This window comes from Pseudonocardia sp. P1, assembly GCF_000178675.2.
In the GTDB taxonomy this organism is placed as follows: domain Bacteria; phylum Actinomycetota; class Actinomycetes; order Mycobacteriales; family Pseudonocardiaceae; genus Pseudonocardia.
Genome location: NZ_ADUJ02000001.1, coordinates 3,165,001 through 3,389,241 on the forward strand (window position 1 = coordinate 3,165,001; position 224,241 = coordinate 3,389,241).

General features: G+C 74.0%; 231 protein-coding genes, 4 tRNA genes, 1 other RNA gene, 1 pseudogene and 1 riboswitch (1 of these 238 only partly in view). Of the genes and pseudogenes, 115 read left to right on the top strand and 122 right to left on the bottom strand.

Annotated features, from left to right (window positions below):
• Window positions 1-331: 331 nt before the first annotated feature.
• Entirely contained in the window at window positions 332-850 is a 519-nt protein-coding gene (locus tag PP1_RS14265) for a CvpA family protein (protein ID WP_010241821.1), read from the bottom strand.
• Window positions 851-1,007: 157 nt separating this feature from the next.
• On the opposite strand from PP1_RS14265, the gene PP1_RS14270 reads away from it, so the two are divergent.
• The 4 genes from PP1_RS14270 (at window position 1,008) to PP1_RS14285 (ending at window position 4,910) form a co-directional block, all read left to right on the top strand.
• Window positions 1,008-1,673, top strand: coding sequence for a DUF4383 domain-containing protein (locus PP1_RS14270; protein WP_010241820.1), 666 nt, complete (start codon window positions 1,008-1,010; stop codon window positions 1,671-1,673).
• Window positions 1,674-1,768: 95 nt separating this feature from the next.
• A complete protein-coding gene (locus PP1_RS14275; protein ID WP_010241819.1) occupies window positions 1,769-3,415 on the top strand; it encodes a PP2C family protein-serine/threonine phosphatase in 1,647 nt (548 codons plus the stop codon).
• Window positions 3,412-4,554 (top strand): cobalamin B12-binding domain-containing protein, encoded by a 1,143-nt coding sequence (locus PP1_RS14280; RefSeq protein WP_010241818.1) that lies wholly within the window; start codon window positions 3,412-3,414, stop codon window positions 4,552-4,554. Before PP1_RS14275 ends, PP1_RS14280 begins: the two co-directional genes overlap by 4 nt.
• Window positions 4,551-4,910 carry an STAS domain-containing protein gene (locus PP1_RS14285; protein ID WP_010241816.1) on the top strand — a complete coding sequence of 120 codons (360 nt, stop codon included), beginning with the start codon at window positions 4,551-4,553 and terminating at the stop codon, window positions 4,908-4,910. The genes PP1_RS14280 and PP1_RS14285 overlap by 4 nt, the downstream gene beginning before the upstream one ends.
• A gap of 15 nt (window positions 4,911-4,925) precedes the next feature.
• On the opposite strand, the gene PP1_RS14290 is transcribed toward PP1_RS14285, so the two are convergent.
• A complete protein-coding gene (locus PP1_RS14290) occupies window positions 4,926-5,867 on the bottom strand; it encodes a ring-cleaving dioxygenase (protein WP_033200580.1) in 942 nt (313 codons plus the stop codon).
• Window positions 5,868-5,957: 90 nt separating this feature from the next.
• Between PP1_RS14290 and PP1_RS14295 the strand changes: the two genes are divergently transcribed.
• Both PP1_RS14295 and PP1_RS14300 read left to right on the top strand, forming a co-directional pair.
• Complete coding sequence (locus tag PP1_RS14295) at window positions 5,958-6,107, top strand: hypothetical protein (RefSeq protein WP_157179035.1); 150 nt, start codon at window positions 5,958-5,960, stop codon at window positions 6,105-6,107.
• Window positions 6,108-6,141: 34 nt separating this feature from the next.
• Complete coding sequence (locus PP1_RS14300) at window positions 6,142-6,687, top strand: Dps family protein (protein ID WP_010241811.1); 546 nt, start codon at window positions 6,142-6,144, stop codon at window positions 6,685-6,687.
• 58 nt (window positions 6,688-6,745) lie between these two features.
• Here the strand turns inward: PP1_RS14300 and PP1_RS14305 are convergent, their stop codons facing one another.
• Entirely contained in the window at window positions 6,746-7,069 is a 324-nt protein-coding gene (locus tag PP1_RS14305; protein ID WP_010241808.1) for a DUF3040 domain-containing protein, read from the bottom strand.
• A gap of 295 nt (window positions 7,070-7,364) precedes the next feature.
• On the opposite strand from PP1_RS14305, the gene PP1_RS14310 reads away from it, so the two are divergent.
• Complete coding sequence (locus PP1_RS14310) at window positions 7,365-9,134, top strand: BCCT family transporter (RefSeq protein ID WP_010241806.1); 1,770 nt, start codon at window positions 7,365-7,367, stop codon at window positions 9,132-9,134.
• Window positions 9,135-9,175: 41 nt separating this feature from the next.
• Here the strand turns inward: PP1_RS14310 and PP1_RS14315 are convergent, their stop codons facing one another.
• The 3 genes from PP1_RS14315 to PP1_RS14325 all read right to left on the bottom strand — a co-directional run bounded on the left by PP1_RS14315 (window position 9,176) and on the right by PP1_RS14325 (window position 10,825).
• Window positions 9,176-9,883, bottom strand: a complete 708-nt coding sequence (locus PP1_RS14315) for a metal-dependent transcriptional regulator (RefSeq protein ID WP_029240003.1) — start codon at window positions 9,881-9,883, stop codon at window positions 9,176-9,178.
• Between the two features lie 95 nt (window positions 9,884-9,978).
• Window positions 9,979-10,503 carry a TetR/AcrR family transcriptional regulator gene (locus PP1_RS14320; RefSeq protein ID WP_010241803.1) on the bottom strand — a complete coding sequence of 175 codons (525 nt, stop codon included), beginning with the start codon at window positions 10,501-10,503 and terminating at the stop codon, window positions 9,979-9,981.
• The gene (locus PP1_RS14325) at window positions 10,496-10,825 is read right to left on the bottom strand and encodes a DMT family transporter (protein WP_010241802.1); all 330 of its coding nucleotides are present in this window, start codon (window positions 10,823-10,825) and stop codon (window positions 10,496-10,498) included. The genes PP1_RS14320 and PP1_RS14325 overlap by 8 nt, the downstream gene beginning before the upstream one ends.
• A 126-nt stretch (window positions 10,826-10,951) precedes the next feature.
• Between PP1_RS14325 and PP1_RS14330 the strand changes: the two genes are divergently transcribed.
• The 4 genes from PP1_RS14330 (at window position 10,952) to PP1_RS14345 (ending at window position 14,308) form a co-directional block, all read left to right on the top strand.
• Window positions 10,952-11,833, top strand: a complete 882-nt coding sequence (locus PP1_RS14330; protein ID WP_010241801.1) for a nicotianamine synthase family protein — start codon at window positions 10,952-10,954, stop codon at window positions 11,831-11,833.
• 55 nt (window positions 11,834-11,888) lie between these two features.
• Window positions 11,889-12,062 (top strand): hypothetical protein, encoded by a 174-nt coding sequence (locus PP1_RS14335; protein WP_010241800.1) that lies wholly within the window; start codon window positions 11,889-11,891, stop codon window positions 12,060-12,062.
• Window positions 12,063-12,155: 93 nt separating this feature from the next.
• Window positions 12,156-12,884 (top strand): response regulator transcription factor, encoded by a 729-nt coding sequence (locus tag PP1_RS14340; RefSeq protein ID WP_010241799.1) that lies wholly within the window; start codon window positions 12,156-12,158, stop codon window positions 12,882-12,884.
• 14 nt (window positions 12,885-12,898) lie between these two features.
• On the top strand, window positions 12,899-14,308 hold the full coding sequence (locus PP1_RS14345) for a sensor histidine kinase (RefSeq protein WP_033200578.1): 1,410 nt from the start codon (window positions 12,899-12,901) through the stop codon (window positions 14,306-14,308).
• Here PP1_RS14345 and PP1_RS14350 read toward each other — a convergent pair.
• Complete coding sequence (locus PP1_RS14350; RefSeq protein WP_010241797.1) at window positions 14,284-14,643, bottom strand: TraR/DksA family transcriptional regulator; 360 nt, start codon at window positions 14,641-14,643, stop codon at window positions 14,284-14,286. The genes PP1_RS14345 and PP1_RS14350 overlap by 25 nt on opposite strands.
• A 76-nt stretch (window positions 14,644-14,719) precedes the next feature.
• Between PP1_RS14350 and PP1_RS14355 the strand changes: the two genes are divergently transcribed.
• Window positions 14,720-15,181: an NUDIX domain-containing protein gene (locus tag PP1_RS14355; protein WP_010241796.1), complete on the top strand. Its 462-nt coding sequence runs from the start codon at window positions 14,720-14,722 to the stop codon at window positions 15,179-15,181.
• Window positions 15,178-15,495 (top strand): putative quinol monooxygenase, encoded by a 318-nt coding sequence (locus PP1_RS14360; RefSeq protein ID WP_010241793.1) that lies wholly within the window; start codon window positions 15,178-15,180, stop codon window positions 15,493-15,495. Before PP1_RS14355 ends, PP1_RS14360 begins: the two co-directional genes overlap by 4 nt.
• Before the next feature lie 3 nt (window positions 15,496-15,498).
• On the opposite strand, the gene PP1_RS14365 is transcribed toward PP1_RS14360, so the two are convergent.
• Entirely contained in the window at window positions 15,499-15,837 is a 339-nt protein-coding gene (locus PP1_RS14365; protein WP_212592131.1) for a YnfA family protein, read from the bottom strand.
• The gene (locus PP1_RS14370; protein WP_010241791.1) at window positions 15,834-16,565 is read right to left on the bottom strand and encodes a MerR family transcriptional regulator; all 732 of its coding nucleotides are present in this window, start codon (window positions 16,563-16,565) and stop codon (window positions 15,834-15,836) included. The genes PP1_RS14365 and PP1_RS14370 overlap by 4 nt, the downstream gene beginning before the upstream one ends.
• A gap of 704 nt (window positions 16,566-17,269) precedes the next feature.
• On the opposite strand from PP1_RS14370, the gene PP1_RS14375 reads away from it, so the two are divergent.
• From PP1_RS14375 to PP1_RS14385, 3 genes are all read left to right on the top strand, one after another.
• Entirely contained in the window at window positions 17,270-17,461 is a 192-nt protein-coding gene (locus tag PP1_RS14375; protein WP_139323751.1) for a hypothetical protein, read from the top strand.
• Entirely contained in the window at window positions 17,458-17,757 is a 300-nt protein-coding gene (locus tag PP1_RS14380; RefSeq protein WP_010241789.1) for an Lsr2 dimerization domain-containing protein, read from the top strand. The genes PP1_RS14375 and PP1_RS14380 overlap by 4 nt, the downstream gene beginning before the upstream one ends.
• Window positions 17,758-17,991: 234 nt before the next feature.
• A complete protein-coding gene (locus tag PP1_RS14385; protein ID WP_168170519.1) occupies window positions 17,992-18,642 on the top strand; it encodes an LmbU family transcriptional regulator in 651 nt (216 codons plus the stop codon).
• 8 nt (window positions 18,643-18,650) lie between these two features.
• On the opposite strand, the gene PP1_RS14390 is transcribed toward PP1_RS14385, so the two are convergent.
• The 5 genes from PP1_RS14390 to PP1_RS14410 form a co-directional block, all read right to left on the bottom strand.
• Complete coding sequence (locus PP1_RS14390; RefSeq protein WP_075313932.1) at window positions 18,651-19,595, bottom strand: TAXI family TRAP transporter solute-binding subunit; 945 nt, start codon at window positions 19,593-19,595, stop codon at window positions 18,651-18,653.
• Between the two features lie 2 nt (window positions 19,596-19,597).
• Complete coding sequence (locus tag PP1_RS14395; RefSeq protein ID WP_075313931.1) at window positions 19,598-21,010, bottom strand: sensor histidine kinase; 1,413 nt, start codon at window positions 21,008-21,010, stop codon at window positions 19,598-19,600.
• A gap of 5 nt (window positions 21,011-21,015) precedes the next feature.
• On the bottom strand, window positions 21,016-21,699 hold the full coding sequence (locus tag PP1_RS14400; RefSeq protein ID WP_029240001.1) for a response regulator transcription factor: 684 nt from the start codon (window positions 21,697-21,699) through the stop codon (window positions 21,016-21,018).
• Between the two features lie 148 nt (window positions 21,700-21,847).
• Complete coding sequence (locus PP1_RS14405; RefSeq protein ID WP_010241782.1) at window positions 21,848-22,618, bottom strand: YoaK family protein; 771 nt, start codon at window positions 22,616-22,618, stop codon at window positions 21,848-21,850.
• 124 nt (window positions 22,619-22,742) lie between these two features.
• Window positions 22,743-23,432, bottom strand: a complete 690-nt coding sequence (locus tag PP1_RS14410; RefSeq protein WP_010241780.1) for an alpha/beta fold hydrolase — start codon at window positions 23,430-23,432, stop codon at window positions 22,743-22,745.
• Window positions 23,433-23,945: 513 nt separating this feature from the next.
• Here PP1_RS14410 and PP1_RS14415 point away from each other — a divergent pair.
• From PP1_RS14415 to PP1_RS14425, 3 genes are all read left to right on the top strand, one after another.
• Complete coding sequence (locus tag PP1_RS14415; RefSeq protein WP_010241778.1) at window positions 23,946-24,578, top strand: helix-turn-helix transcriptional regulator; 633 nt, start codon at window positions 23,946-23,948, stop codon at window positions 24,576-24,578.
• A gap of 103 nt (window positions 24,579-24,681) precedes the next feature.
• Window positions 24,682-25,014, top strand: a complete 333-nt coding sequence (locus PP1_RS14420; RefSeq protein ID WP_029240000.1) for an antibiotic biosynthesis monooxygenase family protein — start codon at window positions 24,682-24,684, stop codon at window positions 25,012-25,014.
• Between the two features lie 45 nt (window positions 25,015-25,059).
• Window positions 25,060-26,193, top strand: a complete 1,134-nt coding sequence (locus PP1_RS14425) for a serine hydrolase (protein WP_029239999.1) — start codon at window positions 25,060-25,062, stop codon at window positions 26,191-26,193.
• Between the two features lie 41 nt (window positions 26,194-26,234).
• Here the strand turns inward: PP1_RS14425 and PP1_RS14430 are convergent, their stop codons facing one another.
• The gene (locus PP1_RS14430) at window positions 26,235-26,726 is read right to left on the bottom strand and encodes an SRPBCC family protein (protein ID WP_010241775.1); all 492 of its coding nucleotides are present in this window, start codon (window positions 26,724-26,726) and stop codon (window positions 26,235-26,237) included.
• A gap of 221 nt (window positions 26,727-26,947) precedes the next feature.
• Here PP1_RS14430 and PP1_RS14435 point away from each other — a divergent pair, with 221 nt between their 5' ends.
• Window positions 26,948-27,880 carry a GNAT family N-acetyltransferase gene (locus PP1_RS14435; RefSeq protein ID WP_010241773.1) on the top strand — a complete coding sequence of 311 codons (933 nt, stop codon included), beginning with the start codon at window positions 26,948-26,950 and terminating at the stop codon, window positions 27,878-27,880.
• Between the two features lie 52 nt (window positions 27,881-27,932).
• Here the strand turns inward: PP1_RS14435 and PP1_RS14440 are convergent, their stop codons facing one another.
• Together PP1_RS14440 and PP1_RS14445 are read right to left on the bottom strand one after the other, a co-directional pair.
• Window positions 27,933-28,232 (bottom strand): transcriptional regulator, encoded by a 300-nt coding sequence (locus PP1_RS14440; protein WP_249265925.1) that lies wholly within the window; start codon window positions 28,230-28,232, stop codon window positions 27,933-27,935.
• A gap of 41 nt (window positions 28,233-28,273) precedes the next feature.
• Window positions 28,274-28,738 (bottom strand): hypothetical protein, encoded by a 465-nt coding sequence (locus tag PP1_RS14445; protein ID WP_010241772.1) that lies wholly within the window; start codon window positions 28,736-28,738, stop codon window positions 28,274-28,276.
• 500 nt (window positions 28,739-29,238) lie between these two features.
• Between PP1_RS14445 and PP1_RS14450 the strand changes: the two genes are divergently transcribed.
• The 3 genes from PP1_RS14450 to PP1_RS14460 all read left to right on the top strand — a co-directional run bounded on the left by PP1_RS14450 (window position 29,239) and on the right by PP1_RS14460 (window position 31,490).
• Window positions 29,239-29,505: a helix-turn-helix domain-containing protein gene (locus PP1_RS14450; protein WP_010241770.1), complete on the top strand. Its 267-nt coding sequence runs from the start codon at window positions 29,239-29,241 to the stop codon at window positions 29,503-29,505.
• Between the two features lie 383 nt (window positions 29,506-29,888).
• Window positions 29,889-30,272, top strand: a complete 384-nt coding sequence (locus PP1_RS14455) for a hypothetical protein (RefSeq protein WP_010241768.1) — start codon at window positions 29,889-29,891, stop codon at window positions 30,270-30,272.
• 672 nt (window positions 30,273-30,944) lie between these two features.
• Window positions 30,945-31,490 (top strand): integrase, encoded by a 546-nt coding sequence (locus PP1_RS14460; RefSeq protein WP_010241767.1) that lies wholly within the window; start codon window positions 30,945-30,947, stop codon window positions 31,488-31,490.
• Window positions 31,491-31,502: 12 nt separating this feature from the next.
• On the opposite strand, the gene PP1_RS14465 is transcribed toward PP1_RS14460, so the two are convergent.
• Window positions 31,503-31,575, bottom strand: a tRNA-Lys gene (locus PP1_RS14465).
• A gap of 121 nt (window positions 31,576-31,696) precedes the next feature.
• Complete coding sequence (locus PP1_RS14470; protein ID WP_139316965.1) at window positions 31,697-31,894, bottom strand: hypothetical protein; 198 nt, start codon at window positions 31,892-31,894, stop codon at window positions 31,697-31,699.
• 95 nt (window positions 31,895-31,989) lie between these two features.
• On the opposite strand from PP1_RS14470, the gene PP1_RS14475 reads away from it, so the two are divergent.
• The 7 genes from PP1_RS14475 to phoU (PP1_RS14505) all read left to right on the top strand — a co-directional run bounded on the left by PP1_RS14475 (window position 31,990) and on the right by phoU (PP1_RS14505) (window position 39,222).
• Entirely contained in the window at window positions 31,990-32,580 is a 591-nt protein-coding gene (locus PP1_RS14475; RefSeq protein WP_010241765.1) for a superoxide dismutase family protein, read from the top strand.
• A 116-nt stretch (window positions 32,581-32,696) separates the two neighbouring features.
• A complete protein-coding gene (gene dusB / locus PP1_RS14480; protein ID WP_029239998.1) occupies window positions 32,697-33,815 on the top strand; it encodes a tRNA dihydrouridine synthase DusB in 1,119 nt (372 codons plus the stop codon).
• A 142-nt stretch (window positions 33,816-33,957) separates the two neighbouring features.
• Entirely contained in the window at window positions 33,958-34,845 is an 888-nt protein-coding gene (locus PP1_RS14485) for a GGDEF domain-containing protein (protein WP_010241763.1), read from the top strand.
• 840 nt (window positions 34,846-35,685) lie between these two features.
• On the top strand, window positions 35,686-37,422 hold the full coding sequence (locus PP1_RS14490) for an LCP family protein (RefSeq protein WP_075313930.1): 1,737 nt from the start codon (window positions 35,686-35,688) through the stop codon (window positions 37,420-37,422).
• Window positions 37,423-37,524: 102 nt separating this feature from the next.
• Window positions 37,525-38,181 carry a phosphate signaling complex protein PhoU gene (gene phoU, locus PP1_RS14495; RefSeq protein WP_010228002.1) on the top strand — a complete coding sequence of 219 codons (657 nt, stop codon included), beginning with the start codon at window positions 37,525-37,527 and terminating at the stop codon, window positions 38,179-38,181.
• A 133-nt stretch (window positions 38,182-38,314) separates the two neighbouring features.
• A complete protein-coding gene (locus PP1_RS14500) occupies window positions 38,315-38,479 on the top strand; it encodes a dodecin domain-containing protein (protein WP_249265924.1) in 165 nt (54 codons plus the stop codon).
• Between the two features lie 83 nt (window positions 38,480-38,562).
• Entirely contained in the window at window positions 38,563-39,222 is a 660-nt protein-coding gene (gene phoU, locus PP1_RS14505; protein WP_010227997.1) for a phosphate signaling complex protein PhoU, read from the top strand.
• Between the two features lie 19 nt (window positions 39,223-39,241).
• Here the strand turns inward: phoU (PP1_RS14505) and ppk2 are convergent, their stop codons facing one another.
• The 8 genes from ppk2 to PP1_RS14545 all read right to left on the bottom strand — a co-directional run bounded on the left by ppk2 (window position 39,242) and on the right by PP1_RS14545 (window position 49,163).
• A complete protein-coding gene (gene ppk2, locus PP1_RS14510; protein ID WP_010227995.1) occupies window positions 39,242-40,111 on the bottom strand; it encodes a polyphosphate kinase 2 in 870 nt (289 codons plus the stop codon).
• 21 nt (window positions 40,112-40,132) lie between these two features.
• Window positions 40,133-42,868 (bottom strand): cation-translocating P-type ATPase, encoded by a 2,736-nt coding sequence (locus PP1_RS14515; RefSeq protein WP_050802325.1) that lies wholly within the window; start codon window positions 42,866-42,868, stop codon window positions 40,133-40,135.
• A 273-nt stretch (window positions 42,869-43,141) separates the two neighbouring features.
• A complete protein-coding gene (gene pstB, locus PP1_RS14520; protein WP_010227991.1) occupies window positions 43,142-43,921 on the bottom strand; it encodes a phosphate ABC transporter ATP-binding protein PstB in 780 nt (259 codons plus the stop codon).
• Between the two features lie 12 nt (window positions 43,922-43,933).
• Complete coding sequence (gene pstA / locus PP1_RS14525; protein ID WP_010227989.1) at window positions 43,934-45,049, bottom strand: phosphate ABC transporter permease PstA; 1,116 nt, start codon at window positions 45,047-45,049, stop codon at window positions 43,934-43,936.
• A gap of 1 nt (window position 45,050) precedes the next feature.
• Window positions 45,051-45,995 (bottom strand): phosphate ABC transporter permease subunit PstC, encoded by a 945-nt coding sequence (gene pstC / locus PP1_RS14530; protein WP_010227987.1) that lies wholly within the window; start codon window positions 45,993-45,995, stop codon window positions 45,051-45,053.
• A 115-nt stretch (window positions 45,996-46,110) separates the two neighbouring features.
• On the bottom strand, window positions 46,111-47,217 hold the full coding sequence (gene pstS / locus PP1_RS14535; RefSeq protein WP_010227984.1) for a phosphate ABC transporter substrate-binding protein PstS: 1,107 nt from the start codon (window positions 47,215-47,217) through the stop codon (window positions 46,111-46,113).
• A gap of 196 nt (window positions 47,218-47,413) precedes the next feature.
• Window positions 47,414-48,295 carry a mycothiol synthase gene (gene mshD, locus PP1_RS14540; protein ID WP_010227982.1) on the bottom strand — a complete coding sequence of 294 codons (882 nt, stop codon included), beginning with the start codon at window positions 48,293-48,295 and terminating at the stop codon, window positions 47,414-47,416.
• A gap of 67 nt (window positions 48,296-48,362) precedes the next feature.
• Window positions 48,363-49,163: a winged helix-turn-helix transcriptional regulator gene (locus tag PP1_RS14545; RefSeq protein WP_010227980.1), complete on the bottom strand. Its 801-nt coding sequence runs from the start codon at window positions 49,161-49,163 to the stop codon at window positions 48,363-48,365.
• A gap of 221 nt (window positions 49,164-49,384) precedes the next feature.
• Between PP1_RS14545 and PP1_RS14550 the strand changes: the two genes are divergently transcribed.
• The 9 genes from PP1_RS14550 to PP1_RS14590 all read left to right on the top strand — a co-directional run bounded on the left by PP1_RS14550 (window position 49,385) and on the right by PP1_RS14590 (window position 54,957).
• On the top strand, window positions 49,385-50,281 hold the full coding sequence (locus PP1_RS14550) for an LmeA family phospholipid-binding protein (protein ID WP_010227978.1): 897 nt from the start codon (window positions 49,385-49,387) through the stop codon (window positions 50,279-50,281).
• 7 nt (window positions 50,282-50,288) lie between these two features.
• Window positions 50,289-50,738: a thioredoxin family protein gene (locus tag PP1_RS14555; RefSeq protein ID WP_010227976.1), complete on the top strand. Its 450-nt coding sequence runs from the start codon at window positions 50,289-50,291 to the stop codon at window positions 50,736-50,738.
• A gap of 204 nt (window positions 50,739-50,942) precedes the next feature.
• A complete protein-coding gene (locus PP1_RS14560) occupies window positions 50,943-51,407 on the top strand; it encodes a DUF4395 domain-containing protein (protein ID WP_010227974.1) in 465 nt (154 codons plus the stop codon).
• A 38-nt stretch (window positions 51,408-51,445) separates the two neighbouring features.
• Window positions 51,446-52,282 carry a sulfurtransferase gene (locus PP1_RS14565; protein ID WP_010227973.1) on the top strand — a complete coding sequence of 279 codons (837 nt, stop codon included), beginning with the start codon at window positions 51,446-51,448 and terminating at the stop codon, window positions 52,280-52,282.
• Between the two features lie 2 nt (window positions 52,283-52,284).
• Entirely contained in the window at window positions 52,285-52,584 is a 300-nt protein-coding gene (locus PP1_RS14570) for a DUF1416 domain-containing protein (protein ID WP_010227972.1), read from the top strand.
• An 84-nt stretch (window positions 52,585-52,668) separates the two neighbouring features.
• Window positions 52,669-52,839, top strand: coding sequence for a hypothetical protein (locus tag PP1_RS14575; RefSeq protein WP_010227971.1), 171 nt, complete (start codon window positions 52,669-52,671; stop codon window positions 52,837-52,839).
• Window positions 52,836-53,474 carry an FABP family protein gene (locus tag PP1_RS14580; RefSeq protein WP_010227970.1) on the top strand — a complete coding sequence of 213 codons (639 nt, stop codon included), beginning with the start codon at window positions 52,836-52,838 and terminating at the stop codon, window positions 53,472-53,474. The genes PP1_RS14575 and PP1_RS14580 overlap by 4 nt, the downstream gene beginning before the upstream one ends.
• Before the next feature lie 8 nt (window positions 53,475-53,482).
• A complete protein-coding gene (locus PP1_RS14585; protein WP_010227969.1) occupies window positions 53,483-54,097 on the top strand; it encodes a 5-oxoprolinase subunit B family protein in 615 nt (204 codons plus the stop codon).
• Window positions 54,094-54,957 carry a biotin-dependent carboxyltransferase family protein gene (locus PP1_RS14590; protein ID WP_075313929.1) on the top strand — a complete coding sequence of 288 codons (864 nt, stop codon included), beginning with the start codon at window positions 54,094-54,096 and terminating at the stop codon, window positions 54,955-54,957. Before PP1_RS14585 ends, PP1_RS14590 begins: the two co-directional genes overlap by 4 nt.
• Here PP1_RS14590 and PP1_RS14595 read toward each other — a convergent pair whose 3' ends face one another.
• On the bottom strand, window positions 54,958-56,526 hold the full coding sequence (locus tag PP1_RS14595; RefSeq protein ID WP_075313928.1) for a hypothetical protein: 1,569 nt from the start codon (window positions 56,524-56,526) through the stop codon (window positions 54,958-54,960).
• A 43-nt stretch (window positions 56,527-56,569) separates the two neighbouring features.
• The gene (locus PP1_RS14600; protein ID WP_075313927.1) at window positions 56,570-58,609 is read right to left on the bottom strand and encodes a V-type ATP synthase subunit E; all 2,040 of its coding nucleotides are present in this window, start codon (window positions 58,607-58,609) and stop codon (window positions 56,570-56,572) included.
• A 232-nt stretch (window positions 58,610-58,841) separates the two neighbouring features.
• Here PP1_RS14600 and PP1_RS14605 point away from each other — a divergent pair, with 232 nt between their 5' ends.
• The 4 genes from PP1_RS14605 (at window position 58,842) to PP1_RS14620 (ending at window position 61,794) form a co-directional block, all read left to right on the top strand.
• The gene (locus PP1_RS14605) at window positions 58,842-59,306 is read left to right on the top strand and encodes a Fur family transcriptional regulator (RefSeq protein ID WP_010240233.1); all 465 of its coding nucleotides are present in this window, start codon (window positions 58,842-58,844) and stop codon (window positions 59,304-59,306) included.
• Window positions 59,303-60,424 carry a CAF17-like 4Fe-4S cluster assembly/insertion protein YgfZ gene (gene ygfZ / locus PP1_RS14610; RefSeq protein WP_010240232.1) on the top strand — a complete coding sequence of 374 codons (1,122 nt, stop codon included), beginning with the start codon at window positions 59,303-59,305 and terminating at the stop codon, window positions 60,422-60,424. The genes PP1_RS14605 and ygfZ overlap by 4 nt, the downstream gene beginning before the upstream one ends.
• 221 nt (window positions 60,425-60,645) lie before the next feature.
• On the top strand, window positions 60,646-60,849 hold the full coding sequence (locus PP1_RS14615) for a DUF3073 domain-containing protein (RefSeq protein WP_010240231.1): 204 nt from the start codon (window positions 60,646-60,648) through the stop codon (window positions 60,847-60,849).
• 210 nt (window positions 60,850-61,059) lie between these two features.
• Window positions 61,060-61,794: an NUDIX hydrolase gene (locus PP1_RS14620; protein WP_010240230.1), complete on the top strand. Its 735-nt coding sequence runs from the start codon at window positions 61,060-61,062 to the stop codon at window positions 61,792-61,794.
• Window positions 61,795-62,039: 245 nt separating this feature from the next.
• Here the strand turns inward: PP1_RS14620 and purM are convergent, their stop codons facing one another.
• The 6 genes from purM to purS all read right to left on the bottom strand — a co-directional run bounded on the left by purM (window position 62,040) and on the right by purS (window position 68,523).
• Window positions 62,040-63,137: a phosphoribosylformylglycinamidine cyclo-ligase gene (purM, locus tag PP1_RS14625; RefSeq protein ID WP_010240228.1), complete on the bottom strand. Its 1,098-nt coding sequence runs from the start codon at window positions 63,135-63,137 to the stop codon at window positions 62,040-62,042.
• A 50-nt stretch (window positions 63,138-63,187) separates the two neighbouring features.
• Window positions 63,188-64,762 (bottom strand): amidophosphoribosyltransferase, encoded by a 1,575-nt coding sequence (purF, locus tag PP1_RS14630; RefSeq protein WP_010240227.1) that lies wholly within the window; start codon window positions 64,760-64,762, stop codon window positions 63,188-63,190.
• Window positions 64,763-64,896: 134 nt separating this feature from the next.
• Window positions 64,897-65,229 (bottom strand): sterol carrier family protein, encoded by a 333-nt coding sequence (locus PP1_RS14635; protein WP_010240226.1) that lies wholly within the window; start codon window positions 65,227-65,229, stop codon window positions 64,897-64,899.
• Between the two features lie 7 nt (window positions 65,230-65,236).
• Entirely contained in the window at window positions 65,237-67,537 is a 2,301-nt protein-coding gene (gene purL, locus PP1_RS14640) for a phosphoribosylformylglycinamidine synthase subunit PurL (RefSeq protein ID WP_010240224.1), read from the bottom strand.
• Window positions 67,538-67,621: 84 nt separating this feature from the next.
• The gene (gene purQ / locus PP1_RS14645; protein ID WP_010240222.1) at window positions 67,622-68,293 is read right to left on the bottom strand and encodes a phosphoribosylformylglycinamidine synthase subunit PurQ; all 672 of its coding nucleotides are present in this window, start codon (window positions 68,291-68,293) and stop codon (window positions 67,622-67,624) included.
• On the bottom strand, window positions 68,290-68,523 hold the full coding sequence (gene purS, locus PP1_RS14650) for a phosphoribosylformylglycinamidine synthase subunit PurS (RefSeq protein WP_029239885.1): 234 nt from the start codon (window positions 68,521-68,523) through the stop codon (window positions 68,290-68,292). The genes purQ and purS overlap by 4 nt, the downstream gene beginning before the upstream one ends.
• A gap of 62 nt (window positions 68,524-68,585) precedes the next feature.
• Between purS and PP1_RS14655 the strand changes: the two genes are divergently transcribed.
• From PP1_RS14655 to PP1_RS14665, 3 genes are all read left to right on the top strand, one after another.
• Window positions 68,586-69,596 (top strand): NAD-dependent epimerase/dehydratase family protein, encoded by a 1,011-nt coding sequence (locus tag PP1_RS14655; protein WP_010240219.1) that lies wholly within the window; start codon window positions 68,586-68,588, stop codon window positions 69,594-69,596.
• Window positions 69,597-69,677: 81 nt separating this feature from the next.
• Window positions 69,678-70,319: an MBL fold metallo-hydrolase gene (locus PP1_RS14660; RefSeq protein WP_010240218.1), complete on the top strand. Its 642-nt coding sequence runs from the start codon at window positions 69,678-69,680 to the stop codon at window positions 70,317-70,319.
• The gene (locus tag PP1_RS14665) at window positions 70,319-70,699 is read left to right on the top strand and encodes a VOC family protein (protein WP_010240216.1); all 381 of its coding nucleotides are present in this window, start codon (window positions 70,319-70,321) and stop codon (window positions 70,697-70,699) included. The genes PP1_RS14660 and PP1_RS14665 overlap by 1 nt, the downstream gene beginning before the upstream one ends.
• A gap of 88 nt (window positions 70,700-70,787) precedes the next feature.
• Here PP1_RS14665 and PP1_RS14670 read toward each other — a convergent pair whose 3' ends face one another.
• The 6 genes from PP1_RS14670 to PP1_RS14695 all read right to left on the bottom strand — a co-directional run bounded on the left by PP1_RS14670 (window position 70,788) and on the right by PP1_RS14695 (window position 77,049).
• A complete protein-coding gene (locus PP1_RS14670) occupies window positions 70,788-71,546 on the bottom strand; it encodes a DUF2334 domain-containing protein (protein ID WP_083696996.1) in 759 nt (252 codons plus the stop codon).
• A gap of 88 nt (window positions 71,547-71,634) precedes the next feature.
• On the bottom strand, window positions 71,635-72,354 hold the full coding sequence (locus tag PP1_RS14675; protein WP_010240210.1) for a GolD/DthD family dehydrogenase: 720 nt from the start codon (window positions 72,352-72,354) through the stop codon (window positions 71,635-71,637).
• On the bottom strand, window positions 72,354-72,860 hold the full coding sequence (locus PP1_RS14680; RefSeq protein ID WP_010240207.1) for a ribose-5-phosphate isomerase: 507 nt from the start codon (window positions 72,858-72,860) through the stop codon (window positions 72,354-72,356). The genes PP1_RS14675 and PP1_RS14680 overlap by 1 nt, the downstream gene beginning before the upstream one ends.
• The gene (locus tag PP1_RS14685; RefSeq protein ID WP_010240205.1) at window positions 72,857-74,581 is read right to left on the bottom strand and encodes a dihydroxyacetone kinase family protein; all 1,725 of its coding nucleotides are present in this window, start codon (window positions 74,579-74,581) and stop codon (window positions 72,857-72,859) included. The genes PP1_RS14680 and PP1_RS14685 overlap by 4 nt, the downstream gene beginning before the upstream one ends.
• Window positions 74,582-74,623: 42 nt before the next feature.
• On the bottom strand, window positions 74,624-75,940 hold the full coding sequence (locus PP1_RS14690; protein WP_010240203.1) for an RbtT/DalT/CsbX family MFS transporter: 1,317 nt from the start codon (window positions 75,938-75,940) through the stop codon (window positions 74,624-74,626).
• Between the two features lie 11 nt (window positions 75,941-75,951).
• Window positions 75,952-77,049 (bottom strand): alcohol dehydrogenase catalytic domain-containing protein, encoded by a 1,098-nt coding sequence (locus PP1_RS14695; protein ID WP_010240201.1) that lies wholly within the window; start codon window positions 77,047-77,049, stop codon window positions 75,952-75,954.
• A gap of 157 nt (window positions 77,050-77,206) precedes the next feature.
• Here PP1_RS14695 and PP1_RS14700 point away from each other — a divergent pair, with 157 nt between their 5' ends.
• Window positions 77,207-78,157, top strand: a complete 951-nt coding sequence (locus PP1_RS14700) for a sugar-binding transcriptional regulator (protein WP_010240199.1) — start codon at window positions 77,207-77,209, stop codon at window positions 78,155-78,157.
• A gap of 137 nt (window positions 78,158-78,294) precedes the next feature.
• Here PP1_RS14700 and PP1_RS14705 read toward each other — a convergent pair whose 3' ends face one another.
• Window positions 78,295-78,438, bottom strand: coding sequence for a DUF6879 family protein (locus PP1_RS14705; protein WP_010240197.1), 144 nt, complete (start codon window positions 78,436-78,438; stop codon window positions 78,295-78,297).
• 3 nt (window positions 78,439-78,441) lie between these two features.
• On the opposite strand from PP1_RS14705, the gene PP1_RS14710 reads away from it, so the two are divergent.
• Window positions 78,442-78,753, top strand: coding sequence for a flavoprotein (locus tag PP1_RS14710; RefSeq protein WP_010240195.1), 312 nt, complete (start codon window positions 78,442-78,444; stop codon window positions 78,751-78,753).
• A 15-nt stretch (window positions 78,754-78,768) separates the two neighbouring features.
• Here PP1_RS14710 and PP1_RS14715 read toward each other — a convergent pair whose 3' ends face one another.
• The 4 genes from PP1_RS14715 to PP1_RS14730 all read right to left on the bottom strand — a co-directional run bounded on the left by PP1_RS14715 (window position 78,769) and on the right by PP1_RS14730 (window position 82,156).
• Window positions 78,769-79,182 (bottom strand): hypothetical protein, encoded by a 414-nt coding sequence (locus PP1_RS14715; RefSeq protein ID WP_010240192.1) that lies wholly within the window; start codon window positions 79,180-79,182, stop codon window positions 78,769-78,771.
• 82 nt (window positions 79,183-79,264) lie between these two features.
• Window positions 79,265-80,110, bottom strand: a complete 846-nt coding sequence (locus PP1_RS14720; RefSeq protein ID WP_010240189.1) for a phosphoribosylaminoimidazolesuccinocarboxamide synthase — start codon at window positions 80,108-80,110, stop codon at window positions 79,265-79,267.
• Complete coding sequence (purB, locus tag PP1_RS14725; RefSeq protein ID WP_010240187.1) at window positions 80,107-81,525, bottom strand: adenylosuccinate lyase; 1,419 nt, start codon at window positions 81,523-81,525, stop codon at window positions 80,107-80,109. The genes PP1_RS14720 and purB overlap by 4 nt, the downstream gene beginning before the upstream one ends.
• Before the next feature lie 52 nt (window positions 81,526-81,577).
• Window positions 81,578-82,156, bottom strand: a complete 579-nt coding sequence (locus PP1_RS14730; RefSeq protein ID WP_010240185.1) for a TetR/AcrR family transcriptional regulator — start codon at window positions 82,154-82,156, stop codon at window positions 81,578-81,580.
• Between the two features lie 160 nt (window positions 82,157-82,316).
• Here PP1_RS14730 and PP1_RS14735 point away from each other — a divergent pair, with 160 nt between their 5' ends.
• The 3 genes from PP1_RS14735 to PP1_RS14745 all read left to right on the top strand — a co-directional run bounded on the left by PP1_RS14735 (window position 82,317) and on the right by PP1_RS14745 (window position 86,671).
• A complete protein-coding gene (locus tag PP1_RS14735; RefSeq protein WP_010240183.1) occupies window positions 82,317-83,465 on the top strand; it encodes a threonine aldolase family protein in 1,149 nt (382 codons plus the stop codon).
• Window positions 83,466-83,756: 291 nt separating this feature from the next.
• Entirely contained in the window at window positions 83,757-84,524 is a 768-nt protein-coding gene (locus PP1_RS14740) for a hypothetical protein (RefSeq protein ID WP_193384257.1), read from the top strand.
• Entirely contained in the window at window positions 84,521-86,671 is a 2,151-nt protein-coding gene (locus PP1_RS14745) for a YhgE/Pip domain-containing protein (protein ID WP_075313926.1), read from the top strand. The genes PP1_RS14740 and PP1_RS14745 overlap by 4 nt, the downstream gene beginning before the upstream one ends.
• Before the next feature lie 7 nt (window positions 86,672-86,678).
• Here the strand turns inward: PP1_RS14745 and PP1_RS14750 are convergent, their stop codons facing one another.
• From PP1_RS14750 to purD, 3 genes are all read right to left on the bottom strand, one after another.
• Entirely contained in the window at window positions 86,679-87,863 is a 1,185-nt protein-coding gene (locus PP1_RS14750; protein WP_010224447.1) for a pyridoxal phosphate-dependent aminotransferase, read from the bottom strand.
• A 182-nt stretch (window positions 87,864-88,045) separates the two neighbouring features.
• Window positions 88,046-88,255: a hypothetical protein gene (locus tag PP1_RS14755; RefSeq protein WP_029239161.1), complete on the bottom strand. Its 210-nt coding sequence runs from the start codon at window positions 88,253-88,255 to the stop codon at window positions 88,046-88,048.
• A gap of 233 nt (window positions 88,256-88,488) precedes the next feature.
• Window positions 88,489-89,757, bottom strand: coding sequence for a phosphoribosylamine--glycine ligase (gene purD, locus PP1_RS14760; protein WP_029239162.1), 1,269 nt, complete (start codon window positions 89,755-89,757; stop codon window positions 88,489-88,491).
• A 93-nt stretch (window positions 89,758-89,850) separates the two neighbouring features.
• Here purD and PP1_RS14765 point away from each other — a divergent pair, with 93 nt between their 5' ends.
• A complete protein-coding gene (locus tag PP1_RS14765; protein WP_249265923.1) occupies window positions 89,851-90,933 on the top strand; it encodes a glycerophosphodiester phosphodiesterase in 1,083 nt (360 codons plus the stop codon).
• On the opposite strand, the gene PP1_RS14770 is transcribed toward PP1_RS14765, so the two are convergent.
• The 4 genes from PP1_RS14770 to acs form a co-directional block, all read right to left on the bottom strand.
• The gene (locus PP1_RS14770) at window positions 90,878-91,822 is read right to left on the bottom strand and encodes an alpha/beta fold hydrolase (protein ID WP_010224451.1); all 945 of its coding nucleotides are present in this window, start codon (window positions 91,820-91,822) and stop codon (window positions 90,878-90,880) included. The genes PP1_RS14765 and PP1_RS14770 overlap by 56 nt on opposite strands.
• Window positions 91,823-91,831: 9 nt before the next feature.
• On the bottom strand, window positions 91,832-92,350 hold the full coding sequence (locus tag PP1_RS14775; protein ID WP_010224452.1) for a phage holin family protein: 519 nt from the start codon (window positions 92,348-92,350) through the stop codon (window positions 91,832-91,834).
• 130 nt (window positions 92,351-92,480) lie between these two features.
• Window positions 92,481-92,909 (bottom strand): alternative ribosome rescue aminoacyl-tRNA hydrolase ArfB, encoded by a 429-nt coding sequence (gene arfB, locus PP1_RS14780; protein ID WP_010224453.1) that lies wholly within the window; start codon window positions 92,907-92,909, stop codon window positions 92,481-92,483.
• Window positions 92,910-92,988: 79 nt separating this feature from the next.
• Window positions 92,989-94,959, bottom strand: coding sequence for an acetate--CoA ligase (acs, locus tag PP1_RS14785; RefSeq protein WP_010224454.1), 1,971 nt, complete (start codon window positions 94,957-94,959; stop codon window positions 92,989-92,991).
• 350 nt (window positions 94,960-95,309) lie between these two features.
• On the opposite strand from acs, the gene PP1_RS14790 reads away from it, so the two are divergent.
• Window positions 95,310-96,062, top strand: coding sequence for a hypothetical protein (locus tag PP1_RS14790; RefSeq protein ID WP_060574210.1), 753 nt, complete (start codon window positions 95,310-95,312; stop codon window positions 96,060-96,062).
• Window positions 96,063-96,500: 438 nt separating this feature from the next.
• Here the strand turns inward: PP1_RS14790 and PP1_RS14795 are convergent, their stop codons facing one another.
• On the bottom strand, window positions 96,501-97,391 hold the full coding sequence (locus PP1_RS14795; RefSeq protein WP_010242355.1) for an HAD family hydrolase: 891 nt from the start codon (window positions 97,389-97,391) through the stop codon (window positions 96,501-96,503).
• Window positions 97,392-97,947: 556 nt separating this feature from the next.
• Here PP1_RS14795 and ssd point away from each other — a divergent pair.
• From ssd to PP1_RS14825, 6 genes are all read left to right on the top strand, one after another.
• Window positions 97,948-99,039, top strand: coding sequence for a septum site-determining protein Ssd (ssd, locus tag PP1_RS14800; protein ID WP_060574212.1), 1,092 nt, complete (start codon window positions 97,948-97,950; stop codon window positions 99,037-99,039).
• Complete coding sequence (locus PP1_RS14805; RefSeq protein ID WP_075313925.1) at window positions 99,036-100,193, top strand: TadA family conjugal transfer-associated ATPase; 1,158 nt, start codon at window positions 99,036-99,038, stop codon at window positions 100,191-100,193. Before ssd ends, PP1_RS14805 begins: the two co-directional genes overlap by 4 nt.
• On the top strand, window positions 100,187-101,032 hold the full coding sequence (locus tag PP1_RS14810; RefSeq protein WP_083696994.1) for a type II secretion system F family protein: 846 nt from the start codon (window positions 100,187-100,189) through the stop codon (window positions 101,030-101,032). Before PP1_RS14805 ends, PP1_RS14810 begins: the two co-directional genes overlap by 7 nt.
• Window positions 101,029-101,739 carry a type II secretion system F family protein gene (locus PP1_RS14815; RefSeq protein WP_075313924.1) on the top strand — a complete coding sequence of 237 codons (711 nt, stop codon included), beginning with the start codon at window positions 101,029-101,031 and terminating at the stop codon, window positions 101,737-101,739. Before PP1_RS14810 ends, PP1_RS14815 begins: the two co-directional genes overlap by 4 nt.
• A gap of 56 nt (window positions 101,740-101,795) precedes the next feature.
• Window positions 101,796-101,990: a DUF4244 domain-containing protein gene (locus PP1_RS14820; protein ID WP_010240906.1), complete on the top strand. Its 195-nt coding sequence runs from the start codon at window positions 101,796-101,798 to the stop codon at window positions 101,988-101,990.
• Between the two features lie 82 nt (window positions 101,991-102,072).
• Entirely contained in the window at window positions 102,073-103,113 is a 1,041-nt protein-coding gene (locus tag PP1_RS14825) for an Rv3654c family TadE-like protein (protein ID WP_075313923.1), read from the top strand.
• Between the two features lie 343 nt (window positions 103,114-103,456).
• On the opposite strand, the gene PP1_RS14830 is transcribed toward PP1_RS14825, so the two are convergent.
• Window positions 103,457-105,934, bottom strand: coding sequence for a DEAD/DEAH box helicase (locus PP1_RS14830; protein WP_010240908.1), 2,478 nt, complete (start codon window positions 105,932-105,934; stop codon window positions 103,457-103,459).
• A gap of 359 nt (window positions 105,935-106,293) precedes the next feature.
• Between PP1_RS14830 and PP1_RS14835 the strand changes: the two genes are divergently transcribed.
• The 5 genes from PP1_RS14835 to topA all read left to right on the top strand — a co-directional run bounded on the left by PP1_RS14835 (window position 106,294) and on the right by topA (window position 113,820).
• On the top strand, window positions 106,294-108,594 hold the full coding sequence (locus PP1_RS14835; protein ID WP_010240910.1) for a sodium-translocating pyrophosphatase: 2,301 nt from the start codon (window positions 106,294-106,296) through the stop codon (window positions 108,592-108,594).
• A 140-nt stretch (window positions 108,595-108,734) separates the two neighbouring features.
• Complete coding sequence (locus PP1_RS14840) at window positions 108,735-109,337, top strand: hypothetical protein (RefSeq protein ID WP_010240913.1); 603 nt, start codon at window positions 108,735-108,737, stop codon at window positions 109,335-109,337.
• 81 nt (window positions 109,338-109,418) lie between these two features.
• Window positions 109,419-110,021: a hypothetical protein gene (locus tag PP1_RS14845; protein WP_010240915.1), complete on the top strand. Its 603-nt coding sequence runs from the start codon at window positions 109,419-109,421 to the stop codon at window positions 110,019-110,021.
• 75 nt (window positions 110,022-110,096) lie between these two features.
• A complete protein-coding gene (locus PP1_RS14850; protein WP_170918923.1) occupies window positions 110,097-110,687 on the top strand; it encodes a hypothetical protein in 591 nt (196 codons plus the stop codon).
• A 229-nt stretch (window positions 110,688-110,916) separates the two neighbouring features.
• A complete protein-coding gene (topA, locus tag PP1_RS14855) occupies window positions 110,917-113,820 on the top strand; it encodes a type I DNA topoisomerase (RefSeq protein ID WP_050802524.1) in 2,904 nt (967 codons plus the stop codon).
• Between the two features lie 93 nt (window positions 113,821-113,913).
• Here topA and PP1_RS14860 read toward each other — a convergent pair whose 3' ends face one another.
• On the bottom strand, window positions 113,914-114,387 hold the full coding sequence (locus tag PP1_RS14860) for a GatB/YqeY domain-containing protein (RefSeq protein ID WP_010240921.1): 474 nt from the start codon (window positions 114,385-114,387) through the stop codon (window positions 113,914-113,916).
• A gap of 38 nt (window positions 114,388-114,425) precedes the next feature.
• Between PP1_RS14860 and PP1_RS14865 the strand changes: the two genes are divergently transcribed.
• Together PP1_RS14865 and PP1_RS14870 are read left to right on the top strand one after the other, a co-directional pair.
• Window positions 114,426-115,376 carry a metallophosphoesterase gene (locus PP1_RS14865; protein ID WP_010240923.1) on the top strand — a complete coding sequence of 317 codons (951 nt, stop codon included), beginning with the start codon at window positions 114,426-114,428 and terminating at the stop codon, window positions 115,374-115,376.
• Between the two features lie 47 nt (window positions 115,377-115,423).
• Window positions 115,424-115,500, top strand: a tRNA-Pro gene (locus PP1_RS14870).
• Between the two features lie 83 nt (window positions 115,501-115,583).
• On the opposite strand, the gene PP1_RS14875 is transcribed toward PP1_RS14870, so the two are convergent.
• On the bottom strand, window positions 115,584-116,318 hold the full coding sequence (locus tag PP1_RS14875) for an SDR family NAD(P)-dependent oxidoreductase (RefSeq protein ID WP_010240925.1): 735 nt from the start codon (window positions 116,316-116,318) through the stop codon (window positions 115,584-115,586).
• 105 nt (window positions 116,319-116,423) lie between these two features.
• Window positions 116,424-117,014, bottom strand: coding sequence for a TetR/AcrR family transcriptional regulator (locus PP1_RS14880; protein ID WP_010240927.1), 591 nt, complete (start codon window positions 117,012-117,014; stop codon window positions 116,424-116,426).
• A gap of 175 nt (window positions 117,015-117,189) precedes the next feature.
• Between PP1_RS14880 and PP1_RS14885 the strand changes: the two genes are divergently transcribed.
• Window positions 117,190-118,107: a TIGR03564 family F420-dependent LLM class oxidoreductase gene (locus PP1_RS14885; protein WP_010240929.1), complete on the top strand. Its 918-nt coding sequence runs from the start codon at window positions 117,190-117,192 to the stop codon at window positions 118,105-118,107.
• Window positions 118,108-118,111: 4 nt separating this feature from the next.
• Here PP1_RS14885 and PP1_RS14890 read toward each other — a convergent pair whose 3' ends face one another.
• The 4 genes from PP1_RS14890 to PP1_RS14905 all read right to left on the bottom strand — a co-directional run bounded on the left by PP1_RS14890 (window position 118,112) and on the right by PP1_RS14905 (window position 122,368).
• Window positions 118,112-120,016 carry a S9 family peptidase gene (locus PP1_RS14890; RefSeq protein WP_010240931.1) on the bottom strand — a complete coding sequence of 635 codons (1,905 nt, stop codon included), beginning with the start codon at window positions 120,014-120,016 and terminating at the stop codon, window positions 118,112-118,114.
• Between the two features lie 110 nt (window positions 120,017-120,126).
• A complete protein-coding gene (locus PP1_RS14895; RefSeq protein WP_010240932.1) occupies window positions 120,127-120,858 on the bottom strand; it encodes a MerR family transcriptional regulator in 732 nt (243 codons plus the stop codon).
• Window positions 120,859-120,932: 74 nt separating this feature from the next.
• Entirely contained in the window at window positions 120,933-121,190 is a 258-nt protein-coding gene (locus PP1_RS14900; RefSeq protein WP_010240934.1) for a DUF4287 domain-containing protein, read from the bottom strand.
• Between the two features lie 53 nt (window positions 121,191-121,243).
• Window positions 121,244-122,368, bottom strand: coding sequence for a DUF418 domain-containing protein (locus PP1_RS14905; RefSeq protein WP_010240936.1), 1,125 nt, complete (start codon window positions 122,366-122,368; stop codon window positions 121,244-121,246).
• 154 nt (window positions 122,369-122,522) lie between these two features.
• Between PP1_RS14905 and PP1_RS14910 the strand changes: the two genes are divergently transcribed.
• Window positions 122,523-123,353, top strand: a complete 831-nt coding sequence (locus PP1_RS14910) for a phosphotransferase family protein (RefSeq protein WP_010240938.1) — start codon at window positions 122,523-122,525, stop codon at window positions 123,351-123,353.
• A 19-nt stretch (window positions 123,354-123,372) separates the two neighbouring features.
• Here PP1_RS14910 and PP1_RS14915 read toward each other — a convergent pair whose 3' ends face one another.
• From PP1_RS14915 to PP1_RS14940, 6 genes are all read right to left on the bottom strand, one after another.
• Window positions 123,373-125,397 carry a hypothetical protein gene (locus PP1_RS14915; RefSeq protein WP_010240939.1) on the bottom strand — a complete coding sequence of 675 codons (2,025 nt, stop codon included), beginning with the start codon at window positions 125,395-125,397 and terminating at the stop codon, window positions 123,373-123,375.
• Between the two features lie 52 nt (window positions 125,398-125,449).
• Entirely contained in the window at window positions 125,450-126,691 is a 1,242-nt protein-coding gene (locus PP1_RS14920; protein ID WP_010240941.1) for an ATP-grasp domain-containing protein, read from the bottom strand.
• A 97-nt stretch (window positions 126,692-126,788) separates the two neighbouring features.
• A complete protein-coding gene (gene whiA, locus PP1_RS14925) occupies window positions 126,789-127,730 on the bottom strand; it encodes a DNA-binding protein WhiA (RefSeq protein ID WP_075313922.1) in 942 nt (313 codons plus the stop codon).
• A 110-nt stretch (window positions 127,731-127,840) separates the two neighbouring features.
• Window positions 127,841-128,044, bottom strand: a complete 204-nt coding sequence (locus PP1_RS14930) for a hypothetical protein (RefSeq protein ID WP_010225175.1) — start codon at window positions 128,042-128,044, stop codon at window positions 127,841-127,843.
• 129 nt (window positions 128,045-128,173) lie between these two features.
• A complete protein-coding gene (locus PP1_RS14935) occupies window positions 128,174-128,881 on the bottom strand; it encodes a TetR/AcrR family transcriptional regulator (protein WP_010225170.1) in 708 nt (235 codons plus the stop codon).
• A 124-nt stretch (window positions 128,882-129,005) separates the two neighbouring features.
• Window positions 129,006-129,611, bottom strand: a complete 606-nt coding sequence (locus PP1_RS14940) for a TetR/AcrR family transcriptional regulator (RefSeq protein ID WP_033198788.1) — start codon at window positions 129,609-129,611, stop codon at window positions 129,006-129,008.
• Between the two features lie 87 nt (window positions 129,612-129,698).
• On the opposite strand from PP1_RS14940, the gene PP1_RS14945 reads away from it, so the two are divergent.
• The 4 genes from PP1_RS14945 to PP1_RS14960 all read left to right on the top strand — a co-directional run bounded on the left by PP1_RS14945 (window position 129,699) and on the right by PP1_RS14960 (window position 132,890).
• Window positions 129,699-130,139: a nuclear transport factor 2 family protein gene (locus tag PP1_RS14945; RefSeq protein ID WP_010225160.1), complete on the top strand. Its 441-nt coding sequence runs from the start codon at window positions 129,699-129,701 to the stop codon at window positions 130,137-130,139.
• Complete coding sequence (locus tag PP1_RS14950) at window positions 130,136-130,951, top strand: oxidoreductase (RefSeq protein WP_010225158.1); 816 nt, start codon at window positions 130,136-130,138, stop codon at window positions 130,949-130,951. Before PP1_RS14945 ends, PP1_RS14950 begins: the two co-directional genes overlap by 4 nt.
• A 21-nt stretch (window positions 130,952-130,972) precedes the next feature.
• Window positions 130,973-131,935 carry an NADPH:quinone oxidoreductase family protein gene (locus PP1_RS14955; RefSeq protein ID WP_029239229.1) on the top strand — a complete coding sequence of 321 codons (963 nt, stop codon included), beginning with the start codon at window positions 130,973-130,975 and terminating at the stop codon, window positions 131,933-131,935.
• A 106-nt stretch (window positions 131,936-132,041) separates the two neighbouring features.
• Complete coding sequence (locus PP1_RS14960; RefSeq protein ID WP_060574235.1) at window positions 132,042-132,890, top strand: excalibur calcium-binding domain-containing protein; 849 nt, start codon at window positions 132,042-132,044, stop codon at window positions 132,888-132,890.
• A 13-nt stretch (window positions 132,891-132,903) separates the two neighbouring features.
• Here PP1_RS14960 and PP1_RS14965 read toward each other — a convergent pair whose 3' ends face one another.
• Entirely contained in the window at window positions 132,904-133,392 is a 489-nt protein-coding gene (locus tag PP1_RS14965; protein ID WP_083696992.1) for a class I SAM-dependent methyltransferase, read from the bottom strand.
• Window positions 133,393-133,439: 47 nt separating this feature from the next.
• Between PP1_RS14965 and PP1_RS14970 the strand changes: the two genes are divergently transcribed.
• The gene (locus PP1_RS14970; RefSeq protein WP_157178924.1) at window positions 133,440-133,871 is read left to right on the top strand and encodes a DUF1707 SHOCT-like domain-containing protein; all 432 of its coding nucleotides are present in this window, start codon (window positions 133,440-133,442) and stop codon (window positions 133,869-133,871) included.
• A 24-nt stretch (window positions 133,872-133,895) separates the two neighbouring features.
• On the opposite strand, the gene PP1_RS14975 is transcribed toward PP1_RS14970, so the two are convergent.
• Complete coding sequence (locus tag PP1_RS14975; RefSeq protein ID WP_010225697.1) at window positions 133,896-135,062, bottom strand: LLM class flavin-dependent oxidoreductase; 1,167 nt, start codon at window positions 135,060-135,062, stop codon at window positions 133,896-133,898.
• Window positions 135,063-135,226: 164 nt separating this feature from the next.
• Between PP1_RS14975 and PP1_RS14980 the strand changes: the two genes are divergently transcribed.
• Window positions 135,227-135,823 carry a TetR/AcrR family transcriptional regulator gene (locus PP1_RS14980; RefSeq protein ID WP_010225699.1) on the top strand — a complete coding sequence of 199 codons (597 nt, stop codon included), beginning with the start codon at window positions 135,227-135,229 and terminating at the stop codon, window positions 135,821-135,823.
• An 8-nt stretch (window positions 135,824-135,831) separates the two neighbouring features.
• Here PP1_RS14980 and PP1_RS14985 read toward each other — a convergent pair whose 3' ends face one another.
• Window positions 135,832-136,233, bottom strand: coding sequence for a hypothetical protein (locus tag PP1_RS14985; protein WP_139316960.1), 402 nt, complete (start codon window positions 136,231-136,233; stop codon window positions 135,832-135,834).
• A gap of 77 nt (window positions 136,234-136,310) precedes the next feature.
• On the opposite strand from PP1_RS14985, the gene PP1_RS14990 reads away from it, so the two are divergent.
• Both PP1_RS14990 and PP1_RS14995 read left to right on the top strand, forming a co-directional pair.
• Window positions 136,311-138,152: a prolyl oligopeptidase family serine peptidase gene (locus PP1_RS14990; protein WP_010225703.1), complete on the top strand. Its 1,842-nt coding sequence runs from the start codon at window positions 136,311-136,313 to the stop codon at window positions 138,150-138,152.
• 106 nt (window positions 138,153-138,258) lie between these two features.
• The gene (locus tag PP1_RS14995; protein WP_010225705.1) at window positions 138,259-139,554 is read left to right on the top strand and encodes a Fic family protein; all 1,296 of its coding nucleotides are present in this window, start codon (window positions 138,259-138,261) and stop codon (window positions 139,552-139,554) included.
• A 24-nt stretch (window positions 139,555-139,578) separates the two neighbouring features.
• Here the strand turns inward: PP1_RS14995 and arsC are convergent, their stop codons facing one another.
• A complete protein-coding gene (gene arsC / locus PP1_RS15000) occupies window positions 139,579-139,923 on the bottom strand; it encodes an arsenate reductase (glutaredoxin) (RefSeq protein WP_010225707.1) in 345 nt (114 codons plus the stop codon).
• 152 nt (window positions 139,924-140,075) lie between these two features.
• Between arsC and PP1_RS15005 the strand changes: the two genes are divergently transcribed.
• Complete coding sequence (locus PP1_RS15005) at window positions 140,076-141,338, top strand: DDE-type integrase/transposase/recombinase (protein WP_249265922.1); 1,263 nt, start codon at window positions 140,076-140,078, stop codon at window positions 141,336-141,338.
• Window positions 141,339-141,408: 70 nt separating this feature from the next.
• On the opposite strand, the gene PP1_RS15010 is transcribed toward PP1_RS15005, so the two are convergent.
• On the bottom strand, window positions 141,409-142,860 hold the full coding sequence (locus tag PP1_RS15010) for a catalase (protein ID WP_010243952.1): 1,452 nt from the start codon (window positions 142,858-142,860) through the stop codon (window positions 141,409-141,411).
• Window positions 142,861-142,993: 133 nt separating this feature from the next.
• On the opposite strand from PP1_RS15010, the gene PP1_RS15015 reads away from it, so the two are divergent.
• Window positions 142,994-144,187: an MFS transporter gene (locus tag PP1_RS15015; protein WP_010243954.1), complete on the top strand. Its 1,194-nt coding sequence runs from the start codon at window positions 142,994-142,996 to the stop codon at window positions 144,185-144,187.
• Between the two features lie 184 nt (window positions 144,188-144,371).
• Window positions 144,372-145,394, top strand: a complete 1,023-nt coding sequence (locus PP1_RS15020) for an endonuclease/exonuclease/phosphatase family protein (RefSeq protein ID WP_010243955.1) — start codon at window positions 144,372-144,374, stop codon at window positions 145,392-145,394.
• 75 nt (window positions 145,395-145,469) lie between these two features.
• Here the strand turns inward: PP1_RS15020 and PP1_RS15025 are convergent, their stop codons facing one another.
• The 3 genes from PP1_RS15025 to PP1_RS15035 all read right to left on the bottom strand — a co-directional run bounded on the left by PP1_RS15025 (window position 145,470) and on the right by PP1_RS15035 (window position 148,537).
• Window positions 145,470-146,549 (bottom strand): aspartate-semialdehyde dehydrogenase, encoded by a 1,080-nt coding sequence (locus PP1_RS15025; RefSeq protein ID WP_010243957.1) that lies wholly within the window; start codon window positions 146,547-146,549, stop codon window positions 145,470-145,472.
• A 6-nt stretch (window positions 146,550-146,555) separates the two neighbouring features.
• A complete protein-coding gene (locus PP1_RS15030; protein WP_010243960.1) occupies window positions 146,556-147,821 on the bottom strand; it encodes an aspartate kinase in 1,266 nt (421 codons plus the stop codon).
• Window positions 147,822-148,048: 227 nt separating this feature from the next.
• Window positions 148,049-148,537 (bottom strand): CGNR zinc finger domain-containing protein, encoded by a 489-nt coding sequence (locus PP1_RS15035; protein WP_010243961.1) that lies wholly within the window; start codon window positions 148,535-148,537, stop codon window positions 148,049-148,051.
• 56 nt (window positions 148,538-148,593) lie between these two features.
• Between PP1_RS15035 and PP1_RS15040 the strand changes: the two genes are divergently transcribed.
• A complete protein-coding gene (locus PP1_RS15040; protein ID WP_010243963.1) occupies window positions 148,594-148,776 on the top strand; it encodes a hypothetical protein in 183 nt (60 codons plus the stop codon).
• A 15-nt stretch (window positions 148,777-148,791) separates the two neighbouring features.
• Here the strand turns inward: PP1_RS15040 and PP1_RS15045 are convergent, their stop codons facing one another.
• Window positions 148,792-149,097 (bottom strand): hypothetical protein, encoded by a 306-nt coding sequence (locus PP1_RS15045; RefSeq protein ID WP_075298992.1) that lies wholly within the window; start codon window positions 149,095-149,097, stop codon window positions 148,792-148,794.
• A gap of 285 nt (window positions 149,098-149,382) precedes the next feature.
• On the opposite strand from PP1_RS15045, the gene leuA reads away from it, so the two are divergent.
• Window positions 149,383-151,179: a 2-isopropylmalate synthase gene (gene leuA, locus PP1_RS15050; RefSeq protein ID WP_010243967.1), complete on the top strand. Its 1,797-nt coding sequence runs from the start codon at window positions 149,383-149,385 to the stop codon at window positions 151,177-151,179.
• 54 nt (window positions 151,180-151,233) lie between these two features.
• Here the strand turns inward: leuA and PP1_RS15055 are convergent, their stop codons facing one another.
• The 6 genes from PP1_RS15055 to PP1_RS15080 all read right to left on the bottom strand — a co-directional run bounded on the left by PP1_RS15055 (window position 151,234) and on the right by PP1_RS15080 (window position 158,009).
• Complete coding sequence (locus tag PP1_RS15055; RefSeq protein ID WP_010243969.1) at window positions 151,234-152,322, bottom strand: ABC transporter ATP-binding protein; 1,089 nt, start codon at window positions 152,320-152,322, stop codon at window positions 151,234-151,236.
• Window positions 152,319-153,305, bottom strand: a complete 987-nt coding sequence (locus PP1_RS15060) for an ABC transporter ATP-binding protein (RefSeq protein ID WP_010243971.1) — start codon at window positions 153,303-153,305, stop codon at window positions 152,319-152,321. The genes PP1_RS15055 and PP1_RS15060 overlap by 4 nt, the downstream gene beginning before the upstream one ends.
• A complete protein-coding gene (locus tag PP1_RS15065; protein ID WP_010243973.1) occupies window positions 153,302-154,231 on the bottom strand; it encodes an ABC transporter permease in 930 nt (309 codons plus the stop codon). Before PP1_RS15065 ends, PP1_RS15060 begins: the two co-directional genes overlap by 4 nt.
• Window positions 154,228-155,232: an ABC transporter permease gene (locus tag PP1_RS15070; RefSeq protein WP_010243975.1), complete on the bottom strand. Its 1,005-nt coding sequence runs from the start codon at window positions 155,230-155,232 to the stop codon at window positions 154,228-154,230. The genes PP1_RS15065 and PP1_RS15070 overlap by 4 nt, the downstream gene beginning before the upstream one ends.
• Window positions 155,233-155,307: 75 nt before the next feature.
• Window positions 155,308-156,945 (bottom strand): ABC transporter substrate-binding protein, encoded by a 1,638-nt coding sequence (locus tag PP1_RS15075; RefSeq protein ID WP_010243977.1) that lies wholly within the window; start codon window positions 156,943-156,945, stop codon window positions 155,308-155,310.
• Between the two features lie 167 nt (window positions 156,946-157,112).
• Window positions 157,113-158,009: a helix-turn-helix domain-containing protein gene (locus PP1_RS15080; RefSeq protein ID WP_010243979.1), complete on the bottom strand. Its 897-nt coding sequence runs from the start codon at window positions 158,007-158,009 to the stop codon at window positions 157,113-157,115.
• A 287-nt stretch (window positions 158,010-158,296) separates the two neighbouring features.
• Between PP1_RS15080 and PP1_RS15085 the strand changes: the two genes are divergently transcribed.
• Window positions 158,297-158,500: a hypothetical protein gene (locus PP1_RS15085; protein WP_029240143.1), complete on the top strand. Its 204-nt coding sequence runs from the start codon at window positions 158,297-158,299 to the stop codon at window positions 158,498-158,500.
• A gap of 135 nt (window positions 158,501-158,635) precedes the next feature.
• Here the strand turns inward: PP1_RS15085 and recR are convergent, their stop codons facing one another.
• A complete protein-coding gene (gene recR / locus PP1_RS15090; protein ID WP_010243983.1) occupies window positions 158,636-159,253 on the bottom strand; it encodes a recombination mediator RecR in 618 nt (205 codons plus the stop codon).
• Window position 159,254: 1 nt separating this feature from the next.
• Window positions 159,255-159,569 carry a YbaB/EbfC family nucleoid-associated protein gene (locus PP1_RS15095; protein ID WP_010243985.1) on the bottom strand — a complete coding sequence of 105 codons (315 nt, stop codon included), beginning with the start codon at window positions 159,567-159,569 and terminating at the stop codon, window positions 159,255-159,257.
• Window positions 159,570-159,699: 130 nt separating this feature from the next.
• Here PP1_RS15095 and PP1_RS15100 point away from each other — a divergent pair, with 130 nt between their 5' ends.
• The gene (locus PP1_RS15100) at window positions 159,700-160,491 is read left to right on the top strand and encodes an N-acetylmuramoyl-L-alanine amidase (RefSeq protein ID WP_139323745.1); all 792 of its coding nucleotides are present in this window, start codon (window positions 159,700-159,702) and stop codon (window positions 160,489-160,491) included.
• Window positions 160,492-160,507: 16 nt separating this feature from the next.
• On the opposite strand, the gene PP1_RS15105 is transcribed toward PP1_RS15100, so the two are convergent.
• Entirely contained in the window at window positions 160,508-163,036 is a 2,529-nt protein-coding gene (locus PP1_RS15105; protein WP_075313919.1) for a DNA polymerase III subunit gamma and tau, read from the bottom strand.
• Between the two features lie 63 nt (window positions 163,037-163,099).
• Window positions 163,100-163,194, bottom strand: an RNA gene (ffs, locus tag PP1_RS15110) — signal recognition particle sRNA small type.
• Between the two features lie 80 nt (window positions 163,195-163,274).
• Between ffs and PP1_RS15115 the strand changes: the two genes are divergently transcribed.
• Window positions 163,275-163,362 (top strand) — tRNA-Ser (locus PP1_RS15115).
• A gap of 99 nt (window positions 163,363-163,461) precedes the next feature.
• Here PP1_RS15115 and PP1_RS15120 read toward each other — a convergent pair.
• Window positions 163,462-163,596 carry a hypothetical protein gene (locus PP1_RS15120; RefSeq protein WP_255356987.1) on the bottom strand — a complete coding sequence of 45 codons (135 nt, stop codon included), beginning with the start codon at window positions 163,594-163,596 and terminating at the stop codon, window positions 163,462-163,464.
• A gap of 339 nt (window positions 163,597-163,935) precedes the next feature.
• Between PP1_RS15120 and PP1_RS15125 the strand changes: the two genes are divergently transcribed.
• Window positions 163,936-164,325 (top strand): nuclear transport factor 2 family protein, encoded by a 390-nt coding sequence (locus PP1_RS15125; RefSeq protein WP_010227885.1) that lies wholly within the window; start codon window positions 163,936-163,938, stop codon window positions 164,323-164,325.
• 19 nt (window positions 164,326-164,344) lie between these two features.
• On the opposite strand, the gene PP1_RS15130 is transcribed toward PP1_RS15125, so the two are convergent.
• From PP1_RS15130 to PP1_RS15145, 4 genes are all read right to left on the bottom strand, one after another.
• Window positions 164,345-164,710, bottom strand: coding sequence for a nuclear transport factor 2 family protein (locus PP1_RS15130; protein ID WP_010227883.1), 366 nt, complete (start codon window positions 164,708-164,710; stop codon window positions 164,345-164,347).
• A gap of 101 nt (window positions 164,711-164,811) precedes the next feature.
• Entirely contained in the window at window positions 164,812-165,687 is an 876-nt protein-coding gene (locus tag PP1_RS15135; protein WP_010227881.1) for a metal ABC transporter permease, read from the bottom strand.
• Window positions 165,687-166,412, bottom strand: a complete 726-nt coding sequence (locus PP1_RS15140) for a metal ABC transporter ATP-binding protein (RefSeq protein WP_010227879.1) — start codon at window positions 166,410-166,412, stop codon at window positions 165,687-165,689. The genes PP1_RS15135 and PP1_RS15140 overlap by 1 nt, the downstream gene beginning before the upstream one ends.
• Window positions 166,409-167,323 carry a metal ABC transporter substrate-binding protein gene (locus PP1_RS15145; RefSeq protein ID WP_249265921.1) on the bottom strand — a complete coding sequence of 305 codons (915 nt, stop codon included), beginning with the start codon at window positions 167,321-167,323 and terminating at the stop codon, window positions 166,409-166,411. The genes PP1_RS15140 and PP1_RS15145 overlap by 4 nt, the downstream gene beginning before the upstream one ends.
• A 115-nt stretch (window positions 167,324-167,438) precedes the next feature.
• Window positions 167,439-167,505, top strand: a riboswitch (guanidine-III (ykkC-III) riboswitch).
• A gap of 20 nt (window positions 167,506-167,525) precedes the next feature.
• Between PP1_RS15145 and PP1_RS15150 the strand changes: the two genes are divergently transcribed.
• Entirely contained in the window at window positions 167,526-167,840 is a 315-nt protein-coding gene (locus PP1_RS15150) for a DMT family transporter (RefSeq protein ID WP_010227875.1), read from the top strand.
• Between the two features lie 64 nt (window positions 167,841-167,904).
• On the opposite strand, the gene PP1_RS15155 is transcribed toward PP1_RS15150, so the two are convergent.
• The 4 genes from PP1_RS15155 to PP1_RS15170 all read right to left on the bottom strand — a co-directional run bounded on the left by PP1_RS15155 (window position 167,905) and on the right by PP1_RS15170 (window position 172,012).
• Window positions 167,905-168,225, bottom strand: a complete 321-nt coding sequence (locus PP1_RS15155) for a hypothetical protein (RefSeq protein ID WP_010227874.1) — start codon at window positions 168,223-168,225, stop codon at window positions 167,905-167,907.
• Between the two features lie 137 nt (window positions 168,226-168,362).
• A complete protein-coding gene (locus PP1_RS15160) occupies window positions 168,363-168,833 on the bottom strand; it encodes a (2Fe-2S)-binding protein (RefSeq protein WP_010227871.1) in 471 nt (156 codons plus the stop codon).
• 34 nt (window positions 168,834-168,867) lie between these two features.
• Window positions 168,868-171,219, bottom strand: coding sequence for a molybdopterin cofactor-binding domain-containing protein (locus PP1_RS15165; protein WP_010227869.1), 2,352 nt, complete (start codon window positions 171,217-171,219; stop codon window positions 168,868-168,870).
• A 418-nt stretch (window positions 171,220-171,637) separates the two neighbouring features.
• Window positions 171,638-172,012, bottom strand: a complete 375-nt coding sequence (locus tag PP1_RS15170) for a hypothetical protein (RefSeq protein ID WP_010227867.1) — start codon at window positions 172,010-172,012, stop codon at window positions 171,638-171,640.
• Between the two features lie 755 nt (window positions 172,013-172,767).
• On the opposite strand from PP1_RS15170, the gene PP1_RS15175 reads away from it, so the two are divergent.
• Window positions 172,768-172,977 (top strand): hypothetical protein, encoded by a 210-nt coding sequence (locus PP1_RS15175; protein ID WP_010227865.1) that lies wholly within the window; start codon window positions 172,768-172,770, stop codon window positions 172,975-172,977.
• 219 nt (window positions 172,978-173,196) lie between these two features.
• Here PP1_RS15175 and PP1_RS15180 read toward each other — a convergent pair.
• The 3 genes from PP1_RS15180 to PP1_RS15190 all read right to left on the bottom strand — a co-directional run bounded on the left by PP1_RS15180 (window position 173,197) and on the right by PP1_RS15190 (window position 174,297).
• Window positions 173,197-173,285: transfer RNA gene (locus PP1_RS15180), tRNA-Ser, on the bottom strand.
• 21 nt (window positions 173,286-173,306) lie between these two features.
• Entirely contained in the window at window positions 173,307-173,780 is a 474-nt protein-coding gene (locus PP1_RS15185) for a nucleoside deaminase (RefSeq protein ID WP_010227863.1), read from the bottom strand.
• 1 nt (window position 173,781) lies between these two features.
• Window positions 173,782-174,297, bottom strand: coding sequence for a tRNA adenosine deaminase-associated protein (locus PP1_RS15190; RefSeq protein ID WP_010227860.1), 516 nt, complete (start codon window positions 174,295-174,297; stop codon window positions 173,782-173,784).
• 110 nt (window positions 174,298-174,407) lie between these two features.
• On the opposite strand from PP1_RS15190, the gene PP1_RS15195 reads away from it, so the two are divergent.
• Window positions 174,408-175,631, top strand: coding sequence for a M20 metallopeptidase family protein (locus PP1_RS15195; protein ID WP_249265920.1), 1,224 nt, complete (start codon window positions 174,408-174,410; stop codon window positions 175,629-175,631).
• A gap of 58 nt (window positions 175,632-175,689) precedes the next feature.
• Here PP1_RS15195 and PP1_RS15200 read toward each other — a convergent pair whose 3' ends face one another.
• On the bottom strand, window positions 175,690-175,821 hold the full coding sequence (locus PP1_RS15200; protein ID WP_010227856.1) for a hypothetical protein: 132 nt from the start codon (window positions 175,819-175,821) through the stop codon (window positions 175,690-175,692).
• A 315-nt stretch (window positions 175,822-176,136) separates the two neighbouring features.
• Between PP1_RS15200 and PP1_RS15205 the strand changes: the two genes are divergently transcribed.
• From PP1_RS15205 to PP1_RS15220, 4 genes are read left to right on the top strand one after another with little or no spacing between them, the layout of a single operon-like run.
• Window positions 176,137-177,540, top strand: coding sequence for an MFS transporter (locus PP1_RS15205; RefSeq protein WP_050802322.1), 1,404 nt, complete (start codon window positions 176,137-176,139; stop codon window positions 177,538-177,540).
• 39 nt (window positions 177,541-177,579) lie between these two features.
• Window positions 177,580-178,872 (top strand): amidase, encoded by a 1,293-nt coding sequence (locus PP1_RS15210; protein WP_139323744.1) that lies wholly within the window; start codon window positions 177,580-177,582, stop codon window positions 178,870-178,872.
• Entirely contained in the window at window positions 178,869-179,501 is a 633-nt protein-coding gene (locus tag PP1_RS15215; RefSeq protein WP_075313918.1) for a hypothetical protein, read from the top strand. The genes PP1_RS15210 and PP1_RS15215 overlap by 4 nt, the downstream gene beginning before the upstream one ends.
• A gap of 38 nt (window positions 179,502-179,539) precedes the next feature.
• Window positions 179,540-180,484: a prephenate dehydrogenase gene (locus PP1_RS15220; RefSeq protein ID WP_029239840.1), complete on the top strand. Its 945-nt coding sequence runs from the start codon at window positions 179,540-179,542 to the stop codon at window positions 180,482-180,484.
• On the opposite strand, the gene PP1_RS15225 is transcribed toward PP1_RS15220, so the two are convergent.
• Both PP1_RS15225 and ligD read right to left on the bottom strand, forming a co-directional pair.
• Entirely contained in the window at window positions 180,481-181,071 is a 591-nt protein-coding gene (locus PP1_RS15225) for a putative glycolipid-binding domain-containing protein (RefSeq protein WP_010239407.1), read from the bottom strand. The two genes, PP1_RS15220 and PP1_RS15225, sit on opposite strands and share 4 nt — an antisense overlap.
• Before the next feature lie 82 nt (window positions 181,072-181,153).
• Complete coding sequence (gene ligD / locus PP1_RS15230; protein WP_010239409.1) at window positions 181,154-182,083, bottom strand: non-homologous end-joining DNA ligase; 930 nt, start codon at window positions 182,081-182,083, stop codon at window positions 181,154-181,156.
• Between the two features lie 15 nt (window positions 182,084-182,098).
• Between ligD and ku the strand changes: the two genes are divergently transcribed.
• Entirely contained in the window at window positions 182,099-183,178 is a 1,080-nt protein-coding gene (gene ku / locus PP1_RS15235) for a non-homologous end joining protein Ku (protein WP_249265919.1), read from the top strand.
• 5 nt (window positions 183,179-183,183) lie between these two features.
• On the opposite strand, the gene PP1_RS15240 is transcribed toward ku, so the two are convergent.
• Window positions 183,184-184,512, bottom strand: coding sequence for an LCP family protein (locus PP1_RS15240; protein WP_083680335.1), 1,329 nt, complete (start codon window positions 184,510-184,512; stop codon window positions 183,184-183,186).
• A 116-nt stretch (window positions 184,513-184,628) separates the two neighbouring features.
• On the opposite strand from PP1_RS15240, the gene PP1_RS15245 reads away from it, so the two are divergent.
• From PP1_RS15245 to PP1_RS15300, 12 genes are all read left to right on the top strand, one after another.
• On the top strand, window positions 184,629-185,471 hold the full coding sequence (locus tag PP1_RS15245) for a nucleoside phosphorylase (RefSeq protein ID WP_010233047.1): 843 nt from the start codon (window positions 184,629-184,631) through the stop codon (window positions 185,469-185,471).
• Between the two features lie 10 nt (window positions 185,472-185,481).
• Complete coding sequence (locus PP1_RS15250; RefSeq protein WP_010233050.1) at window positions 185,482-186,543, top strand: NAD-dependent epimerase/dehydratase family protein; 1,062 nt, start codon at window positions 185,482-185,484, stop codon at window positions 186,541-186,543.
• An 87-nt stretch (window positions 186,544-186,630) separates the two neighbouring features.
• Window positions 186,631-187,278 (top strand): glycosyltransferase family 2 protein, encoded by a 648-nt coding sequence (locus tag PP1_RS15255; RefSeq protein WP_010233054.1) that lies wholly within the window; start codon window positions 186,631-186,633, stop codon window positions 187,276-187,278.
• On the top strand, window positions 187,275-187,976 hold the full coding sequence (locus tag PP1_RS15260; protein ID WP_075313917.1) for a TIGR04282 family arsenosugar biosynthesis glycosyltransferase: 702 nt from the start codon (window positions 187,275-187,277) through the stop codon (window positions 187,974-187,976). Before PP1_RS15255 ends, PP1_RS15260 begins: the two co-directional genes overlap by 4 nt.
• Window positions 187,973-188,611, top strand: a complete 639-nt coding sequence (locus PP1_RS15265; RefSeq protein WP_249265918.1) for a methyltransferase domain-containing protein — start codon at window positions 187,973-187,975, stop codon at window positions 188,609-188,611. The genes PP1_RS15260 and PP1_RS15265 overlap by 4 nt, the downstream gene beginning before the upstream one ends.
• Window positions 188,608-189,861 carry a molybdopterin-dependent oxidoreductase gene (locus tag PP1_RS15270; RefSeq protein ID WP_033200250.1) on the top strand — a complete coding sequence of 418 codons (1,254 nt, stop codon included), beginning with the start codon at window positions 188,608-188,610 and terminating at the stop codon, window positions 189,859-189,861. The genes PP1_RS15265 and PP1_RS15270 overlap by 4 nt, the downstream gene beginning before the upstream one ends.
• Window positions 189,854-190,399, top strand: coding sequence for a hypothetical protein (locus tag PP1_RS15275; protein WP_010237494.1), 546 nt, complete (start codon window positions 189,854-189,856; stop codon window positions 190,397-190,399). Before PP1_RS15270 ends, PP1_RS15275 begins: the two co-directional genes overlap by 8 nt.
• Window positions 190,396-190,764 (top strand): PH domain-containing protein, encoded by a 369-nt coding sequence (locus tag PP1_RS15280; protein WP_010237492.1) that lies wholly within the window; start codon window positions 190,396-190,398, stop codon window positions 190,762-190,764. Before PP1_RS15275 ends, PP1_RS15280 begins: the two co-directional genes overlap by 4 nt.
• A 52-nt stretch (window positions 190,765-190,816) precedes the next feature.
• Window positions 190,817-192,121, top strand: coding sequence for a geranylgeranyl reductase family protein (locus tag PP1_RS15285; protein WP_075313916.1), 1,305 nt, complete (start codon window positions 190,817-190,819; stop codon window positions 192,119-192,121).
• Between the two features lie 26 nt (window positions 192,122-192,147).
• On the top strand, window positions 192,148-193,014 hold the full coding sequence (locus PP1_RS15290) for an alpha/beta fold hydrolase (RefSeq protein ID WP_010237489.1): 867 nt from the start codon (window positions 192,148-192,150) through the stop codon (window positions 193,012-193,014).
• A 127-nt stretch (window positions 193,015-193,141) separates the two neighbouring features.
• Window positions 193,142-194,833, top strand: coding sequence for a serine/threonine-protein kinase (locus PP1_RS15295; protein WP_075313915.1), 1,692 nt, complete (start codon window positions 193,142-193,144; stop codon window positions 194,831-194,833).
• 124 nt (window positions 194,834-194,957) lie between these two features.
• The gene (locus tag PP1_RS15300) at window positions 194,958-197,012 is read left to right on the top strand and encodes a cytochrome c oxidase assembly protein (RefSeq protein WP_083696989.1); all 2,055 of its coding nucleotides are present in this window, start codon (window positions 194,958-194,960) and stop codon (window positions 197,010-197,012) included.
• Between the two features lie 9 nt (window positions 197,013-197,021).
• Here the strand turns inward: PP1_RS15300 and PP1_RS15305 are convergent, their stop codons facing one another.
• Both PP1_RS15305 and PP1_RS15310 read right to left on the bottom strand, forming a co-directional pair.
• Window positions 197,022-197,489, bottom strand: coding sequence for an SRPBCC family protein (locus PP1_RS15305; RefSeq protein WP_010225747.1), 468 nt, complete (start codon window positions 197,487-197,489; stop codon window positions 197,022-197,024).
• Window positions 197,490-197,544: 55 nt separating this feature from the next.
• A complete protein-coding gene (locus PP1_RS15310) occupies window positions 197,545-199,848 on the bottom strand; it encodes a heavy metal translocating P-type ATPase (protein ID WP_075313914.1) in 2,304 nt (767 codons plus the stop codon).
• Window positions 199,849-199,975: 127 nt separating this feature from the next.
• On the opposite strand from PP1_RS15310, the gene PP1_RS15315 reads away from it, so the two are divergent.
• Entirely contained in the window at window positions 199,976-200,662 is a 687-nt protein-coding gene (locus tag PP1_RS15315) for a DsbA family protein (protein WP_170918870.1), read from the top strand.
• Between the two features lie 10 nt (window positions 200,663-200,672).
• Here the strand turns inward: PP1_RS15315 and PP1_RS15320 are convergent, their stop codons facing one another.
• Window positions 200,673-200,936 (bottom strand): HPr family phosphocarrier protein, encoded by a 264-nt coding sequence (locus PP1_RS15320; protein ID WP_010226564.1) that lies wholly within the window; start codon window positions 200,934-200,936, stop codon window positions 200,673-200,675.
• Window positions 200,933-202,177, bottom strand: a complete 1,245-nt coding sequence (locus PP1_RS15325; RefSeq protein ID WP_010226562.1) for a PTS transporter subunit EIIC — start codon at window positions 202,175-202,177, stop codon at window positions 200,933-200,935. The genes PP1_RS15320 and PP1_RS15325 overlap by 4 nt, the downstream gene beginning before the upstream one ends.
• A gap of 92 nt (window positions 202,178-202,269) precedes the next feature.
• On the opposite strand from PP1_RS15325, the gene PP1_RS15330 reads away from it, so the two are divergent.
• Genes PP1_RS15330 through PP1_RS15340 form a run of 3 tightly spaced genes read left to right on the top strand, consistent with a single transcriptional unit; the run spans window position 202,270 to window position 203,863 of the window.
• Window positions 202,270-202,503: a glucose PTS transporter subunit EIIB gene (locus PP1_RS15330; RefSeq protein ID WP_029239312.1), complete on the top strand. Its 234-nt coding sequence runs from the start codon at window positions 202,270-202,272 to the stop codon at window positions 202,501-202,503.
• Complete coding sequence (locus PP1_RS15335; RefSeq protein ID WP_010226558.1) at window positions 202,500-202,952, top strand: PTS sugar transporter subunit IIA; 453 nt, start codon at window positions 202,500-202,502, stop codon at window positions 202,950-202,952. Before PP1_RS15330 ends, PP1_RS15335 begins: the two co-directional genes overlap by 4 nt.
• A gap of 56 nt (window positions 202,953-203,008) precedes the next feature.
• Window positions 203,009-203,863, top strand: coding sequence for a helix-turn-helix domain-containing protein (locus PP1_RS15340; protein WP_010226556.1), 855 nt, complete (start codon window positions 203,009-203,011; stop codon window positions 203,861-203,863).
• 9 nt (window positions 203,864-203,872) lie between these two features.
• On the opposite strand, the gene PP1_RS15345 is transcribed toward PP1_RS15340, so the two are convergent.
• On the bottom strand, window positions 203,873-204,070 hold the full coding sequence (locus PP1_RS15345; protein ID WP_033198995.1) for a DUF397 domain-containing protein: 198 nt from the start codon (window positions 204,068-204,070) through the stop codon (window positions 203,873-203,875).
• 90 nt (window positions 204,071-204,160) lie between these two features.
• The gene (locus PP1_RS15350; RefSeq protein ID WP_157178931.1) at window positions 204,161-205,105 is read right to left on the bottom strand and encodes an EamA family transporter; all 945 of its coding nucleotides are present in this window, start codon (window positions 205,103-205,105) and stop codon (window positions 204,161-204,163) included.
• A gap of 55 nt (window positions 205,106-205,160) precedes the next feature.
• Between PP1_RS15350 and PP1_RS15355 the strand changes: the two genes are divergently transcribed.
• Entirely contained in the window at window positions 205,161-205,730 is a 570-nt protein-coding gene (locus PP1_RS15355; protein WP_010226550.1) for a CGNR zinc finger domain-containing protein, read from the top strand.
• A 27-nt stretch (window positions 205,731-205,757) separates the two neighbouring features.
• Here the strand turns inward: PP1_RS15355 and pcaD are convergent, their stop codons facing one another.
• Window positions 205,758-206,528, bottom strand: coding sequence for a 3-oxoadipate enol-lactonase (gene pcaD, locus PP1_RS15360; RefSeq protein WP_010226548.1), 771 nt, complete (start codon window positions 206,526-206,528; stop codon window positions 205,758-205,760).
• Between the two features lie 108 nt (window positions 206,529-206,636).
• On the opposite strand from pcaD, the gene PP1_RS15365 reads away from it, so the two are divergent.
• A complete protein-coding gene (locus PP1_RS15365) occupies window positions 206,637-208,112 on the top strand; it encodes an aldehyde dehydrogenase (protein WP_010226546.1) in 1,476 nt (491 codons plus the stop codon).
• 545 nt (window positions 208,113-208,657) lie between these two features.
• On the opposite strand, the gene PP1_RS15370 is transcribed toward PP1_RS15365, so the two are convergent.
• From PP1_RS15370 to PP1_RS15395, 6 genes are read right to left on the bottom strand one after another with little or no spacing between them, the layout of a single operon-like run.
• Window positions 208,658-209,110 carry a Rieske (2Fe-2S) protein gene (locus tag PP1_RS15370; protein WP_060722331.1) on the bottom strand — a complete coding sequence of 151 codons (453 nt, stop codon included), beginning with the start codon at window positions 209,108-209,110 and terminating at the stop codon, window positions 208,658-208,660.
• A 16-nt stretch (window positions 209,111-209,126) separates the two neighbouring features.
• Window positions 209,127-210,530 (bottom strand): DUF6529 family protein, encoded by a 1,404-nt coding sequence (locus PP1_RS15375; RefSeq protein WP_249265917.1) that lies wholly within the window; start codon window positions 210,528-210,530, stop codon window positions 209,127-209,129.
• Window positions 210,530-210,730 carry a hypothetical protein gene (locus PP1_RS15380; protein ID WP_010238783.1) on the bottom strand — a complete coding sequence of 67 codons (201 nt, stop codon included), beginning with the start codon at window positions 210,728-210,730 and terminating at the stop codon, window positions 210,530-210,532. Before PP1_RS15380 ends, PP1_RS15375 begins: the two co-directional genes overlap by 1 nt.
• A gap of 1 nt (window position 210,731) precedes the next feature.
• Window positions 210,732-211,700 carry a Pecanex-like protein 1 gene (locus tag PP1_RS15385; RefSeq protein ID WP_139323743.1) on the bottom strand — a complete coding sequence of 323 codons (969 nt, stop codon included), beginning with the start codon at window positions 211,698-211,700 and terminating at the stop codon, window positions 210,732-210,734.
• Window positions 211,697-212,848: a DUF4142 domain-containing protein gene (locus tag PP1_RS15390; RefSeq protein WP_010233217.1), complete on the bottom strand. Its 1,152-nt coding sequence runs from the start codon at window positions 212,846-212,848 to the stop codon at window positions 211,697-211,699. Before PP1_RS15390 ends, PP1_RS15385 begins: the two co-directional genes overlap by 4 nt.
• 28 nt (window positions 212,849-212,876) lie before the next feature.
• The gene (locus PP1_RS15395) at window positions 212,877-214,253 is read right to left on the bottom strand and encodes a ferredoxin reductase family protein (RefSeq protein WP_010233214.1); all 1,377 of its coding nucleotides are present in this window, start codon (window positions 214,251-214,253) and stop codon (window positions 212,877-212,879) included.
• Between the two features lie 775 nt (window positions 214,254-215,028).
• On the opposite strand from PP1_RS15395, the gene PP1_RS15400 reads away from it, so the two are divergent.
• Both PP1_RS15400 and PP1_RS15405 read left to right on the top strand, forming a co-directional pair.
• The gene (locus tag PP1_RS15400) at window positions 215,029-215,808 is read left to right on the top strand and encodes an FkbM family methyltransferase (protein WP_010233213.1); all 780 of its coding nucleotides are present in this window, start codon (window positions 215,029-215,031) and stop codon (window positions 215,806-215,808) included.
• The gene (locus tag PP1_RS15405; protein WP_083696988.1) at window positions 215,805-218,141 is read left to right on the top strand and encodes a CDP-alcohol phosphatidyltransferase family protein; all 2,337 of its coding nucleotides are present in this window, start codon (window positions 215,805-215,807) and stop codon (window positions 218,139-218,141) included. The genes PP1_RS15400 and PP1_RS15405 overlap by 4 nt, the downstream gene beginning before the upstream one ends.
• Here the strand turns inward: PP1_RS15405 and PP1_RS15410 are convergent.
• Complete coding sequence (locus PP1_RS15410) at window positions 218,131-218,829, bottom strand: RibD family protein (RefSeq protein ID WP_139323741.1); 699 nt, start codon at window positions 218,827-218,829, stop codon at window positions 218,131-218,133. The two genes, PP1_RS15405 and PP1_RS15410, sit on opposite strands and share 11 nt — an antisense overlap.
• 41 nt (window positions 218,830-218,870) lie before the next feature.
• Between PP1_RS15410 and PP1_RS15415 the strand changes: the two genes are divergently transcribed.
• Window positions 218,871-219,848: a zinc-dependent alcohol dehydrogenase gene (locus PP1_RS15415; protein WP_010234916.1), complete on the top strand. Its 978-nt coding sequence runs from the start codon at window positions 218,871-218,873 to the stop codon at window positions 219,846-219,848.
• Window positions 219,849-219,852: 4 nt separating this feature from the next.
• On the opposite strand, the gene PP1_RS15420 is transcribed toward PP1_RS15415, so the two are convergent.
• The gene (locus PP1_RS15420; RefSeq protein WP_082399574.1) at window positions 219,853-220,536 is read right to left on the bottom strand and encodes a GTP cyclohydrolase II; all 684 of its coding nucleotides are present in this window, start codon (window positions 220,534-220,536) and stop codon (window positions 219,853-219,855) included.
• On the opposite strand from PP1_RS15420, the gene PP1_RS15425 reads away from it, so the two are divergent.
• The gene (locus PP1_RS15425) at window positions 220,531-221,241 is read left to right on the top strand and encodes a creatininase family protein (RefSeq protein WP_029239742.1); all 711 of its coding nucleotides are present in this window, start codon (window positions 220,531-220,533) and stop codon (window positions 221,239-221,241) included. The two genes, PP1_RS15420 and PP1_RS15425, sit on opposite strands and share 6 nt — an antisense overlap.
• A gap of 75 nt (window positions 221,242-221,316) precedes the next feature.
• Here PP1_RS15425 and PP1_RS15430 read toward each other — a convergent pair.
• The 4 genes and pseudogenes from PP1_RS15430 to PP1_RS15445 form a co-directional block, all read right to left on the bottom strand.
• Window positions 221,317-222,150 (bottom strand): annotated as a pseudogene (locus tag PP1_RS15430) (lysylphosphatidylglycerol synthase domain-containing protein); the annotation flags it as partial.
• Window positions 222,147-223,007 carry a class I SAM-dependent methyltransferase gene (locus tag PP1_RS15435; RefSeq protein WP_139323740.1) on the bottom strand — a complete coding sequence of 287 codons (861 nt, stop codon included), beginning with the start codon at window positions 223,005-223,007 and terminating at the stop codon, window positions 222,147-222,149. The gene PP1_RS15435 and the pseudogene PP1_RS15430, both read right to left, overlap by 4 nt.
• The gene (locus tag PP1_RS15440; RefSeq protein ID WP_249265916.1) at window positions 223,004-224,077 is read right to left on the bottom strand and encodes a glycosyltransferase family 4 protein; all 1,074 of its coding nucleotides are present in this window, start codon (window positions 224,075-224,077) and stop codon (window positions 223,004-223,006) included. The genes PP1_RS15435 and PP1_RS15440 overlap by 4 nt, the downstream gene beginning before the upstream one ends.
• Window positions 224,074-224,241, bottom strand: partial view of a 6-pyruvoyl trahydropterin synthase family protein gene (locus PP1_RS15445; protein ID WP_010241071.1) — the end only. It continues 231 nt past the right edge of the window; 168 of the gene's 399 nt are visible here — the last part of the coding sequence; its start codon lies beyond the right edge, outside the window; it ends in the stop codon at window positions 224,074-224,076. Before PP1_RS15445 ends, PP1_RS15440 begins: the two co-directional genes overlap by 4 nt.

Genomic DNA, 224,241 nt, shown 5'->3' on the forward strand with positions numbered 1-224,241 from the left:
CCGGCTCCTGCACTCGCGGACACCCGGGACGGGTGATCCGTGAGAGCAATGTGCTGCCGCGCGGCTGTCATCCCGCACCACCTGCACGAACGTCCGCGCCCTCCGTCGACGTCGGGCGGGATCACCGCCGCGGTGGGGAGCGGTCGGTGCACCTGTCGTCGCACCGCGTCGTCCCGTTCCGTGTCCTGTCACCGCATCAGGGGGGTATCCGTCCCGCTTCTGACGCGTTGACCCGACGAGTGCTCCTCGTCGGGTCCTGCAGCGCGTCGGGGGCGAATGCGCGTCGCGATCGGACGAGGAGCACTCCCTTTCCCCGGCTACGCGGGGATGCTCAGGCGGGTGGTCGTGCGGCGTCGACGACGTCGTGCGCCGCGGACGTCGTCGCGGGGAACAGGCCGCCCACCGAGGCGAGCACGTGGCTCTCCCCGCCGAGCGCCTCGACCACCGAGGTCACCGGGGTGAGCGCCGCCGGCCCCACCATCGCCGGGACGACCCAGGACACCAGCCACATCACGAGCAGGGCGGTGACCCCACCCGTCACGGCGCCGACCAGGCGGTCCAGGAACGTCAGCTTCGCCCTGGCGAGCACCCGGCTGACCAGCCCGCCGAGGAACCCGCCGACGACCGAGCCCAGGAGCAGCCCGGCGCCGATCCCCAGCAGTCCCCACAGCCATGCCGAGTCCGGGGTGTCGCCGTAGCCCGCCAGGTTGGAACCCCAGGCGGCGCCGATCCCGGCCCCCACCACGAGCCCGAGCAGCCCGCCGGCCCTGGCGACGCCGTCCACCCTGCGGAGCCCGCCCACCGCAGCGGCCAGCACCACGATCACGACCAGCACGTCCAGCCAGGTCATGGCTCCCCCTTCCCGGGACGTCGTCCCCAGAGTGCCCACCGAACCTGAGACGCGGCTGAGGCACGGCCCCGGACCGGCCCCGCGGCCGTCCCGGTGTGCGCCGACGGCCGGGCGGGTATCCCCTGGGTCGCCCCGCGCCACGGAACGGAGGGACGACATGACTTCACCCGGGTCCGACCCGCGCCTGCTCGACCTGCTGCACCGGATCAGCTCCGCGCTGGTGGGCACGGTGCTCTGGGTCTTCGGATCGCTCGGCTTCGCGGACACCCTGGGTGTCCTCACGACCGACGGTCCCCCGCTGCTCGGGATGAGCACCAACACCCTGCTCTCCACGATCTCGCTGGTCGTCGGCACCGTCCTGATCGCGGCGGCGATCCGTGGCGGTCGGCTCGCCTCGACCGTGGCGGTCACCGTCGGCGCCCTGTTCCTGCTGTCGGGCGTCGTGAACGTCGTACTGATCGGCACGTCCTTCAACCCGCTGGCGTTCCGGATGCCCAACGTCGTGTTCAGCCTCGTCGTCGGGCTGGTCCTGCTGTCCCTCGGCGCCTACGGCCGGTTCAGCGGCCGGCTGCCCGACGACAACCCGTACGCCGCCGAGCAGCGTCACCACGTCGACGCGGAGGACGGTGCCGACCGGGACCAGCTGCTGCCCCGCGACGAGGCCGGGATCGAGGCCGCCCGTTCGCTCGCCGAGACCGAGCGGACCGTCGCCGCCGGCGGCGGCACGGAGCGGGAGCGCCGTCTCCTCACCGAGGTCGACGCCCTCCGCGATCCGGCCGATCGCCGAGCCGCCTGGCAGGAGAGGACCGGATCGGGGAGCTGAGTGGTGATCGTCCGCGTACGCGGTACCGTGGGCCATTCCGTCCCGGGAGGGACCCGGGGCGCCGACGACCGGCCGGACGGGAGCCAGGAATCGACGTGACCGAGACGGGACCGACCGTCGGCGAGCCGACCACCACGGTCGACGCGCGCTGGGCGGACGCCCCCTGCGCCGCCGTGACCGTCGGCGCCGACGGCATCGTGCTGGAGGCGAACGACGCCGCGTACGGCGTCCTTCCCCAGGTCCGCACGGGCGAGCCGCTCGACCGCGTGGTGCCGTGGCTCGCCACGGCCCATGCCGCGACGTCCGAGCAGACCGGTACGCCGTCCGCGTTCTCGGATGTCATCGAGGGGCGCGCCGTGGAGGCGCAGCCGGTCCGGCACGACGACGGCTCCGTCACCTGGTGGCTGATCGACGTCACCGACGTCCGCTCCATCCGCGACGAGCTGCAGCTCGAGCAGGCCCGTGCCGCGTTCCTCTCCGAGGCCTCCGCCGCCCTGCTGGGATCGCTGAACCTCTCGCGGTGCATGGAGGTCACGGCCGAGCTCGCGGCCGGACGGCTGGCCGACGGGGCGCTGGTGATCACTCCGGCGACCCGCGGGCAGTTCCAGGTCGTGTCCGCGACCTCGGGCGACACCGGCACGCCGCGCAGCGCGCTGCTGCGGTTCGACCCCGACGAGGTGCCCGGGCTCGCCGAGGCGCTGCGGGGTTTCCCGCCGGTGCCGTCGCGCTGGATCGACCCGGCCACGGCGCCCGCCTGGGTGGCCCCGGGCGGTCTCGGCGAGGTCGGCTCGATCGTCGTCACACCGCTGCCCGGGCACGGGATCCCGGCCGGAGCGCTGGTGCTGCTGCGCCGGGCCGGTTCCGGGCCCTTCAGCGAGGGTGAGGAGGCGACCGCGCGCGAGTTCGCCGCGCGCGCCGGCCTCGCGATGTCGGCCGCCCGGATGTTCGCGCAGCAGGCGTCGATCACCGAGACGCTGATGCGGGAGCTGCTCCCGCCGACGCTCCAGCACGTGTCCGGCGTCGACTTCGCCGGTGGCTACCGGCCCTCGCAGGACCACGAGCGGGTCGGCGGCGACTTCTACGACGTCCACGCCGCGGCCGAGGAGTCCGGCGAGACCCTCGCCGTGCTCGGCGACGTGTGCGGCAAGGGGCTCGAGGCCGCCGTGCTGACCGGCAAGATCCGCAGCGCGGTGCACGCCCTGCGCCCCATGTCGGGCGACCACCTCCGCCTGCTGCGCCTGCTCAACGACGCGCTGCTCAGCGACGACCACGCCCGCTTCGTGACCCTCGTCCTGGCGTCGGTGACCCGCCGCGGTTCGGACGTCGACGTGCGGCTGACGTGTGCGGGTCACCCGCCGCCGTTGATCATCCGGGCGGACGGCCGGGTCGAGGAGGCGGCCACGCTCGGCACCCTGGTCGGCGCGCTCCCGACGGTCGAGGCCACCACCTACGAGACCCGCCTCGCCCCCGGTGAGACGTGCCTGCTCTACACCGACGGGATCACCGAGGCGCAGGGCGGGCCGCTGGGCCGCGACCAGTTCGGCGAGGACCGGCTGCAGCGGGTCGCCGCCGAGTGCACGGGGCTGCCGGCCGAGGCCGTCGTGGAGCGGGTCCAGATGCTCGCGTCCGAGTGGGTCGGCCGCAACACCCACGACGACATGGCGCTCCTCGCCATCACCGCCCCGCGCGGTAGCCACCTGACCGCCGTCGGCGGGCACGGCCGGGGCCGGTACACCGCATGACCGGCGGGCCCGAGACCACCGGACAGGTCGCCCGGTACGCCGACCTCCTGTGGGACGCCGTGCTCCGCGGCGACGAGTACACCGCCGTCGACGTCGTGGTCGACGCGCTGCGTGACGGCGTCGACGCCGAGTCGGTACTGCTCGAGATCATCGGGGCCGTGCAGGGCCGGGTCGGCGAGGAATGGGCGGCGAACCGGATCTCGGTCGCCCAGGAACACGCCGCGACCGCCATCAACGATCGCGTCATCGGCACCATCGCGCTCACGAGCGGGCGTGGCTCCGGCGAGCGCGGGCGGATCACCGTCGCGTGCGTCGACGGTGAGTGGCACGCGCTCCCCGCCCGCCTGCTGGCCGAGGTCCTCCGGCTGCGCGGGTTCACCGTCGACTATCTCGGGGCCCAGGTCCCGTCCCCGCACCTGATCACCCACCTGCACCGCACCGGTCCGGACGCGGTGGCCCTGTCGTCGTCGATCGCGACCCGGCTCCCCACCGCGCACGCGACGATCTCGGCCTGTCAGGCCGCCGGGGTACCGGTGATCGTCGGCGGGCCCGCGTTCGGGCGGGACGGACGGCACGCCCGGCAGCTCGGCGCGGACGCCTGGGCTCCTGACGCGCGGGCCGCCGCCGACACGCTGACGGCGGGCCTGCCGGCCCCGGCACACCCGCACGCGCAGCCGATGGACGACCTCCCCCATCTGTCCGACCAGGAGTTCACCCTGGTCAGCAGGAACACCACGCAGCTCGTCGCGGCCGTCGTCGACCGGCTGCCCGAGCGGGTGCCGTCGATGTCGGGCTACGACGAGGCGCAGCGGATGCACACCGCCGAGGACGTCCGGCACATCGTCGACTTCCTCGGCGTCGCGCTCTACACCGGGGACTCGCGGGTGTTCACCGAGTTCCTCGACTGGACTGCCGCAGTGCTCTCCGCCCGCTCCGTCCCGGCAGGCGTGCTCGTCCCGGTGCTGGACCTGCTCGCCGACGAGCTGCGCGACTTCGTCCGGGCCGCGGAGCTGCTCCGCTCGGCGTCCGCCGGGCGGGCCGCGATCGACGCGGCCGGTGCCGCCGCCGAGGGACCCGGCGCCCCGCCGGGACCGGTTCCCGGCGATGCTCCCCTGCACCGGACCGGGGGGACCACGTGAACGCCCCGCGCGAGCTGTCGCTGACCTGGACGACCCCGCAGCCGGGGGTCGCGTCCGTGCACGTCGCCGGCGATCTCGACTACGACAGCGCCGACGCGCTGACGTCCGCTGTCGACGACCGGCTGCGCACCGCTGACCTGCGCGAGCTCCGGGTGGACTGCTCGGACCTGGCGTACTGCGACTCCTACGGTCTGTCCTCGCTGCTCATGGTCCGTCGCCGCACGGCGTCGGCCGGGGTGCCGATGCACCTCGACAACCGTGGCCCGGGGCTGGAGCGGCTGCTGCGGGTCACGAAGACGCTCGATCACCTCACCGGCGGGACGGCCGGTGTCCGCGAGGAGCAGTTCGACTCCTGATCCGGCCCGGCGGGCTCAGCCCCCGACGGTCACCGGCGGAAGGTTCGCCTCGATCGTGGCGCGGTCGGGCTCCAGCCACGGCGGCAGCCTCAACGTCCTTCCGAGCTCGAGCAGCGGCTCGTCGACGTCGAAACCGGGCCCGTCGGTGGCGATCTCGAAGAGCACCCCGCCCGGCTCCCGGAAGTAGATCGAGGTGAAGTACTGCCGGTCGAGGACGGCGGTGACGTCGAGGCCGCGCTCGACCAGCTCCGCCCGCCACCGCTCCTGGGCGGCGCGGTCGGCGACCCGGAACGCGATGTGGTGCACCGTGCCACCGGCCTGCAGTCCCTGACCGGACACCCCGCCGACGACGTCGACGGTCGTCGCGGCCGGGCCGGGCGCGGTGAACCGGGAGCGGGCGCCGTCGTCGCCGGCGTGACTCAGGCCGAGTTCGGTCAGCATCCGCTGGGTCGGCTCGGCCTGCTCCTCGGAGAGCGTGACGGCGTGCAGGCCACGGACCGCGTGCTCGGCGGGCACGCTCCCGGAGCCGTCCCAGCCCGAGCGGTGGTCGCCGGGCGCCGCGACCAGCTCGACGACCAGACCGTCGGGGTCGCGCAGGGTCAGGGACTCCTCGCCGTCGCGGGTGACCGGGGCGTCGGCGTCGACGCCCAGCCCCGCCAGCCGGGTCCGCCACCAGCCCAGCGACTCGGGTGGGATCCCGAACGCGGTCGAGGTGGTCAGTCCCGCGCCCTGCCGCCCCGGCCGGACGCCCGGCCACGGGAAGAAGGTGAGCAGCGTGGACGGGCGGCCGGCGCCGTCGCCGTAGTAGAGGTGGTGGACCTGCGGCGCGTCGAAGTTGACGGTGCGCTTGACCAGGCGCAGGCCGAGCACCGAGGTGTAGAAGTCGGCGTTCCGCTGCGGATCCCCGGCGATGGCGGTCACGTGGTGCAGGCCGTGCGGGATGTCGTCGGTCGTCATGTCCACCTCCGGGACGTTGCCGTCACAACTATCACGATCCGGCCCGGCCGTGCGGACATGAACCCGTCCGGGGCCGGGTACGCCCCTGTCATGACGACGCCGCACGAGCCCCACACCGAGGGTCGGCCGGTCCCCACCGAGCAGAGCGACACACCCGTGGACGAGAGCCCCGACGGGGACGGCGTCCACCTCGGTGAGCAGCCGGTCGAACGGGACGACGACCGTCCCGCGGCGTCCTGAACGACGACACGACCCTTCCGAGAGGAGCACCTTCATGGCCACCGTCCGTTACACGGTTCCCGGACTGGAGCGCGCCGAGGCCGAGCAGATCGTCGGCCTGCTCCAGAACCGCCTGCACGCTCTCAACGACCTCCAGCTCACGCTCAAGCACGTGCACTGGAACGTCATCGGCCCGAACTTCATCGCGGTGCACGAGATGCTCGACCCGCAGGTCGACTCCGTACGCGGCTTCGTCGACGACGTCGCCGAGCGCATCGCCACCCTGGGCGGCTCGCCGGACGGCACCCCGGGTTCCCTGGTGCGGGAGCGCACCTGGGGTGACTACTCGATCGGCCGGGACGACGCGATCGCCCACCTCGGGGCGCTCGACCTCGTCTACAGCGGAGTGATCTCCGACCACCGCACGCAGATCGAGAAGCTCGAGACCCTCGACCAGGTCACCCAGGACATGCTGATCGCGCAGGCCGGTCAGCTCGAGCAGTATCAGTGGTTCGTCCGGGCGCACCTGGAGAACTCCGACGGCTCGCTGAACACCGCGGGCAACGCGACGGAGTCCGGCGCGGCCGACGCCGCCCGCTGACCCCTCGGCACACCCGTACCGGGCCCGGTCCCACCCAGGGGCCGGGCCCGCGGTGTGTCTACAGCTCCCCGTGCCGCCGCGCCCAGACGAGGCACCCCACCGGCACGACGACGAGCAGCACACCCAGGACGACGCCCGGGGCCACCGCCGCCGGCAGCGCCAGCACCACCAGTCCGAACACGACCGCGACCGCCATCACCGCGCCGACGACCCACCAGCGCAGCGGGGTCCCGGTGCGATGCACGGGCGGGTGTTCGTTGCCCTCGACGCCGGCGAGCCGGTGGGCGAGGCCGGGGTCGTCCCGCTGGGTCGACGCCGAGATCTGCTCCAGCACCCGTCTCTCGTCGTCGTCGAGCGGGCGCTCAGGCCGGTCGTCGCGCACCGACGGCCCCCTCGTCGTGGGCGGAAAGCGTGTCAGGAGCACGCTAGTCCCGCCCGGTGACCGTCGCCACCCGACGGCGTCGTGACCGAATCGTGTCACCGCCGTACGCCGGCGCCTCCTCGTCGCGGTTCTCCTGGTCAACCGGACACCACACCCGTTCCCGCGGCTCGGCCCGCTCTGCGGGGCGTCCCGTCACGGGCTGCCACGGCTCCGCTCGGGCCTTACAGTCGTCGATCGACCCATCGGGGGGTTTCGTCCCGTACGACCTGTTTCACGGCTAGCGGAAGGTCCGGAATTGATCACGCGATATCTCAAGGAGCACACGAGCCCACCGGTCTTCATCACCTCGGCCGTCCTGGCTCTCGCGTTCGTGCTCTGGGGGGTCCTCTCCCCGTCGACGCTCGGGGCCGCGGCCGACACGGCCAACGGCTTCGTCACCGGCAACCTCGGCTGGCTCTACATCTTCTCGGCGAGCGGCTTTCTCGTCTTCGTCATCGTCCTGATGTGCTCGCGCTACGGACGAGTGCGGCTCGGGCCGTCGGACTCGACGCCGGAGTACAAGACGATCTCCTGGTTCGCGATGCTGTTCACCGCGGGCATGGGTATCGGGCTGGTGTTCTACGCGGTCGCGGAGCCGGTCACCCACTTCACCGCGCCGCCGACGGGCGAGGGCGCGACGCCCGAGGCCGCGCAGGACGCGATGCTCTACACCTTCTACCACTGGGGCCTGCACCCCTGGGCGATCTACATCGTCCTCGGGCTCTCGCTGGGCTACTTCTCCTTCCGCAAGGGGCTGCCGCTGCGTCCCGCCGCGGCGCTGTACCCGCTGATCGGGAACCGGATCAACTCCTGGCCCGGGTACCTGGTCGACGTGCTCGCGGTGTTCGGCACCCTGTTCGGCCTCGCGACCTCGCTGGGCATCGGGGGCCAGCAGGTGGGCGCCGGCCTGGAGACCCTGTTCGGCATCGAGAACACGACCACGCTCCAGGTGGTCCTCATCCTGCTGATCACCGCGGTCGCGGTGGTGTCGGTGATGCTCGGCATCGACAAGGGCATCCGGAACCTGTCGCTGATCAACCTGTGGCTCGCGCTGGCGCTGATGCTGTTCGTGTTCTTCTTCGGCCCGACCCGCGACCTGCTGAACTCGACCGCCTCGAATGTCGGGACGTACATCCAGCAGTTGCCCGGCCTCAGCTTCGAGACCTTCCCCGGTGACGCCGACGCGCAGAGCTGGCAGTCGAGCTGGACGCTGTTCTACTGGGGCTGGTGGATCTCCTGGTCGCCGTTCGTCGGCATGTTCCTCGCCCGGATCTCCTACGGACGCACGATCCGGTCCTTCATCGGTGGTGCACTGTTCGCCCCGGTCGGCGCCTCGATGGTGTGGCTGAGCATCTTCGGTGACAGTGCACTGGACCTGCTCCAGGGGGATCCGGCGAACCCGCTCGCCGGCGCACCGGACTCACCCGAGACGTCGATGTTCACCCTGCTCCAGCAGCTGCCGGTGTCGGCGGTGCTGGCGACCATGGCCTCGGTGCTCTCCATCGTGGTCGTCGTGCTGTTCTTCGCCACGTCGTCGGACTCCGGCTCGCTCGTGGTCGACATCCTCACCAACGGCGGCGACCCGAACCCGGCGTGGCAGCAGCGGCTGTTCTGGGCCGTCCTGGAGGGCGTCATCGCCGCGGTCCTGCTGGGCGCGGGCGCCGCGGCCGGCGAGGACGCGTTGTCCGCCCTCCAGACCGCATCCATCCTGGCCGGCCTGCCGCTGTGCATCGTGCTGATCCTCATGGCGGTCGGGCTCACCCGTGGTCTGCGGAGCGAACGGTTCGTGGTCGCGATACCGGTCGAACCGTCGCCGGCGGTCTCGCTGCGGACCAGCACGCAACGGACCGGTCCCGGAACCACGGGGACGGACGGCGGACCCGAGTTCGCGGACGGCCCGCTGCACACCGAGACGGCGGTCGCGACCGTCGCGACGTCACAGGCGCTCGAACCCGACGACGGCACCGCACCGGACGGCACGACGGACTCCGCGACGGAGACGCCCGGCGGTACCGGACCGCGCTGACCCCCGCGGCGGGGCCGGCCTTCCCGGTCCCGCCGCGGTCGTCAGGCGGGTTCGTCCGCCCCGACCCAGAGCGCACGGGCCAGCGACGGCCCCCACTCCTCCTCGGCGTCGGCCGCGGTCCGGTCCTCCGCGTCGCCGCGGCGCAGCCGCACCACGAACGGGCCGTCGAACGGCTTGCGGGTGAGCAGGTCGACGCGGTCGCCGAGCCGGACGTCGTGGGCGTCGAGGTAGCGCAGCACCTCCGGGTCGGTGTCGTCGACCCGGACCAGCTCGCCGCCCTCGCCGAACTTCAGCTCGGGCAGCCGCCGCGCCCGGACCTCGGGCATCCGGCCGTCCCGGCCCGGGATCGGGTCCCCGTGCGGGTCGTACCGCGGGTGGCCGAGCCGGTCGTCGATCCGGTCCAGCAGCCGGTCGGACACCGCGTGCTCGAGCGCCTCGGCCTCCTCGTGCACCTCGTCCCAGGCCAGGTCGAGCTCGGTGACCAGGAACATCTCGATCAGCCGGTGCCGGCGCACGACGGCCAGCGCGGACTCCCGTCCGGACGGCGTGAGTGTGATGCCCGCGTACCGGGCGTGATCGACCAGACCCGCCTCGACGAGCTTGCGCACCATCCCCGACGCCGACGGCGACGACACCCCCAGCCGCTCGGCCAGTGCGGAGACACCCACCGACCCCTCCCAGCGCTCCGCCAGCAGGAAGATCGTCTTCAGGTAGTTCTCCACGGACTCCGAGTGGCGATCCGGGCTCATGCGGCCCACGGTATCCCGCGCGCGTCCCGGCCCCGACCGGCCGTCGGGCGCGGCCGTCCGGGAACCCACCCGTCCGGGGTACCGGGCCCGGACGCTCAGCCGGCCACGAGCCGGGTCAGCGGCCCGGTGTCGTACGGGGAGCCGAGCGCGGCGCCCAGGCAGAGCCCGTTCACCGCGGCGACCAGGAGCGCCCGGCGTCCGTCGTCGCCGGGGAGCAGGCGGGCGGCCGCTCCGGCGAGCGCCGTGTCCCAGCGGTGCAGCTCGCCCCGCAGGTCGTCGCGGCGGGCGGCGTGCAGGAGGAGCTCGTACTCGGCGACGGTCAGCAACCGGTCCTGGCGGGCACAGTCGTCGACCAGTGCGACCAGCTCACCGACCGAGCCGAGAGCCTCCAGGCGGGCCACCCAGCGGTCGTTCACGTCGGTGAGGGCCGCGATCAGCAGGCCGTCGACCGAGTCGAAGTAGTAGAGGACGGCGCTCGGCGGCACCCCGGCCTCCGTCGCGACCGCCCGCTGGGTCACGGCGGCGGTGCCGGACCGCCCGACGAGCCGCATCGTCGCGTCCAGGAGGGCGCGACGGCGCCGCTCCCCCTTGCGGAGCCGCCCGTCGGACGTCTCAGGCATGCGAGGACGACCCACCCATCTCGAGCGCGAGCACACCGCCGATGACCATCGCGATCCCACCGACCTGCACCCAGGTCAGGGACTCCCCCAGGAACGCCGCGCCGATCAGTGCGACGAGTGCGACGCCGACGGCCGCCCAGACGCCGTAGGCGATCCCCAGCGGCATCCCCCGGGTCAGTGCCTGGGACAGCGCCCAGAACGCGGTCCCGTAGCCGAGCACCGTGACCAGCGACGGCACCAGCCTGCTGAAGCCCTCCGAGAAGCGCAGCGAGACGGTGGCCGTCACCTCCGCGAGCACCGCCAGCGCCAGCCATCCCCACATGCCGTTCCTCCTCGGTCGCGTCCGGCGTCCGCCACGCTACCGAGAATGTGGAGCAAACGCTCTGTTTTCTACGCCACCCGGTCGACCGACATGCGTAACGGTTTTCATTGGATACGGTGGATCATCGTGACCACGCAGAGCAGCCGTCCGATCACCACATCCGGCTTCCCCGGACCCCGCCGTCACCACGACGGGGACGACGTCACGCTGACGGTCGCGCGACTGGTCGCGCTGTGCGACGAGCTGGAGCAGACGGACCTGCGCCCCGCCCCGGAGGTCGACGCGGCGTTCGGTGAGCTCGTCGGGCTGTGTTGTCATCCACCCACCGGCGACACCGCCCGCGTCCTCGAGCAGATCGCGCCGCACGCGGACCGCCTGCGCGAGCTGTCGTCCACCGGTGAGGGCCGGATGGAACAGCACTGGGCGGCGCGGATCGCCGCAGCCGCCGACCCGGTCGCCGAACTCGATCTCTTCCCCTACCTGGGCAACTACCACGATCTCGTCCGGCTGGAGCTCGCTTCCCTCGACGCGGTCGGGGTCCCCGCACCGCGCCGGGCCGTCGTGCTGGGCTCGGGCCCCCTGCCGCTCACCGGGCTGGTGCTGGCCGCCCGGCACGGCGCCGAGGTGGTGCACGTCGACCGTGACGCCGACGCGGCCCGTGCGGGTGACGCCGTCGCCACGGCGCTGGGGATCCCCGCCCGCACCCTGGTCGCCGACGTGACCGCGGCCGTCCCGGACCCCGGTCTGGACGCCGAGCTGGCGCAGGCCGACGTCGTGCTCGTCGGCGCGCTGGTCGGGGCGGACGCCCCGGAGAAGCGGGCGTTGACCACCCGGCTGGCGGAGGCCGCGCCCGGGGCGACGCTGCTGGTGCGCACCGCGGCCGGGCTGCGCACCCTGCTCTACCCGGAGGTGACGGCCGCGGACCTCCCGGACCTGGACGTCCTGCTGGAGGTCCATCCGTGGACCGACGTCGTCAACTCGGTCCTGGTGGCGCGCGGCGGGCGGTGAGACGCGGGGAGGGCCGTCCTGGACGGCGCACCGCCCCCGGTGGTCCGATGGCGGCGTGCCCGACACACCGCCCGCCGGAACCCCGGGCACCGGCGACACCGACGACGTCGGTGACCCGGTGTGCTGGCTGGACCGGCTGTGCCCGGACTGCGGGGCGATGCCCTCCCCCGGTGACGACGGCGCCCCGCCACGGACCTGCTGGCGCTGCGGCGCCGCACTCGCACCCTGACGACCCCGTGTACTTGCGATCTCCTGACGATCGCCCGGCGGGCGCCACGGTCGCACCGCGGTGGCGCGGCCCGCAGGGCACCCTGGGACCACCATGGCTGAACGCGGCGTGACACGGACCCGGGTCCTGCTGGTGGACGACGACGTCCGCATCGGGCGCGCGCTCGGGCTGGCGCTGGACGACGAGGGTTTCGACGTCGACGCCGTCCACACCGGCGAGGAGGCCCTCGAGCGCGCGGGCGACCCGGGCATCGACCTCGTCCTCCTCGACCTGATGCTGCCCGGCATCGACGGGTTCACCGTCTGCCGGCGACTCCGCGACGCCGGCGACCTGCCGATCATCATGGTGACCGCACGGTCGGACTCGGCGGACGTCATCACCGGGCTCGAGGCGGGTGCCGACGACTACGTGACGAAACCGCTGGTCGCCGGCGAACTCGCGGCCCGGATCCGGGCGTTGCTGCGGCGGCGCCGCCCGGCACCCGCCGCGCCGCGCCGGCTGGTGCTCGGCGACGTCGAGCTGCGGCCCGACGAGGGCGTCGTGCTGCGGGCGGGCGCGCCGGTGCACCTCACCCGCACCGAGTTCCGGCTCCTCGCCGAGCTGGCCGCGGCCGCCGGGCGGATCGTCACCCGGGACGAGCTGCTGTCGCGGGTGTGGGGCTACGAGTACCACGGCGACACCCGGCTCCTCGACGTCCACGTGCGACGGCTGCGGCGCAAGGTCGAGACCGACCCGGACCGGCCGTCGGTCGTCCTGACGGTCCGGGGCGCCGGGTACAAGGTCGGGCAGGCCGAGGAACCGGTGCCCGGCCGGCCGGCGTGACCCGGCACGGCAGGATGCCGTCCGTGCTCGACCGCCTGCCACTGCGCCACCTCCCGCTGCGCCACCGCGTCGGCGTCGCGTTCGCGCTGGTCTCGCTGGTCGTGACCGGGCTGTTCGCCACCGTCACCTGGAACCTCGCCTCCTACCACCTGGAGGAGCAGCGGATCGAGGGCGCGGTCCGGCAGGCCGACGTCAACCTGCGGCTCGTCGAGCAGGCCGTCACCACCCGGCCCGACGGGGACGGTCTGGGCGAGCTGCTCACCGGCCTCGCCGGCACGCCGGACACCACCGTGGCGCTGCGCCGCGACGGCCGCTGGACGACCAGCGGTCGTGCGGTCGACCCGGAGCTGCTCCCCCGCTCGCTGCTCGACGCGGCACGGCCGGGTGTCCCGGCCCGCGAGCAGCTGGTCGTCGGTGGGATGCCGGCACTCGTCGTCGCCCATCCGATGCCCGGCGGGGACCTCCTCGTGGAGGTCTTCCCGATCCAGCGGCCCGACGGCACCCTGCGGTTCCTGGGGCTGGTCCTGTTCGCCGGGGTCGCCGTCAGCACGGTGCTCGGGCTCGCGCTCGGCCACTGGGCCGGACGGCGGGCGCTGCTGCCGCTCACCGAGCTCACCCGGGCCGCCGGACGGGTCGCCGGCGGCGACCTGGCCGCCCGCCTCCCGGACAGCGCCGACGCCGAGCTCGCGCCGCTGGTCGCCACGTTCAACCGGACCGCCGACGACCTGGAGCACCGGGTGCAGCGCGACGCCCGGTTCGCCGCCGACGTCAGCCACGAGCTGCGGTCGCCGCTGACCACGCTGGTGAACGCGGTGGCGGTGCTGCGCAGGCGGCGTGCGGAGCTGCCGCCGACGGCGCAGCAGGCCGTGGACCTGCTCGACGGCGACGTCCAGCGGTTCCGCCGGATGGTGGTGGACCTGCTGGAGATCTCCCGCAGCGACGATCTCGAGCGGGAGCCGTGGGAGCTCGGGGAGCTCGTCCGTGGCCTGGTGGCGGCCCGGGGCTGCGGCACGCCGCCGGAGATCGACGCCCCCGCCGCGGTGACCGTCCACGCCGACCGGCGGCGGCTCGACCAGGTGCTCGGCAACCTGCTCGACAACGCCGACGCGCACGGCGGCGGCGCGCTGCGGGTGGGCGTCTCGGCCCGCGACGGCCGCGCCCGCATCGAGGTCGACGACGACGGTCCCGGCGTCCCGGCCGGGCGCCGGACCGAGGTCTTCGAGCGGTTCTCCCGCGGGACCCTCGCCGGGAGCCGTGGCGACGGCGGCGGCACCGGGCTGGGTCTGTCGCTGGTCGCCGTGCACGTCCGGCGGCACGACGGCAGCGTGTGGATCGAGGACCGGCCCGGCGGTGGTGCCCGGGTGGTCGTGGAGCTGCCCGGTGGGGGCGGCGCGCCGGATCAGCGGGGCCCGGGGCCCGGCTGACGGCCGCGGCGCGGCCGGGACGCGCAGGTGATGCAGGTCGTCGTTGCGGGCAGCGCCTCGAGGCGTTCCGTCCCGATCGGCCGTCCGCAGAGCACGCAGACGCCGTAGCTGCCGTCCGCGACCCGCTCCGCGGCCCTGCCGAGATCGGCGTGCTCCCGCTCGGCCACGTCGAGCAGCCCCTGCAGCTGCGCCCGCTGGACGGCGATCGTGACGCCCTCGGGATCGTGCTCGTCGTCGTGGCTGGTGAAGGCCTGCTCCTCGGCCAGCGCCTCGATCTCCCGCCGCAGCGACGCGATCCGGCCGGCCACACGGGCGCGCTCGGCGGCGAGGTCCATGCCCGAAGGATGACCGACGCGGGCCCTCCGGGGGAACTCGCGCGCACCCGGCGGCCGCGGGTGCGAGGGTGCACCCGTGGATCACCTCGCGCGTCCGGTCTCCGGTGTCGGTGTCGTCCTCCGGCGCGACGACGGCCGGGTCGCGATCGGCCATCGCGTCACCGCCGGCGAGACGCCGAGCTGGTCGTTCCCCGGCGGGCACCTCGAGGGCGCCGAGGCCCCGGTGCGGACCGCGCTGCGCGAGCTCGCCGAGGAGACCGGGGTGGTGGCCACGACCGGCACGCTGTTCGCGGTGTGCGTGCGGACCGCCGGCAGCGGCGTCACGTTCGCGGTGCACGTGCCCGCCCCGGCCGGGGCCGAGCTCGCCGTCACCGAGCCGCACGCCGTCGACGCCTGGACCTGGGCCGATCCGGACGACCTGCCGGAACCGCTGTTCGCGCACACCGCCGCGGTGCGGCACGCGTGGCGGTCACCGGGCGTCCAGCTGGCGGGGTGGGACCTGCACGCGGTGGCGGGCGGGGTCGCCCTCGACCGATGAGTACGGCCGGCGGGCGCGGTCACCAGGACATGCTCATCGTCGCCGGACACCTGCTCGTCGACGCCGCGGACCGCGACCGCTACGTCGCCGACTGCGCGACGGTCGTCGCGCTCGCCCGCGGTGCCGCCGGATGCCTCGACTTCACGATCACCGCCGATCCGCTCGACCCGCAGCGGGTGAACGTCTACGAGCGCTGGGCGGGCGAGGACGAGCTGCTGGCCTTCCGCGGCTCCGGCACGGACGACGGCACCGCCGCGCGGATCCTCACCGCCGACGTGCACCGGTACTCGATCTCGGCCGTCGGGGAGCCCTGACCCTCAGAGCGCGCCGGACCTCGGCGCATACATGATCACGGCGACGCCGGCGAGGCAGATCAGCGCGCCGGTGACGTCGTAGCGGTCCGGCCGGAACCCGTCGGCGACGACACCCCAGGCCAGGGACCCCGCCACGAACACCCCGCCGTAGGCCGCGAGGATCCGCCCGAAGTTCGCGTCCGGCTGCAGGGCCGCGACGAACCCGTAGATCCCCAGCGCGACCACGCCCGCCCCGATCCAGATCCAGCCACGATGCTCGCGGACCCCCTGCCAGACCAGCCACGCGCCGCCGATCTCGAACAGGGCGGCGAGCAGGAACAGCAGCACGGACTTGAGGATCAGCACGGGAGGACTCCGGTCGGGGCCGTGAACAGGTCGTCGAGCAGGTGCCGGGCGTCGGGAGGAGCGGACGCGTCGAGCCGGGCGCCGTCGTGGGTGACGGTGAGGGTGAAGGTGAGGAACGGGCAGCACCGCACCTCGTCGGCGATCAGCGCGGCGATCCCGGCGGTGCGGTCGTGGTCGATCTCCGTCCGGACGCTCCCGTCGCCGAGACGCCGGGGCGCCGTCCCGGTCAGGACCGTCCGCCAGCGGTCGAGCCGGGCGGCGTGGTCAGCGGGATCCAGCGCGCAGGCGACCGGGGGTGGCGCGTCCGCGGCCGGGCCACCACCGGTGAGGAAGGCGCAGTCCGGGTCGCACGGTGCGTCGCGGTCGGGCAGGGCGCGCAGCCGGTCCCGGGCCGCGACGAGCCGCCCGCGGAACGCACGGAGGTCCCGGACGCGGTCGTCGGCCGCGTCGATCTGGCCCGTGACCAGCGGGAGGAGCCGGCTGCGGACGTCGCGGCACATGCCGTCCCGCCAGACTCCGAGCAGGTCGCGGATCCGGTCGAGCGGGAGCCCGAGATCCTTGGCGGTGACGATGAACCGGACCCGCTCGACGTCGCGCTCGTCGTAGCTCCGGTAGCCGCCGGGGGTCCGCCGGGCGGGGAGCAGGCCCCGGGACTCGTAGTAGCGCAACGTCGTCGACGGGACGCCGACCCGTTCGGCGAGCTGCGAGATGCGGTAGCGGACCACGGCGCGACGGTAGACCTTCGAGCCGGGTCGAAGGTCAAGCGTGCGCGGGGCGGCACGCGTGGCCGTTCCGCACGCCGGAACCCGGCCCCTGATGGTGCAGCCGACCGCGGGCGGTGAGCCGTTGCCGCTCTCCACGCACGGAGAACCGGATGGGCGACGCGGCGGAATTGTTCGGAGTTCTCGCGGGGCGACCGGCCAGACACCAGGATCGGATGCCCGCAACCGTAGTGACCGGACACGCTCCATTCACTCCGCTCACTCTGTTCTTCGAGTCGAAGTTGCATCGGGTCGCAGTTTCGGTAATCATGTCCATCGGTGTCGCCGACGTTGTGCCCCCTCCGACGTCCGGCGTCGGCGACACCGACCCAGCGGATGTATTCCACAGACCGTGCATTGTCACCGCATGGCCCGGCCCACCGGCGACAGTGACGATCGCGCCTGGTCACGGCGCCTCCTGAACGGACAGTCGAAGATTCTCGTCCTGCGCCCTTCACCGAGGCGTCCTGCCGACCGGACATCTCCTCCACGGCGAGGAATCACCCCCCCCAGAACGCCGGCCGAACAGTCTCCCGCGACGGGGTCGACATATCGGCATCAGCGGCGACCACGCCACACGGGCGCCGAGGACCCCGACGACGAGAAATTCGAGAATGGGAACGATGCACACCCCGAAGTGTCGTTGCAGAGTATTCATGGTCCGGCGCGTGCTCTTCGCCTCTGTCCTGGGGATCGTGATGGCCGGCCTCCTGGTCGTGGCGGGGGGCTCCCTGGCCGCACACGTCGTGGCGTGGCTGTTGCTGACCGCCGGCGCGGTACTGCTGTCGGTGGGAGCGGTCGTCGCCGTCCGCGACGACAGAGGCCATGGTCGTCCGGTGCTGCCGGGCAGCCGACGGTGAGCGGCTGGGTCGCGAGCTCCGAGATCATCGCGTTCGCGCTCGACGGGCAGCAGTACGAGGTCGAGTTGACGCCGGCGGAGGCACGCGCCCTGCGCGCCGCGCTCCATCCGTTCGTCGTGGCCGGGCGCCGCGTACCCGCACCCGTCCGGCATCCGCGCCGGAGACGCCGACCACGGGGCCGGAACCAGGTCATCCGCGACTGGGCGCGCGCCAACGGCTACTTCGTGGCGGACCGGGGCCGCATTCCCGACGCCATCGCGGACGCCTACCGGGAGCACGAGCGGGGAGAGCCATGATTGCACCGCACTCCGCGACGCCCTGAGCACGAGCCGTGGCGGGCACGCGTCCGCCGCGACGGCACGTCCCGTCGACCGGACACGCCACGCCGCGCCGCCCGCCGTCATCGCCTCGCCGGGCACGACCGACAACGTTAAGAACGCCTGAGGAATGGGCGACGGTGCGGAACTCTTCGCGTACACGGCGTTAATCTCGGAGTACGTCTGCTGGCGGTCACCGAGGACGAAGGTTTGATGACGAAGAACGATACCCCGGGGGCGGCTCTGGACGCCCTCGCCCGCTGTAGTTCCCAGCCCAACAAGGTGTTGCTCACCCGAGTGGGCCTGACGCTCCCCGATGATCTGGATCTGGCCGAGTGGGAACGGGCCGGGATGCAGATCCAGCGCATCATCGATTCGTCGACATGGTGCCTCGGCGACTGGCTGATCTTCGGCCGGGAACATTTCCCGGGCCGCTACCGCCACGCGATCGATGCCGTCGGGCTGAAGTACCAGACGCTGCGCAACTACGCATGGGTGGCGCAGCGCTATACCGTGGAGCGACGTCATGCGGCGCTCACCTTCCAGCACCACGCCGAGGTGGCCTCGCTCCGCGACCCCGAGCAGGACCACTGGCTGCGCGAGGCGGCGAGGAACGGCTGGTCCACGAAGCAACTCCGTGCCGCGCTCCGCAACGCGATCGAGAACGATCCGTCCGGCCGGAATCCGTCCGGTGTCGTGCTCCCACGGTTCCGGATCGACGAAGGCCGGCTGACGCAGTGGCGCTCGGCGGCCGAGCAGGCCGACATGTCGTTCGACGCCTGGGTCATCGCTGCGCTCGACGTGGCGGCCGACCAGCCGCGGGCGGACCAGCCGGTGTCGGACCCGCTGTCGCTGCCCGGCTGACCGGAGTCCTACGACATGTTCTTGAGCGCTCGATACGCGCGCTCCGCGCCCCGGTGCAGGGGAACGGGCAGCGTCATGATCGCGATCATGGGGTCGATCGCACGGGCGACGGGTGCTGCCCGTACCAGATCGGCCCGCCGGTTCATGGTCGTCAAGGTCAGCGCGTACGCCAGCTCCTCAGGCAAGTCCTCCCGCACGAGCAGCAGGTTCCGCACCGCCACCGTGTCGATGGGGCCGGTGGTTCCGGTATAGATCCCGCGCGGGACCACGGTGGCCGAGTACAGCGGGAAGTGCTGCCGGAAGATCGGCACCAGACGCTCCAGATCGAGCAGCCTGACCGGGTACCGGCGGGATGCCTCGACGATGGGGAAGGTCGGGACCGCTCCCGCCCACAGGAACGCGTCGATCTCCCGGCGCTCCAGCGAGACGATCGATCGCTGGAGTCCCTCCTCGCGCGCCGGCTCCTCCGCGGGATCGATGCCGGCGAACTCCAGGATGCGCGGTGCGAGCGCCCGTATCCCGGACGACGTGTCCTCGACGGAGATGCGGCGGCCGCCCAGGTCCGCGATCTCCCGCAGGGCCGACTCCGCCGGCACGACGGCGTGGACGACGTCGTCGTGAAGACGCGCCAGCGCCCGCAACGCGAATCCGGGCGATCGCTCCAGCTCGGCCATGGCGCTGTCCACCGTCGCGATCGCGACGTCGGCGGTGCCACTGCGCAGGTGGTTCATCGTGCTCGCCGAACCCGGTCCACGGACCACGTCGACCTCGACGCCACTGCCGATCCTCCATTCGCGGGCCAGTGCATCGCCGAGCCGATACTGCGGTGCTTCTCCCGCGATCGTGGCGAAACGGATCCTTCCGGTCGCCTCTGCCGCATGACAGGAACTCACCAGCCCGGACGCGAGCAGGAAAAGGACGCTGCGCCGCGTCAGGGGCCGGCCACTCGCCATGGTCATCCTCGGGTGGAATGTGATGTGCGCAGAAGAGTCAGCACGGCTTCCACACCGTTTCCCTCGCGCGGGGACCGAAGGGTCAGTCGCCCATTGTTCCGATGGGCGAGGCTGGCGGCAATGGGAAGGCCGAGGCCGGTTCCGGAGAGCGGATCCTGGCCGGGTCCGCGCCAGAATCGTTGGACCGCCTTGCCGTGGTCGTCGGCCGGGAGCCCGGGCCCGTGGTCGCGGACGCGCACCTCGAGGGTGTCGGGGTCGGCGGCGACGACCGACAGCTCGATGTCCGTCGTCGGGGGCGCGAAGCGGAGCGCGTTGTCGATGACGACGTCCAGCACGGTCTCGACGTCGTCGGGACTGGCGAGCGCGTAGCCGTCGACCGTGTCGTGGACGACCAGGCGGACGGACTCCAGCTCGGCGAGCGGGCTCCACGCCTCGGTCCGGCTGTCGATCACCGCGCGGAGACGGCAGTGCCGGGTCCGCGCCGGCCGGTTCTCCGCCTTCGCCAGCGCGAGCATGCCGTCGACGAGCTCGGAGAGGCGGTGCACCTCCCGCAGCGCGGAACCGAGCTCCTCCTGGAGCCCCCGATCCACCTTCACGGTCACCGCCAGGAGCCGGATCCGCAGCGCGGTGAGCGGGTTCCGCAGCTGGTGGCTCGCATCCGTGGCGAAGGCGCTCTGACGCTCCAGGAGGCACGCCAGCCGCTTCTGGAGGTGGTCGAAGGATCTCTCCAGCCCGACGAGTTCCGGCGGACCCTCCGGAGAACCGAGCGGTACCGCCGTGCGCCCGATCTCGATGTCCCTCGTCGCGTCGGCCATGCGCGCTTCGAGACGCCTGACGGGCTGCAGGATCCACGTCCCGAGCCGGACGGCCGTCAGCAACGCGAGGCCGGCCAGGACGACGGCCCCCAGACCGAACAGTGCCCACCGGGTGGCGACGAGCACGCGCATGGGGCGGGTGGGCGAGATCGTGACGGCCGCGCCGAGGATGCGCCCCTCGGCGATGACGGGAACCGCGACGATGAGCGGGCGTGACGTCCACGGCCACGTGATGTCCTTCGACTGCGCGGGCCGCCCGGCGAGCGCGGCAGAGGTGATCGACTCGTTCCTCAGGAGCTCCGAACGATCCGCGTCGCTCAGCCGGTCCGGCGCCATCAGGATCTCCTGTGACGTGTCGACGAGGAGCACGGTGATCCCGTACAGGTGGTGGTACTGCGCCGCGTGAGCCCGGAGATCGGTGTACGCCGTCTCCACGAGAGGGCGTTCCGCGAGGGCGGCGAACCAGCTCGTGTCCGACAGCCGGTCGTTCCGCAGCTGCTGTTCCGCCCAGAAGTTCGACAAAAGCGCGAGCGGCCCTCCCAGCGCGACGATGGCGATCACGACGGCGGCCATGAGCGCCGTCACCATGCGTACCCGCATCCCGGCTACTCCGGTCGCCGCGATCGATCGGTCGTCACCGCGAGGCGGTACCCGACCCCGCGGATCGTCTCGATCACGCAGGTCCGTCCCAGCTTGCGGCGCAACGTCGCGATGTTGGTGTCCAGCGTCCTGTCGGCGCCGGACCACCAGCGGCCCCAGATCTGGGCGATGAGGCGGCGACGGGTGCACACCGACCCGTCCGCCTCGGCGATCGCGACGAGCAGCTGCAGCTCCTTGGTGCCCAGGAGGACCTCGTCACCGCCGACGAACACCCGGTACGACGCCAGGTCGATCTCGACGTCGCCCGCGACGACGACCGACGACCGGGACCGCAGGGCCGGCCGGGGACGGAGCGTCGCGCGCAGCCGCGCGAGCAGCTCGTCCACGTGGAACGGCTTCACGATGTAGTCGACGGCCCCGGAGTCCAGACCCAGGATCCGGTCCTCCACGTCTCCCCTGGCCGTCGTGATGACGACCGGGACCAGCCGGCACTGACGCAACTGCCGGCAGAGTTCGATCCCGTCCACATCGGGCAGTCCCAGGTCGAGCACCACCACGTCACAGAATGCGACGAATGCGAATGCATCGGAACCCCGTGACACACGGTCGTAGAGGATCGCGTGCGCGTCGAAAGCAGCGCCCACGGCGGAAGCAACTCCGTCGTCGTCCTCCACCAGCAGCACGCGCATGTTCGAGAGTGTTACACCTGTCTGCGGCCAGGATGTCGATGACACTCCTCAGGGCAGAAATCGGCCGTGCCGCCCCATGCGTCACTTCGGATATCCGGCTCGCTCACCGGACAATTGATGAGGACGCGACCGACCGTTACCCCGCCCCTCACACAGGGAGCGGGGCGACCCCGGCTGCCGCCCGGCACGCCGGGTGCCGGGCGTCCGATCCGTCGCCGGTACGGCTCCGGTGGTCGGTGTGGGCCACGCCGGCCATGGCCAGGACCGCCGCCGCCACCATCACGACGGGGAGGAGGTAGGCCAGCGCCGGAGCGACACCGTGGACGAGCGCACCGACCGCGGCCCCGGCCACGACGGTGAGGATGCGCAGCCCGGCGTTGCCGTCCCAGCGAGGCCGGTCGACGTCCACCATCGAGGACACCCAGTTCGTCACCACCCCGGTCATGTAGTTGGTGGGGGTCCCGATCGGACCGACGTGACGGAACGCCGCGGCCTGCAGGCCCATCGCGAGCGCGCCCCCGGACACGAGCACGGCGACGTGGAGGGGCTGGTGTCCGAGGGACGACAGCGTCCACCATCCGAGTCCGACCAGGACCAGGGCCAGGAGCTCTCCCGCCAGGGCGACGCACACCGCGTGACGCCACGGCAGCCTGCGCAGAGCGAGGCCCACGACGACGGTCCCCAGGCCGAGCCCGATGACGTAACCGCCGAGCGCACACATCGGCGACGACACGGCCGCCCAGTTCCCGTGCCCCAGGACGAGACCGAGATGGACGAAGTTCCCCGTCATCGCACCGGCGAACACGCCGTCGAAGGCGAAGAACGTGACGGCGTCCAGTGATCCTGCCGTCGCTGCCAGCAGGATCGTGACGACACCGAGAAATCGAGGGGCGCGTTCCGGGAGGTCGAAACCGTTCATGCCGACATCCTGATCATCGCCGTGCAACGATTTCAAACAGCGCGCCCACACTGTGGGATTTCATTAAAGAAACCCTATGGGGCGGCTATTTCTCAGCTATTTTCGCCCGGAACGGGCACCTTTCTCAGTGCACCCGGCCGAGGATCACCGCCAGCTGGTCGGGCATCGAGGCCGTCGGGTGGTGGGAGGACGGCAGCCGTTCGACGTGGTCGGCCGCGGCCGCCATCTCCTCCTGCTGCTCCGGCGGCAACGCCTCGTCCTGCTCGGTGACGACGTACGTGGTCGGGTGCGTGCGCTCCGGCGCGGAGCTGACCGACACGGCACTGGAGATCGACTGCGGCATCATCCGGCGCAGGCCCGCCTCGGCCTGGACCTTCTCGACGTCGGCGCACAGCACCTGACGGAGGAGCTCGAGGTCGTCCGTCGCACGGAGGGTCCCGTCCTCGTACGGGGCGACCCAGCCCGGCGGCGGGCCCCCACGGGTGAGCAGGTCCATCATCGACTGGTCGCGTGCGGGCCACGCGGCGCAGACGTAGACGGAGTGGACGACGCGCGGATGGTCGGCCAGCTCGGTGACGACCATCCCGCCGTAGGAGTGCCCGACGAGGACGACATCGTCGCCGGTGCGCTCGACCAGCTCGGTGACGACCTCCACGTCGTCGGCCAGGTCACCGAGGGCGGCCGGATCGGGCCCGGCGCTGGGGAGCTGCTCGACCACCTCGACGCGGTGCCCCGACTTCTCCAGCCGCAGGGCGACGTCGTCCCAGAACCATCCACCGACGAATCCACCGTGCACCAGGACGAAGGTGGTCATCGCGGAAGCCTCCGTGCTCCGTACGCCGGACCGCTGGGTGCAGCAGTGTGTCCGACCGGCGCCGGGAGCTCATCGGCTCGATTGACGAGGCGCCGACCGGACGTCTTCGATCGTCGCCATCGGTGCACCCCCACCGGTCGCGGCAGGGCCGGCCGAGCGACGGAACGGACTCATCGGTCGTCCAGCCGGATACCCACCGCTGTTCGGGACAGGGAGACGCCGGACGGCTGGCATGTGCGCCGAGTCACCCCCGGACAGCACCGCCGCGGGCGGTGACGGGTGAGCAGTCCGCCGCATCGGGCCGGAGCGCGCCCGCTCGTGCGGACGGCGAGGGGCGAGTCATGGCGGAGAGCGGTCCGGCCGTACGTCGGCTCCGGCTGGAGACCCGCGACGTCGAGACGGGCCACGACCTCCTTCGACAGCTCCAGCTCGGGCGGCGCCACCGAACAGGTGGGCACCGGGGACCTGCTCCTGATGGCGCCGTAACGTCCGATCAGCTACGTCCTGGACAACATGGACGTCCTCCCGGTCCGGCTCGACCGGGCCGACACCTGTGCCGTCGCCGAGGACCTCACCGGCGTCGAGGCCACCCGCGTCCGCTTCGCCATGTCCCGTCCGCTCGGCCCGGCCCAGGTCCGCTACTGGAAGCGCGCCGTCGCCCACGTCACCCGGAACGTCCTGGCCCACGACGAGCTCGCCCGCCGGCCGCTGATCCGTGCCGAGGCGTTCCGGCTCCTGGCGAGCGCGCTGATCACGACCTTCCCGAACAACGCGCTCGGCGCGCTCGGCGAGCGGGCGGCGCCGGGAACGTTCACCGCGACACCGGCCGTCCTGCGCAGGGCCGTGGAGTTCATCGATGCCAACGCCCACCGCGACATCGGACTCGCCGAGGTCGCGCGGGCGGCGCGCATCGGTCCGCGCGGGCTCCAGCACCTCTTCCGCCGCCACCGCGACCAGACGCCGCCGGAGTACCTGCGCCGGGTCCGTCTGGAGGGGGCGCACGGCGACCTGGTCCTCGCCGTCCCCGGCGACGGCGACACGGTCGCCGCGATCGCGGCCCGCTGGGGCTTCGCCCACGCCGGGCGGTTCGCCGTCGAGTACCGGCGGGTCTACGGGCGCTCACCCGGTCAGACGCTGCGCTCCTGACCCGCGCGGGGCACCGGTGGGCCTGCACGGCGATCGGGGCGGGTAGGACACAGGGGTCGGAATGGCAGTGGCGGGGCGGACCGCTGCCTGCGACGGTGCCGGGGTGAGTGCCCCGCACCGCCTGCTGGCGTCGACACCCGAGCCGCCGTACGTCGCCGTCATCTTCTCGTCCGTCCGGACGGAGGGGGACAACGGCTACGAGGCCATGGCCCGGTCCATGCTGGCCCTCGCGTCGGAGCAGCCGGGCTTCCTCGGAGCCGAGGACGCCCGCGAGGACGTCGGCATCACGGTCTCCTACTGGCAGGACGAGGCGGCTGCCCGGGCGTGGAAGCAGGTCGCCGCCCACCTCGTCGCACAGCGGCGTGGCCGCGACGTCTGGTACTCCGACTACCGCGTGCGGGTCGCGCAGGTCGTCCGCGAGTACGGGCCGGAGTAGCCGCGGACGCTCATCCCCGCGTCGAGGTCCTGTCACAATTCCGTCGTGGCATCGACGCGCGGGCCCCGGGCCGGATCGGTGTCCGTCCTGCTCCCGGTCGTGTGCGCGCTGCTCGCCGCAGGATGCAGCGGCGCCCCGGCCCGGCCCTCCGACGGACCGTGTCCGCCGGTCGAGTCGGATGTCGGGACGGTGGACGGCTGGCTGGGGTACGTCGCCACCCATCCCGAGGACGTCGCCCTGGTCGCCGACGACGGCCGCGGCACGAGCCTGGCGCACCGGTCCGACGCGGTGCACCCCATGGCCTCGGCGAGCAAGGCGCTGAACATGGTGGCCTACGCCCGTGCCGTCGCCCGGGGCGCCGTGTCCCCGGACGAGCCCGTCCGCGTCGGGGACTGGGAACGCTGGGCCGTCCCGGGAAGCGGGGAGGACGCCCACGCGAAGGCGCTCGACCACGTGGGAATCCCCAGGCAGGGGTTCCGGGCACGCGATCCGGACCAGACCGTCACCCTCGATCAGGTGGTCGCCCAGATGATGATCTGGAGCGACAACGCCGCCCCCGACTTCCTGCGGGACCGGCTCGGTGACCGGGCCCTGACCGACGCCGCGGAGGCGGTCGGCTGGCGCGACGGCGAGCTCCCGAGCACGACCGGCCTCACCGTGTTGTTCTTCGCCCCGGAGCTGATGCCCTCCTCGACCGACCGGGCCGCGCGACGCGCCGTCGAATGGCAGCTCGCCCGTCGCTACGCCTCCGAACCCGCGTTCCGCGCCGATGTGGACTCCCGGCCGGTACCCGCCGGCGTCGACGAACCCGCGTTCGTCGACGGAGGACCGGGTGGGACCGCCGGGCAGCTCGCTGCGCTCTGGAGCGCCGTCGGCCACGGGACGTTCGAGGGCGCCGACATCGCCCGGCGGCTGACCGAGCAGGACCCGGACCCCGGTCCCGGCTTGATCGGCGTCGGGGTGAAGGGCGGGAGCACGCCGGGCGTTCTCGCTCGCGGGACCGAGGTCCGTCGCGACGACGGCACGGTAGGGGTCGCCGTGCTCCTGGTGCGGCGGATGAGCCCCGAGGACACCGCCGCGGTCGCCCGGTCCAGCCAGGCGTTCGGGGACGTCGTGCAGGCCATGGCCCAGGATCCGGCGCTGCTCGAGCAGCTGCGCTGCCGGCTGCCTCAGACCTAGAAGGCCGTCCCGGGATCTGCCCCTCAGCGGCTCCTCGTCCGTCAGGCCTCCGCTTCGCGGACGTCCGTCCCCTGCTCGGCGAACGCCTTGAAGTCGAGCATGTGCTGCCGGGACTGCTTGCGGAAGACACCGCCCATGAACGGCCCCGCCAGTCGCATCAGCACGCTGCTGAACCGGTACTCGTTCTCGCTCTCCCAGAGCGTGGTGCCCGGACCGGCCTCGGTCAGGCGTTCACGCGCGGCGTTCCACATGCCGTCGGCGACGATCTCGCGGTCGAAGCGGACGACGCTGCCGCTGGGGATCGCGTCCAGGTTCGTCGGTTCTCGGCGGGTGATGGTCTCGGTGCACTCCATCGTCTGCTGCCCCATCTGCATGACGACGCGCGACTCGGTGCCGACCTGCCCGTGCATCCCGTTCAGCGGCTCGTGCAGCACCACTCCGCGCAGCCACTTCGGTATGTGGGCCGGGTCGGCGAGCAGCTGGGCGACCTTCTCCCGCGGCAGGGCGATCTCGATCGAGACGGTGTACTTCATCGCGGAGTGCTCCAGGGTTCTCGTAGCGAGCGGGCCACACCAGGGACCGTTTATATCAGCTCACAGTTATGTTCTGTCGAGCTGCGCTCGACTCGGCCGCTCAGTCCGACCGAGTCGAGCGCAGGTGGTGGAGGGGCGGGCGATCTCCCGGCCGACCGGCTACTGTCGACGCGTACCGCACGGGCAGCGGATCTCCGACACCATGTCGACCAGGGAGACCCATGTCTGCAATCACCGTGCGACCGTTCCGGCGAAGCGACCGCGACCAGCTCACGGACCTGATCCACAGCCACGCCCACGCCGCGATACCCGGGACGCCCGTCACCGTCAACGCCGTACTGAGCCAGCTCGAGCACGAGCCGGACGAGTTCATCGTGGACACCTGGGTCCGTGAACGTGCCACCGTGGTCGGCGAGCAGCGTGGCCGGATCACTGCCGCGGCCCACGTGGTCCGCTACGGCGGCACCACCGACGTCGCCGCGGACCTACGCGATTCCGGTGAGCTGCGCTGGCTGCTCCAATGGCCCGACGCGTCCTACTGGCCTGACGCCCACCTGGCCGGCCGCGCCGTGGCCGATGCAGCAGTAGCTGTCCTCCGCTCCTGGAACGTCCGCTCGGTGCTCGCCGACTTCGCACTCCCGGCTCCCGGGCTGACCGGCGTGCCCGAACAGTGGCCCCACGTCGTCCGGCTGCTCGACGAGCTCGGGTTCGAGAGCCGTCGAAGCGAACAGGTGCTCCTCGCCGACGTCGCAACACTTCCCGACAGCACCCGGGACGACCTCACGATCCGGCGGACCCTCGGCGAGTGCGGTACCCGATTCACCGCTCTCACCGCAGAGCAGGAGCTGGGATACGTCGAGGTCGACACGACGATCGCCGGCCCGGGCCGGGTGGCAGCACCCGTCGGATGGGCCGATGTCGGGAACCTCCGTGTCGCCGAGGACAGCCGCTGGCAGGGCGTCGGGACCACGCTCGTCGCGGCTGCTGCGCACTGGCTCCGGCTCGCTCGTGTCGATCGACTGCTTGCGTACGCGGAGCCTGACGAGTCCGAACTCGTCGCGTTCCTCCGGCGGTGCGGATTCCAGGTCGTGACGACCTGCCACCGGGGATGGGTACAAACCGGTGATGTTCGCCGAAGGACTCGTGATCAGTAGCTGCCCGGTCGGCGCGGGGCCGGACAGCGGCTGTCCCGATCCATCGGTGCGGTCAGCTCGCGGACGTGGACTGCGAGGGGGGCCCGGGGGCGCCGCGGCGCACGATGGCCTGCAGCGCGGCGACGTGGTCGTCGAAGGTTCGCCGACCGCTGTCGGTCATGCGCACACGCACCCGCTTCCCGCGCCCCACACCGTCGCGCTCCAGCGCGACCAGCCCGGCCTCCTCCAGGATGCCCAGCTGCTTGGACAAGGCCGAGTCCGACAGCGCCAGGCCGTCGCGAAGCAGCCCGAACTCGATCCGGTCGGTGGCCGAGAGCAGCGACAGCAGCGACAGCCGGGTCGGGGCGTGCACCAACTCGCTGAACCCGGGTGGCTGGACGGGTGGCACCGCGCTCAGCCCCGACGGTCGCGTCGGCGCGACCACAAGAACCCGCCGAGCACCATCAGCAGCATCGCTCCGGTCCCGGACACGGTCTGGTCGAACGGGACGTCGAAGAAGCGCATCGGTATGCCGATCCCCATCAGGAGCCCGTAGAACACCACGAAGCAGACGGCGACGATGGACAGCTGCTCGCCGAGCGTGCTCCGGTGTGCGGTCACGCGCGCGCGCCGGTGGGCAACCCATCCCGCCACAGCGAGCACCACGAGCACCGACAACGGCACCCCCCATCGCAGGAACCAACCAGCCGGCGCCGGATCCAGGGCGCGCAGGTCGGTCACCAGCATCTGACCGAACAGAACCACGGCCGCAAGCACGAAGAACCAGCGTGGCGTCCCCGACCACAGCGCGATCCGGGTCCCCTGTCCCCGCCGCCGGCTCACCTCGGTCAAGGCCGCGCGGGCCTCGTCACCGTCCATTGTCCTCGCCCCCCGATCGATCACTTTCCGACCCGGCAAGTTTCTCAGATGGTGTCCCACTCGGCAACCTTCTTGGTGCGAGGCGCGAGCCGGCCGGGATTGCGGGTCCAACGCGCTCGGCGGGCCCGGTCGCTCGGAGAGCATCCGAGTACGGCGACCCGCTGCAACAGCATCAACCGGCGGGCAGACGCCTCGGGGCAGCTGAACCCCGCCCACGGACGAGCGGCAGGACGATCTCGACCAGGACCTCGTCCGGCACGGCCGGAACACCGCACAGGGCGTACCCGCCACGCAACACCGTCAGGGAGAGCGCCGCCACCCGCGGATGCACGGCCTCGGAGCTTCGCCGCGTGCCACCGCCTGGTCCACGATCGCGGCCCAGGCTGCGTCCGACGCGGCCCCTCCGGCCCTCTCGCGCAGCAGCTCCAGCAGGGCCGGCTCGTCGGCAGCCGCGGCCAGGAGATCACGCAGGATCTCCCCACGGGGCGAGGGCCAGGTCGATGACCGTGGTCGAGCAGCGCTACCGCGCCGTGCTGGCCGTCGAGCAAGGCGAACCGCGCTATCAGGTCGCAGCCCAGTTCGGCGTCTCGCGCCAGACCACCACACCTGGATCACCGGCGACCGCGTGGACGAGTTGGCCGCGTGCCCACACCGCGAACGCTCGGAGCGAGTCGCGAAGCGCGCAGCCGTTCGTGCTCCGCCATCAGGTCCCGATCGACTCCCGGTCGGGGGACACGACGTCGGCTGTGGCCTGCACCGCCGTCTAGACCACCGGACAAGCAGCCTGACCCCACGGTGGCGAACCAGGCGCTATGCCTCTATTGGGGCGCATCCTGAACTGACCGAAGTTCGAAGTCGCGATTGTTCGAACTCGACGAGAGCATAGGTTTTCACTCGATCCAGTGAAAGTCGGCTATTTATCGATGCAACGTCTAGCGTTGATTCGATACGCTGTCATCTGGCCTGAGAACATGCTGGTCAGAGGCACCTCGAAGAGGGTGCTACGCATACAGACAATCAGCGGTTCACCGAAATGACGAGACGCTGCACACTCTCCCCGACTCCTGTCTGGAAATCGCTGCCGGATAGCGTCGCTGTCAGCGCACCGGTGATCTCCGGATGTGCATCACACCCCAGGAGAGGATGAATCATGCGCAAGTCCGTGCGTACTCTGCTCGTGTCCGCGATGGCTGTGCCGATGTCCCTCGGTGTCGCCGGGATGGCCTTCGCCGACGAGGGCGACTTCACGCAGGAGCAGGGCCAGACCACCGAGGGTGCCGTGTCCGGCGAGCAGGGCGCCAGCACCGACCAGGACAACGGGAGCTTCGCCCCCGTCACCCAGCTCAACCCGGCGCTCAACGTCTCCGACGTTCTGGGCATCAGCGACTTCGCCAACGAGGACTCCGAGGGCGGCGAGGGGCAGTCGATCGTCCAGGACAACTCGATCGACTCGACCAACGAGCAGGGCACCAGCTCCTCCACCGACCAGGCCCAGAAGAGCCTTCTGAGCCAGATCAGCGACTTCGAGGGCTGATCTACACGTCGCGTTTCTCGCGACGCCGACGGGCCGGTCCACACTCCCGGGTGGACCGGCCCGTTGCCATTTCAGGGCACGGTCAGCGCGGCTGTCGTTCATAGACTTGGCACTGACAGCCACCACCGGCCCGCGGTCTCTTCCGACGCGTGATCAGAAAGACCTCGCAGTTGCTCCGGGGCGCCGTCGAGCAGCTCCAGCACCGCGGCGGGCCGCTGCCTGCTCCTTCGGGAACAAGAGCCGATACCGCTCGAACGCGCATACCTGCATTACGTCCCCACAGAGCGGAACCCCGGACGACGGCTCGGGAAGGTGCGAGTGGTTAGCAAGTATCCGGCGTCCAGGTCGTGATGGTCTTGTCGTCGTGGCGCTCGGCTGGCGGCAGCTGGCAACCGTTGGGCTTGCTCGACTTCTCAGCGGTGTTGCTGCTGCAGAAGTACGTGTGGCCCGGGGTGGTCCTGGGCAACCACGTCGCTCCAGGGCATGCCCAAGTGATCGATGGTGCGTTGCGCCCCGGTCGGTGGCGAGCACTGCCCATCTAAGGTCTGCGATGTCGAACCGGCCGACGGTGGCATGGTGGCCGGCCTCGCCGGTGGCCTCTGCGACCCGATAGCCGTCATCGCGGTTGCGGGCGCGTAGCTCGCCGCGCTGGAGGTCGGCGAGGAGCTGCCGGTGGGCGTCGTCGTAGCCGCTGCCCTGCTGAAGCCGGTCGCGGTAGCTCTGCCGCTGGTCGGGCGCGACGGACTCAAGCCGGTCGTCGCAGAGTCGGATCTGCTGACCGTCGCGTGTGCCGAGCACGATGCTGCTGTCGCCGAGCACCGCTACGTCCACGGTCTCGCTGGCGATCACGAGGTCGTCGCGGTTGAGCAGCCGCCGGCCGGGAAGAGCGATGTCGAGCGGGCCGCCACCGAAGAACGCGCAATGTGCCGGCGGGGCGCTGCTGCGGATCTGGGTGATGCGGCCCTTGGTCAGGCCGATAGCTGCCACCGAGCTGGTCCCGTGCCTCCCAAGACCGTGGCCACCCTCATGGACGCGGCGGGTCTGAGCTCGCGCCGGGTGGCCGATCAGCTCGGCCACGCGGAGGTGTCGATGACCCGGGACAACTACTCCGGCCGGAAGGTCGCCCGGACCGGCGCCGCGGGCGTACTGGAGCTTTTCAGCACTACCGGGGGTCAATCGGGGGTGGATCTTGACGAGGATGCGGCATCAGGTGCTTGACCTGGGAGAATGTGGGCCCCCGGGGGATCGAACCCCGAACCCGCGGATTAAAAGTCCGCTGCTCTGCCGATTGAGCTAGAGGCCCCTGACCGACCCCGGCTGCACCGGGCCCGGCCCGCCACCGGATCCCCCCGGACGGTCACGACGAGCCAGGTCCCACCCTACAGCGGCCCCCCACCGATCTCGTCACTGCGACACCAGGGCCGTCAGTCGGAGCGACCCTCGATCGTCTCGGTGAGCTCCCGTTTCCAGGCCTCGCGCTCGTCCGGGAAGTTCCGACCCATGTCGGAGATGCAGTCCGCGCACCGTCCGACGATCGTCAGCAGCGCGCCGTTCGAACACCGGACGCACGGGACCGGCTGCGCGAGGGCGTCCGGCGACGCCTCGGCCACATCGGCTGTCACCCGGCCACGGTAGCGGACACCCGAAGCGGTGGATCGCCACCACCACGGCGTGCCGGTACCCGACCGAAACATCCCTTTCACCCACACTGCCGGGTATGAACGTCCGTACCTCTGCCAGGGTCGCGCTGCTCGGCGCGACCGCGCTCCTCGTCGTCGCCTGTGGCGGGGGTGGGCAGACCGGCCAGGGCGACGCCGCCACCGTCGAGCAGAACGTCCAGGTGTCCGCGACCACCGCCGAGGGCGGCGACGGCCCGGCCTACACCTACGACACCGCGCTCGTCCCGGCCGGCGCGACCCTCGAGGTCACCAGCGGCAACGACGGCGGTTCCACCACGACGACGCTGCGGGTGAGCGGGCTCGTCCCGAACCGTGCCTACGGCTCGCACGCGCACACGATGCCGTGCGGACCCGACGCCGGCGACGCCGCCGGGCCGCACTACCAGCTCTCCCAGGACCCGGTGACCCCGAGCGTCGACCCGGCCTACGCGAACCCGCAGAACGAGATCTGGCTGGACTTCACGACCGACGCCGAGGGCAACGCCGAGGCGACCAGCACCGTCCCGTGGACGTTCCCGGACGACCGGCGGGCGGCGTCCGTCGTCGTCCACGAGGAGCCCACCGCGACGCACGCCGGGCACGCCGGTACCGCGGGTGGCCGTCCGGCCTGTGTGACCGTCGAGTTCTGAGCCGTCCGGGCGGGGGCGCCCGCGCGACCGGTGCCTGGGACAATGGTCCCGTGACGATCGTGCAGGACCGCCCCCGCGACGGGCGGACGGACACCCCCGCCCACCGCGAGCGGGTGCTGCCGCCGCTGCGCATCGGCCCGTTCGAGGTCGAGACGCCCGTGGTGCTGGCACCCATGGCGGGCATCACCAACCCCGGTTTCCGGCGCCTGTGCCGCGAGCAGGGCGCGGGCTACTACGTCTGCGAGATGATCACCGCCCGCGGGCTGGTGGAGAAGAACCCGCTGACGTTCCGCATGATCGCGTTCGACGCCGACGAGCACCCCCGCTCGATGCAGCTCTACGGCGTCGATCCCGACTCGATGCGGCGGGCCGCGCAGATGATCGTCGAGCGGGATCTCGCCGACCACATCGACATGAACTTCGGCTGCCCGGTCCCCAAGGTCACCCGCCGGGGTGGCGGGGCGGCGCTGCCGTTCAAGCGGAAGCTGTTCGAGCGGATCGTGAGCGCCGCCGTCGAGGGCGCCGGGGACCGGCCGGTGACCGTCAAGATGCGGATCGGCATCGACGACGACCACCACACGTACCTGGACGCGGCCCGGATCGCCGTCGACTCGGGTGCCGTCGCCGTCGCGCTGCACGCCCGCACCGCCTCCCAGCGCTACTCCGGCCAGGCCGACTGGGACGCGATCTCCCGGCTCCGTGAGCACGTGCCCGCCCACGTCCCGGTGCTGGGCAACGGCGACATCTTCTCCGCGCAGGACGCGCTGGACATGGTCGCCCGGACCGGGTGCGACGGCGTCGTCGTCGGCCGGGGCTGCCTGGGCAGGCCGTGGCTGTTCGGCGACCTCGAGGCGGCGTTCGCGGGCCGCGAGCTGCCCGCCCCGCCGGACCTGGGTCAGGTGGCGGCGACGCTGCGCCGGCACGCCGTCCTGCTGTGCGAGCACATGGGTGACCACAAGGGGATCCGGGACGTGCGCAAGCACATCGCCTGGTACCTGAAGGGCTTCCCGGTCGGGCCCGAGCTGCGGCGCAGCCTCGGGATGGTCGAGTCCATCGACCACCTCGACGAGCTGCTCACCGGGCTGGACCCGCACGAGCCGTTCCCGGCCGAGGCGGACGGCCCGCGCGGGCGGCAGGGTTCGCCGGGCCGCGTCGTCCTCCCCGAGCACTGGCTCGACGACCCGGACGACGTGTCCGTCCCCTTCGGAGCGGACGTCGAGCACTCCGGCGGCTGATCCCGCCACCACGGGGCGATCATGGTTCCCCGAGCCGGGGGAACCGGGCACGCCGAACGGGTGCCACGCCGGCTCACGCCTCAAGCGGGACCGGTGTCGTACCGATGACCCTCGTGACGACAGGTGAGACGGGAGGTGGAGGGTGACCGACACGGCCTGGTCGGTGCGCAACCTCGTGCGTTCGGCACGTCGCACCGCGCCGCCCGCCGACGGCGTCGCGCTCGACGACACCGCGCTCGACGGCGTCGCACCGTCCGATCCCGCCGCGCGCGCCGCGCTGCACACCGCCGCCGCCGAGCGGCTGGCCGGTCACGACCGCTACGAGCAGGCCTACCTGCACCTGCGCGAGGCCGTCCGGCTGCTGAACGGCCCCACCGGCGCCACGGTGGAGGACGAGCTGGACCGGCTGCGCCGCGAGCACGCCGAGGCGCGCGAGCAGAGCCGACGGGACAGCCTGACCGCGTCGTACAACCGTCGCTACCTCGACGAACGTCTCGTCGACCTGCTCGGCGACGGGACCGGCCGGGTCTGCCTGGCACTCGCCGACATCGACCACTTCAAGCAGGTCAACGACACCCACGGGCATCCGTTCGGGGACCGCGTCCTGCAGCGGATGGTGCACGAGCTGGGCCGGGAGCTGCCGCGCGGCGCCTTCTGCGCGCGCTACGGGGGCGAGGAGTTCGCACTCGTCCTGCCCGACGTCTCCGCCGACGAGGGGATCGCCGCCTGCGAGGCGGCCCGGGAGCGGGTGGCCGCCCACGACTGGTCAGCGCTCCACCCGGAGCTCCGGATGACGATCAGCATCGGTGTCGCGCACGCCGTCCCCGGCACCTCCGGGACCGAGGCGCTGGTCGACGAGGCCGACCTGCTGCTGTACACGGCCAAGCAGGCCGGCCGGAACGCGGTCGCCCACCGGTCCGGCGACGGCAGGGTGACGCTCGCCGGAGCCGCGTCCGGACGTAGGTCGATCCCCCAACCGGACGCCGGTCGGAGCCGCCCCGGACCCGCGACACCGCCCCCTCCCGAATAGAATCGGCGCCGGACGCCCGGCCGGCGTCCGTGGCCCGCGCCCCCCGAACGGCGCACGGCCACCGCGCGTCCCGGAGCGGACACGCGACGAGGAGGCCCGGTGCAGGACGACGACGACGCGCGCCGGTCCCGGCGTACCCGTCGCCGGGCCGAGGGCGAGGGCGCACGCCGCGCCGCGCAGGAGCGCGGGCCCGCCGACCGTCCCGCGCCCGTGGAACCCGACCGTCCCGCGCCCGTGGAACCCGACCGTCCCGCGCCCGTGGAACCCGACCGTCCCGCGCCCGTGGAACCCGACCGTCCCGCGCCCGTGGACCCCGACCGGCCCGGCACCGGTGCCCGCCCACCGGCGGGGCAGTCCGGCACCGGTCCGACGCCCCGGCCCGGCGGCGCCCCTGGCCCCGGCACGGCCTCCCCAAGCGGCGTCATGCGTGTGCGGGGCGGACGGGTGCCCCGCAGCCCCGGCGGCCCGGCACCGGCCGGCCCGTCGTCCGGGCCCGGCACCGTCCCGCCCGGTCCCCCACGAACCGGCCCCCCACCCTCCGGGCCGGCACCCTCCGGTCCGGCACCGTCCGGTCCAGCACAGTCCGGTTCCCATCCGTCCGGTTCCCATCCGTCGGGCCCGACGCCGCGCGGTCCGGTGCCCCCGGGCCGCGGACCGGCCGGCCACTCCGGCGCCGCCCCCTCTGGGCCCGTCCCGCCGGGTCCGGTCCCGCCGGGTCCCGTCCCGCCCGACGCGCGTCCCGCGTCCGAGGCACCGCAGCGCGGCCCCGTCACGGGCCAGGGCGGCCCGGGCGGCCCCGGCACGTCGCAGCCGAACCGCGTCCCGCCGTCCGGACCGGGTGTGCCGCCGCCCGACCGGCCCGACCGACGACCGCACGCGTCCGGCCCGGGGAGCACGCCTCCGCAGCCGGACCGGGCGCCCGCGAACGGCCCGGACCCCACCCGGTCCCGCCCGCAACCGGCGCACGGCACCCCGCCGCCCGCACCGGGCGCCACGGCGGAACCGGCCCGCGGCACCGGCCGGGGCCGCGGCGCCACGGACTCCCGCCGCACCGAGGCGTTCGACGCCCTGGTCCCGCGCCGGCTCCGCCGCCGCTACGCCGACGACGACGCTGCGGCCGACGGCCGGAAGGGCCACGACGACGTGGCCGACGACGACCACGGGGCCGGCGCCACTGCCGTCGACGACCGCGACACCACCGAGGACGAGCCCGGCACCGCGACCCCGGCGCCCGCAGGACCGGCCCGTCGGCGCGGCCCGCTGCGGATCGCCGCGGCGGCGGCCGCCGTCGTCGTCCTGGCGGCGACGGCGTTCGGGTTCGCCGGCCGCGGCGAGGTCTACGACGGCGTCCGCTCCGTCGCCGCACTCGCCCCGGACTCCGACGCGGTCCTCGACGCCGAGCTGCAGGCCGGCGACCGGAACGTGCTGGTGCTGGGCGTGCAGGCGGACCGGGCCGGAGCGCCCGAGGCCGCCCGCACGGACACCGCCGTCCTCGTCCACCGGCCGGCCGGTGGCGCCCCGGCCGTGACCCTGTCGGTCCCCGCGACGCTCGAGGTCCCCCGGCCCCCGTGCCGGCGCTGGGACGCCGCGACCGGCTCCTACGGCGAGACCGTGCCCGCCGAGTCCCGCACGGCGTTCGCCACCGCCTACGACATCGGCGGCCCGGCCTGCACGGTCGGCGTCGTCCAGCAGCTCACCGGGATCCCGGTGAGCGGGTTCGTCGCGTTCGACCTCGCCGGCGCCCCCGACCTGGTCGGTGCGGTCGGCGGCATCGAGGTGTGCACCGAACGGCCGGTCGTCGACCCGGTGCTCGGCCCGGTCGTCGAGGGCGCCGGTCGGGTCCCGCTGGACGGCGAGGCAGCCGTCCGCTTCGCCACGGCCTCCGGTGCGGGCGACAGCTCCCCCGCCAACCGGGTCCAGCGCCAGCAGCGCGTGCTCGCCGCGGCTCTGGGAGACGCGCTGTCGACGTCGTCGCTGCTCACCCCCGGTGCGCCGGGGCGCTCCGCCGAGGGCGTGGTCGGCGCGCTCACCGCGGACGGCGTCGACGCCGGCGAGATCCTCTCCCTCGCGCAGGGGCTCGGTCGCGCCGGTACCGCGGGCGACGGCAGCACCCCGGTCTTCCTGCCCCTGCCGGTCTCCGAGGCCCCCAACACCCGCGGCCACCTGGAGCTGCAGCGCAGCGACGCCCGTGAGCTCTTCGCCGCGCTGCGCGAGCACGAGCCGCTGCCCGAGTCGGCGACCGCGCCGGCGGCCCGGGCCGCCGACGCGCCCGCGGCCGGCACCACCGTCGACCTGGTGGACGCGACCGGGCGCCCGGGCGCCGTGGACCAGGTCGCCGAGGACCTGCGGGCCCGCGGCTACGAGATCGGGGTGGTCACCACCGGCCCGGCCACCGACCGCGCCGAGGTCCGCTACTCCCCCGACAACACCGACGCGGCCGGTGCGCTCGTCGGGACGCTGCCCGGTACCCGGCCCGCCCCGGACCCGACGGGCAGCGGGGTGCTGCGGCTCGTGGTCGGCGCCGGTGACCGGGAACCCGCCCAGGCCGTCCCCGCCACCGACGCCGACTGTTCGTGAGCCGACGTCCCACCTGCCCGAACGGGCGAACGTCGCCCACCGTTCACGGTGGGTTCACTCACTGAGGCTGCCCTACGGAAGAGGTCGCTCTAGGCTCGTGGCATGCGCGACGAGTACCAGGTGCAGCTGGACGAGCTGGCCTCCGGCCTTGCGGGGATGTGCGACGACGTCGCTCGCGCGATGGAGAACGCCACCCGCGCGCTGCTGGAGTCGGATCTCCAGCTGGCCGAGCAGATCATCTCCGAGGACGTCCGGATCGACGACGTCCGCGCCGACGCCGAGCACCGCGCCTTCGGGCTGCTCGCGCTGCAGGCCCCGGTCGCGACGGACCTGCGGGTCGTCGTCGCCGCCATCCACGGCGCCGGTGACCTCGAGCGGATGGGCGACCTGGCCCTGCACGTCGCCCAGGCCGCACGGCGCAGGCACCCCCAGTCGGTCGTCCCGGACGAGATCAAGCCCTACTTCGCCGAGATGGGCCGGGTGGGCGTCCAGCTCGCGGAGAAGGCCGGCCAGGTGATCCGCAGCCGTGACCTCGAGGCCGCCACCGAGCTCGAGGCCGACGACGACGCGATGGACGACCTGCACGAGCACATGTTCACCGTGCTGATGGACCGCAACTGGACGCACGGGGTGTCCGCGGCCGTCGACGTCGCCCTGCTGGCCCGGTTCTACGAGCGCTATGCCGACCACGCCGTCGCCGTCGCACGCCGGATCGTCTACGTCGTGACCGGCCAGATGCCGGGTCCGCTCGCCGTCTGACCGTCCGCCGGTCACCAACCGCACACCCGGTCGACCGGCCCGTCGCCGACCGGTCGCCGGATCGGGTTTGGTCCGTGGGCCGTGGGGGCACCCCGCGTCCATGGAGCATGCGGGCTGCGTCGTCACAGAGGTGGTGGGCACCTCCGACGAGAGCGTCGAGGAGGCGATCCGGAACGGCATGGTCCGGGTCGGGCAGTCGCTCGAGTGGTTCGAGGTCACCGGCGTCCGGTCGACCGTGCTCGGATCCGCCGAGCGCTTCCAGGTGGACCTGAGGCTCGGCGTACGCCGGGCCGCATGACCCACCACACCGTCGCGGGCGTTCACCAACCGTTCACCGGCACCGGGCCGAGCCGGTCCGTGGACCCGAACTAAGGTCGTCACATGCGCAGGGAGACGCTCGACGACAATCTCGAGCAGCTCCAGCTGATGCTCGACGAGATGAGCCCGCTGGTCGCCGCAGCCTTCCACCGCGCCTCCGACGCACTGCTCCACGACCGTCTGCGCCTCGCCGAGCAGGTCGTCGCCCGTGACTCCATCATCGACGGGCACCGGGCCGCGATCGAGCTGCTCGCCGTCGAGACCATGGCGCTGCACCAGCCGATGGCCACACCGCTCCGGGCCGTCGTCACCGCGCTGCGCTGCTCCCAGCAGCTGGAGCGCATGGGGGACCTCGCCCGGCACGTCGCCGAGGTGGTCGCCCGCTCCGGCGACCGGCCGGCCCTGCCCGAGCAGGCCCGCCCGCTGTTCACCGACTACGGCGCCCGCGTCGCGGCGATGGGTGACAAGGCCGTCGAGGTGCTCCGCACCCGCAACGTCGTCCTGGCCTGCGAGCTGGAGTCCGACGACGACGCCGTCGACGCCGCGCACCGTTCCGTCTTCGAGATGATGTTCGGCTCCGACTGGGACGCCGGGGTGCCCGCCGCCGTCGACGTCGCCCTGCTGGCCCGTTTCCACGAGCGCTACGCCGACCACTGCGTCCACCTGGCCGAGCACGTCGTCTACGCCGTCACCGGCACCACCCCGGACCAGGTCTCGCTCTGACCCCGGGCGGCCGCTCGGGTCAGAACGGTGCCGGGATCCAGCGCAGCGGGACGACGGGGGTGGCCGTGTCCGGCGGTGCGTCCCGGTCGGGCAGGTGGACCTTCTTCCGGGGGACGTGCTCGTACGGCACCCGGTCGAGCAGGTGCGTGATGACGTTCAGCCGGGCCCGGCGCTTGTCGTCGGAGTGCGCCACGTACCAGGGCGCCCAGGCGGTGTCGGTCGCGGCGAACATGGCGTCGCGGGCGCGCGAGTAGTCCGCCCACCGCGTGTAGGACTCCAGGTCGATCCCGGACAGCTTCCAGACCTTGCGGGGATCGTCGATCCGGCTCTCCAGCCGCCGCGTCTGCTCGTCCGCGCTCACCTCGAGCCAGTACTTGACCAGGACGATCCCCGAGTCGATCATCGCGCGTTCGACCCCGGGCGTCATCGCGAGGAAGCGGGTGGACTGTTCCTCGGTGCAGAAGCCCAGGACCCGCTCGACGCCGGCGCGGTTGTACCAGCTCCGGTCGAAGATCACGACCTCACCGGCGGCCGGGAAGTGGGAGACGTAGCGCTGCAGGTACATCTCGGACTTCTCGCGCTCCGTCGGCGCCGGGAGCGCCACGACGCGGAACACCCGCGGGCTGACCCGCTCGGTGATGGCCTTGATGGTGCCGCCCTTGCCCGCCGTGTCGCGGCCCTCGAACACGATGCAGATCTTGGCCCCCGTCGCCTTGACCCACTCCTGGAGCGCGACCAGCTCCCCGTGCAGCCGGCGCAGCTCCCGCAGGTACTCCTTGCGCTTCATCCTCGGCCGCTCGGCGGCCCCCGTGGCCGGGGCCGGACGGACGTGGCCGTCGTGGACCGCCGTGTGCTCGTGGTGCTTGTGGTGTTTGTGGTGCTTGGACATCGCGGCTCCCCACGGCGTGGACTACCCGGACCTGGACGGGACCCGATCGGCCTGCCGCCGTCCGACGGCCTTGCCCCCCTCCCAGAGCAGGAGCAGGCCCACGGCGGGCACGATCGCCCAGAGGAACTGCACGGCGCTGATGTCGACGGTGCCCAGCAGCCGGTGGAAGACGTCCGACTGCCCGACGAGGACGGCGAGGGCGATCTCGACGACCGCGGCCCGGTTCATCTGCTTGCTGTCGAAGGTGTCGAGCGTGAACACGGTCGCGGTCGCGCTCCGGCACTCGAAGGCCGCGACGACGAGGCACAGGGCGAAGGCCGTGAAGGCGATCGTCTGCCCGACGGCGGGATCCGCGAACGTCCGCTGGGCCAGTGCGATCAGGATCAGCAGCGCGGCGCTGACCGCGAGCCCGGCGAGGCCGACGGTGACCATCAGCCCGGGCGTCATCACGGACTCGTCGCGGGGGCGCGGGCGGAGCCGCATGAGGCCGGGTGTCTCGCGGTCGAACCCGAGGGCGAACCCGAAGGCCGCGTTGACGACGAAGTGGATCCACAGCACCTGGGCGGGTGTGAACGGTTCGCCCGCGGCGATGTCGAACAGGGTCGCCCCGAGGAAGGTGAGGACGAAGACGACCAGCAGCAACAGGACGAAGCGGATGTACTTGGTCAGGTTGTCGTAGATCTTCCGGCCCTGCTCGACGGCGAAGACGATCGTCGAGAAGTTGTCGTCGGAGAGGATCATCCGACCGGCGTTCCGGGCGACGTCGGTGCCGGACCCCATGGCGATCCCGATGTCGGCGGCCTTGATGGCCGGGGCGTCGTTCACGCCGTCACCGGTCATCGCGACGACGTCGCCCTTCTTCTTCAACGTGTCCACCAGGAGCACCTTGTGCTCCGGGGCGACCCGGCCGATCACGCCGATCTCGTCGATCCGGGCCAGCCGCACGTCCTCGGGGAGGGCGGCGAAGTCCGCGCCGAGCACAGCGGTGCCCCGGATGCCGAGCTGCTCGGCGATGGCGGCACCGGTGGTCACATCGTCGCCCGTCACCATGCGGACCCGGATGTTCGCCGCCTGGGCCTCGGCCACGGCCTGCTGGGACTCCGCGCGGGGCGGGTCCACCATCCCGACGAGGCTCGTCAGCTCGAGGTCCGTGACGAGGGCGAGCAGGTCGCCGTCGGCGTCGAACGCACCGGGATCGACATCGCGCACCGCGGCGGCCATCACCCGCATCCCGGCCTGCTCCATGCGCACCATGTGCCCGGTCGCCCGCTCCGCGAGCCCGGCGTCCCACCGTGCCGGGCCGTCCGCCGAGAGCGCCGACGACGCCCGGTCCATCACCGCGGGCGCCGCGCCCTTCACGAAGCAGCGCACCACCGGCCGCCCCGCCGCGTCGGCCGCGGTGTGGAAGGTGGCCATCAGCTTGTAGCCGGGGTCGAAGGGCAGCGTGGCCAGGCGCGGCAGCCGCGCGCGGGTCGCCTCCACGTCCAGTCCCGCCTTGTGCGCCAGCACCAGCAGCGCCCCCTCGGTCGGGTCCCCGACGACCCGGCCGTCGACGAGCTGCGCATCGCTCGCGAGCACGTACGGCAGGATCGCGGGCTCGATCGACGCCGCGCGGCCGGCCGCGTGGTGGACCGCCCCCGCGAGCTCGTAGCCGCTGCCCGAGACGGTCCAGCGGTCACCGACGTCGACGACCTCGACCGCCGTCATCTCGTTCCTCGTCAACGTGCCGGTCTTGTCGGAGTTGATCGCGGAGGTGAAGGCGAGCGTCTCGACCGACGGCAGCTCCTTCACGATCGCGTTGCGCGCGGCGAGATCGACACCACCGACGGAGAGGATCCACTGCGTGACCGTCGGCAGCGCCTCCGGGACGGCCGCGATCGCCAGCGCGACCGCACTGACGAACAGCACGTCCCAGGCCTCGCCCCGGCCGCGGCCGAGCACGAACATCACCAGCATCGTCAGCCCCGCCGCGGCGGCGATCCACAGCGTCAGCCGGTCGAGCTCCCGGGTGAGCGGTGACTTCTCCCGCTCCGTCCCGGCGAGCATCGAGGAGATCCGCCCGAGCTCCGTCCGTGCTCCGGTGCCGGTGACGATCACCGTCCCGCTCCCGTGCGTGACCGGGGTGTTCGTGAAGGCCATGTTCGTCCGGTCGCCCGGCCCCGGGGCACCGCCGGCGTCGAGGGTGGCGACGTCCTTCGACGCCGGCGTGCTCTCGCCGGTCAGTGCCGACTCGTCGATCTGCAGCGCGCTCGCGACGACGATGCGGCCGTCGGCGGGGACCTGGTCGCCCGCGGAGATCAGCACGACGTCGCCGGCGACCACCTGCTCGGCCGGGATCTCGGCCGAGGTGCCGTCGCGACGGACCCGCGCGGTCGCCTTCATCATCGACTTGAGCGCGTTCATCGCGCTCTCGGCCTTGCCCTTCTGCCGCAGCCCGATCACGGCGTTGAGCACCGTCAGGGCGAGGAGCAGCACCGCGGTGCCCCACTCCTGCACGAACAGCGAGACGACGGCCGCGGCGAGCAGGATGAGCTGCATGTAGCTGCGGTACTCGTCGAGGAACCGGACCCAGCCGGGTTTCGGCTTCTCCTCGGGCAGCGCGTTCGGCCCGTGGATCCGCAGCCGGTCCTCGGCCACGGCCGTCGAGAGCCCCTGGCCGGGATCGACGCCGAGGGCCTCCGCGACCGCGGCCGGTGTCCGCGCGAACCAGTCGTCACCCGTGGCGGCCTCCCGGCCGGCCGGAACGTCGGTCCTCATGGCCGGGCCTCCGATCCGCTCGCGCCGCGCCGCGGAGTCCCGCGGCGTCACGCCGGCCGGGCGGGCCCGGACCGGCAGGACGTCGTCCGGACCGATGGAAGACCGCCGGTCCGGCCGCGGCCACACCCGCTACGGGTGAACGGAGGGGCGTCCCTCGGTTGCGGGGCCGCGGGGCCGACGGTCCCGGCCGTACGGGCGCACCGGGGGGCACGACGCACGACGGCCCCGGTACCCGTCGAGCGGGTGCCGGGGCCGTCGTGTGCCGGGGGCGGCTCAGCCGAAGCGGCCGGACACGTAGTCCTCGGTCGCCTTCTGCCTGGGCTGCGAGAAGATCGTCTTGGTCTCGTCGAGCTCCACCAGCTTGCCGGGCTTGCCGGTGCCCTCGATGTTGAAGAAGCCGGTGAAGTCGCTGACCCGCGCCGCCTGCTGCATGTTGTGGGTCACGATGACGATCGTGTAGTCGTTCTTCAGCTCGTTGATCAGATCCTCGATCGCGAGCGTGGAGATCGGGTCCAGCGCGGAGCAGGGCTCGTCCATCAGCAGCACGTCGGGACGCACCGCGATCGCGCGGGCGATGCACAGCCGCTGCTGCTGTCCACCGGAGAGGCCCGAGCCCGGCTTGTCCAGCCGGTCCTTGACCTCGTTCCACAGGTTGGCGCCACGGAGGGAGCGCTCGACGGTGTCGTCGAACTCGCCCTTCGACGCCTTCCTGTTGTTCAGCTTCATGCCCGCGATCACGTTGTCGTAGATCGACATCGTGGGGAACGGGTTCGGCCGCTGGAACACCATCCCGATCTGGCGCCGGACGCCGACCGGGTCGACGTTGGTCCCGTAGAGGTCCTGGCCGTCGAGCTCGAGCTTCCCCTCGACGCGGGCGCCGGGGATGTTCTCGTGCATCCGGTTGATCGACCTCAGGAAGGTCGACTTGCCGCAGCCGGACGGGCCGATCAGCGCCGTGACCGTCTTCGGCTTGATCACCATGTTGACGCCCTCGACGGCGAGGAACGACCCGTAGTAGATGTTCAGGTCCTTGGCTTCGACACTCTTGCCCATGTCCGGGGTTCCTTATCGGGTCTTCGGGGCGAAAATGCGGGAGATGAGGCGGGCCACGATGTTCAGGATCATCACGATCAGCATCAGCACCAGGGCCGCGGTCCAGGCGCGGTCGATGAACGCCTCGCGCGGGATGCCGGGCGTCGCGTACGAGTAGTACGAGAAGACCGGCAGGGTCGACATCGGGCCGGAGAACGGGTTGAGGTTCACACCCAGCGCCGCCCCGACCGTGACCAGCAGCGGAGCCGTCTCACCGATGACCCGGGCGATCGCCAGGGTGACGCCGGTGGCGATGCCGCCCGCGGTGGTCGGGATGACGACCTTGAGGATCGTCCGCCACTTCGGCACGCCCAGCGCGAAGGACGCCTCCCGCAGCTCGTTCGGGACGATCTTGAGCATCTCCTCGGTCGACCGCACCACGATCGGGATCATCAGCACCGTGAGCGCCACCGCCCCGACGAAGCCGAACCGGACGCCCGGACCGAAGAGGAGGGCGAACAGCGCGTACGCGAACAGACCGGCGACGATCGACGGGATGCCCGTCATGACGTCGACGAAGAACGTGATCGCACGCGCGAGCTTCGAGTTGTTGCCGTACTCGACCAGGTAGATGGCCGTGAGCACGCCGACCGGGATCGACATCAGCGCGGCCAGCCCGGTGATGATCAGGGTGCCCTGGACGGCGTGCAGCGCACCGCCGCCCACCCCGACGATGCCGCGCATCGACTGGGTGAAGAACGCCGTGTCGAACCGGGCCCAGCCCTCGGTCACGACCGTCCACAGGACGGAGACCAGGGGCAGCATCGCCAGAGCGAAGGCCGTCGACACGACGACGGTGACCAGGCGGTCCATCGCACGGCGGCCGCCCTCGACGCTCCGCGAGACGACGTAGGTGACGAGCGCGAAGCTCACGGCGGTGAGGAAGGCCCACAGGCCGACGCCCGAGCCGAGCAGCGCGGTGACGCCGGCCATGACGACGGCGGCGGCCGCGAGCAGGCCCCACGGGGCCCACTTCGGCAGTGTGCTCGTGCGGCGCAGCACCGTCGGTGTGGCCGCGGGTGCCTCCAGGCCGGTTCCGGTCACGGTGACCTCTGCGTCGGTGCGGTTGCGTTCGGTTCCGGTGGACATCTCAGTTCGCTCCGGAGAAGTCGCGGCGGCGCTCGACGATGTAGCGGGCGAGCATGTTGACCAGCAGGGTGATCACGAAGAGCACCAGGCCGGAGGCGATCAGCACGTTCACGTCGATGCCGGAGGCCTCGGGGAACTGCAGGGCGATGTTCGCCGCGATCGTGGACGGGTTCTCACTGCTGATGAGGTTGAAGGTGACGGCGCCGGAGACCGAGAGGATCGTCGCGACCGCCATCGTCTCGCCCAGCGCGCGGCCGAGACCCAGCATCGCACCGGAGATCACGCCCGAGCGGCCGAACGGCAGCACCGCCAGCCGGATCATCTCCCAGCGGGTCGCACCCAGTGCGAGCGCCGCCTCCTCGTGGAGCTTCGGCGCCTGCAGGAACACCTCCCGGGCGACGGCCGTGATGATCGGCAGGATCATCACGGCGAGCACCACGCTGACGACCAGCATGGTCCGGCCGGTCACCGACGGCGGGCCCGCGAACAGCGGGATCCAGCCGAGGTAGTCGTTGAGCCACACGCTCAGGGCGACCGACGCGGGGGCGAGGGTGAACGCGCCCCAGAAGCCGTAGACGATCGACGGCACCGCGGCGAGCAGGTCGACGACGTAGCTCAGGGTCTGGGCGAGCCGCCGCGGCGCGTAGTGGCTGATGAACAGCGCCACCGCCACGGCCAGCGGGGTCGCGATGACCAACGCGATGACCGCACCGAGGACGGTGCCGAACACCAGCGGTGCGATGTAGCCGAACAGCCCGCCGTGGACCTCCTCGGCCGGCGCGACGAACGCGGGCGCGGCCTCGGTGATCAGGAACGCGGCGACGCCGGCGAGGACGACGAGGATCAGGATCCCGGCGCCCTTCGCGGAGCCGGCGAAGATGCGGTCCCCGAGCTGGCTGACCGGCGTGGTTGCCCGGGTCCCGGGCTTCGATTCCGTGGTGGTCACAGTGATCCCTGAAGGTGCGGACGTGCGCTGGGCAGGGGGTGGCGCCGGGAACCCCGGTCGGCGTTCATGATGAACACCGACCGGGGTCCCTGGCTAGATGACATCCGACTCAGGCTCAGCCCGCGGCCTTGATCTGGTCGATCACCGGGGTGATCTGGCCCCGGAGGGCGTCCGAGATCGGGGCGGAACCCGCGTTCTGCGCCGCGGTCTGCTGGCCCTCGGGGCTGACCACGTAGTTCAGGAACGACTTGGTGACGTCGGCCTGCGCCTGGTCCGGGTACTGCGGGCAGGCCAGCAGGTACGAGACCAGCACGACCGGGTAGGCGCCGCCGGTGGCGGTGCGGTTGAGCTCGTAGGCGAACGAGGTGTCGCCCTGGCCCTCGACCCGCTGCGACTCCTCGAGGATCTTCGCGGCGGCCTCGGCGGTCGGCGCGACGTTCTGGTCGCCCAGCTTCACGTTGGCCTTGCCCAGCTCACCGGCCTGCGAGGCGTCGGCGTAGCCGATCGTCCCGTTGCCGGCCCCGACCGCGCCCACGACGCCCGAGGTGCCCTGGGCGGCCTCGCCGCCCTGGACCGGCCAGTTGCCGTCGCCCTCGTCGGTCCACACGTCCGCCGCGGCCTTGTTCAGGAAGTCGGTGAAGTTCTCGGTGGTGCCCGACTCGTCGGAGCGGTGCACCGGAGTGACCGGGGTGGCCGGCAGCTGCGCGCCCGGGTTGTCGGCCGCGATCTTCGGGTCGTTCCAGGTCGTGATCTCGCCCTTGAAGATGCCGGCGATGGTCGCCGGGGCGAGGTTCAGCTCCGGGACGCCGTCGAGCTTGTAGACGACCGCGATCGGCGAGACGTAGTTCGGGATCTCGATGACCGAGCCGCCGCAGCGCTGGCGCGCCTGGTTCAGCTGGTCGTCCTTCAGGTAGGCGTCGGAACCCGCGAACTGGACGCCGCCCTCGACGAACTGGGTGCGGCCGCCGCCCGAGCCGACCGGCTGGTAGTTGACCGTGGCACCGGGGTTGGCCTCGGCGAACCCGGCGTTCCACGCCTGCATGGCCGCCTGCTGCGAGCTGGCGCCCGCGCCGGAGATGCTGCCGGTCACGCCGGAGCCCTCGGCGGCACCGCCGCCACCGCCCTCGTTCGCGGCGCCGCAACCGGCGACGAACAGCGCACAGGTCGTCGCGACACCGACGGCCGCCAGGCGCGCCCGGGGCGCACGCCGCTTGGTCTTCACTGCAGGTTCCTCCGTGATCGGCTCGTGCCGTTCGGGACGGCGGCCGGAGTGACCGCCGGGCGGAACGCTAGAAGCCGACATTGGACGGGGGGCCCACGGAAGATGAACGTGGAATGAACAGGCCCACCGGGTGGGTGGATCCACATCACACGTTCGATGGATCGTGATCGCAGCGCAGCCGGTTCGTGACCACCTGTCAGCGGGCGTAGTTGACGTCCGCGGCGTGCACGACGAACCCGAGCCGCTGGTAGACGCGCACGGCCGGGCCGTTGTCCGCCTCCACGTAGAGCAGGACCGTGTCCAGCCCGCGGTCGTGCAGGTGGTGCAGCCCGGCCAGGGTCAGGACCCGGCCCAGCCCGCGCCCGTGCGCCGCCGGATCGACACCGAGGACGTAGACCTCGCCCATCGCGGGCTCGTCGCCGGTGGCGGGGTGGACCTTCGTCCAGTGGTAGCCCAGCAGGGTGCCGTCGGGGGCCGTGGCCAGCAGGAACCCGTCGGCGTCGAACCAGTCCTCGGCCTGGCGGGCGGCGAGCTCGGCGCCCGTCCACCCGCCCTGCTCGGGGTGCCAGTCGAAGGCGGCGTTGTTGACCCGGAGGAACTCGTCGTCGTCGCGGTCGGGGACGAACGACCGCAGCGTGACCCCGTCAGGGAGGCTCACCTCGGGCAACGGCTCGCCGGCGGTGCGGCGCATCTGCCACAGCACCCGGTCGCGCCGGTAGCCGTGCCGCTCGGCGAGACCCTTCGCGGCGTCGAGATCGCCGTGCGCCCAGAGGTGCGGATCCGCGGTGAGCCCCTCCAGGGCCGTGACCAGAGCGGACCCGACGCCACGGCGACGCTCCGCCGGGTGCACGGCGAGTTCGGCGTACTCCCCGTCGAGCTGGGCGTACCCCGCGACGACGCGGTCCGCGCCGGGCACCACGACGTGGTGCACCCCGGCGCGTTCCTCCCCCGCCCGGAGGGTGAGGAGGAACTGCTCGGAGAACGGGTCGGCGCCGTCGTGCGCGGCGGCCGTCGCCAGCAGGTCGTGCACCGCCGTGGCGGTGTCGGCGTCGAGTCGGGTCAGCACCTGCGGGTCCACCCGCCGGACCCTAGAACACGACCCGCGGACCGGGCGGGTCCGCGGGTCGTGTCCGTGCACTGTGTCGTCAGCGTGGGGAGAGCGCGCCCGGGGTGGTCCGTCCCGGTCCGGTGGGACGGCCGGCGCCCGGCAGGCGACGGTCGGACGGCTCGGAGTCGGCATCGGAGTCGGCATCGCTGTCCGGCGGGGCGGTCAGCCCGCCCCGTGACGGCCGGACGAACTTGTAGCCGACGTTGCGCACCGTGCCGATCATCTGCTCGTGCTCGCCGCCGAGCTTGGCGCGCAGCCGCCGCACGTGGACGTCGACGGTGCGGGTGCCACCGAAGAAGTCGTAGCCCCAGACCTCCTGCAGCAGCTGGGCCCGGGTGAACACCCGGCCTGCGTGCTGCGCGAGGTACTTGAGCAGCTCGAACTCCTTGTAGGTGAGCTCCAGCAACCGGCCCTTGAGCCGGGCCGAGTACGTCGCCTCGTCGATCACCAGCTCACCGAGCACCAGCGCCCCGCCCCCCGACGCCGACTCGGCGCCGGGCCGGGCACGGAGCAACCGGAGCCGCGCGTCCACCTCCGCCGGGCCGGTGTCCGGCAACAGGATCTCGTCCACCACCCACTCACCGGAGACGGCCACCAGGCCGCCCTCGTTGAGCACGGCGATGACCGGGACGTCGGTACCCGTACTGCCGAGCAGCCGGCACAGGCTCCGGGCCGCCACCAGGTCGCTGCGCGCGTCGACCAGGACCGCGTCGTGCGGGCCCGCGTCGAGCAGTGCGGCCACCTCGGGGGCCGCGGTCCGCACGTTGTGCGGCAGCAGGGACAGGGCAGGCAGCACGGCGGCCGCATCCGGAGCCGTGGTCAGCAGGAGCAGTTCCATGGACTCCTCCTCTCGCGATACGCGGACGATACCGCCCCGTCATCCGGTGGTCAGCACGATCGCGATCCGCCTCACGCTCCCGATCTGGATCGGTCACGCGAACGATCGGGCCGGAACCCGTCCGTCGGAGCAGGTCCGGGGCCGCCGGACCGGGATCCCGGCGGGCTCACTACCGTCAGGGAGTTACGTCCGCAGCACCGGGATCTCCGGGAGGACCATCCGTGCAGTCGCCCACCCTCCCGGCGCCCGGCCGGGGCGCCGACCGCAGTACCGGCCGGGGGCCGGACCGGGGCACCGACCGGCGCACCACCGTGCACCGCGTGGTCGCCGCCGTCCTGGCCGTCGTCGCCGTGCTCGTGCTGGCCGATCTCGGCACCGCCGCCGCGGCCGAGTCCGGGATCTCCCGCCAGATGCGCGACCGGCTCGGCCTCCCCGAGGACCCGGCGGTGCAGGTGCAGGGGATCTCGTTCCTCGCGCAGGCCGTGACCGGCCGCTACGACCGGATCGACGTCTCCATGCAGCGGGTGCCGATCGGCCCGCTGCAGACCCCCGAGGTGGAGGTGCAGATGCACGGCGTGCGGGCGCCCCTGTCCGACCTGATCGGCTCGGGGCCGTCCCGGTTCCGTGCGGCGGCCGCCGAGGGGATCGTCCGGATCGGCCCGATGGACGTGCGCCGGCTGGTCGTCGCCGCCGGGGGTCCCGCCGCCGGTGTGGAGCGCCTGACCGCCGAGGAGGTCGAGGCGAACGACATCGACACGGTGATCCGCGAGGGTGCGGACCCCACCCTGCGCGGGCTCGACCCGCGGAACGCGGCTCGGTTCGTGGCCGAGATGCCGGTCGACGGCGAGGACGCGAAGGTCGCGGTGCTGAGCGCGCTCGTCGTCTCGGACGGGAAGCTGCGGATCGTGCCTCGCGACGTCCGCGAGTACGAGACGCACGAGCCCGTCCCGGCCGCGGTGCGGGACTCCCTCATGTCGGCGATGGCCGTCGAGGTCGACCCGGGCCGGCTGCCGCTCGGTGTCACGCCGACGTCGGTCTCGGTGCCGGAGTTCAACGTCCTGGAGATCTCCGGGGCCGTCCGGGACCTGGGCGTCGGCTCCGACCGGACGTCGGACTGAGGCACGGGTGAGCGGTACCGGTCTCGTCGTGCTGCTCGTCGTCCTCGTGGTGACGACGGCGGCCGGTCTCGTCCTGCGCGCCCGCTCCGGTGCCGTCCGCCGGTCCGCCCCGGCCGGTCCCACCGGTCCCGGCTGGGAGCTCGCGGGCGTCGACCCGGCGGGACGGCGGGCGCTGCTGCTGCAGCTGTCGTCGCCGGTGTGCACGCCCTGCCGGCAGACCGCCGTGCTGCTCGCCGCGCTCGCCGCCGACGACCCCGGGCTGGCACACGTGGAGATCGACGTGGCCGACCGGGCCGACGTCGCGCGCGCACTGGGCGTCATGCGCACCCCGACCACCGTCGTCTTCGACGGGCGCGGCGCCGAGCTGCTGCGCGTCGCGGGGGTGCCGCGGACCGGCGAGCTCGTCGCCGCGCTCCCGGCGCCGGACGGTCCGGGCCCTGCCGCACCCGCCCTGTGACCGAACGGCCGCACCGGACGGGTGCACGGATCCCGCCGGTTCGGCTACCCTCGCCACTGTGAACTGGCCGCTGACCCGACGCCGCACGGTCGATCTGTGCCGTCTCGCCGGCTGCCTCTGTCTCGACTCCTGATCCGCGTGCCCTGAAGGCCGACACGTCGCACCGACGACCGGCCGTCGCCCCGGTCCACAGGAGTCACCCCCATGTCCGTCACGGACCCCGGATCCGTGCGCACCGAGCCCCGGCTCGACCCGCGCGGTGTCCGGTTCTCCGCCGCGGTCACCACCGTCGTACTGGCGCTGGTGCTGCTGTCCGGCAGCGGCCTGCTCGTCACCGCGCAGGCCGTCGTCTTCGCCGTCGGCGCGTTCGCCGGCATGCGGTTCGCCCCCTACGGGGTGCTGTACCGCTCCCTGCTCGCCCGGCGGCTCGGGCCGACGTCCGAGTGGGAGGACGCCGCCCCGGTCCGCTTCTCGCAGACCGTCGGCCTGGTTTTCACCGCCGTCGCCGCGGCGGGCTACCTGTCCGGGCTGACCGCGCTCGGTGTCGTCGCCACGGCGGCGGCACTCGCGGCGGCCCTCCTCAACGCGGCCTTCGGCTACTGCCTGGGCTGCGAGATGTACGGGCTCCTCGCCCGCCTGCGCACCGGCCCGGCCGGGGCGCGTTCCTGACCCGTCACCCAGCACACGATTTCGGGAGAGATTCGAACATGAGCCGCGAGGACGTCCTCGTCACCGCCGACTGGGCGGAAGCGAACCTGGAGACCGACGGGGTGGTGTTCCTCGAGGTCGACGAGGACACCACCGCCTACGACGGCGGGCACATCCCCGGTGCGGTCAAGGTCAACTGGACCGATGAGCTGCAGGACCCGGTCCGCCGCGACATCGTCACCAAGGAGCAGTTCGAGCAGCTGCTCTCGGCCAAGGGCGTCGGGCAGGACGACAAGGTCGTGCTCTACGGCGGCAACAACAACTGGTTCGCCGCCTACGCCTACTGGGAGTTCAAGCTCTACGGCCACACGAACGTCGTGCTGCTCGACGGCGGCCGCAAGAAGTGGGAGCTCGACGGCCGGACCCTGACCACCGACGTCAAGGACCGCCCGGCGACCTCCTACACCGCCCAGGACGCCGACACCTCGATCCGCGCCTTCCGCGACGAGGTCGTCGACGCGATCGACACCAAGAACCTGGTCGACGTCCGGTCGCCCGACGAGTTCTCCGGCAAGATCCTGGCCCCGGCCCACCTGCCGCAGGAGCAGTCGCAGCGTCCGGGTCACATCCCGTCGGCGATCAACATCCCGTGGTCGAAGGCGGCCAACGAGGACGGCACCTTCAAGTCGAACGAGGAGCTGGCCTCCCTCTACAAGGAGGCGGGGTTCGACGAGGGCCGCCCGACCATCGCCTACTGCCGCATCGGCGAGCGCTCGAGCCACACCTGGGTGGTGCTGCGCGAGCTGCTGGGGCACACCGACGTCAAGAACTACGACGGCAGCTGGACCGAGTACGGCTCGCTCATCGGCGTGCCGATCGAGCTGGGAGCGAAGTAAGCATGTGTGGAGCCCCTGACCAGTCCCTGACCCTGCCCGCGGGCACGGACCTCGAGAAGGAGACCGTGCTGGCCGGGCGCGTCGTCGCCGGCGGCGAGCCGGTCGGCGGGGCGTTCGTCCGCCTGCTGGACGGCACCGGCGAGTTCACCGCGGAGGTCGTGTCCTCGGCCTCGGGTGACTTCCGGTTCTTCGCCGCCCCCGGCAGCTGGACCGTCCGGGCGCTCTCGCGCTCCGGCAACGGCCAGTCCGCGCTCGTCGCCGACGGGCCGGGCCTGCACCAGGCGGAGATCGCCGTCGCCTGAGTTCCGGCACCCGAACGCCGCCCCGGACCGTGTCCGGGGCGGCGTTCGTCGTTCCGGGGACGGCCGCTAGTAGGCTGGCGCGCCGTGCACTGGTTCTCCACCGGGTTGTTGATCGCCCTGTCCGCGGGAACCGCCGCCTGGGCCGGGTGGCTGCTCCGGCGCCTGTTCGTCGTCGAGCCCGCCGCGGCCGGGGACGGCGAGCGTCCCGCCCCCGACGACGCCGCCGACCATCACAGCGAGGAGCCGATCCCGTGACCGATCCCGAATCCGGCACCGACGAGCAGCTGCAGACCACGATCACCGGCCCGGAGAACGCCGCGCCGGACTCGCCGCGGCGCAATAGGCCGCAGTGGGAGGACCTGCCCGTCACCGACGACACCGCGAACCTGCGTCAGGGCCCGGACCTGCACGAGTGGTGCCTGGGTGTGCTGCCGCTGGTCGGCGTCTGGCGCGGCGACGGCGAGCTGGTCGACCCGGCGTCCGGCGAGCCGCGGCCGTTCGGGCAGCAGCTCACCTTCGCCCACGACGGGCGCGCCTTCCTGACCTTCGAGTCGCGGACCTGGCTGCTGGGGCAGGACGGCGAGACCGGCGACCTGCTCGAGCGGGAGACCGGCTTCTGGCGCCCGCAGGAGGACGGCTCGCTGGAGGTCGTGCTCGCCGACAGCAGCGGCCTGGTCGCGATCCTCTACGGCCCCAAGGGCGACATGCGTTCCTGGGAGATCGAGTCCGACGCCGTCGCCCGCACGGCCTCGGCCCGGCCCACGGTCGCCTCGAAGCGCCTCTACGGCCTCGTCAACCAGGGCGACCTCGCCTACGTCGACGAGCGCGCGGTCGACGGCGGGCAGCTGACGCCGTACATGTCGGCGGTGCTGCGCCGCGTCGTCGGCTGAGCGGCCCGGTGGCCGACGCCGCGGTCCGTCCCTGCGGGAGCAGGGCGCTGCTGTTCGAGGTGCCCACCGCGGCCGAGGTGGCCGCGATCGTCGCCGCCGTCCGGGCGGCCGGCCTGTCCGAGGTGACGGAGCTGGTCCCGGCGGCGCGCACGGTGCTGGTCGAGGTCGCGCCCGGGGCGTCGACCGAGCGGGTGCGCGAGGTCGTCCGCGACGCGGACCCGGCCACCACGCCTCCCGGCACCGGCACGGTGCACACGATCCCGGTCGTCTACGACGGCGCCGACCTCCGGCTGGTCGCCGAGACCGCCGGGATCGACGTCGACGAGGTCGTCGCCCTGCACAGCAACGCCGAGTACACGGTGGACTTCTGCGGGTTCGCGCCCGGTTTCGGGTACCTCTCCGGGCTGCCGGAACCGCTGCGCCAGCCACGGCTGGAGAGTTCGCGGACGGCGGTCCCGGCCGGCTCGGTCGGGATCGCCGACGTCTACAGCTGCGTCTACCCGCGCCGCTCCCCCGGCGGCTGGCGGCTGATCGGGCGCACCGACACCGTCCTGTTCGACCCGTCGGCCGAGCGGCCCGCACTGCTCACCCCGGGCGACCGGGTGCGGTTCGAGGCCCGGTGAGCGCGCTGGAGGTGCTGCGGGCCGGCCCGCAGGCGCTCGTCACCGACCGCGGGCGGCCGGGCCACGCCCACCTCGGGGTCCCGCCGTCGGGCGCGCTCGACGGCCCGGCCTACGAGCTCGGGAACCGCCTGGTCGGCAACCCCGGCGGCGCGGCCGGGCTCGAGCTCCTCGGCGGCGGCCTGCGGGTGCGTGCGCGGGGCGCGCGCGTCGTCGCGGTGACCGGGGCTCCGGCCCCGGTGCGGATCGCCGGGCGGGCCGCCGCCTCGCACACCGCCGTCTACCTGCCGGACGGTGCGGAACTCGAGATCGGCAGGCCGGTCGGGGGCCTGCGGGTGTACCTCGCCGTCGCCGGCGGGGTGGACGTCGAGCCGGCCCTCGGCAGCCGCAGCACCGACCTGCTGTCCGGGCTCGGGCCCGCCCCGGTCGCCGACGGCGACGAGCTGCCCCTGGGCCCGGGGTCCGGCACGGTGCCGGAGACCGGCCCGGTCCCCGTCTCGCTGCCGGTCGCCCCGGTCCGCCTGCGGGTGCGGTTCGGGCCCCGCGCCGACTGGTTCACCGACGCCCGCCGCGCACTCCTCGATCCGACGTGGACGGTCACACCGGACGGCAACCGGATCGGGATCCGGCTCGACGGACCGTCGCCGGAACGGCTCCCGGACGCGCGGGACCGGGAACTGCCCAGCGAGGGCATGGTGACGGGCTCGGTGCAGGTCCCGCCGGACGGCCCGCCGGTGGTGTTCCTCGCCGACCACCCGACGACCGGCGGCTACCCGGTGATCGCGGTCGTGGAACCGGCGGACCTGCCGCTGCTGGCCCAGGCGCCGCCGGGCACCCCGGTCCGGTTCACCGCGACGGCCTGATCAGCCGCGACCGGCGTCCTCACCGTCCAGGATGGTCCGGACGTCGGCGGTGGCCAGACCCGACAACCGTCCGATCTGGACGGGATCGAGACCGCACTCGTGCAGGTGCCGGACGGCTCCGGCCAGCTCCTCGCGGCGCCGGCGCAGGACGTCGCCGAGCTGCTCGATCCGGTCGCGGGAGTCGTCGAGGGTCCGGGTCGCGTCGAGGGCGCGGGCGGGATCGGCGAGCAGCACGCCGAGCAGCCGGTCGCGGGCGTCCACGCCCGCCGCGGGAACGGCCTGGGTCGACGGCACCACCGACAGCGGCAGCTCCTGCTGGCCACCGGTCTCCGGCTCCGCATCGTCGATCTCGGCACGGAGGATCCGGGCGCGCTGCACGGCGCGGGCGGCGAGGGCCTGCTGGACGGCCCGGGACATCGGCTCCGGGGCGCCCGCTGCTGCGGCGGCCGGGACACCGTCCGGGGCCTCGTCGGCGGCGGCCCGGTCCGCGGTGGCGTCCGCGGAGCCCCGGTCTCCGCAGGGCAGGTCCTCGACGGCCGGGACGGTCCGCTCGGCCGACCACGGGGGCAGCGGGCCGGTGGAGACGTCGTCGGCGACGGTGGGGTCCTCGGTGCGGGGCCTGTCCCAGGCGGTCGGGGCTGCGGTGTCGTCGGCCTCGGCCGCGGCGTCTGTGTCGGTGTCGGTGCCGGCCTCGACGGCGTCTGCGGCGTCGACGATCCGGAAACGGGCGGCCGGACGGGTGGTGGCCGCGGCGGCGCCCGGGGTGTCGCCGGGGTCCTGTGCCGGGTCATCGGGGTCCGGGGCCGCCGCATCGGAGCCCGTAGCCGCCGTACGGGGGTCCGGGGCTGCCGTACCGGGATCCGGGGTCGTCGTCCCGGAGCCCGTTGCCGCTCCGCCGGGATCCGGGGCTGCTGCGGCGAGCCCGGCACCGACCGCACCTGCCGCGACGGCGCCGGTCACCGCCGCCACTCCCCGGCCGGGCGTCGATTCCACCGTGGACGATCCGGCGACGCCGTCGGCCGTGCCGTCGGCGGCCGGACCGGTCGCCTCCTCGTCCCGTACGGCGGGGGCGGCGGATCCGCCGCGCGGGGCCGGGCTCGGTCGCGGCCGGCGCCGGGTGGCCGCCGGGGCTCCGGTGCGGGCGAGGGTCGCCCCGTCCGGACGTTCGTCGGACGGGACGGTGATCGGTCCCGCCCCGTCGGGCGCCGCATGACGCCCCGCTGCACTCGCCGCACCCACCGTCCCGGTCGCGGAGGCGGCCGGGGCCGTGCGGATCGGCAGGCCCGGGATCGGTCCGGTGTCGGCACCGCGCTCGGCGACGGCGTCCGCCACCGTCCGGGGCCGCGCGGGACGTGGCGGGTCGGCCGGGCCGCCCGCGGACTCTCCGGTCCAGTCCTCGGCACACGGCGGCGGGGCGCCGACCGTCTCCGGTGGGGCGACGGGCAGCGGTTCGGGCGCGGGCGTCCGGCGGGCGCGCCAGACGCCCCAGAGAACCAGGATCACGAGCACGCCCGCGCCCAGCACCGCCGCGAGAGCGAGGGGCGGGACCGTGAACGAGCCGAGCTGCATGGGCCCGGACCTTAGGCCGGTCGGGGCCCGTACGCGTGGACCCTCAGCCGCTGCGCGTCCCCGACGACGGCTGCGCCGCGCCGGACCGGCCGTTGCCGGAAGCGTTGCCGCCGTTGCCTCCCGAGCCGTTCGGACGCCCGTTCCCGGAGCGGCCGCCGGCGCCGTCGGCGGCGTCGGAACCACCGCTACGCCCGTTCTGACCGTTGCCACCCTGGCCGGATCCGGTGCGGGAGCCGTCCTGGGTGCCGGTGGCCGGGGCGCGCCCGGCCGTGGGGTTGGCGGTCGTCGGCGGGTCGGCCTCGGGCTGCGACGGCGACGACGAACCCGCCGCGTCGCCCGTCGACGGCGTCGAGGAACCATCCGATGGGGTGTCACCGGAACGACGGACCGCGCCGACCGTGACGGTCCGCTCCGCGGCCCCGTCGGACTTGTCCTGGTGCGGCACCGCGGTCGTCGCGGGCTCGGACCGCCGCGGCTCCGACGCCGGGCGGAACAGGTCCGCGGGCTCCGGCTCGTCGGTGGCCCGGACGGCCGTGGTCCGCTCCGCGTCCGAGGCGCCCTGGTTCCCCTGGGCGGGCTGGGGGCCGGGACGCGGCGCCGGGGACGGTGACGGCCGCGGGCCGGGACGCGGCCCCGGGCGGCTCTGCTGGCCCTGCTGGCCCTGTTGCCCCTGCTGTCCCGTGGCGCCCTGACCCGGCTGGGCCGGACCGCCCTTGCCCTGACCCGGCTGCTGCCCGTGCCCGGGCTGCCCCGGGCCGGACGTGTTCGGCTGCGGTGCCGCGTCCTGCTTGCCCTGCTCGGCCTTCTCCGGCTTCGGCTGGGCGGACGGCTTCGACTCGGCCGCCTGACCGGGAGTCGCGTCCGGCCCCGGCTTCCCGGAGGCGCCTGCCGCGGCGGACGCCGGGCCCTTCTGGTTCGAGCCGGACTGTGCGCCCGAGCCGGACTGCTTGTTCGGGCCACCCTGAGCGGCCTGCTTCGGTCCGCCCTGGGCTGCCTGCTTGTTCGGACCGCCCTGCTGGCCGGCGCCACCCGACTGACCGGCGCCGCTCTGCTGACCGCCGCTCTGCTGACCGGCGCCCTGCTGACCGGCGCCCTGCTGACCGCCGCCCTGCTGGCCGGCAGCGCTCGGCTGACCGGAGCCGCTCGGCTGACCGGGCCGGGCCTGCTGACCGGACGGACCCGGGCGGGCCTGACCGGCGGGCCTGCCCGGCGCCGGAGCCTCCGGGCGGGCCTGCTGACCGGAGTCGGCACGGGCCGGCTGGGGGCCGGGCTGCGGGCGGGGGCCCGGTCGCGGCGCGGCTCCCTGCTCACCGGCCTGGTTCGCCGCGGCCGGACGGGCACCGTTCACCCCGGCCGACGGCTGGGGACGGGCACCGGGCTGGGGACGGGCCTGCTGGCCGCTGTCACTGCGCCGGGCGCCGTCGCCGTCGTCGGTGCGGGGCCGGTCGTCGCCCCCGGGACGCGAGGGCTGCGGCGCACCGTTGCGGGACGCCTCGTCCGCCGTCTCCGGGGCGGCGGACGCCGCACCCCGGATCTCGTGGCGGGCCTTGTCACCGGCGCCGCTCGCGGCGCCCTCGGCACGGAGCTCGTCGCGCCGGCGGGTCAGCTCACCGACCTCGGCGCGGAGCTTGTCACCGTGCTCGCGGGCCCGGTCGGCGTCGGCGCGGGCCCGGTCGACCTGCTTGCGGGCCTCGGCGGTGACGCGCTCGGCGTCCGCCTTGGCCTTGTTCCGGATCTCCTCGGCCTCCTCCTCGGCCGTCTGCAGGATCGCCTGCATCCGGTCGGAGAAGTTGTCGACGGCGCCGTGCCGCTCGGCGTCCTGCGGGCCGGCGACCGGCGCGGGGCGTGGCCCCGGACGCGGCGGTGCGCCCTGCGCTCCGGCGGCCGCGAAACCGCCGGGCGGCGACATCGGCATCGGCGGCGGCATCGGCCGGCTCCGCAGTGCGTCGATGTCGGCACGCATCCGGCCCATGACCCGCTGCATCTGGACGATGTGCTCGTCCACCTGCCTACGGTCGTAGCCGCGGAGTACGACGTCGAACCGCGGGGAACCGCCCGGGCGGTCCGCCCCGTCTGTCGTCATCGTCTCTCCTCACAGGTCGTCCGGCATTGCGCGGGATACCCACGACCGGGCGAACCCGGCCGACCCCCGGTCGACAGGGTAGCTGCGCCTGCGCCGTCGCGGCGAACTCCGCAGCGCCCGGCCGCCGTACGGCGGCGTGGCGACCCCCGCGCCGGGGGATCCCGTGCCATGATGCGCGGCTACCGTCGTCGCCGTGCGACCCCCGCCCGCCGGAGCGAATACCATCGGCGTCGTGGACACCTCGCTCAAGGGCACGTTGCACAAGCGCGGACTGCGGATGACCCCCCAGCGCCAGCTGGTGCTCGACGCCGTGCACGACCTGGGGCACGCGACCCCCGAGCAGGTGTGCAGCCGTGTGCAGGAGACGGCACCCGCGGTCAACATCACGACCGTCTACCGCACGCTGGACCTGCTCGAGGAGCTCGGCGTCGTCCGGCACGCCCATCTCGGGCACGGTGCGCCGACCTACTCCGAGCACCAGCACCGGCACGTGCACCTCGTGTGCCACCACTGCGGCCGGGTCGACGAGGCACCGACCGAGCTGCTGTCCGATGTGGCCGAACGCACGCTGGCGGACCTCGGATTCCACCTCGACGCCACGCACGTGGCGCTGTCGGGGACCTGCGTCGACTGCGCGGACCACACGAACCACACCGACGACACGAGCCCCACGGGGGCCGTGGAGGGAGACCGGTGACCACACCCGGACCCGAGCAGGACACCGACACGACCGGCGGGCCGGCGGACCCCGACGCCGCCGTCCCGGCCCACCACGGCGACCCGCCCGCCGAGCAGCGTGCGATGGCGCGCGCGGCCGCCGTCGTCGACCGGAGCCACCGCGAGGTCATCGCGGTGAGCGGCGAGGAACGGCTGTCCTGGCTCCACCTGCTGCTCACCCAGCACGTCAGCGAGCTGCCGCCGGACACCGGCACCGAGGCACTGGTGCTGGACGTGCAGGGACGGGTGCTGCACCACATGGCCGTCGCGGCCACGGGCGACACCGTCTACCTCGACACCGAGCCCGGCGAGGGCGCGCCGCTGCTCGACTACCTGACGAAGATGGTCTTCTGGTCCAAGGTCGAGCCGCGTGACGTGACCGGCGAGTTCGCCGTCCTCGGCGTCGTCGGGCCGGACGTCCCGGACGTCCTGGAGAAGGCAGGCCTGCCGCTGCCTCCCGCCCCGCACGGCGTCGCCGCGCTGCCCGGCGGCGGTTTCGTCCGGCGTACCCCGTGGCCGGGCAGGGACGCCGTCGACGTCGTCGTGCCCCGCGACGCGACCGGCACCTGGTGGTCCGCGCTGACCGCGGCGGGTGCCCGTGCCGCCGGGACGATCGCCTTCGAGGCGCTGCGGGTGGAGTCGCGCGCGCCGCGGCTGCACCGGGACACCGACGACCGCACCATCCCGCACGAGGTGGGCTGGATCGGGCCCGCGGTGCACCTGACCAAGGGCTGCTACCGGGGCCAGGAGACCGTCGCCCGGGTCGCGAACCTCGGCAGGCCGCCGCGCAGGCAGGTACTGCTGCTCCTCGACGCCGGTGACGAGGAGCTGCCCCGGACCGGCGATCCGGTCCGCCGCGACGACCGCACGGTCGGCCGGGTGGGCACCGTCGTGCAGCACCACGAGCTGGGCCCGGTCGCGCTCGCGCTCGTGAAGCGTTCGGTTCCCGTCGACGCCGAGCTGACCGCCGGCGTCGACGACCGGGTCTCCCCGGCCACGATCGACCCGGACAGCTACGAGCAGGACCCGGACAATCCGCCCCCGGGCCGCGCCGCCCGCGAGCGGACCGCGGGTGCCGCACGTCGCACGGACGGCTGACGCCCGGCCGGCGGTCCCCCGCCCGGTGCGGCAGCCGGGTGAACGACGGCCCACGGGCGACCACACGTGGACACCTGTGGCTGTGACGACGGCGGTGCCGCGTCGCACGTACCGGGGTGAGCAGGGTACGGTTAGAGGCACGACATTGATGAGACGAGAGGGGCCGCCGGGTCGTGTCAGCTGACCGGGCCGCCCCTTCCCTGTTGTAAGGGGGACCAGCCATGGGGCGCGGACGAGCCAAGGCCAAGCAGACGAAGGTGGCCCGCGAGCTCAAGTACGACTCCCCTGCTATGGATCTCGACGCGCTGCAGCGCGAGATCGGTAGCGGGACGGCGGTTACTACCGACAACGGCGACGACGGATACGGCGAGTACGCCGACCTCGCCGCCAAGTACAACGACGAGGACGACGACCCTCGCCGCTGAATTCCGTACCGGCGCCCGGGCCGGGGATCCCGATCCCCGCCACCCGGGCGCCGCGTCGCGCGCAGCACCGACTGCGCCCGCTCGCCGCTGCGTCCGGTACGCCGGTCGTACCGGACGGTTTCCCCCGGCCGGTCGGATAGGGCAAGATCATGAGCGCGCTCCCCCGCGGAGCGACGTTCCTGGTTCCGTTCTGTCCGAGGTGGTCACGAGATGCGCGGCAACCTCTTCGCGGTCGCCGTCAACCTCGTCGTGCTCACCGTGCGCTCGGAGAGCCTGCACGTCCTGCTCATCGAGCGGGGCGAGCAGCCGTTCGCCGGGCAGTGGGCGCTGCCCGGCGGTTTCGTGCGCCCCGACGAGGATCTGGTCCACACGGCGAGCCGTCGGCTCGGCGAGGAGACCGGAGCCGACACCGGCGACGCCGTCGTCGGTCATCTGGAGCAGCTGGCCAGCTACGCGGCCCCGGACCGGGACCCGCGTGGCCGGGTGCTGGCCGTGGGCTACGTCGCATTCGTGCCCGACATGCCGGACCCGACCCCGGGTGGCGGCGCCGTCGCCTCGGCCTGGGTCCCGGTCGACCGGGTACCCGCGCTGGCGTTCGACCACGACCGGATCACGGCCGACGGCGTCGAACGGGCGAAGGCGAAGCTGGAGTACACGACGCTGGCCGCGTCGTTCTGCCCGCCGCAGTTCACCGTGACCGACCTGCGCCGGGTGTACGAGGCCGTCTGGGACACGTCGCTGGACCCGCGGAACTTCCAGCGCAAGGTCACCTCGACCGAGGGCTTCCTGCTCCCGACGTCGACGCTCGTGACCGGCGGACGCGGACGACCGCCGCGGTTGTTCCGCCGGGGTCCGGCGACCGCCCTGCACCCGCCGATGCTGCGTGAGCCACACAGGGCGGCCGAAGGATCGCCTGTCGCGACCGGCGCTGGCCCGATCAGATGAGGGCGGTTCGGGGGGCTCCGTCTGCGGCCCGGGCACGACGGGGCCGGGCCCCACGACCGATGAGGCCATCAGGGAAACCCGCTTCCCCAGGCAGCGATTCCAGAACACCGGGGCCCTCGATGAGCGCGACCGGCCCGGCGCCGAGCCGGTGACCGGTCCCCGGTAGCGCGGCCCTGGAGGACGCGGGCAGGAGAGCGCGACCCTCGGCGCGAGCCCGGGTGACGCCCCTCGGACCGCGCGGGGGCTCAGAAGCGGGGGTGCTCCCCGCGGAGCTGGACCCGGGCACCGAGCTCCCCGGAGCCGGCGCCCTCGACGTCGCCGGTCCGGCCGACCTCGCCGAGGACCCAGGCCGGGACGTGCCGTGCGGTGAGCACGGCGAGGGCACGGTCGACGTCCTCGGGGGGCAGCACCGCGACCATGCCGACGCCCATGTTGAACGTCTTCTCCATCTCGTCGCGGTCCACCCGGCCGCGGCTCTGGATCAGCTTGAACACCGGGGCCGGGGTCCAGGAGCCGCGATCGACGGTCGCGGCGAGCCCGTCGGGCAGGACCCGCTCGAGGTTCCGGGCCAGCCCGCCACCGGTGACGTGCGAGAACGTGCGCACACCGGTCTCGGCGGTGATCGCCAGGCAGTCCTTGGCGTAGATGCGGGTCGGGACCAGCAGCTCCTCGCCGAGCGAGTGGTCGAACTCCTCGAGCTCGCCCTCCAGCGGCAGCCGCGCGATGTCGAGCAGCACGTGGCGGGCCAGCGAGTACCCGTTCGAGTGCAGCCCCGAGGAGGCCATCGCGACCAGCACGTCACCGGGGCGCACGCGCTCGGGGCGGAGCATCTTCTCGGCGTCGACGATGCCGACGCCGGTGGCGGACAGGTCGTACCCGCCCTCCTCCATCAGGCCCGGGTGCTCGGCGGTCTCGCCGCCCAGCAGCGCACAGCCCGCCTGCTGGCAGCCCTCGGCGATGCCCCGCACCAGCGTGGCGACCTGCTCGGGGACCAGCTTCCCGACGGCGATGTAGTCCTGCAGGAACAGCGGCTCCGCACCGCAGACGACGAGATCGTCGACGACCATCGCGACCAGGTCCTGGCCGATGGTGTCGTGCTTGTCCATCGCCTGGGCGATCGCGACCTTGGTGCCGACGCCGTCGGTCGAGGCCGCCAGCACCGGCTCCTGGTACTTGCCGAACTTCGCCGCGAACAGCCCGGCGAAGCCGCCGATGCCGCCCATCACCTCGGGCCGGGTGGCCTTCTCCGCGAACGGGCGGAACTGCTCGACGGCCCGTTCCCCCGCGTCGATGTCCACCCCCGCCGATGCGTAGCTGGCGGCGCCGGGCTCGGTCGAGGGCATGGGTCGGTTCTCCAGGTGCGGTGCGGTAACTCGTGGACGGTGCTGCGCGGTCAGGGCCGGGTCAGCGCCTCACCCGCACCGTATCCGACGGCCAGCGGGCCGGGATCCCCCGAGGCCGATCCGGAGGCCGTCGTGGCCGGGATGTCCTCCAGGAGGTGCTTGCCGAGCTGTGCCTCCTCCGGCAGCGCGATCGGGTAGTCGCCGTCGAAGCAGGCGCAGCACAGCCGGGAGCGCGGCTGCTCGGACGCGGCGACCATCTCCTCGACCGAGACGTAGCCGAGGCTGTCGGACCCGATCGAGCGCCGGACGCCCTCGGTGTCGGCACCGTTCGCGATCAGTTCGGCGCGGCTGGCGAAGTCGATGCCGTAGAAGCAGGGCCACCGCACCGGCGGCGAGGCGATCCGCACGTGGACCTCGACCGCACCCGCCTCGCGCAGCATCCGGACGAGCGCGCGCTGGGTGTTGCCGCGGACGATCGAGTCGTCGACGACGACCAGCCGCTTCCCGCGGATGACGCTGCGGAGCGGGTTCAGCTTCAGCCGGATGCCGAGCTGGCGGATCGTCTGGCTGGGCTGGATGAAGGTGCGGCCGACGTAGGCGTTCTTCACCAGGCCCTGGCCGTAGGGGATGCCGGAGCCCTGGGCGTAGCCGATCGCGGCCGGGGTGCCGGACTCCGGGACCGGGATGACCAGGTCCGCGTCGACCGGGTGCTCCTCCGCCAGCCGGCGGCCGATCTCCACCCGGGTGTCGTAGACCGAGCGGCCGGAGATGTGGGTGTCGGGGCGGGCCAGGTAGACGTACTCGAACACGCAGCCCTTGGGCTCCGGCGCGGCGAAGCGCTGGCTCCGGATGCCGTCGGCGTCGATCGCGATGAGCTCGCCGGGCTCGACCTCGCGGACGAACGAGGCACCGACGATGTCCAGCGCCGCGGTCTCCGAGGCGACGACCCAGCCGCGCTCGAGGCGCCCCAGCACGAGCGGGCGCACACCGTGCGTGTCCCGGGCAGCGTACAGCGTGTTCTCGTCGGCGAAGGCCATCGAGAACGCGCCGCGCAGCCGCGGGAACAGCCGCATCGCCGCCTCGTAGACACCGAGATCGGCGGCGCCGGCCGCGAGGAGCTCGGTGACGAGGTCGGAGTCGGTGGTCGCGCGCAGCCCGGACCGGTTGCGGTTCTCCAGCCGGGCGACGTCGTCCCGCAGCTCGGCGGTGTTGACCAGGTTGCCGTTGTGCCCGAGCGCCAGGCCGGAGCCGGTCGCGGTCGTCCGGAACGTCGGCTGGGCGTTCTCCCAGGTCGTCGCGCCGGTGGTCGAGTAGCGGCAATGCCCCACGGCGAGGTGCCCGCGCAGCGAGGACAGGGTCTGCTCGTCGAACACCTGGCTGACCAGGCCGAGATCCTTGAACACGACCATCCGCTGGCCGTCGGACACGGCGATGCCCGCGGCCTCCTGGCCGCGGTGCTGCAGCGCGTAGAGGCCGTAGTAGGACATCTTCGCGACGTCCTCACCCGGCGCCCAGACGCCGAACACCCCGCACTCCTCGCGGGGACCGGTCTCGTCGGGCTCGGGTTCGGCGGCGGACGGTGTGGTGGGGGCAGGGCTGACGTGCTCGTTCCGGGCGGAACTCAACGCGGCGCTCCTCGGCTGGCGTACCGGACCAAGCGTTGATCGTACGCGCGCAACACGGCGTTCACCCAGGTCCGGGGACGGGCGTCACGTCGGTTGCGCTGTGCACCCGCCCGACCACGGGATCGGGCCCCGGATCACCGGAGCGGAAGCAGGTCCGCGATCTCGCCGGCCCGCGATCCCGAGGCGCTGACCGCCCCGGACGCGACGGCGTCGTCCCAGCTCAGCCGCCCGACGGCGAGCGCGATCCAGGTGCGCGGATCGGTCTCGACGACGTTCGGCGGGGTGCCCCGGGTGTGCCGGGGCCCCTCGATGCACTGCACCGCGCCGAACGGCGGCACCCGCATCTCGACACTGTGGCCGGGTGCGCGGTGCGCCAGCTCCTCCAGGGATGCCTTCACCGCCGCCTTGCGGACGGCACGCTCGGGTTCGGGCCCGCCGTCCAGCCAGTCGTCGAGGACGTCGCCCATCGGGGCCTCAGACCGAGACCGCGCCGAACCGTGCCGGGAGCGTCCCCTCCCAGGCGGTGCGGAGCTCGTCCAGCTCGAGGTCACCTGCCCCGTCGCCGAACCGCAGCGCGGAGCCGCCGGTGTCACCGATCCGGGCCGCGGGCACGCCGGCCCCGGCGGCGCGGGCGAGGAACGCGTCGGCGTCGGCGACGGTCACGAGCACCCGCCCGGCGGACTCGGAGAACAGCGCGGTGAAGGTGTCGTCGTGCACGGCGGTCAGGTCGATCCGGGCGCCCCTGCCGGTCGCCAGTGCCGCCTCGACCAGGGCCTGCGCGAGCCCACCGTCGGACAGGTCGTGGCTGCCGGTGACGGCGCCGTCCGCGGCGGCCGACGCGAGCAGCCCGGCCAGGCGCCGCTCGTGCTCCAGGTCGACGGCCGGGGGCTTCCCGCCGAGGTGGCCGTGCACCTCGTGCGCCCACTCCGAGCCGCCGAACTCGGCGGCGGTGCTCCCGAGCAGGATCACGGCGTCGCCGTCACCCCCCGCGAACCCGGCCGGGATCGCGGTGGTGACGTCGTCGATCACGCCGAGGACGCCGACGACCGGGGTCGGCAGGATCGCCGTCGACCCGGTCTGGTTGTAGAAGCTGACGTTGCCGCCGGTCACCGGGGTGCCGAGCACCGCGCAGCCGTCCGCGAGACCGCGCACGGCCTGCTGGAACTGCCACATCACGTGCGGGTCCTCGGGCGAGCCGAAGTTCAGGCAGTCGGTGACGGCCAGCGGCACCGCGCCGGAGGTGGCGACGTTGCGGTACGCCTCGGCCAGCGCGAGCTGCGCCCCGGTGTAGGGGTCGAGCGCGACGAACCGGGCGTTGCAGTCGGTCGCGACCGAGACGCCGCGGCCGGTGGACTCGTCGACCTGCACGACCCCGGCGTCGGCGCCGTGCGCGGCGACGGTGTTGCCGCGGACGTAGCGGTCGTACTGGTCGGTCACCCAGGACCGGGAGGCGAGGTTCGGCGCGGCGGCCATCCGCAGCACCTCGGCCCGCAGCTCGGACGGGGTCTCCGGGCGGGGCAGCTTCTCCGGGCCGTCGGCGACCAGCGCGTCCTGCTTCGCGTCGTCGCGGGCGACCGGGCGCTCGTAGACCGGGCCCTCGTGGGCGACGGTGCGCGGCGGGACGTCGACGACGGTCTCCCCACCGGAGGTGATCACGAGGCGGTCGCCGTCGGTGACCTCGCCGATCACGGTCGCGATGGTGTCCCACTTGCGGCAGACGGCGAGGAACGCGTCGACGTTCTCCGGGGTCACGACCGCGCACATCCGCTCCTGCGACTCCGAGGAGAGGATCTCGGCGGCGGTCATGCCGGTGGCGCGCAGCGGGACCTGGTCGAGGTCGACCTGCATGCCACCGTCGCCGGCGGAGGCGAGCTCGGAGGTGGCACAGGACAGCCCGGCGCCGCCGAGGTCCTGGATGCCGACGACCAGCCCGGCCGCGAACAGCTCCAGGCAGCACTCGATGAGGACCTTCTCGGTGAAGGGGTCGCCGACCTGGACGCTGGGAAGCTTCTTGCGCCCGGCCCCGCCGGTCGACTCGTCGAAGGTCTCCGACGCCAGCACCGACACGCCGCCGATGCCGTCGAGCCCGGTCGTCGCACCGAACAGGATGATCTTGTTGCCGGTCCCGGAGGCGAACGCGAGGTGCAGGTCCTCGCTCTTCAGCGCTCCGACGCACAAGGCGTTGACCAGCGGGTTCCCCGCGTAGGACGGGTCGAACACGACCTCGCCCGCGACGTTCGGCAGACCCAGGCAGTTCCCGTAGCCGCCGACGCCGGCGACGATCCCGGGCAGCACCCGGCCGGTGTCGTCGGCGTCGAGCGGGCCGAAGCGCAGCGGATCGCCGACGGCGATCGGACGCGCGCCCATCGCCATGATGTCGCGGACGATGCCGCCGACACCGGTCGCCGCGCCCTGGTAGGGCTCCACGTAGGACGGGTGGTTGTGCGACTCGACCTTGAAGGTGACGGCCCAGCCGTCGCCGATCGACACGACACCGGCGTTCTCGCCGATCCCGGCGAGCATGGCCTTCTTCATCTCGTCGGTCGTGGTCTCGCCGAAGTAGCGCAGGTGCACCTTCGACGACTTGTACGAGCAGTGCTCGCTCCACATGACCGAGTACATGGCCAGCTCGGCGTCGGTGGGCCGGCGACCGAGGATGTCCCGGATGCGGGCGTACTCGTCGTCCTTGAGGCCCAGCTCCCGGTGGGGCTGCGGCTGGTCCGGCGTCGCCTCGGCGTGCTTGACGGAGTCGACGGTCACCTCGGGCTGCGTCACGGCGCCAGGGTAGACGCCCCGGCGCCGTGATCCGCGGGGCCTGGGACGGGACTCACCGGGCCGCAGGCCGCATGCGGCCCTCCGTCAGGCGGTGACCTGCGCGAGCACGGAGGTGAACAGACCCAGACCGTCGGACGACGGGCCGGTCAGGTCACTCGTCGCGTGCTCCGGGTGCGGCATCAGGCCGACGACGTTCCCGGCCGCGTTGGTGATGCCGGCGATGTCGCGGGACGAACCGTTCGGGGCGCCGTCGCGGTAGCGGAACACCACCCGGCCCTCGCCCTCCAGCTCGTCGAGGGTCGCGGCGTCGGCGACGTAGCGGCCCTCCTGCGACTTCAGCGGGATCGTCAGCGCGTCACCCGCGGTGTAGTCGCTGGTCCAGGCCGTCCGGTCGTTCTCCACGGTCAGCACGAGGTCGCGGCACAGGAAGTGCATGCCGGCGTTCGCGACCAGTGCCCCGGGGAGCAGGTGCGCCTCGCACAGGATCTGGAAGCCGTTGCAGATGCCGAGCACCGGCAGGCCCCGCCCGGCGGCGTCGACGACCTCGCGCATGATCGGCGCCAGCGACGCGATCGCACCGGCCCGGAGGTAGTCGCCGTAGGAGAACCCGCCCGGCACGACGACAGCGTCCACACCCTGCAGGTCGTGGTCGCCGTGCCACAGCGGGACGGCCTCGGCGCCGGCGCGGCGGACGGCGCGGGCGGCGTCGAGGTCGTCGAGGGTCCCCGGGAAGGTGATGACACCGACCCTGCTCACAGCCGGGTCACCGTCCAGTCCTCGATCACCGGGTTCGCCAGCAGCGAGCCGGCGAGACGGTGCAGGGTCTCGTCGTCGATCGCGTCGTCGACCTCGAGCTCGAAGTGCTTCCCCTGCCGCACGCCGCTCACACCGGACACCCCGATCCGGCCGAGCGCCCGGGTCACGGCCTGACCCTGCACGTCGAGGATCTCGGGCTTGGGCATCACGTCCACCACCACTCTGGCCACGCGCTCACCCTACGGCGAACAGGGGTGACGGCTCGACGTGCCTGCCCTCACCATCGGGCGGCATGCGCATCCTGGTGCTCGGCGGATCGGTCTTCCTCTCCCGCGCGGTCGCGGGGGCGGCGCTCTCCGCCGGGCACGACGTGACCTGTGTGTCGCGTGGCGTCTCCGGCGCGCCGCCGCACGGTGCGACGGTGCTGCGGGCCGACCGCTCGACGCCCGGGGCGCTGACCGCGGCGCTGGCCGGCACCTCGTTCGACGCGGTCGTCGACGTCGCGACGATGTCCGCACCGTGGGTCCGGGAGGCGCTCGACGCCGTCGGTGACCGGGCGGGGCACTGGACGTTCGTCTCATCGCTCAACGCCTACGCCGACCTGTCGCTGCGCGGCGGGACCGTCGGCCAGGCCACGCTGCCGCCCCTGCACACCGGACCCGATCCCGCGGTGCAGCTGTCCGACCCGGACGTCTACGGCTCGGCCAAGGTCGGCAGCGAGCACGCGGTGCGCAGCCGGCTGGGTGACCGGGCCCTGATCGTGCGCGGCGGGCTGATGTGCGGGCCCGGCGACGTCCTGGACCGGTTCGGGTACTGGGCGAACCGGTTCGCCCGCGGCGGGCGGGTGGTGGTGCCGGACGCGCCGGGACACCCGATGCAGATCGTCGACGTCCGTGATCTCGCCGCGTGGATCGTCCGCTGCGCCGCGGACGGGACCGCCGGGACGTACGACGGCACCGGACCGCGCTCGACCCTCGCCCGGGTGCTGGAGGAGGTCGCCGGCGCCGTCGGGGCGGCGGACCTCGACCTGGTCCCGGTGCCGGTCGAGACCCTGCAGTCCGAGGACGTCGCGATCTGGGCCGGCCCCCGCTCGCTGCCGCTGTGGCTGCCGGAGACGCACTGGGGCCTGGCCGACCGCGACGTCACCGACACCCTCGACGCGGGCCTGATGGTGCGACCGGTCTCCGGGACGGCCGTCGCCGCGCTGGAGCGGGAGCACGAGCTGGGCCCGGACCGGGCGCGGCTCGCCGGCCTGACCGCGGACGAGGAGGAGACGGTGCTGCGGGCGCACACGACCGGCTGAGACGTGCCGCCGGACCGGCGTGAGCGACGCGCGGGGCTCACCCGCCCGGACGAACCCCGCCGGACCGGGGATGCTGGACGCATGCACCTGACGCACTACGGCCACGCCTGCGTCCTGGTCGACACCGGAACCGCCCGGCTGCTCTTCGACCCGGGCGCGTTCTCCTCCGGCTTCGAGTCCCTCGACGGCCTCGACGCGATCCTCGTGACCCACCAGCACTTCGACCACGTCGTGCCCGAGACGTTGCAGGCCCTGCTGCGGGCGAACCCGGACGCCGCCCTGGTCACCGACGGCCAGACCGCCGGTCAGCTGGACGGCGTCGACGCCCGCACCGTCGCCCCGGGTGACCGGCTCACCGTCGGTGGGGCGGAGATCTCCGTCGTCGGCTCCGGCGACCACGCGGTGCTCCACCCGGACATCCCGGTGATCGCGAACAACGGCTACCTCGTCACCGCCGACGGCGACACCCTGCTGCACCCCGGTGACGCCTACGTCCCGCCCGGGATCGACGACCTGCAGACCCTGCTGCTGCCGACCGGCGCGCCCTGGCTGAAGATCTCGGAGGCCGTCGACTACCTGCGGTCGGTGGCGCCGCGGACGGCCGTCCCGATCCACGAGCAGACGCTGGCGAACCCGGCGCTGCACCACGGGTTCTTCGAGAACCTCGGCCCGGAGGGGACGACCCTCCTGGTCCCGGACCGCGAGCAGACGGTCGGCGTCTGATGGCGATGACCTGGGAGCGGGTCGTGGTGGACGCCCGTGACCCGGTACGCCTCGGGCGCTGGTGGGCGGAGGCCCTGGACTGGGTGGTGGTGAACCACTCCCCGCAGGAGTTCGAGATCCGGCCGGCCGTCGGCGGCGCCCCCGGCATGACCTTCGTGTCGGTGCCGGAGGGGAAGCGGACGAAGAACCGGATGCACGTCGACCTGCGCCCGGACGGCGTGCGCGACTCGGAGGTCGCGCGCCTGCAGATGCTGGGCGCGACCCGGGTGAACGTCGGGCAGCACAGCGCGGGGGCGAAGCCGGGCGACGAGCCCTGGACGGTCCTCGCGGATCCCGAGGGCAACGAGTTCTGCGTGCTCGGCACACCCCGCACGGCCTGAGGCGACGGGCTGTCCACAGGCGGCACCGGTTGTCCACAGGGGAACACACACTGTGGACAACCGGGCCCTGCCGCCAGGTGGTCGGGGGTCAGGCGGCGGGGAGCGCCGCCGTGCAGAGGCCACGGTGCACCGACGGCGTCGCGCCGGCCGCCCGGGCCGCGTCGATCGCCGCCAGGGCCGTCGCGGCCCGGTTCTCCTTGCGCAGGTCCTTGGCACGCAACGCGATCCGCACGATCCCGCCGCGCCGCGCGGTGCGGACCGCCTGCTGCTCCAGCGCCCGGCCGCGGCGCCGGTCACCGGCCGTGCGCTCCCGGAGCCACGGCTCGGAGCTGCGGAAGGTGAGCACCTTGGCCCGCAGGACCTCGCCCCCGGGCACCCGCAACGACGTCTCGTCCGTGCACAGGGCGAACCCGAGATCCGCGAGCGCCTCGAGGGTGCCGGTGGACGCGGCCCAGCGCGGCGGGGCGAACCCGTCGGTCGACAGGCCGGTCGCGGCGAGGATCCGGCGGGCGCCGGTGATCCGCAGCGCGGCCTCGTGCCGCGGCAGCGCGCCGAACTCGGTGCGCCGGCCGATCCGCGGCACGGCGCCGTTCTGCCAGGCGCCGACCGGGTCGGCGGTGTGGTCGTAGCCGTGGAGCAGCAGGTCGTCGCCGGCGCGGACCCGGCCGGCGATCCAGCGCACCAGGTCGTCGCCGCGGCGCAGCGCACCGTCGGGGCCCTTCGGCTGCACCAGATGGGTCAGCGGCACCCCGAGACGGTCCAGCTCGGCGGCGAAGGCGGCGGCACGGGCCCGGTCGGCGTCGTCGCCGTCGGTCAGGCCGGACAGCGACACCAGCAGCGTGCTCATGACCCCATGGGACCGGACCGATGTGAACCGCACGTGAGGAGCGGCGGTCGCCGGGACGACGAGCAGCGCAGCGCTTCGCGCCGCCGGATCAGCGGGCGGTGAAGCCGCCGTCGACCTTGAGCTCGGCCCCGTTCACCATCGCGGCCTCGGCGGAGGCCAGGTAGACGACGGCGGCCGCGATCTCGGACGGCTCGGCGAACCGCCGGGCCGGTATCTCCGCCTTGTGCGCCTCCCCCGCCGGGTTGTCCCAGGCCTTCCGGCCCAGGTCGGTGAGGACGACGGTCGGCGAGACGGCGTTGACCGTCACCCCGTGCGGCCCCCACTCGACGGCGAGGGTGCGGGTGAGCCCGTTGATCCCGGCCTTCGACGCGCAGTACGCCGCGTGCTTCTCCAGGCCGCTGCTCGCGGCCTGCGAGGCCAGGTTGACGATGCGGCCGTACCCGCGCCCGACCATGACCCGCCCGGCGGCCTGCGCCATCAGCCAGGAACCGGTGAGGTTGACGTCGAGGGTCTTCCGCCAGGCGTCGATCCCCAGGTCCAGCGCCGGTTCCAGCAGTGCGATGCCGGCCGAGTTGACCAGTACGTCGACCGTGCCGTGCCGGTCGACGACCTCGGCCACGCAGGCGTCGACGGCAGCCGGGTCGGCGACGTCGACCCGGTGGGTCGAGGCGCACGCGTCGCCGGTGATCCCGCCGAGATCGGCCCCGGCGACGACGGCGCCCTGGGCGGCCAGCGCCCGGGCGACGTCGGCACCGATGCCGGACGCCGCCCCGGTGACGAGCGCGACGCGGCCGGTGAGGTCGAACATCAGCAGTCCGTCCCGACCGCGCCCGCCTCGGCGAGCCGGTCGCCGTCACGGCGGTCGTAGTCGTTCAGCGCGGCGACCTTCTCGGCGGACGCCGACTGCGGGTCGAAGCGGTGCTCCAGCCACTCGGCCGCCAGCTTGCGGGCCAGCTCGATCCCGACGACGCGCTGGCCGAAGCACAGCACCTGGGCGTCGTTGGACTTCACCGAACGCTCCACCGAGAAGGTGTCGTGCGCGGTGACCGCCCGGATGCCCGGGACCTTGTTCGCCGAGATCGCGACCCCGAGGCCGGTGCCGCAGACCAGCAGCGCCCGGTCCGCCTCGCCGTCGGCGACCTTGCGGGCAGCGGCGACGCCGATGTGCGGGTACGCGGTGTGGCCGTCCTGCGCGACGCCGACGTCGATCACCTCGGCGACCCGGTCGTCGGCCTGCAGGTCGGCCTTGAGGGTCTCCTTGTAGTCGAAACCGGCGTCGTCGGCGCCGACCACGATGCGCAGCTTCTCGCTCACTTCTGCTCCTCCTCGGATGTCAGGACGTTCCCGACCGCGGTGACGACCAGCGCCATCGACGTCGCCCCCGCGTCGGGCGTTCCCACGCTCTTCTCGGCCAGCGGGCGGGCCCGGCCGATCCTCGGCCGCAGCCCGGCCGTCTCCTGCGCCTTCGTGGTGGCGAGCGCGGCGGCGGAGGTCCAGGCGGCGGCGAGGCCCTCGCCGTCACCGACCCGGCGTTCGAGCTCGTCGACGAAGGGCAGCAGGGCGTCGAGCAGCGTCTTGTCACCGGGCTCGGCGCCGCCGAGCTGCTGGATCGTCGACGCGAACTCGCGCGCCCCGGCGGCGACGGTGGCCGCGGGGTAGCTGTCGGCGGTGTCGCCGAGGTGCCGGCCGAGGGACTCCAGCGCGGCACCCCACAACACCCCGGACGTACCGCCGGCGCGCTCGGCCCAGGCCTGCCCGGCCTGCTGCAGCAGCCAGCCGCCACCGACCTCATCGCCCGACTCGGCGATCCGGGCCGTGGCGGCGGTGATGCCCTTGACCATGCCGCGCCCGTGGTCGCCGTCGCCGGCGACGGCGTCGATCCGGCCGAGCTCGTGCTCGTTCTCCCGGATCGTCGCCTCGACGGCGGCGAGACCGGCGCGGACGGTGCCGCCCAGCCGTCGTCCGGCCTCACCGGCCTCCGGCGCGGTGACGACGGCCTCGGCCTCGGCGAGCTCGTCGGCGGTGGGCACGCGCAGCGCGGCCAGCGGGGCGCCGGCCTTGCGGTAGGCCGGGGTGTAGCTGTCGGCCCGCCAGAGCGGGTCGAGCTCGTCGTCGAGCCACATGAGCGTCAGCGAGCAGCCGCCCATGTCGAGGCTGGTCACGAGCTCGCCGACCTCCGGGTCGACGATCTCGAGCCCGGCGTCGCGCAGCCGCGGCGCGACGTGGCGCCAGAGCAGGAACAGCTCCTCGTACTTGGTGGTGCCGAGGCCGTTGAGGATCGTGCCGACCCGATGCGGGGCACCCGCGGGGGCGTTCTTGAGGACCTCGTCGACCAGCAGCTCGGCGAGCTCGCGGGCCGGCAGCATCGGCACGTCGCGGATGCCGGGCTCGCCGTGGATGCCCAGGCCGAGGCCCAGGTGCCCCTCCGGGACGGAGAACAGCGGCTCGTCCTCGCCGGGCATGGTGCAGCCCGAGAACGCGACGCCGAGGGTGCGGGTCGCGGCGTTCGCGGCGTTGCCGAGCCGCTCGACCTCGTCGATGCCGAGACCCTGCGCGGCGGCGGCGCCCATCGCCTTGAAGACGGTGAAGTCGCCGGCGATGCCGCGCCGCTCGTCCTCGGTGTCGGAGGACGCGACGTCGTCGGTGACGACGACGATCCGGGTGTCGATGCCCTCGGCCCGCAGGCGCTCGGCCGCGATCCCGAAGTTGATGTTGTCGCCGGCGTAGTTGCCGAAGCTGAAGATCACGCCCCGGCCCTGGTTCGCGGCCTTCCCGACCGAGTAGGCCTGGGCCGCCGACGGCGACGTGAAGATGTTGCCGACCACCGCGCCGGTGGCCAGGCCGGGTCCGACCGTCCCGCAGAACGCCGGGTAGTGCCCGGACCCGCCGCCGATCACGACGGCGACCTGCGGCTGCTCACCGCGGTGCGAGACCACCCCGCCGTGCACCCCTCGGACACGGTCGGCGTAGAGGTCGAGGAAGCCGGCGAGCTGGTCGTCGGCGAACTCGGCCGGGTCGTCGAAGATCCTGGTCATGTCCCCTCCTCGGGACGGGTCCGGGCTCGCGCCCGTCCCTGCTCAGTGGGTGGCGGCCGCGGCCCGGAGCTCCCGGGCGTCCTGGGGGACGTTGAGGAACGAGACCATCACGAACGCGGCGGCGTAGAGGGCGACGAAGGCCCAGACGACGCCGGCGTTGCCCGCTCCGAGCGCGAGCATCACGAACACGACGGCGGCACCGAGGAACTGGGCACCACCGGCCGCGGTGGTGTACATGGCCATCGCGGCTCCCTTGTGGTCGGGTGCCAGCGCGGGCATGATCGCGCCCATCGGGACGAACCCGGCGAGCAGGCAGCCGAAGATGCAGCCCGCGGCGACCGAGACCCAGAAGCCCCAGGTCGAGCCGGCCGGGACCAGGTGCGGCACGTACCACCACAGCAGCAGGCCGATGGCGGAGCCGAACACGCCGAACCACTGGACGGTACGACGCCAGCCCCACTTGTCGCCGATCCAGCCGAACAGTGCGTTGACCAGGATGTTCGTCGCGTAGACGAAGACGGTCATGATCAACCAGCGGCTCTGGCCCCAGCCCAGCTCGGTCGCGATCACCGTCGGCAGGATGAGGAACATGCCGTACTGCGGCGCCGTGTTGATCAGACGGATCAGGAAGCCCATGAAGATCTTCGGCTGCCGGACCGACAGTCGCAGGCCGGCCGTGATGACCTGGGCGTTCGACTCTCCGGCGGGGGCCAGCCGCCGGGTCGCGTGCTCCTCGTGCACCCCGAACCGTGCGATCAGGAACCCGGCAAGCACCAGCGCCGTCGAGCCGACCATCGCGGCGGTCTCGCCGCCGGTCGACCCACCGAAGGCCGGGATCATGCCGAGGGCGAACAGCGAGCCCAGGGTGGGCAGCCCGCCGGTGAACATGACGTAGAACCAGCCGACCGCGACGCCGTTGCGCGCGTAGGGCGTGACCACGTTGATCCACACCAGGAATGCGAAGGCGAAGAGCGGGTAGCCGAAGCCGCGGAGGAAGTAGGTGACCGCGACCAGCGGGGCACTGCCGAGCTGCAGGCTCAGCAGGAAGAGCACCTCGAAGACGACCCAGACGGCCATCCCGAGCGTCATCACCCGGCGCGGGCCCCACAGGTCGGCGAGCGCCCCGGCCATGTAGCTGCCGACCAGGACCGCGACGCCGTACGCGGCGACGATGGCGGCGACGGTGTCGGCACCGGAGCCGAGCAGGGACTCGATGTGCGGGGAGATGAAGTTGGACTCGGTCCCGTTGCCGGTCATGAAGACCAGCACGCCGAGGAAGCCCCAGCGCAGCGAGTGCGGGATGCCGATGCGGTCGAGGAAGGTCTCGTTCCGCTGGTCGTTGATGGCGGCGCTGCTCATCGGTGCTCCCCTCAGGCGTTCGGCAGGATCGAGACCTTCACCGACGCACCGGAGGTGTCGCCGACGAGGTCGAGGGCCTTCTGGAAGTCCGCGAGGGGCACCTGGTGGGTGCAGATGTCGGAGATCGGGAGCTTGCCGTCCTCCAGCATCTTGATCGCGGCGGGCCAGCAGTGCGGGCCGAGGTGGGCACCGCGGACGTCGAGCTCCTTGTCGTCGGAGATGATCGACCAGTCGACGGTGACTTCGGAGCCGAAGACCGAGTACTCGACGTAGGTGCCCAGCTTGCGCAGCAGGTTGAGGCCCTGCGCGACGGCCGGGACCGCGCCGGAACCCTCGAGGTAGACATCGGCGCCGTAGCCGTCCGTCAGCTCCTTGACCCGGGCGACGGCGTCCTCGCGGGCGATGTTGATCGTCAGGTCGGCCCCGGTGCGGCGACCCAGCTCGAGCTTGTCGTCGTCGAGGTCGAGGGCGATCAGCAGGCGCGGGTTCTTGGCCCGGGCGCCGGCGATCAGGCCGAGGCCGATCGGGCCGCAGCCGGCGACGACCACGACGTCGTCGAACGAGATCGTGGCCCGCTCGACCGCGTGCAGCGCGCAGGACAGCGGCTCGGCGAACGCGGCGTGCGCCGGGGCGAGGTCCGGGGAGACCTTGTGCACGCGGGCCCGGGTCGGGACCGCCATGTACTGGGCCATCGCCCCGTTGAAGTTGCGGAAGCCGAACATGTCGTGCGGGCCGCACATCCAGTACTGGCCGCGCCGGCAGTAGCGGCACTCCTCGCACGGGACGATCTGCTCGCAGGCGACGCGGTCGCCGAGCTCGACGCCGTGCAGCGCGAGGCCCTCGGCGTCGCCGTCGACGATCCGGCCGACGAACTCGTGACCCGGGGTGACACCGGTCTGCGCCCACGCGGGACGGTTGTCGTCGCCCCAGAACTTCGCGGCGCCGTGGTAGCACTTCAGGTCGCTGGCGCACACCCCGACGGCCTCGACCTGCATGAGCAGCTCGCCGGCGCCCGGCTTGGGGACGTCCACCTCCTCCAGCCGGTAGTCCTCCGGGCCGTGTACGACCACGGCCTGCATCCGGGTGGGGATCGCTGTCTCGACAGCCACGGCGGAACCTCCATTGGTGCCATGCGTACCTGGGCATGAACGCTTGTCCTGAGCATGCGTTCTGTTGTGAACATTCGTCAACACATCGGTTCCAACGTGAACAAACGTGCAGTACGGTGGTGCGAGAGGATCCGTCCTCAGACGGAAGGAGACGGCGATGGCGCCGCGCGGCTTCACCCGCCGTGACCTGGGGCTGATGCACCGGGCAGCACGGCTGTACTACCTCGACGACCTGAACCAGGCCGCGATCGCGGAACGTCTGACGGTGTCCCGGCCGACCGTGTCCCGGCTGCTCGCCGAGGCACGCAAGGTCGGGATCGTGCGGATCACCGTGCACGACCCGGACACCCTGGGCACCGGGGGCGACGAGGCGCTACGGCTCGCCGGGGCACTCGGGATCGAGAAGGTGTGGCTGGCCCCGTTCGCCGCCACCGATCTCGGACCGTCGCTCGCCGAGCCGGTCGGCGAGGCGCTGCGCGAGGCCGGCCTGGGTGTCGGGGACCTCCTGCTCGTCTCGTCGGGCAGGACACTGTGGGAGCTCAGCCACGAGTCGCTGCCGTCGGTGCCGGGCTGCGAGATCGTCCCGACCGTGGGCGGGGTGTCCGAGCCGGAGGCCTGGCACCAGACCAACGAGATCACCCGAGCCGTCGCCGAGCGGATGCAGGGCCGCCCGAACTTCCTGTTCACCCAGGCGATGCCGTCACCGGCGATGCGCCGCACCCTCGTCGAGGACCCGGAGTTCCAGCGGGTCACCGGGTTCTGGACCCGAGCCGACGCCGCGCTCGTCGGCATCGGCGCCCCGCCGGCGGGCCGCGACTCGATCTCCACCTCGGTCCCGCTGGACGACGAGGGCCTCCGCGCCGGGGTCGGCGACGTCTGCCTGAACTTCTACCGTGCGGACGGCGACCCGATCGACTTCCCGGGCAGCGAGCGGATGGTGCGGATCTCGCCGGACGAGCTGCGGAAGGTCCCGCGGACGATCGCCGTCGCGGTCGGGGCGGAGAAGGTGCCGAGCATCGTCGGGGCGGCCCGGGCCGGGCTGTACAACCGGCTCGTCACGGACCTGCCGACGGCACTCGCGATCCTGAAGGCCGGGGACCGGCCGTGACGTCCCGGTAAGCCATCGGGGCGACGCCCGGACTCCATGACCACCGCCACCGAGCGCCTTCCGACGCGAGAGGCAGCGGGCAGCCTGCGCCGATCAAGGAGCCGCACCTCCTCACCGGCGGGGACGCTCTCCCGCGGTCAGTACAGGAACTGGAACCTGGTGTAGTCGGTCAGCGGATACCCCACCAGACGGACACGGCCGAAGTACTTTCCGCGAGACACCTGGTCCCACACGTTCGCGAGCCAGTCGTCGTCCTGCGGCACCCACCGGTCGACTGTCACGTCGTGGCTCCCGCCAGCGCCAACACGGTCGCCAAGCTCGCGCTCGGCATCGGCGACAACCAGGCGCTCACCGCGCTCTGCGAGGCGCTCGGGGACCCGGCGACGCCGCTCGTGGTCTTTCCCCGCGTGAACGCCGCCCACGTCCGGCATCCGGCCTGGGCCGGGCACATCGCCGCCCTGCGGGCCGCCGAGGTGACGGTCGTCGAGGGGCCCGGCGTGTGGGAACTCCACGAGCCCCGGCAGGCCGCGCCCGGCCGCAGACTGCCCTGGGACGTGATCCTCGCCGAGACCGGCCGCGTTCTCGGCGGCCGGTGACCCGGCCGCGGGCGGTCACTGCGGCGAGCAGCTGACGATCCCGGCGTTCATCGTCACGTTGACGCCGGTCTTGCCGAGGGCGCAGCTCCCCAGCTTCGCCGCGCCGTAGGCGGCGATCCCACCGGCGAGCCCGGACGTCCAGCCGACGCCGGGGACCTTGCTGGTCAGCACCGCCAGCACGCCCTGTGCGGTCGCGACCTCGGTCATCTGGGCCCGCACGGCTTCCACCAGGCAGGAGTCGAGCTGGCCGGTGTAGGTGGTGATCTGCCCACCACCCGCGCCGAAGTAGGTGTTCGAGTCCTCGTTGTTGACCCCGGCGCAGGGGGCGGCCTGGGCGGCAGGGACGCTCGCGCTCGCCACCGGGGCGGCGAGGACGAGCGCACCCGCGAGCGCGACGGCCGAGATGATGCTGATGACGAGACGTGGCATGCCCAACCCCCAGAAGTGCAACCAGTTAACTCCGTTCAGGGCAACACGGTGGTGCTTTCGGAGCAACTCCTGGTATCTCGACCTATCGCCAGGTCTCCCCGGTGATCCTCCGGTACACCTCGGCGTACCGGTCCCGCACGTCCTGCACGATCTCGGCCGGCACCTCCGGCCCCGGAGCCGTCCGGTCCCAGCCCAGGCCGGCCGACCAGTCGCGCACGTACTGCTTGTCGAAGGAGAACTGCGGGCGCCCCGGCTCGTAGGAGTCGGCGGGCCAGAACCGCGAGGAGTCCGGCGTCAGCACCTCGTCGCCCAGGACGATCCCGCCCGCGGCGTCCCGGCCGAACTCCAGCTTGGTGTCCGCCACCAGGATCCCGCCGTCGGCGGCCGCCGACGCCCCGCGCCGGTAGACCTCCAGGGTCAGGCCCCGCAGCCGGGTCGCGGTGTCGGCGCCGAGCAGGTCCACGACGTCGTCGAAGGTCATGAACTCGTCGTGCTCGCCGACCGGCGCCTTCGTGGTCGGGGTGAAGATCGGCTCGGGCAGCTTCGAGCCCTCGACCAGGCCCTCGGGCAGCCGCACGCCGGAGACGGCGCCGGTGCGCTGGTACTCCTTGAGCCCGAGCCCGGTGAGGTAGCCGCGGGCGATGCACTCGACCGGCAGCATCTCCAGCGGGCGGCAGCGGACGGCGCGACCGGCGAACTCGTCCGGGATGTCGTGGGTGCCCAGGACGTGGTTCGGCACGAGGTCCGACGTGCGCTCGAACCAGTACAGCGACAGCGCGGTGAGGATGGCGCCCTTGTCGGGGACCGGCGTCGGCAGGACCACGTCGTAGATCGACAGCCGGTCCGAGGCGACGAGCAGGAGCTCGGCCGGGTCGACCGACTCGTCGAGGTAGAGCTCCCGGACCTTGCCCGAGTGGATCAGCTTCACAGGATCCCTCCAGGGGTGTACGCGGCGGCCTCGGGGTGCTTGGCGGTGAGCTCGGCGATCTGCTCGTTGATCGCCGCGACCTGCGCGGACGCGGCACCGGTGAACCGCAGCGGGTCGTCGAGCAGGCCGTCGAGGGTGCCCGCGGGGAGCCCGAGGCGCTCGTCACCGGCGAGCCGCTCCAGCAGGTCGTTGTCGGCCTGGCCCTGCTCGCGCATGGCGAGCGCGACGGCCACGGCGTGCTCCTTGATCACCTCGTGCGCGGTCTCCCGGCCGACCCCGGCGCGGACGGCGGCCATCAGCACCGCCGTCGTCGCGAGGAAGGGGAGGTAGCGGTCGAGCTCGCGGGCGATGACCGCGGGGTAGGCGCCGAACTCGTCGAGCACGGTCAGCGCGGTCTCGTAGAGGCCGTCGAGGGCGAAGAACGCGTCCGGCAGCGCGACCCGGCGCACCACCGAGCAGGAGACGTCGCCCTCGTTCCACTGCGAACCGGCGAGGTCGGCGGTCATCACCGACAGGCCCCGCAGGATCGTCATCAGGCCGTTGATGCGTTCCGCGGAACGCGCGTTCATCTTGTGCGGCATGGCGCTCGACCCGACCTGGCCGGGGGCGAACCCCTCGGTGGCGAGCTCGGCGCCCGCCATCAGCCGGATCGTCGTGGCCAGCGACGACGGCGCCGCCGCCAGCTGCACCAGCGCGCTGACGACGTCGTGGTCGAGCGAGCGCGGGTAGACCTGGCCGACGCTGGTGAAGCCCTGGGCGAACCCGAGGTGCGCCGCGACCCGCTCCTCCAGGTCGTCGAGCTTCGCCTCGTCGCCGTCGAGCAGGTCGAGCATGTCCTGGGAGGTGCCCATCGGGCCCTTGATGCCGCGCAGCGGGTAGCGCGAGCGCAGGTCCTCCAGCCGTGCCTGCGCGACGAGCAGCTCGTCGGCGGCCGTGGCGAACCGCTTGCCCAGGGTGGTGGTCTGCGCGGCGACGTTGTGGCTGCGGCCGGCCATGACCAGCTCGGCGTACTCGCCGGCGCGGCGGCCGAGCCGGGAGAGCAGCGCGACCGTGCGGTCGGCGACGAGCTCCAGCGAGAGCCGGATCTGCAGCTGCTCGACGTTCTCGGTGAGGTCCCGGCTGGTCATGCCCTTGTGCACGTGCTCGTGACCGGCGAGGGCGTTGAACTCCTCGATCCGGGCCTTCACGTCGTGCCGGGTGACCCGCTCGCGGTCGGCGATGCTCGCGAGGTCGACCTGGTCGACGACGGCCTCGTAGTCCGCGACCACCTGCTCCGGCACGTCGACACCGAGCTCACGCTGGGCGCGCAGGACCGCGATCCAGAGCCGTCGCTCCAGCTGGATCTTGTACTCCGGGGACCAGAGGCGGACCAGCTCGGGGCTCGCGTACCGCGCGGCCAGCACGTTGGGAATCACGTGGCGCGATGGTAATCGCTGGTCGGGCGCGTGCGACGGGCAGGGAGCGGACTCACACCGCCGCGATCGCCTCCCGCAGCGCCTCCCGGGCGATCCCGCGCGGGTCGGGCTCGGCCTCGATCAGCGCGGTGACCACGATCCCGTCGACCAGGGCCGTCACCCGTCGCACCTCCCCCGGGCGCGGACGACGGCCGGCGACACGGGTGAGCGCCTCCTCCAGCAACGCGTCGAACTCGACGCGCTGCTCCCGCAGCAGGCCCGCCAGGAACGGCCGACGGCCGGAGCCGATCAGCCGCTCGAACCGGCGGAGCACCGCGTCGAGCCCCTCGGTCCGCGACCGGGGCCCCAGCAGCAGGTCGAGGACGATCTCGTTCGGATCGTCGCGGGAGTCGAGGCAGCCGCGGGCATCGGCCAGCTCCTCGCGGCCGAGCCGGTCCAGCGCGGCGCCGACGAGATCCTCCAGCGACGAGAAGTAGTACGTCGTCGCGGCCAGCGGAACCCCGGCCCGCTCGGCGACCGCGCGGTGCCGGATCGCGTCGAACCCGCCCTCGGCGAGAAGCTCCGATGCCGCGGAGACGAGCTGCGCTCGGCGCCGCTCACCCTTCTCGGTCTGTTTACCCGGGGCTGCCACTCGCACATCGTGCACGGTGACCCTCGTACTTTCGAGTGAGTTCCCCGATTCACATGCAGGTCACACCGCACGTCGTGACCTTTTCGTGACCCTGCCGTGTCGCTCCGGATGCTCATGGCCGACACTGGACGACGTGCGTCCGTCACCTCGCAGTCGCCGAGTGTCGCGCAACACCCTGCGCGGATCCGCCTCCGGGGTCGACCCGGCCGAGCCGATCGACCTCCGCTCGGACACCGTCACCGTGCCGACGCCCGAGATGCGCCAGGCGATGGCCGACGCCGAGGTCGCCGACGACGTCCTCGACCGCGACCCCACGATGCGCGAGCTGGAGGAGCGGGTCGCGGGCCTGCTCGGCGCCGCGGACGCGCTGTGGACCCCGACCGGGTCGATGGCGAACCTGATCGCGCTGATGAGCCGGCTCGGGCGTGGGGAGTCGTTCCTCGCCCCGCAGGGAGCCCACGTCCTCGACTTCGAGCTCGGGACGGCGGCCTGGCTGGCCGGCGGGATGCCCCGGCCGCTCCCGCACGACGGTGGCCCCGGCAAGGTCACCGGGACGGCCGTCCGGCGGGCGGCCACCGGGGACGACCACTACGCCGGCCTCCGGACGTCGCTGCTCTGCCTGGAGAACACCCACAACTCCGCGGGCGGCACCGTCACCGCGCCGGAGGAACACGCCGCCGTCGCCGCCGCGGCGCGCGCCGCCCGCCTCGCCGTACACCTCGACGGTGCCCGGCTGTGGAACGCCGCCGTCGCACTCGGGGTGCCGCCGGGCGCGCTCACCGTCGGCGCCGACACCGTGTCGGTCTGCCTCAGCAAGGGCCTCGGTGCACCGGTGGGCTCGGTCGTCGCCGGGTCGGCCGAGTTCGTCGAGCAGGCCCGCAGGCTGCGCAAGATGCTGGGCGGCGGCGTCCGGCAGGGCGGTGTCGTCGCGGCCGCCGGGCTGGTCGCGCTGGAGGGCGTCGACCGGCTCGCCGAGGACCACGCTCTGGCGACCACGCTGGCCGCCGGGCTGCGCGAGCGCGGCTGGCGGGTCCGGGAGCCGCAGACCAACATCGTCCTCGTGGACGTGGCCGACCTGCGCGGCACGATCGCCGCGTTCGGCGAGGCCGGAGTCCGGGCCGGGGTGATCGCCGGGAAGCTCCGGCTGATGACCCACCGCGACGTCACCGAGGCCCACGTGACGGCCGCGCTCGACCGGATCGGCGAGGTCGGCCCGGCCAGCACGGGCTCCCCGGACGGCGGCCGGTCCGCCGCGTTCACCCGGCCCCGCGAGGTCCCGGAGCAGGCGCCGCGCACCGCCCTCGGGTGATCCCGCGGCCACCGGTCGCGAGCCCGCCCGTCGGCGCCGTCACAGTGTCGCGCGCGGGCAAGTCGGTGTCGCGTGAGGTCAAGTCGGCCTGCTCGATCGGGTCCACACTGGTCGACGGCCGGACGCCGGAGCGGGTGTCCGCCTAGGCTTCCGCCGCCCTCGGGACGCGCCTCCGGGCGCCGATCTCCACCCTCCCGTCGGTGGCTCCCGACCCGTTGACCGGCGCCGGTGACCTGCACGGACCCAGCGGTGGGCCCGGCCGGCCGCGGTGCCACCGACCGCAGGACCGTCATGACCAGCCCCACCGCCCCCGTCCCCGACTCCCCCGCACCCGAGCCCGAGCCCGAGCCCGAGCCCGAGCTCCTGGTCGCCGACGACGTCGCCGTCGACGGCGCGCACGGCCCGCTGCTCGGCGGGACCTCCCTCCGTGCGACGCCCGGCGGGGTCCTGCTCGTCGCCGGCACCCCCGGGTCCGGGCACACCGCGCTGGCCCTGTGCCTGGCCGGCCGGATGCGGCCGACCCGCGGGCGGATCACCCTCGGCGGCGACGACGATCCCGCCCGGCTGCGGCGCGCGGTCGCCGTCGTCGACACCCCGGGGGTGAGCGAGCCCGAGCCGGTGCTGCCGCTGCGCACCGTCGTCGGGGAGGAGCTGGCGATGGCCGGTCGCGGGACCCGGCCCCGCTCGGTGGTCGCGTGGCTCGCCGCCCGCGGCGCGGAGCAGTGGGCCCGGACCCGGTTCGAGGACGTCCCGGCCCCCGTGCGGATCGCGCTGACCACCGAGCTCGCCGCGTCCCGGCCCGGCACCGCGGTGCTCGTCCTGACCGCGCCCGACCGGCACGGCGGCACTCCCGTCACCTGGTGGCAGGTCGCGGCCGAGCACGCGCGTGCGGGACTCGCGGTCGTCGTGACCTGCACCGATGCGTCCGCCGCGCTGCTGGGCGTGCCCGCCGTGCGACTGGGCGGCGGGCAGGCCGGGCCACCCCACGAACCGCCGGGGCGGCACACGCGACCTGCCGCCCCGGCCACCCTCCTCGACGCCACGGAGCAGAGCCGATGAGCGCGATCCGGATGGCCGTCAGCGAGCTCCGGCGGATCACCGCAGGCCGGCTCCCCGTGCTCGCCGTCCTCGCGCTGCTGCTGATCCCGATGCTGTACGCGGGGTTCTACCTCTACGCCAACGGCGACCCCTACTCCCGGCTCGACAAGGTCCCCGCCGCGCTCGTCGTCGAGGACACCGGCGGCACCGACGCCGACGGCAACCCGCAGAACGTCGGCGAGGAGGTCGCGAGGAGCCTGGAGGAGTCCGGTTCGTTCGACTTCCACCGGGTCTCCGCCGCCGACGCCGACCGCGGCGTCCGCGACAACGACTACACCTTCGCCCTGACGGTTCCGGCCGACTTCACCGCGGCGCTGCGGTCCTCCTCGGACTTCACGCCCCGCCAGGCCATGCTGGTGCTGACCACCAACGACGCCAACAACTACCTGGCCCGCACCATCGCCGACACGCTCACGACCCGGGTCCGGGACTCGGTGGCCCAGCAGGTCGGCACCGAGGCCGCGGACACCTTCCTCACCGGCTTCTCGACGATCTACACGAAGACCCAGGAGGCCGCCGACGGGGCCGGGCGGCTCGCCGACGGCGCGACCCGGGCCCACGACGGCGCCGCGCAGCTCGCGAGCGGGTCCGACGACCTGGCGTCGGGCCAGCGCCGGCTGCTCGGCGGGGCGCAGCAGCTCGCGGGCGGTGCCGGCGAGCTCTCGTCCGGGGCCGGGACCCTCGCCACCGGCGCCGGGACCGCGGCCGCCGGTGCCGACCGGCTCGGCTCCGGCGCCGGTGAGCTGGCGACCGGGCTCGGCACGCTGCGGGACGCGACCGCGCAGCTGCCCCGGCAGTCCCGGGAGCTCGCGGACGGCGCCCGCCAGGTCGCGGACGGCAACGCGCAGGTCGCCGCGGCCGGTGACCGGGTCGCGCAGGAGAGCGGACGGCTGGCCGCCCAGCTCGACGCCGCCGACGGCACCATCGCGGCCGGCCTGCGCGAGCGCGGCTTCACCGACGAGCAGGTCCGGCAGGCCCTGGCCGTGCTCGCCGACGCGAAGCAACCGCTCGAACAGGGCAACGAGCGCGTCCAGGAGGTCTCCGGGCAGCTCGACCGGCTCGGGTCGGGAGCGGGCCGGGTCGCCGACGGCGCCGAACGGCTCGCCGCCTCCGCACCGCAGCTGAGCTCCGGGATCGCGAGCGCCGCCGACGGCGCCGCCGAGCTGCGGGACGGCGCGTCCGAGCTGTCCGGCGGCGTCCGGAAACTCTCCGACGGCGCCGGCAGGCTCTCGGCCGGGGCGACCGAGCTGCGGACCGGGGCGGACACCCTCGTCGACGGCGAGCGCACCGCCGTCGACGGCAGCGACCGGCTCTCCGACGGCGCCCACCGGCTCGACACGGGCACCGCCGAGCTGGCCGGCGGCGCCGGGCAGCTGCGCGACGGCCTGAACTCGGGGCTCGGGCAGATCCCGAACCCCGCGCCGGACGTCCGCGACGCCACCGCGCAGAACATCGGCGACCCGGTCGCCACCCGCGACGTCGCCCACTCCCAGGCCGACACCTACGGCGCAGGGCTCGCCCCGTTCTTCATGGCCCTGGCCACCTGGATCGGCGGCTACGTGCTGTTCCTGCTGCTGCAGCCGCTGTCCCGGCGGGCGATCGCGGCCGGTCAGAGCCCGCTGCGGGTGGCGCTGGGCGGCTGGCTCCCGGCCGGGCTGCTCGGGATGCTGCAGGTGGCGGGGATGTACGTGATCGTCGTCTTCGGACTCGGCATCGCACCGGTGCACCCGCTCGCCACGTTCGGCTTCCTGTGCCTGGTCTCGCTGACGTTCACGGCGATCGTGCACGCCCTCAACGCCTGGCTGGGCAGCGTCGGGCAGTTCATCGGCCTGGTCCTGATGGTGCTGCAACTGGTCTCGGCCGGCGGCACGTTCCCCTGGCAGACCATCCCGGCCCCGCTGTACCCGGTGCACCACGTGATGCCGATGGGCTACGCCGTCGACGCGCTGCGGCACCTCATGTACGGCGGCGAGCTGGCCGGGGTGGTCGGGACCGCGGTGCCGGTGCTGCTCGGCTGGCTGCTGCTCGCCGTCGCCGTCGCGGCGCTGGCGGCACGCCGGCAGCGGGTCTGGACGCCGGCGGCCGTGAAACCGGAGCTCGTGCTGTGACCCGCGCTCAGACCCAGGCGCGCAGCCGTTCCAGGGCCCCGGTGATGCCCTCGGACGTGCCCGCGCAGGAGAACCGCACGTAGTTCCCGCCGTCGACGGGATCGAAGTCCTGCCCGGGCGCGACGGCGATCCCGGTCTCGTCGAGCAGCCGGTAGGTGAGCGCCATCGAGTCCTCGCCGGGCCGCAGCAGGTGCGCGACGTCGGCGTAGACGTAGAACGCGCCGTCGGCGGGGGCGAGCCGGTCGATCCCGATCGCGGGCAGCCCGGCGAGGAGCAGGTCGCGGTTGTGGCCGTAGCGGACGACGTGGGCGTCGGCCTCGGCGTAGCTCGCCGCGTCGAACGCGGCCAGCGCCGCGTGCTGCGGCAGCGCGGGCGGGCAGACCGTGAAGTTCCCGGCGAGCCCCTCGACGGTGCGGCGCAGCCGCGGCGGACACACCAGCCAGCCGAGCCGCCAGCCCGTCATCGAGAAGTACTTCGAGAACGAGTTCACCAGCACCGCCTCGCGCGAGGTCTCCCACGCCGAAGTCGTCGCCGGGCTCCCGGGGAACGTGATGCCGTGGTAGATCTCGTCGCTGATCAGCTGGATCCCGCGCTCCTCGCAGTACCGCGCGAGGGCGGTGAGCTCGCCGGGCTCGAGGATCGTGCCGGTGGGGTTCGCCGGGCTCGCGAGGATCAGCCCCTTCACCGGCTCGTCGAGCTCCTCCAGCATCTGCACGGTCGGCTGGAACCGGGTCTCCGGCCCGCACGGCAGCTCGACGACCTCGCAGCCGAGCGCGGACAGGATGTTGCGGTAGCAGGGGTAACCGGGCCGGGCCATCGCGACGCGGTCCCCGGCGTCGAAGGCGGCCAGGAAGGCCAGCAGGAACCCGCCGGAGGAGCCGGTCGTCAGCACGACGTCACCCGGGTCGACGTCGAGTCCGCGGGTGCGGTGGTAGTGCCCGGCGACGGCCTCGCGCAGCTCGGCGATGCCGGGGGCGACGGTGTAGCCGAGGACCTCGGAGTTCAGCGCCTCGACCGCGGCGGTCCGCACCGGCTCGGGGGCCGGGGTGGACGGCTGCCCGGCGGAGAGGTTGATCAGGTCACCGTGGGTGCGGGCCCGCTCCGCGGCGGCCGCCCAGACGTCCATGACGTGGAACGGTGCGACGGCGGCGCGGGCCGCGACGGTCAGCTGGGCGGCGGTCGGTCCGGTCACGGGACCGAGCGTAGGTGGCGCGGGTCCGCGCGCCCGGCCGGGAGCCCAGGGCCGGACGCGCGGGGATCCGGCGCGCGCCGGGCCCGGCACCTCGCCGCCGAGTCGAGGGTGCCGGGCCCGGTCGTCACGTACCGGTGTGCGGATCGCGATCCGCACGGCGCGGGCTCAGTGCCCGCGCGACGTCACTCGGCCTCGAAGCCCAGCGCGTCGACGACGGCGCCCACCTGGGCGTCGGTGTCGGCGACGGTGTCGTCGATGTACTCGGCGACCGGGGTCAGCTCGGCGGCCTGGGCCGAACCGGTGAACGCCAGGGTGGCGAGCGGCGCGACGACAGCGGCACCCACGAGGGTCAGGGCGCGACGACGACGGGCCGGCTGGGGAGCGTTGGCCATGATGGATCCTCCTGTGTCTCAGGGGCACCGGCTGTGCCCCTGTGAGACATGACGATTGCGCGCCGGACGGGCACGATCAAACCCTGGTGTCCGGTTTTACCTCGTCTTCAAGATCTCTCTACACGGTTGCGGACAACAGGACCGGCGCCACCGAAGATCACCAGGTCACTCCACGTACTGGGCCGTTAGGACCAACATCACTGGGCCATACGGAGGTAATCCTGGAGAAACATTCAGCCCTTCGCGGACGGGATCCGGATCTCTCCGCGCTCGGCCCGGAGGCCGATGTCGGTCCGGTGGTGCGACCCCGCGAGGCGCACCGGCTCCAGCCGCGCGTACGCGTCGGCGCGCGCCGCGGCCAGGTCCGCGCCCGTGCCGACGACGGACAGCACCCGCCCGCCGGACGAGACGACCGCGCCGTCGTCGCGGCGCCGGGTGCCCGCGTGCAGCACGCCCTCGCCGTCGCCACCGGTGATCACGTCACCGAGGCGCGGGGTGGCCGGGTAGCCCTCCGCCGCGACGACGACGGTCACCGCCGAGCCGTCGGACCACTCGAGCGGTGGCTGGTCGGCGAGCGTGCCGGTGGCCGTCGCGTGCAGCAGCCCGGCCAGCGGGGTGCGCAGCAGCGCCAGCACGGCCTGGGTCTCCGGGTCACCGAACCGGCAGTTGAACTCGATCACGGCGGGGCCCTGCGAGGTGAGGGCGAGCCCGGCGTAGAGCAGCCCCGAGAAGGGCGCCCCGCGGTTCTCGAGCTCCGCGGCGACCGGCCGGACGATGCGCTCCACCAGCTCGGCGGCCAGGTCGTCGCCCGCCCACGGCAGCGGGCAGTAGGCGCCCATGCCGCCGGTGTTCGGGCCGGTGTCGTCGTCGCCGACCCGCTTGAAGTCCTGCGCCGGCAGCAGCGGGACCACGGTGGTGCCGTCGACGAGGCAGAACAGCGACGCCTCCGGCCCGTCGAGGAACGACTCGAGCAGGGCCGGGTGGCCGGCGTCGAGCAGGCCGAGCGCGTGGGCGCGGGCGATCTCGACGTCCTCGGACACGACGACGCCCTTGCCGGCGGCCAGGCCGTCGTCCTTCACGACGTAGGGCGGGGTGAACACGCCCAGCGCGGTGTCGAGGTGGGCCGGGTTGTCGACCACGACCGAGGACGCCGTCGGGACGCCCGCGGAGCTCATCACCGACTTCGCGAAGGCCTTGGACCCCTCGATCCGGGCCGCCTCCCTCCCGGGCCCGAAGCAGGGGATGCCGGCCGCCCGCACCGCGTCGGCGGCGCCGTTGACCAACGGCACCTCCGGCCCGATGACGACCAGGTCGGCCTGCCAGGTCTGCGCGACCGACACGACGGCGTCGTTGTCGGACACGTCCAGACCCAGCTGCTCCGAGACGGCAGCTGTCCCCGCGTTGCCGGGGGCGCAGGCCAGGGCCGTCACCCCCGGATCCTGCGCCAAGGACACCGCGATGGCGTGCTCACGCGCGCCGTTACCCACGACCAGGACTCGCACGGTGGTCGAGCGTATCCGCGCACGTCCGGGGCGGGGCAACCGGCACCGGCCCCGGCGCGGGAGGCACCACCCGTCCGTGTCAGGGTGCGCGTCGTGCCCGACACCGATGCGACGGTTCCGGACCGCACCCCCACCACCGCGGGCGCCCGCCCGGTGGTCATCGCGCACCGCGGGGCGTCGGGGAACCGGCCCGAGCACACGCTGGCCGCCTACGAGCTCGCCGCGCGGGTCGGCGCCGACTACCTGGAGACCGACGTCGTCCCCACCCGGGACGGGCACCTGGTCTGCCGGCACGAGCCCGGGATCGGCGGGACCACCGACGTCGCGGCCCGGCCCGAGTTCGCCGGGCGACGCACCCGGCGGACGATCGACGGCGAGGTCCACGAGGGCTGGTTCACCCACGACTTCACCCTCGCCGAGCTGCGGACGCTCCGCGCCGTCGAGCGGCTCCCTGGCGAGCGGCCCGGCAACCGGGTCTACGACGCCCGGTTCGCCGTCCCCACTCTCGCCGAGCTGCTGGACCTGCGGGAGCGGCTGTCCCGGGAGCTCGGGCGCGAGATCGGCGTCTACCCGGAGATCAAGCACTCCACCCACCACGCCGGCATCGGGCTGCCCGCGGAGCCGCTGCTCGTCGACGCGCTCGACGGCGCCGGGCTGAACCGGCCGGACGCCCCGGTGTACGTGCAGTCGTTCGAGGTGACGAACCTGCGGTGGCTGCGCGGCAGGCTGCGGGTGCCGCTGGTCCAGCTCACCGACGTCACCGGCGGGCCGGCGGACCTGCCGGACCGGAGCTGGACGTCGATCACCTCGCCCGACGGGCTGCGCGAGGTCGCGACCTACGCCGACGCCGTCGGGCCGGCGAAGGCCCAGGTCGTCCCGGCCGGGCCGGACGGGGCGCTGGGGCCGCCGTCGTCGCTGGTCGCCGACGCGCACGCGGCCGGGCTGCTGGTGCACCCGTACACGTTCCGGAACGAGAACGCCTTCCTGCCGCCCGCGCTGCGCTCCGGCGGGCCGGCCTCGGCCTGGGGCGACGTGTTCGCCGAGTACGACGCCTTCCTCGACGCCGGCGTCGACGGCCTGTTCTCCGACCACCCGGACACCGCGCTCGCCGCGCTGTCGTTCAGGCGGGGCGGTCGCGGGTCGAGCGCTCCAGATGGGCCCCGATCAGCGCACTGACGTGGGTCGGCCGCTCCTCCTGCGGGAAGTGCCCGGTGGCCGGCAGTGCGTGGTGGACGAACCCCGCCCCGGCGCGGCGGGCGGTCCGGCGCATCGTCGTGTCCAGGACGCACGGGTCGTCGGCCCCGTGCACCTGCAGCACCGGGACACCGACCGGGCCGGCGACGTCGCGGGCGAACCGGTGGCCGTCCGGGCGGAACTGGGAGCGCAGCGACCAGCGGTAGTACTCCAGGCTGCAGTGCGCGACGGTCGAGATCCGGATCGCCTCACGGTTGCGCGCGACGGTCTCCGCGAAGTCCTCGGTGGACGTCCAGTCGAGACCCGCCCAGTCACGCATGATCCGCTCCACCCGGTCCGGGCCGCGCAGCGAGCGCTCCGGCAGCCGCGGGAGCTGGAACCCCGCCATGTACCGGCTCGCCCGGCCCTGGCCGAGCGGATCGCGCAGGAGCGCGTCCCGCATCGTCGTCGGGTGCGGGGCGCCCAGCACGGTCAGCGACGCCACCAGCCGCGGGTGCAGCGCGGCGACCGTCCAGGCGATGGCGGCGCCCCAGTCGTGGCCGACCACGTGGGCCCGCCGCTCCCCCAGCGCCCGGACCAGCCCGGCACAGTCACCGGCGAGGGTCCACAGGTCGTAGCCGCGTGGGGTCTTGTCGGTGTCGCCGTAGCCCCGCAGGTCGGGCGCGACGGCGCGGTACCCGGCGTCGCCGAGCGCGAGCAGCTGGTGGCGCCAGGTCCACCAGAACTCGGGGAACCCGTGCAGCAGGACGACCAGCGGGCCGTCCGGCGGGCCGTGCTCGGCGAGGTGGATCCGGATGCCGTTGGCCGAGACCGCCCGGTGCGTCCACGGTCCGGGGATCCGGACGACGGACGGGTCCGGGGCACCGGCCACGGTCGCGGCTCAGCCCGCGGCGGAGTGCCGTCCGGACGGACCGTCGGACAGCTCGCGCACGTTGTCGCCCTTGCCCCGCTGGGTGAGCACCTGCGCGGAGTCCTTCAGCGAGTCGATCGTGCGCTCCGGCTTGCGGATCTTCCGGACCCGCAGGTAGCCGAGGAACCCGAACAGCCCGGCGGTGAGCAGCATGACCAGGAAGGTGATCCCGAACCCGGCCGCGCGGTTCAGCCACAGCGACAGGAACTCGGCGAGGGTGAAGAACAGGTAGAACAGGCTGAACAGTCCGATCGCCGCGGCGATCACGAAGAAGACGCTGCCCTGGACGCCCTTCTTGACCTCCGCCGACACCTCGGCCTTGGCGAGCTCCACCTCGGACCGCACCAGGGTGGACAGGTGCGTCGTCACGTCCTTGGCGAGCGCGCCGAGCGACGCGTCACGCGGGCCCGGCTCGGGAGTGAGCGGGATCGAGGGCAGGACGGGCGGAACCTCCGCGTCGCCGGACTGGCTGTTGCTGGCCACCGTCATCCCTCCTGCGCCCTCGCCGACCGGGGCTGTAGTCCCCCGGACGGCCGTCGTTCGGTGAGTCGCCATCGTGCCACGGGGACCCCGGGCCCGCTCGGCTGCGCCACGCCGTCCCCGACCGGAGGATCAGCCCTCACTCGTCCGGACGCCCGCGGAGCTTCTTGATCTGTCCCCGTCGCGTCTTCGCGTCCAGCCTGCGTCGCCTCGATCCCGCCGTCGGACGGGTGGGACGGCGTGTGCGCGGACCCGCGGCCGTCGCCTCGCCGAGGACGCCGGCGAGCCGTTGCCGCGCCGCCTCCCGGTTCCGGAGCTGGCTGCGGTGTTCGGCGGCGGTGATCGTGAGGACGCCGTCGACCAGCCGGCCGCCCAGCCGTTGCAGTGCGCGGTCCCGCAGGTCCTCCGGGACGCTCGGCGAGCCCGCGACGTCGAACGACAGCTCCACCCGCGAGTCGGTCGTGTTCACGCCCTGCCCGCCCGGACCGGACGCACGGGAGAACCGCCAGCGCAGCTCCCGCTCGGGTACGACGAACCCGCGCCGCACCTGCACCCCGCCGTCGTCCACGCCCCCAGTGTGCCGGGAACGCGACGGCCCCCGGACACGCGTCGCGTCCGGGGGCCGTCGTGGCGTCACATCGCCGGGGTCACTCCTCCTTGGAGTCCTTCATCCCGGTGGAGATCAGGTCCATGACCGAGGAGTCGGCCAGCGTCGAGACGTCGCCGACCTCCCGGTTCTCCGCCACGTCGCGCAGCAGCCGGCGCATGATCTTGCCGGACCGGGTCTTCGGGAGCTCCTCGACGACCATGATCTGGCGCGGCTTCGCGATCGGGCCGATCTCCTTGGAGACGTGGTCGCGCAGCGCCTTGATCGCGTCGTCGCCGCCGTCCTTCGCGGCGCTGCCGCGCAGGATGACGAACGCGACGATGCCCTGGCCGGTGGTCTCGTCGGACGCGCCGACGACGGCCGCCTCGGCCACCGTGGGGTGGCTGACCAGCGCCGACTCCACCTCGGTGGTGGAGATGCGGTGGCCGGAGACGTTCATGACGTCGTCGACGCGGCCGAGCAGCCAGATGGCGCCGTCCTCGTCGTACTTGGCGCCGTCACCCGCGAAGTAGTAGCCCTGCTCGGCGAACCGCGACCAGTAGGTGTCCTTGTAGCGCTCGGTGTCGCCCCAGATGCCGCGCAGCATCGCCGGCCACGGCTTGTCGAGCACCAGGTAGCCGCCCTCGCCGTTGCCGACCGGCGTTCCGGAGTCGTCGACGACGGTCGCCGAGATGCCCGGCAGCGACCGCATGGCCGAGCCCGGCTTGGTCGAGGTGACGCCCGGCAGCGGGGCGATCATCTGGGCACCGGTCTCGGTCTGCCACCAGGTGTCGACGATCGGGCAGCGCTCGCCGCCGATCTTCTCCCGGAACCACATCCAGGCCTCCGGGTTGATCGGCTCACCGACCGTGCCGAGGACCTTCAGCGACGACAGGTCGTACTTCGCGGGGATGTCGTCGCCCCACTTCATGAACGTGCGGATCAGGGTGGGTGCGGTGTAGTAGATCGAGACGCCGTACTTCTGGACGATCTCCCAGTGCCGGCCTTCGTGCGGGGTGTTCGGCGTGCCCTCGTAGACGACCTGGGTGGCGCCGTTGGCGAGCGGGCCGTAGACGATGTAGCTGTGCCCGGTGACCCAGCCGATGTCGGCGGTGCACCAGTAGACGCTCTCGCCCGGCTTGTGGTCGAACACCACGTTGTGGGTGTACGCGGCCTGCGCCAGGTAGCCGCCGGAGGTGTGCAGGATGCCCTTCGGCTTCCCGGTGGTGCCCGAGGTGTAGAGGATGAACAGCGGGTGCTCGGAGTCGAAGGACTCCGGGGTGTGCTGGTCGGAGGCCGCGTCGACGACGTCGTGCCACCAGACGTCGCGGCCCTCGGTCCACGGGACCTCGGTCTCGGTCCGCCTGACGACGAGGACCTTCTCGATCGAGGTGCCCTCGACGGCCTGGTCGGTGTTCTCCTTCATCGGGGCGGGCTTGCCCCGGCGGTACTGGCCGTCCGAGGTGATGAGGACCTTCGCCTCGGCGTCCTCGATGCGGGCCTTCAGCGCGCCCGGCGAGAACCCGCCGAAGACGACGCTGTGCAGCGCACCCAGCCGGGCGCAGGCCAGCATGGAGACGACGGCCTCGGGGATCATCGGCAGCTGGATCGCGACCCGGTCACCCTTGCCGACGCCCAGCTCCGCGAGCGCGTTCGCGGCCTTCGAGACCTCGGCCTTGAGGTCGGCGTAGGTGATGGTGCGGCTGTCGCCCGGCTCGCCCTCCCAGTGGATCGCGACCCGGTCGCCGTTGCCCTCGTCGACGTGCCGGTCGGCGCAGTTGTAGGCGACGTTCAGCTCGCCGCCGACGAACCACTTCGCGAACGGCGGCTGCCAGTCGAGGACGGTGTCCCACTTCTTCGTCCAGTGCAGACGGTCGGCCTGCTCGGCCCAGAAGCCCTCGCGGTCGGCGTCGGCACGGTCGTACCACTCGGCGGTGGCGTTGGCCTGGGCGGCGAAGTCCTCCGGCGGCGGGAACGTCCGGCTCTCGGTGGACAGTGCGCTCAGGGCGCTGCTCTTCTCGGACTCGGCCATGTCCTCGTGTCCTCCTCGACGCGGCGTGAAACGGGCCTGGGATCGGCCAGAGGCGCACTCGGTGTGCGCGCACGTGTGCGGACCGACGCTAGTGAAACCGCCCTGCGTCCGCACCGTCTGTCGGGACAGGTGAGGGATCACGGACCCGGCCGGCCCCACCATCGGTGCAGGTCGGCCCGGGTCGCCCGGCGGGGTGACCCCGGGACGCATCGGCGAGGGCGCGGACCGGCGGCCGACGAGCGGTCGATCTGCGGGTGACGAACGGTTCACCCGTCCGGTTCCACCCCTGCCCGGAGGACGGGGACCGGGTCGCTACCCGACGGTAGGCCACCGGTTGGGACGATGACGGCATGGCCCGCACCTCCACCGACGATCCGCTCGCCCCGCTCGCGGCGCTGCCCGGCGTGCCCGAGGCGGTCGCCCGGGCCCGGGACGCGACGACCGAGGTGCACAACCAGCCGGTGAACCGGCGCGGCTGGCCGACGACGGCGGCCGAGGCGGCACTGCGTGCGGCCCGGTCGTCGGCGGCGCTGGACGGCGCGCCGCTGAGCCCGGCGACGGCCGACCACGTGTCCGACCCGGTGCTGGCCGGCGCGGTCCGCATCGCCGACGAGCGCGCCCGGCTCCTCGAGGTGTGGGGGCGGGCGCCGCTGCAGGCACTGGCCCGGCTGCACGTGCTCGCGGCCACCGACCTGGTGCCGGCGGCCGAGCACGAGGCGGTGCTGGGCCGCCCCCGACCGGGTGCGTCGGCGCGGCTCTCCGCGCTCGCCGACCTGATCGGCGGCGGGACGACCGCGCCGGCCCCGGTGCTGGTGGCGGTGGTCCACGGGGAGCTGCTGACCCTCCGCCCGTTCGGCACGGCCGACGGTGTCGTCGCGCGCGCGGCGGCCCGGTTGACGGCGATGTCGTCGGGGCTCGACCCGCGCGGGCTCTCGGTGCCGGAGGTCGGCTTCCTCCGCAGGCCGTCCGAGTACCGGGCTGCGGCCGAGGCGTTCGCCACCGGCACACCCGACGGGCTCGCCCGCTGGATCGCCCACACCTGCGACGAGTGGGAGGCCGGGGGCCGCGAGGGCCTGTCGATCGCGGCGGCGCAGTCCGGCTGAGTCGGGCCGGACCGCCGGACCGCAGCCACCGCGAACGAGAGCCGGGCGGCGCCCCTGTCGTGGAGCACCGCCCGGCCCGACGCGAGATCCGGCTCCCTGGCGTGCACTACGTGTCGTGGTTGGTGGCCTCGGCGCCCGGCGTCCCGGAACGCAGGCCCACGACGACATGCCTCCCGCGGCGTGCTCGGCGTGGGAGTGCTCGGGTCTCGCGTACGGAGCCCGGCCCGGGGAGACGGGCTCTTCTCCTCCGAACCGCCCCTGGCCTGACCGGGGTCCGTGACGTCGTTCCTAGTCCCGCGGGTGTGAGGCGGGCAACCCTCGCGAAGGGGTGCACCGGTTCAGCAGCGGTGGGTGATCGGGAGCGGCGGCCGTCCGTGCCGGTCCGACGCCCGGACGGCGGTCGCGCCGGCTCCTCTCCGATGATCCGGGTCCGCGCGGTCAGCGGGTCCGGCGCCACGCGACGACCCCGGCGGCGACCGCCGCGACCACCCCGCCGGCGGCGAGTACCACCGGTGTGGCCGCCGTCCTCGTGCGGGCGTCGACACCGATGCGGTCGGACACGGCGTCACGCAGCCGGAACAACCGGTCCCGCCGTGACGCCGCCCGGACGAACGCGAGCACCGGCCAGCCGCGCTCCCGGGCGATCGCGCGCAGCTCCCGGTCCGGGTTCACGACGTACGGGTGCCCGACCACCTCGAGCAGCGGCAGGTCGGTGACGGAGTCGGTGTAGGCCGCGCACCGGGCGAGGTCGAGGCCGGACTCCGCGGCGATCTCCCGCGCCGCGCGGGCCTTGCCCTCGCCGTAGCAGTAGAACTCGAGCTCACCGGCGTACCGGCCGTCCTCGACCCGCATGGTGCTGGCGCGGAACCGCTCGATCCCGATCAGCCCGGCGATCGGCTCGACGACCTCGAGACCGGACGCCGACAGCAGCACGATCTCCGCGCCCTGCTCGCGGTAGCGCTCGATCATCCGGACGGCCTCCGGGTACACGAGCGGGCCGACGACCTCCTGGAGGGTCGCGGCGACGATCTCACGGACCCGGCTGACCTCCCAGCCGGTGCTGACGAGGGTCATCCGGCGGCGCAGGGTGTCCATCGTGGCGGCGTCCGCGCCGGAGAGCACCAGCAGGAGCTGCGCCCACGCGCCGCGGGCCACGGTGGCCCGGTCGACGAGCCCGTGCCGCGCGAACGTCCGGGCGAACGCCAGGGCGCTCGAACCCGCGATGAGGGTGTTGTCGAGATCGAGGAAGACGGCCTGGGGCGGCTCGGCGGCCGGGGCGCCGCTCGCCTGCTCCGCGGGCGGACCGGCCGGTGTGGGGAAGGCGGACACCGGTCCAGCGTGCCGGATCGGGCAGGCCGCCCCGCGGCCGGTCGGCCGACGTCCGAGCAGGCCCGCGGCCGACTGCGGGGAGTGACCGGCCGTACGCGACCGGTCGCCCGGACGCGCTCACCGGTCGCCCGGCCGGTTCACCCGACCGGGACGTCCCACTGCGCGCGGGCCGGGACCGGTCGGCGCAGTCCACGGCCGAGGTATGGGCGTGACAGCGGGATTGCGGCTACAGTTGGGTGAGCTCGGACATGGTCCGAGCGGGTTCAGCTCGACCCCCCGGGGCTGAACCGACCGACGGCCCCCGCCAATCCCCCCTGGCGGGGGTCGTCCTCGGTGTGGCGGTCCGCTGTGCGACGCCGATCGACCCGGACGGGTCCCGCCCCGATCCTGCCGCACCCCACCGACGGTCGCGCCGTCCCGGCCGGCGCCCGTCCACAGGGACGCCGGTCGTCCACGAGTTGTCCACAGGTACGCGACTCGTCGGTCCCGTCGGGCCCGCCGGCCGCAGGCTCGACACCGGGCCCGCATCGGCGGGTCCAGGTGGAGGTGGGACCCGATGGACCGGCGCTGCCTGATCGTGGCCGACGATCCCGACGTACTGGATGCGCTGCTGCGGCTCGCCGCGGCCGCCGACATGGACGCGTTGCGCGCCGTCGACGCGGCCGACGCACGGCGGGCCTGGGCCCGCGCGCCGGTCGTGCTGCTGGACCGGGCCGGGGCCGCCCGCTGCCGCGACGCGGGCTTCCCGCGGCGCGACACCGTGGTCATCGCGGTGACCGGTGAACCGGCCGCCGAGGACTGGCGGACCGCGGTCGCGCTCGGCGCGGACCGGGTCGTGCAGCTGCCGCACGGCGAGGCCGGTCTGACCGGTCTGCTGGCCGACGCCCGGGAGCGCGCGGCCGCCGGAGGGCGGCCGGGGCGGGTGCTCGCGGTCGTCGGCGGCAGCGGCGGCGCGGGCGCGTCGGTGCTGGCCACGGCGGTGGCGGTCACGGCCGCCCGGACGGGGGCGGCGGCGCTGCTCGTCGACTGCGATCCGCTGGGCGGCGGGCTCGACCTGCTGGTCGGTCTCGAACAGGAAGCCGGTCTGCGCTGGCCGGAGCTCGCCGTCGGCGACGGCCGGGTACGGGCGGCGGCACTGCACGCGGCGCTCCCCCGGACGGTGTCCGGACGGTCGGATCTCTCGGTGCTGTCCTGTGCCCGGTCCCCGCACGGGCCCGGACCGGCGGCCGTCGGCGCGGTACTGGACGCCGGTCGCCGGGGTGGCGGCACCGTCGTCTGCGATCTGCCCCGCTACCCGACCGACGCCGCGCTCGCGGCCCTCGGCGCGGCCGACCTGACCGTGCTCGTCGTACCGGCGGCGCTGCGGGCCGGCGCCGCCGCGGCCCGGGTCGCCGACGTGCTCGCCGAGCACGCCCGGGTGGTGGAGGTCGTCGTCCGCGGCCCGTCGCCGGGTGGCATCACCCCGGACGAGGTGGCCACCTCGCTCGGGCTCCCGCTCCTGCACGCCATGCGTGCGGAGCGCGACCTCCCCGGAGCGCTCGAGCGCGGCCGCACACCCGGCGCCGGGCGCGGCGCGCTGGCCACCGCCGCCCGCGCCGTCCTCGAACGGCTCTCCGCAGTCGGCCACGAGAAGGCGGCGGCGTCGTGAACCCGCTGGTCGACCGGGTCCGAGCCCGGCTCGCGGACTCCGGCGGAGGCACCGGGCCCGCCGCCGTGGCCGCGGCCGTGCGTGCCGAGTCCGGCGGGGTCGTGTCCGATCTGGACGTGCTCGCCGCGCTGCGCACCCTGCGCGAGGAGTTCACCGGTGCCGGTCCGCTCGACGCGCTGCTGCGCGACCCGGCCACCACCGACGTGCTGGTGACCGCGCCGGACGCGGTGTGGGTCGATCGCGGCGACGGGCTGCGGCGCAGCACCGTCACGTTCCCCGACGAGGACGCCGTCCGCCGCCTCGCGCAGCGCCTGGCGCTCGCGGCCGGCCGCCGCCTCGACGACGCGAGCCCGTGCGTCGACGGCCGCCTCGCCGACGCCGGGGTGCGGCTGCACGCCGTCCTACCGCCGGTCGCCGCGGCCGGCACCGCGATCTCGTTGCGCGTGCTGCGGCCCGCGAGCCACGATCTCGCCGCGCTGCGACGGACCGGGACGTTCGACGGGGCCGGTGAGGCCCTGCTGCGCGCGATCGTCGCGGCCCGGCTCGCGGTGCTGGTCGCGGGCGGGACGGGCAGCGGCAAGACCACCGTGCTCAACGCGCTGCTGGGTGCCGTCGCCCCGGGCGAGCGCCTGATCACCGTGGAGGACGCCGAGGAGCTGCGCCCGCGGCACCCGCACGTCGTCCGCCTGGTGGCCCGGCCGCCGAACATCGAGGGATCCGGTGGCGTCGCGCTGCGCGAACTGGTCCGGCAGGCGTTGCGGATGCGGCCGGACCGGCTGGTCGTCGGCGAGGTCCGCGGCGCGGAGGTCGGGGACCTCCTGGCCGCGATGAACACCGGTCACGACGGCGGCGCCTGCACGGTGCACGCCAACTCCGTACGCGAGATCCCCGCCCGGATGCGCGCCCTCGCCGGGCTCGGCGGGATGTCCCCGGCCGCGCTCGACGGGCAGCTCGCCGCCGCCGTCCAGGTGGTGCTGCAGATGCGCCGCAGGCCGGGCACGGGCCGGGTGCTCGACGAGATCGGGGTGCTCCGCCGGCACGACGACGGCGTCCCGCAGGTCGACGCCGCCTGGTCCCGGGGAGCCGGCGCGGGCCCGGCGATGCCCGACCTGCACGCGCTGCTGCGCGAGCGCGGGATCGGTGTCCCGTGCTGACGTCGGTGCCGGCCGCCGCGTTCCCGTCCGCGCCGTCGGGCGCGCGGGCCGGGCTCGCTCTCCTGTTGCTCGCCGGGGCGGTGCTCGGGCTGCCGGGCTCGGCGGGGCGCCGGCGGCTGCACCGCCTGTCCGGTGCGGAACGGGCCCGGCCGCGACGACCTCCGGTCGCCGCCCTGACCTACCTGGTCGCCGCGGGTGCGGGGTTCCTGCTGCTCGGCCCCGCGGGGGCGGTGTGCGCCTGCGGGGCGGCCTGGTTCGTCCGCCGCCGGATCGCCGCGCGGCGGGATGCGGCACGGCACGCCGGAGCCGCGGCGGAGCTGGCCGACGCGCTCGCCCGCATCACCGACGAGCTGCGCACCGGCGCCCATCCCGCGGCGGCGCTGGCCGGGCAGGCGCACGACGGTCCGCTGGCCCGCGCACTGCTCGAACCCGCCGCCGCGGCGGCCCGGATCGGGGAGCCGGTACCCGCGGCACTGCGGCGCGCCGCCGGCGGGCCGGCCGGCCGCGACGTGGAGCGGATCGCCGCGGCCTGGGAGCTGGCCGACCGCCACGGAGCGCCGCTCGCCGACCTGCTGGGCGGGCTGCTCGACGACATCCGGTGGCGGATCGCGCACGGCGCCCGGGTCCGGGCACAGCTCGCCGGGCCACGCGCCACCGCGAGCGTCCTCACCGCTCTCCCTCTGGCCGGGATCGGGCTCGGTCAGCTCATGGGCATCGCACCGCTGACGGTGCTCCGTTCCGGACTGCACGGCCCGGTCCTGCTGGCCGTCGGCGTGCTGCTGACCGCCGCCGGGACGGCCTGGTCGGACCGGATCCTGCGCGCGGCGGTGCAGTCGTGAGCGCCACGGCGCTGGGACTGGTCGCCGCGGCGGTGCTGGTCTCGTCCGGCAGCCCCGCACGTGACCGTCTCCGTGCACTGCGCGGGCCCGGTCCCGACCGGCCCGCGGAACGTCCGCGCACCGCGGTTCTCGCGGTACTCGTCCCCGCCGGTGCCGCGCTGGGGTGGGCGGTGGCGGGCCCGGCCGGGGCGGTCGTCGGCGCCGTCGCCGGGGGCGGGGCGCTGCTGGTCGTCCGCCGCACGTCCGTCGGCCCGGGCGCCCGGGCCGACGAGGCCGATCTCGCTGCCGCCTGGGACCTCCTCGCCACCTGCCTCGGGGCCGGGCTGACCGTGCCGGACGCGGTCGGGGCGGCCGCCCACAGGCTCCCCGGGTCGGCGGGCGCGGCGCTCCGCCGGGTGGCGGGACTCCTCGCGCTCGGGGCCGACGCCGACGACGCCTGGTCCGCCGCGGCCGCCACTCCGGCGCTGGCCGGGTTCGCCCGGCCCGCCGGCCGGTCGGCGAGCACCGGTGCCGCACTCGGCCGGGCCGCGGCCGCGGAGGCCGGACGGCTGCGGGCCGGCCTCGCCGACCGGGCGGAGGAACGCGCCCAGCGCGCCGCCGTCCGGATCACCGCCCCGCTGGGGCTCTGCTTCCTGCCCGCCTTCCTGGTCCTCGGCATCGTGCCGGTCGTGATCGGGCTGGCCGGGGAGGCGTTCGCCCGGTGGTGACACCGGACGACGACCGGGCCCGCACGTCCGCGGGCCCCCGACGAAGGAGCACTCCGATGACCCGTTCCCTCCTGCGCACCCGTCTGGCCGCACTCGCCGTCGACGACGACGGGATGTCCACGGTGGAGTACGCGGTCGGCACCGTGGCCGCTGCCGCGTTCGCCGCCCTGCTGTACGCGATCGTCAGCGGTGGCGACGTGCTCGCCGCGCTCACCGGGATCGTGCAACGTGCGCTGTCGACGACGCTCTGACGCCCACGCCGGGCGCCGGACGGCCGCGGGCCGTCCCGCCCTGTGTACCGGTGACGACGGCGCGGTCACCGTCGAGGCGGCGATGGCACTCGGCACCCTCGTGGCGGTGACGGCGGCAGCCGTGGCCGCCGTCGCCGCCGTGGCCGCCGGGGTGCGGTGCACCGACGCCGCCCGCGAGCTCGTCCGGCAGGCCGCACGCGGCGACACCGACCGCGGGCGGGCCGCTGCGGCGGCTCTCGCACCGGGTGACGCGCAGACGGAGCTGCGGATCGAGGGCGACACGGTGATCGCGACGGTCCGGACCCGGCCGGTCGGGTTGCTGCCGCTCTCGGTGACGGGCTCCGCCGCGGCCGTCGCGGAGCCGGGGCTCACCGGTACCGGGAGTGCCGCATCGAGCGGTCCGCGTACGCCGCCGTCGGTGTCGGGGCCAGAGCCTGGGCCGGAGGACGAGACCGCCGGGGCACCCGCGGTCCCGGACCCGGCGGAAGGGGGCGGCACCCCGATGACCGCCGACAGCGGCCCTCGGACCCGATCCCGGTCCGGCGCCGCCCCACGCAGCGCCGCCCCACACAGCGCCGATCCGCTCGGCCCCGATCCACACGACGCCGATCCACACAGCGCCCATCCACTCAGCACCGCAGACCGGATCCGCCACGACGACACGGGCGTCGCCTCGGTCTGGGCCGCCACCGCCGCCGCGGTGCTGCTGCTCGTCGGGGCCGTCGGGGTCGACGTCGCCGCCGCGGTCCGGGCCCGGCACGTCGCAGCCGCCGCAGCGGACCTGTCGGCACTGGCCGCCGCCGGGCGGTCGGTGGAGGGGACCGAGATCGCGTGCCGGGTGGCCGCCGATCTCGCCGCCCGCAACGGCGCCGAGGTGGCCGCGTGCCACCTCGACGGTTGGGACGCGCTGGTGGAGGCCCGGGTCCGGTGGTCGGGGCTGCTCCCGATCGGCGGTCCGGCGACCGCACGGGCCCGGGCCGGACCGGCACCGCTCGACGACGGCTCGGATGCCGTGACACCGGCACGACGACGAGGAGGAAGTGATCATGCTCTCGGTGAGCGGTCCGCAGCACTGGGTGAACGGACGGGTAACAGCGCAGCACGCCCGCATCACGTCCGGTGAGGACGAACGCCGGGTTCCGGCGCCGTTTCGTCGTCGCGACCGGACCGATCGCCGACGCCGGAGCGCCCGGGACTGGCACCCCGCGCCGCCCTGCTGCCTACTGGAGTCAGTCGCGGAGACGGGCAGGGCCCGGTCCGTCTCCGGCACAGAGACCACGCTCCCCAGGCAGCGATGGCGTCGGAGCGCATCACGCGCCCCCGTCCGACGCCGTCGCCCGTGGTTGCCGCCGGCCTGCCCACGCCCCCGACGGGCGGGCCGGCGGTGCCTCGCCGGATCCGGCGCACGCACACCCTTCGGCGTCGTCGCGACCGGCCTGCCCGCCCGGACCCGTCGGGCAGCCGGTTCAGGCCGGCCCGCCGGCCTCTCCGAGCGCCTCCAGGACCAGGTCGAGCACCTGCACCGCACCGGTCTTGTCGAGCGGGTTGTTGCCGTTGCCGCACTTGGGCGACTGCACGCACGACGGGCAGCCGGTGCGGCACTCGCAGTCGCGTACCGCCGAGCGGGTCGCCGTGAGCCAGCGTGCCAGGACGGCGTGGCCGCGCTCGGCGAGGCCCGCGCCGCCCGGGTGCCCGTCGTGCACGAACACCGTCGGCAGCCCGGTGTCGGGGTGCAGCGCCGTGGACAGCCCGCCGATGTCCCACCGGTCGCAGATCGCGAACAGCGGGAGCAGCCCGATCGCGGCGTGCTCGGCGGCGTGCAGCGCACCGGGGAGACGCGCCTCGTCGATCCCGGCGTCGGCCAGGGCGTCCGGTTCGATCGTGTACCAGACGGAGCGGGTGTCGAGGCTCTGCGCGGGGAGGTCGAGCGGGGTCTGGTCGAGCACCGTGCCGTCCGGGGTGCGCCGGCGGTAGCCGACCACCTGGCTGGTGACCGTGGTCGCGCCGAAGCAGACGCCCACCGGGCCGTACCGGCGGGACTCGAGCACCTCGAGCACCGTCACGTCGGACACCGACTGTGCCTCGGTCCGCCAGTCCGGCTCCTCCGGGTGCACGAGCGCGACCCCGCCGTCGAGATCGAGCTCGTCGACCACGTAGCTCTCGCCGCGGTGCAGGTGGACCGCGCCAGGGTGCACGGTGCCCGGTGCGGAACCGCCGTCGACGGTGCCGAGCATGCGTCCGGTGGCCGCCTCGACGATCGCGACCTGCCCGAGGCCCGACCCGCGGATGTCGACCTGCGCCGCCGGGGCGTCCCCGGTGTCCGGCCAGAACCAGCCGTGCGGGCGCCGGCGGAGCACGCCCTCCTCGACCAGCGCGTCGAGAACCTCGACCGCGGGCGCACCACCGAAGATCCCGTCGACGTCGTCGGTGGTCAGCGGGAGCTCGGCCGCCGCGCACGCGAGCTGCGGGGCGAGGACGTACGGGTTCACCGGGTTGAGCACGCAGCTCTCCACCGGGGCGCCGATCAGGGTCTGCGGGTGGTGCACGAGATAGGTGTCGAGCGGGTCGTCCCGGGCCACCAGGACGACGAGCGCCTCGTCGGCCGCGCGGCCCGCCCGGCCCGCCTGCTGCCAGAACGACGCCCGGGTGCCCGGGAACCCGGCGACGACGACCGCGTCGAGCCCGGAGATGTCGACGCCGAGCTCCAGCGCGTTCGTCGTCGCGACGCCGAGCAGCTCACCCGTCATCAGCGCTGCCTCCAGGGCCCGGCGTTCCTCGGGCAGGTAGCCACCCCGGTAGGCCGCGACCCGGTCACCCAGCTCCGGTGCGACGTCGGCGACCTGGCGACGGGCCCCGAGCGCGGTGAGCTCCGCGGCGCGCCGGGAGCGGACGAAGGCGAGCGTCCGCGCGTCCTCCAGCACCAGGTCGGCGAGCATCCGCGCGGCCTCGCCCCCGGCGGACCGGCGGACCGGTGCCCCGTTGTCGCCGGTGATCTCGGCGAGCAGCGGCGGCTCCCAGAACGCGACGGTCCGGCCCGCGTGCGGCGACCCGTCCTCGGTGACGGCGACGACGTCGCGTCCTGTCAGGCGGGACGCGAACTCCGCGGGCCGGGCCACCGTCGCCGAGGCGAGGACGACGGTCGGGTGGGCGCCGTACCGGGCCGCGACGCGCAACAGCCGCCGCAGCAGCAACGCCACGTGCGAGCCGAACACCCCGCGGTAGGTGTGGCACTCGTCGACGACGACGAACTCCAGGCGGCGCAGGAACGTCGACCAGCGGCCGTGCCGCGGCAGCAGCGACCGGTGCACCATGTCCGGGTTCGAGAACATCCAGCGGCAGTGCCGCCGGATCCAGTCGCGCTCCTCCATCGGGGTGTCCCCGTCGAACGAGGCCGGCCGGATCCCGTCCGGGGCGATGTCGTCGAGCGCCCGCAGCTGGTCCGCGGCGAGCGCCTTGGTCGGAGCCAGGTACAGCGCGGTGGCCCGCGGGTCCTCGACGAGACGGGTCAGCACCGGCAGCTGGTAGACCAGCGACTTGCCCGAGGCCGTGCCCGTCGCGACGACGACGTCCGCCCCCGCCCGCACGAGCTCCGCCCCCTCGGCCTGATGGGCCCACGGCCGGTCGACGCCGCGCCCGGCCCACCCGGAGCGGAGCACGTCCGGCGTCCAGTCCGGCCAGCCGGTGCTGCGGCCCGGGCGCGGTGGGATCCGGACGACGTGCCGCAACGGGTCGCCGGGATCGGGCTCCGCAGGGGCGCCGGGCTCCCCGGTCGCCTCCGGACCGGCACCGACCTCCGGACCGGGCTCCGGACCCGGCTCCGCCCCGCCCGGCCCGAGCCAGGTCGTGTCGGCCCGGCCCGGATCCACGCCGGAGCCCGCGAGGACGCGGCGGAGCAGCTCGACTCCGCGCTCCGACCCGTCCAGGTACTCCTCGGGGGACCCCACGACCGGCCAGGTTGGCACAGACGTTCGAATCGCGTGCCGGCGCGTCCCGGACGCGCGCCACCACAGGTTCCCCCGGGCGGGCCTTGACCCGGAGTCCGTTGCGCCTCAACCGATCTGCGGGTTCCCGGATTGCACCGTGAACTCTGTGGCGTTGATCACTTTGCCGGGATCGTTATTCGTTGTGATCCCTGTCGCACTGAGTGGTCGGACACACTTCTACACTGCACGCGCCCGGACGGCGGAGCACCGCGGCCCGGGCCCAGTCGACGCCAGTGATGCCGTCGTCGGCAGGGGCGCCGTCGTGGCGTCCCCGCTCGTCGAGGCGGACCTGGTGGAACTTCGCTGATCCAGGAGGACGGATGTCCGGTTCCACCCTCGCCCAGGGCCTCGAGCTCGGTGCGGGAGACCTCACCGTCGTCGGTGTGGTCGCGGTGGTCGCCCTCGTCGCCCTGGCCGTCGGCGGTCTGCTGCTCAGGGAGGTGCTCGCCAACGGCGAGGGCACCCCGAAGATGCAGGAGATCGGCCGCGCGGTCCAGGAAGGCGCCACGGCGTACCTCAACCGCCAGTTCCGCACCCTCGCGGTGTTCGCCGCGGTCGTGTTCGTACTGCTCTTCGCGCTCCCCGCAGAGGACCTCGGTGAACGCATCGGCAGGTCCATCTTCTTCGTCGTCGGTGCGGTCTTCTCCGCGATCATCGGCTATCTCGGCATGTGGCTCGCCACCCGCGCGAACATCCGGGTCGCCGCGGCTGCCCGCGAGCCGGGCGGCCGGGAGAAGGCGACCCGGATCGCGTTCCGGACCGGCGGCGTCGTCGGGATGTTCACGGTCGGCCTCGGCCTGTTCGGTGCCGCGATCGTCGTGCTCGTCTACGCCGGCCAGGCTCCACGCGTCCTGGAGGGCTTCGGCTTCGGCGCGGCCCTGCTCGCGATGTTCATGCGTGTCGGCGGTGGCATCTTCACCAAGGCCGCCGACGTCGGCGCCGACCTCGTCGGCAAGGTCGAGCAGGGCATCCCGGAGGACGACCCGCGCAACGCGGCGACGATCGCGGACAACGTCGGCGACAACGTCGGCGACTGCGCCGGGATGGCCGCCGACCTCTTCGAGTCCTACGCCGTGACGCTGGTCGCCGCCCTGATCCTGGGCACCGCGGCGTTCGGCCTGCAGGGCCTGCTGTTCCCGCTGATCGTCCCGGCCATCGGTGTGATCACCGCGATCCTGGGCGTCTACCTGACGAAGGCCCGCGAGGGCGAGAACACGCTGCGCGCCATCAACCGCAGCTTCTTCCTGTCCGCGCTGTTCGCGGGCGTCCTGTCGATCATCGCCGCGTACGTCTACCTGCCGTCGAGCTTCGGCGCGCTGACGAACCCGACCGACGGCAGTGTCGCCGCACTGACCGGTGACCCGCGCCTGATCGCGTCGGCCGCGGTGATCATCGGCATCGTGCTCGCGGCCGTCATCCTCAAGCTGACCGGCTACTACACCGGCACCGAGGACCGCCCGGTCAAGGACGTCGGCGAGTCCTCCCTCACCGGCGCCGCGACGGTGATCCTCTCCGGCATCTCGATCGGCTTCGAGTCCGCGGTCTACACCGCCCTCGTCATCGGGGCCGCGGTGTACGGGGCGTTCCTGCTGTCCGGCTCGATCGTCGTCTCGCTCTTCGCGGTCGCGCTGGCCGGTACCGGCCTGCTGACCACCGTCGGCGTCATCGTCGCGATGGACACCTTCGGCCCGGTCTCGGACAACGCGCAGGGCATCGCCGAGATGTCCGGCGACGTCGAGGGCGACGGCGTCGACATCCTCACCGAGCTCGACGCCGTCGGGAACACGACCAAGGCGATCACCAAGGGCATCGCGATCGCGACGGCGGTACTCGCCGCGACCGCGCTGTTCGGCTCGTACCGCGACGCCATCAACCAGGCGCTCGACGGCGCCGGGGTCGCGCTGGCCGACGCCGGCACCGCCTTCGCCTACGAGGTGTTCAGCCCGAACACCCTGGTCGGCGTGATCATCGGCGCCGCGGTGGTGTTCATGTTCTCCGGCCTGGCGGTCAACGCCGTGACCCGTGCCGCCGGCGCGGTCGTGTTCGAGGTGCGCCGCCAGTTCAAGTCCAAGCCCGGGATCATGGACGGCACCGAGCGGCCCGAGTACGGCCGCGTCGTCGACATCTGCACCCGCGACTCGCTGCGCGAGCTGGCCACCCCCGGCCTGCTCGCGATCTTCGCCCCGATCGCGGTCGGGTTCGGCCTCGGCGTCGGCCCGCTGGCCGGCTACCTGGCCGGTGCGATCGCGGCCGGCACCCTGATGGCGATCTTCCTCGCCAACTCGGGTGGGGCATGGGACAACGCGAAGAAGCTGGTCGAGGACGGCAACCACGGCGGCAAGGGGTCCGACGCCCACGAGGCGACGATCATCGGCGACACCGTCGGTGACCCGTTCAAGGACACCGCCGGTCCGGCGATCAACCCGCTGATCAAGGTCATGAACCTGGTCTCGGTGCTGATCGCCCCGGCGATCGTGGTGCTCTCGACGCCGGACGCCAACCCGGTGATCCGGATCCTGATCGCCCTGGTCGCGGTGGCGATCATCGCGGCGGCGATCGTGGTGTCGAAGCGCCGCACGTCGGCCATCACCGACGCTCCGGCCGAGAGCTCGGTGGGCTAGACCGGAGCATCCCGCCACGCGGTGTCCGCGGACCACGACGGCCGCTCGTCCCGACCGGGGTGAGCGGCCGTCGTGCGCCGTCACCCGATTCGGCTACCCTGCCCCGGCCGGACCGCGGAGATCATCCGGTTGGAGGAGCCATGCGGACGGTCGGCACGATCGGCGCGGCGCTCGCCGTCGCCCTCCTCGCGGGGTGCGGCTCCCCCGGGCCCACCGTCCCGGAGTGGACCGACGGGATGTGCACGGCGGTCCGCTCGTTCGTCCAGACGGCCGTCGCGGCGCCGGGGTCCGGCCCGGCACCCGCCGAGCGGCTGCAGGCCGTCGGCGACTACCTGGGCCGCACGACCTCCGCGGTGGACCGCACCCTGGGTGACCTGGACCGGATCGGCCCACCGCCCGTCGACGGCGGCGACACCCTCGCCGCGGAGCTCGCCGGCGGCCTCGGTGAGATCCGCTCCGCGTTCTCCTCGGCCCGCTCCCGGGTCGGGGCGCTGGACCCGGCCGACCCGGCCGCCGTCGAGCGGGACCTGCCGGGTGCCCTGGAGCCGGTCGCCCGCCTCGGCAGCACGACCGGTCCGCTCGCCGTCGTCACCGGGGACCCGGAGCTCGGCCCGGCGTTCCGGGCGTCCGCGGCCTGCGGCGATCTGACCCGTCTGGCCGAGCAGGCTCGATCACAGTCCGCCCCGGACGGCCCTGCCGGTGTTGCCCCGAACGGTGCAGCGGGGGAGGGTGGCGGCGGCTGACCTGCGGCGGCGTCCTACCGTCGTCACCCGACCGTTACCTCCGGGCCCGCTCCCACGGCCCCCCGACCCTGGAGCCCGACGATGGCCACCCCCCGACCGGCGCGTGCCGCACGGGTCCTGCTCCCCGCCCTGCTCGCCACCCTCCTCGCCGGTGGCTGCGCCCAGACCGTCGCCGGCACGGCCGCGCCGGACCCGGCTCCGCGCCCCACCGAGGGTGTCGGCGCCGACCCGGTCGCCTGGGGCGACACCGTGTGCGGCGCGCTGCTGTCCTACTACCAGCCGCTCAGCGCCCGGCCCGACTACGGCGGCGCCGACCTGCCCGGCATCAAGACCCGGCTGTCCGAGTACCTCGGCAACGTCAAGGGCGGCATCGACAACGGCAAGAAGCAGCTCGCCGATGCCGGCGCCTCCCCGGTCAGCGGCGGCGACCAGTTCAAGACCTCGATCAGCGACCTGCTGAACCGGACCGGGACGACCGTCGACCAGGCCCGGACCGACGTCGACCAGGCCGACCCGAACGACGTGCCCGGCTTCCAGGCGCGGCTGAAGTCCGCCGAGGACAAGCTGCGCACCATCGGTGCCGCCGAGGGCCTGGACAAGCTCGGAGCCACCCCGCGCCTGGACAAGGCGGTCGCGACGGCCCCGAAGTGCGGCGAGCTGAACAAGCTGACCACCCCGGGCTGAGCACACGCGTCACCCTCCGGCGTGGCGCTGGTGACAGCGATCGAACATGCGTTCTATGATCGGCGCGTGCCGCAGATGTCGCTGTTCTCCGCGGAGGCCCGGCCGGCCGGGCTGACCGACCTGGCCGGGCTGCTCTGCGGGCCCGGGCGGATCGAGCGGTTCGGCGCCGGGGACACCGCCCGGTTCGACGTACCGCTCCCGTTCGAGGGCCGGGAGCGCGCGCTGGCCGCACTGGCCGCCGCCCGCGGCGTCACCCTGGCGCCGGGCGCGTCCGGCATGCGCAGCGCGTTCCGGCGCGATCTCGTGCCGCTCGCCCGCACCTGGTGCACCCCCGACGGCCGCAAGCAGGTTCCACCGGACTTCCAGCTCGACGGGGCCGCGCTGCGGCTCTGGGCGCTCGCCGCGGGCGTCGGTGACCTGCGCGGCGGGCACCTTCTGCTGCTCGACCCGCACGCGCCGTGGACGCACGGGCCGCTCATCGCCGCGGCGACCCGGGCCGGTCTTCCCCCGGCGCGGCTCGCGACCGGGGAACACGGGGCCCCCGGTCCGGCGTTGCGACTGCACGGCACCCGTCGCATGGCTCGCCTGGTCGAACTGGTGGGTCCGGCGCCGAGCACGCTCGGTACGTCCGAGTGGCCCCGGCACCACGGCCGACCGGCCGCCTGACCTGCCGAACTCCGGCTCCGGCTACGCTGGCGACTCGCCCGGCCACGGTGGCGCAACCCACGGCACCGGGTGGCGACGGTGTGAGATCGTGCGATCGTCGACCGGATACGGACGCGTAGAGCGACCACTCCGGCACGCTCTGCGGGTGCACCGACAGCACGGTGGAGCACGGCTACGGCGCAGTCGTCGCAACAGGCGCGACGCCGCCGAGGAGATGAGGTAGGACCACGTGGCAGCAGCGACAACGGGAACGGGTTCGGCACGCACGTCGGGGGGCAGCACTCGCAAGCCCACCTCGACGGCGAGCGCGTCCGACCGTCCGGTCCGCCGCCTGGTGATCGTCGAGTCGCCGAGCAAGGCCAAGAAGATCCAGCCCTACCTGGGCAACGACTACGTCGTGGAGTCCTCCGTCGGCCACATCCGCGACCTCCCACGGGGGGCCGCCGACGTCCCGGCGAAGTACAAGGGCGAGTCCTGGGCGCGGCTCGGTGTCGACGTCGACAACCAGTTCAGCCCGCTCTACATCGTGACGCCGGAGAAGAAGAGCACCGTCTCCGAGCTGCGCGAGGCCCTCAAGACGGTCGACGAGCTCCTGCTCGCGACGGACCCCGACCGCGAGGGCGAGGCCATCGCCTGGCACCTCCTGGAGACCCTCAAGCCGAAGGTCCCGGTCCGGCGGATGGTCTTCCACGAGATCACCGAGTCGGCGATCCGGGCGGCAGCGGAGAACACCCGAGAGCTCGACCAGGACCTGGTCGACGCCCAGGAGACCCGCCGCATCCTGGACCGGCTCTACGGCTACGAGGTCTCCCCCGTGCTGTGGAAGAAGGTCATGCCGAAGCTCTCGGCGGGCCGCGTGCAGTCGGTGGTCACCCGGCTCGTCGTGCAGCGCGAGCGGGACCGGATCGCGTTCCGCTCCGCCGAGTACTGGGACATCTCCGCGACCCTCGACGCCGGCGCCGAGGCGACCCCGCGGACGTTCGGCGCCCGCCTGGTCCAGGTCGACGAGCGCCGCGTCGCGACCGGCCGCGACTTCGACTCGCTCGGGCAGCTGAAGAAGGCGGCCCAGAACAACAGCGCCGACGTCGTCGTCCTGAACGAGGCCGAGGCCCGCCGGCTCGCCGAGGGGCTCGAGGGCCGGAACCTGACCGTCGACTCGGTCGAGTCCAAGCCGTACACCCGCAAGCCGTACGCGCCGTTCACCACGTCGACGCTGCAGCAGGAGGCGGGCCGCAAGCTGCGGTTCTCGTCGGAGCGCACGATGCGCAGCGCGCAGCGGCTCTACGAGAACGGCTACATCACGTACATGCGTACGGACTCGACCACGCTGTCCGACGCCGCGATCCAGGCCGCCCGCGCCCAGGCCCGGGAGCTCTACGGCGACGCCTACGTCGCCGACAAGCCGCGCCAGTACACCCGCAAGGTGAAGAACGCGCAGGAGGCCCACGAGGCGATCCGCCCGGCCGGCGAGTCGTTCCGGACCCCGGGGGCGATCGCCCGCGAGGTCGACGGCGACGACTTCCGGCTCTACGAGCTCGTCTGGCAGCGCACGATCGCGTCCCAGATGAACGACGCCCGCGGCACCACCGTGAGCGTCCGGATCGGTGGGACGGCCGGCACCGGCGAGAAGGTCGTGTTCGCGTCGTCCGGACGGACGATCACCTTCCCGGGCTTCCTCAAGGCCTACGTCGAGACCGTCGACGACGGCTCCAAGGAGCAGGCCGACGACGCCGAGTCCCGCCTGCCCGAGCTCACCGAGGGCCAGGCGCTCACCGCCGACGAACTCACCCCCGACGGGCACTCGACCAGCCCGCCGTCGCGCTACACCGAGCCGGCGCTGGTCAAGGTCATGGAGGAGCTGGGGATCGGCAGGCCGTCGACGTACGCGTCGACGATCAAGACCATCCTCGACCGCGGCTACGTCTGGAAGAAGGGCTCCGCGCTCGTCCCGTCCTGGGTGGCGTTCGCCGTCGTCGGGCTCATGGAGCAGCACTTCGGCCAGCTCGTCGACTACGACTTCACCGCCGAGATGGAGGACGACCTCGACTCCATCGCCTCCGGGAACGACTCCCGGGTGCACTGGCTGTCCGGCTTCTACTTCGGGTCCGAGGACGCCGCGCCGGACGACACCGGGTCGGAGATCGCGAAGGCGGGTGGGCTGAAGAAGCTCGTCGGCTCGAACCTCGAGGAGATCGACGCCCGCACGGTCAACTCGATCGTCATGTTCGCCGACGCCGCGGGCCGCGACGTCGTCGTGCGGGTCGGCCGGTACGGGCCGTACCTCGAGCGGATCGTCGACGGCGAGTCCCAGCGCGCCAACCTCACCGACGGCCTGCCGCCGGACGAGCTGACCGAGGAGATCGCCGAGAAGCTGTTCTCGGTGCCGCAGGAGGGCCGCAAGCTGGGCACCGACCCGGTGACCGGCCACGAGGTCGTCGCGAAGGAGGGCCGGTTCGGGCCCTACGTGACCGAGCTCCTGCCCGAGCCGGAGGTGCCCGAGGGTGCCAAGAAGAAGCCGGCGAAGCCGAAGCCGCGGACCGGGTCGCTGTTCAAGACGATGTCGGTCGACACCATCACCCTGGACGAGGCGCTGAAGCTGCTGTCGCTGCCGCGCGTCGTCGGCAACGACCCGGAGTCCGGTGACGAGATCACCGCGCAGAACGGCCGCTACGGGCCGTACCTGAAGAAGGGCACCGACTCGCGGTCGCTGGCCGATGAGGAGCAGCTGTTCACGGTGACCCTCGAGGAGGCGCTGGAGCTCTACAAGCAGCCCAAGCAGCGCGGCCGCGGGCGGGGCGCCGCCCAGCCGCCGCTGCGCGAGCTCGGCGAGGACCCGTCGACCAGCAAGAAGATGGTGATCAAGGACGGCCGGTTCGGGCCGTACGTCACCGACGGCGAGACCAACGCCAGCCTGCGCAAGGGCGACGAGGTCGAGGCGCTCACCGACGAGCGCGCCTCCGAGCTGCTCGCCGAGCGCCGCGCGAAGGCCCCGGCGAAGAAGAAGCCGGCCCCGCGCAGGACGGCGGCGGCGTCGAAGAGCGGCGGGTCGACGGCCCGCAGCACGGCCAAGAAGACCGGGACGACGGCCGCGAAGAAGCCGGCGACGCGCACGCGCAAGTCGCCGACGACCTGACCGTCGCACACGAGAGGGCCCCGTCCGGCACGTCGCCGGGCGGGGCCCTCCCTGTGTGGTGCGTGCCGAGGCTGCGCACCCTCAGGCGCGCGCTCAGCCCCCGGAGAGGGCCTTCTTGACGGCGGCGGCGACCCGGCCGCCCTCGGCGCGACCGGCCGCGGCGGCGTTGGCCTTCTTCATGACCTGGCCCATCTGCTTCATCCCCGGCGCCGCACCGGTCTCCGCCTCCACCTCCGCGACGGCCGCGCGGGCCAGCCCGGCCACCTCGTCGTCGTCGAGCTGGGTGGGCAGGTAGCGGGCCAGGACGTCACCCTCGGCGCGCTCGCGGGCGGCCTGCTCGGTCCGGCCGCCGTCGGCGAACGCCTGTGCCGACTCGGCCCGGCGCTTGGTCTCCTTTGTGAGGACGGTGCGGACCTCGTCGTCGGTCAGCTCCCGGGCCGACTCCCCCGCCACCTCGGCCGTCCCGATCGCGGTCAGCGCCGAACGCAGGGTCGTCCGGACCAGCTCGTCCCGGGCCTTCATGGCGGCCGTCAGGTCGGTCCGCAGCTGCTCCTTGAGGGTGCTCACGGCTGGCCACGATAGTCCTGAGCCGTAGGCTGGAGCGCGTGAGTACCGTCCGCACCCTCGCCAGCCTGGCCGCCGGAACCGTCGCGACCGGAGCCGCCGGGCTCGGGTACGCGGCGGGCGTCGAGCGGCGGCACTGGACGCTGCGGCAGGTCGAACTTCCGGTGCTCGACCCGGGGGCGCGGCCCCTGCGGATCCTGCACCTGTCGGACTTCCACCTCACCCCCGGCCAGCGCAGCAAGATCCGCTGGATCGCGTCGCTGGCCGCGCTCGAGCCCGATCTCGTGATCGACACCGGGGACAACCTGGCGCACCCGGACGCCGTGCCGAACGTCCTCACCGCGCTCGGGCCGCTGCTCCACCGGCCGGGCGCGTTCGTCTTCGGCAGCAACGACTACTACGGCCCCACCGCGAAGAACCCGGCCCGCTACCTGCGCCGCGGCGACACCCGCCGGGTGCACGGCGCGCCGCTGCCCTGGCAGGACCTGCGCGCCGCGTTCCGCGAGCACGGCTGGGTCGACGCGACGCACGCCCGGCACCTGCTGGAGGTGGACGGCCGCACCGTCCGGATCGCCGGCGTCGACGACCCGCACCTCAACCGGGACCGCTACCCGCGGATCGCCGGCCACGACGCCGACGCCGACCTCCGGCTCGGCCTCACCCACTCGCCCGAACCGCGGGTGCTGGACGGGTTCGCCGCCGACGGCTACGACCTGGTCCTCGCCGGCCACACGCACGGCGGGCAGCTGCGCCTGCCCGGTTACGGGGCGATCGTCACCAACTGCGGGATCGACCGGTCCCGGGCCCGCGGAGCGAGCCGCTGGGGCAGCCACACCCGGCTGCACGTGTCCGCCGGGCTGGGCACCTCGCCGTACGCGCCGGTCCGGTTCGCCTGCCCGCCCGAGGCCTCGCTGCTGACCCTCGTGCCGCGTCCGACCAGCGCCGACGCGGGGAGGGCCACCCCCGCGCAGGCCGTGCCGGGCGTCGGGTAGAGTTCTCAACGGCTCGCAGGAGACCCCAGGTCGACGCCCGGGCCACTCGGGGTGTGGCGCAGCTTGGTAGCGCGCTTCGTTCGGGACGAAGAGGTCGCAGGTTCAAATCCTGTCACCCCGACCACACAAAGGCCCTGGTCAGAGACTCACACGAGAGTCGCGGACCAGGGCCTTCGTCGTGCGTCCGGGCAGCCGCGGTGCGCCCCCTCAGACCTGGGCGTACCCACCGTCGACGGCGAGCTCCGAACCGTTGACGTAGCTGGACGCGTCCGAGGCGAGGAAGACGGCGGCCGCGGCGATCTCCTCGGGCTCGGCCAGCCTGCCGAGCGGAACCGAGGCCCCGGCGGCGGCGAGCTCGTCGGGCGGGAGCAGGTCGACCAGACCCTGCGTGCGGGTACCCCCGGGAGAGAGCACGTTGATCCGGTACCGGCGTTCACCGGCGCCGTGGGCGAACCCGCGAACCAGGTTGCGGATCGCAGCCTTGGTCGCCCCGTACACGGGCAGGTAGGACTCGGGCCGTGAGACCGCCGTCGATCCGGTCAGGATGATCGACGCCCCGGGCGAGAGCAGCGGCAGCGCCTTCTGCACGGTGAACAGCGAGCCCTTCACGTTGGTGGTGAACATCGCGTCGAACTGCTCCTCGGTGATCTCGCCCAGCGGCGCCACGATCCCGATCCCGGCGTTGGCGACCAGGACGTCGATCCGGCCCGCCTGCTCGGCGACCGTGGCGTAGAGCGCATCGAGGTCGTCGAGCCGACCCACGTCGCAGCGGATCCCGGTCACCCCGGGACCGAGCTCGGCCACGACCTCGTCGAGCTGCTCCTGCCGGCGGCCGACGACGAACACCCGCGCCCCCTCGGCACGGAAGGCCCGCGCGATCGCCAGCCCGATACCCGCGTTCGCACCGGTCACGACCGCGACCTTGTTCTCCAGAACCGGCATGGTGACTCCTGACCAAGTTGTTGACTGATCCGTCCATAACACTGGATATGGACCATTCGGTCAATAACAAGGCCGGTGTCGTGGCTCACGACCACCCGGGGAAGCTCAGGGCGTGGGCAGCAGCCCGTGGAGCAGGGTCTCGGCCATGGCCGACAGGACGGCCGGGTCCTGGCCGACCCGGCCGAGGACGAGCAGGCCGAGCTGGCCGGCGAGCACTGCGTGGGCGGTCTCGTCCGGGTCGACCCGGGCTGCGACATCGCCCTCGCGCTGCGCCCGCCGTACCGCCTCGGCCAGCAGCGTGGTGGTCGCCGCGTAGCTGCGCCGGGCCTCGGTGGCCACCTCCGGGGTGCTGACGGACAGCTCCATCGCCGTGTTGGCGAGCAGGCAGCCGCGCCGGGCCTCCGTCCCGCCGGGGTCGCGCAGCGGACCGGTCACGAAACCGCGGATCACGTCGAGAGCGCGGTCGGCCTGGTCGAGCCAGGCTCGCAGCATCCGGTCGTTGGCCTCGTCGTACTCGCGCAGCACCCGCAGGAACAGGCTCTGCTTGTCCCCGAAGGCCCCGTACAGACTTCCCTTGCCGAGCCCGCTGGCCGCCAGGAGATCGTCGAGCGAGGTCCCCGCGTACCCGTTGTCCCAGAACGCGGCCTGCACGGACGACAGGACGCGCACCTCGTCGAACTGGCGTGGACGTGGCATGGGCCGAGGCTAGTCATAGTGGACCGACCGGTCCAGCACCGCACCGGAGAGCCCGCCGGATACGCGACGTTGCCGATGCGGGAACCACTCCACCGGCGCAAACCTCGTACGGCGACACGACCGGCCCGCCGGGCAGCGGCGACGGCCGGCGATGCGGCTCCGCCGGAGGTCAGCCATGCGCACGAGCCTGTTCACCTACTTCCACGACAGCCCCGGACCGTCGCCGGTCGACGACTACGTCCGCGACCTCCGTGCGGCCCGCGACGAGGGGTTCGGCCACGCGTGGACCGTCCAGCTCCCCTGGGATCCGGACGCCCTGGTCACCCTGGGGATCGCGCTGCGCGAGATCGACGGGATGACGCTCGGCACCGGGGTGCAGCCGATCCAGCTGCGGCAGCCGATGGCACTCGCCCAGTCGGCGCTCACGCTGAACCTCGTCGGCGGCGGCCGCTTCCGCCTCGGCATCGGGCTGACCCACGCCCTGATCTGCGACGGCATGTGGGGCGTGCCGTGGGACCGGCCCCTCCGGCGCATCACCGAGTACCTCGACGGCCTCCTGCCCCTGCTGGCCGGTGACCGGGCGGACGTGACCGGGGAGCTGTACACGACCCGCGGCACGGTCGCCCTCGCCGGCGCCACCGCCCCGCCGGTGTACCTGGCCGCGCTGGGACCGCAGATGCTCCGCGTCGCCGGGCGGCGCACGGCGGGCACGATCACCTTCCTGACCGGTCCACGGACGCTGGCCGGCCACGTGGTGCCCACGGTGCGGGCCGCCGCGGCCGAGGTGGGCCGCGAGGCCGAGGTCGTCGCGGCGCTGCCGGTCTGCGTCACCGACGACGCCGCCAAGGCCCGCGAGCTGGCCGCCGAGACCTACGCCCTGTACGGCGACCTGCCGTCCTACCGGGCGATGCTCGACCGGGAGGGCGTCGAGGGCCCGGCGGACGTGGCGATCGTCGGTGACGAGGACGAGGTCGGCGCCCGCCTGGACGAGCTCGGCGACGCCGGGGTCGCCGAGCTCGCCGCGCACGTCTTCGGCCCGGGTGACGAGGAACGTGCCCGCACCCGCGCGCTGCTGCTGAGCAGGGCCGCATAGCGGGTCAGACCGTGGTCGACGACCGTCCACCCAGGTGGCGGGCAAGGAAGCGTTCGAGCGTCCCGTACAGCTCGATGTTGCTGTCCGGGTTGACGAACCAGTGGCCCTCGGTCTCGTTCAGCAGGTACTCGACCTCGGCCCCGCGGGAGCGGAGCGCGTCGGCGATGCGGTCGGAATGACGCCGGGCCACGCGGACGTCGTTGGCGCCGTGGATCAGCAGCACCGGTGCGGTGATGTCGTCGACCCGGCTGACGGGCGAGCGGGAGAGCATGTCGGCCTCCTGGCGGGGGTCGTCCGCGTCGCCGATGTAGCGACCGTAGGAGTTCCGGACGCTGCGGCGGGCCGCGGGGATCACGGAACGGACCAGGTCCGCCAGGTCGGACATGCCGGTGTAGCTCGCCGCGGCGGCGAACCGGTCCGGGGTGAAGGCGGCCCCGACCAGCGCCGCGTAGCCGCCGTAGGAGCAGCCGTAGATCGCGACCCGGGCGGGGTCGCTGTAGCCCTGCGCGACAGCCCAGTCGACGGCGTCGATCAGGTCGTCGTGCATGCGCCCGGCGAACTCGCCGATCGCGGCCCGGGTGAATGCCTGGCCGTACCCGGTGGAGCCGCGGAAGTTCACCTGGAGCACGGCGTAGCCGCGGTTGGCCAGCAGCTGCACCTCCGGGTCGTAGCACCAGCTGTCGCGGTACCACGGGCCGCCGTGCACCAGCAGCACCGTCGGCAGCCCGCGGGGTTCCACCCCGACCGGCAGGGTCAGGTGGCACGGCAGGCGCAGCCCGTCGCGGGCGGTGACGGTGACCGGGGCGACCGGGGCCAGGTCGGCCGGGTCGAGGTGCGGGTACGGCCGGAACAGGCGGCGCGCCTGCCCCGTCGCGTGGTCGTAGAACCAGGTGAGGCCCGGGTCGCGGTCGTGGGTGAAGTCGACGACCCACCGCTGCGCGCCGGCGTCGCACGACACGTGGCCCAGGTCGCCGTCGGACAGCTCCGCCAGCCGCGGCAGCACCTCCGCGAAGTGCGGGTCGAGGGCGTGGACGTCCTGGCGCTCGCCGAGGTAGCGGGCCCCGAGCAGCTCGCCGGTACCCGGGTGCAGGATCAGCGAGGACGGGAACCGCGGGTCGGCCTCCGGACGGGGCGTGTCCAGGTCGAACACGGGGTGGGAGTCCACCCCGGTCTCCTCGCCCGTCGCCAGGTCGAGCCGGGCCAGGCGGGTGCGGTCCGAGCCGCGCGCCGAGCCGATCCACAATCCGCTCCCGTCCGGGGTGGGTGCGATCGGGGAGACGCCGAGGAGGAGATCGGTGAAGCGGGCGATCGGGGTGGGGTCGCCGTCCGCCCACTCCGACAGGACGTGGTCACCGTTCTCCTCCATCGTGAAGACGAGCAGCCGGTCGACGGTGCGGAGCCAGATGAGGACGTCGCCGGGATTCTCCGCGACCAGGGTCAGCCCGCCGGTCGCGAGATCGAGCTCGTAGAGATCGGCCAGCTCGGGACGACGCCTGTTCAGCTGCACGAACGCCGTGCCCGGCCGGTCCGGCGGGAGCTGTGTGCCGAGCAGGCGCACCCCCTCGAAGGGCGTCAGGTCGGCCGTGGGCTCGTCGGAGCTCTCCGGATCCGCGCGGTGCAGGTGCCAGTTCTCGTCGCCGTCGGTGTCCTGCTGGAAGAGCAGGTACCGGCCGTCGACGGACCAGAAGAAGGTGTCGACGTTGCGCCGGGTGTCGGAGGTGATGCGCCGGGCGCCGTGGTCGTCGCCGGGGGTGGACCAGTCGGAGTCCACGTCGCGGACGAACACGTTGAGGCGCTCCCGCCACGGGGCGAGGTAGGCGACCTTCGTCCCGTCCGGGGACAGCAGGGCGCGGCTGCGGGTGGGCGGGCCGAAGAACTCCTCGACGGTGATCAGCTTCGGAAGGGGCATGACGTGGCCTCCGGGTGCGACGGGTGCGGGTCGTCCCCGACTCCACGCCCCGACGTCGCGTCGGGCTCAAGCCCGCCCGGGGATGATCCGGGTCACACCGTCGTCGCCGGTCAGCCCTCGTCGACCTCGGCCAGCCGCTGCCGGACCAGGCGCAGGACGCGGTGCTGCACGGGCCGGAGCGTCTGCTCGTTCAGCTCCTCCATCAGCGCGGTCACGCGCGTGCCGAGCGGGGGCAGGCCCGCCAGCCGCGCCGTCACCGGCCCCAGGTACGCCGCCAGGTCGTCGACCAGCGCGGTGATCTCGTCGTCCCCGGTGTCCGGTCCGAGCGCGTAGAAGCGCGCCGTCAGCGGTGCGGGCGCAGCCAGGCCGTCGCCGAACAGGGCGGTGAACCCGGCCGGTCCGTCCGTGCCGAGCAGGTGACCGGCCAGGACGAGCTGCTCGTGCTCGAAGCGGGCCATGTCCGCCGGCGTGCCCTCCCCGGGGGCCGACCGCCATGCCGACAGCTCCGGGGGCAGGTCGGGTGGGGCACCGCTGCTGCGCAGCGCGGCGATGTCGGCCCGGCGGGCGGTGAGCCGCTCGATGTCGGCGGCGGCCCGGCGATCGAGCTCGTCGAGCAGTTCCTCCGCGGCCGCCGGGTCGTCGAGCACACCGGGCAGCGCGGACAGGGGGATCCCGAGCGCCGCCATCCGCGTGATGCGCAGGAGCCGGACGAGGTGCCCGACGTCGTAGTGCCGGTAGCCGCCGGCCGAGCGCGGAGGCTCGGGCAGCAGGCCGATCTGGTGGTAGTGGCGCAACGTGCGGACGGTGACACCGGCCAGGTCGGCGAGCTCGCTGCTGAGCACCGCGACCTCCTTCCGACTCCGGACAGCAGAGGACGACAGTAGAACGACGGCCCGGCGGCGAGGACACCGCAGCGCTACGCGCTGCGCCCGTCCAGCCGGAGCGGCTCACCGCCGTTGTAGCGGTCGGCGACGGCGTCCGGGCCCTTGGTGATCAGCTGTGCGAGGTTCGCGGCGTGGCCGTGCCCGAGCCCGTAGTCGGACTTCAGCCAGGCGATGATCTCCCCGGCCTTCGCGGTGGCGAGCCCCCGCTCCTGCGCGAGGTCGAGGAACGCGCGCGGGGTGATGCCGGTCTGCGCCTCGGCGTTGTCGAGGTAGGTCTGGAATCCGCTCATACCGATACAGACCGGACGCGCCCCGGGATCTCATCGGCGTCCGGCCAGTGAGATCACCGACGGCGGAGCGGCTGCCGGCACCAGTAGGTGGCCGAACGCAGCACCCACTCGACCGGCCCGAACCGGAACCGGCGCAGCCACCACCGGCTCGCGACGAGCAACAGGGCGAAGATCGCCAGGGCGATCGCGAGCGTCCCGAGTGTCGGCACACGGTCCACGAGTCCGGCCGCCGGGAAGATCAGCAGGCACAGCCAGCCCTGCGCGAGGTAGTTCGTCAGCGCCGTCCGCCCGGCCGGGACGACGACGCCGAGCATCCGCCGTCCGATGCCCGTCCGGTGCAGCAGGAGCAGTCCCGCGACGTACGCGGCGACGAACGCCGGTGCCGTCAGCAGGGACAGGCCCCGTGCCACCGCGGCGGCCGGGTCGAGCCCGCCCTCGACGGGCGCGAGCACGGACGGCACCGCACCGGGCACCCCGACCACGAGCCCCGTCACCAGGACCGTCCACAGTGCCGCATCGGTCGGTTCGCGCCGGTGCAGCAGGCCACGTCTGCCCGCCGCGAGTCCGAACAGGACCAGGGCGAGGTAGTCCGGCAGCGAGAGCAGGGTCGTCGGCAGCTCGGCGAGCCGGTCGGCGAGGAGCGCGACGAACGGGTTCCCGGGCGGCGGCACGGGCGGCACGGGCCCGGCCGCGACGTCGGGCCCCGACGCGAGCGACGCCGTCATCCCGTAGAACGCCGCGACCGCGAGCAGCAGGATCACCCCGGCCCGGACCGCGTTGCCCGTGCTGATCCGGCGCATCGCGACCGTGATCGCCCCGGCCACGGCGTAGACGGCGAGCACGTCGTGCGTGAGCCCCAGCAGGAGCAGCACGGCCATCCGGCGCCCGAGCCGGCGCACCGTCGTGCGTCCGGTGCCGGACCGTTCGAACTGCGTCGCGATGCCGTACCCGAACAGGAACGCGAACAGCATGTGGAACTTGTCGACGAGGAACAGGCGGCGGACGTCCCGCACCAGTTCGTCGATCGGTGCCGTGCCGGGCACCGTCTCGGCGACGGACCAGATGTTCACGAGCAGGATGCCCAGCAAGGCGACACCGCGCAGGACGTCCAGCACGACGACGCGGTGCGCGCCGGTGACGAGGGGATCGGGCGGGACGCGGTCGGTGCCAGTACCCACGAGCCTCCAGGTGCCCGTCGCGGTCGATGATCGACACCGTCTCGTGCGACGCCCTGGTGGAAACACGGGGATCCGGATCTCACCCGTCCGTGTCGGCAGCCGGGCGACGGTCCATGATCGTGCATGGTCCTCGGTCCACGGAGAGGAGGCACCGATGCCGCTCACCGCGGCCCAGTCCGCCCTCCTCGCGGCCTGGCTCCCCGGCGCCGAGCTCGTGCACGACCACAGCTGGGGCCTCGCCGGGACGACGGTCCTGCAGCTGCGCCACGCCGGGCGCGAGCACATCGTGAAGGCCGGCGACGACGCCGACACCCACATCGTCCGCGAGCTGCGCGCCCACCGCAGGTGGCTGGGCCCGCTGCGCGGCCACGTCCCGGCTCTCCTGCACGCCGACGACGACGCCCGGCTGCTCGTCACCCGGTACCTGCCCGGCAGGCTCGTCGAGGGCGACCCGTCCGAACACGACCCCGGTACCTACCGCCAGGCCGGACGGCTCCTGGCGCTGCTGCACGACCAGCCGTCCGTCGTCGACCCCGGGTACGAGGCGCGGATGCGGGACCGCTCGCTCGCACACCTCTCCCGCCCGCACCGGATCGCGCCGTCGACCGCGGACCGGCTGCGGTCCGAGATCGCGTCCTGGCCGGACGGCCCGGCGACCCTCGTCCCGACCCACGGCGACTGGCAGCCACGGAACTGGCTGGTGCACGACGGCGTCGTCGCCGTGATCGACCTCGGGCGGGCGGACCTGCGCCCCGCGGCCACCGACCTGGTCCGGCTGGCCGCGCAGCAGTTCCGCGGGCACCCGGAGCGGGAACGCGCCTTCCTCGACGGCTACGGCGCCGACCCGCGGGAACCGGCCGCCTGGCGGCGGGAGCAGGTGCGCGAGGCGGTCGCCACCGCCGTCTGGGCGTACGGGATCGGGGACGAGCCGTTCGAGCGCCAGGGCCACCGCATGGTGGCCGAGGCGCTCGACGGCACCGGCTGAACCGGCAGATCCGTGCCCGTCAGACGGGCCTGGTCCCCTCGGTGGCCTGCAGCTGCCCGGCCGGGAGCCGGTCCGCGCCCCAGCTCCGCTCGATGTAGCCGATGATCCCGGCGATGTCGGCGTCGGGCACCTTCTCCGGCTCCCCGCGCTCCAGCGGGTCGACGTGGAAGATGTAGAGCCGCGAGGCGAACTGGTCGAACGGCAGCGACGCCTCGCCGAACCGCTCCCCGTTGCCCGCCGTCGAGACCACGACGCCGTCGCCCCAGTCCTGCCCGCTGTCGTTGTTCGGGTTGTAGAAGTACACCCGCATCACGTCCTGCGGATCGGGCGCGACCCGCAGGATGGTGATCGCGTGCCAGCCGACGTAGCGGGCGGCGCTGTCGGTGACGGCGACGCCGGCCGGCTGCGGGTGGATCAGCGGCTGCGCCCCGTTGTAGGCCGGGTGGTAGCCGGCGTGGAACTGGCGGAGGAAGTCATCGAGGTCGACCAGATTGCCCGTCGCGACGTCGACGTCGATGTGGAAGCCGCGGTGCGCCCACCAGCCGTGGAACTCCGGGTTGACCCACCGGTGCGGGTCACCGGGCCGGTCCGCGCACCGGCGGCCCATCTCGGCGTAGATCCGGTCCAGGTGCGGCACGACGACCAGCGACACCGGGTCGAGGTCGACCGGCAGCGCCTGGGCCACCCCGGCCCCGCTCTCCTGCGAGGAGATCCGCTGGCCCTCGAAGTGCATGATGATCTCGTCGTCGCGGGCCGCCCAGACGACCATCTGCAGCAGGTAGTCGGGATCGTTGTAGGCCCACATCGACAGCGCACGGGCCGACTGGCAGGTCGGGTTGTCACCCTGCCCGATGCCCAGCGGCTGGCCGAGCATCGACAGCACGCCGGCCAGCAGCCGCACCTCGGGCGCCGGGTCGCCGCCGAACGCCGCGACCAGCCGCTCGCGGGCGGCAGGCGACAGTTCGAGCGCGATCTGCCGCCACAGCGACGGCACCACCGGCGGCTCGTAGAGAATGCCGCGGTCGAGCAGCAGGGCGAGCCCGTAGATGCACTGGGCGGTCTGCGGGGTCACCGCCTCCTCGATCAGCCGGTGCACCAGGTCCCGGTAGCGGAGCAGGCAGTTCTTGCCGGTGTCGGACACCCCGAGCGCCTCGGCGATGAGGTAGTCGCTCTCGTGGCGGAGGAACTGCAGCAGCTCCGCGTGGTACGGCGAGACCAGGCCGGTGTCGTGCATGGCCCGGGCGAACCCGGACGCCTCGTACTGCAGCCCACCGGTGTCCATCGCCTCCAGCCGGGACCGGAAGACGTCGACACCCGGGTCGTCCCGGCATGCCTCGGTGGTCCCGAACAACGCCGTGATCAGCCGGTCCAGGCCCTGCCCGGACGACAGGTCGACGTCGGGGTCACCGCGCCAGATCGACAGCCGCGTGATCAGCGACGCGACCTGGTCCACCTGGATCGGCCGCTGCCGCAGGACCCGCCAGATCTCCTCGACGAGCTTGTCCAGGACGACGTCGTAGCCGACGACGTCGGCCACGTGCCGGAACAGGTCGCGGATGAGCTGCGCCGTCCGGCCCTGCCGGGTCCGCTCCGCCTCGGTGGGCGGGGTGAACAGCAGTTCCAGGTTCATCGCCAGCACCTGGGACAGGAACTCGCGGGCGTCCTCCGGGGTCAGCGACGGGTGCTCGTAGTCGCCGCTGGCGACCGCGAGCGTCCGGAGCTCGCTGGTCGCCTCCATCACGACGGTGTCCGCGTCCCCGCTGTGCAGCCCCGGTCCGACGAACGACGGGACGAGGATCTCCGGTGTGGCCCAGTCCGTCCCGAGGAACACGCCGGCCTCCTCGAGCTCCCGGGCCCGGGCCTGGACAGCGGCGGCCCCGCCCGGCTGCAGCAGGACCCGCCGCAGCTGCTCGAGGACCCGCCGGAGTTTCGTCGTCTTGCCGAAGTCGGCGGTCTGGGCCAGGGCCCGGGTGGCGTCGTCGAGCGAGACCAGGCGCTTGTCCAGCACCGGGGTCTCGTCCGCGACGTCGGGGGTCGGTTTCACACGGCTTCCCTCGTTCGGTGTTCTGCGTCCGGTGTTCCCGCTGACGCGGGCCTCAGACGTAGAAGTCGAGTTCTTCCTGCTTCTTCAACAGATCACGCATGCGGTAGGGGTCGTCCCCGAAGAAGTACAGCAGGCCCCAGTGGGTGCCGAACGCGGTCCGCTTGGTGACCGTCTCCTCCAGCGGCGCCGAGAGGTCGTGCGACTCGTAGTAGTCGTCGTCCTCGGTCTCCTCCGGGATCTGAAGGTCGCTGACGACGCGCCGGCGGGGGTAGACGCCGAAGCACCCGGCCACGCCCTCGGCACCCTCGACCTCCTTCGGGAAGAAGGCGTCGATCTCCTCCTCGGTGGTCGTCGGGTCGAAGGCCAGCACGAGCGCCTGGTACGCGTTGAACCCGTAGGCGCGCTCCAGCAGCTCGAAGACCTTGAAGCCCGGCGGCCGGTAGGCGACCTCGCCGAAGTACATCTCGCCGTCGGAGGTCACGAAGTACTCCGGATGCACGAACCCGAACTCGATGTCGAAGGTCTTGATGAGCTTCTCGATCTGCGCGGTGATCGCCGGGCGGTACTTCTCGAGCTCCGGGGTCGCCGGGACGAACACCGAGTAGCCCAGGGTGACGTACTCGGAGATGTTCAGGAATTTGATCTTCCCGTTGTGGACCCAGGCCTCGACGGCGAACTCCCAACCGTCGAGGTGGGATTCCATCAGGACCGGGAACTCCTCGTCCGGAATGGTGTCGACCTCGTCCGGAGTACGGATGACGCGGTGCCCGAGGCATCCGGCCTTGTCGAACGCCTTGAGGTGGATCGGGTCGTTCGGGTCGCCGTCGAGCTTGAGGAGCGTCTGGTTGACCCGCTTGAGGAACCGGATCACGTCCTCACGGTCGTGGGCCTCCTCGAAGATCCCCACCCGGATGCCGCCGAGCTGCGCACGGCGCTTCATCAGCGCCTTGTCGCGGAGCAGCATCGCCTGGCCGAAGAGCCGGGGGTTGTCCATCAGGACGGAGTTGATCGCCCCGGCCCACTCCACCGTCTCCTCGAACAGCGGGATCGCGACGTCGACGCCCCTCTCCTGCAGCGTCTCGGCGATCTCCATCGATCGGTCGTTGAGTCGCTCGAAGTTCCACGGGACGTAGGGGATGTCGTGCTCGGCGCAGTACTCCTCGGCCCATTCCGGAGCGACGACGACATATCTCCGGTCGAAACGGTCGAGCGCCTCGACCGCGTTCAGACTCCATCCGAGGAGAGCGACGTAACCCTTGTCGGGATTCTTGGCGACCGGCTCGGACCGAGGCATCGAAACAGTTCCCCCGTGATAGCGCTTTTCCCAATGAATTCGGGCGGACCACTCGACCCTACCTGCCATGTGTTTGTCCGGCCGGTCGTGGCGTGGATCAGCCCGGTCCGGCGTGCTCCTCGGCCAGGGCGACGAGCCGGCGGAGACGGCCGGCCACGGCGTCCTTCGACAGCGGCGGGTCGGCCCGCTGCCCGAGCCGGGACAACGACAGCGCCGGGTGCCCGACACGCAGCAGACCCGCACTGCGCAGCTGCTCCGGCGCGTCCGGCCCGAGCACGTCGAGTGCCCACCGGACGCGGGCGACGGTCCGGTCGGCGGCCTCGGCCGCCCGGCGCGCGTTGACGGTCTCCAACGGGACGTTCAGCGTCCGCGACGCGGCCGGGGGCGCCGCCGCCGCGCACCGGCGCAGCAGGTCGGCGACGCCCGGAGCACCGGTCGCCCGGAGCAGCGCGTCGATGCAGTCCGGATCACGGACCACGACCCGGTGCTCGGTCGCCGTCTCCTGCGCGACGGCCAGCACCCCGAGCCCCCGGGCGGCCCCGACCAGTGCCAGCACCACGGCGGGCCCGGGGCAGCCCACCTGGATCCGGACCCGGCCCGACGACCGCAGGATCCGGCCACGGGCGAGCAGCGCACCGCGCCAGGCGCCGGCGGCGACCGCGGGCCCGCCGCCGACGACCGCGGGCGGGAGCCCGAGGACGGCACGGCCCGTCCGGTCGACGAGGCCGGTGGCCCTGGCCAGGTCGGAGCCGGTAGCCGTCACCCTGACGAAATAGCGCAGCGGGTGGCCCGACACGTCGACGGCGTCGGCGCGGGCCGACGCCCGGCCGTACAGGTCCACCAGTTCACGGCGCAGCCGGACCGCGGGCTCCGGCGAGGTGAACTCGGCACGGACGACGGTGCGGCCACCGGCCGTCGTCACGTCACCCGAGATCCGGAGCTGGGTCGCCGTGGCGGCGTGCCGGACCACGGGACGTTCCTCGCGGACGGCGCCGAGCTCGCGGTGCAGCTCGGCGGTGACGCGCTCGGGATCGAACACGGTCTCTCCTGCAGGTGCGCGCGAGGGCGGGGCGGGGTCACGAATCCCCCGATGTGACCCCACCCCACCGGGCCGGACGGGACGTGGGAACGGCCCGTCGTGGTCGTGGGTCAGGCCGGCCCGTCCGGCCCGGCGTGCATCGGGCACCGCGGATCGACGCACGGCTCGTCGACGGCACCCGACCGGAACGCGGCGTTGGCCAGCACCGAACAGAGGCAGCCCCGGGCCTTCGCCCGCGGTCCACCCGGTGCCAGGTCGTCGCGCGATCCGGACGCCGAGGGCTCCGCCCCCTGCCCGCTCGTCGCCTCCGTCATCGGTCCCCCTCCGCACACGATGCGCGCCCGGCGTTCCCCGAGAGGCCCGTGCGCATGTACACGCAGCGACCGGGCACGAACCCGTCGTGCCGGTCGGACACGGAGAGTACTCTATACGCGGAGTAACGCCTATTTCGGCTCGGTACTCACCGGAAGGGGGGCATCGGGGTCGAGATCGATCCCGTTCTCGCGGGCGAGGCCGTCGATCTGGGCCCAGATCAGGGCCGTGAGGTGTTCGGTGACGGCGTCCCGGGACACCGCCCGGTGCACCAGCCACCACTCGGCCGTCGCCTGCACCGACCCGACCAGTGCCTGCGCCCAGATCTGGACCAGCTCCGGCTCGTCGAACCCGAGCGACTCCACGTAGCTCCCGAGCAGACCGGCCAGCGCGCCGGAGATGAACTCCCGGCCGGCGTCGGCGACCTCGTCGCCCTGCCCGGGCAGCCGGCGCCGGAACAGCAGGTGGATGTTCGGCGAGTCGTCGAGGAAGCGCATGAAGGCGTCCAGCGAGGCGCGGATGCGCGGGCGGATCGCGCCCTCGTCGTAGATCGCCGGCATGAGGCGTTCCATCAACCGGTTCGTCGCGCGCTCGGCCATCGCGTCGAGCAGCGCCGCCCGGTCGCCGAAGTGCCGGTAGATCACCGGCTTGGTCACCCCGGCCTCGTGGGCCACCTGGTCCAGACCGAGGTCCGGACCGTCCCGCCCGAGGACGGCCAGGGCGGCGTCCACGAGCTCCTCCCGCCGCCGGGCGCGGTGGGCGGCCCAGCGAGTGCTCCGGCCGTCGACCGGACGTCCCGCGGGCGCGGGACGCTTCTCGGGTCGGTCGACGGCGGACACGATCGGGATGATCCTCCTTCGGACGTCTGCCGGGTAGCGCGCGTGCGGCCCCCGGCGAGCACCCGGGCGCCGGATCCAGCCGTACCCGGACGCCAGTGGATCATGCCCTTTCCTGCGCCCCGGTTCACCCTGTGGTGAGCCCCCGGACGACGAACGCGACGAGCCGGTCGGCGAGATCGTCGTCGAGGGGTGCGCCGTGCACGGTGAGCCGCCAGAACGGCACGCTCCCGAGCACGTCCACGACCAGTTCGGCGTCGGCCCCGGCGGCCCGTCCGGCCGGGATCTCGCCGCGCGCGACGGCACGCTCCAGCACCGCGCCGGAGCGGGCGCGGCGCGGCCCGGCGAGCCGCTCGCGGAACGCCGACGCGAACTCCGGTGAGCGACGCGCCTCTGCCAGCAGGTCGGGCAGGACGAGGCCGAGGCGCGGGTGGTCGAGCCAGTCCCGCATCCCCGCGACGAGCTCGCGCAGGTCCCCGGCGAGCGTCCCGGTGTCCGGGGCGGGGTCGTCCGGCACGCCGAACCGCCCGACGACGTCGACCACCATGCTGTCCTTGCCGGGCCAGCGCCGGTAGAGGGCGCTCTTGCCCACCCCCGCGCGCGCCGCGACGCGCTGCATCGAGAGCCGGCCGTAGCCGACCTCCGCGAGCTCGACGAGCACGGCCTCGACGACGGCCTCGGTCAGTTCGGGCCGGAGCACGGCGGCCCCGGTCGCGGGTCGGCGAGCGGTCATGGTCACAGCATACGACTGGACGAGACGGCCCCGTCCCGTCCATAGTTGGTCGGGACGGGACCGTATCGACCAGACCGGAGTCACCCGATGGACGAGCAGGACCGCCGCGAGCGCGCACACCGCGCGATGGACGCGGCACTCGACCGGATCCTCGACCACGACATGGCCGGTTTCGCCGCGCTGTGGGCCCCCGGCGGCACGATGGACTTCCCGTTCGCGGCCGCGGGGTCGCCGTCGCACCTGGACGGGCGGGACGCCGTGGCGCGCTACGTCGACGGCTACAACGACCTGCTGCTGCCCGGCTCCGTCGTGGCGCAGACCCGGCACGAGACCACCGACCCGGACACCCTGGTCGTCGAGTTCACGGTCGAAGGCCGGATCGTCGCGAGCGGCGAGCCCTACACGATCGGCTACGTCGCCGTCGTGACCGTCGGACCGGAGGGGATCACCGGATACCGCGACTACTGGAGCCCACTCGCGGTGCAGGACACGCTGGGGCGCACCGGGCTCGCGGAGCCGACGCGATGACCGTCCTCGTCACCGGCGCGACCGGCACCACCGGCTCCCGGGTCGCCGCACTGCTCGACGACGCCGGTGCCGACGTCCGCCGCGCCGCCCGGTCCACCCCGGTCCGGTTCGACTGGGCCGACCCCGCGACGCACGACGCCGCGTTCGACGGCGTCGACCGCCTCTACCTGCTCCCCCCGCTCGCCACGCCCGACCCGGCGCCGGTGGTCGCCCCGGCCCTGGAGCGGGCCGTCGGACGCGGCCTGCGCCGCGTGGTGCTGCTGAGCGCGGCCGCCGTCGAGCGGGGCACCCCCGGACTCGGCGCCGTGCAGGACCTCGTGGCGGAGACCGTCCCGGAGCCCGTGCTGCTGCGCCCGTCCTGGTTCACCCAGAACCTGCTCGGCGACCACCTCACGGCCCGCGGCCTGCGCTCCGGCGAGCTGGTGACCGCCACCGGCGACGGCCGGCTCCCGTTCGTCGACGCCGGGGACATCGCCGCCGTCGCCGCCGCGCTGCTGCTCGCCGACGGCCCGCCCGAGCCCGACGTCGTCGTCACCGGCCCGGAGGCGCTGTCCTACGACGACGTCTGCGCGGTCTGGACGGACGTGACCGGCACCCCGGCCCGGCACGTGGCGGTGAGCGTGGCCGCGATGACCGACCGGCTCGTCGCCGACGGGATGCCCGCCGACTACGCCGCCGTCCTGGCCGGGCTCGACGGGTTGATCGCCACCGGCGCGCAGTCCGGGACGAGCGACGCGGTGCGGCGGTGGACCGGGCGGGAACCACGGAGCGTGCGGGAGGTGCTCGCGGCCGCCGTGGCAGGCTCGCACTGATCCACGACACGAGGAGGCGCGGTGCGACGGGTGCTCTGCCGGGAGTTCACCGATCCCGAGCGGCTGGAGGTCGTCGAGGAACCGGCGCCGCGGCCGGGTCCGGGCGAGGTGCTGCTGGAGGTCGAGGCGGCGGCGGTCAGCTTCGTCGACGGGCTGATCGCCCGCGGCGGCTACCAGCTGCGGCCGGAGCTGCCCTTCACGCCCGGGTCCGCGGTGGCGGGGACGGTCGCGTCCGGGCCCCGCGCGGGCGAGCGGGTCGCCGCGCTCCTGGGCCTGTTCGGCGGGTTCGCCTCGCACGCCGTCGTCGCCGAGGACGAGCTCGTGCCTGTTCCCGACGGCGTGGACGCCGACGTCGCGGCCTCCTCGATGGAGGGCTACGGGACGGTCGCGTTCGCACTGGGACACCGGGTGACGGTCCGCGAGGGAGACCGGGTCGTCGTGCTCGGCGCGGGCGGCGGGATCGGGCTGGCCGCCGTCGACCAGGCCCGTGCCGCGGGCGGCCGGGTGCTCGCCGTGGCGTCCACGGAGGACAAGCGGGAGGCCGCGCTGGCGGCCGGCGCCGAGGACGCGATCGGCTACGGCGACTCCCCCGCGGCGCTCAAGGACGCGCTGCGGGACCGGACCGGCGGCGGCGTCGACGTCGTGATCGACCCGGTCGGCGGCCCGAACGCGGAGGCCGCGCTGCGGGCGCTCGGCACCGGGGGCCGGTTCTGCGTCATCGGCTTCACCTCGGGCGAGATCCCGCGGCTGCCGGCGAACGTGGTGCTGCTCCGCAACCGGACCGTCGTCGGCGTCGACTGGGGTGACTGGTCGCGGAACGACCCGGGTGCGGCACGGGACCTGGCCGCGGAGGTGCTGCGCCGGATCGCCGCCGGGGAGCTGCACCCGCCCGCGCCCGCCACGCTCCCGCTGGAGCGGGCGCAGGAGGCGACCCGGCGCTACGCCGAGCGCACCGCCGTGGGGAAGCTGGTGCTGGTCCCCTAGCCGTCATCACCCTTGATGACGCCCGGTAATGGCCCGGTGACACCTCCCGATAGGCCGTTCGCAGGCGCGGCAGCAGCGCCGCACGGACCACTCGGGAGGACAGCCGATGACCGCCACCCAGCCCTGGGCCACCACCGTCGAGCAGGCGCCGGTGGCGCGCGGGAACGCACCGGCGACCGCCGGGTTCTGGCTCGGCCTGGTCGGTCTGGTGGCCGGGTTCGTGCCGATCCTGGGGCTCCTGGTCACCGTGCCCGCGGCGGTCCTCTCGCACGCCGGGCGGGCGCGCTTCCGCAGCGGCCGCGCGGCGGGTCCCGGACGGTCGACCGCGGGGACGGTGCTGGGCTGGACCGGTAGCGCGATCTGCGTGCTGATGTCGGTCTTCATGATCGTCGCCGCCGCGAACGCCCCGGTCCAGGCCGTCCAGCCGGTGGCGGCCGCGCCGGTCGCTCCGGCCCTGCTGACCGTGCCGAACGTCGTCGGGATGGACGACCGACAGGCCCGCGAGGTGCTGGCGGCCGCAGGCTTCAGCAACGTCGTCCTCGGCCCGTCGACCGGGTCGATCGCGGGGGTCGCCGCCGGCACCGTGACCACCCAGCTCCCCGGCGTCGCCGCCCTGGCCGCCCCCGGCGACCCGATCGTGCTCGGGGAGGCCGCCGCCCCGCCCGCCCCGCCGGCGCCGGTCGTCGCCCCGCAGAGTGCGCCGACCACTGCCGCCGCACCCGCGGCGCAGGCGCCGGCCCTCGTCGCGGAGCCGGACACCGACGTCGACCGGCCCTACGTCCCGGCCGCGCCGCAGCCGCTCGTCTCGTCCGGCTCGGGCAGCTCGTCGGGCTCGTCGGCCTACTACGCCAACTGCTCGGCGGCCCGCAGCGCCGGCGCCGCGCCGCTGTACCGCGGGGACGCCGGCTACAGCTCCAAGCTCGACCGCGACGGCGACGGTGTCGCCTGCGAGTGACGGCGACGGTGTCTCAGACGGGGCGGGCGGAGACGCCCGCCCCGCCGTCGCCGGTCACCGGCGTGACCACCCACCCGTGCCGGGCCAGCCCCGCCGGTACGGCGTCGGGCGGCGGGCCCTCGTAGAGCACGTGCAGGACACCGCCCGGCGCGAGCGCGGCCCGCAGCACGGCCAGCTCGGGGGCGGGGTCACGGGTCCAGAACAGGTTGACGTTCACGGTGAACGCGACGTCCACCGCCCCGTCGGGCACGACGAGGTCGTGCAGCGCGGACTCGCGGACCTCGAGCACCCCGGACGCGACGTGCGCGGCGTTGCGCTCCGTGGTCCGCCGCACCGCGACGGCCGACCGGTCCACCGCGAGCATCCGGCCCCCGGACAGCCGCGGGCAGAGCAGTTCGGCGGCCGCGCCCGGGCCGCACCCGATCTCGAGCACCCGCGTCGACGGCGACGGGTCCACCACGCCCGCCGCGAACCGGATCCGCTCCGGAACCACCCTCGTCACTCCCGCAGCGTGGCACGACCGGGCCGGACACGGGCATAGTCGATGTGGTGAACGAGCCGGTGCACCACGACGACGTCAGGATCTCCGACGCCGACCGCGAGGTGGTCGCCGCTCGGCTGCGTGCCGCCCACTCCGACGGCTACATCGACCTGTCCGAGTTCGACGAGCGCGTCGCCGAGGTGTGGCGGATGCGCACCCGCGGCGACCTGTCCCGGGTGACCCGCGACCTGCCGGTCGCGCGGCCGCAGCCGCGCCGGGACGGGCTGGTGTTCTCGTCGTCGCCGGGCGGCGTCGCGATGCGGGTGCTGTCGATCATCTGGCTGTGCGTGACGGCTGCGGCCGCCGCCGGGACCGGGGTCGTCGCGCTGCTCACCGACCTGTCCCCGTGGTGGTTCCTGCTGGTCGCCGCCCCGCCCGGCGCGGTGCTGGCGTCGCTGTGGCTGGCCGGGATCGGCCGTCCCCGGCGCGGCGGCCGCTAGCCGGCCGCCGCGCCGGGGCGGTGCTCAGCCGGCGCTCCGCTCCTCCTCGTACCGCTTCGTCATCGTGTCGACCGCGTCGAGCTGGGTCTGCGCGTGCCGCTCCCGGGTCGACGACGCCCGGTCCTTCGCCGCGAGCGTCCCGGCGGCCTGGCCCTGGAACTCGGGCATCACGTACTGGGCGATGAGCTCCCAGGACCGGCGGGTCGCCTCCGGGTTGGCCCACTCGTGGCCGAGCAGCAGCATGCACCCGAAGCCGCCGGACTGGTCGGCGAGCTTCTGCACCTGGGCCTTCGCGTCGTCGACGGTCCCGATCGCGCCGATACCGGCGTCGTTGATGAAGTCGATCATCTCCCGGACGTTCGAGCCGTCGACGGCCATCTGCGGGAACGCGGCGACCTTCTGGAAGTAGTTGAACCAGTGCTCGATGCCGTACTCGACGTCGCGGTAGGCCTGCTCCCGCGTCTCCGCGACGTGCATGAGCCCGACCAGCCGCCACTTGTCCCGGTCCGGGGCGGGCTGCCCGTGGTGGGCGGCGCGCTCCTCGACGACGTCCCAGTGGTGGGCGAGCGCGTCGAAGCCGTCCTGGGTGAGCGTCGCGCCGATCGACATCAGCCCGACGCCGTGCTGCCCCGCCATCCGCGGGCCGGTCGGTGAGGCGACCGCGGCGACGGCCACGTCGAAGCAGGGATCGGTGTAGGGCGCGAGCTGCAGCTGGGCGTCGATCAGCTTGTGGGTCGGCGTCTCCGCGTTGACGACCTCGCCGCGCAGCAGCCGCATGATGATGTCGAGGTTCACCGCGAGCAGCTCGCGGGTGGCGGTGGGATCGAGACCGATCATCGCCGAGTCGGTCGGCAGCGAGCCGGGTCCGCAGCCGAGCATCGTCCGGCCGCGGGTGAGGTGGTCCAGCATCACCATGCGGTCCGCCACCCACAGCGGGTTGTGGTACGAGATCGACGTGACGCCGGTGCCGAGCCGGATGTTGCGCGTGCGCTCGGCCGCGGCGGCGATGAAGATCTCGGGCGACGCGATGATCTCCGACCCGGCCGAGTGGTGCTCACCGATCCACGCCTCGTCGAAGCCGAGGCGGTCGAGGTGCTCGACCAGTTCGAGATCGCGTTGCAGGGCCAGGGTCGGGTTCTGGCCGGGCTTGTGGAAGGGGGCCAGGAAGGTTCCGAATCGCAGTCTGCTCACGGGGACTCCTCGTCGGGCGCGGGCACCCGCTCCGGTGGGGGCACCCTCCCCGAAGTCCTTACCCGTCGTGACCGGCGTCACGCAACTGTCGAATATTCGGGAACCGGTGATCGGTGAACGGCCGGTGTACGGCCGTCCGTCCCGCTCGGATAGGTTTCCCGATCATGGGACACCGCGAGGAGCTGCTGGACGGGGCGGCGCAGTGCCTCTACGAGAAGGGCTTCGGCCGCACCACCGCCCGTGACGTCGTCGCCGCCTCCGGCACGAACCTCGCGTCGATCGGCTACCACTTCGGGTCGAAGGACGCACTGCTCACCGAGGCCCTCCTGCGCGCCACGACCGCGTGGGGCGAGGAGCTCGACCGCGCACTCGCCGAGCCCGACGGTGCCGCGACCTCCGACCCGGACCGCCGGGTGGAGGACACGTGGGGCCGGGTGATCAGCCTGTTCTCCACACAGCGACGGCTGTGGGCCACCCACGTCGAGGCACTCGCCCAGGCGGAGCGCCTGCCCGAGCTGCGGGCCAAGCTCGCCGAGGCCCAGCACGAGGTCCGCGAGGGCCTCGCCCTGACCTTCCACACCCTGCCCGACGACGACCCGGCCGCCGCCGACCGGCGGGTGCACGTGCTCGGCGCCGTCTACCAGGCACTGCTCACCGGCGTCATGGTGCAGTGGATGCTCGACCCCGAGTCCGCGCCGAGCGGCGTGGACCTCGCGGAGGGCCTGCGCGCGATCGTCGAGCGCGCCGACGCGCTGGCCTGACCCGGGCCTCAGTGCCGGGGCACGACGCGGCCGATCACCGTGCCGCCCCGGTCCGCGCCCGGCTCGGCCACCCGCACCGACAGCGTGCCGAGGGCGAGGAACCGGATCGTGACGGTCCCGCCCGCGGTGACGTCCACGGCGCGTCCCTGCTCGGGGACCAGCACCCGTCGTGCGACGTCGCTGCCGACCGTCAGCACCACCGTCGTCCCACGGGGTACGACGACCGTGCCCACCGCCTCGACCCCGGCGGCCGAGGAGAAGTCGAACCGCACCGGGGTGAGACCGCTCGCATCGGCCGTCGCGACCCGGGTCGGACCGGCCTGCGCCGCGCCGCCCGCCGTGCCGCACGCCGCCAGCGGCGGCGTCACGACCAGCAGACCGGCGAACAGCAGGCCGGCCGATCTCCGCATGCCCTCCATGCTGCCCGATCCGGTGGTGTGACCCCCGCCCGGTACACCCGGTCGTGGCATTGGGCACGATCGGGAGCGTGACGTCCCACCCCGCCGCCCCGGTTCCCGAGAAGCTCTTCGACGACGAGCGCGAGCAGCGCTGGCGCTCGCGGTTCACGGCGGTCCGGATGTCCCGCCCGGACTGGGCGCTCGACGCACCGCACCGCACCGCCTACGTCTCCAACGCGACCGGCACGTTCGAGATCCACGTGTGGGACCGGGACTCCGGCGAGCACCGGCAGGTGACCGACCGGCGCAACGGCACGACCTCGGCCGTCCTGCCGCCGGACGGGGAGCACCTGTGGTGGTTCGCCGACACCGACGGCGACGAGTTCGGGCACTGGGTCGCCCAGCCGTGGTCCGCGGCCGCCGGCGCGCCGACCGAGCCCGCCGTCCCCGGCGCCGGTGACGGCTACCCGGCCGGTCTGGAGATCGGCAGGCGGCGGACCGCGGTCGGCGTCTCCACCGACGACGGCACCACCCTGCTGGTCCACGAGCGCGGCTCGGCCGGACCCGCCAGGGTCGTCTACCGGCACACCGAGGACGCCGGGGTCGGCGCGCTGTCCGAGGACGAGACGCTGCTCGCGATCTCGCACTCCGAGCACGGCGACTCCCGCCACCCGTCGCTGCGGGTGCTGGACCTCGACGGCGGCGGGGTCGTCGGCGAGCTGCACGACGGCCCGGGCAAGGGGCTCGCCCCGCTGGAGTTCGCGCCGGTCGCCGGGGACCAGCGGCTGCTGGTCTCGCACGAGCGCCGTGGCCGCGAGGAGCTGCTGATCTGGGACCCGACCACGGGGGCGGTCACCGAGCTGGAGATCGACCTGCCCGGGGAGCTCGTCGGCGGCTTCTACCCGGACGCGTCCGCGCTGCTGATCGCGCACACGCACGCGGCGCGGACCCGGCTGTTCCGCTACGACCTGGCCACCGGCACTCCGGTCGAACTGGCGACGGCACCGGGCTGCGTCGGCTCCGCCGAGGTCCGCGCCGACGGGACCGTCGAGTACTCGTCGTCGTCGGCGGCGACCCCGTCGCAGATCCGGGCGCTGCGCCCGGACGGCACCGACGACGTCCTGGTCGCGCCGCCCGGGGAGCGCCCGCCCGGCTCGCTGCCGGTACGCGACGTCTGGACCACCGGCCCCGGTGGCGACGTGCACACCCTGGTCACCGAGGCACCCCGGACCGGCGACCGCCCCGCACCGGCGGTGTTCGTGCTGCACGGCGGCCCGCACGCCGCCGACGAGGACCGGTTCGACGCCGGCCGCGCCACCTGGGTCGACGCCGGGTTCACCGTCGTCGAGATCAACTACCGCGGTTCCACCGGGTACGGCTCGGCGTGGCGGGACGCGATCGAGGGCCGGCCGGGCCTGACCGAGCTGGACGACGTCGCCGCGGTGCAGGACGCCCTGGTCGCGGACGGCACCGTCGACCCGGCCCGCTGCGCCGTCGACGGCTGGTCCTGGGGCGGCTACCTGGCGCTGCTCGCGGCGGGATCGCAGCCGGAGCGATGGGCGGCCGCCGTCGCCGGGGTGCCGGTGGCCGACTACGTGGCCGCCTACGACGACGAGATGGAGCAGCTGCGGGCGTTCGACCGGGCGCTGTTCGGCGGCTCCCCCGCCGACCTGCCGGACCTCTACCGGGAGGCGTCGCCGCTGACCTACGTCGACGCGGTGCGGGTGCCGGTGCTGGTCCTGGCGGGGGAGAACGACCCGCGCTGCCCGATCCGGCAGATCGACAACTACCTGGACGCCCTCGCGGGCCGCGACGACGTCGCCTACGAGGTCAGCCGGTTCGACGCCGGCCACGGGTCGCTCGTCGTGTCCGACCAGCTGGACCTGATCGCGACCGAGGTCGACTTCGTCCGCCGGGCATTGGCCGGCTGACCCGGCGTGCGCCGTTTCCTTGACCGGAACCCCACTGTGGTTAACTTTGACCCTCGAAAGTTAACCACAGTGGGGTTCTGAGCAACTTACGGCAGGAGCGTCGAGCATGGCCGAGCTGACGGTCCGGACCTGGGAACCGTCCTGGGACGCGCCGACCCGCGAAGCCCGGCGCGGTGGCCGCTACGAGGCCTACGTCCCCGATCCGCTCGACGGGCGCCCGCTCGCGCTCGGCGGCGAGCTCGCGACCCGGGCGGCCGGCGTCGAGGCCTCCGTCCGCGCGCTGTCCTCGGGAGCTGCGGCGCGTGGTCTCGAGGGGCTGGCCCGGTTCCTGCTCCGCTCCGAGGCGATCGCGTCGTCGCGCATCGAGGGGATGCACGTGTCCGCGCAGCGCGTGGCGCTCGCGGAGCTCGCCGAGTCCGAACCGGTCGGACGCGGGAGGATCAGCGCGAGCGCCCGCTTCGTCGCGAACAACATCGCGGTCCTCCGCTCCGCCGCGACCGATCTCGCCGAGGGCCTCGACGTGACGGTGGGCGCCGTGGACGGGCTGCACCGCGCGCTGCTCCCGGAGGAACGGCACCACGGCCTCCGCACTGTCCAGAACTGGATCGGGGGAAGCGGTTGGAACCCGCTCGGGGCCCAGTTCGTCCCGCCGCCGGAGACGCACGTCCGGCCGTTGATGGAGGATCTCGTCGCCTATGCGGCCGGCGGCGTCCACGCGCCTCTGGTCCAGGCGGCCCTCGTCCATGCCCAGTTCGAGACCATCCACCCCTACACCGACGGCAACGGCCGGGTGGGGCGGGCTCTGATCCACACGGTCCTCACCAGGCGCGGTCTGACCCCGGCGGCCATCCTCCCCATCAGTCTCGTGCTCCTCACCCACTCCGACGCCTATGTCGACGGGCTCACCGCCTACCGCTATCTCGGACCCCCCGACGCGGATGCCGCCCGCGCCGGTACCGAGACCTGGCTGAGCACGTTCGTCGACGCCGCCGGGACCGCGGTCGACCAGGTCACCCGGTTCGCGTCCGATCTCACGGAGCTGCGGACCGACTGGGCGGCCCGGCTGTCGCGGCTACGGGCCGGCCGCGGGGTGCGGGACGTGCCGCGATCGGGTTCCGGGGTCGCCCGCCTGCTCGATCTCCTGCCGGAGGCACCGCTCGTCACGGCGGCGACGGTCCGTCGTCTCCTCGACGTGTCGGCCCCCGCAGCGCACAAAGCCCTCGACGAGCTCACCGATGCCGGTGTCCTCACCCGGAGGACTCTGGAGCGGGGGACGCGCGGCTACTTCGCACAGGACGTGTTCGATCTGCTCACGTTCGCGGAACGCCGCCTGGCCAGCACGAGGTGGGACACCCGCGAGTCCACGCCACGTCGCGCCGTCCCGGCTCGACCGCATCCGTGACCCGGCGCCCGCGACCCACCGGCCTCAGCCCTCGATCAGTGGCAGCACGTTCTCCGGCGGCCGGCCCAGCACGGCCCGGTCGCCGGAGCGCACCAGCGGACGCTCGATCAGCTTCGGCTCGGCGGCCAGGGCGTCGAGCAGGGTGGCCCGGTCGGCGCCCTTGAGGCCCTGCTCCCGGAACGCGGCCTCGCCGGTGCGGGTGATCACGAGCGGATCGTCGGTGCCGAGCGCGGCGAGCGCGGCCTCGATCTCGGCCCGCGACGGCGGGTCGTCCAGGTAGCGCCGCACGGCCGGCTCGACGCCGTGCTCCTGCAGCAGGGCGAGCGTGGCGCGGCTCTTCGAGCAGCGCGGGTTGTGCCAGATCTCCATGGCGCCTCCGGCGCTCGTGAGTGGTTATCGCGGCCAGAGCCACGTGTCTGTTCTCAGGACATCCGACACAGTTGATGTCTCGGCACATCGAGGACACTGAGTAGCCCGCTGGCCGGGTTGGTCGATCCTGGTGATCGACCAGCCTGGTCCAGGTGGGTGGAACAGGGTTCGAGATGGATCCCGACCTCGTCGCGGCGGTCGCCCGGGCCGCCGCCGGGCAAGAGATCAACATCGCTCGGGTGTGCCGAGAACTCGGCGTGTCCCGGTCGGTGTTCTATCGCAAGCTGTCCCGTTTCCGAGACCAGGGCAGCACCGGTCTGGCACCGCGTTCACGTGCCCCGCACACCCGTCCCAGCGCGGTGGCCGAACACGTGGCCGAGGCGGTGGTGCGGGCCCGCAAAGAACTCGCCGACCAGGGCTGGGACCACGGAGCCCAGACCATCCGCTGGCGGCTGCTCGACGCGGCCCGCACCGGCCGCAGCCCCGGCAGCAGCCCTGGCAGTAGCGCCGGCAGCGGCCCTGGCAGTAGCGGCGGCAGCGGCCCGGCACTCGAGCAGGCCGAGGTCCCGTCGCGGGCCACGATCCACCGGCTGCTGGCCGACCGCGGCCAGATCACCCCGCAACCACGTAAACGACCCCGCCGCAGAACGCACCGGTTCGTCCACCCGGCCCCGAACGCGGTCTGGCAGATCGACGGCGCCCAGACCGTCCTGGCCGATGGCCGGCGCGCCACGGTGGTGCAGGTCATCGACGACCACTCCCGGCTCGACATCGCCTGCCACGCCGCGAGCAGCGAGAACGGCGAGGCCGCCTGGGCCGCGCTCAGCGCCGGCTTCGCCCGCTACGGCCACCCGGCCTGCGTGCTCTCCGACAACGGCACCGCCTTCTCCGGCCGGCGCCGCCAGTGGCCCCTGGTCGACCTCGAACGCCGCCTGGCCGCGCTGGGCATCACCACCATCGTGTCCTCGATCGGACACCCACAGACCTGCGGGAAGAACGAACGCGCCCACCAGACCCTGCAACGCTGGCTCGCCGCCCGACCCACCCCGGCCACCCTGACCGAACTCCAGAACCTGCTCGAGACCTACCGGCAGGGCTACAACCACCGCCGCCACCAAAGCCTCGACGGCGACACCCCGCACCAGCGTTTCCACACCCGCGAACCCGCCCGACCGGCCGGACCCGCACCCCGCATCGCCGGACACCTCACCCGCACCGTCTCCGAGACCGGAGTCATCAGCTTCTCCGGAACCTCGATCGGTCTGGGCCGCCGCCACGCAGGCACCACCGCGGAGGTGTTCTGGCAAGGCGACCGCGTCACCATCCTCATCGACGACGCGGTCGCCGCCAGCCTTACCCTCGATCGCAGCGTCCGCTACCAGCGGACCACCAGCAAACCGTCCACGATGTGCTGAGACAGATCTGTCTCAGATGTGCTGAGACACGACACGCGGCCAGAGCCACGATAACCACTCACGGGCGGCGTCAGCCGCCTCGCACGGCCTGCTCGATCCGGTCGCCGATGTCCTTGTCGACGTTGCGCCAGTACTCGAAGGCGCGCTGGAGGATGGGCTCGGTGACGCCGTCGGACAGGTGCCCGGCCACGTTGCCCACGAACCGCTCGCGCGCGGCGTCGTCGAAGACCTCGCGGACCATCGTGCCGGCCTGGCCCCAGTCGTCGTCCTGCTCGCGCAGGGCGTACGCGGTGCGGACCATGTCGCCGTCGGCGTGCCACTGCGCCTCCGCGACCCGCTTCGGGTCGGCGGCGGGCCCGCCGTAGGAGTTCGGCGCGTAGATCGGGTCACGGGAGTTCGTGATCCGCATCGAGCCGTCCTTGGCGTAGTTGTTCACCTCGGACCGCGGCGCGTTGACGGGGATCTGCTTGTAGTTGACGCCGAGCCGGGCGCGGTGCGCGTCGGCGTAGGAGAACCCGCGGGCCAGCAGCATCCGGTCCGGCGACAGCCCGGTGCCCGGCACCAGGTTGTTCGGCTCGAACGCGGCCTGCTCCATCTCCGCGTGGTAGTCCTCGACGTTCCGGTCCAGGGTCAGCTTCCCGACCTTGATCAGCGGGTAGTCGGCGTGCGGCCAGACCTTGGTCAGGTCGAACGGGTTGAACCGGTAGGTCGTCGCGTCGGCGAAGGGCATGACCTGCACGTACAGCGTCCAGCTCGGGTGGTTGCCTGCCTCGATCTGGTCGTAGAGGTCGCGCTGGTGATAGTCGGCGTCCGCCCCGGCGAGGTGGTCGGCCTCGTCCTGGGTCAGGCACTCGACACCCTGGTCGGTCTTGAAGTGGTACTTCACCCAGAACATCTCGCCGGCGTCGTTGATCCAGCTGTAGGTGTGGCTGGAGTAGCCGTTCATATGCCGCCAGGTCTTCGGGACGCCGCGGTCGCCCATCAGCCAGGTCACCTGGTGCGCGGACTCGGGGGAGAGCGTCCAGAAGTCCCACTGCATGTCGTGGTCGCGCAGGTTGTTGGAGACGCGGCGCTTCTGCGAGCGGATGAAGTGCTGGAACTTCATCGGGTCGCGGACGAAGAACACCGGCGTGTTGTTGCCGACCATGTCCCAGTTGCCCTCGTCGGTCCACAGCTTCAGCGAGAACCCGCGCGGGTCGCGCCAGGTGTCGGGGCTGCCCCGCTCCCCAGCGACGGTGGAGAACCGGATCACGCCACGCGTCTCCGCGCCGGGCTGGAGGAACGAGGCCTTCGTGTACCGCGAGACGTCCTCGGTGGTCTCGAACCTCAGGAACGCGCCGCCACCCTTGGCGTGCGGCTGGCGCTCCGGGATGCGCTCCCGGTTGAAGTTCGCCATCTGCTCGATCAGGTAGTGGTCGTTGAGCAGGATGGGACCGTCGGGACCGATGGTCAGCGAGTGTTCGTCGCTGGCGACCGGGCTGCCGGAGTCGGTGGTGGTCGGCTTGGGCTGCGAGCTCGTCACTGCCGCGCCTCCTCGTGGTGGTGGTCGGCGTTCGTTCGGGAGTCCCGTCGGGGATTCCCGCGCCCTCCGGAACCAAACCGGGGACGGCGGGCCCGGCCGGAATCCGGTGGACACCGCCCCGCACGATGGACGGGTGCCCGATGCCACGACCTCCGCCCCACCGCGTTCCGGGATCGGCGCCTTCGCCGACGTCCTGCGACGCCCGGGGGTCGGAACGATCACCGGGATCGGCATCGCGGCCCGGATCCCCGCGACGGCCGTCGGCGTCACCCTGACCCTGCACACGGTCCTGACGCTGGGCTACGGCTTCGGCGCCGCCGGGCTGGTCGCGGCGGCCGTCCCCACCGGGATGGCGGTCGGCGCACCCCTGCTGGGCTCGGTGATCGACCGCTTCGGGCTGCGCCCGATGGTGGTGCTGACGACGACGTCCGGCCTGCTGTTCTGGTCGGTCGCCCCGTTGCTGGGGTACGCCGGGCTGCTGGCTGCGGCGTTCGTCGCGGGCGTCCTGACGTTGCCGGTTTTCTCCCTGGTCCGGCAGGTGATCGCGGCGATCGTGCCGGCCGGGCACCGGCGTCCGGCGTTCGCACTGGACTCGATGTCGGTCGAGCTGTCGTACATGACCGGCCCGGCCATCGGCTCGCTGCTGACGGTGTGGCTGGGCTCCGCGGTCTCGCTGCGGGTGATCGGGGCCGGGTTCGTGCTGGCCGGGCTGGCGCTGTGGTGGCTCGATCCACCCGTCCGTGCTGACGGCGGCGCCGCCCGCTCCGAGCCCCGGCCACCGGTCCGCAGCTGGCTGTCCCGCCCGCTGGTGGGTGCGCTGCTCACGGTGACCGCCGCGGTCATCGCGATCATGGGGACCGAGTTCGCGTTCGTCGCGGCGCTGACCGCCGCCGACCAGGCGTGGGCGATCGCGCTGGTCAACGCCGGATGGTGCCTGGCGTCGCTGGTCGGCGGGTTCGCCTACGGGGCCGCCCGCCGGGCCGTGCCCCTCCCGCTGCTGCTCGCCGCCCTCGGCCTGCTGACGCTGCCGGCCGCGCTCGCCTCGTCGTGGTGGGGCCTGCTGCTCCTCCTGCTCCCCGCCGGACTTCTCGTCGCACCGACGCTGGCCGCCGGCAGCGACGCCGTCGGCGGGCTCGCCCCGGACCGGGTCCGCGGGCTGGTCACCGGTCTGCAGGGCTCGGCGACGACGCTCGGCATCGCCATCGCGAACCCGCTGTCCGGGTTCCTCGTCGACGCCGTCTCGCCGGGCGCCGCGATCGCCGTGTGCGGCTCGGTCGCCGTCGTGTTCGCCGGGATGTCGGCGTGGCTGATGCGGGTGCGCACCTGACCGTCCGCTGCGGAGACACAGCTCACTGGCCTCCCGTCCAGGAGGCGCCGACCCGCGTACCGGCAGCGTGGAGCGGTCGACGGACGATCACGCAAGCCGGTGTCTGAGAGGGTCCACAGGCGATCGGCGCACCGTCCCCCGGATCCTCCGCTCCGGGGCGGCCCGCTCGGGCAGACTGGACCGGGTGAGCGCGCCACCCCACCCCGACTCCGAGACCCAGCCGATCCGCCGGGGGCCTCCCCGCCGCCGGTTCGGGCCGGTCCGGTGGGCGTTCGCGCTGTTCCTGGGTGTCGGTGCCGCCGGCGCCACCCTCCCGGACCTGGTCGGGCTCGACGCCTACTCGCCGTTCGCACAGCTCATCGCGTTCCGGCCGCTCGGGGTCGCGGCGCTGACGGTCCTGGTGCTGGTCGCGCTCGTCGTCACCGCGTTCGCCCGGCGGTTCTGGCCGGTGCCGGTCGTCCTGGCGCTGATCGCGCTGGTGGGCGCCTCGCTGGTGCTCCCCCGGACGACGGCGTCGGCCACCCCGCCCGCGGGCGGGAGCACCCTCAAGGTCCTCGCCCTCAACGTCTACGAGGGCGAGGCCGACGCCGGATCGCTCGCCGCGCTGATCGACGACGAGGACCCGGACATCGTCTCGATCCCCGAGGCCGGCGGTCGCTACAAGCAGCAGCTCGAGCCGTTGCTCGAGCCGATGGGCTACCGCCTCGAGTCGTCGGTGTCGCCCCGCCGGGCCGACGTCACGGGCAACACGGTCGCGATCGCGGAGCGCCTCGGCGACGTCCGCACCCGCGCCGGCGACGACGTCCGCTTCCCCTACATGGAGGCGACCGGCGGCGGGCTGGGCGAGCTGCGGTTCGTCGCGTTCCACTCGGTCGCGCCGGTGCCGCGCTCGGTCGGCCAGTGGCGCTCGGACCTGGGGACGGTCGGGCAGTGGTGCTCGGGCGACACCCCCGCCGTGATCGCCGGGGACTTCAACGCCACGCTCGACCACTCGGTGTTCCGCGAGGCGACCGCCGGGTGCGGCGACGCGGCGGCACAGACCGGCAACGGGCTGTCCGGCACCTGGCCGACCTGGGCGCCTGCCTGGCTGGGCCCGCAGATCGACCACGTGCTGTCGACCGGCGGCATCACCGCCGAGTCGTTCTCGACGCACGTCGTGCCGGGCACCGACCACCGGGCCGTCGTCACGACGCTGCGACTCCCCTGAGCCGGCCCCACACACGACGACGGCCGCCGTCCCGGGAGTCCGGGCGGCGGCCGTCGGTGCGTGCGGCGGGTCCGGTCAGCCTGCGGCGGCGACCGTCTCCGCGACCTCGTAGGTGTTCAGCGCGGCACCCTTGCGCAGGTTGTCGCCGCAGACGAACAGCTCGAGGGTGTTCGGGAAGTCCAGCGCCTGCCGGATCCGGCCCACCACGGTCGGGTCCCCGCCGACGGCGTCGGCCGGGGTCGGCCACTCGCCGGCCGCCGGGTCGTCCTTGACGACGATCGTCGGCTGGGCTCCCAGCACCTTGCGGGCGGCGTCGACCGCGACCTCGCGGGAGAAGGTCGCGTGGATCGACAGCGCGTGCGTCGTGACCACCGGGACGCGGACGCAGGTCGCCGAGACCTTGAGCTCCGGGATCCCGAGGATCTTGCGGGACTCGTTGCGGACCTTCAGCTCCTCCGACGACCAGCCGTCGTCCTTGAGGGACCCGGCCCACGGCACGACGTTGAGCGCCAGCGGCGCCGGGAACGGCGAGCCTGCCTCGGACCCGACCGGGACACCGGCGTCGGACAGCGCCTTCGCGACGTCGCCCGAGACGTTGCCGGCCTGCTTGCCCGCCACCGCCTCGATCTCGGCGTAGAGCTGGTCGATGCCGGGCTGCCCGGCACCGGACGCGGCCTGGTACGAGGCCACGACCAGCGACTCCAGTCCGAACTCGCGGTGCAGCGCACCCATCGCCGCCATCATCGACAGCGTCGTGCAGTTCGGGTTGGCGATGATCCCCTTGGGGCGCTCGGTGACCTTCTCCGGGTTCACCTCGGGCACCACCAGCGGCACCTCGGGGTCCATCCGGAACGCACCCGAGTTGTCCACCGCGACGGCACCGCGCGCCGCGGCGATCGGCGCCCACTCGGCGCTGACCTCGTCCGGGACGTCGAACATCGCGATGTCGACGCCGTCGAACACCTCGGGCTTCAGCTCGAGGACGGTGACGTCCTCGCCGCGGACCCGCAGCACCTTGCCCGCCGAGCGGGCGGAGGCGATCAGGCGGATCTCGCCCCACGGCACGGACTCGCGGGAGTCGATGATCTCGATCATGGTGGTGCCGACGGCACCGGTGGCGCCGACCAGCGCCAGTACGGGCTTGTCCATGGCCATCTCAGCTCACCGGCCCGTTCCCGCGGCGACCACCGCGTCGTCCTCGGCGCCGAGCTCGAAGGCCTCGTGCAGCGCCTGCACCGCGTCGTCCAGCTGGTCCGAGCGGCAGATGACCGAGATCCGGATCTCGGAGGTGTTCATGGTCTCGATGTTGATGCCGGCGTCCGAGAGCGCCTCGCAGAACTTCGCGGTGACGCCCGGGTGGTTCCGCATGCCGGCGCCGACCAGCGACACCTTGCCGATGTCGTTGTCGTAGATGATCTCGGAGAAGCCGATCTCCGACTTCGCCCGCTCCAGCGCCGCGACGGCGGTGTCGCCGTTCGAGCGGGGCAGCGAGAAGGTGATGTCGGTCTTCTTGTCGGAGACGTTGGAGATGTTCTGCAGGACCATGTCGATGTTGATCTCCGCGTCCGCGACCGTGCGGAAGATCTTCGCCGCCATGCCGGGGGTGTCCGGCACACCGGTGACCGTGATCTTGCCCTCGGACCGGTCGTGCGCGACGCCGGTGATGATCGGGTTCTCCAACGGAATCTCCTCGATCGAGCCGGAGACCAGCGTGCCCGGCTTGTCGTTGTAGGAACTGCGCACCCGCAGCGGGACGCCGTAGCGGCGGGCGTACTCGACCGCCCGCAGGTGCAGGACCTTCGCCCCGGACGCGGCGAGCTCGAGCATCTCCTCGTAGGTCACCGTCTCCAGCAGGCTGGCCTTCGGGACGATCCGCGGGTCGGCGGAGAACACGCCGTCCACGTCCGAGTAGATCTCGCAGACGTCGGCGTTCAGCGCCGCGGCGAGGGCGACGGCGGTCGTGTCCGACCCGCCGCGGCCGAGCGTGGTGATGTCCTTCGAGTCCGCGCTCATCCCCTGGAAGCCGGCGACGAGGACGATGTGCCCCTCGTCCAGCGCCTCGCGCAGCCGGTACGGGTTCACCTCGGTGATCCGCGCGTCGCCGTGCTTCGAGGTGGTGAGCATGCCGGCCTGGGAGCCGGTGAACGAGCGGGCCTCGGCCCCGAGCGAGTGGATCGCCATCGCCACGAGGGCGTTCGAGATCCGCTCACCGGCGGTGAGGAGCATGTCCATCTCGCGGGCCGGGGGCTTGGGTGAGATCTGCTCGGCGAGATCGGTCAGTTCGTCCGTGGTGTCCCCCATGGCGGACACGACGACGACGACGTCATGGCCCTCCTTGCGGGTACGGACGATGCGCTCCGCGACCTTCTTGATGCGTTCCGCGCTCTCGACCGACGAACCGCCGTACTTCTGCACGACGAGGGCCACGCCGACCTCCTGTCCTGGCTCCGGGGTCCGGAGCCGTCGGGTGCTCTCTCTGGGCCGCGGGAACGCGTGGGGACACACCCGCGGCGCTGGTCGGAACGGCACACTACCGGCGGGGGGCACCCGATTTCAGGCTCTGGCCCGACCTCGATGACGCAGCCCACACGGGCGGGCCTTCGCGGCCCCGATCGGGTATCCCGCGCCGCGCGCGGCCCCGCGGGTACATGCGGTCAGGCAGCGGCCCTGCGCCGGTGCCGCCGGACGGCGTCGGTGTTCCCGCAGCGGGCGCTGCAGTACCGCTGCCGGCCGGTGCGGGAGACGTCGGCGTACACCCGTCCGCACTCCGGGGCGGCGCAGCGCCCGAGCCGGTCCATCCCCTTCGTCGCCAGGTGCGTCGCGGTGCCCATCGCGATCAGCGCGTGCAGCACCCCGGCCAGGCCGAGCCCGTCGTCGCGGTGGTGGAGGTGCCAGTGCCCGTCGTGGTCGGTCAGGCGGGGCGGACCGGTCCCCTCCGCGAGCAGCGCGTTCAGGAGCCGGGCGCGCTCGGCGCCCGGACCGGCGTCGACGACGGCGGTCCAGCGCTCCAGCAGGACACGCACCGCGCCGAGATCGGCCTCGACCGGCTCCCACTCCCGCGCGACGCCCGCGGCCACCGCCCGCTCGGCCAGCTCCCGGAGCGACGACGGCGGGTCGTTCGCGAGGTCGGCGGCGAGCAGCACGGGATCACGACCGTAAGGGTTGATGTGCACTGAGGCATTACAGCACCGTCGTCGTCGTGAGCACACCCCTGGAACACGAGTGGGAACCGGTGTCCCGCCACCGGACGTCCGACGGCGTCGTCAGCTACCTGCGGTGCCGGTGCGGGTCGTGGCGCATCCACATGGCAGCACAGGAGGCGGCGTCGGCCACGTCCGGGACGGTGGCCGAGCCCGTCCCCGGACGCCGGGTCGCGTCCTGACGGGCCGGATCCGGACTAGACGCGGCGCAGCAGCCGGACGACCACGGCCGTCACGATCATCCAGAGGATCGCCGCGACGCCGTAGTTCAGCGTCACCGCCATCTTCGGCTGCTCGGGGGTGAACAGGTTCGCCAGGCCCAGGTTGAACTGTGCGGCCCAGGTCGAGACGAACTCCGTCAGGAAGTTCTGCGGGTTCGCGTCGAGCAGGGTCAGCACGATGTGTGCGACCAGGATCGCGACGATGACCAGCCCGACGATCCGCACGATCGTCGCGATGATCCCGATCCCCTGCCGCACGGTGGTTCCCACGGTTGCCGCCATCGCACACCCTCCACGTCGTGACGGGTGCCATGTTCGCACCCGGAGCGCCTTCGCTGCCGGTCCAACGAGGGGGAACGCCCACAGTTGTGATCACTTCGTTGCGACCCGGCAACGATCGATCGGGTCTCCGGGTTGCCGTGCAACGGGGGTCCGGGTCTAACGTGGGGTCCATGGCGCGCCTGCTCCTTCGCCGCCGCGGCGGGGTCTGACCGACCGGCCCCTCGTCGCGGGGTTTCGCGTGTCCGCCGGTCGACGACCGCCGAAGCGCACACATGGAGCACCGAAGTGACCACGTCCCCGGACGCGTACGAGTCCCGCGCCAGCAGCAACGTCCGCACCCCCGCGGGTGCCCCGCACGCCGCCCAGCCCGCCTGGAACCGCCAGCGGGGCTCGCAGATGCCGTTCCACCGGTACAAGCCCTTCCATCAGCTGGTCGAACCGGTCTCGCTGCCGGACCGCACCTGGCCGGACAAGGTCATCGACCGCGCCCCGCTGTGGTGCGCGGTGGACCTGCGCGACGGCAACCAGGCGCTGATCGACCCGATGAGCCCGCTGCGCAAGCGCCGCATGTTCGACCTGCTGGTACGCATGGGCTACAAGCAGATCGAGGTCGGGTTCCCGGCGGCCAGCCAGACCGACTTCGACTTCGTCCGCGAGATCATCGACGAGGACGCGATCCCGGACGACGTCCAGATCCAGGTCCTGACCCAGGCCCGTCCCGAGCTGATCGAGCGGACCTTCGCCGCCTGCGAGGGCGCGCACTCGGCGGTCGTCCACCTCTACAACTCGACGTCGATCCTGCAGCGCCGGGTCGTGTTCCGCTCCGACCGCGCCGGGATCGCCAAGATCGCCACCGACGGCGCCGAGGAGGTCCAGCGCTTCTCCGAGAAGTACCCGGACACCGACTGGACCTTCCAGTACTCGCCGGAGTCCTACACCGGGACCGAGCTGCAGTACGCCGTCGACGTCTGCAACCAGGTCTCCGCGATCTGGCAGCCGACGCCGGAGCACCCGATGATCGTCAACCTGCCGGCGACGGTGGAGATGGCGACCCCGAACGTCTACGCCGACTCCATCGAGTGGATGCACCGGCACCTGGACCGCCGCGACGCGCTGGTCCTGTCCCTGCACCCGCACAACGACCGCGGTTCCGGGATCGCCGCCGCCGAGCTGGGCTACCAGGCCGGCGCCGACCGGATCGAGGGCTGCCTGTTCGGCAACGGCGAGCGCACCGGCAACGTCGACCTGGTCGCGCTGGGCATGAACCTGTTCACGCAGGGCGTCGACCCGCAGATCGACTTCTCGGACATCGACGAGGTCCGCCGCACCGTCGAGTACTGCAACCAGCTGCCGGTCCCGGAGCGCCACCCCTGGGGCGGCGACCTGGTCTACACCGCGTTCTCCGGCTCCCACCAGGACGCGATCAACAAGGGCTTCGACGCGATGCGCGCCGAGGCCGCCGAGGCCGGGCACCCGGTCGAGGAGCACCCGTGGGAGGTCCCGTACCTGCCGGTCGACCCGAAGGACATCGGCCGCACCTACGAGGCCGTCATCCGGGTCAACTCGCAGTCCGGCAAGGGCGGCATCGCCTACGTCATGAAGACCGAGCACCAGATGGAGCTGCCGCGCCGGCTCCAGATCGAGTTCTCGCACGTGATCCAGGCCTACACCGACACCGAGGGCGGTGAGGTCGAGCCGAAGACGATGCGCGACGCGTTCGACACCGAGTACCTGGGCCGCGAGACCCCGCTCAAGCTCGTGCGGCACCGGATCTCGAGCGACGGCGAGGGCCGCGACGAGATCGTCGCGACCGTCCGGGTGGAGTCCGACCTGCACGAGATCACCGGCTCCGGCAACGGCCCCATCGCCGCGTTCGTCGACGCGCTGGCCGGCATCGGGTTCGACGTCCGCGTCCTCGACTACCACGAGCACGCCATGGGCGGCGGGGACGACGCCCGCGCCGCGGCCTACGTCGAGTGCGCCGTCGACGAGAAGGTCTTCTGGGGCGTGGGCATCGACAGCTCGATCACCAGCGCGAGCCTCAAGGCCGTCGTGAGCGCGATCAACCGGGCACTGCGGTAGACGCTGGTGAGTGGTTGTCGCGGTCCTGACCGCGACAACCACTCACGAGCCGCGTCAGCGGCCCATGGCGTCGGTGATCGAGAAGGTGTGCTCCGGGACCTCGGGACCGGTGTCCGGGGCCGCGACCGTCTCCTCCGGCTCCACCCGGTGCGGGGTGATCCGGCCGTCCCGGATCGCCTCGGCGTGGTGGCAGGCCACCCGGTGCCCGGTCCCGATCTCCCGGAGCTCCGGGCGCTCGGTGTCGCACCGGTCGGCCTGTCGCCACGGGCAGCGGGTGTGGAACCGGCAGCCCGCCGGCGGCGCGGCGGGTGACGGCAGGTCACCGGTGAGCAGGATCCGCTCCCGGCCGTCCTCGGCGGACGGGTCGGGCTGCGGCACCGCGGAGAGCAGCGCCCGGGTGTAGGGGTGCAGCGGCTCGTCGTACAGCGCGCCGGCCGGCGCCTCCTCCACGATCGAGCCCAGGTACATCACCCCCACCCGGTCCGACACGTGCCGGACGACGGCGAGGTCGTGCGCGATCACGAGGTAGGTCAGGCCGAGCTCGCGCTGCAGCGAGCGCAGCAGGTTGAGCACCTGGGCCTGCACGGAGACGTCCAGCGCGGAGACCGGCTCGTCGGCGACGATCAGGTCCGGCTCCACGCACAGCGCCCGGGCGATCCCGATCCGCTGCCGCTGCCCGCCCGAGAACTCGTGCGGGTACCGGCCCAGCGCCGATGCGGGCAGCCCGACGGCGGTCATCAGCCCGCGCAGGCGTTCCGGGTCGTCGCCGAGCCCGTGCGCGGCCATGCCCTCACGCAGCATCGACCCGACCGACTGCCGCGGGTCCAGGCTGGACAGCGGATCCTGGAACACCATCTGGAACCGCTGCCGCATCCGGCGCAACGGCTCGCCCGACAGCGTCGCGACGTCGGTGCCGTCGAACGTCACGGACCCGGCGGTCGGATCGGTCAGCTTCAGGATCGCCCGCCCGAGGGTGGACTTCCCGCAGCCCGACTCCCCCACGAGCCCGTAGGTCTCGCCGCGCTCGATCCGCAGGGCCACGCCGTCGACCGCGCGGACGTGCCCGATCGTGCGCTGCACCAGCACGCCACGGGTGATCGGGAAGTGCACCTCGAGGCCGTCGACCTCCAGCAACGCGGTCATGCGTCGGCTCCCACCGGGTTGTGGCACCGCAGCAGCCGGTCGGGATCCGACTCGGCCACCGGTGTGCGGGACGTGCAGGTCTCCAGCGCGCGCGGGCACCGCGGGGCGAACGCGCACGCGTCGTCCCACGGGAGGTTGTCGGCCACCGACCCGCTGATGGCGGGCAGCTCGTCGGCCGGGTCCGAGTCCAGCCGCGGGATCGACCCGATCAGGCCCGACGTGTACGGGTGGCGCGGGCGGGCGAACAGGGCGTGCCGCTCGGCCCGCTCCACCACCCGTCCCCCGTAGAGGACGTTGACCCGGTCGCACAGCCCCGCGACGACGCCGAGGTCGTGCGTGATCATCACCAGTGCGGTCCCGGTCTCCGCGACGAGCTCGCGCAGCAGCTCCAGGATCTGCGCCTGGATGGTGACGTCGAGGGCGGTGGTCGGTTCGTCCGCGATCAGCAGCCGCGGCCGGCAGGCGAGCGCGATCGCGATCAGCGCGCGCTGCCGCATCCCGCCCGACATCTGGTGCGGGTACGAGGTCAGCCGCCGTGCCGGATCGGGGATCCCCACCCGGTCCAGCAGCGAGACCGCCTCGGCGCGGGCCTGCCCCTTCGACATGCCCCGGTGCCGGATCAGCGCCTCGGTGATCTGCACCCCGACCGGCACCACCGGGTTCAGCGAGGACAGCGGGTCCTGGAACACCATCCCGATGTCGCGGCCCCGGCGTTCCCGGAGCTCGGCGTCGGAGAGGGTGAGCAGGTCGACGGGCGGCTCGCCGTCGAGCGTCACCCGGCCGGACACCCGCGGGGTGCGGCCCGGCAGCAGGCCCATGATCGCCAGCGAGGTGACGGACTTGCCGCAGCCGGACTCACCGACCAGCCCCACGACCTCGCCGGGACGGACGTCGAACGACACCCCGTCGACGGCCGTGACGGTCGGCTCGCCCTTGCGCACGAACCGGACGGACAGGTCCTCCACGGACAGCAGCGGGTTCATCGGCGCCCCTTCGGGTCGAGGGCCTCGCGCAGCGACTCGCCGAGCAGCGTGAACCCGAGCGCGACGATGATGATCGCGATCGCCGGGTAGAACGCCAGTGCGGGCCGCACGTCCAGGTACGGCTGGGCCGACGCGAGCATCAGCCCCCACTCCGCACGGGCCGGGTCGGCGTCGCCGAGGCCGAGGAAGGACAGCGCGGCGGCGTCCAGGATGGCGGTGGCCAGTGTGAGCGTGGCCTGGACGATCACCGGCCCGATCGCATTGGGCAGCATGTGCCGCAGCACGACGGCCCGGCGCCGGACGCCGAGCGCGGTCGCCGCGAGGACGTGGTCGGACTCGCGCTGGGCGAGCATCGAGCCGCGCAGCAGCCGGGCGAAGATCGGAACGTTCACCAGCGCCACCGCGATGATCACCGTGGTCTGGCTGGGCCGGGCGGCGAGCGCGGCGATCGAGATCGCGAGCAGCAGCGACGGGATCGACAGCAGCACGTCGGTGACCCGCATGAGCACGGTGTCCACCCACCCGCCGACGGCGCCCGCGACCGCCCCGACGACGACCCCGGCGGCCAGCCCGAACAGCGTCGCCAGCACGCCGACCAGCAACGTCTGCCGCGAGGCCAGGATCATCCGGGAGAACTCGTCGCGGCCGTTCTGGTCCGAGCCGAACGGGAACCCGTCCTGCGGGCCGGGGATCGAGCCGGGCCGCAGCTCGTCGAGCAGCTCCGGGAACGCCTGACCCGGGTCGTGCGGCGCGATCAGCGGCGCGCACAGGGACACGAGCACGAACAGCCCGACGATGACGGCCCCGGTGATCGCCGTGGGGCTGCGCCGCAGCCGGCGCAGCGCGTCGGCGCCGAGACTGCGGCCCGCCGTGTCGTCGATCTTCTCGCGGCGGCGCTGCGCCCAGGTGGTGGTCGGGGCGCTCATCGCAGCCTCACCCTCGGGTCGATCAGCGCGTACGAGAGGTCGACGAGCAGGTTGACCAGGACGTAGATCAGCGCGCCGAGCAGCACGACGGCCTGCAGCCGCGGGTAGTCGCGGCGCTCGATGCCGACCGCGATCAGCGTCCCGATCCCGCCCCAGTTGAAGACCTTCTCGGTGAGCACCGCACCGGCGAGGAGCAGACCGGTCTGCAGACCGATCGTCGTCGACACCGGCAGCAGGGCGTTGCGCAGGACGTGCCGCCCACGGACCGTGCCGGGGGCGAGGCCCTTCGCGTTCGCGGTGCGGACGAAGTCGGACTCCAGCACGTCCAGCACGGACGCCCGGGTGATGCGGACGATCACGGCGAGCGGGATCGTCGCGAGCGTCAGCGCGGGCAGCACCAGGTGCACGATCGCGTCCCAGCTCGCGTCGAACTCGCGGGTCAGGAACCCGTCGAGGATCGCGAACCCGGTGACCGGCGTGGCGTCGATGTCGACCGCCTGCCGCCCGGACGGCGGGAGCAGCCCGAACTCGACGGCGAACACCTGCTTGAGCACGTAGCCGAGGAAGAACACCGGGACGGCGACGCCGACCAGGGTGGCCAGGATCGTCAGGTTGTCCCACGGCCGTCCGCGGTGGCGGGCCGCGACGTAGCCGAGCGGGATGCCGGCGAGCACCGCGATCAGCAGCGCGGCGGCCCCGAGCTCGATGGTGGCGGGCAGGGCCCGGCCCAGCTCGGTGAGAACCGGGTCGCCGCTGACCAGCGACGCCCCGAAGTCGCCGGTGGCAGCGCGGCCGAGATAGCGGAAGTACTGGATCCAGATCGGCTGGTCCAGGCCCAGGGTGCGGTTGAGCGCCGCGATCGACTCCGGGGTCGCCTTGTCGCCGAGCAGCGCCGTGGCCGGCCCGCCGGGCAGCGAGCGCAGCCAGGCGAACAACAGCACGGACAGGATCAGCAACGTGGGGATCACCTGGAGCAGGCGGCGCGCGACGAAGCGCAGCATGCGTGGATGTCCTCTGTGGTGGGGGACGGCACGGGCCCTCCGCGCCGCGGGGTCGCCGCGGCGCGGAGGACGTGGTCAGTTCTTGCTGACGGTGTAGAAGCGCTCGTCGGTCAGCGGGGACGGGACGACGCCCTGGACGTTGTCCTTCACGACGATCGCGGGACCGGTCGTCAGGATCGGCACGGCCGGGAGGTACTTCCCGACGATGTCGGAGTTGACCTGCTCGTACGCCGCGGCGTGGCCGGCCGGGTCCGGGATCGCGTCGGCCTTGGCGAGCGCGTCGTACATCGCCGGGTCCTGCGGGCCGAACTCCGCCTTCTCCCGGCCGAAGAACGTGCCGACGAAGTTGCCGGCGTCGTTGTAGTCGCCGGTCCAGCCGAGCATGTGGAGGTCGTGCTTGCCGGCCTTCTGGACGTCGTCCTTGTAGCCGCCGTTCCACGGCCGCGCGACCGGGTTCACGGTGATGCCCACGGCCTGGAGGTTCGCCGACATCGCCGAGAACAGGTCGGCCGGGTTCGGCATGTAGGGCCGGGTGACCTCGGTCGGGTAGTAGAAGTTCAGGGTCAGGTTCTGCGCACCGGCCTCGGCGAGCAGCTGCTTGGCCTTCTCCGGGTCGTACGGGTACTGGGTGACGTCCTGTGCGTAGCCCGCGACGGTCGGCGGGACGAACTCCTGCGCGACGGCCGAGCCCTCGGGCATCTTGGTCCGCACCAGCGACTCCCGGTCGATGGCGTAGGCGATCGCCTGCCGCACCCGGACGTCCTTCAGGGCGGGGTTGTTCTTGGTGTTGATGCCGACGTAGAGGATCGAGAACGGGTCACGGATCAGGATCTGGTTGCCCTGCTCCTTCAAGGTCCCGTAGTCGGCGGGGCTCGGGTAGTCGTAGCCGTCGATGGTGCCTGCGGCGAGCTCCTGCTTGCGGGCGTTCTCGTCCGGGATGACCTTGAAGATCAGCTTGTCGACCTTGGCCTTCTCGCCCCAGTAGTCGTCGTTGCGGGCGAGCGTGATGGTGCCGTTGGCCTTGTCGTAGCTCTCGAACCGGAACGGCCCGGTGCCGGTCGGGTGCTCGTTCGCGTAGGCCGGGTAGGTGAAGGAGTCACCGCTCTGGGTGACGGCGTCGGCGTCGTACTGCTGCAACGCCGTCGGGCTGGAGATCGACAGCGAGGTCAGTCCGAACGCGGCCGGGAACGCGCCCTTGAACTTGTTCAGCTGCAGCACCGCGGTGGTCGGGTTCTCCGCGGTGCAGGACTTGTAGACGGGGTCGCCGGAGGCATCGCCCTCGTTCTTCGCGAAGCCCTCGAAGACGTCGCCGTAGTAGATCATCTGGCTCTGGGCGGCGGCGCCCTGCATGGTGTACCAGCGGTCGAAGTTGAAGCAGACGGCCGCGGCGTCGAACGGTGTGCCGTCGTGGAACGTGACGCCCTCACGCAGGGTGAACGTCCAGGTCTTCCCGTCCGGTGACGACTGCCAGGACGTCGCCAGGCCGGGCTCCAGCTCCGTGGTGCCCTGCTTGTAGGTGATCAGGGTGTCGAACATCTGGCGCGCCGGGCGGAAGCTCTCGCCGTCGTCGTTCCAGATCGGGTCGAAGTTCTTCGGCGCACCGGCGGCACCGAAGACGAAGTTCCCGCCGCTCTCACCACCGGAGCCACCGCGCTCCGACGCCGCGCACGCCGTCATCGTCAGTGCCAGCAGCCCGGCCGTGGCCGCCGTCATCCACCGTCTGGCTCGCATCAGTTCCCCCACTCGGTAGCCGGGGCATGCCTCCACGATGTTTGCGCGGTGACACCCGGATGAACCGGGAACCTATAGCGGTCCGTTACCTGCCGGTAGACCTTCGCGTCACGAAAGGGCTACGAAGTGGGACGGATGTACCGTTCCCGTTACGCCGGGGCGGTGCCCGCGGCGGCGCGGTGCCGGTCCCGGTACGCCGTGACGACCTCACGGGACGCCTCCGGTTCGAGCGCGTCCCGGCGCACGTCGGCGAGCACCCGCCGGAAGGCGTCGAGATCCTTCGGCGAGTCGAGGAACGCCTCTCCCGTGTGACCCTCCGTGTGCACGAGGTCCGACCCGAGCTCGTCGGGGATCTCCAGCACCGCGACGCGTCCGGTGTGCGCCCGCTGGACGCCCGCCGAGAACGGCAGGACCAGCAGGATCACGTTCGGCAGCCGGGAGAGGTCGAGGAGCCGGTCCAGCTGCCCCGCCATCACCTCCGGGCCGCCGGTCCCCCGGGCGAGCACCGACTCGTCGATCACCGAGCGCAACCGCAGCGGCGGGTCGGCGGTGAGCGCCTCGTGCCGGCGGCGGCGCAGGTGGACCAGCTGGTCGATCTCCCACTCGTCGTGCCGGGGCAACCGGGCGCGGAGAACGGCGCGGGCGTACTCGGGCGTCTGCAGCAGGCCGTGCAGGACCGAGAGGTCGAACGCGTCGACGCCGACCGCATCGGTCTCCACGGCGGCGTACCGGCCCGGCGCGGGGAGCTCGTACCGATCGGTGCGCAGCCCCTCGGTGAAGGGTTCCCACCACCCCCGGGTCCGGCTCTGCGTGACGAGCCGCCGGAGCATGTCCGCCTCGACCTCGGCGACGCCACCGTAGAGGGCGAGGAGCGCGTCGACGTCACCGGCGCGGGGCACCCCCTTGCCGTTCTCCAGCCTGCTGATCTTCGAGGTCGAGCAGGCGAGGCCGCGGGCGACGTCGTCGAGCTTCATCCCGGCGTTGCCCCGCAGGCGGCGCAGCTCCGCACCGAGGCGGCGCCGCGCACCGACCGGCTCCTGCTCCACCCCGCCCTCCCGGTGCCTCCGGTCCGCCCGACCGCGGACCCCGGGTCATGCAACCACATCCCCCGTGCAATCTCCCGGGTCATGCAATTTTCATCAGCTTTGCAATTGCACGACACATCCGGATCCGGCACCCTGGGACGTACCCGGACGTGACGGGCAGCACACCGCACGGCACTGCCGGGGGACACACACCACGAGCAGAACAGAAGGGAGAACGACATGATCCGCAAGGCACAGGTGCCGCACACCGGCAAGCACCAGAGCACCCGCACCGGGCGGTGGTCGCCGTGATCGCCCTGGTCACGCTGGTCCTCTCCGGACTGGCGGTCGTCGTCATCACGGCGATCGTGATCGGGGTGACCGAGTCCCGCCAGAACGGGGCGTGGCGCCGGATCGCGGCCGAACGCCGGCGGGCGTGGGAGCGCAGGCAGCGCCAGCTGCACCGCAGCCCGCACCACGTCGACGCGTGGGGCGACGAGGACACCGACTAGAGGCACGACCCGGGCCCCGAGGCCCCGGGAGGAAGGAACGGCGCAGCGGCGGGGGGTTGCTGCGCCGGGTGGCCGGTCCACGTCCGTTCCGGACGGGGCCGGCCGTTCGCCGTTCCGGGGCCGGCCGTCCCGGATCTACAGCGCGCGACGGCCGGCGAGCGCGCGGCCGAGGGTCATCTCGTCGGCGAACTCGAGATCGCCGCCCATGGGCAGCCCCGACGCCAGCCGGGTGACGGTCAGCCCGGGGAAGTCCCGGAGCAGCCGGACCAGGTAGGTCGCCGTCGCCTCGCCCTCGGTGTTCGGGTCGGTGGCGATGATGACCTCGGAGATCGACGTCTCGTCCTGCGCGGGGCCGGTGCCACCGAGCCGGGCGAGCAGCTCGCGGATCCGCAGCGTGTCCGGGCCGACCCCGGCCAGCGGGTCGAGCGCGCCACCGAGCACGTGGTAGCGCCCCTTGAACTCGCGGGTCCGCTCCACGGCCAGGACGTCCTTGGGCTCCTCGACCACGCACAGCAGCGCCGGGTCACGGCGGGCGTCCGAGCAGTACCGGCAGCGGGTGTCGGAGGAGACGTTCCCGCAGACCTCGCAGAACGCGACGCCCTGCTTGACCGTCTGCAGGACCTCCTGGAGCCGGGCGATGTCCGCCGGATCCGCCGCCAGCAGGTGGAACGCGATCCGCTGGGCGCTCTTCGGACCGACGCCCGGCAGGCGGCCGAGCTCGTCGATCAGATCCTGTACGGGGCCTTCGAACACCTCAGGCGCCCGGGAGGCCCAGGCCGCCCATGTCGAGGCCGCCGGCCAGCGGGCCCATCTTCTCCTGCTGCAGCTCCTGGGCGCGGCGGACCGCGTCGGACATCGCGCCGGCGACGAGGTCCTGCAGGGTCTCGACGTCGTCCGGGTCGACGACCTTCGGGTCGATCCGGACCGAGCGCGGCTCCAGGCCGGCGGTGACGGTGACCTCGACGAGGCCGTTACCGGCCTGGCCGGTCACCTCCGCCTCGGCGAGCTCCGCCTGGGCCTGCTGCAGCTGCTGCTGCATCTTCTGAGCCTGCTGCAGGATCATCTGCATGTCGGGCTGACCGGGTTGCACGGCGTACCCCTCGCTGTCGGGTCCCGGCCCGCGCGTCCGGGTGTGTCACCCCGACACGGCCGGTGCGGACGTCTCCCCCACCAGGGTAGCCGTGTCAGGCTGTCGCACCGTGGTCACCCCGATCCGCTCCGCCGCCGTCGCCGCCCTGGCCGCAGCCGCGCTGTGCACGGGATGCACACCGCCGCCCGAGCCCGGCCCGGCCGCCGCGGACACCACCTCCCGGACCACCCCGGTCGCCGCCCGCACACCGGACCCGCCGGCACCGGTCGTGCTCCTCGATCCCGGCCACAACGGCGGGAACGCCGCGGCCCGGACGGCGATCACCCGCCAGGTCCCGGACGGGCGCGGTGGGACGAAACCGTGCAACACGACCGGCACCTCCACCTCGGACGGCTATCCCGAGCACGCCTTCACCTGGGACCTCGGCCAGCGGGTCCGGACCCGGCTGGAGGCCGCCGGGGTGCGGGTGGTCATGACCCGGACCGACGACGACGGCGTCGGCCCCTGCGTCGACGAGCGCGGCGCGGCCGCCCGCCGGGCCGGCGCCGTGGCCGCGGTGTCGCTGCACGCCGACGGATCGAGCCCCTCGGCCCGCGGCTTCCACGTCGCCTACGCGGACCCACCCGTGCACGGGACCGGACCGGAGTCGCTGCGGCTCGCCACCACGCTGCGCGACGCGCTGCGCTCCGACGGGATCCCGCCCGCCGACTACATCGGACGGGACGGACTCGACGGTCGCGACGACCTCGCCGGGCTGAACACGTCCGCCGTCCCTACAGCGCTGGTCGAGGCGGGGAACATGCGCAACCCCGCCGAGGCCGCGGCGATGTCGAGCCCGCAGGGCCGGGACCGCTACGCGGCCGCCGTGAGCGCCGGGGTGCTCGCCCACCTCGAGCGCTGACCCCGCGGGCCCGGCGTCACTTCGGGTCGACGGTGCGGGCGCCCAGGTGCTCCTGCAGGATCCCGAGCGCCGCGGCCTCCGGATCGCGCCGCACACCCGGTGCCGACGCCTCGGCCGCGGCCTCCGCGAGCATCGCCTCCTCCTCGTCGGCCTGGCTGGCGCGCGGGGACGGCGCTCCCTGCCCGCCCGCCGCGGTGCGGCCGCCCCGGGCGGGTCCACCCTCGTGCGGGTCGGGTGGTGCATCCTCCGGCGGGGGCTCGGGCGGCAGCGGGATGTCGCCGTCCGGACCGCCCTGGCGCCGGGCCGGACGAGCCTGCGCCCCGTCGCCCTGCTGCGCGGCCTGCCGCTGGGACGGTCGCTGCGGGACCGGGCGCTGCTGGCGTTCCGGCGCGGCCCGGCGCTGCTGCCCGGCCGCCTCGCCCTGGTCGCAGCGGACCTGCCACTGCACGCCGAGCACAGCGCGCAGCGCCTCGCTGATCACGTCGGTGTTGCGCGACTCGGAGAGTCGCCGGGCCAGCGGCGGGGCGCCGATCGCCAGCACCAGGGTGTCCCCGTCGACCGCCCGGACGGTGGCGTTGACCAGCAGCGCCTCGGTGCTGCGGCTGCGCTGGCGGACGGCGGCGAGGATCTCCGGCCACACCCGTCGGACGGCGGTCGCGTCCAGCGACGCGACCGCGGGCGCGGGCTGCGCCGACGACGGCGGGACCGCGTCCGCGGGGGCCCCGTCGCGCGGCGGGTCGGAGTGCCTCGCCGCCTCGTCCGGCCCGGCCCCGGGCTGTACCTCCCGGGGCGGCGTGGCCGGGGGTTCGGGCGCCGGCGGGGCCGACGGGAGCGGCTCGGCCGCCTCCTCCACGGCGACGACCTCCCCCGCCGCAGCGGCGTCCCTCACGGGAGAAGGCTGCTGCTCTCCGGGGGCCGGCTGCTCCGCGGTGGCCGGCTGCTCCGCGGTGGCCTGCCGGTCCGCGGTGGCCTGCCGGTCCGCGGTGGCCTGCGGGGTGTCAGGGGCTCCGGCGGCCGTGCCCCGCGGCTCGACGGGGCCGTCGGTGGCGGCCTCCGGGACGGGCCGGTCCGGCGCCTGCCGCGTCCCGCCCGCCCGCGGTGCGGCGGCCCCCGCACCCGCCGCCCGCTCGGTGGCCGGCGTGGGCTCGGCCGCCGCGCCGTCACGGGCGTCGTCGCCACCGGCGCCGGCCTGCTCCCGCGCCGGAGCGGCACCGCCGGCCGGCACCGCCGCGGTCGTCGAGGCGCCGCGACCGTTCCCGGCGGCAGGAGCGGACCCGCCGTCGGCCGCGGCCGGCCGCGACGCCGCGTCGCCACCCTGACCGGACCGCTCGCTGGGCCGCACGAAGCGCTTGGCGGCCCCGCCGTCGTCGCCGGGGTCGACGGCGATCGCATTGCGCCGCTCGATCCGCTCCAGCCGCTCGAGGAGCCCGCCGTCCGACGTCGTCGCCGCCGGCAGCAGCATCCGGGCGCACAGCAGCTCCAGCAGCAGCCGCGGAGCCGTCGCGCCCCGCATGTCGATCAGGCCCTGGTGCAGGATCTCGCCGTAGCGGGTCAGCGCGGCCGGACCGAGCCGGGCCGCCTGGTCGGCCATCCGGGAGAGCTCGTCCTCGGCACCGTCGACCAGCCCCTGCTCCGCGGCGTCCGGGACGACCTGGACCAGCATCAGGTCGCGGAAGCGCTGCAACAGGTCGGACGCGAACCGGCGGGGATCGTGACCGGCCTCGACGAGCCTGTCGACCGCGCCGTAGACGGCGGCCCCGTCGGCCGCGGCGAGCGCGTCCACCGCGTCGTCGATGAGGCCCGAGTCGGTGACCCCGAGCAGGGCGACGGCCCGCTCGTAGGTGACCCCGCCGTCGCCCGCACCGGCCAGCAGCTGGTCCAGTACCGACAGCGTGTCCCGCGCCGAGCCGCCACCGGCCCGGATGACCAGCGGGAACACCGGCGGCGCGACAGTGACCTCCTCGTCGCCGCAGATCCTCTCCAGCAGCGAGCGCATGGTCCCCGGCGGGATCAGCCGGAACGGGTAGTGGTGGGTGCGCGAGCGGATCGTCGGCAGCACCTTGTCCGGCTCGGTGGTCGCGAACACGAACACCAGGTGCTCCGGCGGCTCCTCGACGATCTTGAGCAGCGCGTTGAAGCCCTGGGTGGTGACCATGTGCGCCTCGTCGACCACGAACACGCGGTACCGCGACTCGGCGGGCGCGTAGAACGCACGGTCACGCAGCTCGCGCGCGTCCTCGACACCACCGTGCGAGGCCGCGTCGAGCTCGATGACGTCGATGTTCCCCGGACCCTCGGGTGCGAGCGACACGCAGGACCCGCACTCGCCGCACGGGTCCGGCGTGGGCCCCTGGACGCAGTTCAGCGAGCGGGCCAGGATCCGCGCCGACGACGTCTTCCCGCAGCCGCGCGGGCCCGAGAACAGGTACGCATGGTTGACCCGCCCCGCGGACAGGGCAGTGGCCAGGGGCTCGGTGACGTGCTCCTGCCCCACGACGTCGGCCAGCTTGGCCGGGCGGTACTTGCGGTACAGAGCCAGAGCCACGCCGCGAGGTTACCGAGGGGGGCCGACGGTTTCCGACACCGGGAACACCGACCGGCCGGAGACAGAAGGGGACCCCGCGCACCCGCCAGAGCCTGTTGACCCTTGCTGCCTTCCGGCCCTGGGGGAGTTCACAGGATGGACGCCGCACGGGGTCCACGGACAGTGTGCCACGGAGCGGGCCCGCCGGGGCCGAGGGGGCCGTGACGGACGGCCCCGGGCGGCAGGTAACCTTCTTCGCGGAGGATTCGCCTAGTGGCCTAGGGCGCACGCTTGGAAAGCGTGTTGGGAGCAATCCCTCACGGGTTCAAATCCCGTATCCTCCGCCAGCCTGAACAGGCAGAGCGCCGGGCACACCCCACGGGTGGCCCGGCGTTCGGCGTTCCGGACGCAGGTGCGGCTGCCGTGCCGCCGCCCGGGGCCGCGACTCAGGACGGGTGCACCTCGATCAGCACGAGACCCGTCGGAGTCTGCTGACGCCGGTGCAGCTCACGACCGCACGCGTCGAGCAGCGCTTCGAGCACCTCGGTGCTGAGCTCGGCCGGATCGATCATCGAGGGCACCGACACCACCTGCGACCTCTCGTGAGGCCTTCCCTCCACGGCTACCTCCTCGTTGCCGGCCGGGCAGCTCCGGGCCGCAGCCCGGAACCGTCGCGGAGGTCGACGTCGCGACGACATGAGGAGATTCACATCACACCGTGGTGGCATTGGTGCGCAAGGGAATCAGCCCGACTGGTCGGAGACTGGCCATTCGGTGCGCATCGCGGACATACGGCCGGTCGGGACCGGACGGTGGGCTGCCCCTCGCGCGTCGCCGGTCGTGGAGCGGAATGAAACCGGGGACGTCCCGGTTGGGCGGTCCGTCCGGACCGAACACCGCACAGCGGAGGCGAGCCCGTCATGACCGGCACCGACCTGCAGGCCAACAAGGACAACGTCCGGGCGTTCTACGACCTGATGTTCAACGGGTGCAGGCCCGCCGAGGCGCTGGAGCGCTACGCCGGGGACACCTACACCCAGCACAACGTGCACGTCGCCGACGGCAAGCAGGCCTTCGTCGACTACTTCGAACGGATGGCCGCGGAGTACCCCGGCAAGCACGTGCGGTTCGTCCGTGTCGTCGCCGAGGGCGACCTGGTCGTGCTGCACTGCCACCAGACCTGGCCGGGTGGCGACGACTACGCCGGGATCGACATCTTCCGCGTGGACGACGACGGCCGGATCGTCGAGCACTGGGACGTCCTGCAGGTCGTCCCGGCGACCTCGGCCAACGACAACGGCATGTTCTGACCCGGCCGCGGGTCGCCGCTCAGCCCACGACGGAGGCGTGGGCGGCGAGCACCTGCCAGCCCGCGCCGTCGTCGTGCGCCCAGGTGCGGGTGTAGCGGACCCGGGCGGCGAACGCCTCGCCCGCCGTCTCCCCCTCCAGCGCGACGAGCACCCAGGTGACCCCGGTCGGGCCGGCCACCCGGGTGCGGAGCTCCAGCTCCTCGCTCCGCCGCAGGACCTGTGCACCGTCACGGTGGGCCCGCAGGTCGTCGGCCTTGGCCAGGACCGTCCCGTCCGGGCCCGTGAACAGCGCCGCGTCGTCGAGCAGGGCGTCCAGCTCCGTGACGTCGGAGGCGAGCTGGGCGGCCTGCAGCCGCCGTTCGGCCGTGCGTAGGTCGTCGTCCATGCGGCCGGACGGTAGTCCGGGCGGCACTGCGGGGTGCCCGCCGTTCGCTCCGGGCGGATCGCTGCGCCGCCCGCGAACCCGCCGTCGCGACGACCCGGCCGTCACCCCGCCCGCTGCGCACCGGGTTCCGGTACCGCGGGACGCCGCCCGGCCAGGTACCGCGCGATCACGCCGTGCCGCGGCCCGAACAGGTACGCCAGCGCGAACGCCGTGGCCAGGCTGACCACCACCGCACCCCCGGTGGAGACGTTCGCGTAGTAGCTGAGGTAGGTGCCCGCGACCCCGGCGACGACCGCCACCCCGACGGCGAGGAGCAGCATCCGCTCCATCCGGTCCGTCAGCAGGAAGGCCGTCGCCCCGGGGATGATCAGCACCGCCACCACCAGCACGATCCCGACGGCCTGCAGCGCGACCACGACGGCGAGCGCGAGCAGCCCGAGCAGCAGCGCCTCCACCCGGCGCGGGTCGATCCCGACCGCGTGCGCGTGCACCCGGTCGAAGGCGACCAGGGTGAAGTCCCGCCGGCGCAGCGTGACCACCGCGATCGTCACGAGGCCCAGCACGACGATCTGGACGACGTCGGCGACGGACAGCCCGAGCAGGTTCCCGAACAGGATGTGGGACAGGTCGGTGTCGCTGGGCGTGCGCGAGATCAGGATCAGCCCGAGCGCGAACAGCCCGGTGAACACGACGCCGATCGCGGCGTCCTCCTTCACCCGCGACGTCCGCCGGACCAGCCCGATCAGACCGACGGCACCGGCGCCGAACACGAATGCGCCGATCCCGAACGGGATCCCGACGATGTAGGACAGCACCACCCCGGGCAGCACCGCGTGCGACACGGCGTCGCCCATCAGCGACCAGCCGACGAGGGTCAACCAGCAGGACAGGAGTGCGCCGACCGAGCCCGCCACGACCGCGACGAGCAGTGCACGCTGCATGAAGCCGAACTGCAGCGGCTCCAGCACCCAGGCCATCATGTGGCGGAGAACCCGAACACGCGGCCCAGCACCCCGGGGGTGAGCACCTCGCCCGGCGGGCCGTCGGCCAGCAGCCGGTTGGCCAGCAGGACCGCCCGGTCGCACAGCCGCTCGACGCCGCCGATGTCGTGCGTCGACACGAGGACGGTGCGGCCGGCGTCGCGCAGCTCGTGCAGGACCGCCGTCATCGCCTCCTGCGTGCCGTGGTCGACACCGGCGAACGGCTCGTCGAGCAGCAGCAGCGGCGCGTCCTGGGCGATCGCCCTGGCGAGGAACACCCGCTTGCGCTGACCGCCCGACAGCCTGCCGATCTGCCGGTCGGCCAGGCCGGTCAGGCCGACCCGCTCCAGCGCGTCGGCGACGGCCGTCCGGTCGGCCGCCCGGGGCCTGCGGCCGATCCCCATGCGGCCGTAGCGCCCGGTCATGACGACCTCGTGCGCGACGATCGGGAAGTCCCTGTCGATCGCCTCGGCCTGCGGCATGTACGCGATCGCGGCCGCCCGCCGGGCCGCGCGGACGTCGCCGTCGCCGACCCGGACCGTGCCGGCGTGCGGCCGGACCAGCCCCATCACGGCGGAGAACAGCGTCGACTTGCCGGAGCCGTTGGTCCCCAGCAACCCGCAGACGGTTCCGGCGCCGAGCCGGAGGTCGACGCCGTCGAGCGCGGTGACCTCGCCGTAGCGCACCGACAGGCCGGTCACCTCCAGCACCGCGGCGGTCACGGCTGCGCCCCCGTCAGCCCGTCGGAGATCACCCGGGCGTCGTGCCGGAGCAGGTCGAGGTAGCTGGGCACCGGACCGTCCTCCTCGGACAGCGAGTCGACGTAGAGCGGGCCCGCCAGCCGGGCGCCGGTCTCGGCGGCGACCTGCCGCTGCGCGGAGTCGTTCACGGTGCTCTCGCAGAACACGGCGGGCACCGCGTCGTCCCGGACGACGGCGATCGTCGACGCGATCTGGTCCGGGGTGCCCTCGGCGTCGCTGTTCACCGGCCACAGGTAGGACTCCCGCAGCCCCATGTCCCGGGCCAGGTAGGAGAACGCGCCCTCACAGGTCACGAGTACCCGCTGGGCGTCGGGGAGTCGGCCCAGGTCGGCCCGGAGCTCCTCCCCGACCTGCCGGATCCGCTCGGCGTAGCCGGCCGCGTTGGCGGTGTAGACGTCGCGTCCCGCCGGGTCGAGCTCCACGAGCGCGTCGCGGATGTTCGCGACGTAGCGCTCGCCGGCGACCGGCGACATCCAGGCGTGCGGGTTCGGGCGGTCGCGGTACTCCCCCGCGGCGATCGGCAGCACGTCGACGCCGTCGCTCACGGTCGCCGACCGGGCCTCGGACCGGTCCACGAACTGCTCGAACCAGCGCTCCAGACCGAGCCCGTTGTCGAGCACCAGGTCCGCGTCCGCGCCGCGCACCAGGTCACCGGGGACCGGCTCGTAGTCGTGGATCTCCGCCCCGGGGCGGGTGATCGACTCGACCCGGACCCGGTCGCCGCCGACCTCGCGGGCCATGTCGGCGATCACGGTGAAGGTCGCCAGCACGACCGGCCGCGGGTCGTCCGGGTCCGCGGGCTCCGGCCCCGCTCCGCACCCGGCGAGGACCAGCACGCAGGCCAGCACCACCCCAGATGTTCGCCAGGCCATAGACCGTGAGTTAGGCATGCCGAACGCTATGCGGGAGGGATCAGCGACGAGCAAGATCCGTGGTCGGACCGGTCACCATCGCTTGCCCGTCCCGCGCGACCGGGCAGACTGGGGTCCGGACCGCCGCACGGCGGGCTCCCCGGACGAGACGCGCCGTACCCGGATCGCCAAGACGACGCAGCTGTCCGGGAGGAGTGTCGTCATGGCGTGGATCTATCTGGTCGTCTCCGGCCTGCTGGAGACGGTGTGGGCCGCGGCCCTGTCACAGAGCCGGGGCTTCAGCCGGCTGACGCCGTCGATCGTCTTCGGTGTGGCGCTGGTGCTGAGCATGGGCGGGCTGTCGCTGGCCCTGCGGGACCTGCCGGTCGGGACCGCGTACGCGATCTGGGTCGGCATCGGCGCGGTCGGCACGGCGGTCTACGGGATGGCCGCGCTGGGCGAGCCGGCGACGACCGCGCGGCTGCTGTGCCTGCTGGCGATCGTCGGCGGCGTGGTCGGGCTGAAGCTCGCCCACTAGAACGACGACGGCGGGGCCGGTCCGGGTCTCCCCGGTCCGACCCCGCCGCCGCGCGGGGAGCCCCTTACTCGAAGGGTCCGTCCTTCAGCAGCCCGCCGAGGGGACCCTCGACGAACCGCGGGTCCGCCTGCGGGATCTCGGTGTCGGTGCCGTTGACACCGTCCGGCCGGTTGTCCGGCGAGAACGTGTCCGCGGCGTCGAGGAAGCTCGCGCCGAACGACCCGGTGGTCGCACCGACGGCGTCCACACCCTGGGTCGGGCTCTGGGTGCTGGGGTAGCCGTGGCCCTCGTCGCTCTCGTCCGCGCTGGCGATCCCGGCCAGCGGGAACGCCACGGCGCCCATGGCGCCGAGGGCGATCAGGGAGCGGCGCATGCGGTTCTGCATCGAATCCGTCCTATCGGTCTGGGGAGCGTGCTGCACCGGCGCGGCCCGCGGGGAGCGTGGCCGGTGCTGTGCGGCAGTGACCTGCCGTACACCCTAACGGCCTAGCTCGACGCCGGCGCTGCGGCCGCGCCGGACGATCACATGTTGTCGGCGCCGGCCTTGATCGCCTCACGGATGCGGTTGTAGGTGCCGCACCGGCAGATGTTGCGGATCTCGTCGAGGGCCTCGTCGTCGATCGAGAAGCCCTCGGCCTGGGCCCGCTTGACCAGGGCGACCGCGGCCATGATCTGGCCGGGCTGGCAGTACCCGCACTGCGCGACGTCGTACTCGATCCAGGCCTCCTGCATCGGGTGCAGGGTGTCGCCGTCGGCAAGGCCCTCGATCGTGGTGATCTCGTCACCCTCCTCGAGACTGCCGACCGGCGTGGCGCAGGGGTTGAAGGCCTTGCCGTTGACGTGGCTGGTGCAGGCCTTGCAGACGTTGATCCCGCAGCCGTACTTCGGGCCGGTCACCCCGAGCACGTCGCGCAGGACCCACAGCAACCGGACGTCGTCCTCGACCTCGACGGTGACGGTCTCGCCGTTGAGCTTGAAAGTCTGAGTGGACATGAGAACTCCTGATTCAGCTCTGGAGGGGCCGCGCTCAGCGCGCCAGCTCGCGGCCGTCGGTGGGCGACGGCGGGACCGGCGGGATCGTCGGGTACGGCTCGAACGGCAGCGGCTCGTTGTGCAGGATCGGGAACTGGGTGGGCACCTCGCCGGTGGCGCGGGCGTAGGCACAGGCGATCGCGCCACAGGTGGCGGCGACACCGAACTCTCCGGCCCCACCCGGCTCCGGGGCCTCGGAGTCCTCGATGAGGACGATGTTCATCTCGGGCGGGGTGTTCCACTGCCGGGTGTAGAAGTAGTTGTCCCAGCTCGCCTCGATGAAGTGACCGTCCTCGAGGTGCAGGCCCGAGGTCAGTGTCATGGCGATGCCGTCGTTGATGCCGCCCATCATCTGCGCCTCGTAGCCGCGCGGGTTGATGATCAGGCCGGGGTCGACGACGTAGGTCACCTTGGTGACGCGCGGACCGGTCCGCGCCGAGCGGATCTCCCGGTTCACCGTCTCCGGGCGGCAGTCCAGCTCGACGACGGCGACTGCGACACCCTTGTACTCGACGTGCATCGCGATGCCCTGCGCGGTGCCGTCCGCCATGGACTTGCCCCAGTCGGCCTCCTCGGCCGCCCGGTCCAGGACCTTCTTGTAGCGCTCCAGCTTGGTGTAGGCGGACCGGAACTCGTACGGGTCCTTGCCCATCTTCGCCGCCACCTGGTCGATCATCAGCTCACGCGCGGTCGCCGTGTCCGGTGAGTAGATGTTGCGCATCGAGCTGGTGTTGAACCGCATGTCGATCTCGTTGAGCAGGGAGGTCGCCACGCCGACGTTGTACGGGTTGGTCTGCGTGGTGATGTAGAGGGCCTGCGAGACCGTGTAGTTGCCGCCCGGCGCCTTCTGGGCCGCCGCGGTGACCGCCTCACCGAGACCGGGGTTGCCCTCGGTCGCGACACTGGTGTGCCGGATCTCGAAGCTGGAGACCGCCTCACCACTGACCTGGGCTCGCACGCGGCAGGTCGCCATCGGGTGGGTACGGCCCTGGCGCGAGTCGTCGGAGCGGGTCCACATCAGCTTGACCGGCTTGCCCATGAGCTGGGAGACCTCTGCCGCCTCCTCGGCGGCGTCCGAGAACAGCTTCCGACCGAACGACCCACCACCCTCGGTCACGTGGAACGTGACCGAGTTCTGCGGGATGCCCAGCTTCTTGGCGATCTCGGCCTGCGCGGCGATCGGGTTCTTGGCCGGACCCCAGATCTCCGCGGTGTCGCCGCGCACATCGGCGATCGCGCAGTTGGTCTCCAGCGAGGAGTTGCTGCGGAAGTAGAAGGTGAAGTCGCCCTCGAGCGTGTCGCCCGGAACCTGCGGGACGGCGAGTGGCAGCTCGGCCCGGCGGAGCTGGTCCAGGACCGTCTGGTCGCTCTCGCCCTCGACCGTGCCGCCGTCCCAGTTGACGTCCAGCGCGTTGACGCCGTCGATCGCCTGGCCGAAGGTCTTGGCCCGGACCGCGACGCCGGTCGTCATCTCCTCGACATCGGTGACGCCGGGCATGTTCCGGACCTCGTCGATGTTGTTCGCGCCCTGCGGGGCGGAGTTGAGGTTCGGCCCGCGGCAGATCACGGTCGGCAGTGCGTCGGGGATCGCCAGGTCGGTGGCGAACTGCTTCTTGCCCGTCACCATCGCCCGGGCGTCGGACTTGGTCCGCGGCTTCCCGATGACGGTGAACTCCTCGCGCGGCTTGAGGATGACCTCGACCGCCTCGTTCACCGGGCTGGCCGCCGCCTCGGTCAGCTCGCCGAACGGCAGCTCCTCGCCGTTCTGCCCCAGGATCAGCCCGGTCCGGCTCGTGAGGACGGCCTTGTCCTGCCCCAGCTCCGCCGCAGCGGCGTCGAGCAGGCGACCCTTGGCCAGAGCCGCCGCGACCCGGAACGCCGCGAACGTGGTGAAGGTCGTGCTCGAACCGGCGGTGAGCTGGTTGAACACCAGCTCGGGGCGGGCATCGGCCAGGGTGACGATCACCTGGTCCGGGTCGAGGTCCATCTCCTCGGCGATGATCATCTGCGTCGAGGTGATGATGCCCTGGCCGTTGTCCGAGCGGGGCATCGCGAACGACACCGTGCCGTCCCGGTTTACCTCGATCTTGATGAGGTTCGCGGTCGGTCGCGCAGCGTCGCGCAGCGCGTCGAGCAGGTCGTAGAGCTCGGCAGGCAGCGGCGGCGAGGGGATGGCCGCGGCGTTCGCCTGCGGCGCGCCGTTGAACACCGCCTGGCGACCCATCTCTGCCGCGACGACCAGGGTCGGGGCAGCGACGAGGTAGCCGAGGAAGCGGCGCCGGCTGACGTTCTTCCGGCTGCCGCCGGGCGTCGGGCGCTCGGGGGCGGGCGCGCTGTGAGCGGGCATCGTTGTCCTCTCCGGGGGTGCTGCGTTGCGTGAGCCCGTGCAGCGGCGTCCGTAGCGGGGAGCGGGGACTGCCGCGGGCTCTCGAAACGGGCAACGAGGCGGTTCTTTCGACGGTTACGCGCCGGTACGCGTGGACGCTGTCGATCGATCTCCGCGAGGACGGTTGTGTGCGACCATCTGATTCGCAGGTCAACGACCCGCCGGTCAGGGCACCCTTATCCGCAGATGCGGATCGATCGGTGGCCGTGGGTCCGCACAGGCAGGTTGCCTGCCAGTGGCGCATGCCACCCGTACGGGTGAACAGCGACCAGAAAGACCGAACCGGCGACAGGGTGTCGTCCGAAATGCCGCGTCCGCACCCGCGCCGGAGGAGCCGACGACGGGCGCGGGTGCACGGCGGCGCGGTGCACGGGCCGGATCAACGGCGCCCGGCGCGCAGGAGCCGGACGAAGGTCCACGGCAGCAGGACGAGGACGCCCAGCACACCGAGCACGGCCGCGGCGACGATCAGCCAGCCCGGCGCGCCGTTCCCCACGCCTCCCAGGGCGCCGGTGGCGAGCACCAGACCACCCGGCACGACGACGACGGCCGGCCACACGAGCGTCCCCAGCCACTTCTCGCCGGTGCTCCAGGCGCGGCCGGTCCAGAGCATCACGACGCCGGCCAGCCAGCCGACGACCGGCAGGACGAAACCGCCGAGCATCAGCATCAGGACCGTCAGCACGGGGTAGGCGTCCGGGTCTCCGGCCGCTCGCGGGGCAGGTCCGTGCGGGTCGGTGGTCATGGTGGTCATCTCCAGCTCCTTCGTGTCTCCCGGTCGTGTCTCCGAGGTGCCTCCAGGGTCGCGCCGGACGGGTGCCGGACACATCGGAGCAGGGGTGGATCCGCGGCGTCGGACCACGGTCGGAGACGGTGTCGTCGCAGGTCGGAGCGGTTCGGAGCGGATCACCGCGGAACGGTGCGCCGGTCCGGCCGGGCCGGGCACCCGGCCGTCCCCGCGGTCGGCACACGTCACCGGCCGCCGGGTGAAACGACTCGGGCCGCCGCGACGACATCCCCCACGACGGTCTCCGGAGGCGAGGCGCATCGCGCACCGGCGCCGAGACCGCCCCGTCACCCCGGCGAGACCCGCTCGCGACCGGTGACCGCCGGTCATCGTGGCGGCCGCTCCGCTCGTCGGCGCCGCTCGCAGATCACGGCCCCGTTGCGATCCGGGATTCATGCGTTCGCCGGGCAACCCCGCCGCCGTCCGTCGCCCCTGCGGCCCTGGCGCCAACCCCGCACGCGCCGCGGTGGCAGACGTGGGACATCGGCCGTGACCGGCGCACCGGCCCCGCCGGGCGTCCGGCCGAGCGCGCCGGGCTCGACCGCCCGGCAGCCGGTACACCCGTTCGGCTGCGCCCCGACGGCCGATTGCCGCCCTCGTCGCGAGTCGATCAGCATTCGCGCCGTGTTCCGGGGTCGTCCCGGGCCACGCCGTCACAACGATCGACGAGAGGAAACGGGTACGTGAGGAATCGAGTTCGGATCGCCGTAGGAGCTGCCGCCGTGGGTGCCGCGGGCATCGGGCTGGCGGGGTCCGCGATGGCGGGTGAGTCCTACGCGGGCCACTCCGCCGTCGGTGGCGAGCACGTGTCGTCCGTCGCGGACGACGGCGAGGGCCGCACCGGCCTGCTGACCGGCGTCGCCGAAGGCGTCGGTGGCCTGCTGGGCGGTGTCTGGGAGGCCGCGGGCCCGGTGGTCGACGGCCTGCTCTGAGGGCCGACCCGGTCTCGACACAGGGGCAGAGTGTCGAGCCCGGGCCGGCGTCGTCCATCGTGCCGCTCCGTCGGGGGTCGGGGCGGCCGGACGCGCCGGTGCACGATCGGAGGCCGGGTCCCGGGGAGGGGCCCGGCTTCCGGCATGCGGGGCGGCGAGGGGCCGATCGACCCCCGGAAAGACCGGAAGCCGGGCCCTGACGGACCCGGCTTCCCGGTGTGGCGGTAGCGGTGGGATTTGAACCCACGGAGGCTATGAACCTCACGCGCTTTCGAGGCGCGCTCCTTCGGCCGCTCGGACACGCTACCGCCGAGAAGGCTACAAGACGGCTACCCGTCGCTGACGGACGGGGGGCGGCCGAAGAACTCCTGGAGCAGCGCGGCGGCCTCACCAGCACGGACGCCGCCGACGACCTCGGGCCGGTGGCTCAGCCGACGGTCGCGCAGCACGTCCCACAGCGATCCGGCCGCCCCGGTCTTCGGCTCCCAGGCGCCGAACACGACCCGCTCGACCCGGGCGAGCCCGATCGCGCCGGCACACATCGTGCACGGCTCGACGGTCACGGCGAGGGTCGTGCCGGTGAGCCGCCAGGAGCCGACGACGCGGGCGGCGGCGCGCAGGGCCAGCACCTCGGCGTGCGCGGTGGGGTCCCCGAGCGCCTCCCGTGCGTTACAGGCGGCGGCGAGCTCGGTGCCGTCGGCGTCGAGCACGACCGCACCGATCGGCACGTCGTCACTCGCGGCGGCACCGCGCGCGACCTCGAGGGCGCGACCGAGGGCACGGTCGTCGGCGGCGCGATACAACTCAGGCGTTGACGAGCTCGTCCAGCTGGGTGGCGAAGCCGCAGCGTCGGGCGATCGTGTCGAGCTGCTCGTCGGGGTAGAGCTCCAGGTCGCCGACCAGGATCTCCAGCTCGTCGGCGGGCAGGCCGAGATCGGCCACGATGCCGAGGTCACCCTCGGGCCAGGGGTCGTCCAGTGCGTCGTCGTCCGGGGGGAGCTCGACCCGGAGCAGGTCCAGCACGTCGGCCGCGACGTCGTAGTCCAGTGCCGCGACGGCGTCGGAGATCAGCAGCCGCACCCCGCCCGGCGACGGGCGGAGGAGGACGAAGAACTCGTCGTCGACGTCGAGCAGGCCCAGCACGGCTCCGGTGGACCGCTGCGCGCGCAGTGCCGTGATCGCCGCGTCGAGATCGACCAGGGTGGCCTGGTCGAGCCGGACGCAGCGCCACCGCCCCTCCTCGCGGATCGCGGCGACCGCGAATCCGGGCAGGGCGGCGCCCCGGGTGTCCGGGGCGGCCTCGACACTCTGGGTGGGCACGACGACAACGGTACGTCCGATGGCCGCTGTGAGCCACGCCACGACCAGGTATGCGTGGTCACATCGGCGCCGCCGTCGCCCGGCGGACGGTGGTGGGCGACGATCGGTGGGTGCCGAACCCCGTGCCGATCACTGCCGCGTCCGTCGCCGGGCTGCCCGGTGACCTGCTCGCGGCCGCCCGCGCACTCCAACCGCGCACCGTCGCGCTGCGCCGGGAGCTGCACGCCGCACCGGAGCTCGGGCTGGAGCTGCCCCGCACCCGCGACGCCGTGCTCCGGACGCTGCGGGACCTGCCGCTGACGATCCGGACGGGGACGTCGTGCAGCTCGGTCGTCGCCGTCCTGGAGGGCGATCGCCCGGGGCCGACGGTGCTGCTGCGCGGGGACATGGACGCGCTCCCCCTGCAGGAGGCCACCGGGCTGGAGTTCGCCTCCCGGACCGACGGCGCGATGCACGCCTGCGGGCACGACACGCACACGGCGATGCTCGCCTCCGCGGCCCGCCTGCTCGCGGGCCACCGGGACCGCATCGCCGGCCGGGTGCTGCTGATGTTCCAGCCGGGCGAGGAGGGGTTCCACGGGGCCCGGCACATGATCGACGACGGGCTGCTGGACGACGACCCCGAGCTGGCCTACGCGCTGCACATCTCCTCCACCGTGCCGGCCGGGGAGCTGCACCACCGGCCGGGCCCGATCATGGCCGCGGCCGACGTCGTGGAGGTCCGGGTGACCGGACGGGGCGGTCACGCGTCGGCCCCGCAGGACGCGTGTGATCCCGTCCCGGCGGCCGCGGCGATGGTCGGCGGGCTGCAGACGGTGCTGACCCGGCGGGTGGGGCCGCACGAGGCGGCGGTGCTGACGGTCGCCCGGATCCAGGCGGGCACGACGGACAACGTCATCCCGGAGACCGCGGAGCTGACCGGGACGCTGCGCACCCTGTCCGAGCCGGTGCGGGCACTGCTGCACCGCGAGATCGGCGAGCACTGCCGCCATGTCGCGCTCGCGCACGGCTGCACCGCGGAGGTGACGATCGTCCCCGGCTACCCGGTGACGGTGAACGACGAGGCCGCGACCGCGTCGCTGGCCGACGTGGGCAGGCGGGTGCTCGGCACCCGCGCCTGCGTCCCGATGCGTGACCCGCTCATGGGGTCGGAGGACTTCTCCTACGTGCTGCAGCGCGTCCCGGGTGCGCTCGCCTTCCTCGGGGCGCGGCCGCCGGGCGTCGCGGCGGGCGAGGCCGCACCGAACCACTCGAACCGGGTGGTGTTCGACGAGGCCGCGTTCCCGTCCGGCGTCGCGGTCCTCGCCGGGCTGGCGCTGGCCGCCCTGTCCTGACCCCGGACACGACGGTGGGGCGGGTCCGGCAGGACCCGCCCCACGGTCACGACGTCTCTCAGGCGGTCTCGTCCGCGACGGTCGCGCGGCCGTAGCCCTTCCAGTTGCGCTGGGCGTAGGCGGCCAGGCCGGCGGTGACCGCCAGGCCTGCTCCCGTGCTCGCGATGATCGACATGAAAACGGTCGCCATGACGGCTCCTCCTCACCGGTGGCACGCGCCGTGTCCGGTGACCGGGTCCGGATGACCCGGGCGGTACGACGGCGCTTGCGATACGACGACGCTGACTGCGCCCACCAGGGATTCTCCCACCGGCCCCCGGGTGATGTCCGCCCCTCGGGGAACGGTGGACCGATGATTCGTGCCACACGTCGATACCGCTCCGCCCGGCAGTTCTCCGAGCCGTTGGTTAGCGTTGGACAAAAGTAAGTACGAAATCGGACACATCACCATGGACCGACAGTTACGTGACGTAAGCGTCGGTTCTTCGCAGATGTCGTCAGGGGGATGGACGTGGACGAACAAGCAGGTGGGAGCCATCCGGGCGTCACCGTGACCGACCCGGCCACCATGAAGCGGGCGGTCGCCGCCGCCGCGGTCGGGAACATCACCGAATGGTTCGACTTCGGTGTGTACGGCTATCTGGCCACGACGATCGAGGCGCAGTTCTTTCCGCCCGGGCCACTCGCCCAGGTCGCCGTGTTCGCGACGTTCGCCGTCGCGTTCTTCTTCCGTCCGCTGGGCGGGTTGTTCTTCGGACCGCTCGGTGACCGCATCGGCCGGACCAAGGTCCTGTCCATCACGGTGATCATGATGGCGTTCGGGACGTTCCTGATGGGGCTCATCCCGTCCTACGCGACGATCGGGATCGCGGCACCGATCCTGCTGGTCTGCGCCCGGGTGGTGCAGGGCTTCTCCACCGGCGGCGAGTACGCGGGCGCGATGACCTTCATCGCCGAGTACAGCCCGGACCGCCGGCGCGGGTACTTCGGCAGCTTCCTGGAGCTCGGCACGTTCGTCGGCTACGCCTTCGGCGCCACCGTCGCGTCGGTCCTCCCGCTGATCTTCAGCGAGGGGTTCATGGCCGACTGGGGCTGGCGGATCCCGTTCTTCGTGGCCCTGCCGCTCGGCCTCGTCGGCGTCTACCTGCGGGTGCGGCTGGAGGAGACCCCGGCGTTCCAGACGCTGCTCTCCCAGTCCGAGGAGCGCGAGGGGACCGAGGTGAAGGACGGCTTCCGGCTGATCTTCACGAAGTACCTGCCGACGTTCGTGATGGTCGGCGGCATCGTGGTCGCCTGGAACGTCACCAACTACATGCTCACCAGCTACATGCCGACCTACCTGGAGGACGACGTCGCCGCACACGGCGGCACCGCGATCGACTCGCAGACCTCGGCCTGGCTGCAGATCGCCGTGCTGTGGGTCGCCGTGCTGGTCATCCCGTTCCTCGGGCGGCTCTCGGACCGGGTCGGCCGCAAGCCGATCATGTGGACGGGTGCCGGCGGTCTGATCATCCTGGGCATCCCGATGATCCTGCTGATGCAGAACGGCTCGGTGCCCTCGGTGCTGCTCGGCCTCGTGCTCATGGGCGGGCTGCTGATCTGCTTCTCCTCGGCGGCCCCGTCGACGCTGCCCGCGGTGTTCCCGACCGAGATCCGCTACGGCGGCCTGTCGATCGCGTTCAACATCTTCGTCTCGGCCTTCGCGGGGACCGTGTCGCTGGTGATGTCGGCACTCGTGCTGACCACCGGGGACCTGCTGTGGCCCGGCTACTACCTCATCGGTGCCGGCGTCGTCGGTGTCGTGACGCTGTGGTTCCTGCCGGAGACCAACGGCAGGCCGCTGCGCGGGTCGCAGCCGTCCGCCGGCAGCGAGGAGGAGGCGCGGGAGCTCGCCCGCGCCACGCACTGATCGCTTGTCCTCCCCGGGGAGCGACGGCACGCTGAGCGCGTGCTGTCGCTCCCCAATCTGTTGCGGGCCCTGGACACCGGCGGGATCTCCCCCACCGAGCACGTCGACGACGTCCTCGCCCGGCTGGAACAGGACGAGACCAACTGCGTGGTCGAGCTCGACGCCGACCGCGCCCGGGCCCGCGCGGCCGAGCTGACGGCGATGTCCGCCCGCGGAGAGCGGGCCGGGCCGCTGCACGGCGTCGCGGTCGGGATCAAGGACCTGATCGACGTCGCCGGGCTGCCGACCCGGTGCGGGTCCCGGATCCTCGCCGACGCCCCGCCCGCGGCCGCCGACGCACCGGTCGTCGCGATGCTGCGCGCGGCCGGGGCGGTCGTCGTCGGGAAGCTGCACACCCACGAGTTCGCCTACGGGCCGGTCGGCGACGTCGCGGCGACCGGCCCGGCCCGCAACCCGCACGACCTGTCCCGGGTGACGGGCGGGTCGTCGTCGGGGTCCGCGGCGGCCGTCGCCGCGGGGCACCTGCCGCTGGCCGTCGGGACCGACACCGGGGCCAGCGTGCGCACCCCGGCCGCGCTCTGCGGCGTCGCCGGGCTCAAGCCGCGGCGCGGCGCGCTCCCGGGCGCGGGGGTGTTCCCGCTGGCCGAGTCGTTCGACACCGTCGGCCTGATCGCGGCCGACGCGGCCGGGCTCGCGACGGCCCGGGCCGCGCTGGGTGCCGCGGGACCGGCCGCCGACGGCCGTCGGCTGCGGATCGGTGTCGCGACCGGTGCCTGGTGGCGGACGCACGACCCCGCGATCGCCGACGCCGTCCGGGGTGCGGCGGACGCGCTCGCCGCGCTCGGCCACCCGGTGTCCGACCAGGACACCCCCGACGTCGCGGAGCTGGCCGCGACGTACGCGACGATCACCGGCGCGGAGGCGTACGCGACGCACCGGGGGTGGTACGCCACCCGCCGCGACGAGTACCAGCCGGCGACGGCCGCGCGGTTCGTCCGGTCCGCCGACGCCCCCGCCCATCACTACATCGACGCGAGGCGGGACCGCACCCGGCTCTCCGCCGCGTTCCTCGACCGGCTGACCTGCGACGTCCTCCTCTGCCCCACCACGAAGCTGCGGGCGACGCCGATCGGCGAGGAGGAGTCCGTGGGGGCGTCGGTCATGCTCTCGCTGCTCGAGGCGACGGTGCCGTTCAACCTCACCGACCGCCCGGTGGTGGCGCTGCCGGTGCCGGTGCCGGGGCTCCCGGCCGGCGTCCAGCTCGCCGGGATCACCGTCGGCGAGGACGTCCTGCTGGACCTGGGGCGCGCGCTCGAGGGGGCACTGCGGTGATCCTCCCGGTCGCGGTGGCGCGCGGGGTCGCCGCGGGCGAGGTGAACCGCGTCTACCGCCGGTGGGCACGGCCGCGGGTCCGGGCCGGCTCGACGCTGCGGACCGCGGCGGGCGTCGTGGAGATCGTCGCGGTCGAGCAGGTCGATCCGGCGACCCTCACCGACGACGACGCCCGCGCCGCCGGTGCGGCGTCCGCGGCCGAGGTGCTGCGGTCGTTCCGCCGGTCCCGGAGCACCTCGTCACCTGGTGCCGCACCCCACGCGACGGGTGCGTCGACCGGCGACGGGGTGCGCGACGAGGACCCGGTCTGGCGGATCCGGTTGCGTGCGGCGGGTGCGGATCCGCGGATCGCGCTGCGGGAGTCCCTGGACGACCTCGACGGGATCGCGGCGCGGCTGGACCGGCTCGACCGGGCGTCGCGGCACGGGCCGTGGACCCGGGCGACGCTGCGGCTGGTCGCGGCGCACCCCGGGGAGCGCGCCGCCGATCTCGCCGCGCGGGCCGGGCGGGAGCGGGACCCGTTCAAGCTCGACGTCCGCAAGCTCAAGGACCTCGGGCTGACCGAGAGCCTGGAGGTCGGCTACCGGATCTCGCCGCGCGGTGCGGCGTTCCTGGAGTCCGGGGCGTGATCGAGGGGGCCGCGGGCGGGTCTCTACCCTTCGGACGCATGCGAGCGGTGTGCGTGCTGGGGACCGGACTGATCGGCGGGTCGCTGATGCGGGCCGCGGCCCGTGCCGGGCGGGAGGTCTGGGGGACCGCCGCGTCCGACGCCACCGCGGCGGCCGCCGTCGCCGACGGGTTCGACGTCACCACCGACACCGACGCCGCGCTGACCCGGGCCGCCGACTCCGATGCGCTGGTCGTCGTCGCCGTCCCGCTGACCGCGCTGGAACCGGTGCTCCGGCGGATCGACGCCGTCGCCCCCACCTGCCGGCTCACCGACGCGGTGAGCGTCAAGATCCCGGTCGCCGACGCCGTCGCCGAGTTCGCGCCGCGGGCCCGCTACGTCGGCGGGCACCCGATGGCCGGCACCGCCGAGTCCGGCTGGGCCGCCGGGGACCCGGACCTGTTCGGCGACGCCGCCTGGGTGGTCGCCGCCGACGACGGTCTCGACGTCGACGTGTGGCGCGACGTCGCCGAGCTGGCCTGGGCCTGCGGGGCGCGGGTCGTGCCGTCGGCGGTCGACGAGCACGACACGGCCGTCGCCCGGATCTCGCACCTGCCGCACCTGTTCGCGGCGGTGCTCGCGTCGGTCGGCGCCGGGGAGCAGGGCGACGATCTCGCGCTGGCGCTGTCCGCGAGCTCGTTCGCCGACGGCACCCGGGTCGCCGGCACCCGGCCCGAGCTGGTGCTCGCGATGTGCGAGGGCAACCGGGCCGCGCTGCTCGGCGCCGTCGACGACGCGCTGGGCCGCCTCGGCGCGATGCGCGGCGCGCTGGCCTCCACCGGCGGGCTGGCGGCGACCGTGCGGTCCGGGCACGAGGCGCGGATGCGCTGGGCCGCCACCCGCGAGCCGCTCGCACTGCCGGTCTCCCTCGACGGCGACGGCGTGTTCGCCGAGCTGCGCGAGCTGGGCCGCCGCGGCGACGTCGTGGAGCCCTGGAAGTCCTAGAGGTCCACCCGGGTGGCGATGCCCGGGTAGTCGAGCACGAACCCGTCGGCGTCGACCGTCATGTCCGCGGCGACGTCCCCGGCCGCGAACCCGACGACGGCGGGCCCGGCCGCGGATGCCGACCTCACCGTCCGGTAGGTCTGCTCGGTGGCCTCCACCGCGAGCGTCGGCAGGTCCACGAAGACCATCGGCAGGACGTGTTCGGCCGGGTCGCGGTGCAGGCCGAGCCGGCGGATCGGCAGCGCGTTGAACACGGGGCTGAACGCGAGGTCGACGTCGCGGGCGCCGGAGAACGCGCCCCGGGTGCCGCCGGAGCCGTCGTCGACCAGCCAGACGCCGTCGGTGCTGCGGGAGATCGTGAGCTGCTGCTCGCCCTCGGCCGTCGCGACGTCGACCGCGAGCCGGGACAGCGCCCCGTCGGCGGCGACGACCAGCCGGTACGACGCCGTCAGCACACCCTCGGGCGTGCCGCGGATCATCCGGCCGACCGCGCGGAAACCGCCACCGGCCACCGTGATGCGGGCGGACTCCAGCCCGGTCGCGGCGCCGGCCTCCGGGCCGGACCGCCAGCTCAGCATGACCGCCATGCACACCACCGTTCGAGGATCGCCTCAGACCAGGTCCGGCACGCCGCGCCGCGTGCACGGAAGAGTGATGATCGTGTCATCCTCACGGCTCCCGTTGCACCCCGGTGGGGTCGACGTCGTCGCGGATCCCCCGGAACACCGGCTGGCGCAGCCGGCCGGCCGCCGTCCAGCCGAGGTGCGCGACCTCCACGACGACGCGTGGCGTGCACCAGGTGGCCCCGGCCGCGTCGAGCCGGGGCAGGGTCTGCGCGAACGGTGACGACTCCGCCGTCAGCGGGCCGAGCCGCTCGGTGAGGAGCTGTTGCACCGCGTCACCGGCGAGACCGGACCCGACCCGCCCGGCGAACTCCAGCCCGTCCGGGCCGGGGACGCCGAGCAGCAGTGCCCCGATCCGGCTGCCGCTCCCCTTCTCCGGGCGCCGCCCGCCGACCACGCAGCTCTGCGAGTGCCGGTGCGCGACCTTCACCCAGTCCGGGCTGCGCCGGCCCGGCCGGTACACCGACGACTCCTTCTTCGCGACAACGCCCTCCAGCCCGCGCTCGGCGGTCACCGCCAGCAACGACGCCCCGTCCGGGTACAGCGGCGACGCCTCCACGTGCGCGAGCGCGCCCAGGTCGAGCCGCTCCAGCGTGGCCCGCCGTTCGGACAGCGGCCGGTCGAGGAGCGACACCCCGTAGAGCCGCAGAACGTCGAACACCATGAAGGTGACGGGGCGGCGCTCCGCGGCGGCGGCGCCGACGACGCCCTGCATGCGGTGGGCGAGCGCGGCGAAGCTGGGGACGCCGGCGTCGAGCAGGACGACCTCCCCGTCGAGCACGACGTCGGGGGCCGCACCGGCGAGCTCGGCGAGTTCCGGGAAGTTCGCCGTGACGTCCCGGCCGGAACGGGTACGCAGGACGAGTGCCCGGCCGTCGTCACCCTCGGTGACCGATGCCAGCACGCGCATGCCGTCCCACTTGACCTCGAACGACCAGCCGGGACCGGTCGGGAGCGGTCCGGGGGTGGCGAGCATGGGCAACACACCGTCATGCTGTCACCGAATGTCCGGCGCGCCACGTCCTGTGGCCGCGCGACCGGTACCGAGGGGGAACACCTCATGCGGGCGATCTGGAGCGGCGCCGTGTCGTTCGGGCTGGTCAGCGTCCCGATCAAGGTCTACTCGGCCACCTCCAACCACGACGTGCGCTTCCACCAGGTGCACGGTGAGGACGGCGGCCGGATCCGCTACAAGCGGACCTGCGAGGTGTGCGGCGAGGAGGTCTCCTACGCCGACATCGTCAAGGGCTTCGAGACGCCCGAGGGTGAGCTGATCACCCTCGACGAGAACGATCTCGCCTCCCTCCCGGTCGCCACCGGCCACGAGATCGACGTGATCGAGTTCGTGCCGAACGAGCAGATCGACCCGATGCTGTTCGACAAGAGCTACTACCTGGAGCCGGAGACCAAGGCCGCCAAGCCCTACGCGCTGCTGCGCGAGGCACTGAACGAGACCGACCGCACGGCCGTGGTGAAGGTGGCGCTGCGGCAGCGCGAGACGCTGGCGTTGCTGCGGGTGCGGGACAAGGCGATCGTCCTGCAGACCCTGATCTGGCCGGACGAGGTGCGCACGCCGGACTTCGACATCCTCGAGACCGACGTGGAGCTGCGGCCGCAGGAGCTGCAGATGGCGTCGTCGCTGGTCGAGAGCATGGGCGCGGACTTCGACGCGTCCGAGTTCCACGACGAGTACCGCGACGCGATGGTCGATCTCATCGAGGCCAAGAAGTCCGACGGCGACGCCCGGCCCGCGCCGGCCGCCGAACGCGCCGACGACGGCGCGGACTCCATGAGCGACCTGCTGTCCGCCCTGCAGGCGAGTGTGGACGCGGCACGGACGACGGCAGGGACGAAGTCCGGTGGGTCCACGGGCGGGAAGAAGGAGACCGCGGCGTCCGGCTCGGGATCGCGGAGCTCGTCGGGCACGAAGTCCTCGGGGTCCTCCGGGTCCTCGACCCGCTCGCGCTCCCGGAAGAGCACCGAGGAGAAGGAGACCGCGGCGACCGGCACCGAGGGCGGCGGCACGAAGCCGGCCACCACGCGGCGCCGCTCGACCCGCAAGACCGCCTGAGCCGCTCAGGGCCCGAAGCTCGACTCCGGCGGTGCCTGGTCCTGCTGCAACGCCCCGAACAGCGCCGCCGACCGCTCCTGGTCCCAGCGCAGGTTCGACCCGCTGCTGCCGCCGATCGGCACCGTCGTCTGCACGCCGTCCCCGGTCGATACGCCCCGCATCCCCCAGGCCAGGCCGGCCAGGTGCCAGATGTGGTCGGTGTCGTCGACGGTGATCGTGTCCGTCACCGCCGACGCCAGCGGCACCATCCGGAACGGGTTGATCAGCGTGAGCGGGCTGGTCGCCTTGCTCAGCAGCGCCGAGAGGAACTCCCGCTGCCGCTGGACCCGGTCGAAGTCCGAGCCCGCCGTGGCCCGGGTGCGGACGTAGCCGAGCGCGGTGCCGCCGTCGAGCTCCTGGCAGCCCTCCTGGATGTCCAGGCCGGCCTTCGGGTCCTCGATCGACTGCGGGATGCACATGTCGACCCCGCCGACCGCGTCGACCGCGCCGACGAAGCCGCCGAAGCCGACCTCGACGTAGTGGTCGACCTGCAGTCCGGTCGCGCCCTCGACGGTCTGCACGAGCAGCTGCGGGCCGCCGATCGCGAACGCCGCGTTGATCTTGTTCCGGCCCTGGCCCGGCACCGGGACGTAGGAGTCGCGCGGGAGCGAGACCAGCACGCTCCCCGAGCTGCCGGTGTGCAGCAGCATGATCGTGTCGGTGCGCTGGCCCGCGGCGTCGCCGGTGGCGAGGCGTTCCTCGTCCTCGGCGGAGAGGCCGTCGCGGCTGTCCGAGCCGACGATCAGGTAGTTCGTCCCGGACGACGACGCCTCCGACTCCGACGGCAGCGCCTCCACCCGGGTCATGTTCTGGTCCAGGTAGACGCCGAACCCGACGAACGCGACCAGCAGCACGACGAGCACGGCCTTCCAGCGGCCACGCATCGAGCCGCGCACCCGCCGCCAGTCGGGCAGCGTCGGGCCCTTGGTGACCCGGCCGTCCCGCGGGGCCTGCGACGCCGGGTGCACCGGCGGGCCGGCGGGACCACCGCCACCGCCCGCGGCACCGGCCGGGCGCGGCATCGCGCCGCCGGGCGGGACCGCGCCCCGCGGCGGCGGGTTCCCCGACCCGCGACCGGGCGGCGGCCTGCGCAGCGGACCACCACCGCGTCCGGGCGGCGGGTCCGCCGGGCGCTGCGGCGGCGACGGCGGTGGCATCGGCCGGCCCCCGTGCCCGGGCAGCGGGCCGCGACCCGGCTGGTTCGCCCAGCCCGGGCTGCCACCGCGCCTCGGCGGCCGGCCGCCCGGCGGTGGCCCACCACCGCGCGGGGGCGGGCCGCGGAAGTCTCCGGGCATGCGCGCTCCACCGTCCCGGCCCCTCGGGGTGCGGGACCGTTCCCCGACGATACTGCCGATCGCCCCGCAGACGGGGGCGGCGGCCGATCCGTCCCCGTCCGGGCAGGATCGTCGGCGTGGATCACACCGCGCTGCCGCTGTTCGAGGACGACCTGCACGCCGACGGCGTCATCCGGGCGACGGCCATGGTGCGGCGCCCGGCGGACATGCCCGACACCGCCGTCCTGTGCTGGTTCCCCGAGGTCGTCGACGACATCGGGGCCGGGGACGCCCGCGCGCTCACCGTGTGGCGCACCGAGCTGGGCCGGACCCCGGTCTGGCGCGCCCACGGCCCCGGCGGGCGGCCGGTCGCGGTGCTGCACCCGGGTGTCGGCGCACCGCTCGCGGCGATGTTCCTGGAGAACCTGGTGGCGGCCGGGGTCCGCACCGTCGTCGGCGTCGGTGGTGCCGGTGCGCTGCTGCACGAGCTGACCCTGGGGCACGCCGTCGTCCTCGGCAGCGTGCTGCGCGACGAGGGCACCTCGTTCCACTACCAGCCGCCGTCGCGGACCCTCGACGCCGATCCGGGCGGGATCGAGGTCCTCGGGCGGGTGCTCGACGACGCCGGCATCCCCCGGACCGTCGGCCGGTGCTGGACCACCGACGCCGTCTACCGGGAGACCCCGCAGCGCATCGAGCGGCGCCGCGCGGAGGGGTGCGCGGTCGTCGACATGGAGGCGTCCGCGCTGGTCGCGGCGGCCGCCCGGCTCGGCGTCGGGTACGGGCAGGTGTTCCTGGCCGCCGACTCGCTGGCCGGCCCGGAGTGGGAACACCGCGGTTGGACGACGGCGGCGCAGGCCAGGTCCGGCCTGTTCGGCCTGGCACTGGCCGCGGCCGAGCGCTGGGCCGGCGAGCGGGACCGGGCACCGGACAGCCCCGGACGACCGGCCCAGCGGGCGGGCGGCGCCGTCGACCCATAGCGTCCGGACGATGCGCGTACTCCTGACCGGCGGTGCCGGTTTCATCGGCTCCCACGTCGCCGACCGCCTCACGGCCGACGGCCACGACGTCGTCCTGCTCGACGCGCTGCTCCCGCAGGCGCACGGGCCCGGCGCCGTTCCGGACGGCGACCACGAGCTCGTCCACGGCGACGTCCGCGACGCCGACCTCGTCCGGCGGCTGCTGTCCGGGGTGGACGCGGTCTGCCACCAGGCGGCGATGGTCGGGCACGGCGTCGATCCCTCGGACGCCCCCGACTACGCCGCGCACAACGACCTCGGCACCGCGGTGCTGCTGGCGCAGATGCACGCGGCCGGGGTGCACCGGCTGGTGCTCGCCGGCTCGATGGTCGTCTACGGCGAGGGCCGCTACGACTGCCCGGACCACGGCGTCGTCCGACCGGGACCGCGCGCGTTCGACGACATCGACGCGGGTCGGTACGAGCCGCGCTGCCCGGAGTGCGGCAAGGACCTCGAACCCGGGCTGGTCCCGGAGAGCGCCCCGGTCGACCCGCGCAGCACCTACGCCGCGACCAAGCTCGCCCAGGAGCACCTGGCGTCGGCGTGGGCCCGGCAGACCGGCGGCACCGTGTGGTCGCTGCGCTACCACAACGTCTACGGCCCCCGGATGCCCCGCGACACCCCGTACGCCGGGGTCGCCTCGATCTTCCGGTCCGCGCTGGAGCGCGGCGAGGCCCCGCGGGTGATGGAGGACGGGCGCCAGCGCCGGGACTTCGTGCACGTCAGCGACGTCGCGGCGGCCAACGCGGCCGCGCTGCTCGCCGATCCCGAGCCGACCGGGTTCGGGGCGGCGAACGTGTGCTCCGGCGAGCCGCACACGATCGGCGACCTCGCCGCGGAGCTCGCCAGGGCGATGGGCGGGCCGGCGCCGGAGATCACCGGCGGGGCCCGGCCGGGCGACGTGCGGCACGTGGTCGCCGACCCGTCGTACGCGGCGTCGCGGCTCGGGTTCCGAGCGGCCACGTCGTTCGCCGACGGGGTCACGGCGTTCGCCACCGATCCGCTGCGGTCACCCGTCCGGGCGACGACCTAGATCTTTCACCGAACCGCGGGGCACCTCGTGTCCGAACACCCTTCCGTTCGGCGGGCACAACTGCGGCGGAGAGGTGAAGATCGCGACGTGTATCCGGAGATCGTTCTCCCGTGCCTGGACGAGGCCGAGGCGCTGCCCCACGTCCTGGACCGGATGCCGCACGACTGGCCGGTGATCGTCGTCGACAACGGGTCGACGGACGGCACCGCGGACGTCGCGCGCGCCCACGGCGCCCGGGTCGTCGTCGAGCCACGGCGCGGGTACGGCGCCGCCGTCCACGCCGGCCTGGAGGCGGCGACCGGCGAGCTCGTCGCGTTCCTCGACGGCGACGGCTCGCTCGACGCGGGCGCGCTCCCGGGGATGGCCGAGACGGTCGCCTCGGGCCGTGCCGACATCGCCGTCGGGCGGCGGGTGCCGGACTCCGCGAGCGTCTGGCCCTGGCATGCCCGCGCCGCCAACTCCGTGATCGCCGGGATGCTGCGCGGCCGGGGCGTGCCGGTGCACGACATCGCCCCGATCCGGGTCGCCCGCCGGCAGGCGCTGCTCGATCTCGACATCGCCGACCGCGCCTTCGGCTACCCCCTCGAACTGCTGCTCAAGGCGGGCCGCGCCGGCTGGCGGTTCGACGAGACCCCGGTGGCCTACTCACGGCGGGCCGGTGGCCGGTCGAAGGTGTCCGGCTCGGTGAAGGGCACCGCACGGGCCGGCCGCGACATGATCCGGTTGCTGCGATGAGCGCCCGGGTCACCACGGTCGTGCTGGCCAAGGCACCGGTGCCGGGGCGGGTCAAGACCCGGCTCTGCCCACCGGCGACACCGGACCAGGCCGCGGCCCTCGCGTCCGCGGCACTGCTGGACACCCTCGACGCCGCGGCCGGTGTCCCGGGCGACACCGTCGTCGCGATCACCGGGTCCCGCGCCGACGCCGTCGGGGCGGCCGGGCTGCGCGCCGTCCTGGACCGGGTCGGCGTCGTCGAGCAGCGCGGGGACGGCCTGGCCGCCCGGATCGCCGCCGCGCACGCCGACGCCGCCGCGCTGCACCCGGGGCGCCCGACGCTGCAGATCGGCATGGACACCCCGCAGGCGTCGGCGGAGCTGCTCGCACGCTGCGCGGACCGGCTCGCCGAGCCCGGCGTCGACGCCGTGCTCGGGCCCGCCACCGACGGCGGCTGGTGGGTCCTGGGCCTGCACGACCCGGCCGCGGCGGCCCTGCTGGCCGGGGTCCCGATGTCGTGCGAGGAGACCGGCGCCCGCACGCTCGACGCGCTGCGGGCCGCCGGCCTCACGGTCGCCGTCGTCGACGCGCTGACCGACGTGGACACCGCGGACGAGGCCGTCGACGTCGCCCGCGGGATCCCGGGCAGCCGGTTCGCCGCGGTCGTCGACGAGCTCGCGGGGGTGCTCGCGGGCGGGCACGCCGGGGTGCTCGAGTGACGGCCCCGCCCCGCCGGGCAGGACTGCCCGGGTTCGACCGCCCGCTGGCCGGGACGCCGTCGTCGCTGATCTGCGACGACGGCACCGAGATCCCGCTCGACGTCGGCCGGTGGACCGAGCCCGCCGCCGGCTGCGACGCCTGGCTGCTGCGGCACTGCACCGGCCCCACGGTGGACCTCGGCTGCGGGCCGGGCCGGCTGCTCGTCGCGCTGGCCGCCCGCGGGATCGCCGCGATCGGCGTCGACGGGTCGGCCGTGTCGGCGGGGCACTGCCGGCAGCGCGGCGTCCCGATGATCCACACCGATCTCTTCGGCCCGCTGCCCGGCGAGGGCGGCTGGGCGCACGTGCTGCTGGCCGACGGCAACGTCGGCATCGGCGGTGATCCCGCCGCGCTGCTGGCCCGCGCCGCACGGCTCCTCGCCCCGGGCGGGACCGTCCTGGTCGAGGTCGATCCGCGGCCCGGCCACGACTGGCACGGCACCGCGCGGGTGGCCTGCCCGGACGGCGCCGGCGATCCGATCCCGTGGGCCGTGCAGGGTGCCCTTTCCCTGTCCGTCACCGCCGGGCGCGCCGGGCTGCGGGTCACCGACTGGCATCCCGGTGACCGGGTGTTCCTGGAGCTGACCGGGCCGTGAGCCGACGGGTGCTGCGCTGGCGGAGCCCGATCCGCGGACCGTGGCTGACGTCGATGTTCGCCCTGCCGCTGCTGGTGGGGCTGCCGGTCGTCGCGCTCACCGGGCTGCTGGACCGGCTCGCCTACGGGCGTTCCCAGGCGATCCCGGACGCCGACGCCGTCGGCGGGCTGCAGCTGCCCTGGTGGGAGTGGCCGGTCTCGCCGTCGTGGCTGTTCCGGCTGACCGAGGGCCTGCACGTCGTGCTGGGGATCGTGCTGGTGCCGATGGTGCTGGCCAAGCTGTGGTCGGTGATCCCGAAGCTGTTCACCGCGCCGCCGCGGAACCCGGTGCGGCTGCTGGAACGGCTGACCCTCGTCCCGCTGGTCGGGTCGATCCTCTTCCTGATCGTCACCGGGCTGCTCAACACCCAGTACGACTACGTCTTCGGCTTCTCCTTCTACGACGGGCACTACGCCGCCGCGTGGGTGTTCATGGCGTCGTTCGCGCTGCACGTCGTGCTGAAGCTGCCCACGGTGGTCCGGTCGTTGCGTTCCCGGTCGTTGCGCGCGGAGCTGCGGACCCCGCTCGCCGCGACCCGCCCGGAGGAGGGGCCGGACGAGCTCGTCGCGCCCGATCCCGACCCGCCGACCGTGTCCCGTCGCGGGGCGCTGGCGCTGGCCGGTGGGGGCATGCTGTTCGTCGCCGCGCTCACCGTCGGCCAGGTCACCGACCGGTTCCGCGCGACGGCGCTGCTGCTGCCCCGCGGACGCACCACCGATCCCGCCGCCACCGAGCGCGGCGGGCCGAACGACTTCCCGGTGAACCGCACGTTCGTCGCGTCCGGCATCGCCCCGGACGCCGTCGGTGACGGCTGGGCCCTGGAGCTGACCGGTGGCGACGCACCCGTCGTGCTGGACCGGGCCGCGCTCCTGGCGCTGCCGCAGCACACGGCCGAGCTGCCGATCGCCTGTGTCGAGGGCTGGTCGACCCTGCAGACCTGGACGGGGGTGCGGCTGGCCGACCTGGCCCGCGCGGCGGGCGTCCCGGGCCCCGGCGGCGCGACGGTCGGCTCCGTCGAGGCGGCGGGCCCCTTCACCCGGTCCGAGCTCGGCCGGGCCCAGGTGCTGGCCGGGGACTCGCTGCTGGCGCTGCGCGTGAACGGGGCCGACCTGTCCCGCGACCACGGCTTCCCGGCGCGGCTGATCGTCCCGGCGCTGCCCGGGGTGCACAACACCAAGTGGGTGGCGACGATCCGGTTCCGCCGTGGGTGAGCACCGCGCGGACCGGCGACGGGCGGGCCGCACCGCGCCGTCCGGTGGTGGGGCCCTGGGCAGCGCGGTGCGCGGCACCGGATGGCTGGTGCGGCTGCTCGCCGTCGCCGCCTCGCTCGCCCTCACCGGCTACGCGGTGCACGCGATCGTCGGGGACTCCCCCGCCCTGCTCCGCACGGCACTGTGGTTCGCCGGGGCGCTGGTCCTGCACGATCTGGTGCTGTTCCCGCTGTACGCGGCCGGTGACCGGCTGCTCCTGCTCGGCCTGCCTCGGACCCGGGTGCCGCTGGTCAACCACGTCCGGGTCCCGGTGCTGGGCTCCGGGCTCGCGCTGCTGATGTTCCTGCCCGGGATCCTCCGGCAGGGCACCGCCACCCACCTCGCCGCGACCGGGCTCGACCAGGAGCCCTACCGGATGCGGTGGGTGTGGCTGACGATCGCGCTGTTCGCCGTCTCCGCGCTGGTGTGGCTGGTGCGGACCCTCGTCGCGCACCGGCCGCGGGCGGACCGCGCCGCGCCCGGCAGGATCGGGCCATGAGCGAACCCGTCTTCGACGAGCGCAACCAGCTCGACACGGTCGCGGCCGGCCTGCTGGAGGGCGAGCGGATCCTCGCGGTGTACGACGCGGTGGCCGGCGGCACCGGGTTCCTCGGCCTCACCGACCTGCGGGTGGTGGTGCAGGACAACTCGTTCACCGGGAAGCGGACGGCGGTCACGTCGATCCCGTACTCGCGGATCAGCGCCGTCTCGTTCGTCACCGACCGGAACTCGCTGGGCCGGTTCGCGAGCGCGGGCGAGATCGCGGTGACGGTCGGCGCGCAGACCTGGGAGATCGCGTTCCGGAGCGACGACCGGGCCCGGCACGCCCACGACGTCATCCTCTGGCACCTCACCCGGGCGTGACCGGGGGCACGCTCGGCGGCGGGCCCGCCCGGGCGGTTGCGACACTGGTCGCATGACCACCCCCGCCTCGTCGCCGAGCCCGCCCGACGCCGCGGCCCCGGCCGCGCCGGAGAGCACCGACGTCCTCGTGGTGGGGGCCGGGCCGGCCGGATCGGCGGCCGCGGCCTGGGCCGCCCGGCACGGGCTCGACGTCGTGCTCGCCGACTCCGCGACGTTCCCCCGGGACAAGGCCTGCGGCGACGGATTGACACCGCGGGCGATCGCCGAGCTCGGCCGGCTCGGGCTCGGCGACTGGGTGGACACCCACGGCACGAACCAGGGACTGCGGGCACACGGGTTCGGTCAGGTCCTGGAGCTGCCCTGGCCGGGCGGGTCGCTGCCGGCGCACGGTTCGGCGATCCCGCGGACCGAGCTGGACGCCGGGATCCGGCGGGCCGCGCTGGACGCGGGCGCGACGCCGATGGAGGGCGCCAAGGCGGTCGACGTGACGTTCGCCGGTGACCGGCTCGACACCGTCGTGTTCGACGACGGCCGGTCCGTCCGGTGCCGGCGCCTCGTCGTCGCCGACGGGGCGCGGTCCACCCTGGGCCGGGTGCTCGGCCGGGAGTGGCACCAGGACACCGCCTACGGCGTCGCCGCCCGCGGCTACATCACCTCCGGCCGGCACGACGACCCGTGGATCAGCTCGCACCTGGAGCTCCGCGGCGAGGCCGACGAGGTCCTGGCCGGCTACGGCTGGCTGTTCCCGCTCAACGACGGCCGGGTCAACATCGGCGTCGGCACCCTCGCCACCGACCGGCGGCCGGCGAACCTGCGGCTGCGCAGCCTCATCGAGCACTACGCCGGCGCCCGCCGCGCGGACTGGGAGCTCGGCCCGAAGGTCGAGCTGGTCCGGTCCGCGCTGCTGCCGATGGGCGGTGCGGTGTCCGGTGTGGCCGGACCGAACTGGGCGCTGATCGGCGACGCCGCTGGCTGCGTGAACCCGCTCAACGGCGAGGGGATCGACTACGGCCTGGAGACCGGCCGGTTGGTCGCCGAGCTGCTCGCCGCCGGTGCCGATCTCGGCCGGGCCTGGCCCGCGACCCTGCGCTCGCACTACGGCCTGGCCTTCTCCATCGCCCGCCGGCTCGCCGGGCTGATCACGATCCCCCGGCTGCTCCCGCTGGCCGGGCCGGTCGGCATGCGCTCCCGGTCGCTGATGACGGTGGCGCTGCGGGTGATGGGGAACCTGGTGACCGACGAGGACCGCGACCTCACGGCGCGGGCCTGGCGGGCCGCCGGACGGCTGTCGGTGCGGTTCGACGACCGGCCGCCGTTCCCGGCCGCCGACCTGCGGGTCCCCGCGCCGGCCCGCTGAGACCGGGGTACGGCAGGATCACTGCCGTGACCACCGGTGGACCGACCGTCGTGCTCGTCCACGGCGCCGCGTGCAACTCGTCGTCGTGGACGGGGGTCGTCCGCGAGCTCGCGCTCCGCGGCGTCCGCACCCTCGCCGTGGACCTTCCCGGGCACGGCCCGGGTGCGCGCATCCCCCGCGGCCTGCTCGGCGGCCGCGACGCCGCGCTCGCCGCGACCGAGCCGAGCGGGATGGCCGGCGTCGGGACCGCCGACGACGTCGCGTCCGTCGCGGGTGTGCTGCGGCGGGCGAGGGAGCACGGGCCCGTCGTGCTCGTGGGGATCAGCCGGGGCGGGCTCACGCTGAACGCGGTCGCCAACGCGCACCCGGAGCTGGTGGACCGGCTCGTCTACGTCACCGCGCACTGCCCGGTCGCTGCGGGCGCCGGCGAGTACCACGCGAGCCCGGAGAACGCGGACAGCCTGTTGCACGACACCGCGGGGCTGATCGTCGCCGATCCCGGCGTGATCGGGGCGCTGCGGTTCGACTGGGGCACCGCCGATCCCGCGCTGCTCGACACCCTGCAGGCCGCGCTGCTCGCCGACGGGACCCGCGACGAGCTGCTCACCTACCTCCACGCACAGGACCCGGACGAGTCGGTCCTCATCGACGACGACCGGGTGCGCGCCGACGCGGCCACCTGGGGAACGATCCCGCGGCACTACGTCCGGCTCCCCGCCGACCGCGCCCTGCCGGTCGCGCTGCAGGACCGCTGGATCGCCGAGGCGGACGCCCTCACCCCGGACAACCGGTTCGTCGTGCACGACCTCGACGCGACGCACATCGGCGCGCAGGTGCACCCCGGGCCGCTCGCGGACGTCCTGGAGGGGATCACGAGGCTCCACAACGGGTGATCGCGCCGATCGTGGCGCGCCGACCCGCCCCCGGTGCGGTGCGTGACGGTACGGTCGGCCGACTCTCCGCCACGCGGCGGACGGCCGGGCGCGGACCGGGCCGCGACACCGACCATCGGGAGGGCCCGTGCAGCGCGGGGACGATCCGGACCGCACCCGCCGGGCGGCGCCCGGGACGTGGCAGACCGGGAACCACCGCCGGGACGGCGCGCGCCGTGCCGACGACGACCCCGCCACCCGGCGGAACGCCCCGCCGCCGGCGGGCCCGCCACCACAGGGCCCCCCGCAGCAGGGGAACCCGCCCCAGGGCCGGTCCCCGCAGGGGCCGCCGCAGCAGGGCCCGCACCAGCCGGGACCGCCGCCGCAGGGCGCACCGCAGGACCCCACCCGCCGGACGCCGCCGCCGGACGCGACCCGCCGGGTCGGCCCGCCACCGCCACCCGGTGCGCCCCCGCCCGGGCACGGTGACCCGGCCACGGCACGGCACGGCGGCCCGCCGCCCGACGGCACCCGCCGGATGGGCCCGCCCCCGACCGCCGCCTACGGCGCACTCCGGCAGCACCGCCCGGACGCGACCCGGATGATGCCCGCGCCCGTCACCGAGCCGGAGCTGCTCGGCGGGCGCTACCGCCTGGAGGGCCTCCTCGGCCAGGGCGGCATGGCCGACGTCCACCGCGCCACCGACACCCGGCTCAACCGGCCGGTCGCCGTCAAGATCTTCGGTGCGGCCGACGACCCGACCGCCGACCAGCGCTTCGAGCAGGAGGCGCAGGTCATGGCGAACCTGCGGCACCCCGGCCTGGTCGCGGTGCACGACTTCGCCGTCGAGCCGGACCGCGCCTACCTGGTGATGGAGCTCGTCGACGGGCCGTCGCTCAAGGACGTCGTCGCCCGCGAGGACCTGCCGCCCGACGACATCCGCCGGATCGGCACCGAGATCGCGCAGACCCTCGCCTACGTCCACGGCCAGGGCGTGACGCACCGGGACGTGAAGCCGTCCAACGTGCTGATCGACTCCGACGGCCGCGCCCGGCTGGCCGACTTCGGCATCGCCGCGCTGCTGGGCGCGGACGGCCACACCGCGGCCGGGGAGATCATCGGGACGCCGGCGTACCTCTCGCCGGAGCAGGTGCAGGGCCGCGAGGTCGGCCCGCCGACCGACGTCTACGCGCTCGGGCTGGTGCTGCTGGAGTCCTGGACCGGGCGGCAGGAGTACCAGGGCGAGGGACTGCAGGGCGCCGCGGAGCGGGTGCACCGTGCCCCGGTCGTGCCCGCGGACGTCCCGGACCCGCTGCGGTCGACGATCGCCGAGGCCACCGCCACCGACCCGCGCCGGCGGCCGGACGCCCACCGGGTCGCCGAGATGCTCGCCGCACCCACCCCGGCGCCGGTGGCCCCGGAACCCGAGCCGGAGCCCGAGCAGCGGGACCTGGGCTCGTCCGGGGCCGGGAAGTGGATCGCGATCGGCGCGTTCGTCGTCGCGCTCCTCGTGCTGCTCATCGGGTTCCTGCTCTTCGGCGGGGACGGCTCGGACACCCAGGCCCCGCCGACGACGGAGTCCAGCGCTCCCCCCACGACGGAGAGCAGCGAGCAGACCAGCGAGGCGCCGACGTCGGAGGACGGCGGGGGCGGGTTCCCGCTGCCGTCGCTGCCGTCGAACCTGCCGACCGAGCTGCCGTCGCTGCCGTCGAACCTGCCCACCGAGCTGCCGTCGCTGCCCTCGAACCTGCCGGACCCCGGTCAGATCGGGGAGGACGCGCAGGGCTTCTGGGACACCGTCTCGGGCTGGTGGTCACGGTTCACCGGCGGAGGGAACTGATCCGCGCGGCGTGACGGTGCCGACCCGGGGCGGCGTGCACCGGCGGGCATCGGGGACCATCGTGGGTGGAGCGCGGGCCGCAGCTCAGGACGCGGCTCGCCGGTGACACCTGCGGAGGACCTCGGTGAGCGCGAGCACGGAGCCGACCACCCCCACCGGGGCCGGCCCGCGACCGGACGGAGCGGGCCCGGATCCTGCGGTCGGCCCGCCGGTCCGGCGTGACCGCCGGTCGTCGCTCACCGCGCTGACGCTCGTCCTCGCCGCGGCCTGCGCCGGGCTCGCCGTCGCCGTGTCCCTCGGCGACGACGGGTTCTGGCAGCTGAGCGGCCTGCCCGTCCCGGCCCCCGGGGTGAAGGCCGCGACGGTCGCGGCGAAGGTGCTCGCCGTCGCCGCCACGGCGCTGGCCGCCGGATCGCTGCTGGTCGGCGGGCTGCTCGCGGCCCCGCAGGAGTCCGGGACCGTCGACGTGCACGGCTACCGGGCGGTCCGCCGCGGCACCCTCGCCGCCGGTGCCGCCGGGGTGCTCGCGATCGGCGCCGCCTGGCTGTCGGTCGCCGACATGATCGGCACCGCGCCGTCCGAGCTGGCCTCGGCCGGGCCGGTCGGCTGGCTGGGCGCGGCCGCGACGCTCGAGGAGCCGCTGGGCTGGGCGCTGGCCGGTGTCGTCCTGCTGCTGGTCACCGCCGGTGCCGCCTGGACGCTGAGCTGGAAGGCGGTCGCCGCGCTCGGCGCGATCGCCGCGGCCGCTGTCGCGCTGCCGGCCGCGGTGCACCCGGCCGCGACCGGCACCGCGCACGACTGGAGCGGCGACGCGAACGTGCTGCGCGCCGTCGCGGGTGTCGCCTGGCTGGGCATCGTGGCCGCGCTCGTCGCGCACCGCACGCACGGTGGGGCGCTCGGTGGGCGGACCGGGGCGCGGGCCCGCGGCCTGCTGCTCGTGACGGGCGTCGTGTACCTGGTGGGCGAGGTCGTCCTCCAGCTGGTGGTGACGACCGGTGGCCCGCTGTCCGGGTCGGCGTACGTGCGCACCGCCGTCGTCGTGGCGCTGCTGCTGGTGGCGCTGGTGCCCGTCACCGCCCTGATCGGGGCTGGCCTGCGCGACGACCCCGGCGGGCGCGCGACGGGCCGGTGGCTCCCGGTCGGGGCGGTGCTCGGCGCGCTGGTGGCGACGCTGGGGGTCGCGGGCATCCGGCTCGTCCCGCCGCGGTTCACCGGCGCCGGGGCGACCGCGCTGGAAACGCTGATCGGCTGGGACATCGAGCAGCCCTTCACCGCGCTGACGCTGCTCACCCACTGGCGCTGGAACCTGCTGTTCGGTACCGGCGCGGTGCTGCTGGCCGTGCTGTACGCGATCGGCGTGCACCGGCTCGCCGGCCGTGGCGTGCGCTGGCCGGTCGGGCGCACCTGGGCGTGGATGCTGGGCTGCGCGACGCTGCTGCTGGCGACGTCGTCCGGGCTGGGCTTCTACTCACCGTCCATGTTCAGCGTCCACATGATCAGCCACATGACGCTGAACATGCTCGCGCCGATCCTGCTCAGCCTGGGCGGGGCGGTCACGCTGGCGCTGCGCGTGCTGCGCCCGGCCGGCCGCGGCAACCCGCCCGGCCCGCGGGAGTGGCTGCTCGCCGGCGTCCACTCCCGGATCGCGCGGGTGCTGACCCACCCGGCGTGCGCCGCGGTGCTGTTCGTCGGCTCGTTCTACGTCCTGTACTTCACCCCGCTGTTCGACGGCGCCCTGCGGTTCCACTGGTCGCACCAGCTGATGAACCTGCACTTCGTGCTGGTCGGGTACCTGTTCTTCTGGCCGCTGATCGGCGTCGACTCGGCGCCGCACCGGCTGCCGCACCTGGGCAGGCTCGCCGTGATGCTGGCGACGATGCCGTTCCACGCGTTCTTCGGGATCGCGGTGATGAGCTCGTCGGAGGTGCTCGGCCGCAACTTCTACGCCCAGGTCGGGCTGCCCTGGATCGATCTGCTCGCCGACCAGAAGGTCGGCGGTGGCATCGCCTGGGCGACCGGCGAGATCCCGATGCTGCTGGTGATGGTGACGCTGGTGGTGCAGTGGTCCCGGGACGACTCCCGGGAGGCGGCCCGCAAGGACCGGCAGGCCGAACGGGACGACGACGCCGAGCTGCGCGCCTACAACGAGATGCTGTCGAAGCTGCGTCAGGGCGGCTGAGGGCGCCGGTCAGCCCGCCTCGGCGACCGCCTTGAGCCGGGACAGGCCGCGCTCGAAGTCCCCGCCCATCAGCCGGTCCATCGGCACGACCCTGCCGACGACCGCGGCCAGCCCGGTCTGCTCCCCCGTCATCCGCCAGGTGACGTCGGTGGCACCGGCGCCGTCACCGGTGGGCGCCAGCAGGAACGTCGACGTGCTGGTGCTGCGGAACGGCTTCTCGAAGGTCACGAGGATGTCGATCCGGTCGTCGGCGACGCCGGTGACCTCCATGGTGCCGCGGCCCGCCTTGCGGTTGCCCGACCAGGCGTAGCGGGCTCCGACGCCCTGCTCCGGACCGGAGTACTCCCGCTCCAGGGCGGGATCGAGGCCCTCCCACGGCGACCACGCCCGCCACTCGCGGAGGTCGGCGACGAGCCGGTGGACCCGCTCGGCCGGGGCGCCGACCACGACCCGCCGCTGGACGGTGTAGCTGCTCATGGCGGAACCGTAGGGCTCCGTGGTGTCCCGGACCAGTGTCGCGGGCCGCGGAGGATCAGGCGGGGGCCTCGACGTAGGACTCCTCGTCGGCGGCCGGGTCGCGCCGGCCGCCGAGGGTCTCGTCGGCCCAGCTCGCGGCCCGGCGCAGGCGCAGGCTGTTCGTCACCACCAGGAACGACGACACGGCCATCGCCGCCCCGGCCAGCAGCGGGTTGAGCAGCCCCGCCATCGCGACCGGGATCGCCGCGACGTTGTAGCCGAACGCCCACCACAGGTTGCCGCGGATCGTGCCCATCGTGGCCCGGGCGAGCTCGACGGTCGCCGGGAGCACCCGCAGGTCGTCGCGGACGAGCACGACGTCGGCGGCCTCCAGCGCGACGTCGGTGCCCGAGCCGACCGCGACGCCGAGGTCCGCGGTGGCGAGCGCGGCGGCGTCGTTCACGCCGTCGCCGACCATCGCGACCGTGTGGCCCTGCTCCTGCAGCGCGCGGACGTGGTCGACCTTGCCGTCGGGCAGTGCCCCGGCGACGACCTCGGTGATCCCGCAGGCCGCGGCGACGGCGTGCGCCGCGGCGGGCCGGTCGCCGGTCAGCAGGACCGGGCGCAGGCCCGCGGCGACCAGCTCGGCGACCGCGACGGGTGCCGACTCCTTGACCGGGTCGGACAGCGCGACCAGGCCGGCGAGCTCCCCCGGATCGGGCCCGTCGGCCTCCCCGACGTGCACCGCGACGACGGTGTGCCCGGCCGCCTCCCAGCCGGCCAGCCGGTCGGCGAGCCCACCGGCGTCGGCCGGGGGACGGCCGACCGTCACGGTGACGCCGTCGACGGTGCCCCGGGCGCCGAGCCCGGGCAGCGCGGCGAAGTCGTCGAGCGCGGGCACGCTCAGCCCGAGGTCGGCGGCCCGGGTGCGGATCGCGGCGGCGATGGCGTGCTCGGAGCCGGATTCGACGGCCGCCGCGCGGGCGAGCAGCTCGTCCGCACCGGTCCCGGCGGCCGTCGCGACGTCGGCGACGGTCATCCGGCCGGTGGTCAGGGTCCCGGTCTTGTCCAGCACGACGGTGTCGGCGGCCCGGGTCGTCTCCAGCGCCCGGTAGCCCTTCACGAAGATGCCCAGCTCGGCACCGCGCCCGGTGGCCACCATCAGCGCGGTCGGGGTCGCCAGGCCGAGCGCACACGGACAGGCGATGATCACGACGGCGATCGCAGGCCCCAGCGAGCCCGCCCAGCCGGCGCCCGCGAGGAGCCACCCGCCCAGCGTCAGCAGCGCCAGCCCGAGCACCACCGGCACGAACACCGACGACACCCGGTCCACCAGCCGCTGGGTCGCGGACTTCTCGGTCTGCGCCCGCTCGACGGCGGCGATCATCCGGGCCAGCCGGGTGTCGGCGCCGACCTGCTCCGCGACGACCACCAGCCGTCCGCCCGACGGGATCGTGCCGCCGGTGACGGCGTCGCCGGGGCCGACCTCGACCGGCACCGGCTCCCCGGTCATCGCGCTCGTGTCGACGGCCGCCCGCCCGGTCTCCACGACGCCGTCGGCGGCGATGCGCGCACCCGGCCGGACGAGGAAACGGTCGCCGGCGCGCAGCCGTCCGACCGGGACGGTCGTCTCCGTCCCGTCGACGAGGACGGTGACCTCGTCGGACTCGAGCGCGGCCAGCGAGCGCATCACCCGGCCCGCGGTGCGCCGCGCCCGCGCCTCGAAGTAGCGCCCGGCCAGCACGAACGTCGTGACGCCCGCCGCGACCTCCAGGTACAGCGGCCCGGACGGGTGCAGCACCGCGTCCCACCCGGTCAACGCGGTCCGCGTGTCGGTGAAGGCCATCTCCCCCAGCGACCACGCCGACGCCGAGATGACGCCCAGCGAGACGAGGGTGTCCATCGACGTCGTGCCGTGCCGCAGGTTCGTGAACGCGGTCCGGTGGAACGGCCACGCCGCCCAGACGACGACCGGCAGCGCGAGCGCGACCACCACCCACTGCCAGAACGGGAACCGCAGCGTCGGGACCAGCGACATCGCCAGCGACAGGTCCGCGAGCGGGATGAAAAGGACGAGCGCGACGGCCATCCGCGTCCGCAGCCTGCGGAGCGCGGTGTCGTCGGTGGCGGCGTCGCCGGTGTCGCCGGAGGCGGGGCGCAGCTCGGTGGCCCCGTAGCCCGCCTTGCGCACCGTCTCGACCAGCGTCTCGACGGGCGTGCCCGGCGGGTGCTCGACGACCGCACGCTCGGTCGCGAGGTTGACGGTCGCGCGGACGCCGTCGAGCTTGCCGAGCTTGCGCTCGACCCGCCCGACGCAGGCGGCGCAGGTCATGCCGTCGATCCGCAGCTCGACCGTTCGGACGTCGCTGTCGGTACTCACGTCTCCATGGTTCTACACGAAGTCAAACAACGCCCACCCGGGCTCGTGACCACCCACCCCGGGGCGGCGACCGGACCGGCGAGGGGTACAAGGGTGGGGTGACCAGGATGCGCGAGGAGGACCGATGATGGCCGGGAAGCGGAAGGCTCCGCCGTCGAAGAACCCGCTCACGGCGAAACGGGGTCCGTCGCAGGCCACGGTGATCGGCACCGTCGTCGTCGTCGCGTTCGCGGCCGTCGTCGGGTTCGGGGTGTTCTGGAACAACCAGCCCGCGGACGTCGTCGTCCCGCAGAACGCGACCGCGCAGGGGATCTCCACCGGCAACGCCGCGGCCGCCAAGAAGATCGACATCTACCTCGACTTCCAGTGCCCGGCGTGCAAGCAGTTCCAGCAGCTCTCCGGGTCGACGGTCGACGAGCTGCGCGACTCCGGGCAGGCCGAGGTCATCTACCACCCCATCGCGATCCTGGACAACACCTCACCGGACCGCTTCTCCTCCCGGTCGGCCGCCGCGGCGGGCTGCGTCGCCGAGGCCGGGGCCTTCCCGCAGTGGGAGAAGCTGATGTACGAGAACCAGCCCCGGGAGGGCGACGCGGGCCTGACGACGGCACAGATGGCCCAGCTGGCGCAGCAGGCCGGCGCGCAGGGCGACGTCACCTCGTGCATCGAGGACGAGCGGTTCGAGCCGTGGGCCCAGAGCATCACCCAGCAGGCGTTCCAGGCCGAGGTGCAGAGCACCCCGACCGTGAAGGTCGACGGGCAGACGATCGACAACCCGGTGCCCGACGCCCTGAAGCAGGCCGTCGCGAGCTGATCCCGGCGGTTCAGCCGGTCGACTCCAGCAGCCCGGCCAGGTGGTCGAGGGCGGCGGCCGCGCCGTCGCCCTCGGCCCGCAGCGTCACCCGGTGCCCGTGCCCGGCGCCGAGCGTCAGCACGGACAGGACGCTGGTCGCGTCGACCGGCTCCCCGCCGTCGAGGGCGATCGTCACCGGCAGGCCGGTGTCCTTCGCCGCCCGCGCGAAGACGGCGGCGGGGCGGGCGTGCAGTCCGACCTCCGACGCGACGACGGCGGTGCGCTCGGCGTTCACGGTGTCTCCCCCTCGGTCCGGCCCGGCCGCGCCGGGGTCCCCGCACCGTCCGGCTCCTCCGGTTCCTCCCGGCCCGGCGTCCGCAGGTTCCAGCGCCGGATCACGAACCGGAACAGGACGTAGTAGACCACCGCGTACCCGAGCCCGATCGGTATCAGCAGCAGCGGCTGCGTCGCCTGCCCGAAGTTGAGCACGTAGTCGATCGCGCCGGCGGAGAAGGTGAAGCCGTCGTGGATGCCGAGCGCGTTGACCAGCATGTGCGAGGTGCCGGTGAGCACCGCGTGGATCACGTACAGCGGCCAGGCGACGAAGACGAACGCGAACTCCAGCGGCTCGGTGATGCCGGTGACGAACGCGGTCAGCGCCACCGACAGCATGATCCCGCCGGTGACCTTCCGGTTCGCCGGGCGCGCCTCGTGCCAGATCGCCAGCGCCGCCGCGGGCAGCGCGAACATCATGATCGGGAAGAAGCCCGTCATGAAGATGCCGGCGTCCGGGTCGCCGGCGAAGAACCGGTTGAGGTCGCCGCGGGCGCCGTCGTAGTCGCCGATGACGAACCAGACGACCGAGTTCAGGATGTGGTGCAGGCCCAGCGGGATCAGCATGCGGTTGGCGAAGCCGTAGATCCCGCCGCCGATCACGGCGTTCGCGGTGATCGCCTGGCCGAGCGCGGTGAGGCCGGCGTCGAACAGCGGGTAGAGCAGGCCGAGCCCGGCCGCCAGCAGCATGACGACGACCGCGGTCAGGATCGGCACGAACCGCCGCCCGCCGAAGAACGCCAGGTAGGTGGGGAGCTTGATCCGGTGGTAGCGCTGCCAGAGGACGGCGGCGATCAGCCCGACCAGGATGCCGCCGAGTACGCCGTAGTCGATCAGCTCCTGGGCGCCGTCCGGGTCGAGCCTGCCGGGCAGCACCAGCGGGCTCATCGCCTCGAACACGCCCTGCAGCACCAGGTACCCGACGACGGCCGCGAGCGCCGTCGAGCCGTCCGCGCGCTTCGCCCAGCCGATCGCGATCCCGACGGCGAAGATCAGTCCGAGGTTGTCGAACAGCGCCGACCCGGCGGCGCCGATCACGGTCGCGACCGTGGACATCGACTCGAACCGGCCCAGGAGGTCGTCCTGGCCGAGGCGGTTGAGCAGGCCCGCCGCGGGCAGCGCCGCGATCGGGAGCATGAGGCTGCGGCCGAGGCGTTGCAGCCCGGCGAGTCCGCGCCGGTTCTCGGCGGAGGTGGCGGTCATCGTTAACCTCGGGGTCGGGAACCGGGGATCTCCGGAACCTTTCGCTGTACACCGATGGGTGTCAACGACTGAGCTGTTCGGAGGTGTTCGCGATGGCGGACGACACGGCGGCGGCGATCCTCGCCGGACTCGGCGGCGCGGCGAACGTCGCGGAGGTCGAGGGGTGCATCACCCGGTTGCGCACCGAGGTGCACGACGCGGCGCTCGTCGACCGGGAGGCGCTGACGAAGCTCTCGCACGGCGTCGTCGTGTCCGGGACGGTCGTGCAGGTCGTCGTCGGACCGCAGGCGGACATGATCGCCGACGACATCGCGGACCTGCTGTGACCGTGCGGGTCACGGCCCCGCTGGCCGGGCGGGTCGCGCCGCTGTCCACGGTCCCGGACTCGGTGTTCGCCGAGCAGATGCTCGGGTCGGGCGTGGCGATCGAGCCCGCCGCCGGCCGGCTCGACGTCGTCGCCCCGATCCCGGGGTCGATCGCGAAGCTCCACCCGCACGCGTTCGTCGTCGTCGGCGACGACGGCGCCGGGGTGCTCGTGCACCTCGGGATCGACACCGTGGAGCTCGGCGGGACGGCGTTCGAGGTGCACGCCGCCGAGGGCGACGCGGTCGCGGCCGGGGACACCGTCGTCACGATGGACGCCGATGTCGTCCGCGAGCGCGGGCTGCCCGCCGTGTGCCCGGTCGTCCTCATGGAGTCCGAACCCGACGGCACCGCCGAGCACGCCGCCGGGGAGGTCCGCCCCGGCGACCCGCTGTTCACCTGGGACGGCTGAGCCCCGCGCAGTACGCTGGCTCCCGGGGGCCGGACGCGAGGAGATCGGGAGTCACCGTGGCGAACGGTCCGGTCGTCATCCGCAAGCGGCTCGGCCGGGCGCTGAAGCAGCTGCGCGTGCAACGCCGGCGCCGGCTCGGCGAGATCGCGACGCTGCTGGAGATCTCCGCCTCGAAGCTGTCCCGGATCGAGACCGGGCAGGTCGAGACCAAGTTCCGCGACGTCCACGACCTGCTCGACGTCTACGAGGCACCGGCCGCGGACCGCGACCGCATCCTGGACTGGGCGAACCGGGCCCGGTCCCCGGCGTGGTGGGAGCCGCTCGGGCCGTCGTCGTCCGGGGTGGACCTCGACCTGCTGATCTCGCACGAGACCGAGGCGCGGGCCAAACGGACCTACTGCGTCCCGGTCGCCGGGCTCCTGCAGACCGAGGACTACGCCCGCCTGCTCCTGAACCGGGTGTTCGACGGCCGCGCACCGGACGAGATCGAGCGCCTGGTGCGCCTCCGCACCGGCCGCCGGCACGTGATCGACCCCGGCCGGTCCGACGCGCCGCCGCTGGAGCTGCACGTGCTGATGGACGAGGTGGCGCTGCACCGCTGCGCGGACCCCGAGGTGCTGCGGGGCCAGGTCGCCGCGCTGCTGGAGCGGGCGGCCCAGCCCAACGTCACGCTGCAGATCGTCCCGTTCCGGGCCGGCTGGACCACCGCCACGAGCACGTTCTCGATCTTCGATCCGCGCGAGCCGTCGGTCGACCGGCGCGTGGTCAACGTCGAGGGCACCGGCAGCGACACCTTCGTCGACGACCCGCAGGCCGTCGCGGGGTACGAGGACGTGTGGACCGAGCTGCTCGGCGTGGCGCTCTCCGAACGGGACAGCGTCGCGGTGCTCACCGACGCGCTCGGCCGGTGACCGGCACGGTCAGCCGCGCAGGGTGTCCAGGTCGAACTCGCCGTTCTTGACGCCCTGCACGAAGGCGGTCCACTCGTCGTCGGTGAAGGACACCTCGCCCGCGGCGCGGTCCGTGGCGCGCACCAGCACCCCGCCCTCGGGCGCCGCGACCTCGACGCACTCGCCGCGGACGCAGAAGGAGCTGGTGACGTAGCGGATCTCGGACACGCGGGCCTCGTTCTCGGTCGTGGAGCGGCAGGCCGGGAAGCGTGCCGACACCCGCCCAACGACGTCCGGGGCGCCGGGGAACGCCCGGGGTCAGCCCTCGGCCACGACCTCGCTCGGCGTCGCCGCGGCCCGGGTCTCGGCCCGCCGGATCAGGACGATCCCGCCGAGGATCAGCAGGCCGCCGAGCAGCTGCATGAGCGTCGGCTCCTGGGCCACGAGCAGCCAGGCGGCGAGCACGCCGAACAGGACCTCGGACAGCCCGACGAACGACGCGACCCGGGTGTCGAGGCGGCGGATCGCGAGGATCCCGGTCACGTAGGGCAGGGCCGTGGCCAGCACGACGAGCATCCCGAGCAGCAGCGGCCAGCCCAGCTGCGCACCGCCGAGCTCGCCCGCCGGGGCACCGACCTCCCAGGGGGTGATCCCGGCGAGCCCGGTGAGGGTGAGCGACACGGCGCCGACCAGCATCCCGCCCGAGATCATCAACAGCGGCGGGACCTGCCCCTCCGCGTCGCCGCCGGGCAGGGCGAAGTACACGCAGACGCAGACCGCCGACGCCAGGCCCCAGAGGATCCCGACGACGTCGACCTGTTGCGGCCCGAACGGGTCGACGACGAACACCAGCCCGGCCAGCGCGACGACGCAGCCCGCGAGGGTGACCGCCGACGGCGTCCGCCGGGTCGTCACCCAGGTCCAGCCGACCAGCAGCACCGGGGCGAGGAACTCCAGCAGCAGCGCCACCCCCACCGAGAGGTGCTGCAACGCGTGGAAGAAGCACAGCTGGACCCCGGCCACGGCGAACAGGCCGAAGACCACGATCTTCCGGGCGGACGGGCCGTCCAGCGGGTGCCGGCGGACCAGCACGACCGCCACCGGCAGCAGCAGCACCGCGGCCCCCGCGATGCGCATCAGCGTGGTGAGGCCCGGCGACCAGCCCGCCTCCAGGAACGACGACCCGAGCGGGCCGGAGAAGCCGTACGCGGCCGCCGAGACCAGCGCCCACGCGAGTCCGCGGACCACGTGGTCCCGTGTCACGACCGAAGTACTCATAGACTCCTGACACTAGGAACGGACGATGTCAGGGGTCAACATGGAATTCGCCCATGACACGCAGGTCGTGCTGGCGGCGGCCGCGTCGCTGGTGAACACCGCTCTCGACCGGCCCGACGTGCTCGGCGACCCGGTCACCTTCGAGGCGTGGATGGCCGAGCAGCCCTACACCGGCGACCGGGCGCGCACCGGCGCCGAGCGGGCCGCGGTCCGCGCGCTGCGGGAGCGCCTGACCGCGCTGTGGCCGGCCCCCGGCGAGGACGAGGGCCCGGACCGGGACGGCACGGTGGCGCTGGTCAACGCGATCCTCGACGAGACCGACGCCCGCCCCCACCTGGCCCGCCACGACGGCTGGGACTGGCACCTGCACGTGACCCCGCCGCACGCGCCGCTGGCCGACCGGATGGGTGCCGAGATCGCGATGTCGGTGGTCGACCTCGTCCGCGGCGACGACCTGTCCCGGCTCCGGCGCTGCGCGGGCGAGGACTGCGACGCCGTGCTCGTCGACCTGTCCCGCAACCGGTCGAAGCGGTTCTGCGACACCGGCAACTGCGCCAACCGCGCGCACGTCGCCGCCTACCGGGCACGGCGCGCCCGCGCCGCGGGCTGACCCGGCCCGGCGGATCCGGCGCGGGCCTCAGACCTGCGCGTCGAGGTGCTCCGCGAGCAGGGCGTCCACCTCGGCGGGGCGCTCGTAGTTGAGGAGGTGCGCCGAGTCGGGGACCTCGGCGTAGCGGGCGCCGGGGATGCCGTCGGCGATCTCCCGCAGGCACGACGGCGGCGTGGCCGGGTCGTCCGCACCGGCGACCACCAGCGCAGGGACGGCCACCGACCCGAGCTCGGCACGGATGTCGAACGCGCCGATCGCGGCACAGCAGGCGGCGTAGCCCCCGGGCCTCGCGGCCCGCAGCATGTCGAGCAGCCGCGTCTCCCCCGCCGGGTCCCGGCGGGCCCAGTCCTCGACGTACCAGGTGCCCGGCCGTGAGGCGACCATCGCCTCCGTCCCCTGCTCGCGCACGGTCGCGGCGCGCTGCGGCCACGAGTCGGGGTTCGGGAAGCGGGCCGCGGTGGCCAGGACCGCGATGCTGCGGACCCGCTCGCCGCCGTGCACACCCAGCCACTGCCCGACGGCGCCGCCGATCGAGACGCCGACGTAGTGGAACGCGGTGACACCCGCCGCGTCGGCGGCGGCCAGCGCGCCCGCCGCGAGGTCGGCGATCGTGAGGTCACCGCCGGCGTCCGGCGACCCGCCGTGCCCCGGGAGGTCGAACCGCACACAGCGGTACCGGTCGGACAGTGCGGCCACCTGGGCGTCGAACAGGTGCAGGTCGGTGCCCAGCGACGGGCCGAACAGCACCGCGGGTGCATCGGCCGGGCCGTCGACGACGTGGTGGAGATCCAGTGCCATGGGCCCATCCTGCCCGCCGCGCACCCGTTCGTCCGCTGCACGGGGCGGCCCGGATTCGTAAGGTCTGGACTCGGACGCGCCACCGCTGCCGCTGCTGGGAGGACCACGATGGCCGAGCTCGAGACGTTCCGGATGCTGATCGACGGGAAGGCCACCGGCGCCGCGTCCGGGGCCACCTTCGAGACCGGGAACCCCTACACCGGTGAGCCCTGGGCGACCGTCCCGGACGGCGGCCCGGCCGACGTCGACGCCGCCGTCGCGGCCGCCCGCTCCGCGCTGGACGGCGAGTGGGGCGCGATGACGCCGTTCGCCCGCGCGGCGTGCCTGCGCCGGCTCGGCGACCTGGTCGCCGAGAACGCCGAGGCGCTGGCCCGCACCGAGGTGAACGACTCCGGCAAGCTCTACCGGGAGATGATCGGCCAGCTCACCGGACTGGGCGGCTGGTACCACTACTTCGCCGGGATCGCCCCGACGATCGAGGGCCGCCAGATCCCGTCGCCGAACCCGAACTACCTGGTCTACACGCGCAAGGAGCCGGTCGGCGTCGTCGCGGCGATCACCCCGTGGAACTCGCCGCTGCTGCTGATGACCTGGAAGCTCGCTCCGGCGCTGGCCGCGGGCTGCACGGTCGTGGTCAAGCCGTCCGAGCACTCGCCGGCGTCGACGCTGCGGTTCGCCGAGCTGATCGAGCAGGCCGGGATCCCCGCGGGCGTCGTGAACGTCGTGTCCACGAACGACCGGGACACCGCCGCGCACCTGGCCGCGCACCCCGGCGTCGACAAGGTCGCCTTCACCGGGTCGACGGCGACCGGCCGCGCGGTCGCGAGGGCGGCCGCCGGGAACATCGCCAAGGTCACCCTGGAGCTGGGCGGGAAGTCGCCGCAGGTCGTGTTCCCCGACGCCGATCTCGCCGCCGCCGCGAACGGGATCATCGCGGGCGTCTTCGCCGCGACCGGGCAGACCTGCATGGCGGGCTCGCGCCTGATCGTGCACGCCGACGTGCACGACGAGCTGGTCCGGCTGATCGCCGAGCGCGCCGCGACGATCCGGCTCGGCGACCCGAACGCCGAGGACACCGAGATGGGACCGGTCGCGAACGCCCCGCAGTACGAGAAGGTCCTCGGCTTCCTGGAGACGGCCCGCGCGGAGGGCAACACGATCGCCTGCGGCGGCGCACCGGACGCCGGTCTGGGCGGCTACTTCGTGCAGCCGACGGTCGTCACCGGGGTCACGCCGGAGTCCACCCTGTTCCGGGAGGAGGTGTTCGGGCCGGTGCTCGCCGCGCTGACCTTCACCGACGAGGACGAGGCTGTGGCACTCGCCAACGACACCCCGTACGGCCTGGCCGGGGCGGTGTGGACGAAGGACGTGCACCGCGCGCACCGGGTCGCAGGCCGGATCCGGGTCGGATCGGTGTGGATCAACGCGTACCGGGTGGTGGCGCCGAGCGTGCCGTTCGGCGGGTTCGGACAGTCCGGGCTGGGCCGGGAGAACGGCGTGCACGCCGTCGACGAGTACCTGGAGGAGAAGGCCGTCTGGGTGGAGCTGTCCGGCGGGACCCGGGACCCCTTCACCCTGGGCTGACGCCCGGATACCCACTCCGGGCCGTGCCCGCGACGGCCTGTTGCCGACAGAGTCTCACCGCGGGAGGTTCTGGGCCACCGTCGTCCGACGGGTCACCGGGCCTCCTCCCAGCCGAGCCGGTCGAGCCAGCGCTCGCCGTCGTGGTCGCGACGGCGGGGGCGGCGCGGCCGGTCGTGGGTGGGTCCGGACGTCGGGTCGGGCGAGGAGATGGGGAGCCTCCGAGGGGTAGGGGTCCCGCCGTGCCCGGGGTCGAGGTCCCGGGCACGGCGGGTCTTGCACCGGCACGCGGACGACGACGGCGCCGTCCAGGGGAACGGGCCGTCCGGCGGCGGGGAGCATCGCCGGGGGGAATGTCGTCGGCCGCGGGCCGGGGTCGGGGGGAGCTGCCGCGGTGCAGGTGGCAGGGACGCTACGAGGTGTGGGGTCCGGTTTCCCACCGTCTGAGACGGGAACCGTCGGGCGGAGCGGGCCGGACGACGAGCGGGACGGCGTTCGCCGTGACGGATCAGTGCGGTCGTCCGAACGCCCGCGGTCCTCTCAGCCGGTCACGCCAGGAGCACGCGGTCGCCCTCCACGCGGACCTCGCGCCGCCCCAGCGGGGCGTTCGCTGGGCCCTCCAGCGGGGCGCCGTCGGCGGTCGCGAACACGCTGCCGTGGCACGGGCAGGAGATGCCGCTGTCGGTCACCTGGTCGACCAGGCATCCGGCGTGCGGGCAGGTGGCGTCGAACCCGACGAACGTGCCCGCCTGCGGCTGGGTGACGACGAGGGCGTCGCCGGGGAACACGCGACCGCCGCCGACGGGGATGTCGGCGGTGGCCGCGACCCCCTGCCCGGCCGGCTCCGGCTGCGCACCCGCCGGGGCCGGTGGTGCGGCGGCCGGGGGCGGGGCGGGGCCGGACTCCCGTGGCGTGCCGTAGGTGGCGCAGCCGGCGGCGCAGCACGCCGCGGCCGCCGCGCCCGCGCCGGTCAGCAGCCGGCGCCGGGTGATCGGGGACATGAGGTCTCCTCGTCGGTCAGAAGGTCAGGCCGTTGTCGGTGAAGAACCAGAGCGCCGAGGTCAGCCAGATGCCGGCGAGTACGGCGAGCAGCAACCCGCCCGCGACGGCGAGCACCCAGCCCGGCACGCCGGGCCGGCGCAGCAGCAGCATCTTCGTGACGAACGCGCCGTAGAACGCGCAGCCCAGCACCGAGTGCAGCAGGGCCGACGTCGTCGCACCCGACCAGCCGAACGCGTACAGGCACTGCACGGCGACGGGGACCGTCACCAGGACGGCCGCACGCCCGGACCAGCGGTGCACGAACCCCGTCCACGGTGACCCGCGGAGCACCCACCGCCCGGTCACGCCCTGGACCAGGGCGAGCAGCAGCGCGAGCGACCCGAGCCACGCCTTCACGGCGACGCCGCTGGAGAACCCGGCGAGGTTCACCGCGACGCCGGTGGGCTCGTGCTGGCGGGCCCAGACGCCGAGCGCGACCGCGACGAGCGACCCGACGACCACGGCGACCAGCACGACCCGGATCGACGGGCCCGCCGCCTGCGGCTCGACCTGCTGGTCGGCGGCAGGTGGTGCGGTGCGGCGGTCGAGCGTCCGGACGCGGCCGGGCTCGTCGTGCCGGCCGGGCCCGTCGTCCCAGGCTTCGTCGTCCCAGGCTCCGTCGTCCCGGGCTCCGTCGTCCCGGGCTCCGTCGTCCCGGGGCCCGTCGTCCCGGCCGGGCTCGTCCGCCCACCGGGGCTCGTCGTGGCGGCGCCTGCCCCGGCGGCGGTCGTCGCGGTGCCGGTCGTCCCCGGCCCACCGGTCGTCCTCGGCCCACGCGTCATCGGGCCGGTCGTTCCCGGGGCGGTCGTCCTCGGCCCACCCGGCCGTGTCGTCCGGGACGGGTGGACCGCCCCGGCGGGGCCGGGAGCCGGCCGGGGCACCGGCGACCCGGGGCGGGCGGCCGGGCCGCAGGGCCCCGGCGTCCCGTCCCGGGTGGCGCGGGAGGTCCCCGGCCGGCTCGTGGTCCCCGGTCCACGCCCGCGCGTCCGCGCGGACGGAGCCCGGGGCGTTCCGCGGGGCGCCCGGCGCGAAGAGGTCGCCGGCGACCGCCCCGCTCCGCCGGGTGGAGGTGCCCTCCCAGCGGTCGGCGAACCCGAGGTGCTGGTCGCCCTCGTCCCATCCGGGGCCGAGCGGGTCGTACCCGCCGCCGGCCCGGTGGTGTGCCTCGTGGGGGTCCTGGCCGGTGTCGGGCCGGAGCCTGCGGCGGCCCCGGCGCGGCGCGGGGGCGGCCGCCTCCGGTTCGAGCCAGACCCGGTCGTCACCGGCCCACCCACCACTGTGGTCGGGCCGGCGGGGACGGGGGACGCCGCCGCCCGGCACCGGCGCGAAACCGACCGGGTCGGTGGTGTCGCGGTCGGCGTGCCGTGCGCGGGAGCCCATCAGTACCCACCGCCGTCGCCACCGGAGCCGGAGGCCGCAGGGGCGGGCCCCTGCGGCGCGGCCGGGGGCGCCGGCGCACCGGTGGCCTGCTCGACGGACGGCGGGTCGGGCGCGGCGGTGAGGACGACGTTCGCCGCCACCATCCCCGCGGCGACCGCGCCGACGGCGGTCAGTGTCAGTACCGGTCCGGAGATCCGCATGTCAGCCGACCTTGATCCGGACGGAGTCGAACGCGGGGGTCTGGTTGGCCCGCTGCATCATCGGCGTGCGGTGCGAGCCGTCGCCCGCCCACGACGAGCACTGCAGCTCACCGGACTGCTGGATCCCCGGGACGTCGATCTTCACCTCGTCCGGGGTGCTTCCGCCGGCGCCGTCCTCGGTGGCCTCGAAGAACAGCGGGTCCGGGGCGGAGTCCGGCGCCTCGGCCGGGTTCGGGAGCATCCGGCACGCGGTGTGGAAGTGCCCTCGCTGCAGGCCCTGGCCGTTGAGCAGCGACGACTCGACGTAGTAGCCGCCCTGGGCGGCCGCGAGGAACCGGTCACGGACCAGGTTCCGGGTGCTGACGGTCATCGAGAACCCCTCGCCCTGCGCGACCTCGTCCGGGGAGTCGGTGATCAGCAGCGACGGGCTCTGGTCGGCCGCGGCGACCTCGCCGAACTCGGTCGACACGCAGCGCGGGGCCTTCTGGAACCCGTCGTGCGGCTGCAGGCGGCTGCCCGTGCAGTCGGAGGCGAGGATGTCGAGCGCGGCCGCGGCGCCGTCCGGGCCGTCGGCCCGGCCCGCGGCGTCGTCGCCGCCGGCGCCGTCGGCGTCACCGGCGCCGCCCTGCGCCCCGGCGTCCTGGCCGTCGTCCTGCCCGGCGGCGTCCTGGCCCGCGGCGTCCTGGCCGGCCGCGTCCTGGGAGCCGCCGTCCTGGGAACCGGCGTCCTGGCCGCCGGTGTCCCCGCCGTCCTGGGTGGGGTCGGCCGACGAGGAGTGGTCGTGACCGCCGGAGCCCGATCCGGCGCCGGTGACGCCCTCTCCGGACTCGGCGACGTTGGAGGTGCTGCGGTCGTCACCGTCCGACGTCGCGGCCCCGGCCGCGTAGGCGGCCGGGCCCGCCACGAGCAGGCAGGCGACGAAGGTGGCAGCCGCGATCATGCGGCGGCGGCTGGCGGAGGCTGGACTCATCGGTGACGGCTCCTCGGTACGTTCCGCGCGCGGCGCGGGCCGGCGCGGTGGGTCGTGTGTCGGTGGGACGCGGTTCCGGGTCCGTCCGGCGGGAGGCCGGGCGGGCCCGCGTCCGGGTGGTCGGGGTCGGTCGTGTCGGGTCCGGCGTGCCGGCGGTCGGGGGTGAAAAGGTCGGTGTCGAGGACGGCCGGGCCGAACGCCCCCGTCGACCCGGGTCCGTCGCGCTCACGCAGGGACGGGTCGGTGTCGAGCGAGCCCGCACCCCCGTCCGGCCGTGGCCGCGCGGGTGGGACGTGCGCGAGCTCGTCCCACGGATCGGGCGGACCGACCGGGAGTGCCGCCCGGCGCGGTGGCGGACCGGCGGCGTCGTCGCGGGCCCGTCGCGGCCGCGGGATCAGCCCGCCGGCCGGGAGGAGGCCCGACGTGGCCGCGCCACCGCCGGACCTCCCGCGCCGGTAGAGCGTCATCAGCAGTCCGCCCGCGGCGAGCAGCGCCACCCCGACGACGATCGCCGGGACGACCAGGGCGGACATGCTGCGGGTCGAGACGGGGTCCGGTGGTGCGGGCAGCGCGGCGTAGTCGACCATCCCGGTCGCCTCGAGGTAGCCGATGTGCCGGGTGACGTAGGCGTCGGCCTCGGCCGCGAACTGCCGCACCATCTCGTTGCGGGTACCGGAGCGGACCTGCGCGATGGCCGGGAGGATCGTCCCGTGCGCCGAGCGCAGGATCTGCACGAACTGCCGGTCGTAGTCGGCGCCCGACCGGCCGGTCAGGTCGTTCATCCAGCCGATCTGCTGGTCGCTCGGGCGGCTGGGCAGCGGGACGCCGAGCCTGCCCGCGGTGTCGCGGACGATCTCGTCCAGGGCGTGGTGCTCGACGGCGACCTTCTGGCCGACGTCGCGCACCGCGTCGCTGCTCGCCTGCTGCTGGGCCTGCTCGCCGGTCGGGGCCTCCCACAGCCCGGCGAGCCGCACCTTCTCCAGCAGGTCGCGGTCGGCGGGGCCTAGCGGCCCCCACTGCGTCTGGGTCCAGCCCGTGCCGGCGGCAGCCGGTACCGAGGCCCAGGACTGGGCCAGCGCGACGGCCACGACCGCGGCGAGCGCGGCCACGATCGACCAGCGCAGCGGGCCGGGGATCCGGCGGGACATACGTGTTTCTCCTCGGGATTCGGGGGGCTCAGACCTGGGCGAACTGCTCGGTGTGCACCCGGTCCTCCGGGACGCCGAGCGTCGACAGGGTGGTGAGGACGTCGGTGACCAGCTGCGGACGCCCGCAGATGAAGTAGTCGAGTCGCCGGCGTTCGTCGTCGATGTCGGTCAGGACGGCGGCCAGCAGGGCGGTGTCGATCGGCCCGGTGGCCCCGCCCCAGTCCGGCGCCGGGCGGCGCAGGACCTCGGTGACCTGCAGGTCGAGCATCGTGCGGAGGTACGCGAGCTCGGACCGGAACAGCAGGTCCGCGCGGTCGCGGGCGTGCACGACGAGCCGGTACGGCCGCGGGTCGCCGCGGTCGGCCGCGGTGCGGAGCATGCTCATCATCGGCGTGATCCCGACCCCGCCGGCGATCAGCACGAGCCCGGTCGAGGGCACCGCGTCCGGGGTGAAGGAGCCGTAGGGCCCGTCCACCCAGACCGGGTCGCCGCGGCGCAGGTCGCGCAGCCGGGAGGCGAAGTCGCCGGTGTGCCGCACGGTGAACTCGATCCGGCCGCCGTCGGTCGCCGAGGACGCGATCGTGAACGGGTGCTCCTCCACCGACATCCGCTCCAGCCGGAGCCAGGCGAACTGGCCCGGCCGGAACCAGGGGCCGGTGTGCCGACCGCGGCGGGCCAGCACCAGCGTCGAGACGGTCGCGCTCTCCGGGCGCACCACGTGCACCCGGAACTCGCCGGCCGCGGCACGCATGCCCCAGCGCAGCACCAGCACGGCGATCAGCAGCAGGCCGAGGCCGGCGAGCACCGGACCCATCACCGCGTCGGTGACCAGGTTGTTCAGCCAGAGCACGTGCAGGCAGGACCCGCCGAGCACGACGGCGGCCAGGCTGAGGTGCAGCCAGCGCCACACCTCGTGCGAGCCGGACCGCACCCCGCGCAGCGCGAGGACGATCAGCACCACGACGGTGACCGTCGCGACCGTCGCGGCCTGGCCGCGCGCCGGTGCGGACAGCGGGACCAGCAGGCCGATCCGGGCCGGCTGGTCGGCGATCACGCAGGCCAGGTGGAGCGCGACGAGCGCACCGGCGAGCACGCCCAGCCTGCGGTGCAGGCCGAGCAGGGTCTCCAGCCCGAGCGCGCCCGACAGGCCGCGCACCCGGGACGGCAGCACCGCGACGATCACCATCGCCGACAGCGCCAGCAGCCCGGTGAGCATCGACAGCAGGTGCATGAACGGCTGCGGGCCCGAGCGGAGCATCCAGATCACCGAGGGGCCGACCAGGACCGTGACCAGCACGGATCCCCAGGCCCTCCGGGCGCGACGGTGCGCCAGCCAGGCGTCGGCGGGCGGCGGGTCGTCCCGCCGCACCGGCACGGTGACCGGATGCGCGGCGGGGCGGCTCACCGGTCGCCGGGCACACGCCCGGCGAGGATCGGAGCACGCATCGGCCGCGGGTGGCCGGTGCGGGATGCTGCCGCGCGCAGCGGCACGGGCCGGGGGCGCACCGGGCGGGGATGCGCGGTGGACGCTACGGTCACGCGGACGCCGGGGGCACGTCCGGGCAGCACGGGACGACGGACTGTCATCGGGTCACTTCCGGTTCGGGGAGCCGGCCGGGCGGGGGTTCCCGGCCACCGCCGCGACTCGAGGGGGGAGCGGTCGCGATGCGGCGCCGCCGACGATAGGAACCGGCCCGAGATCAGGTTGCGTTCCTGAGAGACGTCACCGGCGTCCGGGCTCCGGGAGAAGGTGAACGGCGACCGGTCGCTCCACCCGGAGTACAGACGTCCGTCCATCCGGCGCCACCACTCTCAGGGACGGACCGTTCACCGCCCGGAGCGGCGTCGGGCGTCGACGGGCGGTGGAACTGTGTCCCGGGCCATACGCCGCGCGGGGAGGCACGGGAACGCACCCGCCCGGCCCTGGCGCGGGTGCCCGGAACGGACGCACGCGCCGCCGTCCTCCGCCCCACCCGGCGCGTCCGGATCCCCCTGTCCCGATGCCACCGGCCGGTCCTGCACCGGTCGCCGGCTGCCGCGCCGACCACCCGGGCGTCCCCACCGCCGGGTCCGCCGGACCGGGGACACGGCCGACCGGCCCCGCCCGGCGGACGCGCCCGTTCGCGGTACGGCCACTTCGCGGTCACCGGACGGCCCGCGCTCGACTACCCTCGGGCCACGTGCTGATCCGGACATTCGGGATCGCCCGCTCCCTCGCGACCTACCACGGCATCCCCGGCCGCCAACGCCGGATGCGCGCTCTGTACAGGCAGTTCCTGGGACCCGGCGATCTGGCCTTCGACATCGGCGCGCACGCCGGCAACCGGGTGCGCGCCTGGCGCGGGCTGGGCGCGCGGGTCGTCGCGGTCGAGCCCCAGCCCGACTTCGTGCGCCTGCTCCGCCTGTTCTTCGACCGCGACCCGGAGGTGACGGTCGTGCCCGCCGCGCTGGGCGCCCGGCCGGGCACCGCACGGCTCGGGATCTCCCGTGCCACGCCGACGGTGTCGTCGATGTCGGAGACCTGGCGCCGCACCGTCGCGGACGACGCCGGTTTCGCACGGGTGCGCTGGGACGAGTCGGTCCCGGTGCCCGTCACCACCCTCGACGAGCTCGCCGCGACGCACGGCGTCCCCGCGTTCTGCAAGATCGACGTCGAGGGGTTCGAGGCGGACGTGCTCGCCGGGCTGACGCACCCGCTGCCCGCCCTGTCGTTCGAGTACCTGCCCGCGGCGCACGACGCCGCCCTCGCCGCCCTCGACCGGGTCGAGTCCCTCGGGCGGTACGTCTACCGCTACTCCCCCGTCGAGACGATGCGCTGGGACCCCACCGCGGGCGGGCGCTGGCTGGACGCCGACGAGCTCAGGGCCCTGCTCGACCGCAGGCGCCCGCTCGGCCGGTCCGGCGACGTCTACGCCCGTGCGGCGCCGACCGCGCCGGGCGACGACCCCGGTCCGTCGTGATCGCCCGGCCCGAGCGGTCCCCGGCCGTCGCGTCGCCGCTGGTCCGGCAGCTCGCGGGCGCCACCGCGCTGCTGGCCGTCGTGCTGGCGGGCTCGGCGGCGGTCACCGGCGCCGGCGTCCTCCGGACGACGGCGGGCGTGCTGCTCGCCGCGCTGATCCTGGTGCTGCTGGTGCGGGCCGCCCGCCGGGCCGGGGAGACGACGCTCGGACCGGCCGGGCTGGTGACGGTCGCCCGCGGCACGCTCGTCGTCGGTGCCGCCACGCTGGTCGGGCGGGACGACCTCGCCCAGGCCGTGCTGGTGGGGCTCACCGTGGTGGCACTGGCACTGGACGCGGTGGACGGCGTCGTCGCCCGGCGCACCGGCACCGCGACCGCGTTCGGCGCCCGGTTCGACATGGAGACCGACGCGCTGCTGCTGCTCGTGCTCTCGGCGCACGTCACCGCCACGTCGGGCGAGGTCTGGGTCCTGGCGCTGGGCCTGATGCGCTACGCCTACGTCGGTGCGGCGCGCATCCTGCCGTGGCTGGACGGGGAGCTGCCGGTCCGGCGCTCCGCGAAGGTCGTCGCCGCCGTGCAGGGGATCGTGCTGATCGTGACCGCCGCCGGGCTGCTCCCCCGGCCGGTCGAGACCGCCGCGCTCGCCGTCGCCCTGGTGGCACTGCTCTGGTCCTTCGGTTCGTCGGTCGCGTGGCGGTGGCGCGCGGTCGACGCGCACCCGGTCCGGTTGCGGGTCGCGGCGGCGGGTCTGCTCACGGTCGCCGCCGCGGCGCTGGTGACCGGCCTGCTCGTGCTGCCCGGGGACCCGTCGCACCTCGCGCCGCAGGCGTTCCTGCGGCTCCCGGTCGAGGCCGTCGCCGGGATCGCCCTGCTCGCGGTGCTGCCCGGGCGGCTGCGCGCGATCGCGGCGGCCGTCGCCGGGACCGTGGTCGCGCTGCTCGGGCTCCTCAAGGCGCTCGACATCGGCTTCGGGGTGGCGCTGGGCCGCAGCTTCGACCCGGTCGCGGACTGGGTGCTGCTGGGCAACGCCCGCGAGTTCCTGCAGGGCGCAGGCGGGTCCGGGACGCTCGTCGCCGTCCTCGCCGCGCTCGCCGTGCTCGGGCTCGTCGTCGCGACGGCGGGCGCCGTCGTCCGGCTGGGCCGGCTCGCCGCCCGGCACCGGCGGACCACGCTGGCCTGCGCCGCCGTGCTCGGCGCGGCGTGGCTGGTGGTCTGGGCCGCACCCGGCGGGCGGCTCGTCCCCGGAGTCCCGATCGCCGCCGCCGACGGCGTCGCGCAGCTGCGCGACCGGGCCTCACAGATCCCGTCCGCGGTCCACGACCGGTACGTCTTCTCCACCGAGGCCGCGCAGGACGACTGGGCCGGCGTCCCCGCCGACCGGCTGCTCGCCGGCCTGCGGGGCAAGGACGTCGTGTTCGCCGTCGTCGAGAGCTACGGACGGTCGGCCATCGAGGACCCGGCCATGGCGCCGGCCGTCGGGCCGGTCCTGGCCGAGGGCGACCGGCGGCTCGCCGACGCCGGGTTCGCCTCCCGCAGCGGGTTCCTCACCTCCCCGGTCACCGGCGGCGGGAGCTGGCTGGCGCACGCGACCCTGTTCTCCGGGCTGCGGATCGGCGACCAGGCCCGGCACCAGCAGCTCGTCGGGTCCGACCGGCTCACCCTCACCCGGGCGTTCCGCGACGCCGGCTGGGAGACCACCGCCGTGATGCCCGGGACCACCCGGGACTGGCCGGAGGCGGCGTTCTACGGGCACCAGCGGGTGCACGCCTTCGACGGGCTCGGCTACCGCGGCCCGCCGTTCAGCTGGTCGCCGATGCCCGACCAGTACGCCCTGTCCGCTTTCGACCGGCTCGAGTACGGCCGCACCGACCGCGGCCCGCTCATGGCCGAGGTCGCGCTGACCTCCAGCCACGCCCCGTGGTCCCCCGTGCCGCCGCTGCTGCCCTGGGACCGTGTCGGGGACGGGTCGGCCTACACCCCGTACGCCCACGACCAGCGGGCCTGGGACACGATCTGGACCGGCGACCCGGCCGCGATCCGCGCGGACTACGTGCGCTCGACCGAGTACTCGCTGGAGACCCTCTACGACTGGGTGAGCCGCTTCGGCGACGACCGGCTCGTCGTGGTGGTCCTGGGCGACCACCAGCCCGCCCCGATGGTCGTCGGGCAGGACGCGGGCCGGGACGTGCCGATCTCGGTGGTGACCCGGGACCAGGCCGTCCTGGACCGGATCGCCGGCTGGGGCTGGACGCCCGGGCTGCGGCCGCCGCCGACGGCGCCCGTGCAGCCGATGGAGGACTTCCGCGACCGGTTCCTCTCCGCCTTCAACCGGTGACCGGCGGGCGCACCCGGTAGTGCAGCAGGACGAGGTCGCCGATCGGCCGGGCCTCGACCAGCTCCATCGGGGCCCCTGGCCCCTGCGGGAAGCCGCCGTCGTGCACGAACCGCGGTGCGCGGGGGTCCCCGACGAAGAACGGCGCGACGACCACGTGCAGCTCGTCCACCAGGCCCGCGGTGAGGAACGCGGTGTGCACGACGCCGCCGCCCTCGACCAGCAGCCGTCGCACCCCGCGGCGGGCGAGATCGGCGACCACCGCCGCCGGGTCGGGCGGGTCGCCCCCGTCGGCGACGTCGGCGACCGCGCCGAGGCGGGCGCGCAGCCGGGGCACCGCGGCCCCGGACGCGTACACCAGCGGCCGGGCCGGGGCGTCGACGGTGAACACGGTCGCCGACGGGTCCAGGTCGGCCCCCGCGGCGGCGACGACCACCCGCAGCGGCGACGGCGCGCGCCCGGCGGCGACCCGCTCCGCACGGCGCCGGTCCGAGCGCACCAGCAACCGGGGATCGTCGTTGCGCACGGTGCCCGCCCCGACCAGGACGGCGTCCACCTCCGCCCGGACGCCGTCGACCCGGTCCAGGTCCACGGCGTCGGAGAGCACGAGCGTGGCGGGGCCCGCGTCGTCGATGTAGCCGTCCAGCGACATCGCCACCGACGCCAGGACGTACGGCCTGCCGCGCGTCACCGTGGGGACGGTACGCGAGCGCGCCGGTAGGGTCGTCCGGCGTGACCCGAGAGGCCCGCGCGTTCCGGCTCGCCGCCCCCGGCCGCGGTGAGATCCGGACGGTCCCGTTGCCCGGCCCGGGACCGGGCGAGGTCCTGGTCCGCACCCGGTTCACCGGGATCAGCCGCGGCACCGAGACCCTGGTCTTCCGCGGTGAGGTACCGCCCGGCGAGTACGCGACGATGCGGGCGCCGTTCCAGCAGGGCGAGTTCCCGGCCCCGGTCGAGTACGGCTACCTCGCCGTCGGTGACGTCGAGGAGGGCCCGCCGGAGCTCGTCGGGCGGACGGTGTTCTGCCTGCACCCGCACCGCACCCGGTTCGTCGTCCCCGCGGACGCCGTCGTCGTGGTCCCCGACGACGTCCCCGCCGGCCGGGCGGTGCTGGCGGGCACCGTGGAGACGGCCGTCAACGCCGCCTGGGACGCGGCCCCGCTGGTCGGGGACCGGATCGCCGTCGTCGGGGCGGGGATGGTCGGGTGCAGCGTGGCCGCGGTACTGGCCGGGCTGCCCGGCGCCCGGGTCGAGCTGGTCGATCCCGACCCGGACCGCGCCCCGGTGGCGGCGGCGCTCGGAGTGGGGTTCGCCGCCCCCGCCGACGCGACCGGCGGCTGCGATCTCGTCGTGCACGCCAGCGCAACCGGGGCCGGGCTGGAGCGGTCGCTGGAGCTGCTCGCGCCGGAGGGCGAGGTGCTCGAGCTCAGCTGGTACGGCACCCGCCGGGTCGAGATCGGGCTCGGCGGCGCGTTCCACAGCCGGCGCCTGGCCGTGCGCTCCAGCCAGGTCGGCACGGTGTCCCCGCGCCGGGCCGGCCGCGGCTACGGCGAGCGGATGGCGATGGCCCTGCGGCTGCTCGCCGACCCGCGGTTCGACGCGCTGGTCGGCGGCGAGTGCCGGTTCGACGAGCTGCCGTCGGTGCTGGCCCGGATGGCGGCCGGCGGGCCCCCGGCGCTCTGCGTGCGCGTCACCTACGACGACGCGTAGCCCGTCACGGCCCGGTGCCGTCGAGCTGCGGCAGGTGGTGGCCGAGGCGGTCGCGCTTCGCCGTCAGGTACCGGACGTTGTGCTCGTCCACCGGTTCCAGCAACGGCACCAGCTCGGTCACGGTGATCCCGTTGCCGGTCAGCGCCGACGCCTTCTCCGGGTTGTTGGACAGCAGCCGCACCCGGTCGACACCGAGGTACCGCAGCGCCACGGCCGCCGCCCCGAAGTCGCGGACGTCGACCGGCAGGCCGAGCGCGACGGCCGAGTCCACGGTGTCCAGGCCGTCGTCGTCCTGCAGGGTGTGCGTGCGGATCTTCGCCAGCAGGCCGATCCCGCGCCCCTCGTGCCCGCGGAGGTACACGATCACCCCGCACCCCGCTGCGGCGACGGCGTCGAGCGCCGAGGCCAGCTGGGCCCCGCACTCGCACCGCCGGGCGCCGAACACGTCGCCGGTCAGGCACTCCGAGTGCATGCGCACCAGGACCTCCGGCACCTCCGCCGGATCGCCGAGCACCAGCGCGAGGTGCTCGGGCCCACCGGGGTGCTCGCGGAACGCGACCGCCCGGAACGTCCCGTGCCGGGTCGTCAGCTGCGACTCGGCGACCTCGGCCGGTCCGTCGCGATGAGGATCGTGCACTGCCTCTCCTTCGTCAGCGGGCGGACCCGTGGAAACCTCGTCCGCGTGCATCTTCTCCCGACCGAGACCACCGTGGACGTGCAGAACCGGCCCGTCGTCGCGGCGCTGCTGCCCGTCGGCAGCCACGAGCAGCACGGGCCGCACCTGCCGCTCGACACCGACACCCTCGTCGCGACGTCGCTGGCCGCGCGGCTCGGACAGGAGTACCCCGTCCGGGTCCTGCCCCCGGTCGCGATCTCCTGCTCGCACGAGCACGCCGCCTGGGCCGGGACGGTGAGCATCTCCGCCACCACGCTGGCCGCGGTCGTCGGCGACGTCGCCGCCTCGCTGCGCGCGGCGGGCGTCCCGGCGCTGGTGCTGGTCAACGGGCACGGCGGGAACCACGTGCTGCGCAACGTCGTCCAGGAGGCCTCGACCGGGCCACTGCCCATGGCGTTGTTCCCCGGTGGCGACGACTGGGTGGCCGCCCGGGCCGCAGGCGGCCTGGTCTCCAGCCACTCCGCCGACATGCACGCCGGCGAGCTGGAGACGTCGATCCTGCTGCACACCCGGCCGGACGTCGTCCGGCCCGGGTTCGCCGGCGCCGACCACGACGCCGACGAGCGGCCGCACATGCTCACGCTCGGGCTGCAGGCCTACTCCGGGTCGGGCGTCGTCGGCAGGCCCTCGCTGGCGACCGAGGGGAAGGGCCGGGCCGTGCTGGACGCCCTGGTCGCCGGGTTCGGCGACCACCTCCGGGCGCTCGGGTCCCGGTGACCCCGGGGCGGGTGTGACGCCGGTCCGCCGCCGCCACGCGACCACCAGCCCACCGGGCACACACCCGAGGAGCGCCAGCACGCCGTAGACGACGGCGGTGGCCAGTCCCTCGGCCGCGGGGAGACCGACGGCCGCGAACGCGGCGACCGCGACCGCCTCACGCGGGCCCCAGCCACCGACGTTGAGCGGCAGGGCCATCGCCAGCAGGGCCAGTACCAGCAGCGGGAGCAGCTCCGCGACACCGGCGACCGATCCGGCGGCACGCGCCGCGAGCACGAACACGGCGAGATGGCAGGCCAGCGACCCCGCCGACGCCAGCAGCACCGCGGCGGCGGTCCGGGCCCGCAGCAGCGCGCGGACGTCACCGAGCAGCCCGCCCAGCCGGTCCCGCAGCAGCCGCCCGGCCACGACGAGCACGACGACCGCCGCGGCGGCGGCCCAGACCGCGCCCCCGGGCACGAGCGCGCCGACCGCGCGGAGCAGGCCGGGCTGTGCGACGAGCACCGCCACCGCGACGACGACCAGCACCAGCTGGGCGGCGAGCCGCTCCAGCACGACGGCGCGGACGCCCCCGCCGACGTCACCGGCCCGGCGGCCGTGACTGACCGCGCGGTGGACGTCGCCGAGGACCCCCGACGGGAGCACCGAGTTGAGGAAGCTCGCCCGGCAGCAGTCGGCGAACGCGCCGGGCCAGGCCAGGTGCAGGCCCAGGCCGCGGGCCGTGAGGCACCACCGCCACGCGGTGCAGGCCGTGCCCAGTGCCCCGAGCACGACCGCGGCCAGGACGGTGCGGGCGTCGAGCTCGCGCAGCCGCTCCAGCACCGGTCCCGCCCCGACCTGCACGACCAGCACCCCGAGCAGCGCGACACCGGCGGCGAGGCGGAGCAGCGTGCCTGCGCGGGCGCTCACGCCCGCGGCCCCGGCCCGCCGGTCCCGGCGGGGAGCACCAGCAGGTCGGAGTGCCCGACGGCGACGGTGAGGCGGCCGGCGGCCAGCTCCCGGTACCGGCGCTCCCGGTGGTCCTCGACGGCCGCGCGCAGCTCGGGACGCTGCGCGCGGGCCGCGTCGTACCAGCCGGCGAGCCACTCCCGGGTCAGCTCCGGACGGTCCGGCCCGAGCCGCCAGGGGGTGGCGGCGGTCCGGACCCGGGCGCCCCGACGGCGGAACGCGGCCGCGGTGTACCCGGCGGCGTCCGGCCCGAGCAGGACGCGTCCGCCGGTCTCGCGGCGCTGGTGGCCGTCGAAGGCGGCGGCCACCTCGCGGTCCGCCGGCCCGGCGGGATCGAACCGCACCTCACCGGTCACCGACAGGGTCAACAGGGCCGGGCACCCGGCCCGCGTGCAGGCGTCGGCGAGGTCGTCGATCTCCCCGGCGGTCAGCAGGTCGAGCAGCGCGGACGCGGTGACCAGCGACGTCCCGGCCAGCTCCGCCGCGTCGAGCGCGGTCAGGTCGCCGTGGCGGGCCTCGCCGGTGACGCCGCCGGGCAGGCCGGCGAGCGCGCGGTCGAGCAGCACCGGGTCGCGGTCGTGCAGGATCCAGTGCTGGTCACCGGCACCGTGTGCCCGCAGGTGCGGTGCCAGCCAGCGGGCCATCGACCCGGTGCCGCACCCGAGGTCGCGCACGACGAGCGGCCCCTCCGGCAGGGCGTCGCACAGCGCGGCGGCGAGGTCGGCGGAGCGGGCCTCGGCGTCGGCGGGCTCGCGCACGGCGAGCCACTCCGGCGGGCAGACCGGCGACCCGGCCGCCCCCTGCAGCGGGGCGCTCACACCAGCACCCGGTCGAGCCGCCGGGCCGCGGACGGCCAGTCGTCGAGCCGGTCCCGGCGGCGGCGGGCGGCGGCGCGCGCGGCGGCGCGGACGTCGCCGCGGCCGAGCCAGGTGCGGAGGCCGTCGGCGAGCGCGCCGGTGTCACCGGGTGCGACGAGCAGGCCGGGCCGGTCGTCGCCGGTGCCGCCCAGTGTCTCCGGCACCCCACCGGTCGCGGTCGCCAGCACCGGCACCGCCCGGGCCAGCGCCTCGGTCACGACCATCCCGTAGGACTCGGTCCGGGACGGGAGGACGAGCAGGTCGGCGATCGCATAGGCGGCGTCGAGCTCCGCGCCGGTGCGCGGCCCGTCGAGGCTCACCCGGCCGGTGAGACCGTGCCGTTCGACGGCGTCCCGCACGGCGGCGGTGTGCGCCGGATCCCGGTCGAGCGGGCCGACCAGCCGGAGCGTCCAGTCCGTGCCTGCGAGCCGGGCCAGTGCCTCCACCAGCAGGTCGTGGCCCTTGGTCGGGGTGAGCGCGCCGACGGCGAGCAGCCGGGTCCCCGGCTCCTGCGGCGCGGTGACGGGCGCCGGGTCGGCGCCCGGGGGAACGACGTGCACCCGGTCCGCGGGCAGGTCGTGCAGCTCGGCGACGCGCCGCGCCGTCCAGGGGCTCGTGGTCACCACCGCGGCGGCGTGGTGCAGGGCGGCGCGCTCGCGCCGCCGCCGGTCCTCGGACACGTCCGGGGGCACCCCGTGCTCGTCACCGAGCGGCAGGTGCACGAGCACGACCGCGGTGATCCGGCCGGCGTGCCGGGCGAGGACGGCCGGTGCGCCGCAGGCCACGAGCCCGTCGAGCAGCACGAGTGCGTCGTCCGGGACACCGGCGAGCAGGTCGTCGAGCGCGTCGAGCGCGGCCCGGTCCGGATCCGGGTGGCCGGCACCGGCGAGCTCGCGCACCGGGCGCCCGAGCGCGGCCAGCCCGGTGCACATCCGGCGGTCGTACACGTTGCCGCCGCTGGGTGAGCGGGGATCGTCGACCGTGGCCGGGACGACCACGTGCACCGTCCGCCGGGGGTCCGGCTCGGTCACAGGGTCCGCTCGTAGCTCGCCCACGCCACGTGCGACTCGTGCAGGGTCACCACCAGCCCGGCCAGCCCGCGCGCGCCGGGCCCGAGGCCGCCGGCCCGTACCCGCTCCGCGAGGCGGTCGGCGATCGCGCGGGCCAGGAACTCGGTGGTGGTGTTGACGCCGGC

What these genes read in the sequence shown, in the direction of transcription:
- PP1_RS14570 (WP_010227972.1), top strand. Translation starts at nt 52,285, where the DNA reads ATGTGTGGAGCCCCTGACCAGTCCCTGACCCTGCCCGCGGGCACGGAC.
- PP1_RS14850 (WP_170918923.1), top strand. Translation starts at nt 110,097, where the DNA reads ATGTCGCTGTTCTCCGCGGAGGCCCGGCCGGCCGGGCTGACCGACCTG.
- PP1_RS14635 (WP_010240226.1), bottom strand. Translation starts at nt 65,229, where the DNA reads ATGGGCGACGTCCTCGACGACTGGCTGGACGGCGGGCCCGAACCCGAG.
- PP1_RS14960 (WP_060574235.1), top strand. Translation starts at nt 132,042, where the DNA reads ATGACCGCCACCCAGCCCTGGGCCACCACCGTCGAGCAGGCGCCGGTG.
- ppk2 (WP_010227995.1), bottom strand. Translation starts at nt 40,111, where the DNA reads ATGTCCAAGCACCACAAACACCACAAGCACCACGAGCACACGGCGGTC.
- PP1_RS14290 (WP_033200580.1), bottom strand. Translation starts at nt 5,867, where the DNA reads ATGACGACCGACGACATCCCGCACGGCCTGCACCACGTGACCGCCATC.
- PP1_RS14875 (WP_010240925.1), bottom strand. Translation starts at nt 116,318, where the DNA reads ATGCCGGTTCTGGAGAACAAGGTCGCGGTCGTGACCGGTGCGAACGCG.
- PP1_RS14950 (WP_010225158.1), top strand. Translation starts at nt 130,136, where the DNA reads ATGACCGTCCTCGTCACCGGCGCGACCGGCACCACCGGCTCCCGGGTC.
- PP1_RS14565 (WP_010227973.1), top strand. Translation starts at nt 51,446, where the DNA reads ATGAGCCGCGAGGACGTCCTCGTCACCGCCGACTGGGCGGAAGCGAAC.
- pcaD (WP_010226548.1), bottom strand. Translation starts at nt 206,528, where the DNA reads ATGGCACTGGATCTCCACCACGTCGTCGACGGCCCGGCCGATGCACCC.
- PP1_RS14825 (WP_075313923.1), top strand. Translation starts at nt 102,073, where the DNA reads ATGGCACTCGGCACCCTCGTGGCGGTGACGGCGGCAGCCGTGGCCGCC.
- PP1_RS14435 (WP_010241773.1), top strand. Translation starts at nt 26,948, where the DNA reads ATGTCTGCAATCACCGTGCGACCGTTCCGGCGAAGCGACCGCGACCAG.
- ssd (WP_060574212.1), top strand. Translation starts at nt 97,948, where the DNA reads ATGGACCGGCGCTGCCTGATCGTGGCCGACGATCCCGACGTACTGGAT.
- PP1_RS14820 (WP_010240906.1), top strand. Translation starts at nt 101,796, where the DNA reads ATGACCCGTTCCCTCCTGCGCACCCGTCTGGCCGCACTCGCCGTCGAC.
- PP1_RS14615 (WP_010240231.1), top strand. Translation starts at nt 60,646, where the DNA reads ATGGGGCGCGGACGAGCCAAGGCCAAGCAGACGAAGGTGGCCCGCGAG.
- PP1_RS14390 (WP_075313932.1), bottom strand. Translation starts at nt 19,595, where the DNA reads ATGGCGAGTGGCCGGCCCCTGACGCGGCGCAGCGTCCTTTTCCTGCTC.
- PP1_RS15260 (WP_075313917.1), top strand. Translation starts at nt 187,275, where the DNA reads ATGAGCGCCCGGGTCACCACGGTCGTGCTGGCCAAGGCACCGGTGCCG.
- PP1_RS15305 (WP_010225747.1), bottom strand. Translation starts at nt 197,489, where the DNA reads ATGAGCAGCTACACCGTCCAGCGGCGGGTCGTGGTCGGCGCCCCGGCC.
- PP1_RS14940 (WP_033198788.1), bottom strand. Translation starts at nt 129,611, where the DNA reads ATGACCGCTCGCCGACCCGCGACCGGGGCCGCCGTGCTCCGGCCCGAA.
- PP1_RS14985 (WP_139316960.1), bottom strand. Translation starts at nt 136,233, where the DNA reads ATGCGGAGATCGGCCGGCCTGCTGTTCGCCGGTCTGCTGGTCGTGACG.
- PP1_RS15385 (WP_139323743.1), bottom strand. Translation starts at nt 211,700, where the DNA reads ATGAGTCCAGCCTCCGCCAGCCGCCGCCGCATGATCGCGGCTGCCACC.
- PP1_RS15170 (WP_010227867.1), bottom strand. Translation starts at nt 172,012, where the DNA reads ATGACCACCATGACCACCGACCCGCACGGACCTGCCCCGCGAGCGGCC.
- acs (WP_010224454.1), bottom strand. Translation starts at nt 94,959, where the DNA reads ATGGCCGAGTCCGAGAAGAGCAGCGCCCTGAGCGCACTGTCCACCGAG.
- PP1_RS14445 (WP_010241772.1), bottom strand. Translation starts at nt 28,738, where the DNA reads ATGGACGGTGACGAGGCCCGCGCGGCCTTGACCGAGGTGAGCCGGCGG.
- PP1_RS14450 (WP_010241770.1), top strand. Translation starts at nt 29,239, where the DNA reads ATGACCGTGGTCGAGCAGCGCTACCGCGCCGTGCTGGCCGTCGAGCAA.
- PP1_RS14755 (WP_029239161.1), bottom strand. Translation starts at nt 88,255, where the DNA reads ATGGCCAACGCTCCCCAGCCGGCCCGTCGTCGTCGCGCCCTGACCCTC.
- PP1_RS15145 (WP_249265921.1), bottom strand. Translation starts at nt 167,323, where the DNA reads ATGGCCTGGCGAACATCTGGGGTGGTGCTGGCCTGCGTGCTGGTCCTC.
- PP1_RS15125 (WP_010227885.1), top strand. Translation starts at nt 163,936, where the DNA reads ATGACCGGCACCGACCTGCAGGCCAACAAGGACAACGTCCGGGCGTTC.
- PP1_RS14945 (WP_010225160.1), top strand. Translation starts at nt 129,699, where the DNA reads ATGGACGAGCAGGACCGCCGCGAGCGCGCACACCGCGCGATGGACGCG.
- PP1_RS14845 (WP_010240915.1), top strand. Translation starts at nt 109,419, where the DNA reads ATGGCCACCCCCCGACCGGCGCGTGCCGCACGGGTCCTGCTCCCCGCC.
- PP1_RS15200 (WP_010227856.1), bottom strand. Translation starts at nt 175,821, where the DNA reads ATGGCGACCGTTTTCATGTCGATCATCGCGAGCACGGGAGCAGGCCTG.
- PP1_RS14320 (WP_010241803.1), bottom strand. Translation starts at nt 10,503, where the DNA reads ATGCCTGAGACGTCCGACGGGCGGCTCCGCAAGGGGGAGCGGCGCCGT.
- PP1_RS15130 (WP_010227883.1), bottom strand. Translation starts at nt 164,710, where the DNA reads ATGGACGACGACCTACGCACGGCCGAACGGCGGCTGCAGGCCGCCCAG.
- PP1_RS14900 (WP_010240934.1), bottom strand. Translation starts at nt 121,190, where the DNA reads ATGAGCGGATTCCAGACCTACCTCGACAACGCCGAGGCGCAGACCGGC.
- PP1_RS14880 (WP_010240927.1), bottom strand. Translation starts at nt 117,014, where the DNA reads ATGCCACGTCCACGCCAGTTCGACGAGGTGCGCGTCCTGTCGTCCGTG.
- PP1_RS14890 (WP_010240931.1), bottom strand. Translation starts at nt 120,016, where the DNA reads ATGCCCCTTCCGAAGCTGATCACCGTCGAGGAGTTCTTCGGCCCGCCC.
- PP1_RS14840 (WP_010240913.1), top strand. Translation starts at nt 108,735, where the DNA reads ATGCGGACGGTCGGCACGATCGGCGCGGCGCTCGCCGTCGCCCTCCTC.
- PP1_RS14715 (WP_010240192.1), bottom strand. Translation starts at nt 79,182, where the DNA reads ATGCCACGTCTCGTCATCAGCATCATCTCGGCCGTCGCGCTCGCGGGT.
- PP1_RS14385 (WP_168170519.1), top strand. Translation starts at nt 17,992, where the DNA reads ATGACGAAGAACGATACCCCGGGGGCGGCTCTGGACGCCCTCGCCCGC.
- PP1_RS14395 (WP_075313931.1), bottom strand. Translation starts at nt 21,010, where the DNA reads ATGCGGGTACGCATGGTGACGGCGCTCATGGCCGCCGTCGTGATCGCC.
- PP1_RS15240 (WP_083680335.1), bottom strand. Translation starts at nt 184,512, where the DNA reads ATGCCCGGAGACTTCCGCGGCCCGCCCCCGCGCGGTGGTGGGCCACCG.
- PP1_RS15055 (WP_010243969.1), bottom strand. Translation starts at nt 152,322, where the DNA reads ATGACCGCGTTGCTGGAGGTCGACGGCCTCGAGGTGCACTTCCCGATC.
- PP1_RS15065 (WP_010243973.1), bottom strand. Translation starts at nt 154,231, where the DNA reads ATGAGCGCCCCGACCACCACCTGGGCGCAGCGCCGCCGCGAGAAGATC.
- PP1_RS15045 (WP_075298992.1), bottom strand. Translation starts at nt 149,097, where the DNA reads ATGGCGGCAACCGTGGGAACCACCGTGCGGCAGGGGATCGGGATCATC.
- PP1_RS14340 (WP_010241799.1), top strand. Translation starts at nt 12,156, where the DNA reads ATGGCTGAACGCGGCGTGACACGGACCCGGGTCCTGCTGGTGGACGAC.
- PP1_RS15285 (WP_075313916.1), top strand. Translation starts at nt 190,817, where the DNA reads ATGACCACCCCCGCCTCGTCGCCGAGCCCGCCCGACGCCGCGGCCCCG.
- PP1_RS14280 (WP_010241818.1), top strand. Translation starts at nt 3,412, where the DNA reads ATGACCGGCGGGCCCGAGACCACCGGACAGGTCGCCCGGTACGCCGAC.
- PP1_RS14995 (WP_010225705.1), top strand. Translation starts at nt 138,259, where the DNA reads ATGGCCGAGCTGACGGTCCGGACCTGGGAACCGTCCTGGGACGCGCCG.
- PP1_RS14515 (WP_050802325.1), bottom strand. Translation starts at nt 42,868, where the DNA reads ATGAGGACCGACGTTCCGGCCGGCCGGGAGGCCGCCACGGGTGACGAC.
- PP1_RS14315 (WP_029240003.1), bottom strand. Translation starts at nt 9,883, where the DNA reads ATGAGCCCGGATCGCCACTCGGAGTCCGTGGAGAACTACCTGAAGACG.
- PP1_RS14675 (WP_010240210.1), bottom strand. Translation starts at nt 72,354, where the DNA reads ATGTTCGACCTCACCGGCCGCGTCGCGCTCGTCACCGGGGCGGCGTCC.
- PP1_RS15135 (WP_010227881.1), bottom strand. Translation starts at nt 165,687, where the DNA reads ATGGCCTGGGTGCTGGAGCCGCTGCAGTTCGGCTTCATGCAGCGTGCA.
- PP1_RS14545 (WP_010227980.1), bottom strand. Translation starts at nt 49,163, where the DNA reads ATGGAACTGCTCCTGCTGACCACGGCTCCGGATGCGGCCGCCGTGCTG.
- PP1_RS15420 (WP_082399574.1), bottom strand. Translation starts at nt 220,536, where the DNA reads ATGCACGCGGACGAGGTTTCCACGGGTCCGCCCGCTGACGAAGGAGAG.
- PP1_RS14835 (WP_010240910.1), top strand. Translation starts at nt 106,294, where the DNA reads ATGTCCGGTTCCACCCTCGCCCAGGGCCTCGAGCTCGGTGCGGGAGAC.
- PP1_RS15365 (WP_010226546.1), top strand. Translation starts at nt 206,637, where the DNA reads ATGGCCGAGCTCGAGACGTTCCGGATGCTGATCGACGGGAAGGCCACC.
- arsC (WP_010225707.1), bottom strand. Translation starts at nt 139,923, where the DNA reads ATGGAGATCTGGCACAACCCGCGCTGCTCGAAGAGCCGCGCCACGCTC.
- PP1_RS14885 (WP_010240929.1), top strand. Translation starts at nt 117,190, where the DNA reads ATGCGCACGAGCCTGTTCACCTACTTCCACGACAGCCCCGGACCGTCG.
- PP1_RS14910 (WP_010240938.1), top strand. Translation starts at nt 122,523, where the DNA reads ATGCCGCTCACCGCGGCCCAGTCCGCCCTCCTCGCGGCCTGGCTCCCC.
- PP1_RS14360 (WP_010241793.1), top strand. Translation starts at nt 15,178, where the DNA reads ATGAGTACGGCCGGCGGGCGCGGTCACCAGGACATGCTCATCGTCGCC.
- PP1_RS14930 (WP_010225175.1), bottom strand. Translation starts at nt 128,044, where the DNA reads ATGACGGAGGCGACGAGCGGGCAGGGGGCGGAGCCCTCGGCGTCCGGA.
- pstB (WP_010227991.1), bottom strand. Translation starts at nt 43,921, where the DNA reads ATGGGCAAGAGTGTCGAAGCCAAGGACCTGAACATCTACTACGGGTCG.
- pstA (WP_010227989.1), bottom strand. Translation starts at nt 45,049, where the DNA reads ATGTCCACCGGAACCGAACGCAACCGCACCGACGCAGAGGTCACCGTG.
- PP1_RS15150 (WP_010227875.1), top strand. Translation starts at nt 167,526, where the DNA reads ATGGCGTGGATCTATCTGGTCGTCTCCGGCCTGCTGGAGACGGTGTGG.
- PP1_RS14790 (WP_060574210.1), top strand. Translation starts at nt 95,310, where the DNA reads ATGGCCCGCACCTCCACCGACGATCCGCTCGCCCCGCTCGCGGCGCTG.
- PP1_RS15155 (WP_010227874.1), bottom strand. Translation starts at nt 168,225, where the DNA reads ATGCAGAACCGCATGCGCCGCTCCCTGATCGCCCTCGGCGCCATGGGC.
- PP1_RS15070 (WP_010243975.1), bottom strand. Translation starts at nt 155,232, where the DNA reads ATGCTGCGCTTCGTCGCGCGCCGCCTGCTCCAGGTGATCCCCACGTTG.
- PP1_RS14295 (WP_157179035.1), top strand. Translation starts at nt 5,958, where the DNA reads ATGACGACGCCGCACGAGCCCCACACCGAGGGTCGGCCGGTCCCCACC.
- PP1_RS14400 (WP_029240001.1), bottom strand. Translation starts at nt 21,699, where the DNA reads ATGCGCGTGCTGCTGGTGGAGGACGACGACGGAGTTGCTTCCGCCGTG.
- PP1_RS14685 (WP_010240205.1), bottom strand. Translation starts at nt 74,581, where the DNA reads ATGACCAGGATCTTCGACGACCCGGCCGAGTTCGCCGACGACCAGCTC.
- PP1_RS14595 (WP_075313928.1), bottom strand. Translation starts at nt 56,526, where the DNA reads ATGCAGCTCGGCTCGTTCACGGTCCCGCCCCTCGCTCTCGCGGCGGTG.
- PP1_RS15380 (WP_010238783.1), bottom strand. Translation starts at nt 210,730, where the DNA reads ATGCGGATCTCCGGACCGGTACTGACACTGACCGCCGTCGGCGCGGTC.
- PP1_RS14655 (WP_010240219.1), top strand. Translation starts at nt 68,586, where the DNA reads ATGCGCATCCTGGTGCTCGGCGGATCGGTCTTCCTCTCCCGCGCGGTC.
- PP1_RS14265 (WP_010241821.1), bottom strand. Translation starts at nt 850, where the DNA reads ATGACCTGGCTGGACGTGCTGGTCGTGATCGTGGTGCTGGCCGCTGCG.
- PP1_RS15160 (WP_010227871.1), bottom strand. Translation starts at nt 168,833, where the DNA reads ATGTCCACTCAGACTTTCAAGCTCAACGGCGAGACCGTCACCGTCGAG.
- PP1_RS15025 (WP_010243957.1), bottom strand. Translation starts at nt 146,549, where the DNA reads ATGGCCATGGACAAGCCCGTACTGGCGCTGGTCGGCGCCACCGGTGCC.
- PP1_RS15280 (WP_010237492.1), top strand. Translation starts at nt 190,396, where the DNA reads ATGAGCGAACCCGTCTTCGACGAGCGCAACCAGCTCGACACGGTCGCG.
- PP1_RS14475 (WP_010241765.1), top strand. Translation starts at nt 31,990, where the DNA reads ATGAACGTCCGTACCTCTGCCAGGGTCGCGCTGCTCGGCGCGACCGCG.
- PP1_RS15165 (WP_010227869.1), bottom strand. Translation starts at nt 171,219, where the DNA reads ATGCCCGCTCACAGCGCGCCCGCCCCCGAGCGCCCGACGCCCGGCGGC.
- PP1_RS15355 (WP_010226550.1), top strand. Translation starts at nt 205,161, where the DNA reads ATGGAATTCGCCCATGACACGCAGGTCGTGCTGGCGGCGGCCGCGTCG.
- PP1_RS15330 (WP_029239312.1), top strand. Translation starts at nt 202,270, where the DNA reads ATGGCGGACGACACGGCGGCGGCGATCCTCGCCGGACTCGGCGGCGCG.
- PP1_RS14405 (WP_010241782.1), bottom strand. Translation starts at nt 22,618, where the DNA reads ATGAACGGTTTCGACCTCCCGGAACGCGCCCCTCGATTTCTCGGTGTC.
- PP1_RS14455 (WP_010241768.1), top strand. Translation starts at nt 29,889, where the DNA reads ATGCGCAAGTCCGTGCGTACTCTGCTCGTGTCCGCGATGGCTGTGCCG.
- PP1_RS15250 (WP_010233050.1), top strand. Translation starts at nt 185,482, where the DNA reads ATGCGCGTACTCCTGACCGGCGGTGCCGGTTTCATCGGCTCCCACGTC.
- PP1_RS15220 (WP_029239840.1), top strand. Translation starts at nt 179,540, where the DNA reads ATGCGAGCGGTGTGCGTGCTGGGGACCGGACTGATCGGCGGGTCGCTG.
- PP1_RS15095 (WP_010243985.1), bottom strand. Translation starts at nt 159,569, where the DNA reads ATGCAGATGATCCTGCAGCAGGCTCAGAAGATGCAGCAGCAGCTGCAG.
- PP1_RS14600 (WP_075313927.1), bottom strand. Translation starts at nt 58,609, where the DNA reads ATGACGACAGACGGGGCGGACCGCCCGGGCGGTTCCCCGCGGTTCGAC.
- PP1_RS14560 (WP_010227974.1), top strand. Translation starts at nt 50,943, where the DNA reads ATGTCCGTCACGGACCCCGGATCCGTGCGCACCGAGCCCCGGCTCGAC.
- PP1_RS14745 (WP_075313926.1), top strand. Translation starts at nt 84,521, where the DNA reads ATGAGCGCGATCCGGATGGCCGTCAGCGAGCTCCGGCGGATCACCGCA.
- ku (WP_249265919.1), top strand. Translation starts at nt 182,099, where the DNA reads ATGCTGTCACCGAATGTCCGGCGCGCCACGTCCTGTGGCCGCGCGACC.
- PP1_RS14350 (WP_010241797.1), bottom strand. Translation starts at nt 14,643, where the DNA reads ATGGACCTCGCCGCCGAGCGCGCCCGTGTGGCCGGCCGGATCGCGTCG.
- phoU (WP_010228002.1), top strand. Translation starts at nt 37,525, where the DNA reads ATGCGCGACGAGTACCAGGTGCAGCTGGACGAGCTGGCCTCCGGCCTT.
- PP1_RS14415 (WP_010241778.1), top strand. Translation starts at nt 23,946, where the DNA reads ATGGACGTCCTCCCGGTCCGGCTCGACCGGGCCGACACCTGTGCCGTC.
- PP1_RS15315 (WP_170918870.1), top strand. Translation starts at nt 199,976, where the DNA reads ATGGCCGGGAAGCGGAAGGCTCCGCCGTCGAAGAACCCGCTCACGGCG.
- PP1_RS14300 (WP_010241811.1), top strand. Translation starts at nt 6,142, where the DNA reads ATGGCCACCGTCCGTTACACGGTTCCCGGACTGGAGCGCGCCGAGGCC.
- PP1_RS15325 (WP_010226562.1), bottom strand. Translation starts at nt 202,177, where the DNA reads ATGACCGCCACCTCCGCCGAGAACCGGCGCGGACTCGCCGGGCTGCAA.
- PP1_RS15375 (WP_249265917.1), bottom strand. Translation starts at nt 210,530, where the DNA reads ATGGGCTCCCGCGCACGGCACGCCGACCGCGACACCACCGACCCGGTC.
- PP1_RS15225 (WP_010239407.1), bottom strand. Translation starts at nt 181,071, where the DNA reads ATGGCGGTCATGCTGAGCTGGCGGTCCGGCCCGGAGGCCGGCGCCGCG.
- PP1_RS15060 (WP_010243971.1), bottom strand. Translation starts at nt 153,305, where the DNA reads ATGAACCCGCTGCTGTCCGTGGAGGACCTGTCCGTCCGGTTCGTGCGC.
- phoU (WP_010227997.1), top strand. Translation starts at nt 38,563, where the DNA reads ATGCGCAGGGAGACGCTCGACGACAATCTCGAGCAGCTCCAGCTGATG.
- PP1_RS14665 (WP_010240216.1), top strand. Translation starts at nt 70,319, where the DNA reads ATGGCGATGACCTGGGAGCGGGTCGTGGTGGACGCCCGTGACCCGGTA.
- purM (WP_010240228.1), bottom strand. Translation starts at nt 63,137, where the DNA reads ATGCCCTCGACCGAGCCCGGCGCCGCCAGCTACGCATCGGCGGGGGTG.
- PP1_RS14345 (WP_033200578.1), top strand. Translation starts at nt 12,899, where the DNA reads ATGCCGTCCGTGCTCGACCGCCTGCCACTGCGCCACCTCCCGCTGCGC.
- PP1_RS14270 (WP_010241820.1), top strand. Translation starts at nt 1,008, where the DNA reads ATGACTTCACCCGGGTCCGACCCGCGCCTGCTCGACCTGCTGCACCGG.
- PP1_RS14690 (WP_010240203.1), bottom strand. Translation starts at nt 75,940, where the DNA reads ATGAGCAGCGCCGCCATCAACGACCAGCGGAACGAGACCTTCCTCGAC.
- PP1_RS14410 (WP_010241780.1), bottom strand. Translation starts at nt 23,432, where the DNA reads ATGACCACCTTCGTCCTGGTGCACGGTGGATTCGTCGGTGGATGGTTC.
- PP1_RS14660 (WP_010240218.1), top strand. Translation starts at nt 69,678, where the DNA reads ATGCACCTGACGCACTACGGCCACGCCTGCGTCCTGGTCGACACCGGA.
- PP1_RS14980 (WP_010225699.1), top strand. Translation starts at nt 135,227, where the DNA reads ATGGGACACCGCGAGGAGCTGCTGGACGGGGCGGCGCAGTGCCTCTAC.
- PP1_RS15370 (WP_060722331.1), bottom strand. Translation starts at nt 209,110, where the DNA reads ATGTCCCCGATCACCCGGCGCCGGCTGCTGACCGGCGCGGGCGCGGCG.
- PP1_RS14920 (WP_010240941.1), bottom strand. Translation starts at nt 126,691, where the DNA reads ATGCCTCGGTCCGAGCCGGTCGCCAAGAATCCCGACAAGGGTTACGTC.
- PP1_RS15390 (WP_010233217.1), bottom strand. Translation starts at nt 212,848, where the DNA reads ATGTCCCGCCGGATCCCCGGCCCGCTGCGCTGGTCGATCGTGGCCGCG.
- PP1_RS14325 (WP_010241802.1), bottom strand. Translation starts at nt 10,825, where the DNA reads ATGTGGGGATGGCTGGCGCTGGCGGTGCTCGCGGAGGTGACGGCCACC.
- PP1_RS15205 (WP_050802322.1), top strand. Translation starts at nt 176,137, where the DNA reads ATGGACGTGGACGAACAAGCAGGTGGGAGCCATCCGGGCGTCACCGTG.
- PP1_RS15075 (WP_010243977.1), bottom strand. Translation starts at nt 156,945, where the DNA reads ATGACGGCGGCCACGGCCGGGCTGCTGGCACTGACGATGACGGCGTGC.
- PP1_RS14670 (WP_083696996.1), bottom strand. Translation starts at nt 71,546, where the DNA reads ATGAGCACGCTGCTGGTGTCGCTGTCCGGCCTGACCGACGGCGACGAC.
- PP1_RS14620 (WP_010240230.1), top strand. Translation starts at nt 61,060, where the DNA reads ATGCGCGGCAACCTCTTCGCGGTCGCCGTCAACCTCGTCGTGCTCACC.
- ligD (WP_010239409.1), bottom strand. Translation starts at nt 182,083, where the DNA reads ATGCTCGCCACCCCCGGACCGCTCCCGACCGGTCCCGGCTGGTCGTTC.
- PP1_RS14740 (WP_193384257.1), top strand. Translation starts at nt 83,757, where the DNA reads ATGACCAGCCCCACCGCCCCCGTCCCCGACTCCCCCGCACCCGAGCCC.
- PP1_RS14700 (WP_010240199.1), top strand. Translation starts at nt 77,207, where the DNA reads ATGGCGCCGCGCGGCTTCACCCGCCGTGACCTGGGGCTGATGCACCGG.
- PP1_RS14775 (WP_010224452.1), bottom strand. Translation starts at nt 92,350, where the DNA reads ATGACGGTGGCCAGCAACAGCCAGTCCGGCGACGCGGAGGTTCCGCCC.
- PP1_RS14430 (WP_010241775.1), bottom strand. Translation starts at nt 26,726, where the DNA reads ATGAAGTACACCGTCTCGATCGAGATCGCCCTGCCGCGGGAGAAGGTC.